The following is a 193,903-nucleotide window of genomic DNA, read 5'->3' on the forward strand; positions in this document are numbered from 1 at the left end:
CTGGCAACGTGTGCGCCGCTCCATGACGCGCCAGGAGTGGATCAGGGTCGGCTCGATGGCCGCCTTCGTGCTGGCCCTGCACGTCATCGGCTGGGGCACCCTGGTCGGCGTCATCGCGCCCCAGCACTTCAGCGTCGGCACTGGTTCTGCCGGAAAACCGGCGGCCTTCGGCATCGGCATCGGCGTGACCGCCTACACCCTGGGCATGCGGCACGCCTTCGACGCCGACCACATCGCGGCCATCGACAACACCACCCGCAAGCTGATGGGCTCCGGGCAGCGCCCGCTCTCCGTCGGCTTCTGGTTCTCCCTCGGCCACTCCAGCATCGTCTTCGGCCTCGCCCTGCTGCTCTCCCTGGGCATGAAGTCCCTGGCCGGACCGGTCCAGAACGACAACTCGCATCTGCACGAGATCACCGGCCTCATCGGTACGACCGTCTCCGGCGCCTTCCTGTACCTCATCGCCGCGATCAACCTCGTCATCCTGGCCGGCATCTGGAAGGTCTTCCGCAAGATGCGCACCGGCCACTACGACGAGGCCGCCCTGGAGGCCCAGCTCGACAACCGGGGCTTCATGAACCGGCTGCTCGGCCGGGTCACCAACTCGATCAGCAAGCCCTGGCAGATGTACCCGCTGGGCCTGCTGTTCGGCCTCGGCTTCGACACCGCGACCGAGATCGCCCTGCTGGTCCTCGCCGGCTCCGGCGCCGCCTCCGGCCTGCCCTGGTACGCCATCCTGACCCTGCCGGTGCTCTTCGCGGCCGGGATGTCGCTGCTGGACACCATCGACGGATCGTTCATGAACTTCGCCTACGGCTGGGCGTTCTCCAAGCCGGTCCGCAAGGTCTACTACAACCTCACCATCACCGGCCTGTCCGTCGCCGTCGCCCTCATCATCGGCTCGGTCGAACTCCTCGGCCTCCTCGCCGACAAGATGGACCTGCACGGCTTCTTCTGGGACTGGGTCGCCGGGCTCGACCTCAACACGGTCGGCTTCGTCATCGTGGGCCTGTTCTTCGCCACCTGGGCGCTCGCGCTGCTGGTGTGGAAGGCGGGCCGCATCGAGGAGAAGTGGACCTCGCACCTGGCCGAGCAGTCCGCCGACTGACGCGGTCGCGCCGGCTGATCCGGTGGCCGATCCGGTTTTCGCGGGGTTGATGTCCCGGCTGCGGGAAACGCGGACCGGGACCGCCGCGCGAGCACGGAAGGAGCCGACGATGAGCGACGCGCAGACCCCCATGGGGGACGACGCCTACCAGCCCACCGGGACCAACGAGGAGCAGGAGGACGCCGCGCCCCTGGACCCGCAGGACACGGTCGGCGAACGCTCGTACGACGACATGCTGGACGAGGGCTACTCGCCGCCGGAACGCCCGCTCGGCGTCACCAAGTACGGGACGACCGCCGCCGAGCAGCGCGCGGGCGAGAGCCTGGACCAGCGGCTCGGCCAGGAGGCCCCCGACACAGAGGTGCCGGCCGGCGACGGCATCGGCGACCTGCCCGGCGGCGCGGGCGAACCGGTCGACCCCGAGGCGGGCGGGACCCGCGCGGGCCGCCTGCTGGCCCCCGACGAGGGCACACGCTCCGACACGACCAAGGAAGAGGTCGCCGAGGACGTCGGCATCGACGGGGGAGCGGCGGGCGCGGAGGAGGCCGCGGTGCACGTCGTACCGGACGAGACCGAACTGCCGGAGTGACGCGGGCGTTCAGCCCGACGCCGGGCGGTCCGGCTGAAGGGGCGCAGGGCGGCAGCTCCGCCGCGCGGGCGCGCCAAGGCACCGCCGACCCACGGCTGACGGCACGGTGCGCGACCCCCTGAGCGGCATACGGGTGCCGGCCGAGCCGCACGAGCCGCCCGGCCGGCACCCGCCGGAAAAGCTACGGCAGCAGCTTCTCGATCGCCGACGGACCCTCCGTCTCCAGCTTGCGGCGCGCCCAGTCGAGCGTCTTCGGGGTGACGTCCCTGCCTGCCGCCATCACCAGGTCCTCCGGGGTGACGTCCTGCTGGGGAGCCGAGTGGAGCAGGGAGTCCGGGGTGCAGTGGTCGTCGGGCGACCGGGACCCTCCCGTTGCGGATGTCGACATGTTGCCTCCTCCTCGGTCCGGATGACCGCATCCGTGCCGGTGCCGCCGAACGGGGCACACTCTCACCATTGCCCGCCGCGGCGCACCCTGCATCCGGAAGGCACGCCGGTGACGGGTGACAAGCGCCTGCCCACTCCACCGCGCCGTACTCGCTCCTAAGCTGGAGACATCGCGGACGAGATCGCGCACCCGCACCGGGAGGCCGCCGATGAGCCAGACGCCGTTCCCCGCGGACACCTCCGCCCGCCCCCGCTACCTGCCGATCGCCGAACACGGCCTGATCGGCGACCTGCGCAGTGTCGCCCTGGTCGGCAGCAACGGCACCATCGACTGGTACTGCTCTCCGTCCTTCGACTCGCCCAGCGTCTTCGCGGCCATCCTGGACGCCGAGCGCGGCGGCTGCTTCGAACTGGCCGCCGCCGTCCCGGCCCGCACCAAACAGTTCTACTTCCCCGACACCAACGTGCTGATCACCCGGTTCTTCACCGAGGAGGGCGTCGGCGAGGTGCAGGACTTCATGCCGGTCACCGCCGATGCCCGGCAGCCCTGCGAGGCGGTACGGCACCGGCTGATCCGGCGCGTGGTGTGCGTGCGCGGCCATGTGCCCTTCCGCGCCCTCGTCGCCCCCCGCTTCGACTACGGCGCCGCCTCGCACACCGTCCGCGAGCTGGACGGCACCCTGCTGTTCGAGTCGCCCGACCTGGCGCTCGCGCTCACCGCGACCGTGGCCGTGGAGTGCGACGGCCGCGACGCGCGCGCCGAGTTCAAGCTCGGCGAGGGCGAGACGGCGGTGTTCGCCCTCGACCAGGCCGGCACCGCCCTCGCCCCGCGCGGCTGCGCCCACGCCGAGGCCGAGCACGAGTTCAACGCGACCGTCGCCTACTGGCGGCACTGGCTCCAGCAGTCCCGCTACCGGGGCCGCTGGCGCGAGATGGTGCACCGCTCCGCCCTCACCCTCAAGCTGCTCACCTACGCCCCCACCGGCGCCATCGTCGCCGCCCCCACCACCAGCCTGCCCGAGCAGCTCGGCGGCGAGCGCAACTGGGACTACCGGTACGTCTGGGTGCGCGACGCGGCCTTCGCCGTCTACGCGCTGCTGCGGCTCGGTTTCAGCGGCGAGGCCGAGGCGTTCATGCGCTTCCTCACCACCCACATCAGCCCCGGCGACGGCGCCGCCTCCGGCCCGCTCCAGATCATGTACGGCATCGACGGCCGCACCGACCTGCCCGAACGCGAGCTGCCCCACCTGGAGGGCCACCAGGGCTCGGCCCCGGTCCGGGTCGGCAACGCCGCCGCCGACCAGCTCCAGCTCGACATCTACGGCGCCCTGATCGACTCCGTCTACCTCTTCGACAAATGGGCCCAGCCCATCTCCAGCGCGCAGTGGGACGACGTGACCCACCTGGTCGAATGGGTCTGCGCGCACTGGGATCAGCCGGACGAGGGCGTGTGGGAGACCCGCGGCGGGCGCAAGAACTTCCTGTACTCGCGGCTGATGTGCTGGGTCGCGGTGGAGCGCGCCATCCGGCTCGCCAACCGGCGCGGGCTGCCCGCCGAGCTGCTGCGCTGGCGGCAGACCCGCGACGCCATCTACCGGCGGATCATGGACCGCGGCTGGTCGGCCCGGCGCAACGCCTTCGTGCAGCACGAGGACGGCGACGTGCTGGACGCCTCCCTCCTGATGATGCCGCTCGCCAAGTTCATCGCCCCCACCGACCCCAAGTGGCTGTCCACCCTGGACGCCCTCACCGAGGAACTCGTCTCGGACTCGCTGGTCTACCGCTACGATCCCAGGGTCAGCCCCGACGGGCTGCGCGGCGACGAGGGCACCTTCTCGATCTGCTCCTTCTGGTACGTCGAGGCGCTGGTGCGGGCCGGCCGGGTGGACGAGGCCCGCCTCGCCTTCGAGAAGATGCTCACCTACGCCAACCATCTCGGCCTGTACGCCGAGGAAATCGGCCGCACCGGCGAGCAACAGGGCAACTTCCCGCAAGCGTTCACCCACCTCTCGCTGATCAGCGCCGCCTTCAACCTCGACCGCGCCCTCGGCTGAGCACGCCGGCCCGTGTGCGGGCAGGCCGCACGGGTACCCGAGGCGCACAAGCCGACAGACGGGACCGAAGGAGGAAAACCGCATGACCAGCACCAGCGAGACCGGCCACCTCACCGGCACCCGCGACAAGGACTACAACCTGATCTGGTACGTCGAGTCGTGCCTGAACAACGCGCTGCGCCTGGAGACCTACATCCAGGACGCCGAGCGCGACGGCGACAACGAGACCGCGGAACTGTTCCGCAAGGCCCAGGCCGACAGCCGCAAGGGCGCCGAACTCGGCAAGCAGCTGCTGCGCGCGCGCCTCGGCGGCTGACCATCCCGCCGCGGAGCCGGGACGGGACCGTGAGCCCGTCCCGGCTTCAGGCTGCCCTGGTGTATCCGCGGGCGCGCACCAGCTCGTGGACGAGCCGGGTGAAGGCGCCGGTCGCCGCGCTGCGGTAGGCGTCGGCGCGGCCCAGAAGGGCGACCGTGCGGGCCGGCAGCGCGGGGTCGAGGGGCACGGGGGTGAGGCGGGGGTGGTCGTGGGTGATCGCGTCCGGCAGCACGGTGGCGAGAGGGGTGCGCTGCACGACTTCGGTCAGGGCCTGGATGGAGTTCGCCTCGACGGCGATGCGCGGGCTGACGCCGTGCCGCTCCAGGTACGCGTCGATATGGCCGCGGGTGGCGAAATCCCCGCTGAGCAGGGCGAGTTGACGCTCGGCGAGGGCGCGTACCGGCAGCGCGGCCGAACCGCCTCCCGGATCAGGGGAGTTGCCGGAGCCGCCGGTGACCAGGGTGAGCGTCTCGGTGAACAGATCGGTCGCGGTGATGCCGGGCAGGTGGGCGCCCCGGAAGGCGATGCCGAGGTCGAACTCGTCGGCCAGCAGCCCCGCTTCGATCCGGTCCTGGGTGGTCTCCCGCACGGTCAGCGTGATGCCGGGATGCCGGCCGTGCAGCTCGGCGGTGAGCGGGCCGACGAGATAGGCCGTGAAGGTGGGGGTGACCGCCAGCCGCAGCCGCCCGCGCGAGAGGTCGCGCACATCGTGGACGGCCCGCTCGGCGGCGGCGAGCTGGTGCAGCGCGGCGCGGGCGTGCTGGGCGTACGCCTCGCCCGCGTCGGTGAGGCGCACGGTGCGCCCGGTGCGGTCGAGCAGCTGGCTGCCGAGGGTCCGTTCGAGCTGCTTGATCTGCTGGGACAGCGTGGGCTGGGAGATGTGCAGCTCCTCGGCGGCACGGGTGAAGTTGCCGTGCTCGGCCACGGCGAGCAGATAGCGCAGATGACGCAGTTCCAGGGCCATGACCACGACTATAGACGGCATCAATAGCAGCGATGCCTAGTGCGTCTTGGACGCTATAGCCCGAGGTCATGCAGGGTGGTTCTCGCCGGGCCCGACGGGTCGGGCCGCCACGAAAGGGAGTCACCCATGCATGACCTCGCTCAGGGCGTCGCGCGCTTCCAGCAGGACGTCTTCCCCGCCAAGAGGGAGCTGTTCCACCGCCTGGCCGCGCACCACGCGCCGCACACGCTGTTCATCGGCTGCTCCGACGCCCGCGTCGTGCCCGAGCTGATCACCGGCTGCGAGCCCGGCGAGCTGTTCGTCATCCGCACCGCGGGCAACCTCGTCCCCGCCCGCACTCCGGGCGCCGACGGGGTCGCGGCGAGCATCGAGTACGCCGTCGGGACGCTCGGCGTGCGGGACATCGTCGTCTGCGGGCACTCCGCGTGCGGCGCGATGACCGCCCTCGCCCACGGGCACGACCTCGGCGGCGCCCCCGCGGTCGCCGACTGGCTGCGGCTCGCCGACACCTCGGTGGCCCGCACCCCCGGCGCGGCGGACGTGCCCGCCCTGGTCCGGCAGAACGTGCTGGCCCAGCTCGCCAACCTCGCCACCCATCCCAGCGTCGCCCGCGCCCTGGCGCGGCGGCAGCTCACGGTGCACGGCTGGGTCTTCGACATCGCCACCGGCCACGTCGAGGACCTCACCCCCGCCGCCCCGCTCGCGGCCTGATCCCTGCCGGCCCGGTCCGGTACCCACCCCATCCACACAGTGAGGAACAACCCCCCGTGATCCACGCCCAGTTCGACCCCACCGCCCGCCAGATCCTGGCCGCCGCCGCCGTCGAGGCCAAGACCCGCAAGAACCTCTCCTGGCAGCAGATCGCCGACGCCTGCGGCCTGTCGGTCGCCTTCACCACCGCCGCCGTCCTCGGCCAGCACGCCCTGCCCGCGCCCGCCGCCGGCGCCGTCGCCGAACTGCTCGGCCTCGACCAGGACGCCGCCCTGCTGCTGACCACCGTCCCCACCCGCGGCTCCATCCCCGGCACGGTCCCCACCGACCCGACGATCTACCGCTTCTACGAGATGCTCCAGGTCTACGGCACCACCCTCAAGGCCCTGGTCCACGAGGAGTTCGGCGACGGCATCATCTCCGCGATCAACTTCCGGCTCGACGTCAGGAAGGTCGCCGACCCCGAGGGCGGCGAGCGCGCCGTCATCACCCTGGACGGCAAGTACCTGCCGACCAAGCCCTTCTGACCCGCCCCGCCCGACCACCCAGGAGGACCGCGTGGACTTCGTGCAGCGCACCATCGACCTCGCCCGCCGCAATGTCGCCGAGGGCGGCCGCCCCTTCGCGACCGTCATCGTCAAGGACGGCGAGCTCCTCGCCGAGAGCCCCAACCGGGTCGCCCAGACCGGCGACCCCACCGCACACGCGGAGATCCTCGCCATCCGCGAGGCCTGCGTGAAGCTGGGCACCGAGCACCTGACCGGGACGACCATCTACGTCCTCGCCCACCCCTGCCCGATGTGCCTGGGCTCGCTGTACTACTGCTCGCCGGACGAGGTCGTTTTCCTCACCACCCGCGACGCCTACGCACCGCACTACGCCGACGACCGCAAATACTTCGAACTCGACACCTTCTACGAGGAGTTCGGCAAGAACTGGGACGAGCGCCGGCTGCCGATGCGGCACGAGCCGCGCGCGGACGCCGTGGAGGTCTACCGGATGTGGCAGCGCCGCAACGGCGGCGAGCGCTGCGTCACCGGCGCACCCACCGCCGGCTGACCGGCGCGCCGGACGGCGGAATCCGGGCGGCGGAATGCGGGCGGAGCGGCCCCTACGGCAGCGGCTGCTCCGCCCAGATGATCTTGCCGTTCGGCGTGTAGCGGGTGCCCCAGCGGTCGGCGACCTGCGCCACCAGGAACAGGCCCCGGCCGCCCTCGTCGGTGCTCGCCGCGTACCGCAGATGCGGGGAGGTCGTGCTGCGGTCGGAGACCTCGCAGATCAGGGTGCGGTCGCGCAGCAGCCGTACCCCGATCGGGGGCCGCCCGTAGCGGATGGCGTTGGTGACCAGCTCGCTGAGGATCAGCTCGGTCGCGAACGCCAGCTCGTCCAGGCCCCACGCGTCCAGCGTCCGGGTGACCGCGGAACGTACCTCGGAGACGGCAGCCGGATCGGACGGCACCTGCCACTCGGCCACCTGGTCCGGGCCCAGCACCCGCGTCCGGGCCACGATCAGCGCCACGTCGTCGCTCGGCCGGCCCGGCATCAGCTCCAGCACGGTACGGCAGGTCGACTCCGGGGAGCTGTCCGGTGTCCGGCGCAGCGCGTCGCCCAGCAGCTCCAGGCCGACGTCGATGTCCCGCTCCCGGTCCTCCACCAGGCCGTCCGTGTACAGCACCAGCCTGCTGCCCTCGTCCAGCTCCAGATCGACCGTCTCGAACGGCAGCCCGCCCAGACCCAGCGGCGGCCCGGCCGGCACCTCCGGGAACTCCACCCGCCCGTCGGGACGCGCCAGCGCGGGCGGCGGATGCCCCGCGCGGGCCATGGTGCACCGCCGCGACACCGGGTCGTACACCGCGTACAGGCAGGTCGCGCCGGTCACCGCGGCGCCCTCGTCCGGGTTCTCGTCCTGGTCGATCCGGCCCACCAGTTCGTCCAGCAGACCGAGCAGTTCATCGGGGGGCAGGTCCAGCGCGGAGAAGTTGTGCACGGCCGTGCGCAGCCGCCCCATGGTCGCCGCCGCGTGCAACCCGTGCCCCACCACATCGCCCACCACAAGCGCCACCCGCGCCCCGGACAGCGGCAGCACGTCGAACCAGTCGCCGCCCACCCCGGACTGCGCCGGCAGATACCGGTAGGCGATCTCCAGCGCCCCCTGCTCGGGCAGCGTCCGCGGCAGCAGGCTGCGCTGGAGCGTCACCGCCATGCTGTGCTCGCGCGTGTACCGGCGGGCGTTGTCGATGGACACCGCCGCCCGCGCCACCAGCTCCTCCGCGAGTGCCAGCTCCTCGGTGTCGAACGGCTGCGGCTTCTCCGCACGCCAGAAGTTCGCCACGCCGAGGACCAGGCTCCCGGCCCGCAGCGGCACGGTGATCAGCGAGTGGATGCCGTACTCCAGCACCTTGTCCGTGCGCTCCGGCTCCTGCGCCCGCCAGCCCGGCGCCTCGCGCAGCCGCGGCTCCACCACCGACCGCCCGGTCGTCAGGCTGTGGGCCTGCGGCGAGGTCGGCACGAACCGGATCCGGTGGTCCACCGGGTACAGCGGGGAGTCCTTGCGCACGCCCACACAGGCCACCCGGCGCAGATCGCTGCCGGGCCGCGGCTCCTCCCCGTTCAGCACCGGCTCGAACAGGTCCACGGTCGCGAAGTCCGCGAACCGGGGCACCGCCAGCTCCGCCAGTTCCCCGGCGGTGCGGGTCACGTCCAGGCTGGTGCCGATGCCCACCCCGGCGTCGTACAGCATGTTCAGCCGCTCCCGTGCCACCTCCGCCCGCCCGGACACCGCCCGCAGCTCGGTGGAGTCGCGCAGCGTGGCGACACTGCCGGCCGGGCCGCCGCGCAGCTCGGTGGGCCGCTGGTTGATCGCCAGGAGGCGGTCCTTGACCAGGTGCACCTCGTCCGTGGCCGACCGCCCGGAGGCCAGCAGCCGCGCCGTGTCGTCGTCCAGGCCCAGCTCCAGGACATGCCGGCGCTCGGCGTTCGCGGGCAGGTCCAGCAGGCGCTGCGCCTCGTCGTTGGCGAGCAGCAGCCGGCCGTCGCGGCCGACGATCAGCACCCCCTCCCGGACCGCGTGCAGCACCGCGTCGTGGTGCTCGTACATCCGGGTCATCTCGTACGGCCCGAGGCCGTGCGTCTGGCGCAGCAGCCGTCTGCTGACCAGCGCGGTGCCCGCGGTGGCCAGCGCGAGCGCCGCGGCGGCCGCGGCGAGCAGCAAGGGCAGCTGCTGGTCGGCGGCCCCGCCCACGTGCGCGGTGGTGATCCCGGCCGACACCAGCCCGACCACGGTGCCGTGCGTGTCCTTGACCGGGACCACGGTCTGCACCAGCGGGCCGAGCGTGCCGTTGACGGTCTCCACGACCGTGCCGCCGGCCACGGCCGGACCGATGGTGCCGACGAACTTCTTGCCTATGCGGTCGGGGTGGGGATGCGTGTAGCGGATGCCCTTCGTGCTCATGACGACGATGAAGTCCACGCCGGTCGCCTTGCGCGCGGCCTCGGCCTTCGGCTGGAGGACCGCCGTCGGATCCGGTGAGCGCAGCGCGGCGGCCGTGCCCGGCGCGTTGGCGAACGTCTGTGCCACGGCGAGGGAGCGGTTGCGGGCCTCGGTCTCGCTGTCGTGGCGCACCTGGAGCACCTGGGCCACCACCGCGGAGACCACCAGCAGCAGCACGATCACGACCTGGAGCACGAACACCTGGCCGGCGACGCTGCGCCCGGTCACCGCCGCCCACAGCATCCCCGGCCGGTCGCCGTTCGCACCGGGGCCGTCCGGCGGCGGGGCCAGTGGTGCGCGCGGGTGCCCGAAAGGTCGGGGCGGCCGGGACACTGGCCGGCCGGGCAGTCGCACCATGTGCCCATGTCTACACTGCCCGGCGCCATCAGGCGAGACCGTCACCCCGGTCGGCGGGCGCCGGGAAAGGCGGAGGAGACGCGCCGGGTGAAGCAGCGCGGCGAGCGGGCGCGGGGAGTCCCCCGGCCGGTCGCGGACGACCCGCGGGGCCCGGTCGGTGCGCCGCCGCCCGGACGCCGGCAGCCACCGCGGCAGGACTGGCCGGCTACCCACGGCGGGGCCTTCGCGCCAGCAGCAGGGCCACGTCGTCGGGGCGGGCGTCGGCGTGCCGGGCGGCGGCCGTGAGCCGGTCGGCGACCCCGGACAGGGTCAGGCCGTCGCGCCGCCCGGCGGCGGCGCCCGCCCGGTCCAGGGCCGCGCACAACTCGGCGATCCCGTCGTCGATGTCGGCACCCGCCCGCTCCACCAGCCCGTCCGTGTACAGCCCGAGAATCGCGTCCGGTTCGAGGACCAGCTCGGTCACCGGATAGCGCGCTCCGGGATCCACCCCGAGGACGACCCCGCCGGGCACGTCCAGCGGCCGGGCCCGGCCGCCGGGGGAGAGCAGCAGCGGCGGGGGATGGCCCGCGCGGGCGATCAGCGCCCGCCCGGTCGCCGGGTCCAGGCGCAGACAGCAGCAGCTGGCGAACTGGCCCGGATCGAGACCGATCAGCAGCTGGTTGGTGCCGCTGAGCACCTCGTCGGGCGGCCGGTCGCCCAGCGCGAACGCCCGGACCGCGCTGCGCAGCTGGCCCATCGTCGCCGCCGCCTGCACCCCGTGCCCCTGCACATCCCCGATGACCAGGGCGAGACCGTCCCCCGACTCCACCACGTCGTACCAGTCGCCGCCCACCTCCAGCCCTCGGGTGCCCGGCAGATAGCGGCCCGCCGTCTCCACTCCGGGATGCGCCGACAGCCGGCCCGGCAGCAGGGCCTGCTGGAGCCCGCGGGCGAGGGCCGCCTCGCTGTCGTAGCGCCGGGCCCGCTCCATCGCGTGCGCGATCAGCCCGGCGAGCGCGGTGAGCGCCGTACGCTCCTGCGCGCTGAAGCGGCGCGGGCCGTCGAAGCCGAGGACGCAGGAGCCGACCGGCCGGCCGGACGCGATCAGCGGCAGAAACGCCCGCGCTCCCTCCGCGGCGTCCATCGGCAGCCCCGGATAGGTCGCCGCGAGCTGCCCCATCGACTCGAAGAACAGCGGCCGCCCCGTCGCCAGGGTCTCCACGGCCGGGATCCGCGCATCCAGCGCCACCCCGTCGAACCGCTCCGGGAAGCCCGGCGGGAAGCCGGACTCCCACGCCAGGTGGAGCCGCCGTTCCTGGAGCAGGTAGATGGCCAGCCGGCGGCCCCCGAACACGGGCAGCAGCTCCCGCATCACCACCGCCGACACCTGCTGCGCCGTCACCGCGTCCGTCAGCGCGATGGCCAGCGCGATCGGGCGGTACGCCGCCGCCACCGGGGGACCGCCCGCCACCGGATGCACCGGCTGTCCCGGCTGTTCCGGCTGCCCCGGTGGCCACGGCCCGTCCGGCGCCGCCATCCGGCTGGCCGGGACGAGCGTGCAGGTCAGCAGGTCGGCACCGGGGTGCACCGACACCGCGAACCCGTCGTAACCGCCCGGCGCCCCGTCGGCGCCGCCCGGCCGCCGCACCTGGAAGTGCACCGGCTCCGGGGACAGCAGGGCGCCGCGCAGGTGATCGTCGTACGGCGGTCCGGTCAGCCACGGCAGCGCCTCCCACAGCGTCCGCCCGACCAGCGCCTCCCGCGGCCGGCCGGCGAACCGCGCCGCGGCCGCGTTGGCGTATCCGATCACGCCCAGCCGGTCCAGGGTGAACACGCCCTGCGGCAGCTGGTCGGCGGCCCCGTCGGCGAGGGCGGCCCGGCCGGGGTCGAACACCACCCCGCCGACCCGCGCCGCCGTGCCGCCGTGCCCGCCGATCCCCAGCGCGCCGCCGTCCCCCGCGGGCCACAGGTCCAGCAGCCGGGGCGCGCCGTCGGCCGCCCGCAGGCTCAGCGGGGCCGGCGGCTTTCCCGCGGCGGTGTCGCGCAGCGCGGCCAGCACCCGGTGGGTCTCCGCCGGGGCCAGCGCCTCGGCGAGCGCGGTGTCGGTGCCCGCGAAGTCGCCCGCCGCCAGGCCGAGCAGCGCGTGCAGCCGCTCGTCGGCGTGGACCGCGTGGGTGTCCGGGTCCCAGGTGAAGCGTCCGACGGCCGCCTGCGGGGGCCGGGTCGCGGGTGGCCGTACGCACTGCGGCTCCCCGTCCCAGACGATCGCGTCCGGGTCGCCGTCGGCGAGCGCGAGCAGTTCGGTGCCCAGGCCCTCGGCGAGCCTGGCCGGCAGCTCCGGGTCGAAGGGCTCGTCGTCCCCGTCGTCGCCGGTCGAGGGACGCAGCACCGTGAGCACCCCGAGCGGCCGGCCTCCGCCCGGCACCGGCAGGTGCGCCGAGGCGAAGGGGAAGGGCAGCCCCGCCGCGAACTGCGGGTAGCGGCGCACGGCCTCCGCCGCGTCCCGCAGCACCACGGCGGTTCCGAGCCGGTAGGCGTCGCAGACGGGGAAGGGGCGGTCCGCGTGCACCCGCCACCAGGGGCGGAAGAGGGGACCGGGGAGCCCGGCGAGGACGGCCAGGCGGAGGACGGCGGGCGCGTCGGCGGGACCGGCCGAGCGCAGATACACGCCCGCCACCCGGCCGCCCGCCGCGCGCAGCGCCGCGGTGGCGGCGTCCGCCAGCAGCGCGGCCAGCCGGGCCCGTGTACGGACCGCCCGCTCCCCGCTGCCCGCCATCGGCCCTACCTCGTCCCGTCCGCCGGGTGGATCACACAGCAAGAATGCGCCAGGGGGAGCACCGGGCGCACCCCGGCGGACGGCCGCGCGGCGGGGGCTCACACCGGTGCCTCACTCGGGTGGCGGCGCGGGGGAGCGGCTCCTAGTAATGGACTGCGTACCGCGCGTGCCGTGGTCGGGGGCGTCGGACGCGGCCGTACTCCCGCACTGGAGCCGAGATGACCACCCGATCTTCGTCCACCTGTCCCGACGTCTCCCTCATAGGCACGGCGCCGGCCACGCTCGGGGTCCGGGTGCCGCCGGTCCGGATCCTGACGCGGTCCGGGCCGCCGTCCGGGCCGGGGAACACGCGCACGCAGGGTGTGGGGGAGGGGCGGGGCGCGCGGTCCGGCCACGGGGAGAGCGGCCGGTACGAGGATCCGGTGATCGGCCTGGTTCGGGCGGCCGTCACCACCCGCCCGCTGGAAGACGTCGCCCGCCTCATCGCCCTGCTGGAAGGCTGCACCGAGCACGCGCCCGCCCTGGCCGAGGCGGTGCGGTCGGCGGGGCTCGACCGCTCGGTCGCGGACGTCACCCGACTGGCGGCCCTGCTCACCCGGCCCCCGAGGAATCCCGCCGGTGCCGACGCCGTGCTCCGCGTCGCCGCCGGGCAGCGCCCCGTGGACGAGGTCGGCACGCTGCTGCGGCTGCTGCACCGCGCCCCGCTGGAGCCGCGCTGCGGACGGACCGCCGTAACGGCCGCGGCCGGGGGCCGGACGGTCGAGGAACTGACGGAACTGATCGGCGGGTTGGCGGCGGGTGCGGGTGTGGCTGCGGGTGTGGCTGCGGGCGGGGGCGCGGAATCGGCTGCGGGTTCGTGTACGGCTGTGGCTGCTGCGGGTACGGACGGGGACGGGGACGGGGGCGCGGTCGCGGGTGGGGGTGCGGATCGGCAGGGGCGTGCGCTCGCGGCCGCTGCTCCGGAGCGCGCGGGCCCGAAACCGCCTCCTGCTCCGGAGGGCGAGCGCCCGAAAGCGCCCCCCGCTCCGGAGGACGCGCCCCCGAAGCCGCCCGAGGCCCCACCGCGCCGGGCGCCCCGGCTCAAGCTCCTCCGGCTCGAACCGGCGGCCTACAAGCTCCTCGCCCCCACCCGCACGCCCGTCCCGGCCCCGCCGCCGCACGCCCCCTCGCGTTCCCGCGCCGAGCTCGGTGTGCGCACGGCCGCCCTCCTGGTCTTCCTCTGCGGAGCCGCCCACGCGCCCCGCTACTGGGCCGGGCTGTCCCGCGGGCTCCTCGGTGCCACGCTCGTCGCCTCCGCGCTGTGCATGCTGCTGGGCCTCGCCCTGCCCACGCGGGCGCTGCATGCCCGGCTCGGCGCGGCGGCGGCCGCCCTCGTGGTCACGGCGGGGCTCGGCGCCGGACAACTGCTCGGCGGACGCTTCGGCCCGCCGGACCCGGCACGGCTGTGGGCGGCGACACTGGCCCCGCCCTGGCTCGCCGGTACGGCCGCCGGGGTGGCGGCGCTCGCGGCGCTCGCGGTGGTGGTGGCCGTACTGCTGGGGCTCGACGGACCCGACCGGCGCGGGAGTCGAGTCAGCGGGCGTCGGGCGCCAAGGGCCGCAGCACCAGGTGGCCGTCCGTCCGGGCGGCCACCATCGCGAACGGCATGCTGTCCGCGTCCAGGCACAGCTCGACGTCCTCCGGATGCACCCCCGGCCACCCCCGCCGCACCCCCTCGGTGAGTTCCGCCGCGGCGGCGGAGCGGCGGGCCCGTTCCAGATAGGGACCGGGATCGGTGTCGGCGGAGCGCACCAGGGCGGCGATGTACTCGGCGCAGGCCCGGTCCTCCTCGGCCCGCCCGTCCTCCCCGGTGACGACGAAGGTCACCGTCCGCGCCCCGGCCCGGCGCAGCACCCCGGCGGTCGCCCCGGCCACCAGGAAGCTCGCGCACAGCACGAGCCCGGCGTCCGCCACGGCCAGTGCCCCCGTCGTACCGGCGGTGGTCTTCTGCACGATCGTGCGGCCGCGCACGTCGAGCGAGCGCAGTCGCGCGGGCGAGTTGGCGAGGTCGAAGCCCGGCACCGGCGCCCCGTCCTGGAAGGCGAGCCGGCCCGGACCGCGGGCCTTCAGCGCCAGCGCCTCCTCCCGCGTCCGGGCGAACAAGATCCGCTCGGCACCACGGTGCAGCGCCGAGGCGGCCACGGTGAACGCGCGCATCACATCCACCACGACGGCGACGTCCGGGGCGGCGGGAGCGTCGGAGATCCCGGTGAACACGGTCCGCATCGCACCATGATCCGGTACCCGGCCGGTTCAGGGCAGCCGGGGGCCCTCCGGGCGCGCGGCGCGCATGCTGCGCAGGGCGAGCAGCAGGACGCCGATGTCGTCCAGGTAGACGGGGTCGGGCAGCAGATCGGCCGGGAGCAGCAGATACGCCACCGCGCCCCAGAACACCCAGCGCGGACCCGTGGGCAGCCCGGCCCGCAGCAGCGTCCGCCGGGTACGCACCAGGCGCACCAGCAGCGCGACGGCACCGGCGAACAGGCCGGCGGCGATGGCGGCGGCGAGGATCAGCAGCAGGGTGGTGGTGTCCATCGGGGCTCCTTGCGCGGCACGGGGGCCTTACGACGGCAGGTCGGGGGACGGCGGGTCCGCGCCGTCGGCGGTGTGCGCGGGGGCGGTCTTCGCCCGGCCGGAAAGACCGGGGAGACCGGGGAGCCGCAGTCGCTCGAACGTCCGGGTGAGCTGCTGGAGCGGTGCCGGCGCCTTGACGGCGGGCCGCTGCTGCGGCAGGGCGGGCGCCGGTACGTCACGGTAGGCGGCCAGCGCCTCCAGGGCCTGCTCGGCGGCCTGCTTGTACAGGTCCCGCGACTTCGTCATGGCCTCCAGCGCCTCGGCGTACATGGCGACGAGCCGCCGTTCCCGGTCCAGCTCCTCCTGGTGGGTCATCAGGGTCCAGTTGTCCCTGAGGTCCGCCAACGCCTCGGCCGCCTCCTGTGGCGCGGGCCGGGGCAGCGCGACGAAGTGCCGCAGCGCGGCGAGGAGTTCCGGCGGCTCGGAGCCGTCCAGGAAGACGCTGCGCACCCGGTGCGGCTCGCCGTCGTAGTCCTCCGGGGCCGGGTTCGGCGGCAGGAGTACGGCGCCGCCGCGCGGTACCTCGACGCCGAGGTCCTTCAACGCCCAGTTGACGCCGCGCAGTTGGTGCGGGGCGGCGCGGTGCTCGACCACGCGGTGCCTGAGGCCGGGCGGCAGCAGCCGGGCGAGCGGCAGTTTGCCCTGCTCGTCGGGCGTCATGGCCTCGTGTACGACCAGATTGACGCACCAGGCCTCACGGGCCGCTTCCCGCAGCCGCCGGCGCATCTCCTTGTCGTCCGCGGGCAGCACGTTGACCTGCCGGAAGCGCAGGCCCGCGACCGTGGGGTGGTGGTCCCAGGAGCCGTCGTCGCCGGTGCCGCCCTCGGGCCAGAACAGCGTGGCGGGCGAGGGCCAGCCGTCGTCCCAGGGCCGCTCGGCCTCCGCGACGAGCCGCCACTCGTGCCCCTGCGGCTTGCCGTGCCGGGGTACGAGGGTGAGCCGGGCCCGCACGGTCGCCGTGCCGCCCGCCCGCCAGCGGGCCTCGAAGACCGTGGGCGCCGCGTCGCCGCCGGAGGCGTCCTCGGACGCGGGGGGCTCCGCGAAGTCGTCGATGTCCCCGCTCTCCTTGTGCCGGCGCAGGGTGCGGCGGACGACGTCGTCGGGGGCGGGTCCGGTGTGACGGCCGCGGGCCGCCCAGACGGACTGCGGAAGGGGGGCGCGGTCGGTGGCGGAGTTCGACATAGGCCAATCTGCTGATGGGGGCGGGTGCGCCTTCCAGTATCACCGCTCGCCGCGGCGAAACGTAGACGGCCCGGCACCCGCGCGCGGCGCGGGTCCCTGCCGGGGGTCGCGCGGGAGTCTTCGCCCGGCGCGCGCGAGCCGCTTCCACCGGGGCGCGCGACTCGCCCGCGCCGTGCGACGCGCGCCGGTGCGCGCCCGCGCCCCGCACACGCGAAGTGTCCGGGCCATGAGCGCGGGGCGGTCGGCGTGTGCGCCGGGCCGTCCTTGCGGACCTTTCGGACACGTCGGCTTCTCGGCCGACGGCAGGGCGATCTTCCGGGGGCGCGGGGAACTGCGCGACCAGCCACGACGAGCCCGCACCGCACCCCCGCGAGCCCGCACCGCACCCCTGCCACCAGCCGCCCGCCCGCGTGCCACCCACCCACGGCGGCCGAGGCTCAACCCCCTTCGAACTCAGCCCTTTCGAGCCCAGCCCCGGCCAGGGCGGTGCGCGGAGCGCTCACGCGCCGCTCTCGCGCAGCATGTCCTCCCGCTCGACGATCTTCACGCGCTCGCGGCCCTGTGGCTCGCCCAGGGCGCGCTCGGCGGCGTCGAGGCGGTACCAGCCCTCCCACGTGGTGTAGCGGACCTCCCGCTCGGTGAGGAAGGCGTCGACGGCCTCCGGCGCGGGCGAGGCGGGGGTGTGCAGCCGGCCCTCCGCGTGGTCGGCGAGCAGGTTGGCCACCGTCTCGTTGGCGTCGCCCTTGGTGTGGCCGATGAGACCGACGGGGCCGCGCCGGATCCAGCCGGTGACGTAGGTGGACGTCAGGTGCGTGCCGCCCTCCTCGATGACCCGGCCGCCCTCGTCCGGGACGGTGCCCGAGGCGAGGTCCCAGGGCAGCTTGGGCAGCTTCTCGGAGAGGTAGCCGACCGCGCGGTAGACGGCGGTGACGTCCCAGTCCTTGAACTCGCCGGTGCCCTTGACGTTGCCGGTGCCGTCGAGGGCGGTGCGCTCGGTGCGCAGCCCGACGACCTTGCCGTCCTCGCCGAGGATCTCCGCGGGGGACTCGAAGAAGTGCAGGAACAGCTTGTGCGGCCGGTCGCCGACGTCCCGGATCGCCCAGTTCTCCAGCGTCTTGGCGACCATGTCGGCCTGCTTGTTGCCGCGCCGGGTCTCGATCGAACCGGCGTCGTAGTCGATGTCCTCCGGGTCGACGATGACCTCGATGTTGGGGGAGTGGTCCAGCTCGCGCAGCTCCATCGGACTGAACTTCGCCTGCGCCGGGCCCCGGCGGCCGAAGACGTGGATCTCCAGGGCCTTGTTGGCCTTCAGACCGTCGTAGACGTTCTGCGGGATCTCGGTCGGCAGCAGCTCGTCCGCGGTCTTGGCGAGGATGCGGGCCACGTCCAGGGCCACGTTGCCGACGCCGAGCACCGCGACCTTCTCGGCCTCCAGCGGCCAGGTGCGCGGCACGTCCGGGTGGCCGTCGTACCAGGAGACGAAGTCGGCGGCGCCGTAGGAGCCGTCCAGGTCGATGCCGGGTATGGACAGCGCGCGGTCGGCCATGGCGCCGGTGGAGAAGATCACCGCGTCGTAGAAGGTGCGCAGGTCGTCCAGGCTGATGTCCGTCGGGTAGTCGACGTTGCCGAACAGGCGGATCTGCGGCTTGTCCAGCACCTGGTGCAGGGCGGTGACGATGCCCTTGATGCGCGGGTGGTCCGGCGCGACACCGTAGCGGATCAGGCCGAAGGGGGCGGGCATGCGCTCGAAGAGGTCGATGGACACGCCGGGGTCGGCGGCCACCTCGGACTTGAGCAGGGCGTCGGCGGCGTAGATCCCGGCGGGGCCGGCTCCGACGATGGCTACCCGCAGGGGGCGCGGCATGATCAGGTTCCCTTCGAGTGAAACAGTCGACTCGATCGGGAAGCCTAAGCTAAGGCAGACCTAAGTTGGTACGCGGGTCCCGCCTATGACCTCATAAGGGCATCTTATGACCTCTCCAGGGGTGCCTTATGGCGCCCCTGGAGGACCCCGCCCGGATCCCGGATCACTCCGGATGTGTCAGGGCCTCCTTCTGGAGCTGGACCGCGGCGAGCAGGCTCAGCCTCGGTTCCGCCTGGCGCAGTGCCTTCGTCGCCGCGACCGAGGAGAGGTCCCCCGTGAAGCCGACGGATGCCAGCCGGCCGCGGGTCCAGTCGGCGCGCAGCTCTGCCTCGGTGGCCTCCGCGGTCGACTCGACCAGCGCGACGGCCCGTTCGAGACCCGGCCGCTCCTCCGCCGGCGCCTCCGCCAGCGCCCCGCGCAGCGCCGCGGCCACCACGTCCGCGTCCCGGATGACCAGCACGTGGCTGTGCTTCCTGTTCAGACCCGCGATTCCCGTCATGGTCATCATCCTGGACGCCAACCGCCCGGTGGACCAAGCGGCTTGAGGAAGACCAGAGGCTACGGCGCGGACCGCCGGCAGTGCAGGAACAGGTGCGGCTCCGGTACGGCCGCGGGGTGCGCCGGCGCGAACTGCGCGTGCTCCTCGGCCAGTACGGCGAGACCGGCCCGGCCCGCCATCTCCCTGAACGCGTCCGCGCCGAAGCTCGTGACCCGCACCGGCTGCCCCATGAACAGCCCCTCGGCGCCCTCGATGTCCACGGGCACGGTCGCCAGCACCACGAACCCGCCGGGCCGTACCGCCCGCGCGAGCCGGCCCACCACGGCCTCCTGCTCGGCCCGGTCCATCTGGAGCAGCGAGAAGTAGGCGCAGGCCGCGTCGAACGCCCCCTCCTCCAGCGGGAGTTCGCGGATGTCGGCCCGGCGGAACTCGGCCCCCGGCACCTGCCGCGCGGCCAGCTCGACCATCACCGGGGACACATCGACGCCGAGCACCCGGTGCCCCGCCGCCGCGAGCGTCTCGGCCGTCGGCCGCCCGGTCCCGCAGCCCGCGTCCAGCACCCGGCTGCCCGGTGCCAGCCGCTCCAGCAGCCACCGCAGGGACGCCTGGTGCGCCGCGGAGGAGGCGAACGCCCGCTCGTAGTCGAGACCCAGCGCGTCGAACACCACGGCCGCCGGCACCCGGCGCTCGTCCTCGCCCACCACGGCTCCTCCCGTCGCGCGGCACCGGCCCGCGCGCCACCGCGCCGCGCGGCACCGACGTGTACGGCACCGACGCGCAGGGCGCCGACGTGTTCGGCACCGACGTGTATGGCGGCAACGTGTACGGCACCGCCGCCCGGCATCCTCGTACCCCGCGCGGCACGCCACAACGGCGAGCGGCGAAGCCCCGTTTGCGCACCGCGCGTCCGACCCGGCAGGGTGCGGGTGTGCCCACCTTGCTGATCGTCCACCACACCCCCTCGCCCAACTGCCAGGCCCTGTTCGAGGCCGCCGTCTCCGGCGCCACGGCACCCGAGATCGAGGGCGTCCGGGTCGTGCGCCGCGCGGCCCTCGCGGCCACCGCCGCCGACGTCCTCGAAGCCGACGGCTACCTGCTCGGCACCCCCGCCAACCTCGGCTACCTCTCCGGCGCCCTCAAACACTTCTTCGACCAGATCTACTACCCCTGCCTGGACGAGACCCGCGGCCGCCCCTTCGGCTACTACGTCCACGGCGGCAACGACGTCACCGGCGCGGTGCGCGCCCTCGACACCATCACCACCGGCCTCGGCTGGCGCCGCGCGGCCGAACCGGTCACCGTCACGGGTGAACCCGGCCGGGCCGACACGGAGGCCTGCTGGGAACTCGGCGCCACCCTCGCGGCGGGCCTGTCCGCCTGAACCGGCCACTCGCGCCCATGGGAGACGGGCTCGTACGACGTGCAGGAGCAGCCGGATAGGGTGGTGCGCCAAACCCCACGACTACAGGGGTGGGAGAGCCGGCGGACCGGCGAGAGGGGGGGGCGGATGCGCGAGCGAGGGAGCGGGACGGCCGGGGAGCCGTCCGGCCGCAGGGCGCGCGGCGAACTGGAGAGCGGCGTGCCGGCCGTGCTCCGAGAAGGAGACCTCCCTCTTCCGGGCCGCGGACCGGCCGCTGACCGCCCGGCAGGTCCTGGACGCGCTGCCCGGCGACCTGGCGTACACCACGGTGCTGACCATCCTGTCCCGCCTGTACGACAAGGGCATGCTGGTCCGGCACCGCGAGGGCCGCGGCCACGCCTACGCCCCCGCGCGGGGCGAGGCGTCCGACACCGCCGCCCGGATGCGCACCCAGCCGGACCGCGGCCAGGACCGGAAGGCGGTACTCGCCCGGTTCGTCTCCGGACTCTTCGCCGAGGACGAGCAGATGCTCCAGCGGCTGCTCACCGGGCCCGGCCAGGACCGCCCCGCCGGGGAGCCGTGACCGGGTGACCTTCACCGTCTACGTACCGCTGCTGGTGACCGTCGTCCTCGCCGTGCTCGCCCCGCGCGCCGCCCGCCGGCTGCCGCCCCGCGCCGCCGCCCGCTCCCTGGCCTGCGCCGCGACGGTCACCGCGGGCGGCTGGCTCGGCTCGCTCGCGCTGCTGGCCTTCACCGGGCTCGCCCAGATTCCCGAGGTCGCCGAGCAGGGCCACTGGTCGGTGGCCGCGCTGCGTGCCGCCGATCCGGTCTCCCTCGCCGTCGCGGTACTCGGCGCGCTCGGCCTGGCCGCCGGGACCGGCTCGCTCGCCGTGGCCGCCGTACGGACGACCCGGCACCTGCGGTGGGCCCGGCGGGAGGCCGCGGCGCTGCCCGGCGGCACCGAGCTGGCCGTCCTCGACGAGGAGATGCCGCGGGCCTTCGCGCTGCCCGGCGCGCCCGGCCGGATCGTGGTCTCCCGCGGCATGCTGCGCTGCCTGGGCGACGACGAGCGCGCCGCCCTGCTCGCCCACGAACGCGCCCATCTGCGCGGCCGGCACCACCTCTACCTCGCCCTGTGGCGGCTTGCCGCCGCCGTCACCCCGCTGCTGCGACCGCTCGCCGACGCGGGCGGCTTCGTCCTGGAACGCTGGGCCGACGAGGCCGCCGCCGCGCACGTGGGCAGCCGGGCGGTGGTCGCCCGCGCCGTCGGCCGCGCCGCCCTGGCCACCGCCGCCGCCAAGGACCGGCCCGCGCTGGCCGCGACCGCCGGGCCCGTGCCGCAGCGGGTACGCGCCCTGCTGGCCCCGCCCCCGCCGCCGCGCGCCCTGCCGGTCGTGGCCGGCGCCGCGCTGCTCGCGCTGTGCTGCGCCAGCCTCGCCGAGGCCGCCTCCGACAGCGAGCGGATGGTCGTCACCGCGCGCACGGCCGAGCGCGCCACGGCCACCGCCACCCCCGCTGCCGCCGGCCCGGACGCCCATGTGAGCGCCCGCGTGGGCGGCGCGGCGCGCCGGCATCACCACCGCGGCCCGCACCGGCGCGGCGGATCGGCGTAATACCCCCCTGTACCACCCCCTCTGCCCCGTTCAGCCCCCATCACCACGGGTTCACGGGGTTTCGGCGCCTAGCGTGGCGGATGAGACGTCAGACGTGACGGACGCCGCCGCCCGTGAGGGCGCGACGGACGCCGCGGTCCGCGAAAGAGGGAGCCCGCATGATCGAGGCACGACGACTGACCAAGAGATACGGCGAGAAGACGGCGGTCGACGCACTGGACTTCGTCGTCGAACCCGGCACCGTCACCGGGTTCCTGGGCCCGAACGGCGCCGGGAAGTCCACCACCATGCGCATGATCGTCGGCCTCGACGCCCCGACGAGCGGCTCCGTCACCGTCAACGGCCGCCGCTACGCCGGCCACCGCGCCCCGCTCCAGGAGGTCGGCGCCCTGCTGGAGGCCAGGTCCGTGCACCCCGGCCGCTCGGCCTACCAGCATCTGCGGGCGCTCGCGCTGACCCACGGCATCCCGCGCCGCCGCGTCGAGGAGGTCATCGAACTCGCCGGGCTCGGCAGCGTCGCGGACAAGCGGGCCGGCTCGTTCTCGCTCGGCATGGGCCAGCGGCTCGGCATCGCCGCGGCCCTGCTCGGCGACCCGCGCACGGTGATGCTGGACGAGCCGGTCAACGGCCTCGACCCCGAGGGCGTCCTGTGGATCCGCAACCTGCTCACCTCGCTCGCCGCCGAGGGCCGGACGGTCTTCGTCTCCTCCCACCTGATGAGCGAGGTCGCCCAGGTCGCGGACCATCTCATCGTCGTGGGCCGGGGGCGGCTGCTCGCCGACACGACCGTGCGGGAGCTGGTGCGCGCGGCGGGCGGGGACACCGTACGGGTCGCCACCGAAGATCCGGGGCGGCTGCGGGAGGTGCTCGCCGGGCCGGGCGTGGAGATCAACGGACGGGTCGGCTCGGAGGAGCTCCAGGTCAGCGGGGTGAGCGCCCGGCAGATCGGGCTGACGGCCGCCGAGCACGGCATCCCCCTGTTCGAACTGAGCACCAGGGCGGTGACGCTGGAGTCGGCCTTCATGGAACTGACCAGGGACGCCGTCGAGTACCACGGCACCACGACCGGCACCGACGCCGCCGTGGTCACGGCCGGCACCGACCGCACCGGGAGCGCCGCATGAGCACCCTCACCGAATCCGCCCCGGCCGCGGGGAACACCGGGGCCGCGCCCGGCCGCCCCGCCTACCGGGTGACCGGGCGCCGCGTCCTCGCCTCCGAGTGGGCCAAACTCTGGTCCTTGCGCTCCACTTGGATCACCCTCGGCCTGGGACTGCTGTTCCTCGTCGTCTTCGGCGTCATCGCCGCCTACCGCTTCCGCTCCATGACCGGCTCGCCCCGCATGGACAAGGACTTCGCCCGCTCCACGGCCCTCAGCCTCTCCCTCTTCGGCGCCAACTTCGCCCAACTCGCCCTCGGTGTCCTGGGCGTGCTGGTCACGGCGGGGGAGTACTCCACCGGCATGATCCGCTCCACCATGGCGGCGGTGCCCCGCCGGCTGCCCGTGCTGTGGTCCAAGGCGGCGGTGTACGGTCTGGTCGCGCTGGTCCTCGGCACGGCCGGCGCGTTCGCCGCCTTCCTCGCCGGCAGCCGGATCGTCTCGGACACGTCCGCCGCCCTGACGATCGGTCAAGCGGGCGTCGTACGGGGCCTGTTGGGCGCCGGGCTCTACCTCGGCCTCGTCGGCGTCATCGGTACGGCCCTGGGCGCGCTGCTGCGCTCGGTGGCCGGCGGCATCTCCGTCCTCGTCGCCACCTTCATGCTCGTCCCCGGCCTCGCCTCCCTGCTGCCCAGCTCCTGGCAGGACGACATCGGTCCCTATCTGCCGAGCAACGCGGGCCAGGCGATGTACGCCCTCACGCACGACACCACCGCGCTGTCTCCCGGAGCCGGGCTGCTGGTCTTCCTCGGCTGGACCGCGCTGGCGCTGGCCGGGGCGGCCTACCGGCTGCGGCGGGGGGACGTCTGACCGACGCGGACACGGGCGCCGGACACCGGGCCCCGGCGCCCGTCCAGCCCGGCCCACGTGACCGCCGTACCCCCAGGCCCCCCCGATGGCCGCCGTACCCCCAGCCGCCGACCGCCCTGCCCCTGAGCCCCTGACCCGCCCACCCCCCCCGGCACCCCTAGCTAGGCCACACGAGTGACCCGGACCCGTCGGGAAAGTACGGCCTGGCCCGACGGCCCCGCGCCCGCCGGCCTTCACCCCACGGCGTGCGCCCGGCGCCACACCCCGCCCGCCGCCCGCGTCACCACCCCGGACGAAGGTGCGGGGCCGGTGGGGCTGGCACACGATGGACGCGGGTCGCGTCCCGCCGACGCGACCGCAGCCGTCGAACGTCGTCGAGCCGAGGGAGCGTCGGATGCGAGCGGACGGCACCGCACCCGGACGGCCCGCGCCGGGCGGTCCGGAGCCGGGAGACGTGCTGCGCGACTGCGCGCGGGACGTGCTGGAGATCGCCGAGGGCATCCGCGCGGTGTCCGAACACACCGCCACCACTCTCACCGCCCCCGAACTGGCCGCCACCACCCGCCGCCACCCCCGCACCGGCCTCGCCGGATGCCGGGCCCTGCTGCGGGCCCTGACCGCGACACCGGGCCTCGGCGCCCCCGCGGGCACCGGTCCGCGCGGCACCATGGCCCGCGCCCTCGGCCTCGCGGGCCGGGCGCGCGGCGCGGAGAACCTGGCCGCGCTGGTGGGGCTCACCTCCCTGCGGCTGCGCGTCACCGCCGTGCTCGCCGACCATCCCGAACTGGCGCGCACCCCCGGCATGCGCCTGCTGAACCGGGCGCTCGCCGCCGACCGCGACCAGGACGCCGTACGGGCCCTGCGCGCCCTGCTCAGGGACCGCACGGCCCAGCGCGCGCTGTCCGGGCTCGCCCCGCTGATATCCGAACTCCTCGCCGTGCACGCCCTGTTGGACGGGCCGCCCGACCACGGAAGCACCCCCGAGGGCGGCGCCGGGGCCGTCGACCTCACCGACCAGCGGCGGCGGTCCATCGCCACCGAGGGTTCCCTCCTCGGCTTCCTGCGCAACATCGAGGCGCTGGCCACCGACGGGCGGATCCTCGTGCAGAACGTGCGCGGGCCCGACGGCGTCGTCCGCTATGTGGTCCAGGCGCCCGGCGCGGCCCCCGGCCGCCCCCGCGGCGACGCCCCGCAGGACCTTGTGGGCGCCTGGCGCGACCTGTGCGCGACGGACTCCCCGTACACCCGCTCCCTGGTGCACGCCCTGGCCGCGCACGGCATCCCGCGCGGCGCCGAACTCGCCCTGATCGGCCACGGCGAGGGCGGCAACGCGGTCCTCAACCTCGCCCAGGACGAGGACTTCTGCCGCACCTACCGCGTCACCCACGCCATCGCCGTGGGCTCCCCGTCCGGCGACCGCAAACCCGCCGACCCCCGCACCTGGATCGCCACCGTCGCCAACCAGTACGACCTGGTGGCCGCCCCGGACGGCCACCGCACCCGTCCGGCGCCCGGTCCCGGCCGCTACCGCGTCGAATACGCCGGGCCCACCCGCGAGTTCCCCCTGTGCCACCGCCTGCGCGAGTACATCGAGCACCTGCGGAGCCTGCTCCCGGAGGCCCGCGCGGACCTGGACGAGGCGCTGGCGCCCTACCGCGGCCCCGTCGTGCGCACCCAGGCCTACCGGCTCACGAATCACGCCCACCCGCCCGCCGGGCACCCCTTCCTCACCCTCGCCACCGCCCCCGTGCGCACCACGGTGGGCCCGGTCGAGGTGCCGGTGCGGTACTACGACTCCGCCGCCGCGCACCTCTGCTTCCCCGTCGACCCGGCCGCCGCCCGCAGCCTGCTGCCCGACGCGGACTGGCTGACGCCCAGCCGGCTCGGCCCCCGCGCCCTCGCGGTGCTGTCCGTGCACGAGCACCGGTGCACCACCATCGGCCCGTACACCGAGATCGCCCTGTCCGTGCTGGTGGACGACCTGTGGCGACCGCGTCCGTACGACGCCGTCACCGATCTGCTGCGCCGCGTCGACCTGCGCCGCACCGGCCGTTACGTCCTCTCGCTCGGCGTCACCACCGAGGCGGCCCGCGTGGTCGCGCGGGAGGTCTGGGGGCAGCCGGTGTTCACGATGCGCGCCGAGGCCGACCTGACCGGCCGGGAGATCCGGGCCCGTTCGGAGGACCTCGGCCTCGTGGTGGAGGGCCGCCTCGGGCCGGGGGTGCGCTGCCCGGACGCCGACCGGGCCCTGTACGGCCGCCGGGGAAGTGGCACGGTACGCACCCTGGTCCGGGCCCACGGGAGGCTCCGGCTGCATCCGGGCGCGGGCGTCCGGGTACGGCTGGACACCGCGGCGGCCGAACCCCTCGCCGGGCAGCTGCGCCGGCTCGGCATCGACGCGGCCCGGCCCCTCTTCGTGCTGGCCTGCCCGCAGTTCATGGCGCACCGTGGCGGCGGAGCGGAGCTGTCGCGCTGAAGTCCCGTACGAAAGCTACCTAGTTGGGAGTACGCATGGTGACCGAGTCCGCCGGGGCGCGCGTCGCGCAGCCCGATGAACTCCTCGCCCACATCGGCCGGTTGCGGGCGGACGCCGACCTGATGGACGGCTACGCCCGCCGCCTGCGCGCCACCGCGACCACCCTCGGCGACTGCCCGGCGGCACCCGGCTGGAGCCGGCCGGCCCTGGAACGGCACGCGACCGCCTGCGCCTCGGCGGCGGTCCGACTGCGGTCCGCCGCCGAGGCGTTGCTCGCCCACGCGCGCGCCGACCGGCCGACGCGGGGCGCGATGTCGGGGCCGTAGAGAACCCATAGGCCGATGGGGGCGTGGCGCACGGTTCAGCCGGGCTGCTCCTCCGAGCCGGGCTTCGGGCGGGTGCGGGTCCAGGAGGGGGCGACGAGGTGGGAGGCGTGGTGCATGGGGGTCCTTCGAACTGGTGGGGGGCTGTCCGTGACGGTGGTTCGAGGGGCGTCGGGCTGTCCGGACGGACCGGTTGAGGCAACTTCCCTCAGGCGAACGACAGTTCCGCTCAGGCGACACGGGTGGATCGGTCGGAAGAGAGGGACGCGCCCCAGGCGAGGCTCAGCGCCTCCACCAGGAGCAGCCCGCGCCCGTGCTGCTCCTCGGGGCCGGGGCGGCGGGTCACGGGGAGCGCGGCGCCCGTCCCCCCGGTGATCTCGTCCGTCACCTCCGTATCCGCCCGGCCGTCCCGGAGGCCGCGCGCCGCCTCGGGGGCGGAGCGTTCGCGCGGGTCGGCGGAGGGCACCCCGTCCGCGCGGGGCGACTCGTCCGTTCCGGTGTCCGGGGGCGGGCGGTGCAGCGGTCGGGGGAGGGAGGGGCCATCCGCCGTGCGCCTTTCGTCCGGCCTCGCGTGGGGAGCGTCCGGCCGTGCGTGGTGGTGGGGGGACCGGTTGGCCGGCAGTGCGCAGCAGACGGCATACGCCCCGGACGGGGCCGTGCCGCATCCGGCCGGTCGGCGGCGCGCCGCGATCGCGCCCTCACCTACGACCGCCATGACCATGACGACGCCAGAGGGCGATTCCCGACGCCGTCCCCCGCGCGGACAACGAGCGGGGCACCCGCATGGCCCTCGACCGGCTCGCCCGGCCGCCGGAGGAACGGTAGAACCGGATACATGACCGGATCGGTACGTGCCGCGACCGGAAATCGACGCAACCTTTCCCGATGTGCCGCATGCCGTGAATCATCCGGAAACCACCGGAACCGCCCTCGCCGAAACACGGTCTTACCAGCCGTCAACGTCCGTGATCAGCCCGTCCGTCACGAAACCGGGGGAACGAGACACATGTCCGTCCGCAGCCGTACGACCCTGTTCACCGCCCTCGCCCTCGCCGCCGGCCTCAGTCTGGCCGCGGTGACGCCCGCCCTCGCCCGCACCTCCACCCCGCGCGCCACCGCCGTCGTCCAGGGCGACGCGCGCAATGCCACCCAGCACGTCGCCGACTTCTACGGCGCCTACATCGACGCCGTCTGGGCCGCCGACGACAAGGCCGCCGGCGCCGAGGCCAAGGCCCTGCGCGCCTTCTACCTCTCCCCGTCCGCCCAGAAGAAGGTCACCGCCTACGAGGCCAAGGAGCACGCCGACGGCATCCTCTTCGCCCAGAACGTGCCGGTGCGCTGGCAGGTGGCCTACACCGGTTCGGGCGCCGGGCACGCCACCAGCCAGGTGACGCTCACCTGGAGCGACGGCCCGCGCGCCAAGGTCACCCGGATCGACGTCCAGTCCGACCTGCGGACCCTGAAGATCACCGACCTCCGCCCGGCCGACTGACCCGACCGATCGGCCCGGCGGCCCGGCCCGGCCCCGTGGTCGTACGGCCCCGCTCCCGGCCGCCGCTGGGGCGGGGCTACGGCCGCTCGGCGCCCGCCACGCCCCGCCGTGCGGCCGCCCGACCGTGATCGCGGCCGTGGCCGTGGTGGCGGTGCCGTTCGGCCGGGGTGCGGTGCAGCGCGATCAGCGCGGCGTCGTCGCCGAGGCGGCCCCCCGCGTGGGTGAGCAGATCGCGCCGGATGTGGTGCAGCAGCGCCTCGGGGGTGTCGTCGGTCCACCGCGCCACCCGCTCCGCCAGCGGATAGAACCGGCCTCGTGCGTCCCGCGCCTCCACCACCCCGTCGGTGTAGAGCAGCAGCGTGTCACCGGGTTCGAAGGAGAAGACGTCCAGCGTGTGCTCCACGCTCACCGGCAGCCCCTGCACGCCGAGCGGCGGCGAGGGGTGCAGGCTCGGCACGGTCACCACGTGCCCCGGACTCAGCAGCAGCGGCGGCGGATGCCCGCAGCTGGTCATCCGGGTGATCTGGTCCCGGTCCGGGATCTCCACCAGCAGCGCGGTGGCGAACCGCTCGCTCGCCTCGTCGTCCGGCTCCAGATCGGCGGTGTACCGGGTGACGCTCTGCTCCAGCGTGTCGACCAGGTCCGGCAGCGAGTGATGGCGGTGGGCGCTCTCCCGGAACGCGCTGAGCAGCAGCGCGGCCTCCCCGATGGCGGGCAGCCCCTTGCCGCGGACGTCCCCGATCAGCACCCGTACGGCGTTGTCGCACACCGTCGCCGCGTAGAGGTCGCCGCCGATCTGGGCCTCGTCCTCCGCGGCCAGGTACAGCGAGGCGATCCGCAGCGGGCCGATCTGCTCGGGCAGCGGCCACATCAGCACGTGCTGCGCGGCCTCGGCGACCGTGCGCACCTGGGCGAGCTGGGCCTGGCGCCGCTCGCGCAGGGCGCTGTAGAGCACCACCGTCACCGAGAGCGCCGCGAGGGTGATGATCTGCACGATGTGGTTCGAGGTGCCGATCCCGCCGTGCGCGACGCCGATCACGATCTGCGCGAGCGTGGCCAGCGCGCCGACGGCGGCGGTGGTGCGGGGGCCGGCGAAGGACGGGGTCAGCGCGGGCGCGATCACCAGGGCCGGACCGAGGTGGATGCTCTCCGGCGCCTGTACGTCCACCACCGTGATCACGACGATGAGCATGACCGGCAGCAACAGCAACGCCTGCGAGGACTGCCAGAATCGCCGCTCACCCGCCGACCCGAGCCCGAATCTCATGCCTACCAGCGTGCTCCCGGCCGCGACGGGCGGCCACTTGCGCCTAAGGGCGCGCCCCTAGGGGGCTCCCGGAGCCGGGGGAGTGGGGAATCTCGGGGTGGCGTCCGGGCCGCCCGGCGGCGTGCGCTGCGGGCGCGTCCCGCCGGGCCCCGGTGTCGCCGCCGTCGCGCCGGGTACCCGTACCAGCCCCGGTGCCCGCTCAGGTCGCCGGGGCAGGTGCCGGGAAGGGAGGGCCATGACGCACAACGGGGAGGAGGCCGCGTCCGCGCGGCGGCAGGACGTACCGGAGGCCGCCGGGCTGCGCCTCGCGACGGACGGGACCCAGCCGCGGGCATCGGACGACCGGCCGTACGCCCTGCCGGAACACGGAACGCGGCCGCAGCAGGGAGGCTCGCCGGAGCCTGGTCCGGGGCCGCGGTCACCCGTCCCGGCGGAGCCCGAGGGGACGACGCAAGCACCACCGGCATGCGAGCCGCAGCCGCAGCCGGAGACCCGTACGGCGCCCGACCTGCCGCACGACCGCAGTCAGGCCATCCTGGAGGCCGCCAAGCGGATCGGGGCCCTGCTCAAGCGGGCCGGTCACCCCTTCGCGCTGGCCGGGAGCGTCGCCGTGTACGCGCACGGCGGCAGCCGCTACCTCCAGCACGACGCCGACTTCTGCGTGCTCCCCGACGACGCCGACGCGGTGGCCGCCACCCTGCGCGAGGCCGGTCTTGAGGTCCGCACCCCGCCCGAGGACTGGCTGCTGAAGACCACCTGCCACGGGCAGAACGTGGACATCATCTTCGCGCTGGCCCACGAGCCCGTCACCAAGGACATGCTCGACCGGGCGCACGTCCTGCCCGTCGACTCGGTGCTGATGCCGGTGCTCTGCCCGACCGACCTCATCCGCAGCCTGATCAGCGCGTTCTCCGAGCACTACTGCGACTTCGGGGCCGTGCTGCCGGTCGTCCGCGCCGTGCGCGAGAAGGTCGACTGGGACGTGGTCCGCGACACCTGCGGCGACCAGCCGATGCCGGCCGCCTTCCTCTTCCTCCTCGAACGCCTGAACGTGATCGAACCCCGTGAGGACCGGCCATGACCGACGCCCCGAACTCACCGGACACCCAGCTGGACTACCGCGTCGCCCACCTCGCCGAACGCCTGGCCTCGGGACGGCTCGGCGAACTCGGCGTACGCCTGGAACTGCGCGGCGACACGGTCCTGCTCACCGGCACCGTCCCGTCCGCCGAGTGCCGGGACGAGATCCTGGCCACGGCCCGCGAGGAACTGGCGCACCACCCCGTCCACAGCGACCTGCTCGTCGCCGGCACCTCCTCGCCCGACCACGGAGAGGACCTCACATGATCCGCGTCGCGGCCGTCGGGGACATCCACATGGGCCCCGACAGCCAGGGCACACTCCGCCCCTCGTTCGAGACGCTGCCCGAGTGCGCCGACGTCCTGCTGCTCGCCGGCGACCTGACCCGGCACGGCACCCCCGAGGAGGCCGCGGTCGTCGCCCGCGAGATCGAGGACCTCGGGGTGCCCGTCGTCGCCGTCCTCGGTAACCACGACCACCACGACGAGCACCCCGAGGAGGTCACGGCGATCCTGCGGGACGCGGGCGCGCATGTCCTGGAGGGCCAGGCCGCCGTCGTCACCGCGGGGGACGCGCGCATCGGAGTCGCCGGTACCAAGGGGTTCGGCGGCGGCTTCGTCGGGCGCTGCGCCGGCGAGTTCGGCGAGCCGCTGATGAAGGAGTTCGTCCGCTACACCCGCCGCTGCGCCGACGCGCTGCACGCCGCGCTGAAGGATCTGGAGCAGTGGAGCCCGGACGTGCGGATCGCCCTCACGCACTTCTCGCCGGTGCCCGACACCCTCGCGGGGGAGCCGCCGGAGATCTATCCGTTCCTCGGCAGCTATCTGCTCGCGGAGGCCATCGACACCGCGGGCGCCGACCTCGCCGTCCACGGTCACGCCCACGCCGGCACCGAGCACGGCATGACCAGCGGCGGCATCCGCGTCCGCAACGTGGCCCAACCGGTGATCGGCCAGGCCTTCCACGTGTACCACCTGCCCGGCCACCCGGAGTGAGGTCGGCACCGGCCACCTGGAGCGAGGTCGGAACTGGTCACCCGGAGTGACATCGGCACCGGCCACCTGGAGCGAGATCGGAACTGGGCCACCCGGAGCGAGGTCGGAGCTGGCCCCCCGGCGTGAAGTCGGCGGCCACCCGGAGTGACACCGGCACCTGCCACTCGGCGTGAAGACCGGCCACCCGGCGCACGACCGGTACCGGCCGCTCCGGCACCCGCCTGCGGATCAGGCCGCCGTACCCAGCGCCACCCGCTGCGGTACGTCCCCGTCCGGCGCCGGCACCGCCGCCACCGGCAGCAGACCGCCCCGGCGGCGCAGCAGCAGGCCCGCGGCCACCGACCCGGCGATCAGCAGACCGCCCGTGACCAGGGCGCCGCGCGCGCCCGCCGTCTGCATGAGCAGGCCCAGCAGCGGCGGGCCACCGAGGCCCCACACGGTGCCGATGGTGCTCCACACCCCGAGCACCCGGCCCCGCAGATGCGCGGGCGGATCGGTCTGGAGCACGGCCGTGCCCGCGGTGTCCGAGACGGACTCCACGACGGCCATCGGCAGCACCAGCACCAGCAGCACGGCGAGCGACGGCGACAGCCCGGCCACCACCTGGAGCAGCCCGCCCGCCGCCGCGAGCAGCCCCACCGTGCGCACCGAGGGGCTGCGCAGCCGGGCGCCGAGCACCGCGCCGAGGATGCCGCCGACCGCCAGCACCGTGGAGACCGTGCCGAACGACCCGGCGCCCCCCGCGAGCGGCCCGGTGACCAGGACGGCGAGGGTGAGGCCGTAGTTGCGGCCGAAGACGGAGCTGATCGCGGTGATCCCGGCCAGAGCCAGCAGCCGGGGCCGCCGCACGAAGTACGCGAGGCCCTCACGGGCGCTCGTCCGCACCGGCTCGGGCTCGCGGCGCACCTCGGCCACGGGCCGCTCGGTGGCCGCGCGCAGGGGCCGCAGAAACGGCACCACCGACGCCACGAACAGGAAGGACAGCCCATTGGCCGCGTACGCGGCGCCGGTGCCGAGGAGGGCGACCGTCACCCCGGCCAGCGCCGTGCCCGCGAGCCGCCCCGCGCTGTGCACGAGGGCACCGACACCGATCGCGGACGGCACGTCCTCCACGGGCACGAGGTCGTTGCCGAGCAGCGCGCAGGCCGGGCCGTCCACGGTGGCGATCACACCGGTCACGGCGGCCAGCACCAGCAGCGACGTCATGTCGATCCGGTCCAGGGCCACCAGCAGCGCCATGGTGAAGGCCACCGCGCCCAGCAGCGCCTGGCTGACCGCGACCGTCAGCTTCCGGGGCCAGCGGTCCACGGCCGCACCGCCCAGCAGGCTCACGAACAGCGCGGGCGCCGCCTGCACGGACATCGACAGACCGGTCGCCGCCGCGGAGCCCGTGATGTGCAGCACCAGCAGGTTCTGCACGGTGAGCTGCATCCAGGTGCCGGCGTTGGAGACGAGGTTGGCGACCGACCACCAGCGCATACCGCGGTGCCGCAGCGACCGCCACGGCGCACGCGAGGCGGGTGCGGCCACGTCAGGGGAAAAGGACACGGAGGAGTACTCGACAAGGGTGGGGAGCAGTGACCGACGGTGCCCGCGAGCCGGCTGCGCTGCACGGCCGGGCTACCCGGTCAGGGCGTTGGCCATCGTGACAGACGGCGGGGGAGGGGCGCCTGCCAAGACCCCCGCGGGGCGGGTCGTACGAGGCTCAAACCGCAGTACGGGTAAGGTAGTTGGACCGTCGCGTGGGGTTGCTCACAGGCCCCGCCGGGAGCCGGTTTACGGACGCCGCGCCGGGCTACGCGGACGGGGATCCCGCAAGGGCCGTCACGGGCGCGAGGAGGCCGTCATGGCTGATCACCGGAACGGACGGACGCCACCACCGGCGCACCGCGCACACCCCGCCCCCGCGCGCACTCCAGCGCACGCTTCCGCACGCGCCCCCACCAGCACCGGACCCGCTGGCACGGGAGCCACCGGCACCGAACCCGCCGGCACCGAGCCGGTCACCGCCCGCAGCGCCCTGCGCCTGCGCCTGATCCTCTCCGCCCTCTTCCTTCCCGTCTTCACCGCCGCCACCGTGGGCTTCGCCCTCTGGTCCGCCCACCAGGGCCCCGGCGACAGTCCCGGCAGCGGTCCGCTGACCGTCCTCGCGGTGGTGTGCGGGATCCTCGCCCTGGCCGCGGCACTGGACCTGGTCCGGGTGACGGGCCGCCGGCGGCGCGCGCGCGGCACGGCCGACGACGCCACCGACCGGCCCGAGGACGCCATCGGCTAGCCCTGGCCGAGGGCGCCGCTTTGCGTGGCTTTGGCCGGACGCAGGGCGTGAATATGCCATACGCACGCTACTGAATCCCGGATTCCGGGGGCAGTCTGCTGACGTACCGCCTGCCCCGCCGTGTCACGAGGTCCGGAAGCCTCCCCGCATACGGCGGGGCCGGTGTCCGTCCGGGCCGTAAACGCGTTGCGCCGTACCCCGCGCCCCCGGTGAGCTGGGGCCATGGACACCACGGCGGACGGCATCGAGCGGGCGGCGCGGGCCGGGACCGGGCGAACGGCGCCCTGGCGCGGCCCGGCCGTGCTCGGCGCCCTGATGCTGGCCGCCTTCACCTTCAACACGACGGAGAGCCTGCCGGTCGGCCTGCTGGACGCGATCTCCCGGAGCCTGCGGGTGTCCCCCTCCGCGGTCGGTCTCCTGGTCACCGGCTACGGCGTGACGGTCGCCCTGGAGTCCCTGCCGCTCGCCCACGGCACGCGTACGGTGCCCCGGCGCCATGTGCTCACCGCCCTGCTGGCCGCGCTCGTCGTCTCCAGCCTGCTCGCCGCGTCCGCCCGCTCCTACGGCCCCCTGCTCGCGGCCCGGCTGCTGGCCGCGCTCGCCCAGGCGCTGTTCTGGGCGGTGCTGGGACCGGTCGCGGTGGGTCTGTTCGCGCCGCAGGTGCGCGGGCGGGTGATCGGGTCGCTGTCCGTCGCCGGTTCGCTCGCCCTCGTACTCGGTGTGCCCGCCGGCACCTGGCTGGGCGGGCGCACCGACTGGCGGGTGCCCCTGGGCGCGCTCGCCGCCCCGGGCCTTGTCGTGCTGGCGACGATCGCGGCGCTGCTCCCCACCTCGCCCCCCGAGGCCGGGCCCGCCGCCTACGGCACCGCCCCCGACACCCGCCGCTTCGCGACCGTGCTCGCGGCCGGCGCCCTGTCCGCCACCGGGGCGTTCACGGGATACACGTACGTCGTGCGGTTCCTCGGCACCGTCAGCGGGTTCTCGCCGGGCGCCGTCGACCTGCTCCTCGTGGTGTTCGGCACCGCGTGCCTCGCCGGAGTGGGGATCACCGGGGCGCTGCTGGACCGCTTCCCGCGCGCCGCGCTCACCTGCGCCGTGGCCGTCCAGGCGGTCGGCATGCTCGGGCTGTACGCGACCGGCGCGCACCCGGTGGCGGCGGTGGTGTTCCTCGCCCTGACGGGCGGCGCGCTCGGACCGGTGTTCATGGCCGCCCAGCACGAGATACTGATCTGCGCGCCCGGCCGTACGGATCTCGCCCTCGCGGCCGGTTCGGGCGCCTACAACGCCGGGATCGCGGCGGGCGCCGCCCTCGGCGCGCTGATCCTGCCGCTCGCGGCCGTGCGCGGCACCTTCCTCGCCGGCGGCCTGCTGACCACCGGAGCCTGCGCCGTGCTGCTCGGCCGGCGCCGGAGCATCCGACTCGGACGACGTGTCCGGAGGGGCGGAGGTTGCCTTCCCGCCCCAGTTTTCCGTTCCGTCCGCCTGTGGGGCTTCCCACCCGTTAAAGATCTTGACGACCGTCGCGCGGGTCGCTGAACTGTCCCCTTGGGCCGCGCGACCACACGGCCCGGAGAACACCGTCGGCAGTCACCCGGTGATTGCCGGAAACGAGCGGGTAGGGGAAAGCCTCGTACGGTCGACCACCGGACGCGGGCCGAAGGGGGCGATGGGCATGACAGGTGCGTCGAAGGCGAAGGCGACGGGCTGTCCCGTCTCATGACCGCGGAGAGACGTCTCGACCGGCTCCGCCCGGCGGCGGCCCGCCTCGCCCGCTTCACCGGGCGCACCCTGCGCGGCGAATGGCAGGCCATCGTCGTCGACCCGGTACGGCAACTCGCCCGGCGCGGACTGTCCGGCCTGCTGCTGGCCTTCGTCGCCGCGTTCGGCGTCATCTTCTTCCACGACATCGCCCAGCACCCCACCGGCGCGGTGTGGGTCACCCGGCTCGGCGGCGTCAAGGCCGACCTGCCGCTGTGGCTGTCCCTGCTGCGCACCCCCGTGTCGCTGTACGTCCCGGCGCTCGACCTGCCGGTCTGGGCCGGCATCACCCAGCTGTTCCTGGCCTTCGCGCTCGCCGAACTCACCCTCGGCCGCTCCCGCACCCTCGCGATCGCCTATGCCACCACGCTGGCCGGCACCCTCGTCGCCCGGCTGATGATCGCGATCGGCCCCGGCTGGTGGGGCCTCGGTCTGCCGGCCGAATGCGGGCACGTCCTGGACACCGGGCCCTCGGCGGCGGTCGTCGGCCTGTTCACCTACCTCTCGGTCGTCCGGCGCGCCCCGGTGGTGTTCACCCTGACCGGCGGCTCGATGGTGTGGGAGTCGATCGCCGTGCCCAACCTCGCCGGGCGCGAGCACCTGATCGCGGTGGGCTCGGCCATCGTCCTCGGCCTCCTGCACGGCCGCCGCGAACGACTGCGCACCCTCGCCCGCTCCCTCGCCCGCTCCCTCGTCCCGACCCGCACCCGCACCCGCACCCGCACCCTTCGACCGGCCCCTACGGCCCCTACGGCCCCTACGGCCCCTACGGCCCCTACGGCCCCTACGGCCCCTACGGCCCCTACGGCCCCTACGGCCCCTACGGTCCTCCCCGCGGCCGCCGCCGTCCCCGCCCCCGCGTCCCCCCACCCCGCACCCGCCCCCGCCGGCGGCCGGGCCCCCACCACCGCGATGACATCCCTCGAACGCTGACCCGAGGCACGGCCCGAGCCACGGCCCGAGCCACCGCACACCGCCCACGCCCGGACCGAACCCGCCCCGACCCGCCCCGCACACCTGTGGCGCCGCCCACACCCTCGGTGTGATGGTTTTCGCATACGGCCGCGTTCGGCCAGCCCCTAGGGTTGCGCGGGAAACGGCAGGGCAGGGCGTGTCCTGACCACCATGGTCCCGGTCACCATGACGTTCGTCGCCGCCAGGCAGCTGAAGGGATTCCAGGATGTTCCGTAAGGTGCTGGTCGCCAACCGCGGAGAGATCGCGATCCGCGCGTTCCGGGCGGGCTACGAACTCGGCGCGCGCACCGTCGCCGTGTTCCCGCACGAGGACCGCAACTCGCTGCACCGGCTCAAGGCCGACGAGGCCTACGAGATCGGCGAGCCGGGCCACCCGGTGCGCGCCTACCTCTCCGTCGAGGAGATCGTGTCCGCCGCCCGCCGGGCCGGGGCGGACGCCGTCTACCCCGGCTACGGCTTCCTGTCCGAGAACCCGGAGCTGGCCCGCGCCTGCGAGGAGGCGGGCATCACCTTCGTCGGCCCCGGCACGGCCACGCTGGAGCTGACCGGCAACAAGGCGCGCGCGGTCGCCGCCGCCCGCGCGGCCGGCGTACCGGTGCTCGGTTCCTCCCAGCCCTCCACCGACGTGGACGAACTGGTGCGCGCCGCCGGGGAGATCGGTTTCCCCGTGTTCGTGAAGGCGGTCGCGGGCGGCGGCGGGCGCGGCATGCGCCGGGTCGAGGACCCCGCCCAGCTGCGCGAGTCCATCGAGGCCGCCTCCCGCGAGGCCGCCTCCGCGTTCGGCGACCCGACCGTCTTCCTGGAGAAGGCCGTCGTCGACCCGCGCCACATCGAGGTGCAGATCCTCGCCGACGGCGAGGGCAACGTCATCCACCTCTTCGAGCGGGACTGCTCGCTCCAGCGCCGCCACCAGAAGGTCATCGAGCTGGCGCCCGCCCCCAACCTCGACCCCGCGCTGCGCGAGCGGATCTGCGCCGACGCCGTGCGCTTCGCCCGCGAGATCGGCTACCGCAACGCGGGCACCGTGGAGTTCCTGCTCGACCGGGACGGCAACCACGTCTTCATCGAGATGAACCCGCGCATCCAGGTCGAGCACACCGTCACCGAGGAGGTCACGGACGTCGACCTGGTCCAGGCGCAGCTGCGGATCGCCGCCGGCGAGACCCTCGCCGACCTCGGCCTCGCCCAGGAGACCATCACCCTGCACGGGGCCGCGCTCCAGTGCCGTATCACCACCGAGGACCCCGCCAACGGCTTCCGCCCGGACACCGGCAAGATCAGCGCCTACCGCTCGCCCGGCGGCTCCGGCATCCGGCTCGACGGCGGAACCACCCACGCCGGTACGGAGATCAGCGCCCACTTCGACTCGATGCTGGTCAAACTCACCTGCCGGGGACGGGACTTCAAGGCCGCCATCGGCCGCGCCCGGCGCGCCGTCGCCGAGTTCCGCATCCGCGGCGTGGCCACCAACATCCCCTTCCTCCAGGCCGTCCTCGACGACCCGGACTTCCAGGCCGGGCGGATCACCACCTCGTTCATCGAGGAGCGCCCGCACCTGCTCACCGCCCGCTCCTCCGCGGACCGCGGCACCAAGCTGCTCACCTACCTCGCCGACGTCACGGTGAACAAGCCGCACGGCGAACGCCCCGAACTGTTCGACCCGTTGACCAAGCTGCCCGCGCTGCCGGCCGGTGAGCCGCCCGCCGGATCGCGTCAACTCCTCGTGGAACTCGGCCCCGAGGGCTTCGCCCGCCGGCTGCGCGAATCGCCGACGATCGGCGTCACCGACACCACCTTCCGCGACGCCCACCAGTCGCTGCTCGCCACCCGCGTGCGCACCAAGGACCTGCTGGCCGTCGCCCCGGTCGTCGCCCGCACCCTGCCCCAGCTGCTGTCCCTGGAGTGCTGGGGCGGCGCCACCTACGACGTCGCGCTGCGCTTCCTCGCCGAGGACCCCTGGGAGCGGCTGGCCGCCCTGCGCGAGGCGGTGCCCAACATCTGCCTCCAGATGCTGCTGCGCGGCCGCAACACCGTCGGCTACACCCCGTACCCGACCGAGGTCACCGACGCCTTCGTCCAGGAGGCCGCCGCCACCGGCATCGACATCTTCCGCGTCTTCGACGCCCTCAACGACGTCGGCCAGATGCGCCCCGCCATCGAGGCCGTGCGCGAGACCGGCACCGCCATCGCCGAGGTCGCCCTCTGCTACACCGGCGACCTGAGCGACCCCGGCGAGCGGCTCTACACCCTCGACTACTACCTGCGGCTCGCCGAGCAGATCGTCGACGCGGGCGCCCATGTCCTCGCCATCAAGGACATGGCCGGACTGCTGCGCGCCCCGGCCGCCGCCACCCTGGTCTCCGCGCTGCGCCGCGAGTTCGACCTGCCCGTGCATCTGCACACCCACGACACCGCGGGCGGCCAGCTCGCCACCTACCTCGCCGCGATCCAGGCGGGCGCGGACGCGGTGGACGGCGCGGTCGCCTCCATGGCCGGGACGACCTCGCAGCCGTCCCTGTCCGCGATCGTGGCCGCCACCGACCACTCCGAGCGGCCCACCGGCCTCGACCTCCAGGCGGTCGGCGACCTGGAGCCGTACTGGGAGGGCGTGCGCCGGATCTACGCGCCGTTCGAGGCGGGTCTCGCCGCGCCGACCGGGCGTGTCTACCACCACGAGATCCCCGGCGGGCAGCTGTCCAACCTGCGCACCCAGGCCGTCGCGCTCGGCCTCGGCGACCGCTTCGAGGACATCGAGGCCATGTACGCCGCCGCCGACCGCATCCTGGGCCGCCTGGTCAAGGTCACCCCGTCCTCCAAGGTGGTCGGCGACCTCGCCCTGCACCTGGTGGGCGCCGGGGTCTCCCCCGCCGACTTCGAACAGACCCCCGACCGGTTCGACATCCCCGACTCGGTGATCGGCTTCCTGCGCGGGGAGCTGGGCACTCCGCCCGGCGGCTGGCCGGAGCCGTTCCGCACCAAGGCGCTCAAGGGTCGCGCCGCGGCCAAGCCGGTGCCCGAGCTGTCCGCGGAGGACCGGGAGGGGCTGGCCAAGGACCGCAGGGCGACCCTCAACCGGCTGCTGTTCCCGGCGCCCACCAGGGAGTTCGAGGGCCACCGGCAGGCGTACGGCGACACGAGCGTCCTGGACAGCAAGGCGTTCTTCTACGGGCTGCGGCCGGGCAAGGAGTACGCCGTCGACCTGGAGCCCGGCGTGCGGCTGCTGATCGAGCTCCAGGCGATCGGCGAGGCCGACGAGCGCGGTATGCGCACGGTGATGTCCTCGCTCAACGGCCAGCTGCGGCCCATCCAGGTACGCGACCGGGCGGCGGCCTCGGACGTGCCGGTGACGGAGAAGGCCGACCGGTCGAATCCCGGCCATGTGGCCGCGCCGTTCGCCGGTGTGGTGACGCTCTCGGTGGCCGAGGGCGACGAGGTCGAGGCCGGTGTCACCGTCGCCACCATCGAGGCGATGAAGATGGAGGCCTCGATCACGGCTCCGAAGGCGGGCCGGGTGTCCCGGCTGGCCATCAACCGGATCCAGCAGGTGGAGGGCGGCGACCTGCTGGTCGAGATCGCCTGAGCGCGCGGAAGCGGCCGGGTCCTCGCCGGACCCGGCCGCTGGTGCGCTGTCAGCCTTGCGGTGACGAGGGGCCGTCCCAGAGCGGGTACGACATCACGCGCTGGAAGCCCTGCGGCCGCGCGCCGGTGTAGGTCAGGGTCAGCTGGGTGAAGCGGTCGAAGGAGGGGTGCTTCTTCCACCGCGTGTCACCGCTGAGCCGGATGACCACCGGGTAGGGGTGGAAGGTGCCGGCCGCGCAGTACGGCTTGCAGTCGTTCACCCAGTTCGTGCCCGTGCCCGTGGCGCCGCCGGCGCCCCAGCTGGACCACTGGAGCCCCTTGAGGCGGCTGTTGCCGTCGCCGCAGGCCAGGATGAAGTCCGTGGGGCGCACATTGCGGTGTGCGAAGCAGTCCACCAGCACCCTGTCCCCGCGCGAGCCCCGCGCCGTCGCGCCCGGCGAGGTGGTCGCGGCCGGTGACGCGGTCGTGTTCGGTGCCGGGGTCGTGGTCGGCGGGCTGGCCGAAGCCGTCGTCATTCCCGCCGTCAGCAGTGCCGCTGCCGCCAGGGTCACCGCCGTTCCCGCCACTGATCCGCGCATGGCCGCTCCCACCGTTCGTGCCGTGTCCGAGCAGATGCCATCGACGCTACGGCCACCTGGCGTATTCCACCAGTCGCGCAGGTGGCGCCGCGTGTCACCCGGACGGACCGGTTCCGCGCCGGGCGCCCGGCCGGGGACGCGCCCGGCGGGGTGACCCACCGCGCGCGCCCCCGGTCACCGGGCGGGCGCCGGTTCAGCAGGCACCCTCGTCCTGCCAGGGTCCCCAGGCGGAGGCGCCGGGCACCTCGTTCTGGGTCCACCACTTGGCCTTCCAGTTGTGCTGCTGGTACGACACCTCGGACCCGCCCGTGTACGCGGTGGACGAGTTCCACGCGGGCTTGCACGAGGTCGGCGTAGGCGTCGGGGTCGGGGTGGGCGTGGGGGTCGGCGTGCCGGTCGGCGGGGTGACGCCCGCGAACTTCACCGAGTACTTCGCGAAGTCCCAGTCGCTCTGCGCGACGCTGGAACAAGTCCCGGATGTACGGCCCCCGTTGTCGGGCGGGCTGCACTGGCGGTCGCGGTTGAGCGACCAGAACGTGAAGCGGTCCATGTGGTGGCTGGTCGCGTAGTCCAGCACCGTCTGGAAGTCGCTCTGGGTGAAGATCTCTCCGGTGTCGCTGCGGCCGTTCATGCCGGAGAAGCCCTCGTGGGCGTAGGCGGTGGCCTCGTCCCAGCCGAAGGTGGACTGGAGGATCGCGTTGAAGTTGGTCAGCGCGCTGGTCTGGCTCGCCGCTCCGTTGAAGCCGCCGTCGAACGGCATGATGGAGAAGTTGTTCGGGGTGAACCCCTGCGACTTCGCCTCCAGCAGCATCTGCTTGCCGAACCAGCCGGTGCCGTCCGCCGTGCCGGCCGTCGTCACGGACACGTACAGGCCCGGATTGTTCTGCTGGAGGATCTTCGCGGCGCCGATCTCGTTCGTGATGGCCGCGGTGTTCTCGTACTCCGGCTCCTCCAGGTCGAAGTCGATGGCGTGCAGGCCGTACTTGGTGATCACCTGCTGGTACGCCGCCGCCGTGGACGCCGGGTCCGCGCAGGCCTGGCCGAGCTTGATGCCGCCGTAGCCGCCGATGGAGACGGACACGTCGCCGCCCTTGGCGCGGATCGTGTCGATCATCGACTTCACGGCGGTGTCCGAGGAGACCGGTGCGGTGCCGCCCCAGGTGGGCGAGCAGCCACCGCCGTTGGGGGCGAGCACGAAGGCCAGCTGGAACGCCTTGAGGCCGGTGGCGTCCATGATGGCGGCCGGGTCCGGCGGGTCGTTGTCCAGCGGCATCAGATAGGGAGCGGCCGCGTACCAGCGGTTGCTCAGGGCGTCCTGGGGAGTGGCGCCCGAGGCGTTGGCCGCGACCAGGGCGGTGGTGCCCGCGGCGGCGAGCACGACGGCGGCCGCCGCGCTCAGACAGGCGTGAAGACGTCTCACTGCGTGCCTCCAGAGGGTGGGGAGAACCCGAGGTGGGGGAGGAGCCCCCACCCTCCGGGAGCTGTTGCGGCCACGTCAATAAGTTGGCCTAGACCAACCTGCTCTTTGGACTAGACCATACAATCCCTTTACCTGTTGTCGACCAATCGCAGACCGAAGCCCCGGTCCAGCGGCAGGCTCGCCGTGCTGACCGTCGTGACATGAGTTGCCGGGTCGAACGACCAGGCGGAGCGCGGCAGTTGGCGCCCGTCCAGCAGGACACGCGCGGGCGCGGAGCCGCCGTGCATGGTGAACCGGTACGTCCGGGCGGCCGGCTTGCCCGCGTAGTCGCCCTTGCTCGCGCCCACGGACACGCTCGTGCCGTGCGCGTCCCGGTGCACCGAGACCCGCTGGGTGGCGTGCGCGCCCTTGGCGAAGTCACGGGTCACGCCGTCGTCCTCGTACAGCGTGTAGCCACTGCTGCCGTGGGCCGACGGGTACAGGTCCCAGTCCAGCTCGTGCCGGTCCCGCGTCTGCCAACTCGTGGTGCCCTTGGGCCACATGGGGACGATCGCGCCCTCGCGCACGAACAGCGGGAGCGTGTCGAGCGGGGCGTGGTAGCCGTTGACGGTGGTCGGGCCGTGGTAGGTGCGGCCGGTCCAGTAGTCGGTCCAGGTGCCCTTGGGCAGATAGATGCCGTCGCGGGTGTCGGAGTCCTGGTAGACCGGCGCGACCAGGAAGTCGGGGCCGGACAGGAACTCGTACGTGGCGTCCGGGCCCAGGGTGCCGGGATCGTCCGGGTACTCCAGCCACAGCGGACGCACCGCGCCGACCCCCGTCTTCGCCGCGTCGGCGGAGAGGGTGTACATGTACGGCAGCAGCCGCTCCTTCAGCTGGAGGTAGGTGCGGTTGATGGAGGTGTACGGCTCGCCGTCCAGCCACGGCTGCTGGTCGGCGGGCTTCTTGGTGGTCAGGTCGGTAGCCCAGCCGTCCATGGTCATGATGGCGGGCAGGAACGCCTTCCACTGGAGGTCGCGGGTGTACATCTTGGCGTCGTGGCGGTAGATGCTGCCCACGTCGCCGGTGTCGTAGGCGATGCCGGACATCGTCGCCCCGGCGTAGGTCGGGATCTGCCAGCGGATGTAGTCCCAGGACAGCTGCTGGTCGCCGCTCCACAGCACCCCGCAGCGCTGGGCGCCCGCCCAGGAGACGGGCAGCCAGACGAAGCCGCGCGCGTCGCTGTTGTCCTCGATGCCCTTCTTCGCCGCGTCGCAGGCGTCCAGGGCGAATCGGTAGCCGTTGCCGACCCAGGCCACGTCCAGCTTGGCCACCCGCTGGCCCGCCTTGACCTGCTCGGCGAGCTTGTCGATGCCGTCCTGCGTCCACAGGCCGAGCTGGGCGTGGTGGTCCTGAAGGCCCTGCGCGGTCTGCTGGAGGTTCTCGTAGCCGCAGCCGTAGCCGTCGTTGACCAGCATCCAGCCCAGCGGCATCTGGTGCTCGGTGTAGCCGTCGGCCACCTTCAGGGCGTCCAGGGTGTGCCGCTCGCCCCGGTTGGCGTTGTGCAGGTAGCAGTCGGAGTCGCCGGGCTCCAGTCCGTAGACCGGCGGCATGAACGGCCTGCCCACCAACTTCGTGTACTTGCCGATGACTTGCTTGGCGTCACCGAGGAAGTAGTAGGCGTCCAGGCGCCGTTCCTGCTGGCCCGTGGTCACCGGCGCGCCGAAGGTGTACACGCCCGGCGCGAAGGTGTTGCGGAAGACGCCGTAACCCGCGCTGGAGAGATAGAACGGCTGGGAGTTGTTGTAGCCGCCCTCGGTCCAGTCGAAACTGTTGGACACGTACATCGTCTGCCCGCGGTGCGAGAAGCTGCCGTTCTGCTCCCCGCCGCCGAAGAACTGCTCGTCGGCGCCCCGGTCCAGGCTCTGCCGCATTCCGCCGGTGGACCAGCGCAGCGGCTTGTCCTCCTGCCAGATCCGGGTGCGGTTGTCCGCCTTGTACAACCCGAACCGCAGCGGCTTCTTGTACACGCGCAGCACCGCCCCGGACGCGCGGATGCCGTAGTAGCCGCCCGCGTCGAAGGACGAGGTGTGCCGGTCCGCCGCCGGCTCCGTGCGCACGATCTCGGTGCCCGCCGGATCGCTCAGCGTGCCCGACGGATCGGCCTGGAGCCGGAGTTGACCACCGGTCAGGAAATCGGCACGCGCCACGAGCTGCCCGGCCCGGATCGTGTAGCTGCCGTCGCCGCCCGAGAAGGACGTCAGATCGCCGGCGTCCTCGGTCGCGGGCAGATAGGCCGTGCCGGTGAAGGAGCCGTCGTGCACGTCGTACGGCACCACCACCACGTGGTACGTCCCGGACGCCCGCGGGATCACCGTGGCCTCGGGGTCGGCGGTGCCCGCACTGGAGGCCACCTGGGTGCCGTGGTCGTCGTACACGTACAGGTCGAAGTCGTCGGTGGGGTGGTCCCACCGGATGTTCAGCGGGACGCCGCCCTCGGGGTTGTCGTCCCAGTAGCCGGACGGCACCGAGACGGTCAGGTCGAAGCGGTCGCAGACCTTGTCGTCGGGATCGGCGCCGGGGCAGGTCTCGGGGCCGCCGCCGGTGCCCTTGGGGTAGGCGGGGCTCTGCCAGCTGACACTGCTGTGGGCGGGGTCCAGTACGGCGCCGGTGGCGGCGGCCGCGGCGGGCGCCGGGGCGACCAGTGCGGTGCCCGCCAGGGCGGTCACCAGCCCCAGCGGCACCCAGGCCGGCCACGGCACCCGGTGTCGGAGTCTTCGCACGGCGGAACAGCTCCCCTCGCGTCGGTGCGGAGTACCTGAGCTTGCACGGAAGTGCTTGAAGAGGCGCGAAACCAAGCAACTTCACGCACGAAGACTCGAAGGAAGCACAGGTTCATGTCAATACCGCGGGTGGATGCGGGACGCTCCGCGCGGGGCGGGGGCACGCATGGCAAAGGGCCGGACCCCGCCCCCCGGCGCGGTCCGGCCCCTCCGGCCGCCGTGTCTCAGCCGGCTTGCCCGCGCAGCACGACCGTGACTCAGCCGGCCTGCCTGCGCAGCACGACCGTGTCTCAGCCGGCCGGCTCGCGCAGCACGATCTGCGTCTGCGTGGTCTGCCCGACCAGCCGGTCCCGGTCGTCGCGCAGCTCCGTCTGCACCACGATGAGCGTGCCGCCGACGTGCAGCGGCCGGGCCGTGGCGTGCACGCGGCCCGAGGTGAGGGCCCGCAGGAAGTTGGTCTTGGACTCGACCGTGGAGGTGCCTGCTGCCCCCTTGGGCAGGTTGAGGTACGCGCACACCGCGCCCACGCTGTCCGCGAGCGCCATCAGCGCCCCGCCGTGCAGCGCGCCGCCGGCCGTGCACAGCCGGGGCGACCAGGCGAGCGAGCCCACGGCGCGCTCGGCGGTGGCCTCCCGCAGCTCGATGCCGAGACCGGCCGCGAACGGCATCGCGGCCAGCAGCTCGGCGGGCTCGGAATGGGACGTCATGACGTACCGCCTCTCCTCAGGGCCAGGATGATCGGGAAGTCTGCCAGCCGGCGCCATCCCCTGTCGCGGAACGGGGAGTTCGCGGGGAGCGGCCGCCCCGCGCCGCCTGCGCGCCCTTGACAGGGTCCGTCTGTTTCGCCAGTTTTGAGCAGCGGCGCACGGCGGGGGACCGGGCGCCCGTCGCGCGGCGGGAAGGCGGGGGAGCCGAGTGGAGATCACCGTCCACGCATCCGGCGAGCTGACGGCCGGTCAGCGCCGGGCCTGGCACGAGGCGATGGACGCGTCACCCGCGTTCGCCAACCCCTTCCTCGCCCCGGAGTTCGCCCTCGCGGTCGGCCGGCACCGGGGCGGGGTCCGGGTGGCGGTGCTGCGCGAGGACGGCCGGGATGTCGGCTTCCTGCCGTACGAGCGGGGGCCTTTCGGCACCGGCCGGGCGATCGGGCTCGGCCTGTCCGACTGCCAGGCCCTGGTGCACCGGCCCCAAGTCACCTGGGACACCGGGGAGTTGCTGCGCGCCTGCGAGCTGAGCAGCTTCGCGTTCGACCATCTCGCCGCCGGGCAGCGGCCGTTCGAGCCGTACGTCACCGCCACCTTCGCCTCCCCCGTCATCGACGTGCGGCCCGGCGACGGCGACTACGCCGGCTGGCTGCGTGGCGCGTATCCCGGACAGGCGAAGACGACCCTGAAGAAGGAGCGCCGACTCGGCCGGGACGCCGGCGAGGTGCGCTTCGTGTTCGACGAGCGCGACCCCGAGGCGCTGCGCACCCTCATGCGCTGGAAGTCCGCGCAGTACCGCAGGACCGGCCGCATGGACCGCTTCTCCCGGCCCTGGATCGTCGCCCTGGTCGAGGACATGTTCCGCCTGCGGGAACCGCACTGCACCGGCGTGCTGTCGGTGCTCTACGCGGGCGACCGCCCGGTCGCCGCCCATTTCGGCCCCCGGTCGAGCACCGTACTGGCCGCCTGGTTCACCGCGTACGACCCCGCACTGCCCCGCTACTCACCAGGGCTGATGATGCATCTGCGAACCGCCGAGGCCGCCGCCCGGCACGGGGTGGGCCTGGTGGATCTCGGACGCGGCGACAAGGAGTACAAGGACTGGCTGAAGACCCGCGAACTGCGGGTTGGGGAAGGCTTCCTGACCCGGCCGCACCCGGTGGCCCTCGCCCACCGCCTGTGGCGCGGGCCCGCGCGCGGCCTGCGCAACACCGTGCTGGCCCACCCCCGGCTGCGCGAACCCGCCGACCGGCTGCTGCGGACGGCGGGCTCGCTGCGCACCCGCGCGCAGGGCGCCGCCCGCCCCTGACGGCGGCACGGCGGGCAGCAGGACTATTACTGGCGCGTACGCGTCAAATGTTCGCCAAGCGGCGGAGCGCCGCCCGCCCGTGTGATCGGGTCTCCTGCGTCGGCAGAGTCGAATGCCTGTTCCTGGAGGTCTGGTGTCCGTACCATCCCGCAGCAGACGGTGGTTCACCGTCTGCGCGATCACCGCGTCGGCCGCGCTCGTCGCGACACCCCCGTCGTCCGCCGCCGGCCGCGCGGCGAGCCCCTTCGGCGTCCGCGCCCTCGGCCAACTCGCCAAGGAGCGGACGGAGTCGGCGGGCGCCATGACGCCGCGGCTGTCGGGGGACGACGACGGCGGCAACGAGGCGGACGAGATCGCCGAGGGCGCGGACCAGTTCGCGGAGGCCCGCACCTCACCCGGCATCGTCGCGCCGGGAGCCTACGGCGCCGCCTGGGGAGACCTGGGCAAACTCAAGAGCACCGGCGGCAGTTGGAAGAACATCACCGACCTGCCGTACAACTCGGACGACCCGCGCTACCGCGACATCGACTCCAACTCCAGCGGCGGCTCGGGCGATGTCACCGGCCGGATGGCCGCCGTGGCCGCGGACGACGACGGCTATGTCTACGCGGGCAGCGCGGGCGGCGGCGTCTGGCGCTCGCGCACCGGCGGCGGGAAGTGGCAGCCCATCAGCGACAAGCTGCCCTCCCAGTCCACCGGCGCGCTCGCCCTCGACGGCGCCGGCCGGCTGTGGCTGGGCACCGGCGAGGCCACCACCAACTCCGACGCCTACCTCGGCAGCGGCGTCTACGTCCTCGCCCACCCGCACCACGGCACCTTCACCCAGCGCACCCGCGTCGGCGGCGACGAACTGGAGAGCACCACCATCCACGAGCTGCGCTTCGCCGGGGGCACGGTGTGGGCGGCCACCAGCGAGGGCGTGTGGAGCCACTCCACCAGGAACCTGAAGGGCCCCTGGAAGCTGGAGTTCGCGCCCAACCCGGACTACCTGCCGAACGGCCCCAAGGCCCACGACCCGGACGCGGCGTACAAGAACATCGCCAACGACATCGCCATCGACCCCAAGGACCCCGCCAAGGTGGTCCTCGCGATCGGCTGGCGCGGCGGCGACGACTACAACGGCTTCTACACCAGGTCCGGCGGCACCTGGAAGCGGATCACCGACGGCCTCGGCGACCTCCCGGCCGACCCGGACGACGTGGGCAACGTGACCTTCGCCCGCTCCGCCGACGGCTCCCGCTACTACGCCATCGACCAGTCGCCCGAGCAACTCGACACCAACCCGGACAGCGGCCTGGAGGGCATCTACGTCTCCAAGTCCGGCTCCCCGGCCGGACCCTGGACGAAGATCGCCGACTACAAGGGCCTGGCCGCCGACAACTCGGCCCTCACGACGGCTGGTTACATGCCCGGCGTGCAGGCCTGGTACAACCAGTTCCTCGCCGTCGACCCGAAGAACCCGGAGCACCTGTACGCCGGCCTGGAGGAGGTCTACGAGACCAAGGACGGCGGCAGCACCTGGTCCACCGTCGGCCCGTACTGGAACTTCACCTTCTCCTGCTGGAGCATCGACCCCGCCAAGCAGACCGGTGACTGCAGCCAGACCACCCACTCCGACCAGCACGGCGTCGCCATCGGCAGCTACCACGGCAAGCCGTACGTGTACGTGGGCAACGACGGCGGCATCTACAAGCGCCCGGTGAACGGCTCCCAGGACGCCTCCGGCCACGCCACCGACTGGACGTCCCTGAACGACGGCACCATCGACGCCCTGGAGTACTACTCCGTGGGCATCGGCAAGGACCTCGACCACGGGGGCGTCTCCGTCACCGGCGGCCTCCAGGACAATGGCCAGTCCATCCTGCGCAGCAACGACACGGTGATGGGCTCCAACTTCGGCGGCGACGGCGGCGACACCCTCACCGACCCCGCCAACGGGTGCGACATTGCCCAGGAGTACGTCTACCTCGCCATCCAGGTCACCCAGAACTGCGCGGTCAACGACGGCAGTTGGGTCAACGACCCGAGCAAGGCCACGTCGTACTCGGTCGCCCCGCCCGACAACGCCACCGACGAGGCCCGCTTCATCGCCCCGCTCGCCGCCGACATGCAGGACGGCAACACCTGGGTCGCCGGCGGCCGCCACGTCTGGGTGCAGCACCACGGCTACGCCATCCGCAGCGGCTCCGAGTGGACCAGCGCCCACGACCTCGGCGAGGGCCGTACCGCCACCGGCGTCGCCGCCTCCGGAGGCAAGGTCTACGCCGCCTGGTGCGGCCCCTGCAACGACCAGGGCTTCGCCCGCGGCATCGCCGTCGGCAACGCGGACGGCACCGGCTGGCACGACATCAACCTGCCCGTGGACGGCACGGTGCCCAACCGCTACCTCAGCGGCTTCGCCATCGACCCGCACAACGCCGACCACGTCTTCCTGACGGTCAACGGCTTCTCCCGGCAGTGGACCGAGGGCCCCGGCGCCGGCGTCGGCCACGTCTTCGAGTCCACGGACGGCGGCACCACCTGGAAGGACATCTCCGGCAACCTGCCGGACGTGCCCACCAACTCCGCGCTGGTGACCGCCGACGGCGGCCTCGCCGTCGGCACCGACCTCGGCGTCGTCTACCGGGCGCCGGGCGCCACCACCTGGAAGCGCGTCGGCGACCTCCCGGCCGTCGCCGTGCTCCAGCTGAAGACCAGCCCCGACGGCGGCACGCTGTACGCCGCCACGCACGGCCGGGGCATCTACACCATCAGGACCGGCACCCTGCGCTGACCGCGGCCGGGGGAGGGGCGGCCGATCGCGGTCCGCTCCTCTCCCCGCGCTACGCGGAGGGCCCCACCACGCTGCGCAGCGACACCCCCGAGGACGGCGCCACCGGGAGGCAGGACCCCGCGGTCCGCGCCCACCAGTCGGCGCCGTCCTCGATGTAGCGCAGCAGGATGCCCTCCCGGATCGCCCACGGGCTGACCACGGCCCGCCGCAGCCCCATCAGCTTCAGCGCGGTGTGCCCGACGACGGCACCGGCCAGGCTCTGCCCGGCGCGCGGCGCGGAGATACCGGGCAACTGGGCGCGCTCCGCGGCGGGCAGCGCGGCCAGGGTGTGCACCGCCGCACCCAGGTCGCGGCGCCGCAGCGCGCGCGGCTCGAACGGGCCGAACCGCCCCGGCGCGGCCCCGCACAACCGGGCCAGCTGCTGGAACGTGCGGGAACTGACCGCGGCGGTGCGCGGCGACTCCCACCGTATCCGCGCCGCCACGTCCCGCAGCTCGTGCCGGATCCGGCGGCGCAGCTCCTTCAACTCGCCCGCGCCGGGCGGATCCCGCACGTCCAGGTACTCCCGCGTCAGCCGGTTCGCGCCCAGCGGCAGCGAGGCCGCGAAGTCCGGCAGCCGGCCCCGCCCGAAGGCCACCTCCAGCGAACCGCCGCCGATGTCGAGCAGCGCGAGCGGCCCCGCGTTCCAGCCGAGCCAGCGCCGGGCCGCCAGGAACGTCAGCTCGGCCTCGGTCTCGCCCGGCAGGGTGCACATCCGGATCCCGGTCCCGGCCGCCACCCGCTCCAGCACCTCCGCCCGGTTCGGCGCGCCCCGCACCACCGCCGTGGCGAACGCCAGCGGGCCCGCCGCCTTCCAGCGCAGCGCCGTCTCACCCGCCTCGGCCACCGCCTCGACCAGCCGCTCCACCGCCTCCCCGCCGATCGTGCCGTCCGCACCGACCTGTTCGGACAGGCGCAGCTTCCACTTGACGGTGTGCACCGGCAGCGGAACACCCCCCTCCACATCCGCGATCACCAGGCGTACCGTGTTCGAACCCGCATCCACCACACTCACGCGCATGGCCGGTGCGTACCCACCTGGCCCGCCGGGACGCCTGCGCACGAGGGGCGGTCGTGCGCACACCACGCGTCGGCGGGTGGCGCCCGGAGCGCTCCCGGCACCCACCGGCGCGCGTCGGACGGGCACCCGCCCCTGTCCAGAACCGGGCCCCAACCGGCCCCCGGCTGTACTTGGATGGTCGGCACCACTGACGGCATGGGGAGCGGCAATGACCGGTACGGCAGCGACCAGGGTCCTGGTGATCGGCGGCGGCATCGCGGGCAGCGCCGCCGCACTGGGCCTGCACCGGGCGGGCCTGGACGTCCGCGTGTACGAGGCCCATCCCGGCGCGGACCAGGACGCCGGCGCCTTCCTCACCCTGGCGAGCACCGGCATGCGCGCCCTGGCCCAACTGGAGGCCGGCCGGGCCGTGACGGCCATCGGTTTTCCGCTGACTTCGCTGCGCCTGCTGGACGCGGCGGGCACCGAACTGGCCCACGTCCCGCTCGGCGAGGTCGCCGAACCCGGCCTGCGCTACCGCTGCCTGCGCCGCGCCGAACTCAACTCCGCGCTCCAGCAGGAGGTTTCACGACGCGGCATCCGCCTCGTCCGCGGCGCCCGGCTGACCTCCGTGACCGAAGGACCGGGCGGCGTCACCGCACGCTTCGCGGACGGCGGCACCGCCGGCGGCGACCTGCTCATCGGCGCCGACGGCCTGAACTCCACCGTCCGCCGCGCCCTCGCCCCCGAGGCGCGGCCCGGCTACGCGGGACAGCGCGTCTTCTACGGCCGCACCCCCGGCGCGCCGGGCACCGGCGGCAGCGGCGCCATCACCATGGTGCGCGGCAGCGCGAGCGCCTTCGGCTACGCGCAGGCGCCGACGGGGGAGACGTACTGGTTCGCGCGCGTCGGCGGCGACCCGCTGCCCGAGCGGGGTCCGGGCGCGCGCAGCGCCGTACCGCGCGAGGAACTGCTGCCCCTGCTGCGCGCGGACCCCACGCCCGCCGCCGCGCTGGTGGCCGCCTGTCCGGGCCCCGTCATGGTCACCAACGCCACCGAGATGCCGCTCGGCACCCGCTGGCACACCGGCAGGGCGCTGCTCGTCGGCGACGCGGCCCACGCCGCCTCCCCGGCCACCGGTCAGGGCGCCTCGATGGCGCTGGAGGACGCGGTCGTCCTCGCCAAGGCGCTGCGCGATCTGCCGGACCCGGCGCGGGCGTTCGAGGCGTACGAGCGGCACCGGCGCCCGCGCGTGGAGCACAACATCACCGTCAGCGGCGGCATCTCCCGCGGCACCCACGCCCCCGCCCGCCCCGCCGCCCCGGACCACCGCCCCGACCACCGGGACGGGGAACTGATCCGCCAGCTGGACTGGGGCACACCGCTGTCCGGGGAAGGCTGACCGGCCGGCCCGCGCGCGAAAGTGCAAGAGGCAGCGCACGGGAGTCCATTGCCGGGACACCGCCGGGGGCTGATCGTTCCGTGGGACCGGACCTTCGGCCCCACCCTCCCGCATCACCTCCGGCATCACCTCCCGCATCGCTCCGGCAACGAGGAGTATCCGTGCGACTGTTGAGCAGAGCGGGCGGCGCCGTGGCTGCGGCCGCCGCCCTCGTCCTGGGCGGCGCCACAGCCTCCCCGGCGTCCGCCACCCCCGCCTCCGCCTACACCGTGACCGTGGGCAGCCCGGTGCCCTTCCCGTACCCCACGGACACCCCCGCGAGCCCCTTCCTCGACCGCGACGGCACCTTCCACTACCAGCAGTCCGCCGCCCTGTACGGCGCCGACGACCCGCGCACCTGGGACTTCTACACCGGCACCGACTTCGACACCGCCACCTTCGACAGCGCGCTGAGCACCGCCGTCAACCCGGCCGACCCCACCGACCGCAACGACGACACCACCGCGCGGTGCGACAACAGCCCCACCGGCCGCGAGGCGAGCTACGCCCCCGCCGGATCGGGCTACGCCCAGAAGAACTACTGCGACCTCTCCGGCGTGTGGATCGACCCCGACACCGGCGACTGGTACGGCCTGGTCCACAACGAGTTCACCCCGCAACCCTTCGGCGACGGGCTGCACTTCGACGCCATCGACTACGCCGTCTCCACCGACCGGGGCCGCACCTGGACCATCGAGGACCACGTCATCACGTCCCCGTTCAGCACCGTGCGCGGCGACACGGCCGCCTTCCCGAACCAGACGTACGACTACGGCGACGGCGACCAGCGCCTCTTCGTGGACACCGCCTCCGGCTACTTCTACGTCTATTACGGCTCCCGGATCGTGGACAAGAAGGGCGGCTGGAAAGCGTTCTACGAGCACGTCGCCCGCGCCCCGATCGCCGGCAAGATGGCCCCCGGCACCTGGCGCAAGTGGTACGACGGCGCCTGGTCCCAGCCCGGCACCGGCGGCAAGGAGAGCGACATCGTCCCCGTCGACGCGGACCACCCCACCGGGTACACCCCCGCCGCCGCCGAGTACGACCCCGTGAACACCGGCACCACCGCCGAGCAGATCGCGGCCGGCAAGACACCCCCGACCTCCCCGCTGTTCGTGATGAACATCGCCTACGACGCCTACCTGGGCCTGTACATCGGCGAACCGCAGGCCGTCGACCAGAGCGGGAACGCGCCGCAGTACCTCTACGCCACCGACGACCTCGCCACCCAGAAGTGGCACCTCATCGGCGACACCGGCGGCTACACGAACGCCTCCTGGTACCGCTGGTTCCTCGACGGCGCCAACCGCACCAGCTCCTCGATCGTCGGCAGGACCCTGCGCTCGTACTGCTCCTTCGGCTGCGCGCACGGCTCCGACGGCGAGTACGTCGACCTCACCCTCGACTCCGCCAGGCGCCCGGCCCCGCCCGTGGCCACCGGGCACCGCTACCGGATCGCCGCGGGCACCGGCCGCGTCCTCGCCCAGACCCCCGGCGCCGCCGCCACCACCGCGGCCCGGCCCACCCCCGCGGCCCGCGCCTCCTGGACCTTCCGGCCCACCGGCGACGGCGCCTACACCGTGACCAACGCCGCCACCGGGGGCCTGCTCGGCGTCGACTCCACCAGGACCGCGGACCGCGCCTGGGGCACCCGGCCGACCGTGAGCAAGCGGAGCGGAAGCCCGGCCGTCGGACAGCAGTGGTTCCTGATCCCGGACGCCACCCCGGCCGGCACCTACCACCTGGTCAACCGCTACAGCGGCCTCGTCCTCGGCCTGTCCGCCGACCCCGGCACCGGCGCGGAGACCGTGCCGGTGCGCACCTGGACCGACACCGGGCACAGCGCCGTCGGCCGGGGCCGCACCGCCGCCGAGCAGACCCTCACGCTCACCCCGGCAAAGGACTGAACTCCTTCACCTCTCGGGCGAGTTGCACATAGGCTGCGCATATGACGATCACCGAGGGGGAATCCGACGCCCGCCTGGCCGTGACCGCGGCACGGGCGGGCGCCGCCGTCGTACGCGACCTCTACGGCGGCCGGCTCGCGCGGTACGAGAAGGGCGGCGACTTCGCCACCGACGCGGACCTCGCCGCCGAGCGGGCCATCCTGGACGTGCTGCGCGCCGGCCGCCCGGAGGACGCCGTCACCGGCGAGGAGAGCGGCAGCGACGGCGCCGCCGGGGCCCGGCGCCGCTGGCTGGTCGACCCCTGTGCGGCACCCTCAACTACGCGGTGCGCACCAGGCTCGTCGGCGTCAACGTCGCGCTGCGGGTGGACGGCGGGATCACCGCGGCGGCCACGGCCGACCCGTTCACCGGCGAGGTCTTCTGGACCGACGGCCACCAGGCGCGGCTGAGCGAAGGCGACGGCGAGGCCGAGGAGAAGCTGACCCCGTCCGCCGCCTCCGCCCTGGTGGACGGCAACCTCGACCCGCCCTTCCCCAACGCCCCCGGATTCCGGGCCCCTTCGCTGCTCGCCGACCCCGACTTCACCGCATGGTTCCGGCCTCGGGTGATCTCCAGCACCCTCGCCGTCGCCTGGGTCGCCGCCGGGCGCCGCGCCGCCTACGTCACCGACGGCCATCTCGCCGACAGCGTGCACTTCGCCGCCGGGATCGCCCTGTGCCAGGCCGCCGGCTGCACGGTCACCGGCCTGTACGGCGAGCCGGTGCACACCGGCCGGGGCGGCCTGATCGCCGCCGCCGACCCCGGCACCCACTCCGCGCTCCTCACGATGGTCAGGCGGCAGACGCCAAAGGGTATTTGACTGAACGTCAGGAACGGGCTGCCCGGAAACGTTCGGCTTCCGAAGGCTTGTGCGCCACACGTCTCGCCACTTAAATCAAAACGTGAACTAAGTAGTGAGCGATCGGGCTCGCCCCAGTCCTCAGGGAGCCGCACATGAGATTCCGCACCGCGGGTGTCGCGCTGGCCGCCATGGCCGCGCTGATCACCCTGCCCCTCGCCCCCGGCCGGGCCGCGGCCGCCGACACCCCGTTGTCCCAGGGGAAGACGGCCACCGCCTCCTCCGAGGAGAACTACGGCACCACCGCGGCCGATGCCGTGGACGGCGACACGGGGACCCGCTGGTCCTCCGCCGCCACCGACGACCAGTGGCTCCAGGTCGACCTGGGCGCCACCGCCTCCGTCACCCGCGTCACCCTCGACTGGGAGGCCGCGTACGCGAAGGACTACAAGGTCCAGATATCGAAGGACGCCGTCAACTGGACCGACCTGAAGTCCGTCACCGGCTCGGACGGCGGGGCCGACACCCTCGACGTCTCCGGCCAGGGCCGCTACGTCCGCATGCTCGGCGTCCACCGCGCCACCCCATGGGGCTACTCCCTCTGGGAGTTCCAGGTGTACGGCAGCACCGACACCGCGCAGCCGGGCTGCGGCACCGCCAACGCGGCCCAGGGCAGGCCCGCCACCGCCTCCTCCACCGAGAACGCCGGCACCCCCGCCTCCGCCGCCTTCGACGGCAACACCGCCACCCGCTGGTCCAGCCAGGCATCCGACCCGCAGTGGGTCCAGGTCGACCTCGGCTCCGTCCAGGACCTGTGCAAGGTGGACCTGAACTGGGAGACCGCCTACGGCAAGGACTTCCAGATCCAGTCCTCCGCCGACGGCCAGAACTGGAGCACCCTCAAGAGCGTCACCGGCGCCACCGGCGGCACCGCGTCCTACGACGTCAGCGGCACCGGCCGGTACGTGCGCGTCTACGGCACCGCCCGCGGCACCGGCTACGGCTACTCCCTGTGGGAAGTCGCCGTGCACACCGGCACCACCGGCACCCCGCCCGTGCAGGGCGGCGGCGACCTCGGCCCGAACGTCATCGTCGTCGACCCCTCCACGCCGAACCTCCAGCAGAAGTTCGACGACGTCTTCGCCCAGCAGGAATCCGCCCAGTTCGGCACCGGCCGCTACCAGTTCCTGCTCAAGCCCGGCACGTACAACAACATCAACGCCCAGATCGGCTTCTACACCTCGATCTCCGGGCTCGGCCTCAACCCCGACGACACCCAGATCAACGGCGATGTCACCGTGGACGCGGGCTGGTTCAACGGCAACGCCACCCAGAACTTCTGGCGTTCGGCCGAGAACCTCGCCATCAAGCCGTCGAACGGGGACGACCGCTGGGCCGTCGCCCAGGCCGCGCCGTTCCGCCGCATCCACGTCGAGGGCGGCCTCAACCTGGCCCCGAACGGCTACGGCTGGGCCTCCGGCGGCTACATCGCGGACTCGAAGATCGACGGCACGGTCGGCCCGTACTCCCAGCAGCAGTGGTACACCCGCGACAGCTCGGTCGGCGGCTGGACCAACGGCGTGTGGAACATGACCTTCTCCGGCGTCCAGGGCGCGCCCGCCACCAACTTCGACAGCGGCCCGTACACCACCCTGGACAACACGCCCGTCTCCCGCGAGAAGCCGTTCCTCTACCTGGACGGCTCCACCTACAAGGTGTTCGTCCCCGCCAAGCGCACCAACGCCCGCGGAGTCTCCTGGCCGAACACGCCGGGCACCTCCCTGCCGCTCGACCAGTTCTACGTCGTCAAGCCGGGCGCGACCGCGGCCACCATCAACGCGGCCCTCGCCCAGGGCCTCAACCTCTTGTTCACACCGGGCATTTACCACCTGGATCAGACCATCGACGTGACCCGCGCCAACACTGTCGTCCTCGGCCTCGGGCTCGCCACCCTGGTCCCGGACAACGGCGTCGACGCCGTGCACGTCGCCGATGTCGACGGCGTCAAGCTGGCCGGGCTGCTGATCGACGCCGGACCCGTCAACTCCGACACGCTCGTACGCATCGGCGACCCCGGCGCGAGTGCCGACCACTCCGCGAACCCCACCACCGTGCAGGACGTGTTCTTCCGCATCGGCGGCGCGGGCCCCGGCCTGGCCACCAACTCGCTGGTGGTCAACAGCGACGACACGATCATCGACCACACCTGGATCTGGCGCGCCGACCACGGCAGCGGCGTCGGCTGGACCACCAACCGCGCGGACTACGGCCTGCGGGTCAACGGCGACGACGTCCTCGCCACCGGCCTGTTTGTCGAACACTTCAACAAGTACGACGTCTACTGGAGCGGACAACGCGGCCGGACCATTTTCTTCCAGAACGAGAAGGCGTACGACGCCCCGAACGCCGCCGCCATCACCCATGACGGCATCGTGGGCTACGCGGCCTACAAGGTGGACGACTCGGTCACCACGCACGAGGCCTGGGGCCTGGGCAGCTACTGCAACTACACCGCCGACCCCTCCATCGTGCAGGCCCAGGGCTTCCAGGTGCCCACCGGACCCGGCATCAAGCTGCACGACCTGCTGGTGATCTCCCTCGGCGGCAACGGCCAGTACGCCCACGTCGTCAACAGCACCGGAGCGGCCACCTCGGGGACCAGCACCGTCCCGTCCAAGGTGACGTCCTTCCCGTGAGCCCGCCGCGCCCCTGGGACCGGTCCGGCACCGGCCCCGGGGGCGCCCGACGAGGCGGAGTGCGTCCTCCAGGGTTTGGCCCCGCCCGACCGGTGCAACCCGTGCGGTACGGCACCGATCAGGAGGACGCATGGACCATTCGCGCGCACCCGTACTGGAGTCCCTGGAGGAATTCCGGCGCCGGGGAGACGTGGTGTTCGGACCGCCCGGACACAAGCAGGGACGCGGCACCGATCCACGGGTCGCCGACGTCCTCGGCCTCGACGTCTTCCGCTCCGACGTGCTCAGCCTGAACGGCCTCGACGACCGCCGCCAGTCCCAGGGCGTGCTGGAACAGGCCCAGGACCTGATGGCGGACGCCGTCGGCGCCGAACGCGCCTTCTTCTCCACCTGCGGCAGCTCCCTGTCGGTCAAGACCGCGATGCTGTCGGTCGCGGGGCCGGGGGAGAAGCTGCTGCTGTCCCGCAACGCCCACAAGTCGGTCATCGCCGCGGTGATCATCAACGGCGTGGAGCCGGTCTGGGTCCACCCCAAGTTCGACACCGAGCGCCATCTGGCCCATCCGCCCGAGCCCGACGACGTACGGCGCAAACTGCGTGAGCACCCCGACGCCAAGGGCATGCTGCTGATCACGCCCACCGACTGGGGCACCTGCGCGGACATCCGCGGCGTGGCCGACACCTGCCACGAGCTGGACGTGCCGCTCATCGTGGACGAGGCGTGGGGCGCCCATCTGCCCTTCCACCCCGGCCTGCCCACCTGGGGCATGGACGCCGGCGCCGACCTCGTGGTCACCAGCGTCCACAAGATGGGCGGCGCCATCGAGCAGAGCTCGGTCTTCCACCTCCAGGGCGACCGCGTCGACCCCGCGGTGCTCAAACAGCGCGAGGACCTGCTCGGCACCACCAGCGCCTCCTCCCTGGTGTACGGCGCCCTGGACGGCTGGCGGCGCCAGATGGCCGAGCGGGGCCACGAACTGCTGGACGCCGCCCTGCACCGCGCCGAACGGATCCGCGCCGTGCTGCGCGAGATCCCCGGTCTCGACGTGATGGGCGGCGAGGTCATCGAGGAGGGGCTGGCCGCCGAGTTCGACCCCATGAAGATCGTCGTGGACGTACGGGACCTCGGCATCAGCGGCATGCAGGCCACCGAGTGGCTGCGCGCTCACTGCCACGTGGACATGGGCGGCTCGGACAGCTGCCGGATCAACGCCTCGATCACCTACGCCGACGACGACGGGACCGAGAAGATCCTCGTGGACTCGCTGCGCACCCTGGTCGACAACGCCGGCTCGATCGAACGGCGGCCCGCGGTGCACCTGCCCGAGCCCGCCGTCCTCGAACTGGAACAGGCGATGCTGCCCCGCACGGCCTTCTTCGGGCCCGCCGAGCAGGTACCGGCCGAGCGTGCCGCCGGGCGGATCGCGGCCGAGATGATCAGCCCCTACCCGCCCGGCGTACCCGTCGTGGCGCCCGGTGAGGTCATCACCGACGAGGTGGTGGACTACCTGCGCAGCGGCGTCGAGCACGGCTTCCTGATCGCGGACGCGGCGGACCCCTCGCTGAAGACCCTGCGGGTCGTGGCCCGCGACTGACCCCTCCGGGCCGCCCCGGACCCGTGCCGCCAGGCGGGTTCCGGGCGCGCCCGAGCGGCCGTGCCGGACTGCGCGCATCCGGGTCAGCCCCTAGGGTGTCGTATGCGGGCGGCCGGGTGCTGCCCTCCACCGGGTCAAGAAACCGGCCCCCGACCAACCCGCCCTCGGCAAGGGGGACTTGACCCTGCCCGAGCGGTCTCCGGGTCCGGACCAGCGTGTCCGGCGGGTCAGCTGTCCCGGCAACGCGACGGGAGACGGCCCGACTTCACCCCGGCCGGAAATCCCCCGATTCCCGGTTTCGGACGCCCCGGCCCGGGGACCTCGGTACCAGGCCCGGCCCACCCCCTTTATGCACTCATGGCCGGAAATATCCGGCCATCGCGTCCCGCCGCGCCGGGCCCGTCCCGTGACCAGCGAAGGAATGGAACTGATGAGCGAGAAGAATCCCCTGAAGCGAGCGGCGGACGCCCTGAAGGGCATGGGCGAGGGCCCGGAGGAGGGCATCCCCGGCAAGCCGGGACCCGAGTCACCGCCGGTCGCCGAGCCGACCGAGGCCCGTGAACCGCTGCCCCCCAAGCCCGACCAGACCGGCCCCGACACCGTCTCGCCGACCGGCCAGCCCACCGGCGCCGACCAGGCCCGGATGGCCCAGAGCGGCAGCTATCTCACCAACGCGCAGGGCACCCGCCTCCCCGACACGGACCACTCCCTGAAGGCGGGACCGCGCGGCCCGGTCCTGCTCCAGGACCACCATCTGCGCGAGAAGGTGATGCACTTCGACCACGAGCGCATCCCGGAGCGCGTGGTGCACGCCCGCGGCGCCGGCGCCCACGGCGTCTTCCGCAGCTACGGCACGGCGGCCAACGTCACCAAGGCCGCCTTCCTCGCCGAGGACGTCGAGACCCCGGTGTTCGTGCGCTTCTCCACGGTCCTCGGCTCCCGCGGCTCCGCCGACACCGTCCGCGACACCCGCGGCTTCGCCACGAAGTTCTACACCAGCGAGGGCGTCTTCGACCTGGTCGGCAACAACATCCCGGTCTTCTTCATCCAGGACGCGATCAAGTTCCCGGACGTCATCCACGCCGGCAAGCCGCACCCCGACCGGGAGATCCCGCAGGCGCAGAGCGCCCACGACACTTTCTGGGACTTCGCCACCCTGCACACCGAGGCCACCCACCACACCCTGTGGAACATGTCCGACCGGGGCATCCCGCGCTCGTACCGCACCATGGAGGGCTTCGGCGTCCACACCTTCCGCCTGGTCAACGCGGCCGGCGAGACCACCCTGGTGAAGTTCCACTGGAAGCCGAAGCTGGGCGTGCACTCCCTGGTGTGGGAGGAGGCGCAGATCATCAGCGGCGTGGACCCCGACTTCCACCGCCGGGACCTCGCCGACGCGATCGAGGCGGGCGCCTACCCCGAGTGGGAGTTCGGCATCCAGACCTTCCCCGACACCCCCGACCAGACCTTCGAGGGCATCGACCTGCTGGACCCGACGAACATCGTCCCCGAGGAACTGGCCCCGGTGCAGCCGATCGGGCTGCTCACCCTCGACCGCAACCCCTCGAACTTCTTCGCCGAGACCGAGCAGGTCGCCTTCCACGTCGGCCACCTCGTCCCCGGCATCGACATCACCGACGACCCGCTGCTGGCCGGGCGCCTCTTCTCCTACCTGGACACCCAGGTCACCCGCCTCGGCGGCCCCAACTTCCCGCAGATCCCGATCAACCGGCCGCACGCGCCGGTCAACGACATGCTGCGCGACAGCTTCCACCAGACCGCCGTGCACCGCGGTGTGGCCCCCTACCGCCCCAACTCCCTCGACGGCGGCTGCCCGTTCACCGCGGGCGCCGACATGGGCGCCTACGTCGAGGCGCCGGTACGGGTGCCGGAGGCGACCAAGGTCCGCGAGGCCCCGGAGTCGTTCGCCGACCACTTCAGCCAGCCGCGCCGGTTCTGGCTGAGCATGAGCCCGGTGGAGCGCGAGCACATCATCGGCGCCTACACCTTCGAGCTGGCCAAGTGCTACGAACAGGCCATCCGGGAGCGGGCGTTGCAGGTCCTCGCGAACATCGACCCCGAGCTGTGCGCGGGCGTCGCCGCCGGGCTCGGCCTGCCCGCCCCCGAGCCCACCGAGCCGCTCGCCGACGTCGCGCCCAGCCCCGCCCTGTCCCAGGTCGGCCACACCTGGCCCACCGACGGCCGGATCATCGGCATCATCACCGGCGAGGACGGCGACCTCGACGGCGTGGCGGCCGTCCGCCAGGCGGTACTGGACGGCGGCATGGTCCCGCTCGTCATCGCCCCCAAGGGCGGCAAGCTCGGCTCCGGCGGTGACGCCCTGACCGTGCAGCGGACCTACGCCACCGCGCGCTCCGTGGAGTTCGACGCCCTGCTGGTGGCGGGCACGCCGGGCGTCGGCGAGGACGCGTACGGCGCCCGCGACGCCAAGGCCGGTCTGCCCTCGGGCCCCTCCACCCCGGACCCGCGGGTGGGGCTGCTGCTGGCGGAGGCATACCGGCACGGCAAGGCCATCGGCGCCGCCAAGGGCGGCCAGGCGGCACTGGAGGCGGCCGGCCTGCCGCTCGACGCGCCCGGCGTGATCGCCGGCGACGACGCGAACTCGGTGCTTCAGCAGCTCGTCGGGCTGCTGGGCGCGCACCGGGTCTGGGAGCGCTTCCCGTCCGCAGCCTGAGCACATCCGTCCGAGCCGGGGTGGTTCCCTCCGAAGGGGGCCACCCCGTCGGCGTATCCGAAGAGGCGGACACCGCGGGGGCCGGGTGTGATGGTGCTGTCCCTAACCTTTCGACCAGTAAGGCAGATTCATGCGCATCCGCAGCATCGCCACCACGGCCGTCCTCACAGGTGTCTTCGCGCTGGGCGGCGCCGCCGGCGCCTTTGCGGCCGACCCCGACCCGACGACCGGCACGGCCGTGGGCAGTCCGGGCGTCATCTCCGGGGATGTCATCCAGGTCCCGGTCCAGATCCCCGTCAACGTCTGCGGCGACAGCATCGACGTCATCGGTCTGCTGAATCCGACCACGGGCAACGCCTGCGCCAACCAGTGACGGCACGCCCGTGCGCCGGTTCCCCGCCGGGGACCGGCGCACGGGTGCGTCAGGGGGCGGTGCGGCAGAGCAACAGGCAGATGTCGTCGTCGTGTTCGGAGTCCCGCAGCATCGGCTTGAGCAGCGCGTCGGCCGCCGCGTCCAGTTGCTCCAGCTCCGCCGTGCCGAGCCCGCCCAGGGCCCGCGCCAGCCGCTCGATGCCCGCGTCGATGCCGGCGGACCGGCGCTCCACCAGGCCGTCCGTGTACAGCGCGAGCGTGGCACCGGCCGGCAACTCCTCGCGGTGCTCCTCGTACTCGTAGGGCACCGGGACGCCGAGCATGATTCCCGGCTTGGCGTCCAGCACCCGCACCTCGCCGCCGGGGCCGCGCACCAGCGCGGGCGGATGCCCGGCCGCCGCCCACACCACACCGGGCTCGCCGGGCGTGAACCGGGCGATGGCACAGGTCGCGTACAGCTCCGGCTGCTGATGGCGCAGCATCCGGTGCAGCAGGGTGAGGATGCGGGCGGGCCCGTTGCCCTCGACCGCGTAGGCGCGCAGCGCGGTCCGCAGCTGACCCATGATCACCGCGGCCCGCAGCCCGTGCCCGGTGACGTCCCCGATCACCGCCAGCACACTGCCGTCGGGTCCGGGGAACGCGTCGTACCAGTCGCCGCCGATGTTCAGCCCGTGTGTGGCCGGCAGATAGCGTGCCGCGAGCGCGAGCCCCGCGGTGTCCGGCAACTCGGTGAGCTGGGCGCGCTGTAGCGCCTCGGCGACGTCCCGATGCTGCTCGTACTGGCGGGCGTTGTCCAATGCGATGCCCGCCCGCCGGGCCAGCTCCAGCAGCATCACCGCGGTGTCCGGCGCGAACCGCTCGCCGGGCGCCGACAGGGTCAGCACGCCCTGCACGGTGCGCGCGCCGAGCGGCAGGCACAGCAGCGGCCGGTCGGGGGAGAGCGCGGAGGCCGGCAGATCGTGCACGCCGGGCAGGCCGCCGGGATGCGGCGCCGCGTGCTGGGGGCGCCCGGTGCGGGCGGCCGTCACCGCGGCCGCGGCGCGTTCGGCGGGCGGGGTCCGCTCGTCGTCCACCAGCCATACGTCCACGTGCCGGGCGTACTCCGGCACGAGCAGCTTGGGCAGCCGGCGCAGGATGTCCTCGTGGTCGAGGGAGGCGTTGAGGGCGGCGCTGGCGTCGGCGAGGAAGGTCAGCAGCCGGCGGGCGTTCTCCGCCTCGGCGCGCGCCGACCGCTCGGCGTCGAGCAGTTCCCGCTGCGCCAGCGCGGCCGCCTCCAGCTCGGCGTGCAGCGCGAGCACACCCTGGTTGGTCTGGTGCAACTCCTCCCGGTGGAACCGGACCAGTTCCTCCGCCTCGTCCAGTCCCGCGAGGACGGCGGCGGTGTCCTCGCCCGCGCCGAGCAGCGCCTCGGCGAGGTCCGTCTCGGTCAGGTCGCCGGGCCGGGGCAGCGGCCGGGGCAGGGGAGCGGGGCAGGCCAGCGTGTGCCGCCAGGGCTCGGGTCCGTCCACGGCGACGCGGAGGCCGTCGTCGCCGGCGGTCACGGTCAGCCGCAGCGGCCGCCCCTCGTGGCACGGCCGCAGCCGACCGGTCAGCGCGGCCAGGAAACGGGCGCGGTCGCGGGCCGGCACCCCCGCGTCCGCCGTGAGCCGGGCCAGCAGGGCACGGGCGCGGGCCGCGTCGACGGGGCCGGTCAGGGTCCAGGTGTCGGTGGTCGTGGTCATGGGTGCCGGTCCGGGGCGAGTACGGCGACGCTGGTGTCGTCGCGCGGGGGGCGGGCGGGGCTGCCCGCGTCCCGCAGGACGGTCGCGGCCAGCACCGACGGATCGTGGGCGAGCAGCCGGGGGTCCTCGGGCGGGGTCCAGCGGCTGGGCAGCCCGTCACTGTGCAGTACGAGCAGACTGTCCCGGTGCCACGGCGCCCGGCGCAAGGGGACGTGCGCCGGGAAGTACGCCCCGACGATCCCCGGATGCGACACCAGTGACGTCCACCCGTCCGGGGTACGCAACCGGCCTCCTATGTTGCCGACCCCGGCGAAGCCGATGTCCCCCTTCGCCGTGTCCACCTGGGCCACGGCGACCGCGGCCCCGCGGGTGGGGCGCAGGGCGGTGTGCAGCCGCCGCAGGATCTCCTCGGGCGGCAGGTGGGCGGTCCGCCGCAGCTCATCGACCGCCGCGACGGAGGCGTGCGCCGCCTTGGGCCCGTGCCCCAGCCCGTCCGCGAGCAGCAGGGTCACCCGCCCCTCGTGGCGCACGCACTCCCAGGCGTCACCGGAGGTCCCGGCCCGGTCGAGCGCTATGACGACGCCGCCGGCCGAGGGCCCCTGAACAACCCCGCCGTCGCGCGTGCGCTCCGCGTCGATCCGCGCCGTCGCCACCGTGCCCCGGCCCGGAGCGCCGTACAGGTGGAAGGCGTCGGCGTTGCGCAGACAGCTTCCGAGGCCCGCGCCGAGGGAGGGCCCGGCGGTGGTGCAGCCGTCGCGCAGGGCCGCCGTGACATCGGCGATGCCCGGCCCGTGGTCCAGCGTGAACAGCCGTACCGAGGTGCCGGTGCCCGACGGCGGTGTCACCAGGTTGACCAGCAGGGTGCCGCCGCCCGCGTGCCGGAGCAGATTGGTGGCCAGCTCGGCGGCCACCAGCTCCCCGGCCGCCGTACGCTCCGGGCCGAGCCCCGCCCGTGCGCACGCCTCACGCACCGCCGTACAGGTGTCCCGGACGCGCGTGGGGTCGTGCACCGGAACCTCCCAGACCCGGCTCATCCCAGCCCCGATCGCGACGCGGGCACCTGGGTCACCCAGGCGACGGCCGTGACGGTGGTGCCCCGGCCCGGCTCGGTGTCCACGCTGAACTCCTGCACCAGCCGCTTGGCACCGCTGAGCCCGAGCCCCAGGCCGCCGCCGGAGGTGTAGCCGTCGGTCATGGCCAGCTCCAGGTCGCGGATGCCGGGCCCGCTGTCGATGAAGCGCATCCGCAGGCCGCGGGCGCGGCCGTTGTCCAGCGGGGTGATCTCCGCGTGCCCGCCGCCGCCGTGCACCAGGGTGTTGCGGGCCAGCTCGCTCGCCGCCGTGACCAGCTTCGTCTGCTGCACCAGACCGAATCCGAGGGCCGCCGCGCACTGCCGCACCTGCTGCCGCACCCAGGCCAGATCCGCGTCCGAACCGATGGGCACGATGGTCGCGGACGCCTGGCCGGACGGCTGCATCATCTCCCCCTCTGGGACAGCACTTCCATGGCCCGGTCGACGTCCAGCGCGGTGGTCAGACCGGGCAGCGCGAGGCCCAGCTCGACCAGGGTGATCGCGACGGCGGGCCGCATTCCGGCCAGGACGGTACGGGCGGCGAGCAGCCGGGCGGTGGACGCGATCTCCGCGAGCACCCGGCCGAGGAAGGAGTCGACGATGTCCACTCCGGAGATGTCGATGATCACTCCGCTGACCCCGGTGGTGGCGATGCGGTGACTGAGGTCCTGCTGCAACTGCTCGGCGAGGCCGTCGTGCAGTTCGCCCTGGAGCGAGACGAGGAGTATGTCGCCGAGGGCGAGCACCGGCACGGGGGCCGGGTGGATCGGGGCGGGTTCGTTCACCGGGCGCTCGTACCCGTCTGCGCACGGGAGACCTCGATGCCCTGCCGGCCCAGCGCGTAGGCCAGCGCGTCGGCGAGCGAGGCGCGGGTGAGCACCGAGCCCAGGTCGATGCCGAGCTGCACGATCGTCTGCGCGATCGCCGGGCGGATGCCGGAGACGATGCACTCGGCCCCCATCAGCCGCGCGGCGGCCACCGTCTTCATCAGGTGCTGCGCGACCAGCGAGTCCACCGTGGGCACGCCGGTGATGTCCAGGATGGCGTACCGGGCGCGCTGTTCGACGATGGCTTCCAGCAGCGACTCCATCACGACCTGGCTGCGGGCGCTGTCCAGGGTCCCGATCAGCGGGACGGCGACGGTGTGCTCCCACAACTTGATGACGGGGGTGGCCACTTCGAGCAGCTGCTGGCGCTGCCGCTCGATCAGCTCGGCGCCCGCGTCCAGGGCGGTCTCCAGTACGACCAGACGCAGGGTGCCCAGCAGCAGGGTCAGCGTCAGCACGCATTCCTGGGCCTGCGGGGCGGTCGGGTCGGCGAACTCCTCGCGCAGCAGTTCGACGGCGGGGGTGCGCAGCGCGGCCACCTCGTCGGCGATGCCGGACGGCGTCGCACCGGTGCGGGCCCGGTTCTGGGTCATCCGGCCCAGCTGCTCGCGCACCGGCTCGTATCCGGGCGCCCCGGTGTCCTCCAGGCGTCCGCTCACGGCCACGTCGGACAGGGCGTCCACGACCGCCTTGCTGGCCTCGACCGCCTCGTCGCGGGAGACCGTGAACACCGACCTGAACAGGGGCGCGTCCGCCCATCGCTGGGCGATCTGCTCCTGGCGTCGCTCCAGGAAGGAACCCACCAATTGCGGCGCCGATGCGGCCGCGTCCTGCTCCTTCGGCACTGTCACACTCTCCTCTCACCCAACCGGGAGCCGCCGGCCGGCAGCTGATCTTCACCGTTTGGGCACCCTAGCCCCAGCCTCCCGGCCGGACCAACCCGAGAAGGGCGCTGACGTGCCAACTCCCCTTGTGGCAAGGGGAGTCCGCGGCATCAGCCGACCCGGTGACCACCTTCCCGGCGCCGGTAGCCGCTCCGGTCCGGCGCGGCTGCCGGGTGGCCGTCTACCCCGCATTCCGCGAGACGTGCCCGACTGTTGCGGATGTCACTCTTCCGGGTGCGCGCGCCCCGCACCGGGGACCGGCCGGCGGAACAGGGCCGTCCACAGAAAGGGCTCCCCGAACAGCGCGGAACCGGGCGGCTGGGGCCGCATGGCACGCAGTTCGATCTCCTCGCGGCGGCAGCTGGTGGAAGCAGCCCGAGTCATGGATCAGCCGGTACGGTCCGCGCAGGGTGTCCGCCGCGAGCGCGAAGGCATCACCGTGCAGGAAACGGACATCGAGGCCCGCCTCCCGCGCCTGCCGTCCGGCCCGCTGGATCGCCGAGGGGGACAGGTCGACGGCGTCCACCTCGAAGCCGCGCTCGGCCAGGAACAGCGCGTTGCGCCCGAGACCGCAGCCGAGGTCCAGCGCCCGCCCGCGCGGCACCAGACCGCGGTCCGGACAGGACGCCATCCGGTCCTCCCTCCGATGCGGAGAACCCAGGGGCGTACGACGCATCGCACCAGGTCAGCGGGGTTGGGCCGAGGGCCGTGGCGCCGGTCTGGGGAGGTGCGGCGGGCCGGGCGGGGGCCGGGTGCCGGGCCCCGCCGACGGGGGCCCACGGGCCTAAGCAGGGCCCCTCGGACGGCACTTGGAGGCCGACCGAGGGGCACTTTTCCGAGGGGTTCGGCGGCTCCTGCTCAGTCCGGCGCGGTCGCGGGGGCCTCACGGCGGGCCGGAACCGGGTCCGGCCGCGGCGCCTGCCGCGTCGCGGAGCGACGCCGGCGCAGCAGCAGCCGCCGGGCCGGGCACTCGACCGCCTCGTACAGCACCCAGGAGAGCCCGAGCGAGACGGCGAACGCGGTCGCGGTGACGGCGAGCCCCGCGAGGACCCCGAAGTGGGGCTTGGTGCCCAGGAGGTTGGTGGTGGAGCGCAGCACCAGCAGATGGATCATGTAGAAGGCGAACGACAGTTCCCCGAGCCGCACCAGCCGCCGGTGCCGCCACAGTGACGGCAGCCCGTTCAGGTCGGCGACCGCCGCCGCCGGGATGAGCAGGGCGAACCCGGTGAGGGTGCACACCGTGGCGGAGTAGCCGGGGGTGACCTGGGGTACCAGGAAGTAGCCGATGATCGCCAGCGCGAGCGACGCCTCCAGCCCCGGCCCGCGCCACCGGCCGAGCAGCACCAGCCGCGCGGTGACCGCGCCGAGCACGAACTCGGGCAGCCGGGCCGCGGGCAACGAATAGAGCGTGTACGTCCACCAGTGGTGCGCGTCCGACCAGGCCAGCACCAGCACCGAGACCGCCGCCAGGGCGCCCAGCGCGGTCAGCGCGCGCGCCCCGAGGCGGCGCAGCAGCAGGATCAGCAGCGGGAAGGCGGCGTAGAAGAACGCCTCGCAGGCCAGCGACCAGCTGACCGGGTTGAGCGTCTGCCACCAGGGGTGCCACCAGGAGTGCAGCAGCAGGACGTTGGCGAGCGCCGGCTCGGGCGCGGGATCGCCCTGGTGCGCCAGGGTGAGGGCCATCAGCAGGGCCACGGCGAGGGTGACCAGGTGCACCGGGTAGATCCGGGCGATGCGCCGCCGCCAGAAGGCGAGTGGTCTGTCGCCCGGCCGGGCCGACCAGGTCAGGACGAATCCCGACAGGACGAAGAAGAACGACACTCCGGTGGCACCGGCGCCGAAGCCCCAGCTGACCAGATGGCCGCCGGTGCCGCCGAAGTAGCCGAAGTTGTTGACGTGCAGTCCGAACACCAGCAGCGCCGCCATCCACCGCAGCCCCGTCAGGGACGGCAGGGAGGGATTGGCGGCGGGTGGAACACGGGAGTTCGTCGTGCCGGTCGGAGCGAGCGGCGTCGTCCGGAGCGTCCGGGTCGTCGCCGTGGTCATCGAATCACCTGCCGCAGAGGGTTGGTGTGAGGAACGAAGGGGACTGCTGCCCGCTTCACCCCCTTCCATCACATCGCATGCCGAACATCACACAGATGCCGAACGAGGCAACCCCGCACGCGCCACGGACATCACCCCCGCTACACCCGTACGAGCGACACGGTCTCCACCGCTTGGCGGCGCGCCCCCGGCGTCACACCCTGGCGTGCGCGCACGTGAAAGGGGCGCGGTCCATGGAACCGCGCCCCTTCGCCGTCTTTGGCCTCAGTCGGCGTCCGGGTGCCCCACGTGCAGGTCCACCTCGCAGGACGTGCCCTCGCCCAGCGTCACGTCCGCGAGGACGGGCCCGTAGCCCGAGGTGACGACGGTGTACGCCCCCGGAGCCAGGTTCCGCAGGGTGTACGCGCCCTCGGCGTCCGTCGCGGCCGAGGCGACCACCTCGCCCGAGGCGCTCAGCAGGGTGATGCGCGCGTCCGGGACCGGCTGGCCGGTGTGTTCGTGGCGCACCGTGCCGTGGACCCTGCCCAGGCCCGCCAGGGTGACGTCCGGTACGACGGGACCGGCGCCGGCGTCGAGTTGCACGGCCCGCGGATGGTGCCCGGTTGCCGAGACGACCAGGGTGTACGACGAGGGCTCACCCGGCGTCAGTTCGTACGCGCCGTCGGGACCGGTGCTGCCGATCGCCCGCTGCCGCCCGGAACGGTCGACCAGGGTGAGGGTCGCCCGCGCGAGGGGCTGCCCGGCGCTGTCGTACACCCGGCCGCGCACCACCCCGGCGGCGGGCGGCGCGGTGGTCGTCGCCGCCGTGCCCTTGTCCTCGACGGCGCTCCGGGTTTCCGCGGCGGTGGGTGAGGCCGGCGCGGGGGACGGCGCGCCCGCCGGTACCGGTTCCGTCCGGCGGCCGCGGATCAGCGACGCGCCCGCCGCCGCCAGCGACATCGCGATGGCGAGGGAGAAGACCACGACCAGGCCGTCGTGGAACGGCTGGGAGATCAGGTGCGGGAAGAACTCGCGGCCGGTGAGGTGTGCCGCGGCGGACGGGGACAGGTGGCCCAGGATGTCCGGGCCGAGCAGGTGCTGGATCGGGTTGTAGCCGAGGAACGCGGCGAACAGGACGCCGACCGGCGGGAGTTGGGCCACCGTGTGCGCGGCCCCCGCGGGCACGCCCTGGGCCGTCAGACCGGTGGTGAGGGTGTCGGGGAGGGTTCCGGCGAGTCCCGCAACCATGAGCGAGAAGAACACGCCCATGGACAGCACCATGCCCGCGTTCTGGAAGGTGGCGCGCATCCCGGAGGCCGCGCCGCGGGCGTCGGCCGGGACGCTGGACATGATGATCGCCGTGTTGGGGGCGGCGAACAGGCCGCCGCCGAGCCCGTTGAGGAAGATCAGCGCGGCGAACACCCAGTAGGAGAAGTCGCTCGGCAGGACCAGCAGCCCGGCGAACGACACCGCCATCACCAGGAAGCCGCACGCCGCGAACAGCCGCGCCCCGAACTTGTCCGACAGCGCGCCCGACAGCGGCCCGGCGAGCAGGAAGCCGATGGTCAGCGGGAGCATGTAGATGCCCGCCCACAGGGGGGTGTCGGCGTAGTCGTAGCCGTGCAGCGGCAGCCAGATGCCCTGGAGCCAGATGATCAGCATGAACTGGAGCCCGCCGCGGGCGATCGCGCCGAGCAGGGTGGCCGCGTTGCCGCCGGCGAAGGCCGCGTCGCGGAACAGCCGCAGCGGGAACATCGGTTCGGGGACCTTGGCCTCCACCAGGCAGAAGACCGCGAGCATCACGGCGCCGCCGATCAGGCCCGCCAGCACCCAGGGGTTGGACCAGCCCATGGTGTGGCCGCCGTACGGCTGGATGCCGTAGGTGATCCCGGCGAGCAGCGCGGTCAGGCCGAGGGCGAAGGTGATGTTGCCCCACCAGTCCATCCGCCCCGGCCTGCGGATGCCGGTCTCGTGCAGCGACTTGTACGCCCACACCGTGCCGATCAGGCCGATGGGCACGTTGACCCAGAAGATGGAGCGCCAGTTCCAGGTGACCAGCACACCGCCGAGCACCAGACCGAGGAAGGAACCGGCGATGCCCGCCACCATGTTGACGCCGAGGGCCATGCCGCGCTGGCGCGCCGGGAAGGCGTCGGTGAGGATCGCCGCCGAGTTGGCCATCAGCATCGAGCCGCCGACGGCCTGCACGATGCGCCAGCCGATCAGCCACAGCGCGCCGCTGCCGCCGTGGAACGGGTCGAGCGAGAGGATCACCGAGGTGACCGTGAAGATCAGGAAGCCCGCGTTGTAGATGCGGACCCGGCCCATCATGTCGCCGAGCCGGCCGAGCGCCACGACCAGTACCGCGGTGACGAGCATGTAGCCCATCAGCATCCACAGCAGATAGCTGACGTTGGCGGGTTCCAGCGGGTCCAGGCGGATGCCGGTGAAGATGCCGGGCAGCGAGATCAGCACGATCGAGCTGTTGATCGTGGCGATCAGCATGCCCACCGTGGTGTTGGTCAGCGCCACCCACTTGTAGCCGGGGTGATCGGCGCCGATCCAGCCGCGCCGGCGGTGCTGCCCGGTCTCGGAGGCGCCGGGTATGCGGTCGGTCTCCCTGGTCGTCATCGGTCGCTCCCGGTGTCAGGCCGTTCGGGCAGGGGGGCGCTCTGGGCGGGTCGAGCGCTCTGGGCGGGGTCGGCGAGCATGCGCCGCACGAGCGGGGCGACGACGCGCATGGCCTCGGCGAGCGCGTGCCGGTCGTCGTCCGGCAGCTTGGCCATCAGGTCGGCCAGGCGTGCGTCCCGTGACCGCCGGCGGGCGGCGAGCACCTGCCGCCCGGCGTCCGTGACGGCGATCAGCGTCACCCGGCCGTCCACCGCGTCACCGACGCGCATGACCAGGTCCTGGCGCTCCAGCCGCTGCACCAACTGGGTCATGGACGGCTGGGCCACGCCCTCCGCCGCCGCGAGGAGCGTGAGCCGGACCGGGCCCTCGCGTTCCAGCCGAGCCAGGGTGGAGGCCGCGGTGAAACTGAGGTCCCGGTGGTCCGTCACGACTCTGATCACGGCAGACGCCGTATCCGCCAGTGACTGTGCGGTCCGCTGTACGTCCGCATCTCTGTGAGAGTGATCCACACTCTTTAAGTATCACCCGCCTATATAGGAACCCTATGAAAATCTTCGTAAGAACTTCCGGACACGCCGGTGCCGGGACGGTGAATCCGTCCCGGCACCGGTTTTTCGGGGGTTTGCGCGGAGAAGCGGTCGCTCAGCGGACCGTGACGTCGAAAACAGGGGACGCCGTGCTGCCGCTGACCATCCGCAGCTCGTTCTTGCCCTTCAGGCCCAGCTCGGCGCGGAGCGCGTAGGAGCCGCTGCGGTTGACGGGCGCGGAGGCGGGCAGGGCGACCCACTTGCCGCGCTGCTTCTGCTGGAGGGTCACCGTGCTGCCCGCCTTGATGCCGGTGGTCTTGCCGGTGATCCGGAACAGCGTCCAGGCGGGCACCGAGGACACCGACGGCGTGGCCGTGATGGCGGGCTTGGCAGTCGCGGCCGCAGGGGCGGCGGGAGCCGCCGTGTGGGTGGCCGGGGTGGCGGCCATCGCCGAGCCCGCGAGGGCGAGCGAGGCCGCGCCCAGGACGCCGACGACGGCAACGCGCAGGGAACGCCGCTTCGTGACCATCATGAATCTGTCCTTTTCTGTGGTGAGTTCGACTGTTCACGCCAAAGGAGAGGAACATGTCGATTGGCGCGGTCACTTGGAACGACGACACCACGGGCGCGGGCGTTCACTGCTGGTTTGTCCCCGTCTTGTAACAGCCGGTCCGGCGTCACTCGCGGGGCCCGATCTCCTTCCCGTCGGCGTCCTGCACGGTGATGGCCTGCATCGGGCAGATGTCGGCCGCCTCCAGGGCGCGTTCCTCGCCCTCCGGGATCCGCTCGCGCACCGGACGCGCATGGTCGCCGTCGAGGACGAACAGGTCCGGCGCGGTCCCCGCGCACATGCCGGACGCCATGCACTGGCCCCGGTCCACGCTCAGCCGCCAGCTCATCGCCGCCTCACCACCCCACCGGCAGGACGCGGGGCCCGCGCACCAGCATCTCGGTCTTCCAGGTGATGTCCCCGGCGACGTGCAGCGACGGGAAGCGGGCCACCAACGCGCCGATGGCCTCCTGGAGTTCGAGCCGGGCGAGGGGTGCGCCGAGGCAGTGGTGCACGCCGTGGCCGAAGCCGAGGTGCGCGTTGCCCGCGCGGGTGAGGTCGAGCGTCCCGGCGTCGGTGAAGCGCAGCGCGTCCCGGTTGGCCGCCCCGATGGCGACCAGCACCGGCTCGCCGGCCCGTACCAGGGTGCCGCCGACCTCGACGTCCTCCTTGGCGTACCGGGCCTGGCCGGCCCCGCTGCCCAGCGGGACGAACCGCAGCAGCTCCTCGATCGCGCCCGTGATCAGCTCGGGCTCCGCACGCAGCCGCGCCAGCGCCTGCGGGTGATCGAGCAGGGTGAGCACGAAGTTGGGGATCTGGGTGGCGGTGGTCTCGTGGCCGGCCACCAGGATGCCGACGCACAGGTCGACCAGCTCCAGCTCCGACAGCCGGTCGCCGTGGTCGCGGGCCTCGATCAGCGCGGTCATCAGGTCGTCCCGCGGCTCGGCCCGGTGCGCGGCGATCAACTCGGCCATGTAGGCGCGCAGTTCCTCGCGGTTGCGGTCGAACTCCTCGGCCGTCAGCGAGCTGGTGGACAGTGCCGCGTCGCTCCACACGCGGAACTGGGGGCGGTCGCGCTCCGGCACCCCGAGCAGCCGGCAGATCACCGCCACCGGGATGGGCAGCGCATAGCGGTCGACCAGATCGACGGGCGGCCCCGCCGCCTCCATCGCGTCCAGCAGGGACGCCGTCAACTGCCGTACCTGCGGTCGGAGTTTCTCCACCTGGCGCACGGTGAACGCCTTCGCCACCAGCGAGCGCAGCCGGGTGTGGTCGGGCGGGTCCATGCTGAGGATCCCGCTGTCCCGGCGGCCCTCGGAGGCCCGCGGCTCGTCGTGTTCGAGGCTCAGCGCACGGCTGAACCGCTGGTCGCCGAGGACCAGCCGGGCGTCCGCGTACCGGGTGGCGAGCCAGGCCGGCTCCCCGTACGGCATCCGTACGCGCAGCAGTCCGGGGGTGTCACGGGCGCGGTCGTACGCCTCGGACAGATCGAGGTCCTGGCCGGAGTTGAAGGGGTAGGCGAGGGGTGTCTGGTCCGTTGCCGTCACAGCTGTCTCCCTTGTGTAAGCACACGCTTACAACGCTAGGAGCCGCGCACCGGGCGCGCAACGACGCTAATCGGCCGTTACTCTGCGGGTCCGGTCGGGATGCGCGCGGGCGCGGGGCGGCGAAGGAGCAGCGGGTGGACGGCGGCGAGTACACGCAGGACCGGCACCGGAGCGCCGGCGGCGCACCGGACGGGGAGCCGCCGCAGCGCCCGCGCGACGCCAGGGAGACCCGCGCACGCATCCTGCGCGCGGCCGGCGCGGTCTTCGCCGAGCGGGGCTACGAGGCCGCCACGGTCCGGGACATCGCCGCCCGCGCCGGGGTGAACCAGGCGCTCATATTCCGCTACTTCGGCTCGAAAAAGGCCCTCCTCGCCGAGGTGATGGCGCAGGACGGCAAGGCGCAGGTGAGCAGCACCCCGCCGGAGCGGCTGTTCGAAACCGCGCTGCGCGGCGTCCTCGCGCCCCAGGGCGGCGCCGGCGCGGACCGGCTGCTCGCCGTCTACCTCCGTTCCATCGGCGGCGCCGACGCCGCCCCGGAGACGGTCCGCGCGCTGGGCGAGGAGTACGCCGCCGCGCTCGCCGCCCTCTCGGGGGCCGAGGACGGCACCCTGCGCGCCCAGCTCGCCATGGCCTGGCTGCTCGGGATCGGCCTGATGCGCGTCGTCGTCGGCCAGGAACCGCTGGCGAGCGCCGACCCGGACACGGTCTGCGCGCACGTCCTCGCGGCACTGGACCGGCTGCTGCCGGTCGCGCCGGGGGAGGAGAGGGGGGCGGGGACGGGGGTCGGACCGGGGGAAGGGATGGAGGCGGGGACCGGGGTCGGACCGGGGGAGGAGGCGGGGGCGAAGCCGGGGGCCGGCCCGGCGGAGGAGCGGCCCGGCGCGCGGTCGTAGCCGCCGCGGTACGGCGTCGAGTGCGGGCGCGGTGGCATCCGCCCGCCGGTCTCAAGCGGCCGGCGCCCGCCGGTCTCGGGTGGCCGCCGCTCGCTGGTCCCTGGCGGCCATGGCTCGCTGGTCCCTGGCGGTCACCGCCCGCTGGTCCGAGGCGGCCACGGCTCGCTGGTCTCGGGTGGCCGCCGCCCGTCGTTTCAGGCGGCGCCGCCGGTCTCAGGTGGCCGCCGCCGAGCTCACCCCGAGCCCCGTGAGATACGCGCCGAGCACCCGGTTCAGCCGCGGCTCCACCTCCACCACCGCGTGGGCGAACCGGGGATCGCCGGCGTACAGCTCGCGCAGGCGGGGGCCGGGCGTGGCCATCTGCCACAGCGCCCCGGCGAGACTCGTCGCCGTCGCGATCGTGTCGACGCCCTGCTGCTCGTCGAGACCGAGCAGCCGGCCCAGTTCGCCGACGATCAGCTCGACCTCCTTCAGGGTGACGAGCTTGAAGGAGCGCACCGACTCGGTCGACACGTTCCGCTCCAGGTTGAGCGGCGCCTGTGCGAGCAGGTCGCAGAACATGGGGCGCGCCGCCAGCGTGCCCGCGAACACGGCCGCCACCTCGGCGGGCGTGGCCCCGGCCCGCCGGCCCAGGTCGGCGCGGAGCTCGGCGGACCACTCCCGCCAGCCCTCGGCGGTCAGCGCGAGGAAGATCTGCTCCCGCGTCTCGAAATAGCGCAGCAGCGCGGACTTGTGCATGCCCACGGCTCCGGCGATGTCCGTGAGGGTGACGTCCCGCACCCCCCGCACCCGGCCGAGCGTCCGGGCGGCGTCCAGGATCGCCGCTTCCCGTGCCTGTTTGGCCTCGGCACTGCGCGCACGCTGAAAGGCAGGCTCACTCATGCGGACATCATAGAAAGCTTTAAGGCAACGGTGTTGCGCTAATAAGAGAACGGTGTTGTACTAACACTATGAGTGCACAGGATTCCCGCGTCTGGTTCATCACCGGTTCGTCGCGCGGCTTCGGCCGCGCCCTGGTCACCGCCGCGCTGGAGGCGGGCGACCGCGTCGTGGCCACCGCCCGCCGCCCCGAGACCCTTTCGGAAGAACTCGCCGGGTACGGCGACCGCGTCCTGCCCCTCGCCCTGGACGTCACCAGCCCGGACGCGGCACGCGCGGCCGTCGAGGCGGCCGTCGCCCGCTTCGGACGCATCGACGTGCTCGTGAACAACGCGGGCTACGCGAACGTCTCGCCCATCGAGACGACCGAGGACGACGACTTCCGTGCCCAGTTCGAGACCAACTTCTGGGGCGTCTACCACGTCACCAAGGCCGCCCTCCCGGTCCTGCGCCGGCAGGGGGCCGGCACCGTCGTGCAGTTCTCCTCGATCGGCGGCCGGGTAGGCGGCTCGCCGGGCATCGCGTCGTACCAGGCGGCCAAGTTCGCCGTGGACGGCTTCAGCCGGGTGCTGGCGACGGAGACCGCGCCGTTCGGGGTGCGGGTCATGGTGGTCGAGCCGAGCGGCTTCGCCACCGACTGGGCCGGCTCCTCCATGACCGTCCACGACGTGCCCGAGGCCTACGACGCGACCGTGGGCGCGATGAACCGGCTGATGCGGCAGAACACGGCCGGCGCGGCCGGTGACCCGCGCCGCGCCGCCGAGATCATCGTCCGCACCGTGCGGCGCGGCGACGTCCCGAGCCATCTCCTGCTCGGGGTGAACGCCGTGACCATGGCGCTGGACTACTCCCGCCGCCAACTCGCCGAGGCGGGCGCCTGGGAGGAGGTCAGCCGCTCGGCGGACTTCGGCGAGCCCTACCCGGTACCGCTCCCGTCGCAGGAGCCCGCGTGAGCGCGGGCCGGTCCCCGTCCGGGGCCGCTCACTTGCCCAGCAGCAGCCCCGCCCCGCTGACGTAGACGTGCACCCCGTCCTTGTCCACCGCGACCCGCTGGACGCGCAGCGCGCCGGAGGGCGGTTCGGGGATCCGGAAGGCGAAGTCGAACCGGTCGGCGATCTGCGGGCGGGTCAGCTTGGTCAGCGAGGTGAGCAGGGACAGGTCGACGCCGAGCCGCTTGAGCACCTCGGGGTGGGCGAGCGCCAGGTCCATCAGGTTCAGCCGGGTCAGCTGGTGCAGGAAGCGCGGTGCGCCGGTGAGCCGGTGGAGCTTGTCCTCGTCGTGCAGTGCGGCGTCCACCGCGCTGTCCGGCACGCCCAGGCGGTGCACGATCTCCGGGACGCCCAGCAGCGCCTTGATCTTGTCCGCCTCCCGTGTGACCCGGCGCGCGGCGGCCTTGGTGAGATGCAGCCCCTCGGCAGGGCCGGTACCGGGCCGGTAGGTCGCGAGGTCGCCGATGTCCAGCCGTATCCCGTCCACCGAGGTGCTGATGCCGCGGTCCCCGTCGCGCCCGACACGGGCGTCGGCGCGCACCCGCACGTCCTGCCCGGCGACGCGCAGCGAGCCGAGCGCCCTGATCCGGTCGGGGCCCAGTGCGCTGAACGCCACCTGGGAGGCGCCCAGTTCACGGTTCATGTCGGCGAAGGACAGCAGGACCTGGCCGTGCAGCTGCCGGACGAGGGCTCCGCGTACGGCAGTCGGTCCGTCGCCGTCGATGCGTATGTCGTGCGCGGTGGCGGTGACCTGGGTCAGGGTGACCCGGTTCGCCGGCACGTCCGGGACGGTGATCTGGACCGAGTCCAGCCGCTGGTCGAGCAGTTGGGTCAGGAAGGGGAAGCCGCCGATCCGCACCTCGGGCGTGGCGGTCAGCTGCAGCCGGTCCTTGAGCCGGTCGGCGGCCTGGCGCTCGGCGTAGAGCAGTGCCCAGCGGTCGGCCAGGGCGACGAGGCAGGCGAAGGTGAGCGCCCAGACGGTCAGCCTGAGCAGGGTGGGCAGCCCGGTGGCGCGGTTGCGGCGGCGGCCCCGGCGCCTGTGGTTGGGTGGCGTCCAGGGCTCGTCGGCGTCCTCCTCCGGCCGGTCCGGGGCGTCGTCCGCGCGCAGGAAGTCGTCCAGCGCACTGTCGGTCGGGCCGTCCGCCGGATCGCCGGGGGGATCGTCCGCGAGCGCGGCCAGTTCATCGTACGGACTTCGCCCGGACGGAACCCGGTGGGGGCCGGGTCCGTCGGAGTGAGTGGTGTGATGCGTCGAGGTGTGGGGGGTACGCATCGGCAGATTTGATCACATAACCCAACCGGGCTCGCAACTCTGGTGAGGGGTTGGACCGGGAATGGCCCGATTCGCACGCGTTATCGAGTAGCGCTCAACTCGCTTGTGCCCGGCCGCCGTTGGAGACTGTCGGCGACGGGTCCGTGAAGGACGGAAAGGAAGACCTCCATGACGGCACGGCAGGGCGGGCGTTTCGCGGGCAGGACGGCGGTGGTGACCGGCGGCAGCAGGGGGATCGGGGCGGCGGTCGCCACCCGCCTGGCGGCCGAGGGGGCGGCCGTCGTCATCGGCTACCGCAGCAACCGGGCGGCGGCCGACGCGCTGGTCTCGGCGATCGAGGCGGACGGCGGCAGGGCCCTCGCCCACGGCGCGGACGTCGCCGACCCCGCCCAGAGCGAGGCGCTGATCGAGCGCGCGGTCACGGAATTCGGCCGGCTGGACGTGCTGGCCTCCTGCGCCGGCGTCGAGCACTTCGGCGCCCTGGAAGACCTCACCCCGGCCGAATTCGACCGCGTCTTCGCGGTCAACACCCGCGGCCAGCTGTTCGCGGCCCAGCACGCCGCCGCCCGGATGGGGGAGGGCGGCAGGATCGTGCTCACCTCCTCGGTCAGCGCATCCCGCGCGGTCTTCGCGCACACCCTGTACGCCGCCTCCAAGGCCGCCGTGGAGGCCATGGTCCTCAACCTCTCCGCCGAACTGGGCCAGCGCGGCATCACCATCAACGCGATCGCCCCCGGCGGCACCGACACCGACATGGCGGCCGAGAACTCGGCCGGATACCAGCACCCCCGGCTGCGCGGCGAGATGCCGCTCGGGCAGTGGCTGTCCGTGCACGGCGCGCTCGGCCGGCTGGCCACGCCCGAGGAGATCGCCGCGGGCTACGCCTACCTGGCCAGTGATGACGCCGCTTACATGACCGGCCGCACGCTCGCCCTGGACGGCGGTTTCTTCTGAGCCGTTGCCCGTGCTCACGACTGGCCGGAGCGCACCGGGTCGTCGGCCGCCTCCCGCGGCCGCTTCCCGGCCCCCGACCGCGTCAGCCGGTCCCGCTGCCAGTCGAACGTGGCGAGCGCCAGGGACGCCACCATGCCGATGAGCGCGGCACCCAGCGCCATGACGACGGCGGTGCGGTAGTCGTGGTGCCGGCCGAGCATCAGGTAGTAGAGGCCGGGCAGCGCGGCCGTACCCACCGCCGCGCCGAGCCGCTGCCCGGTCTGGAGCGCGCCGCCCGCCGCGCCCGCCATCCGCACCGGCACGTCCCGCAGCGTCATCGTGAAGTTCGGCGAGACCACGAAGCCGCCGCCGATGCCGCCGAGGAACAGCACCGGGGCGGCGACCCAGGGGGCGATGCCGAGGTCCACGTAGTGCAGCAGCACCGCGGTGCCGCCCAGGCCGAGGATCACCCCCGCGAGACCCCACACGGTGAGCAGCCGGCCCAGCCGCTCCACCAGCCGCCCCGCGACCACGGCCGCGACCGCCGAGCCCACGGCGAACGGGGTCACCGCGAGCCCGGAGCGCAGCGGGGAGAAGCCCAGACCGTGCTGGTAGAAGAGGGCGAAGACCAGCCACACCCCGCTGAATCCGATGAAGTAGAGGGTGCCGACGCCCGCGCCGACCGCGTAGCCGCGCACGGTGCTGAACAGCCGCGGATCCAGCAGCGGCTGATCGCCCCTGGCCACCAGACGCCGCTGCCACTGCGCGAAGACCAGCAGCACGACGACGCCCACGGGGAACAGCCACCACAGCCGGTCGATCCCGCCGGAGTCCGCCTGGACCAGCGGAAACATCAGCGCGAGCACCCCGAGACCGAGGAGCAGCACACCGGCGGCGTCCACATGGCCCCGGCCGGACCCCCGCACGCGCGGCAGCAGCCGGCGGCCGAGCAGTACGGCGAGGATGCCGATGGGCACATTGACGTAGAAGATCCACCGCCAGCCGTCGCTGCCGGAGGCCAGCGCGAGGATGGCGCCACCGGTGATGGGCCCGACGGCCGAGGAGATGCCGACGGTCGCGCCGAAGAAACCGAAGGCCCGGCCGCGCTCCGCACCCCGGAACAGCTGCTGGATGAGGGCGGAGTTCTGGGGCGCCATGAATCCGGCCGCGAGGCCCTGGGCGAGCCGGGCCACCACCAGCAGGGTGATGTCGGGGGCCGCCCCGCAGGCCGCGCTGAACAGCACGAAGGCGCTGAGCGCGAGCAGGAAGATACGGCGCCGGTCCAGGGCGTCGCCGAGCCGCCCCGCGGTGACGAGCGCGAGGGCGAAGGTGAGCGCGTACCCCGACACCACCCACTGCACCTGGGCAGGGGAGGCCCCCAGATCCCGCTGGACGGTGGGCAGGGCGACCGCCACGATCGTCACGTCCAGCAGGCTCATGAAGCCCGCCACGAGCGTCACCCACAGGGCCCGCCATCGGCGCGGGTCCGGCTGGTAACCGTCGTCCTGGGCCCCCTGGCCGCGGCCGTCCGCCGGCGTCGACGTACTCACCTGGGCTCCTCTCCGCTGGGGCCCCGTCCGGAGGGTTCAGGTTCCCCCTCCGGAGCAGGTGCACACACCTTTCACTGCAACCGCAAAGGGCGGGAGGAAAATCCGCCCTGGGCGGACCGGCGGGCCGGCTGCGGCAAGATCCCGTTGTCAGTGGTGGCTGCGAGGCTTGGACCATGAACGGCGACGACGAGCAGCTGCTGCGCGGCCGGGTCTACGGCCATGACCACGAGGATCCGGGCCCGCGCCCGGACCGCAGGTATGCCGAACTGGTCGGTGGCCCCCTGGACGGCCTGCTCCTGGACATCACCGACCTGCCCGGCGACGCTTCCGCCAGAGGCATACCGCTGGCGACCGAGCTGGGCCGGTTCGGCACCGGCGGCCGGGCGATATACACCCCGCGCCCCGGCGACCCCGGCCGCCTGGACTGGAGCGGCGACATCCCCTGAGGACCACCACACCGGAGTGTCATCCACCCACGGTAGCCGAGTGGATGCGGAACGAAGCGGTGAGTTTGAGCGCGTGAGATCTGCGCAGGCGTTGGCGTGTGCAATGCGTTTCGGCGAAAGGAACACCGCGATGATGGCGACTGACCACGACAATCCCGTGGATACGGCGGATCCCGCCGCGGTCAGACGCCACCGGATGCTCTTTCGTGCCATCGAGAAGCGGCGCAATCCGAAGCTGCGCCGCAGCGACATCACCGTGACCGACGAAGCGGCGGTCAAGCGCGCCACGAAGGCCGCCGCGCTCGGCAACGCGATGGAGTGGTACGACTTCGGCATCTACAGCTATCTGGCGGCGACCCTGGGCAAGGTCTTCTTCCCCTCGGGCAACGACACCGCGCAGCTGCTCAGCAGCTTCGCGACCTTCGCGGTCGCCTTCCTGGTGCGGCCCATCGGCGGCATGGTCCTCGGGCCGCTCGGCGACAAGATCGGCCGCAAGACCATCCTCGCCCTCACCATGATCATGATGGCGATCGGCACCTTCGCCATCGGCCTGATCCCCTCGCATGCCGCCATCGGCATCTGGGCCCCGACCCTGCTGATCTTCTTCCGCCTGGTGCAGGGCTTCTCGACCGGCGGTGAGTACGGCGGCGCCTCCACCTTCATCGCGGAGTACGCCCCCGACAAGCGGCGCGGCTACTTCGGCAGCTTCCTGGAGTTCGGCACGCTCGCCGGATACGTGGGGGCGTCCGGCCTCGTCGTCGCCCTGACCAGCTTCCTCAGCGACGACCAGATGCTGCACTGGGGCTGGCGCGTCCCCTTCCTGGTCGCTGCCCCGCTCGGCTTCATCGGCCTGTATCTGCGGCTCAAGCTGGACGAGACGCCCGCCTTCCAGAAGCTGGAGGGCGGCCTGGCCAGGGCCACCGAGGCCGCCGACGCGGTGGAGACCTCGGCCGCCGCCGACCTCGGCAAGATCTTCACCCGCTACTGGCGGCCGCTGCTGCTGTGCGTCGCCCTCGTGGCGGCGTACAACATCACCGACTACATGCTGCTGTCGTACATGCCGACCTACCTGTCCGACGAGCTCGGCTACGACACCAACCACGGGCTGCTGATCCTGCTGATCGTGATGGTCCTCCAGATGTGCGTCATCAACCAGGTCGGCCGCCTCTCGGACCGTTTCGGCCGCAAGCCCCTGCTGATGACGGGGATGCTCGGCTTCCTGGTCCTGTCGGTGCCCTCGTTCCTGCTCATCCGGCAGGGCGACGTCGCCCTGATCAGTCTCGGCCTGCTGCTGATGGGCCTGTCCCTGGTGGCCATGCTCGGCACCATGTCCGCGGCCCTTCCGGCGATCTTCCCGACGCACGTCCGCTACGGCTCCCTCTCGGTCGCCTACAACTTCTCCACCTCCCTGTTCGGCGGCACCACCCCGCTGGTGATCACGGCCCTGATCGGCGTCTTCCACACCAATCTGGTGCCGGCCTTCTACGCCATGGGCGCGGCGGCCGTGGGCGTCATCGCCGTCCTGTGCATGACGGAGACGGCGAAGAAGCCGCTGGCCGGCTCCCCGCCGTCCGTCGAGTCGGAGGCGGAGGCCGCCGAACTGGTCCGCGCCCAGTCACCCGACCCCAAGTTCTGACCGGCCGACCACCCCTCGACCGCCGGGTGCCGCACCGCGCCCGGCGGTCCGGCTTGATCAAACCGGCCTTTATCTGGGAGCGCTCCCGTGGGAGCGCTCCCAGATTGGCATAATGAAGGTCCACCGTTCCCGGGGGCCGTGTCAAGGGAACGAACACTTCGAGTCGGTGCGACTGACGGGTTGTCATCCATGGTGACGGGCAAGGGCGCGATGGCTGCGGGCGAGGGGCGGGGCGGCCGGCCGACGCTGGAGATGGTCGCCGCGCGGGCCGGTGTCGGGCGGGGCACGGTCTCGCGGGTGGTCAACGGCTCCCCGCATGTCAGCGCCCAGGCGCGGGCGGCCGTGGAGGCGGCGATCGCCGAGCTCGGCTACGTGCCCAACCGCGCCGCCCGCGCGCTGGCCGCCGACCGCACGGACGCGGTCGCCCTGGTCATCCCCGAATCGGAGACCAGGCTGGGCGCTGAGCCGTACTTCCTGGACATCGTGCGCGGCGTGAGCACCGAACTCGCCGATACGGACATGCAGTTGCTGCTCACCCTGATCCGCACCCCGCGCGAACGCCAGCGCCTGGGCCAGCACCTGGCGGCCCGCCGCGTCGACGGCGTGCTGCTGGTGTCCGTGCACGAGAACGACCCGCTGCCCAGCCTGCTGGAGCGGCTGCGGGTGCCGACCGTGCTGAACGGCCGGCGCTCGGAGCGGGAATGGATGTCCTACGTCGACGCCGACAACGTGGGCGGCGCCCGGTCGGCCGCCGAGCATCTGCTGGGCCTGGGCCGGCGGACCGTCGCCACCATCACCGGACCCCTGGACATGTACGTCGCCCGCTGCCGCCTCGACGGCTACACCCAGGCGGTGAACTCCGCGGGGCTGGACGGCGGCACCTCGCTGGTCGCCCACGGCGACTTCACCGAGGAGGGTGGCCGCGCCGCCATGCGGACCCTGCTGGAGCGGCACCCCGGCATCGACGCCGTCTTCGCCGCCTCCGACGTCATGGCGAGCGGTGCCCTGCACGTCCTGCGCCAGTCGGGGCGCCGGGTGCCCGAGGACGTGGCGCTGGTCGGCTTCGACGACTCCGCGGTGGCCCGGCACGCCGACCCGCCGCTCACCAGCGTGCGCCAGCCGACCGAGGAGATGGGCCGCACCATGGCGCGGGTACTGCTGGAGGAGATCGAGTCCCGCAACGGCATCCGCCGCCATGTGGTGCTCTCCACGGAGCTGGTGGTACGCGAGTCCGCCTGAGCGGGGCGCCGGGAGACCGCCACGGCGACCGGGCGCCGCTCGGGCGCTGGCCCGCTCGACGCCGGCGGGCTACGCCGGGTGTCCGTTGCGGCATCCGGGTGCTGCTCCGGGTCTGGTCTGTTCGGCGCTGGTGGGCCGCGCCGGGTGGCCGGTTCGGCGTTCGGGTGCTGCTCCGGGTCTGGTCTGCTCGGCACCGGCGGGCCACGCCGGGAGAGCGTTCCGGTGTCCAGGGCGCCGCTCCGGGGCTGGGCCGCCCGGCACCCGCGCGCTACGCCGGGAGAGCGTTCCGATATCCGGGCGCCGCTCCGGGGCCGGCCCGCCCGGCACCCGCGGGCCACGCCGGGAAGGCGTTCCGGCCCCATGCGTCCGCGTCGGGAGGCCGTTTGGGCTCCATGCGCCGCGCTGGGAGACCGTTCCGACATTCGCGCGCCGCGCCGGGAGAGCGTTCCGGCGTCCGTGCGCCAGGCAGGCCGGGCGTTCCGGCATTCATCTGCCACGCCGGGGGGCGCACCCCGTGGTGCGGGGCCACCCCCTCCGTGCATGTGCCGAATGGCTGTTTCTCCGCCTTGCTTCCGGCGCCGCGCGGCGACCGGTTCCCGACGGCCCGATGGCGGCTGCCCAGCGGTAGGCGTCGCTTCCGTCGCGCATAAGCGCCGGATGCGGCGAGTTCACCGTGATCCAGTGCGGTGCCCCTCGGCCGGAGGCTCGCGCGCGGGCCCCCGCACCGAGCGGGCGCGTGAACTCGCCATTGCGCACAGGTTTCACCGGGCCCCCTTCACAGCGCTGTTTCGAGTTGTTACTTTCCTCACTTGCTGGGAGCGCTCCCACGCTCAACGCCCTGGAATCAAGCCTGAGTTGATCGTCGCCGCCACCAAGCGGCCCGCGGCCTCCGGCCCGTTCGCACCCAGGGCGGCGCTCACCGGCGCGGCACCATCGCGTTCGAACCGCACCGCGCCCCGCCAGGGGAGACGGCGCGGCAGCGAAGTCAGTCAGCACGGGGGCACGCCCTACAAGAGGAGTTGGCTGCTATGAGACCTGCGGACTTGGGCCCACCTCGGCGGTACACGGCCATGGGTGTCGTGGCCGCGATCCTGCTCGCCCTGCTGGCCGCCGTGTCCGGTACGGCGCCCGCGCGGGCGGCGGGCACCGCGGGAGCGGGCTACTGGCACACCAGCGGTCGCCAGATCGTGGACGCGAACGGCATCTCGGTGCGCATCGCCGGGATCAACTGGTTCGGGTTCGAGACCGACAACCACGTGGTCCACGGCCTGTGGTCACGGGATTACAAGAGCATGCTCGACCAGATCGCAGCGACTGGATACAACACGCTGCGCATCCCGTATTCCGACGACATCTTCAAGTCCGGCACGATGCCGTCCAGCATCGACTTCTCCGGCGGCAAGAACGCCGACCTCCAGGGGCTCGACTCCCTTCAGGTCCTGGACAAGATCGTGGATTACTCGGGGCAGATCGGCCTGAAGGTGATCCTCGACCGGCACCGGCCGGACTCCAGCGGCCAGAGTGCCCTGTGGTACACGAGCAGCGTCCCGGAGTCGACCTGGATCGCCAACCTCAAGTCGCTGGCGGGCCGTTACGCGAACAATCCCACGGTCATCGGCATCGACCTGCACAACGAGCCCCACGACCCCGCCTGTTGGGGCTGCGGCGATACGACCATCGACTGGCGGCTCGCCGCCGAGCGGGGCGGCAACGCGGTGCTGTCGGTCAACCCCAACCTGCTGATCTTCGTGGAGGGCGTCCAGACCTACAACGGCGACTCCACCTGGTGGGGCGGCAACCTTGAGGGCGCCGGCACCTACCCGGTCCAGCTCGACGTGGCCAACCGCGTGGTCTACTCGGCCCACGACTACGCCACCAGCGTCTCCAACCAGCCCTGGTTCAGCGACCCGTCGTTCCCGAGCAACATGCCCGGCATCTGGGACAAGTACTGGGGCTACCTCCTCAAGAACAACATCGCCCCCGTCTGGGTCGGCGAGTTCGGTACGACGCTCCAGTCGACCACCGACCAGACCTGGCTGAAGGCCCTGGTCGACTACCTCCGCCCGACCTCGCAGTACGGCGGCGACAGCTTTCAGTGGACCTTCTGGTGCTGGAACCCCGACTCGGGCGACACCGGCGGGATCCTCAAGGACGACTGGCAGACGGTGGACACCACCAAGGACGGCTACCTGGCGTCCATCAAGGCCCCTGGATTCGGCACCGGCACCGGTGGCGGTGGCGGCGGTACGGACACCACTGCGCCCACCGCGCCGACGGGTCTGGCGGTGTCCGCGACGACCAGTTCGAGCGTGTCGCTGAAGTGGTCGGCGTCGACGGACAACGTGGGGGTGGCCGGGTACGACGTGTACCGGGGGTCCACGAAGGTGGGCAGCACCACGTCCACGTCGTATACGGACAGCGGTCTGTCCGCGTCCACGTCGTACTCGTACACGGTGAAGGCGAGGGACGCGGCGGGGAATGTGTCGGCAGCGTCGGGCGCGGTGTCGGCGACCACGGCGGCGAGTGGCGGTGGTGGTACGCCGGGCACGGGTGTGGTGAAGGTGCAGTACAAGAACAACGACAGTTCCCCGACTGACAATCAGATCAAGCCGGGGCTGCGGGTGGTGAACACCGGGAGTTCGGCGGTGGATCTGTCGAAGGTGACGATCCGTTACTACTTCACGGGTGACGGCGGCGCCCCCACCTTCACCACGTCCTGCGACTATGCGGCCGTCGGCTGTTCAAACGTGACGCAGAAGGTGGTCGCCCTGTCTTCGCCGAAGTCGGGTGCGGACCATTACGTGGAGGTCGGGTTCACCTCCGGTGCCGGCACTCTGGCGGCGGGGGCGAACACCGGGGACATCCAGAGCCGGATCAACAAGAGCGACTGGTCGAACTTCAGCGAGAGCGACGACTACAGCTGCGCCACCAACACCGCCTACGCCGACGCGACAAAGGTGACCGTGTACGTCGACGGCACCCTCGCAAACGGCATCGAACCCTGAGTTCTCCCTCCCCAAACGGCGCGTGGTGTGCCGTACGGCCGCATCGCGCGCCACCCCACCCCATGGAAGGAACCCTTGGTGAAGAAGCCTCCACCTCCCCCGAGATCAAGGCTCACCCGCGGCTTCGCGGTACTGTCGGCGCTCGCGCTCGGCTCCGCGCTGGCCCTGACGCTCGACGCGCCGACCGCCTCCGCCGCCACCGCCCGAGTGGACAACCCCTACGTGGGCGCGACGGGTTACGTGAACCCCGAGTGGTCCGCGAACGCCGCCGCCGAGCCCGGCGGCAACGCGGTCGCCAACACACCGACCGCGGTGTGGCTGGACAGCATCTCGACCATCCAGGGCACCAGCGGCCGGATGGGCCTGCGCGACCACCTCGACAAGGCCGTGTCCGAGGGCGCCAACCTGATCACGCTGGTCATCTACGACCTGCCGGGCCGGGACTGCGCCGCGCTCGCCTCCAACGGCGAGCTGGGCCCGACCGAGATCGGCCGGTACGAGACCGACTACATCGACCCGATAGCCAAGATCCTCGCCGACCCGGCCTACGCCAACCTGCGGATCGTCAGCGTCATCGAACCCGACTCGCTGCCGAACCTGGTGACCAACGCGGGCGGCACCGCCGGCTCCACGTCGCAGTGCGAGACGATGAAGGCGAACGGCAACTACGAGACCGGCGTCGGCTACGCGCTGAACCACCTGGGCGCGATACCCAACGTGTACAACTACATCGACGCCGGCCACCACGGCTGGCTTGGCTGGGACACCAACCTCGGCCCGGCCGCGGACGAGTTCTACAAGGCCGCCAACACCGCCGGCGCCACGGTCAACGACGTCCAGGGCTTCATCGTCAACACGGCCAACTACTCGGCGACTGTGGAGCCCAACTTCAAGGTGACCGACACCGTCAACGGCACGACCGTACGCCAGTCGAAGTGGGTGGACTGGAACCAGTACGTCGACGAGCAGTCCTACGCCCAGGCGCTGCGCACCACGCTGGTGGGGAAGGGCTTCAGCTCCGGCGTCGGCATGCTGATCGACACCTCCCGCAACGGCTGGGGCGGCTCCGCCCGGCCGACCGGCCCCGGCCCGACGACCTCCGTGGACGACTACGTCAACGGCGCACGCATCGACCGCCGGATCCACGCCGGCAACTGGTGCAACCAGAGCGGCGCCGGCCTCGGCGAGCGGCCGACCGCGGCCCCGGCCGCCGGGATCGACGCCTATGTGTGGGTGAAGCCTCCGGGTGAGTCGGACGGTTCCAGCCAGCCCATCGACAACAGCGAGGGCAAGGGCTTCGACCAGATGTGCGACCCGAGTTACACGGGCAACGCGCGCAACGGCAACAACCCGACCGGCGCCCTGCCGAACGCCCCGCTGGCCGGTCACTGGTTCTCCGCCGAGTTCCAGCAGCTGCTCCAGAACGCTTACCCGCCCATCTCCGGCACCGGTGGCGGTGGCGGCGGTACGGACACCACCGCGCCGTCCGCGCCGACGGGTCTGGCGGTGTCGGGGACGACCAGTTCGAGCGTGTCGCTGAAGTGGACCGCTTCGACGGACAACGTCGGTGTCACCGGGTACGACGTGTACCGGGGGTCCACGAAGGTGGGCAGCACGACGTCCACCTCGTATACGGACAGCGGTCTGTCCGCGTCCACGTCGTACTCGTACACGGTGAAGGCGAGGGACGCGGCGGGGAATGTGTCGGCAGCGTCGGGCGCGGTGTCGGCGACCACGGCGGCGAGCGGTGGTGGCGGTGGTACGCCGGGCACGGGTGCGGTGAAGGTGCAGTACAAGAACAACGACAGTTCCCCGACGGACAATCAGATCAAGCCGGGGCTGCGGGTGGTGAACACCGGGAGTTCGGCGGTGGATCTGTCGAAGGTGACGATCCGTTACTACTTCACGGGTGACGGCGGCGCCCCCACCTTCACCACGTCCTGCGACTATGCGGCCGTCGGCTGTTCAAACGTCACACAGAAGGTCGTGGCGCTGTCTTCGCCGAAGTCGGGTGCGGACCACTACGTGGAGATCGGGTTCACCTCCGGTGCCGGCACTCTGGCGGCGGGGGCGAACACCGGGGACATCCAGAGCCGGATCAACAAGAGCGACTGGTCGAACTTCAGCGAGAGCGACGACTACAGCTACGCCACCAACACCGCCTACGCCGATGCGACAAAGGTGACGGTGTACGTCGACGGCACCCTCGCCGGCGGCGTCGAGCCGTAAGCCGGGAGACACCTGAGGGGTTGGTTCGCCCAGTACGCCGGCGCCCGCGCCGGGGCGGCGGCGCACTGGGCGAACGTCATGCGCGGAGCCCGCGGTCAGAGGCCGCGCAGGCGGGCGAGCGTCGCGTCCAGACCGTCGTCGCCGGGGCGGTTGTAGGGGAGCTTGGCGAGCAGGGCGGCCATGCCGCAGGTGTTGCTCACGGCGGAGAAGACCAGACCGCCCGCGACGCCGGCGGACAGCAGCCGGAACGCCGGGTGGACGAATTCGCCCAGGGCGAGGCCGAGCAGGACGAGGGACCCGGCGGTGAGCCGGACCTGCCGGTCCATGCTCCACACCGGCCTGGCGTCGCGGTTCGCGGGGCGGTCCAGCGCCTGTCCTCCGGCGGCCCAGGCGCCGGTGCCGCCCGCGAGGGTCGCCGCGCGGACGCCCTGCTCGGCGAGGCGGCGGCAGGCGTTCTCCGAGCGGGCACCCGAGGCGCACACCAGGAGGACGTCGCCGCGCTCGGCCGCGTCGCGGATCTCGGGCAGCGCACGGTCGAGCTGGTCCAGCGGGATGTTCAGGGCGCCGGGTATGTGACCGCCGGCGTACTCGCCAGGAGTGCGGACGTCGATCACGGTGAGCTGGTGCAGCCGCTCCCTGGCCTGGTCGGGAGCGAGAGTGGTGAGGGTGGTCATGGCAGTTGTCGTCCTTGTGTCGTCGAGGGCGTCCCGGAGCGGTGAGTGACCCGTGGGGGCGGGGAGGGTGCGGGGACGCCCGGCGTTTCCACTGTGGCAGGGCTCTGTGACGGCAACGTCACACGAATACGTCGGCGAGCATGAAGACCGCCACGGCGAGCAGCACCCAGGCGAAGACGCGTTGCAGCGTGCCGCCCCTGAGCCGTCCGGCCAGCCGTTTGCCGTCCCAGGCGCCGAGCATGGCGGCCGCGGTGAACGGCGCGACGACCGCCCAGTCCAGGTGTATCCCGGTGCCGGCGCGGGCGCCGAGCGCGGCCAGCGAGTTGACCGTGATGACCAGCAGGCTGGTGCCGACGGCCCGGCGCATGGGCAGCCGGAGCACACCCACCAGCGCCGGTACGGCGAGGAAGCCGCCGCCCACGCCCAGGAACCCGGTCACCGCGCCGAGACCGGCCCCCACCGCGCCGGCCTTGCCCGGATCGATGCGGGTGCCGGAGCCGGGGGCGGTGCGGGCGGGGCGCAGCATGCGCAGCGCGGCGAGGGCCGCGATGAGAGAGAAGGCGATGGTCAGCAGGGCCTGCGGCAGATGGCCGGCGGCGGCCGCGGCGAGCATCGCGGGGACGATGCCCGCCGCGGCGAACAGCAGTCCGGTGCGCCAGGCGACATTGCCGTCCCGCGCGTGCCCGGTCAGCCCGGTGACCGAGGTGAGGGTGACGATGACCAGGCTGGCCGTCGTCGCCTCGGCGGTGGTGAAGCCGAGGAGGTAGATGAGGGCCGGTACGGCGAGGACGCTGCCGCCCCCGCCGAGGCCGCCCAGGGCCAGGCCGATGACGGCACCGGCGACGAGCGCGAGGATCAGGGCGGTCATGCTATGGAACCGCTGGTCCCGCAGTCGTCGACGGCCGGGCGCCCGGTGCGCCGGTTGTGCCGTACGGCCTCGGCGACGCCGACGCGGTACGCGCCACGGGGGAGGAGGGACATCACTCGACCTCTCGGGAAAACAAGGAAACAAATGGATGGACCGGAGCCTGTGCTCACGGGAGAACGGGGGGCGGGGCCGGTGGGGGGCCGGTCACCCGGTGACCACGGTCAGTCCGGCGGCGCCGGCGGAGTCGAAACCGTCGTCCACGGCCACCACGTCCCGGCCCGACGCGTGCAGCAGGGAGGCCGCGATACCGGCCCGCATGCCCCCGGCGCAGTGCACCCAGACGGTACCCTCCGGTACCTCCCCGAGCCGCTTGTGCAGCTGGTGCACCGGAATGTGCACGGACTTCTCGAGGTACCCGGCGGCGCGTTCGGAGTCACGGCGCACGTCCAGGACGACGACGCCGTCCGTGCCCCGCTCGGCCAGGGCGGCGAAGGTGGCGCGGGGGAAGCAGGCGAGCTTGTCGCCCTCGGGCACCCACCGCTCGGGTGCGCCGGTGGCCGCGGCGGCGGGCCGGTCGATACCGACCCGCACCAACTCGCGCTGAGCGGCCGCCAGTTGACCGGGGGACTCGGCGAGCAGGGTGACCGGCTTGCCCCACGGGATCATCCAGGCCAGATACGTGGCTATCTTGCCCTCGGCCTCGAAGTTGAAGGATCCGGCGACATGGCCCTCGGCGAACGCGACCCGGTTGCGCAGGTCCACGACCCACTCGCCGGCCGCGAGCCGGGCCGCGATCTCCCGCGCGTCGGCGACGGGCGGCGCGGTGAGGTCGACCGGCGCGGGGCCCGCCGTGTTGGCGGGGCCCATGTGGGTGTAGTAGGCGGGGATGTCGTCCAAGTCGGCGAGCAGGCCGGCGACGAAGGAGTCGACGTCCGTGGTGAGCGCGGCGTTGGCCGACTTCTCCTTGCCGATGGTGGTGGTGTCGCCCTCGGCCTGCGCCGAGGAGCAGAAGCTGCCGAAGCCGTGCGTGGGCAGCACGGACGTCTCGTCCGGCAGCTCGGCGGCCAGGCGGTGCGCGGAGGCGTGCTGGGCGCGGGCCAGCCGCTCGGTCAGCCGGGGCTCGACCAGATCGGGCCGGCCCACCGTGCCGATCAGCAGCGAACCGCCGGTGAACGCGGCCACCGGTCGGCCCTGCTCCCGCAGGACGTACGAGGTGTGATGCGGGGTGTGTCCGGGAGTGGCGACCGCCCGCAGCTCCAGCGCGTCGTCCACGGTGACGGTGTCGCCGTCGGCCACCGGCACCCGCGCGAACGACACCCGCGCGCCGGCCGGCACCAGATAGGCGGCGCCCGTCAGCCGGGCCAGCTCCAGACCACCGGTGACGTAGTCGTTGTGGATGTGCGTCTCCACCACGTGGCTGATCCGTACGCCGCGCCGGGCCGCCGCCGCGAGCACCTGGTCGATGTCGCGCGGCGGGTCCACCGCCACGGCCGCCTGTCGCCCGCCGGCCAGGTAACTGCGGTTTCCGAGGCCCTCAAGCTCGATGGTGTCGATGAAGAACACGCGGACGTTCCCTTCGCTGATTACCCCCTGGGGTATATCTCGAACCCTAGCACGGGTACCCCAGGGGGTATTTCGTACGCGTGCCGGTACGCCTTGGTCGGGCCGGTCCCCGCTGGTGGGAGGGGTCGGCCGGGGCGTCAGAGGCGGCCGGTGAGCATGCCGTGCCAGTAGATCCGCGGCAGCAGGTACCGCTTGAAGACCCACATGTCACGCCGTTCCTTGAAGGTGTCGATCAGCGGGAAAGTCGGCCGGGGTGTCAGGTCGTAGTCGAACTCGGCGAGCAGCATCCGGTCGCGGGCGGTCACCAGCGGGCATGAGGTGTAGCCGTCGTAGCGGTGGGCGGGCGTCCGGCCGTTCAGCACGTCGAGCAGGTTGGCGGCCACCACCGGGGCCTGCTTGCGCACCGCCGCGCCGGTCTTGGAGGTCGGCAGGTGCGCCACGTCGCCGAGCGCGAACACCTCCGGATATCGCGGGTGTTGCAGCGTGTGCTTGTCGGCGGCGACGAAGCCCAGCGGGGCGGCGGGATCGGCGAGCGGGCTCCGCTTGACCCAGTCGGGCGCGCTCTGCGGGGGCACGGCGTGCAGCAGGTCGTACGCGATGGTCTCCGCGCGTCCGCTCGCGTGGTCGGTGACGGTGATCTCCCGGCGGTCGCCGACCACGGCGGTCATCTCCGAGCGCAGCCGTACCTCGATGCCGTACCGGTTGGCCACCCGCTCCAGGACGCGGCGCCACTCGGGCACCTTGAACAGCGCGTCGTCGGGGATCACGAGGATGATCCGGATGCGGTCCAGGACCCCTTGCTTACGCCAGTGGTCGGCGGCCAGATAGGCGATCTTCTGCGGTGCGCCGCCGCACTTGACCGGCGTGGCCGGCTGGGTGAAGACCGCCGTGCCGGAACGCATGCCCCGGATCAGGTCCCAGGTGCGCGGGGCGTACTCGGGCGCGTAGTTGCTGGCCACCCGGTCGTGTCCCACCGCCTCGGCGAGACCGGGCACGGCGTCCCAGTCCAGTTGCAGTCCGGGGGCCATCACCAGGTGCTCGTAGGCGAGTTCGGCACCGCCGGACAGGGCGACCGTCCGCGCGTCGGGGTCGACGGCGAGGGCGTGCCGGCGTATCCAGCGCACCCCGTCCGGGATGACGGACGCCTCGGCGCGGCGGGTGGTGCGCAGGGCCGCCTGACCGCCGCCGACCAGGGTCCACAGCGGCTGGTACCAGTGGCTGTCGGACGGTTCGACGAGCGTGATGTCGCTGACGCCCGCGCGGCGCAGCCGGGCGGCGACACTGATTCCCGCGCTGCCGCCGCCGATGATGGCGACGCGATGCCGGCCGGCGATCGTCTCGGTGCCGGGTACGGGGCTTGCGGCCATGGGGGAGTCCTTCCTGTATCGGCCCTGCGGGCACACGATTTGGTTGTCTCCTCAAATACCCCAGGGGGTTTCCGCGACCGAAGTTATGACGGCCCCCGCGAAAGGGTCAAATACCCCGCCGGGTATTTGCCTCGGAGGTAAATCCGGGGGCGCGCGCGAGCGCCGGGGACCCGTGCGGGGGGACGCGGCGGCGCGCCGCGCCAGGTGAACGCCCCGGTCCCGTCCGGGCGTCGTAGCGTCCGGGCATGCGTGTACGGGGCGAGGAGCCGGGGTCGCCGACGAGCGCGCGCCCCGGCCGGGCGGGCGTCCTCGTCGCCGCGCTCGTCTGCGCCGTACTCGCCGCCGCGCTCGGCGGCTGCCCGCGGATGCGTGCCCTCGCCGGATCCGCCCCCGACGCGTCGCACCGGCCGCTCGCCGCGACCGCGCCCCGAGCGGTGGCCGGACCCCGGTCCGTGGCGACGGAGGCGCGGAAGGCGGCGGGCCCCCGCTGCCACGGCGGCGGCGCGCTCACCGCGGCGACCCCCGCCCCGGCTCCGAGCGTCCACGCCTGCGTCCCGAACGGCAGGTACCGAGGCGAGCCCGGCACCTCTCCGCCGCCGCACCCGGAGCCGCGCGTCCCCCGGCGGGTGCCCGACGGCCGACCGGAACCGCTGCTCAGGGTCTAGGGAATCCCCGGTCGCGGCGCCCGCCCGGCCTCTTCGCGTCCCCGAAACCGCTGCGGCACACCAAGGAACCCTCATGCCCGCTCGCCCCGCCCGCGGCAGCCGGTTGTCCGGCCGGATCCACCGGCACCTGGCTCCGGCCGTCCTCGTCTGCTACCTGCTCGCGCTGCTCGTCCCCGGACCCGGAACCCGGCTGCGCGGGATGGCGCTCGGCCTGGCCGGGCTGCGCCTGGACGCGTCGGCGCTCGCGCTGTTCGTCATCCTCTTCGCCGCCGCCTTCCAGGTGCCGCCGGGACGGGCCCTGGCCGCCGTCCGGCAGCCGAAGGCCGTGGTCGCGGGGCTGGCAGCGCATCTGCTGACCGCCTTCGCCCTGGCCCCCGCCACAGCCGTGGCGCAGTACGGCGCCGGGCTGCGGGGCCCGGCCGCCGGCCTGTCCACCGCCGTGGCGCTGATCGCGGCGGCACCCGTGGCCGCCGCCGCCACGGTCTGGGCCGGCCGGGACGGCGATGTCACCGCGCTGCTCGCCGTCGTCCTGCTCTCCGCGCTGCTCAGCCCGCTGACCATGCCGACGACGCTGAGCCTGCTGGGCCATGTCCTGCCGTCCGCGGGCCACACCGGGGCGCTCGCCGAGAGCGCCGCGGGGCAGGCGCGGGCGCTGCTCGCCGGGGCCGTCGCCCTGCCCTGCGCGCTCGGACTGCTGGCCCGGCGGTCCCTCTCCGCCGCCCTCACCGGCCGCCTGCTCGCCGGGGCGCCGCTGCTGGCGGTCACGGCGATGCTCGCGCTCACATACGTCAACGCCACCGCCGCGGTCCCCGTGCTGCACAAGGAGCCGTGGCCGGTCGTCACGCTCTGCGCCGCCGTGGGCTGGGGGGTGTGCCGGCTGGCCTTCCTCGCGGGTGCGCTCACCGCCCGCGCGCTGCGGCTGCCGCCCGCCGCCGGGGCCACCGTCACCCTGGCGTGCGGCATGAGCAACGTCAGCGTCAGCACGGTCGTCGTCGTCCAGGCGCTGCCGGAGCAGCCGGGCGCGCTGCTGGTCACCCTGGTGTACGGGCTGGCGCAGAAGGTCGGGGCCCGGCGTGCCCTCGGGCACGGGGCCGCCGCGCCGTCGTACCGGGCGGTCCGCGAACGGCGTGCCGTGCGCTGAGCGGCCCCGCGCGGCCGGTGTCCGCGGTCTCTGGCGGGCGCGCGGCGGTCTCTGGCATCATCCCCACGCATCACCCGCACCGCCTGCACCGCCGCCCCACACGTCGCCCGGTCTCACGCAGGAGGCTCCCCCATGAAGGTCCGCTCGGCCCTGACCGCCCTCGCGCTGGTCGTCGCTCCCGGCGTCGCCGTCCTCGGCACCGCGACGGACGCCTTCGCGGTCACCAAGATCAGCAATGCCACCGCGACCCAGATGTTCCGCGACGCGGGCATCACCTGGTCCTCCTCCGGTGGCTGCTCCGACCGCGACAACGCGACCTGTACGTCCTTCGACCAGCTCAACCTGGCCACCGCCCAGGGCGCCGTGACGCTCAAGCACGCCAGCGGCTGCGCCCTGAACATCACCGGCGGCACCGAGACCGGGCACGCCTCCGGCACGTACTCCCACTGGAACGGCTACAAGCTCGACTACGGGAAGAACACCTGCATCACCAACTACATCAAGAACAACTTCACCTACTCCGGCCTGCGCGGCGACGGTTACCCGATGTGGACCGCGGCCTCCGGCAACGTCTACGCCGACGAGGGCACCCACTGGGACGCCCTGTACTACAGCTGCGGCTGCTGACACCGGGCCGGCCGGCATCCGGGCGACCGCCGTCCTCCGGGTCCGCCGGCACCCCTCAACTCGGCTCCCCCGGCTGCCCGTTGGTGTCGTCCGCCGCCTCGGCCATGAGCCTGAGGACCGCCTCGACGACGACACCGGGGGCCGGCCCCGCGTCCACGGCACCGCCGCGTTCGCCGGACTCCAGCGGTTCCAGCGTCGCCTCCTGCGACTCCAGCAGCGCGCGCGGCATGAAGTGGCCCGAGCGCTCGCTCATCCGCCGCCCCACCTCCTCGTGACGGGCCGTCAGGTGCACGAAAAAGGCGTCCGGGCAGGCCGCCCGCAGCACGTCCCGGTAGCGGCGGCGCAGCGCCGAGCAGGGCACCACACCCCCGGTCCCGGCCCGGTCGCGGTCCCGCAGCCAGCCGCCGATCGCCGCCAGCCAGGCCCCCCGGTCGGCGTCCGTGAGCGGCACGCCCGCCGCCATCTTGGCGACGCTCCCCGGGGAGTGGAAGTCGTCCGCCTCCGCGAACGGCACGCCCAGCCGCCGCGCCAGCAGCCGAGCCACGGTGGTCTTGCCCACCCCGGACACCCCGATCACGACGACGCACGGCGGACGCTCCGACGGGTCACGGCGCATCGGCTGCCCCCTCTCCTCACGACCGGCTCTCATCGGCCGCCGTACCCAGGACCGTCTCCTCGTGCAGCAGCGCGTCCCTGGTCAGCGGGCCGGGGCCGTAGGGGTGCCGGGGCGCCGGGCCGTCCGAGCCCGCCGGGTACTCCTCCAGGGGGACGAGGCCCCGCTCCCAGGCCGTGAGCACCGGGGTGAGCACCCGCCACGCCTGCTCCGCCTCGTCACCGCGGATCGACAGCGCGGGATCGCCCCGCAGCACGTCCAGCAACAGCCGCCCGTAGGCGGGCAGTTCGGCGGGCTCCAGCTCCGCGGACAGCTCCAGCTCGGTGAGATGCCCGGACCGCGCGCCCGTGCCCATCAGATCCAGGGTCAGCCCCTCCGGCTCCAGACCGAAGCGCAGCACATTGGGCGCCACCTCCCCGGTATGCCCGAACGGCAGATGCGGCACGGGCCGGAACCGCACCGCGACCTCCTTGCGGTCCGCCCGCAGCCCCTTGCCGCTGCGCAGCCGGAACGTCGTACCCGCCCAGCGCCAGCTGTCCAGTTCCAGCTCCACCTCGGCGAAGGTCTCGGTGCCGCGTCCGGGGTCCACGCCCTCCTCCTCGGCGTACGACGGCACCTCGCGGCCGTCGATCCGGCCCGCCGAGTAGCGGGCGCGGCGGGTGCGGTGCACCACGTCGTACTCGGTCGGCATCCGCACCGAGCGCAGCACGTCCACCTTGCGGTCCCGCAGATCCCGTTCGCCGAGGGTGACCGGCGGCTCCATGGCGACGAGGCAGAGCACCTGGAGGAGGTGGTTCTGCACCATGTCCTTCAGGGCGCCGACACGGTCGTAGTAGCCGGCCCGGCCCTCCAGCGCGAGGCTCTCGTCCCAGACGATCTCCACCTCGGCGATGTGGGTGCTGTTCCACAGGGGTTCCAGCACCCGGTTGGCGAGCCTGCTGCCCAGTACGTTCTGCACCGTCGTCATGGCCAGGAAGTGGTCCACCCGGAACACCGCCTGCTCCGGCACCAGTTCGGCCAGGCGCGCGTTCAACTCCCGTGCGCTGTCCAGGTCCTCCCCGAACGGCTTCTCCAGCACGACCCTGCTCCCGGCCGGCAGGCCCGCCGACCGCAGCGCGGAGACCACCTGCGGAAAGAGCGAGGGCGGCAGCGCCAGATACAGCGCCACCGGCTCGTCGCCGCCGATGAGCGCCCGGACGTCCTCCTGATCGGTGACATCGGCCCGCTGGTAGTACGCCGACGCCACCACCGCCCGCCGGGCGGCGGCCGGGACATCGGCGGCCTGCCGGTCGAGCCAGTCGTTGATCCACTCCCGGAACTCCTCCGTGGTCAGCTCCTCACGGCTCGCCCCGGTCAGCCGGAACCCCTCGTCGAGATGGCCCGCGGCGTGCAGCGCGGCGAGGGCCGGCATGAGGAACCGCCCGCTGAGATCCCCCGTCGCCCCCAGGACGACCAGCCGCCCGATCATCGCCGGCTCGCCGCCCTCGCCCGCTGGAGGTTCACACCGCTCGCGATGACACCGATATGGCTGAACGCCTGGGGGAAGTTGCCCATGAACTCTCCTGTGGTGGGATGGATCTGCTCCGACAGCAGCCCGACCGTGCTGGCCCGCGCGCACAGGGACGCGTACAGCTCCCCGGCCTCCTCCAGGCGCCCTTGCCCGACCAGGTTGTCGACCAGCCAGAAGCTGCACAGCACGAACGCGCCCTCGTCACCGGCCAGTCCGTCCGGGGCCTCGTCGTGCAGATAGCGGTACAGCAGTCCGCCCCCGGCCGACAGCCGCTCGGCGACGGCCGCCGCCGTGGCCACCATCCGCGGATGACCGGCCGGTACGACCTCGCGCAGCGGCAGCGCCAGCAGGCTCGCGTCGAGGACACCACCGCCGGACAGATGGGCGCTCAGGGTCCGCGACTCCTCGTCCCAGGACTCCTCCAGGATGACGCGGCGCACCCGCTCGGCCGCCGCCCGCCACTGCCCGATCCGGCCGGGCAGCCGGTGCCGCTCCCCGATGCGCACCGCCCGGTCCAGGGCGACCTGGCACATCCCGGCCGAGTACGTGAACGCCCTTCCCTCGCTGCGCACTTCCCAGATCCCCTGGTCGGGATGGCACCAGGCACGCTCCGCCGCGTCGGCGAGTCCGGCCAGGCCCGCCCACAGCGCCGGCTGCACCTCCCCGCCCGACAGCAGCCACTGGTCGGCGCAGTCGAGGATCTCGCCGTACACGTCGTGCTGACGCTGGTCGGTCGCGCCGTTGCCCCAGCGCACCGGGGCCGAGCCGCGATAGCCCGCCAGCTCGCCGTCCGTCACCTCGTCCGGCACCGTGTCGCCCTGGAGCGTGTACATGATGCGCGGCTGCCGGCTGTTCTCGAAGGCATCGAGGACCCAGCCGAGGAACGAGTCCGCCTCGCCGTCGAAGCCGATACGGCGCAGCGCGAACACGGCGTACGCCGCGTCCCGGATCCAGGCGTAGCGGTAGTCCCAGTTGCGGATGCCGCCGATCGGCGCGGGCAGCGAGGAGGTCGGCGCGGCCACCAGCGAGCCGCAGGCCCAGTCGTCGCACATCTTCAGCGTCAGCGCGGCCCGTCTGACCAGGGCCGCCTCGGGGCCGGCGTAGTCGCAGTGCCGCATCCAGCGGTGCCAGGCGTCGGCGGTGCCCTTCAGCATGGCGTCGGTGTCGAAACGGTGGTGCCGGTGGAAGCGCCCCCAGGACAGCACCAGGTCCAGACGGTCGCCCTGCCGCAGCTCGTGGACGCTGCGCAGACCGGTCAGCGGACGGTTGGCGCGCAGGTGCAGACGCAGGCCCGGCTGCCGGTGCGGCCGCACCTCCAGCCCGCTGAACAGCGCCTGCGCCTGCCCGCCGCCGCGCGGCTCCAGCTCGGCCCGCAGCCGTACGTGCCCGTCCAGGACCACCGCCGAGCGCACGAGTTCGGCCCGCCCGGCCGGCATGTCCTCGGTGAGGTCGGCGCCGGCCCTCAGGGCGAGCGCGTCGGTCAGGCGCACCAGCCCGGTGCGCGAGCGCAGCTCGGTGACCAGCACACCCGTGTCGGGCTGATAGCGCTGGCGCGCCTCGACCAGATCCTCGGGCGCCACCGTGAAGTGGCCGCCGCGCGCGTGGTCCAGCAGAGAACAGAAGACCGCGTCCGAGTCGAAGCGGGGCAGGCACATCCACGGGATCGAGCCGTCCAGGCCGATCAGCGCCGCCGTGGTGCCGTCGCCGATCAGGCCGAGATCCTCCAGCGGAAGGTAGCCGTCCCTCCTGCGGACGGCCCGGAAGGGCGGATCGGGATCGTACATGCGGCCTCGCTTCGTGGACCTTCGGTGGGCCGGACCGTGCTGCGGGTCCGGGGCGCGTCACTCGTCGAAGCCGACCAGCACCTTCACGGTGTCCTCCAGCTTCTTGTCCGACACCTCGAAGGCCCGCTCCATCTCGCGGAAGGGGAAGCGGTGGGTGGTCAGCCGGGTCGGGTCGACGCGTTTGTTCTCCAGCACCCGCAGCAGCCGCTCCATGCGCAGCCGCCCGCCGGGACACAGGCCGGTCGCGATCGTCTTGTCCGCCATGCCGACACCCCAGTCGAGGCGCGGGATGTGCACGAACTCGCCCTCGCCGAAATAGCCGATGACGGAGATGGTGCCGCCCGGCTTGGTGACCTTGACCGCGGTCTGGAAGGTCACGTCCGCGCCGAGCGCCTCGATGGCGGTGTCCACGCCCTGCCCGCCGGTCAGTTCGGCGATTCGCTCGACCACGTCCTCCCGGCCGAAGTCCACGATCACGTCCGCGCCGTAGAACCGGGAGAGTCCCTGCCGGCTGGGCACCGACTCCACGCCGATGACCAGGCCCGCGCCCCGCAGCCGCGCCCCCGCCGTGGCCATCAGCCCGACCGGGCCCTGCGCCAGCACCGCCACGGTACCGCCGATCGGGATGTCGCCGTGCTCGGCGCCCATGAAGCCGGTGGACAGCATGTCGGCGCAGTAGACCGCCACGTCGTCCGGGATGCCGTCGGGAATCCGCGCCATGTTGGCGTCCGCGTCGTTCACATGGAAGTACTCGGCGAACACGCCGTCCTTGAGGTTGGCGAACTTGAAGCCGCCCAGCGGGCCGCCCGACTGCGAGGGGTAGCCGTTCTGCGCGGCGAGGTCGCCCCAGTCGGGGGTGATCGCGCCGACCACCACCCGGTCGCCGGGCCGGAAGTCCCTGACCTTGCTGCCCACGGCGTGCACGACGCCGACGCCCTCGTGACCGAGGGTGAGATCCTTGCGCGGCCCGATGCCGCCCCGCACGGTGTGCGAGTCGGAGGTGCAGATCAGCGCCTTGGTCGTACGCACCACGGCGTCGGCGGGCCCCGGTTCGGGAACGGGCTTGTCCATGAAGCCGACGCTCCCGATCTCCTTCATCACGAATGCCTTCACCGGCCTGCGCCCTCCTGTCGGACGACCGACACCGCGCCACCGGCCGCGGTACGGAACCGTCCGCGGCGGCCGGTGGCATGCCTCGCACACCGTGATCACCGTCTCACGGGGCCCTGGGCAGCGCGCGGCGGCCGCGGGAGGCGTTGATGCGTTCCGGTGAAAGCGGGGCCATGTCGCACGGCGAATCCGCCGCGCTCCGGCGGGGCGCCCGCATCGTGGTGACTCCGTCGTGCTGCGCGCGGGGCGGAGGGCGGAGGGTTCATGTCCGGCAGTGCCGCAGGGCGCGCCTTCATCGGGTCGTTCACATCGGCGGGCGGACCGGGGATCGTCGTGGCCGACATCGACCCGCGCACCGGCGCGCTGACCCGGACGGGCGCCGTGCGGTCCGTGCCCGACCCCTCGTACCTCGCCGTCGGGCACGGCGAGGCGGGCCCCGTTCTCTACGCGGTCTCGGAGACGGTGGCGGGCGTGGTGGCCGCCTACGACGCCACCGGGGCGGTGCCCCGGCCGCTCGGCGAGCCCGTGCCGGTCGGCGGCGACGAACCGACCCATCTCGCCCTGGCCCAGGGCCAGCTGCTGACCGCCAACTACGGCTCGGGCAGCGTCAGCGTGCTGCCGCTGACGGCCGAGGGCCTGCCGCTGCCGCCGAGCGCGGTGCTGCACCACGAGGGCTCGGGACCGGACCCGGAACGCCAGCGCTCCCCGCACGCCCACCAGGTCGTCCCCGACCCGTCGGGACGCTGGGTGCTCGCCGTGGACCTCGGCGCCGACTCCGTGCAGGTGTGCTCACTGGACGAGCGCACGGGCGGACTGCGCCCGCACGGCGCGACCGCCCTGCCGCCGGGCACCGGACCCCGCCATCTCGCCTTCCACCCGTCCGGAGACCACGCCTACGTCCTCGGCGAACTCCGTCCGACGGTGACGGTGTGCCGCTGGGACGCCGCCGCGGGGGTGCTGCGCGCGGTCGGCGAGACCTCGCTGCTCCCGGACGGCGCTGACGGCGCGGACGGTCCGGCGCAGCCGTCGGCCCCGGTGGTGGCACCGGACGGCCGGTATCTGTGGGCGGCGGTGCGCGGCCCCGACACCGTGGTCGTCCTCGCGCTCGACGCGTCCGGGGAGCGGGCGGAGCCGGTCACGGCCGTGCCCTGCGGTGGCCGCTGGCCGCGCGATCTGGTGCTCGATCCGGCGGGCCGGCGGCTGTACGCGGCCAACGAGCGCTCGGGCGAGGTGACCTGGCTCGACGTCGACCACGCGACGGGCATTCCCCGGCCTGCCGGATCGCTGCCCGTGCCCGCCGCCAGCAGCGTCGCCTTCGGCTGAGGGCGCCTCACACGAGGACGAGGACGAACACGAGGACAAGGCCGAGGAACGAAGGCCGAGGGACGAGGGACGAGGGACGAGGGACGAGGATGGCGGAGCGGCAGAGCGAGAGAGAACGCGTCGTGGTCGGGGTGGACGGCTCGGAGGGCTCCAAGCAGGCCCTGAACTGGGCGGTGCGCCAGGCGGAACTCACCGGCGGCTGGGTGGAGGCGGTGATCGCCTGGGACGTCCCGCAGTTCCACGGCGCCCTCGGCTGGATGCCGCCCTCCAGCTCCGACGAGGCCGCGCTGGAGGCACGGGCGCAGAGTGAGGTCACCTCCGCGGTGGAGGAAGCCGTCGCGGGCCGCCCCGCGGTGCAGGTCAGCACGGTGGTGCGCTACGGCGCCCCCGCGAGCGTCCTCCTGGAGGCCTCCCGCGGCGCCGCGCTGCTCGTGGTCGGCAGCCGTGGCCTCGGCGGATTCAAGGGCCTGCTCCTCGGCTCGGTCGCCCAGCACTGCGTCCAGCACGCCCACTGCCCGGTCCTCGTTCTCCGGGGACAGGAGGACTGAGGCGCGGCGGCCGGGGCGCCCGGCCCGGCGGACAGGGACGTACCGCCCGGCGGACAGGACCGGTACCGCCTGGCGGCTCAGCCCGCCGGTGCGTACGCGTCCCCGCGTGCGGCCCGCCGTCTCCGCTCCCCGGACGCGCCGCCGACCACCCCGCCCGCGAAGAGACCCAGGGCCCCGGCCGCCCTCCTCAGCCGGGGGCAGGCCCGGCCGGGTATGGAGGCGAGGGCAGAGGGGAGTGCGAACAGGGCGCCGACCGTCGCGAGGAGCAGGCGGAAGAGGTGGTCGCGGGGGAAGAGGAAGAAGTGGTTGCGGGACGAGCTGAACAAGCGGTTGCGGTGGACATCGATGTGGTGGCCCCAGGCGCACACGGCCGCCAAGGTCAGCGGGACGAGAACCGTCAGCTGTTGTCCGCCCATCCGGTCCTCGACGAACGGGGCGGCCCATGCGGACGCCGCGGCCAGCAGGGCCAGCGCTCCCAGTGCCATGGCGAGCGGCGTGGAACGTGGTTGCATGTGGCCTCCCCCCTGGCCGCGGCGGCGTGCAGATCTTGTGCGTGAAAGGAGATTACGCCGCGCGGTCCGGCCTCCGAAAGGCCTGTGGACAACTGTCGGCGTGCTCGCGTCACGCGGAGGGGGAGAGCTGGTCGCGCACCCACGCGGGGTCGGGGTTGACGTGTGGCCGGCCCGCCACGACCACGGTCGGCACGGTCTCGTCGCCCCCGGTGGCCGCCCGCACCACCGCCGCGCCGTCGGGGTCGCGCCAGATGTCGACCCAGTGCAGTCGGCGGGCGCTACGGCCCAGGCGCAGGCGGAGGCGAAGGCAGTACGCGCAGCCCGGCCGCCAGTAGACGACGGGCCTGCCGTCGGCCTCGCTGCGGCGCAGGGCCTCCGAGGCGCTGACCGAACGCGGGTGGGTCAAGGGCGAGTTGAGGGTGGCGAGCAGCACGAACACCGCCGCGAAGGCCGCGCCCGTGCCGGGGTGGCCCGACCGGAACAGCTCCGTCGCCACGGCGGAGCCGCAGAGCACCAGCAGGATCGGCAGGGTCCAAGGGCGTCTCATGGTGAGGGAGGTTATCCGTGCGGGGACGGAGCGCTCCAGGAGGTCGCCACGGGGCGGGAGTGAGCCAGGCGGTCGGCCACCGGGGGGCGGGAGTGAGCCAGGCGGTCGCCACTCCTGGCTGTCTCTTCCTCGGCCGGGCGCTGCGTCCGCTCCAACTCCTCGGCGCCGACGGGGTGGTGGGGCCGAGGTCCGCACCCGGCCCCGCTGCCGTCAGTCGTCCTCCGACTCCTCGTTGGACTCTTCGTCGTAATAGACGACGCCGTCCTCGTCCATCCGGGGGTGGATTCGTTCGGGGCCGTAGTCGCTGGTGTCGGACGGGCGCGGGCCCTCCGGGCCGTCGGGGCCCCAGCGCAGCATGCGGCGGGTGCGGATGATCCGGTATGTGGTGCCGAGGACCTCCAGCTGGTTGACGCGGCCGGAGCGCAGCCGGTCGGAGGCCTCGGCGTACGCGACCAGCACGGGATCGGCGCCGGGGTCGTCGGCCACCACGGTGCGGGCGGTCACGAGGTGGCCGTCCTCCACCTCGATCAGTCCGCGGGTACGCGGTTCCAGCCATGTCAGGCGGAAGTCCAGCGCCTTGCGGGCGCCGAGCGTGGTGGTGTGCGGGCGGCTCACCGGTTCCCAGGCCTTGCCGTTGCGCTCCGCGACCGTGAACGTGGCCGGCAGCAGGACGACGTCCGGATGGGTGGCGCGGGCCCGGCGGGACTCGCGGATCACGAAGTCGGGGAAGCGCGAGCCGGCGTAGACGAAGTCGCGCAGCGCCAGCCGCTCGGTGGCCTGCGCCGGGGTGAGCGGCGCGTCCGGGTCCAGGACCAGGCCGGCGTCGACCTCCGGCTCCCGGTTGCCGGGGCTCCAGTCGGGGTCGACGGGTTCCGGATCGGTCGGACGCGGCAGTTCGATACCGTCCGCGCCGGTGCCGGCCCACTCCTCGGCGCGCACGATCCGGTAACGGGTGCCCAGCACGGTGAGTTCGTCGACGGGCTCGGTCTCCAGCCGGGCGACCGCCGCGAGCAGGGCACGCCGCTCCGCCTTGTCCTTGGCCTCGTCCTTCGCGCGGAACCACAGAAGCGAGTTCAGGCTGTCGCGCGACAACTGCGGGAAGGGGGAGGCGATCGAGGTCACCGCACGCCAGCGCGGTCCGTCCTCGGGCCGCTGCTCGACCACCCCGAACAGCGGTCCGCGCACGGCCACTTCGCCGGCGCTGAACACGGCGTCGAGGGCGTCGGCCTCCATGGCGGCCTCGACCGGCTCCACCGGAACGCGCACGACCACCGGCCGGACCCCGTCCGGCCTGACATTCCCAAGGTCCATGCCCTCCATCCTGCCGACCGCGAGATGCGCCCAGTGGGGTTTTTGGTGAAATACCGCTTCCCGTGCGGAAAACCAGCCATCCGTGGCAGCGGAGGGCGCCGGCGACTTGACGGTGGCCCCGGTCGCGCCGCAAGGACCTGCGGGCACGTCCCCGCCGACGGCCCCGCCAGTCCCGACGGCCCCGCCAGCCCCGGCAGCGCCGACGGCCGCCAGCCCCGGCAGCGCCGACGGCCGCCAGCCCCGGCAGCGCCGACGGCCGCCAGGCCCGCCAGCCCCGACGGCCGCCAGCCCCGCCAGCCCCGCCAGGCCCCCTCGGGTCCGTCCGTCAGAACTGCCAGACACGGCGCTCCCGCCGACACCCCCGCGCTATCCGGCGGAGCCGCGCCAGTGCCGGATCTCCAGCGCCGCGGCGACGTCCAGCGGGTGCTCCGCGAGGGGGCGGGGAAGCAGTCGGTCGGCGCGGTTGAGGCGGCGCAGCAGGGTGTTGCGGTGGGTGAACAGCCGGGCGGCGGCCCGCGAGGCGTTGCACTGTTCGGCCAGGTAGGCGCGGACCGCGTCGGTGAGGTCGTCCGGGGCGTGCTCCAGGGCGCCGAGGGTGCGCTGGACGAAGCGGTCCGCGCGTTCGAGGTCCTGGGAGAGCAGGGCGACGAGTTCCACCTCGTCGTGCGAGGCGAGCCGCTGCGCGGAGGCCAGCCGGGCGAGCATCCGCTGGGTGGTGAGGGCGTCGAGGTGGCTGCGGCGGAAGCCGTCGATACCGGGGGCCGGTGAGCCGAGCGCGACCCGCACGGCCGGCAGCCGGTCGAGTCCGGCCCGTACCCGTGCGGTGTCCGGCCGCCCGGTGAGCCACACCCAGCGGGTGGCGTCGCTCGCCATGACGCTGAGCAGGTGCGCGGGGCCCGCGGCGGCGGCCAGCAGGTCGGCGGCGCGGTCGAGTTGGCGCAGCTCCGCCTCGGGCGCGTCGGTCCAGACGACGGCGGCGGTGTGGCTGGCGTCCAGCGGATAGCCGAGGCGGGCCTCGGCACGCCGGCGGGTCATGGGCGCGCCGTCCAGGAGCAGTGTGACGGTCTCCCGGCGCTCGGCGTGGGTGCCGCTGGTGAGGTCGGTCAGCTCGGCGTTCATCTGCGCGGACATGACCGCGACGGTCCGGTCGACGTAGTCGGAGATGGAGCGCAGGGACACGTCGAGCAGCTCGGCGAGTTCCCCGTGGTCGCCGGTGAGCGAGCAGGCGATGCGCGTCCACACGCGCACGGCCACGCTTTCGCCCGCCCGGTAGGAGTCGAGCGCGGGCTCGGCCAGCCCGCGGCGCACGATGTCCCGCGCGATGGCGCGGGTCACGTCGCTCTCGTGGGCGGGCACGGGCGCGCCCGGCGCGTTGACGTTGGCGGCGGCCCAGTGCAGCAGATTGGCGCGGTTGGCCCGCCGGATGCCGGCCGACAGCACCGGATCGTCGGCGATCGGCCGGCGCGTCTCGCCGGTCAGCGTGGCCGCGTCCAGCTCGGCCAGCCACTCGGGCCGGGGGGTGAGGGTGATCTCGGCACCCTGCCGGATCAGCTTCCGGATCCGGGGCGAGGGCGGGGTCCATGACATGACGGACATGATGGCAACGCGGTGGTGCAGAATGCACCAGCCGGCGGGGAACGCGGGGCGAACTGCCTCTAGGCGTCGGCCGTGTTCGTTCCGACCATGGAGCGATCCACCGCCGCTGTGAGGGAGCCGCCCATGTCCTGTGAAGCCGACGCACCCGCCGTCGAACACCTGGACGTCCTGATCGTCGGCGCCGGGATTTCCGGCATCGGCGCCGGGCATTATCTGACGACCGGACTGCCGGACAAGAGCTTCGCGATCCTGGAGGCGCGCGCCGGTCTCGGCGGCACCTGGGACCTGTTCCGCTACCCCGGCATCCGGTCGGACTCCGATCTGCACACCTTCGGCTACGAGTTCAAGCCCTGGCGGGATGCGGAGTCGATAGCCGACGCGCCGCGCATCCTCGCCTATCTGCGCGAGACCGTGCGCGAGAACCGCCTGGAGTCCCGCATCCGCTACCACCACAAGGTGCTGGGCGCCTCCTGGTCGAGCGAACGGGCGCGCTGGACGGTCGAGATCGAACGCACCGACACCGGCGAGCGCACGACGCTGACCTGCGGCTGGTTCTTCTGCGCGATGGGCTACTACCGTTACGACGCCGGGTTCACCCCGCACTTCGAGGGGCGGGAACGTTTCCGCGGGCGGATCGTGCACCCGCAAGCGTGGCCCGAGGACCTGGACTACGCCGGCAAGCGGGTCGTGGTGATCGGCAGCGGCGCCACGGCGGTCACCCTCGTACCGTCCATGGCCCGCACCGCCGCACGGGTCACGATGGTCCAGCGCACCCCGTCGTACATCATGCCGGTACCCCGCGAGGACCCCATCGCCAACGCACTGCGCAGGCTCCTCGGCGACCGGCGTGGCTACGCGCTCGCCCGGCGCAAGAACATCGCCCGGCAGAGCGCCGTCTGGTCCTTCTGCCGGCGGCACCCGAAGGCGGCGCGCCGGATCATCCGCTGGGTCAACGCCCGGCAACTGCCCGCGGGCTACCCTGTCGACGAGCACTTCAACCCGCCGTACGACCCCTGGGACCAGCGGCTGTGCGCGGTCCCGGACGGAGACCTCTTCCAGGCCATCAGGAACGGCAGCGCCTCGATCGTGACCGACCGGATCAGCACCTTCACCGAGAAGGGCGTCCTGCTGCGGTCGGGCCGCGAACTGGCGGCCGACATCATCGTCACCGCCACCGGTCTGAACGTACAGGCGCTCGGCGGCATCCCGATGACCGTCGACGGCACCGCGGTCCACCTGCCCGACACCATCGCGTACAAGGGCATGATGCTCTCCGGCGTCCCCAACCTCGCCTACGCCATCGGCTACACCAACTCCTCCTGGACCCTGAAGGTCGGCCTGCTCTGCGAGCACTTCTGCCGCCTGCTGGCCCACATGAGCACGCACGGCTACGACAGCTGCCGCCCCGAACCCGCCGACCCCGCCATGCCGACCCGGCCGTTCCTCGACTTCGGCGCCGGCTACATCCAGCGCGCCGTCGACCAGCTGCCCCGGCAGGGCGACCGCATGCCCTGGCTGACCTCCACCGGCTACCGCGACGACGTCAGACTGCTGCGGTCCGACAGCGTCACCGACCCCGAACTGCGCTTCAGCCGGGTCGGCGCCGGCGAACGCCGGGCGGTGGCCCGGTGAACGGCACCGAGGACCGCTTTCTCACCACCCCCGCGGGCCTGCGCCTGTGCTACCGCGTCGACGGACCCGCCGACGGCGTGCCGCTGCTGCTGATCGCCGGGCTCGGCCTCGACCTCACCTCCTGGCCACGGCCGATGGTGGACGCCTTCACCGGCGGCGGCTTCCGGGTGATCCGCCCGGACAACCGCGACACCGGCCGCTCCGACCGCGTCCAGGCCCCGCCGCCGGGCCTGCTGCGCCAGGCGCTGGCCCGGCCGCGCCCGGACGCCTACGACCTCGCCGACATGGCCGAGGACACCCGACACCTCCTCGACCACCTCGGCATCGAACGGGCCCACCTGGCCGGCATGTCGATGGGCGGCATGATCGCGCAGACCCTCGCGGCCCGGCACCCGCACCGGGTCGCCACCCTGACCTCCATCTTCTCCACCACCGGCAGCCGGAAGGTCGGCCAACCCGCGCTCTCCACCCTGATCCGCATGGCCAAGCGCCCCGCCAGGACCCCCGAGGAAGCGGAGACCCGGCACCTGGCGCTGCTCGCCCACATCGCGGCTCCCGCGTCTTCCCGCCCGACGAGGCACGCGAGCGGGCCTGGGCCGGCGCGGTGTGGCAGCGCGGCCGGGACCAGCGGGCCCACCAGGGCGTCGCCCGCCAGATCGGCGCCATCCAGGCATCCGGCGACCGCACCGCCGAACTGCGCCGGATCACCGCCCCCACCGTGGTCGTCCACGGCACCAGGGACCCCATGGTGCACCCGAGCGGCGGCCGCGCCACCGCCGCCGCCATCCCCGGCGCCCGGCACGTGGAGATCACCGGCATGGGCCACCACCTCGCCCCCGGAGTCCTCGACCGGCTCGTCGCCCTGACCACCGACCTCGCCCGCGCCCACGGCGCCGCCGTCACCCGCACCCGGACCGAGGAGCCCGCATGAGCACCGTCACCGGCAAGGTCGCCGTCGTCACCGGCGCCGGCTCCGGCATCGGCCGCGCGCTCGCGGCGGAACTCGCCCGCCGCGGCGCGCGGCTCGCCCTCAGCGACATCGACGGCACCGGGCTCGCCGAGACCGCCGCCCGGGCCACGTCCCTCGGCGCCGAGGTGCACACCGCGCGGCTCGACGTCGGCGACCGCCCGGCGGTGGAGCGATACGCCACCACCGTCGCCGAGCACTTCGGGGTGGTGCACCAGGTGTACAACAACGCCGGAATCGGCGGAGGCGGCGGCACCGTCCTCGAAACCGACTGGAGCGTCTACGACCGTACGATCGCCGTCGACCTCTTCGGGGTCGTGCACGGCACCAAGGCGTTCCTGCCCCACCTGATCGCCTCGGGCGACGGACACGTCGTCAACATCTCCAGCCTCAACGGGATCATGGCGCAGCCCACGCTCAGCGCCTACTGCGCCGCCAAGTTCGGGGTGCGGGGCTTCACCGAGGCGCTGCGCACCGAGATGCTCGCCGGACGGCACCCCGTGCGGGTCAGCGTCGTCCACCCCGGCGGCGTCCGGACCAACATCGCCACCGCGGCCCTCGACGCGGCCCGCGGCCAGGGCATCGAGATCCCCGCCCGGCAGTTCGCCCGCGCCCGCGTCTACAACGACAGGCTCCTGAAGATGCCCGCCGGGCAGGCCGCCGCGATCATCGTGGACGGCGTGGAGACCGGCCGGCCGCGCATCCTGGTGGGCCGCGACGCCCGCCTCGCCGACCTCGTCGTCCGGGTCTTCCCGCGTCTGTCACCGAAACTGACGGTGCTGTTCGAACGCCGGATCTTCGGCAAGGTGTGAGGGCGGGCAGGCATGAGGACTCGCTTCGCCGACGCCACCGTAGCGACCGACGCGCCGGGCGCTCAGGGCGGGTGGTGGTCCTGGAGGGCGGCGAGGAGCCGGTCGGGCGGCCGGGCCGGCAGGGTGTGGCCGGCGTGGCCCGTGGTGGTCGTCGCGGCGAGCAAGGAGTTGAGGACGGCCTCCTCGACGGCGTCCAGCACCGCCTCGAACAGCGGGCTCAGGGCGGCGTCCGGCACCGGGGCGCCGGCGTCCGGGCGGGTGGTGAAGGCGAGGGCGTAGTCGCCGCTGCCGTGGCTGTACGCCGCGCCGGTCCGGGCCGGCGCGAACACACGGCGCGGCGCGCGACGCGGGTGAGCCGGCGGGCGTCGAGCGGGGCATCGGTGGCGATGACGATCACGCAGGAGCCGGTCTCCGCGGCCGGTCCCGGTCCGCCGGTCAGCCCGAGGGCGCGCGGGCTGAGAGTGCGGCCCAGCACCCGCAGCGTGCCGCCCAAGTTCGCCTGCACCAGCGCCCCGACCGTGTACGGCCGCCCGTCCGGGTCCGTCGTACGGGAGGACGTGCCGATGCCCGCCTTGAACCCCAGCGCGCCGGTCCCGGTGCCCGCGCCGGCACAACCCTCGGCCACCGGACCGCCGGACGCCGTCGCCAGCGCGGCCCGCACATGCTCCTCGCGCACCGGGCGGGCGCGGATGCCGGACAGGTAACCGTCGTTGCACTCGCCGACGACCGGGTTGAGGCTGTGCACCTCGCCGCAGCCGGGCTGTTCCAGCATCCAGCCGACGAGGGCGTCGGCGACCCGGAACGCCGACAGGGCCGAGGTCAGCAGGACGGGGGTCTCCAGCGTGCCGAGTTCGGCGAGCTGCGTGGTGCCGATGAGCTTGCCGTACCCGTTGCCGGTGAACATCCCGGCGGGCAGCGGCGCGTGGGGGCCGACGGAGTCCGGCACCACGGCGGTCACCCCGCTGGGCACGTCCGGAGGGCGGCGTACGGTGGTGTGCCCGACCCGGACACCCGGCACGTCGGTGATCGCGTCGAGCGGTCCGGGAGCGAACTCCCCGATGGCGATGCCCAGTTCACGGGCCCGGACCCGCCGCCCCGCGCGGGAGTGTTCCGTGGGTTCCATGGACCGGACGGTACCGCCGCGGGGCAGGGGCGACGGCACCCCCGTAGCCGCCGCCCCGCGGCATGATCGTGCTATGGACGGACACGCACTGTCAACGATCGTTTTCGGCTAGTCATCCGATCGTTGAATCCCCATGTCAGCGCTGGTTGCCCCGGCGAGGACCGCCGAGACCTCCGCCGTGGCGATGCTGACCCTGCGGCTGTAGCGTTGCAACGCCAGTGGCGCGGTGTGGCGGCGCCAAGGCGGACCTGCCCAAGATCAAGCGCGGGCCGGGCCCGCTAGGGTCGGGGACATGACGACCCTCGCCGGCACCGCCTTCGACTCGCTCCGTCTCGACGCCGTGCGCGACCAAGCGGAACTGCGCCGGGCCTACCCGCGGCCCAGCGACTCGGCCGTACGCAAGCAGCTGACCGAACTCACCGAGCAGACACGGCGGTTGATCGGCTGCTCCTCGCTGGTCTTCGTCGCCAGCGCGGACGCCGGGGGCAACTGCGACGTCTCCCCGCGCGGCGGCCCCGCCGGGTTCGTCACCGTTCTGGACGCGCGGACGGTGGCGATCCCGGACGCGACCGGCAACAAGCGTCTGGACACCCTGACGAACGTCATCGCCACCGGACGGGCCGGGCTGCTGTTCGTCATACCGGGACGCACCACGACGCTCAGGGTGAACGGCCGGGCCTGCGTCTCCACCCGCCCGGAGCTGCTGTCGCGGCTGACGGCGGTGGGCAAGCCGCCGGCCAGCGCGCTGGTGGTGGGGATCGAGGAGGTCTACCCGCACTGCCCCAAGTCGCTGCTGCGCAGCGGGGCCTGGAAGCCGGAGCAGTGGCTCCCGGCGGACGCCCAGCCGACCTCGGCCGAGGTGACGCTGGCCCAGCTGCGCATGCCGGAGCTGACGATCGCCGACATCGAGCGGGCGGAGGCGGACTCGCTGAAGTACCGCTACGAGTAGGATCCGGGCCGCGCGCCGGGGCCCACGGGCGGCTCGACCGGCCTGTCGGGCCACGTCCCGCACGACGCACGACCGGGGCGGGGCGGCGCAGGCACCGCCATCGCGGAACGAGAGGGCAGAGCATAGCAGACGATCGGATCGGGGCGCCGGACAGCACCGCGGTGCGCACCGCGCTCTGGCGGGCGATGCACCTCCAGGTGGACCCGCCGCCGTACGTACTCGAGGACGACATCGGGCTGCGGCTCGTGGCCCCGGACGACGGCTGGCGTGAGCGGCCGGACATGGACCCGGTCGGCACCAGGGCGTTCCGGGCGGCCATGGTCTCCCGCGCCCGCTTCGTCGAGGACCTGGTCGCCGAGCAGGCCGGCCTCGGTGTCACCCAGTACGTCATCCTGGGCGCCGGCCTGGACACCTTCGCCCAGCGCAATCCCGGACTCGCCTCCCGGCTGCGGATTTTCGAGGTGGACCGGCCCGGCCCGCAGGCATGGAAACGCCACCGGCTGGTGCGGCTCGGTTACGGCGTCCCCGACTGGCTGCACCTCGTGCCGGTCGACTTCGAGGCCGACGAGTCCTGGTGGGAGCGGCTGATCGGCGCCGGGTTCGACACCGGCCGGCCGGCAGTCGTCGCCTCTACCGGCGTCAGCATGTACCTCACCAAGGACGCCACCGCGGCCACCCTGCGCCAGATCGCCGCGCTCGCGCCCGGTTCGACGCTCGCCATGAGCTTCCTGCTCCCGGCCGACCTCCTCGACGCCGCGGACCGGCCCGGCCTGCGCGCGAGCGAGAACGGCGCACGGTCGTCCGGGACCCCCTTCATCAGCTTCTACACGCCCCAGGAGATGCTGGCCCTGGCCCGCGAGGCCGGACTCGCGGACCCGCGGCACATCTCGGGAACCGCGCTCGGCGACCGCTACTTCGCCGACCGCGCCGACGGACTGCGCCCATCGAGCGGCGAGGACCTGCTGCTGGCCACGGTCAGCGCGTCGGGATCTCGCTGACCGACAGACCGGCAGAGCGAGAGTTCAACATCCCCGTTGCCGCACGCCCGGTCGGCCATGGCGCCGGTCAGCCCCGCGTCGCCGGTCGGCGCTGCCCTGGACCGCGTGCACCCGGTCGCCGCGCGCAGCGGGACGGTCGCGAGGGTCGTCCCGGCGGAGAGGGCAGGATTCGAACCTGCGTGGACCCCTGGGGGTCCGACCTTGAGACGAGCTTGGTCCCCGATCAGCCGCTCCGGGCACCTCTCCTCGTTCCCGGCTTCGGGGCGGTGCCCCTCGCCGTTCACAGGGAAGAGACTGGCAGGCGGCGCTGACGGAGGGCTGACGGCACCCTGATGGGGTCTCTACTCCGGCCGCGTTCCGGCCAGTTGATATGTGTATTGGCCACGAGTGTCATAGGAATGTCTCAGGAAGAGGTGCCCGGCAACCGGGGCGGCGGGGCTCCTGTCTGGATAGTCGCAAGGCCCGCTCACCGGGAGCGGGACCTGTCCCGAGGGGGAATTCGATGCGCGTCCAGAAGATCTCGATGCTCGCTGTCGCCGGTGTGGCTCTCGGCCTGTCGCTCACGGCCTGCGGCGGGAGCGGCTCCGACGGCGCCGCCCCCTCCTCGTCCGCCTCGTCCACCGCCACGCCGTCCGGCTCCGCGACCCCCGCCACCAAGGGCGGCCAGGGCTCGGCCCACACCACGTCGGCGGGCACCGTGAAGAAGTCCGGCGTCAGCTGCACCAACCAGATCGACTACGCGGGCGACCCCAGGTCGAACGCCGAGATCAACTCCATCGGCGAGAACACCGGCTACTGCCCGCCGGTCCAGCACTGAGTTCCGCCCGGCCCCGAGCCGGGGCAGGACCGATACGCACATGACCGCCGCCCGGCCGGGCGGCGGTCTTCGTCGTTTCCGGGCACGGCGCCGGTACCGGCGTCAATTCCGCTTGACCGGGTCCCTGGTTCAGGTGCTTGCGTGAGCTCCTGCGCTTATCCGGTGTTCCGGCAGAAAATAATCAACTCAACGACGCCACCGAACTGGAGCAATACATGCGCCGTACCCGGATCGCCCTGCTCGCCGCACCCAGTGCCCCGCCCGCGGCAAGCGCCTCCGCCGACACCGCCGTAGCGGCGAACGAGGGCGATGCCGTGGCGCACAGGACGCGACCGGCGCCAGACCTGACCGCGCGCCACTCCGGACACCGCACCCGCCCCGCGCTCGGCGGAGCCTCGCGCCTCGTGTTCGGCTGCGGCCCGCGCCTCGTGTTCGACGGCGGCTCGCGCCCCGCGCTCGGCTGCGGCGTCCTCGCCTGAGCCCCGGCCGCCCCCTCTCGCTCCACACCCGCTTCCACCCGCTTCCACACCTTGGAGAACCTGCGCACATGCCCGCCGAACTCGTCGTCATGGGGCTGGGGCACGTCGGGCTGCCGCTCTCCCGAGCCGCGGTCTTCGCCGGCCTGGCGACCGCGGGATACGACGTGTCCCGCCCGGTGGTGACCGGCCTGACCGACGGCCGCTCGCACGTCGGCGGGGTCGACGACGCCGATGTCGCGGCCATGCTGGGCGCGGGCTTCCACGCCACCGACGACCCCGCGGTCCTGGAAGGCGCGCAGACCGTGGTGATCTGCGTGCCCACCGGACTCACGGACAAGGGCCTGCCCGACCTGTCCGCCGTCGAGGACGCGGCCGAAGCCGTCGCCGCCCGGCTGAGCCCCGGCACGCTCGTCGTCCTGGAGTCCACCAGCTATCCGGGCACCACCGAGGACGTCGTACGCCCCTTATTGGAGCGCGGCAGCGGACTGCGGGCCGGCGAGGACTTCCACCTGGCGTACTCCCCGCAGCGCATCGACCCCGGCAACCCGACCTGGGACGTCCGCAACACCCCCAAGGTCGTGAGCGGGTACACCGCGCTGTGCGCCAAGTACGCGGTGGCGTTCTACTCCCGCTTCGTGGACCAGCTCGTCGTCGCCCGCGGCACCCGCGAGGCGGAGATGGCCAAGCTCCTGGAGAACACCTACCGCTACGTCAATATCGCCCTGGTCGACGAGGTGGCCCTGTTCTGCCATGAAACAGGCATTGACATCTGGGACGTACTGCACTGCGCCGCGTCGAAACCTTTCGGCTTCGCGCCGTTCAGCCCCGGACCCGGCGTCGGCGGCCACTGCATCCCCGTCGACCCCCGCTACCTGGCCGCCCGCGCGGAGTCCCAGGGCTTCGCCTTCCGCACCCTGGCAGCCGCCCAGGACGTCCTGAGCCGGATGCCGGACCATGTCGTGGAGCGCGCCCTGACCCTTCTCACCGAAACCGTCGGGCACCCCGAGGGCGCACGGGCCCTGCTGCTCGGCGTCACCTACAAACCCGATGTGGCGGACATCCGCGAGACACCGGCCCGCCAGGTGGCCGCGGGACTGCTCGCCGCCGGCGTCAAGGTGTCGTACCACGACCCGTACGTCCCCGAGTTCACCGTCGGCGGCGGCCCGCTGCCCCGCACCGAGGACCTGCGGGACGCCCTGGACCGGGCCGACGTGGCCATCCTGCTCCAGGACCACGCCTGCTACGCGCATCAGACACTGGGCCAGGCCCGCTGCGCCCTGCTGGACACCCGCGGCAAGGCCGTGGGCAGCAGAGTCACCCTTCTCTGAATTCCTGAGCTTCCTTTCCCCTCTCGCCGGCCTCGCCCGGCGCATCACCGGCCGGTTCGGAACCGGCCCCCAGAGCCCGCGCACCGGCACCGCCGTGCGTGGATGCGGCCCTGCCCAAGTGCCGCAGTTCAGCACCGCCGTAACACCCATCGGAAACAAGGAGAAACAACATGAGCACCGCTGCCGCCAACGAGCGTCTGGTGAAGCGCTTCGACAAGTGGGACACCGACGGCAACGGGGTCCTCGACGCCGCCGACTTCCAGAGCGAGGCCGCGCGCATCGCCCAGAACCTGGGCAAGGACGCCGACTCCCCGGAGGTACAGGAACTGCACGCCGCCTTCACCGGGCTGTACGAGTACCTCGCCGATAAGGCCGGTGTCGGGGCCGGTGGCACCATCAGCCGCGAGCAGTTCCTCGACGCCACCGGGGAGATGCTGTTCAAGGAGGGCGAGGCCAGCTTCAACCGCGCCCTGTCGCCGATCGTGAAGGCGCTCATCCGCCTGTGCGACGAGGACCACGACGGCCAGATCGACGCCCGCGAGTTCCAGTCCTGGCTGTCCGGTGTCGGCGTGCCGCTGTCCGAGGCCGGCCTGGCGTTCCAGAAGGTCGACAAGAACGGCGACGGACGGCTGTCCGAGGACGAACTCCTGGAGGTCGTACGCGACTTCCACTTCGGCCGCCTCGAGGTCGAGCTGCTCGGCTGACCCGGCCGGACCGCCTCCGCTCCGGTGACACGGGGTGGCGCCGCCGGGCTCAGCGGCCGGCGCCATCCCGTGGGCGGCAACACCGGTGAGGAGGCGAAGGCCGGACCGGTCACACGTGGGCCCCTGAACCCGGCCTGGGGTCCAGGGGCCCACGCACGCCCAGTCAGACGGCCTGTGTGAAGGTGACGGCCAGCTCCGGCCGCAGTCCCAGGTCCCGGCCGCTGACCGGGCGCTCGGCATGGATCAGGATGTTGTAGTGGTTCGGCAGATGGCAGGCGTCGAACCCGAGCACTGTGCCGACCACCGTGTCCCCGACACGCACCAGGTCGCCCCGGTCGATCACCCCGCCGCACTCCAGCTCGGCGAAGCCCAGGAAGCCCACCCGGTCGATCCGGGCGCCGGGGCGCGGCTCCCACTGGTCGGTGGTCACCAGCTCGTGCACCTCACCGCGGCGCACACAGCGCGCCGCGTGCTCCTCCACCCGCATGCCCCGGTCCGTGCGCCGGTGTACCAGCACCTTGACCAGGGTGCCGCGCACCACCCGCTTCGGGCCGTCCTCCTCGGGGTTCACCGGCCCGTCTCCGCCACCGGGACCGCGGGCCGGGCGCAGCCGTAGGCGGCCTCCACCAACTCCAGCGCGGGCAGCCCCCCGTGCGCCCCCGGACCGGCTTCATCGCGCCCCTCCACGAGCGCAGCGAACTCGCCGAGGATCGCCTCGTACTCATGCCACAGCGACCCCTTGAAGGCGGTGTGCCCGGCGAGCATGTCGGCGGTAAGGGCCTCCCCGTCGGCCAACTCCACCTGCACGTCCTTGAGTTCACCGGGATACGACCAGTCCAGCTCGACCTCGGCGGTCGCGCCGGTACGGCCGCGCAGGCGGATCGCCGCCCGGCGGTCGACGCCCCGGCCGTCGCGTTCGAGCACGCACCCGGTGACGGTGAGGTCGCCGAGCAGCAGCCGGACCACGTCGAGGGCGTTGGGTCCGTTGTCGGCCAGGCAGCCCCCGCCGCAGCGGCCGGGGTCCAAGTACCAGTCCTCGCCGCCGAGATGCTCCTCGATGCGCTCCAGATAGCGCACCCGGACCGAGCGCACCTGCCGGCCCGCGATCCGGCAAGCCAGGTCGCGGACGGCCGTGTTGTAGCGCCGGTGGAACGCGGTCATCAGCGGGACCCCGGCGCGGCGCGCCAGATCCACCAGGACCCGTCCCTCGGCCGCGGTCAGGGCCAGCGGCTTCTCCACGCACACCGGGACACCGGCGGCGAGCGCGTCCCGGCACACGGGCAGATGGACATCGTTGGGGACGGCCACGACCAGCGCGTCCGGCCGGGCCCCGGCCAGCAGCGTGTGATGGTCGCGGAACCGGGCCGCCGGGCCGGAATACCGCTCCAGCGTCTGTGCACGGGCGTCGCACACGGCGGTCAGCTCCCACTCGGGGAGCCGTTCGGCGGCGGTCAGGTAGTAGGGGGAGATGGCGCCGAGACCGATCACCCCGAGGCGCAGGGGCCGGTTCACGAGCGGCCCCCGAGCAGACCGAGGCCGGTCAGTTCCTCGTACAGGTGCGGCGGCAGCGGGATGCCGTCGCGGCGCCGTTCGGCGGCGCGTTCCGCCTCCCACCAGCCCGGATAGCGCACCGGTTCGCCCGCGCGCACCGGCGGGCAGTCGGTGAGCGCGCCGAACAGGGACCGGGTCGCGCCCGCCACGTCCGCGCCGGGGCGCAGCATCTGTGGGGCGATGGCGAGCAGGAAGAAGCCGATGTCGTCGTCGCTGCCGTGCGGCCGGCCGTCCCCCTCCAGCGCCGCGGGTGCGGGCCCCACGGCCGCGCCGGAGACCACGGCGGCCAGCAGCTCCACGGCGATGCCGAGCCCGAAGCCCTTGTGGACACCGGTCCCGGAGCTCCCGCCGAGCCAGCGCAGGAAGGCCTCGCCGCGGTCGAAGGCGGCCGGGTCGGTCACCGGCTCGCCCGCCGCGTCCTCCAGCCAGCCCGCGGGCACCGGCTCACCGCGCCGGGCGGCGACGCGGACCTTGCCGGTGGGCGCGACCGTGGTGCTCATGTCCAGCAGGAACGGATGCCCGTCGAGGGCGGGCGCGGCCACGCTGAGCGGGTTGGTGCCGAGCATCGCGACGGCGCCGCCCGGCGGCCGGGCGATGCGCTGGCCGCCGCAGTTGCTCGCGACCACGCCGATCATCCCGGCGTGCGCGGCGCGGGCGGCGTGGAACCCGGCGCACCCGAAGTGGGTCGCGCCACGGACCGACACCAGGCCGATCCCGTGCCGCGCGGCGCGGGCCACGGCGTCGTCCATGGCCTCGGCCGCGGCCCACAGGCCGAGCGCCCTGTGCGCGTCGACGACAGCGCAGGCGCCCAGGTCGGTGAGTGTTTCGGGTTCGGCCTTCGGGTCGCAGCGGCCGGAGGCGAGCAGCGGCAGGTAGAGGCGGCCGAGGTTGAACACACCGTGGGAGTCGAGCCCGGTCAGGTCGCCGTGGAGAAGCGCGTCCGCGGCGAGCCGGGCCCGCGCGGCGGGGATGCCGTGCCCGGCGAACAGGGCGGTGAGCGCGGTGTGCAGCTCGGCGTGGTCGACCAGGACAGAGGTGCGCTCGGCCGCCGCTCGGTGGGCGGGGGGTGCCGTCATCCGTATTCCTTAGGGGATGGGGGGTTGTTCTGTAGGGGTGGGCGGTTCGCTACCGGGTGGATCTCCGCGGCCCGGCCCGGCCCGCCCCGCCGGCGGTCGTACCCCGTCCGCGAAGGACGTGACGAGCCGGTGGATCACGCGGGCGAAGTCCTCCAGATCGGCGAGGTCCACGAACTCGCCGGGCGCGTGGGCGCGGTTGGCGGCCAGCGAGCCGGGGCCCAGTACGGCGGTGAACGCGTCCGCCAGGCCCGCGGCCCAGACGGCGTCGCAGGTGAAGCCGGGGTCGTCGGCCGCCGGCCGGGCTCCGGCACCGGCCAGCAGCGCCTCGGCCCACGGGTCCCGGTTGTCCAGCGCGGGCAGCCCCTGCTTGTCCCAGCCGAGCCGGGTGATGCGGGCCGCGTCCCGCGCGGTACGGGCGAACTCCAGGCTGCTGCCGAACAGTTCGGTGAAACGGTCGAGGCCGTCGGCGAGCTGCCGGGTGACCGCCGCCTTCAGCCGGTCACCGTCGGCGGTGGTGCGGTACGACAGGTTCAGCAGCAGCGTGCCGGTGCCGTGGACCCGGTTGTGGGTGTGGCCGGTGTGCAGTCCGGCGACGCACACCCGGCCACCGGGCACGGTCCCGTCCAGGCGGGCGGCGAGATGCTGGGCGAGGAAGCCGAGCAGCACGGTCGCGTTGTGTCCGGCGTCCGGGTGGTCGTCCACCGCGTCCTCGCCCGCCACCGTGATCCGGGCGGTCATGGCGGCCGTCGAGCGGGGGAGCGCGCGCAGCCCGGTCGGCTCGCAGAACACGTTGAGCCGCCCGTGGTACCCGGCCTCCATCAGCGGGCGGGTGCCGTAGGTGCCCAGGGCGCCGCCCTCCTCCCCGGCGACGGCCTGCACCAGCACGGTGACGTCCCGTCCGACGGCCGGGTGCGCGGCGGCGGCCGCGAGCCCGGCGAGCAGGGCGACCGCGGGCCCCTTGGCGTCGACCGCGCCCCGCCCGGTGAACCGGGCGCCGTCGAAGACCGGCGGGGTGTGACCGGCGACGGTGTCCAGGTGCACGTTGAACATCACCGTGTCCGCGCGGGCGCGTTCGGGCCCCAGGCGCAGCAGCAGACTGGGCTGACCGGCGAGGAAGCGCGGATCACGGGCGGCGGCGCGCACCGTGGCCGGTACGCCGGGCCGGTCCAGGCAGTCGGCGGGCGGCGCGGCCAGCCGTACCGTACGGAACCCGGCCCCGGCGGCGGCCGTCGCGTACCGCTTCAGGAGCTGCGGCAGCCGGGACGGCGGGTCGTCCGGGCCGGCCTCCAGCGGGTTGACGCTCGGCAGGCGCAGCAGGTCGAGGAGGAGTGCGCGGTACCGGTCGGTGAACACGGCGCTCACGCCGGGCCGTCCGGGAGCTTGTCCAGCAGCGCGAGCAGTGCCTGCCCGGCCCGCACGAAGAGGTCGGCGGCGTCCGCGCCGGCCCGGATCAGCCCCTCGTGGGGCCGCACGGCGAGGTGCGGTTCGAGGGAAAGTGCCCCGCGGTAGCCGTGGGCGGCCAGGATCCGCAGGCACTCGGCCACCCGGGCGGCGCCCTCGCCGGGCAGCGTGTAGGCGGTGGAGCCGTCCGGCAGGCGCACGGCGTCCTTGATGTGCACGTGGGCGACGTACGGCGCGAGTTCCCGCAGCATGGCCGGGGCGTCGTACCCGTAGGGGACACCGTTGCCGATGTCGAACAGCAGGCGCAGGGCGGGGCTGTCGACGGCGCGCAGCAGGCGCAGCGCGCGGTCGGCCCGGTCCCCGGCCCAGCCCGCGCAGTTCTCGTGCACCAGCACCAGGCCGGCGCGCGCGGCCCGGTCCGCGAGGACGGCGGTGCGGGCCAGCGCGCGGTCGGCCCATTCCCGCTCCGGCAGGCCGTCGTTCGGGTACGACATGATCCGCACCAGGCGGCAGCCGAGGGCGGCGCACCGCTCGGCGAGCACGTCCAGTTCGGCGAGGTCCGGGCCGATGCCGCCGGTGACCGGACGCGACCAGTTCCCGATCCGGGACGCCACGGCGACCACGCTGACGCCGTCGTCCGCGAGGCGCCGGGTGAGCGCCCCGAAGGCGGCGGGGGAGAGGTCGGCGAGCGCGGTGCCGTCGACGTTGCGCAGTTCGACGGCGCTCCAGCCGAGGCGTCGTAGCGCGGCCAGTTGACCGTCCGCGCCGGGCGCGGCCTCGTCCCCGATGCCGGCCAGCGGCCCGAAGCGGGGGGCGGTGGCGGGTTGCGGGCGCATGTCAGCGGCTCCCCGCGAGCGTCTGCGGAACCCTGGGGGGTGGTACGACGGCGCAGTGCTCGCGCGCCGCGCACAGCAGCCGGGCCGTCGCGCACGCGAGCGGGAAGTTCAGGGCACCGGCCGTCCCGGTGGCGAAGCCCCGGTAGGCGTCCTCCAGGAAGCCGGTCAGGGCGTCGTCGCGGAAGACGTGGTGCGCGGGCCCGGTGTCCGGCCCCTCGACGACCAGTTGGGCGTGGTCGTCGTCCTCGCTCAGCGGGAAGTGCGCCGTGGCCGTGCCCCCCTCGAACGCGCAGACGACGCTGCGCTGCCGGACCGCCGCGCCGAGGTCCGAGCGCAGCAGGGTGGTCACGCCCGACCGGTGCTCCAGCTCGACGCGGGCGCCGCCGAGGCGGGGCAGTACGCGGTCCTCGCAGCGCAACTCCCAGCAGCCCGCCGCCCGCAGCTCGGCCGGACCGGCCAGGTCCAGGGCGAGCGCCAGGGAATGGGGGAGCTCCACGTCCAGCGCGGTCGGGTGCCCGTCGGTGGTCAGCGACCGCAGGAAGCGGGGCTTGTGCTGGTCCACGGTGATGCGGCGCAGCGGGCCGAGCGTCTCCTCGCGGACCAGCCGGCGCAGCCGGGCGGCGAGCCGGGAGCCGGTCCAGTGCGACACGACGACCACGTCCAGCCCCGCCCGCTCGCGGAGCCGTACCAGGGCGTCGAGTTCGGCCGCGGAGACAGCGAGGGGCTTCTCCACGATCAGCCGGCGCACCCCGTACTCGGCGAGTCGCGCGATCACGTCGTACCGCTGCCGGGGCGGGGTGCACACATGGGCCACCGTCGCGGCGGGGTCCGCCCCGGCCAAAGCCTCCTCCAGGCTGCCGAAAGCCGTGAGTTCACCGGCCGCCCCCGCGTCCGCCCGTGCTCCGGCGCGCGGGTCGCAGCCGATCACGGGCAGGGCGACCAGCGGATCACCCGTGGCCGCGGTGCGCCGGGCGAGCCGGGCGAGGGTCTTCAGATGCAGTCCGGATCCGGAGCGGCCGAGCCCGACCACGAGGGGCTGGAGCACGGAGCCTCCTGGGAGAAAGGAAAAAGGGGAAGGAGAACCGGGGGGCGCGCGAACGCCGGTCGCGGTTCGCCGCACGGCGCGCACAACCCCGGTGCGCCGCCCGACTATTGCCGCCCGGCGCGGATAGGGTCAAGCGATCCGGAACGCCGTTACCCACAAAGTGTGAAGATGATCCTTTCCTTTCTCCGCCTGCGGAACGATCCGACTAGCGTGGCCGTTCCACAGAAACGACGGGACGGGTGAGAGTTTGCCTTCCAGTGGACAGCTTCGGGCGCCGGCCGGGAGTGCGGTTCCGGCCCCCGAGGGGACGGCCGAATCGATTCCCTTCTTCTCCCAGGCCGCGACTTTCGAACAATTGTGGCCGTCCATCGAAAAGGCGTTGGACGACGTTTTCGACAGCGGAAAATTCAGCCATGGAAAACAGGTCGGACAACTGGAGACGGCCCTCGCGCGGTACACCGGCGCCCGGCATGTGATCGGTGTCAACAGCGGTACGGACGCCCTGGTGTTGCTGCTGCGCGCCTGCGGACTGCGCCCCGGCGACGGGGTGCTGGTGCCGGCGTACTCCTTCTTCGCCACCGCCTCCGCGGTCGTACTCGCGGGCGGGCGCCCGCAGTTCGTGGACATCGACCCGGTGACCTACGCGATGGACCCCGAGGCGCTCGACGCCGCCGTCACCCCCCGCAGCCGGTTCGTGATGCCGGTCCACCTGTTCCACACCATGGCCGACATGGCGGCCGTCTCCGCCGTCGCCCGGCGGCACGGCCTCACCGTCGTCGAGGACAGCGCCGAGGCGATCGGCATGCGCCGCCGGGGAATCCACGCGGGCCTGCACGGCAGGGGCGGCGTCCTGTCCTTCTTCCCCTCGAAGACGCTCGGCGCGATCGGCGACGCCGGAGCCGTCCTCACCGACGACCCGCAGATCGCCCACACCGTCGCGGCCCTGCGCCACCACGGCAGGGGCGGCCGTACGCTGAACGACTTCCCGGCCATCTCCACCGAGAGCGCGCTGCCGGGCGCCAACAGCAAGATGGACGACATCCAGGCGGCCGTGCTGCTCGCCAAACTCCCGCACCTGGAGGAGCACATCGCGCGCCGCGCCGACCTGGCCGCCGCCTACACCGCCCGGCTGCGGGACCTGCCCGGCATCCTCCGCCTGCCGCGCGCCACCGCCGAGACGCCCGACGACCGCGATGTGCACTACGTCTACCTGATCGAGACCGAACAACGCGACGCCCTGGTCGACCACCTCGCCGGGCAGGGCATCGGCACCGAGGTCTACTACCCGCTGCCGCTGCCCCACCAGCCCGTCTTCGGCCACCTCGGCCACCGGCCCGGCGACTTCCCGCACGCGGAGGCCGCCGCCCGCCGGGCCGTGGCCCTGCCCTTCCACCCCGACCTGCGCCCCGGCGACCTGGACCGCGTCTGCGACACCGTCGGCGCCTTCCTCGCCACGACGAGGACCACCGCATGACCACCACGCCCGCCACCGCCGTCCCCTTCTTCCCGCCCGCCCTCTTCGAGGCCGACCGCGCCGAACTGATCGCCCTGGTCCGCGAGGTGGGCCTCGATCCGGAGCAACGTTTCATCCTGGGCGCGCGCACCGCCGCCTTCGAAGAACTGCTGCGCGCCGACCTCGGCGCCGCCGACGTGGTCGCCTGCTCCAGCGGCACCTCCGCGCTGTCTCTGGTGCTGCGCGCCATGGACATCGGCCCCGGCGACGAGGTGATCGTCCCCGCCTTCGGCTGCGCCCCGCTCGCCTCCTCGGTCGTCGCCGTCGGCGCCGTCCCGGTCTTCGCCGACATCCGCCCGGACACCATGACCATGGACCCGGACGACGCCGAACGCCGCGTCACCGGGCGGACCAGGGCCGTGATGCCCGCCCACATGTTCTCCGTGATGGCCGACATGCCCCGCTTCGCCGAACTGGCCCGGCGGCACGGACTGCGCCTGCTGGAGGACTCGGCGGTCGCCCAGGGCGGCGTCCTGCGCGGGGTGCCGGCCGGGTTGTGGGGCGAGGCGGGCGTCTACTCCTTCGTCCAGGTCAAGACGGGCGGGATGCCCGGCGAGGGCGGCGTGGTGATCACCCGTGACCCGGCGCTCGGCGAGCGGGTGCGGCTGCTGCGCAACCACGGCCAGCGGCCCGGCCGGCGGTTCGTCCACCACGCCATCGGCGTCAACAGCCGCTTCGACGAGATCCAGGCGGCCTTCCAGACGCACCGCTACGCCGGATTCCCCGCCCGCCTCGCCCGCCGGGCCGAGATCGCCGCGTACTACACCGAGCGCTTCACCCCGCTCGCCGACCACGGGGTGACCCCGCCGCCGCCCGACCCCGACGGCCGCTGCTTCTACGTGTACACGGTCCTCGCCGCCGACCGGGAAGCCCTCGCCGCCCACCTGGCCGCGCACGGAGTGGCCAGCCACGTCTACTACCCGAGCCCCCTGCCCGCGCACGCCGCCTTCGCCCCCTACGCACCACCCGGCGCCCGCTGGCCCGCCGCCGAGGAGGCCGCCCGCCGCCATCTGTCGCTGCCGGTGCACCACTTGCTCACCGACGCCCAGGTCCGGCAGGTCGCCGACCTGGTGTGCGCCTTCGCGGCGGGGCACGGCTGACCGGCGGCGGCCACCGGTACGGAATGCCACGGCCGCCACCGCCCTGCCGACGCCCGTACCGGAGACACCTGGCGGCCGACCGCCCTCGCCACAACCGTCCGCCCGTGGCGCGCCACCTGTCCGTACGGCACCCAGCACACATCCCGGCCCCCAGACCCACCCGCGCGCCCCACCCCCCGGCGCCGACCACCTCTTCCACCGACCAGATCCGAAAAGGCCCCATGACCGACAGCATCGTGGCCGGCCGTCCCACGGCCACCGCCCACGCTCCCGGCAGGCTGCGCACCTACGCGCGGCTCGGCAAGCTGGACGTGTACGACTACTACCTGGGCATCTTCCTCGCCCTGACCGCCGCCCTGTTCCCGCTCGACGCCTTCACCGCCCGCGAGGCGCTGGTCCTCGCGCTGTTCCTGGTCGGCGAGATCGCCGTACTGATGGCGATGGTCGCCCTGGACGACGTCACCGGGTTCCGCGACGGCAGCGACCTCGCCAACTACGGCCCCGACAACCCCCTGCGCAGCAAGGCACGCAAACCCCTGGTCGCCGGGGCGCTGACGGTACCCCAGGCGCTGCGCTTCGCCTGGACCTGCGCGGTGGCCGGGGTGCTGCTGTGGGCGGGCGCCGCCGCGCTCGCCCCGCACCGCCCGCTGTGGGCGCTCCTCGCCGCGGGCGCGCTGTTCGCGGTGTCGCTCCAGTACTCGTACGGTCTGAAGATCAGTTACCACGGTTTCCAGGAGGCGTTCCTCGTCGCCCTGGGCGCCGTGCTGGTGATCGTCCCCTACGGGCTGCTGACGGGCGAGTTCGCCGGGTTCCTGATGGTGCAGGCGGTGCTGTTCGGGTTCGGCCCGCTGATGTTCGGCGTCTACTCCAACACCAACGACGTCGAGGGCGACCGGGCCGTGGGCCGCCCCACCGTGGCCGCGCTGGTCTCGGAGCGGGGCAACGCCGTCTTCATCGGGGCGCTGTCGGCCGCCGAGTTCCTCATCGGCGCGCTCGCCTCGCTCACCGGCGCGGCCCCCTGGTGGTTCGTGCTGCTGATGCTCCCGGCGACCGCGCTGCGCACCCGGCAGTACCTGACCGGGTTCGTCCGGGGCGACATCATGACCGCCCGCCGCACCGGTTTCACGGTGCACCGGCTGAGCGTGGTGCTGATGACCGTCGCCAACGTCCTCGTCGGCTGGGGGGCCACCCGATGACACCCGAACTGGACGTCGCCGTCGTCGGCGCCGGCATCGCCGGACTGACCGCCGCGCACGAATTGCGCCGCGCCGGACTCTCCGTCCGCGTCTACGAGCAACTCCCGGACGTGGGCGGTCGGATGCGCAGCCTGCGCCACGACGGCTGGACCGTGGACACCGGCGCCGAACAGGTCGCCTCCCACGGCTACCGCGCCACCTGGGAACTGCTGCGCCGCCTCGGCGCCACCGCCGCCGACGTGCCCCGCGTCGGCGGCGGGGTCGCCGTCTGGCGCGGCGGGCGCGCCCGTCCGGGCGTGGGGGAGCGCACGGCCGTCCTCACCGGCGCCGGACTGTCCGCCCGCGCCCGGCGCGACCTGGCCGCCTTCTCCGCCTGGTCCGGCCGCCGCGCCGCCAAGTTCGACGGCGACCACCCAGAGCACACCCCGCTGGGCGCCACCACCATCCGCGAGGCGACCGCCCGCTACCACCGCGACCTGCACGACTACCTCTTCCAGCCGGTCGCCGGCTGCTTCTTCGGCTGGGACACCGCCCGCTCCGCCGCCGCCCCCCTGGTCAGCCTGCTGCTGGAGGCCGGTGCCCCGACGAGCTGGCGCACCTACCGGGAGGGCATGGACTTCCTCGCCCGCCGGCTCGCCGCCCAGATGGACGTCGTCACCGGACGGACCGTGCGCGAGGTCGTGGACGCGGGCGGCCACGCCGTGTTGCGCTGCGACGACGGCGAGGTCAAGGCGCGGGCCGCGGTGCTCGCCGTCCCCGCCCCCGCCGCGGCGGCCCTGCGCCCCGAACTCCCCGCCGACGAACGGCCGTTCCTCACCGCCTGCACCTTCACCCCGATGCTGAAGGTCAGCTGCCTGCTGGACCGCCCGCTCGCCCCGGCCGCCCGGCGCCCGGTGCACATCCTGCTCACCCCGGCCGCCGCCGGGGAACAGTACCTCTCCGGCGTCGTCGTGGACCACGCCAAGGACCCCGGCCGGGCCCCCGAAGGACGCGGCCTCGTCACCCTCGTCGCCGCACCGCTCCAGGTCCCCGAACTCCTGGACGCCGACCCGGACGCCGCCGCCGACCTGCTCGTGCACGCGGCCGAACGCTACGTCCCCGGCATCGGCGCCGCCCGCCGCCACCACTTCACGCACCGCTTCCGCCACGGCCTGCCGGAAGCCACCCCGGCGGCCCTCGCACAGCGCGCCGCCTTCCTCGACCGGCCGGTGCGCGCCGTGGAGTACGCCGGCGACTGGGTGATGCTGCGGCCCGCGTCCGAAGGCGCCGTCCGCGCGGGCGCGCTCGCCGCCTCCCGCGTCCTGAGCAGGCTGGGCCGGCCCCGCCCGGCAGGCCCCGACCGACTGGAGAAGACCGTTGCGACCGCATGACATGGGCACCCTGTTCGACGAGGCCGTGGCGGACGGCGCCCGCACCGTGTTCCACCTCGACCGGCCCCTCGACCTCGCCCCCGACGCCGGAACGCGCTGGACCGTCACGGAACTCGCCGACCTCGTCCGCGTCACCGCCACCCGGCTGGCCGCCGCCGGGGTACAGCCCGGCGACCGGGTGGCGATCGTCAAGGACAACCACTGGGACTACGACCTGCTCGCCTGCGCCGCCGTCCGCGCCGGCGCCGTCCCCGCGCTGCTGTCCGCCCGGCTGGAGCCGGAGACCCTGCGCACCCTGCTGGAGCGGCTGCGCCCGGCCGCGCTCGTCACCACCTCCGAACTGCTCGCCCACTGCGGGGCCGCGAGTCCGCCCCTGCGCGTCACCCTCGACGCCGCCCCGCCCGGCGCCGTCCACCTCGGCGCGCTGGACGCCACCCGGCCCCGCCCACCCGTACGCCGCCGCGACGACGACCCCCTCGTCATCCACCACACCTCGGGCACCACCGGAGTGCCCAAGCTGGTCGTCCACTCCACCCGCACCCTCGTGCACAAACTCGCCCGCTTCGAGGCGGTGCGCTACCCCGGCATCGGCATCCGCCGGGACGACATCCTGCTCAACGCCAGCGCCTACGCCCACGGCCGGACCTTCTGCTGGACGGCGGTGGTGCTGTCGACCCCGCCCGCCGAGGTCGTCGTGCTCACCGGCGACGACCCGGACACCGCCGACCCGCTGCTGCGCGCCCACCCGCCCACCGTCGCCGAGGCCCTGCCCGCCACCTACGTCCAGCTGCGGCCGCTCACCACCCGCCTCGACAACCCCTTCCGGCGGGTCCGCCTCTACATCAGCACCTACGACGCCGTCCACCCGCCCGTGCTGCGCGCCTACCTGACGGCGACCCGGCACGCCCGGCCGCTGTGGATGCAGGGCTGGGGCCAGACCGAGACCGGCCCGCTGACCTTCCGCTTCCACACCCGGCGCGCCGCGCTCGCACCGGACGCGAAGTCCACGGCACGCCGGCTGGGCCGTCCGGTGCCGGGCCGGACCCGGCTGCGCGCGGTGGACCCGGACACCCTGCGCCCGGTGCCGCGCGGCCGCCCCGGACTGCTCCTGGTGCGCACCGCCGCCCTCGCCCTGGGCTACCTCGACGAGGACGAACGCTGGCAGGCCAAACGCGTCGGCGACTGGTGGTCCACGGGCGACATGGGCGTGCTCCACCGCGACGGCAGCGTCAGCGTCCTGGACCGCGAGGTCGACAGCCTGCCCGGCCTGAGCTGCCTGCGCACCGAGGACCTGCTGGAGGCGCGGCTGCCCGAGGCTTTGGAGTGCGTGATCCTCGGCGCCGGCGACGGCGATCCGCTGCCCGTCGTGGTCACCGCCGACGGCCGACTGGACCCGGCCGCCTGGAAAGAGGCCGCGGACGGCCTGCCGGCGCTGCGTGAACCGGCCGTCCTCACCTGGGACGACGTGCCCCGCACCGGCACCGGCAAGGTCCGCCGCGCCGCGCTGGCCCGCCGCCTCACCGGCACCGGACCCGCGGGCACCGGCCGCTGGACCTGACGGACGGCACTCCCGACCCGGCCTGCTCCGTGCCGGGCCGGGCCCGACCTCTCGATGAAAGGAACCCCCTCATGGCACCGCCGGCCCCCGCCCGCGCGGTCTTCGGCAACGGCACCGCGCACAGCCGCGACCAGCACCGCTGCCTGGAGGCCGCCTACGATCCGGTGACCCTGCCCCGGCTGGCCGCCGCCGGGGTCGGACCGGGCTGGCACTGCCTGGAGATCGGCGCGGGCGGCGGCAGCATCGCCCGCTGGCTGGCGGAGCGGGTCGCGCCGGGCGGCTCGGTGCTCGCCACCGACCGCGACCCCCGCGACCTCGTGCCCGGCCCCCGGCTCGCGGTCGCCGCGCTCGACGTGGCCCGCGACCCGCTGCCCGAGGCGGCCTACGACCTGATCGTGGCCCGCCTGGTGCTCCAGCACGTGCCCTCCCGCGACGCCGTCCTGCGCCGGCTCGTACGCGCCCTGCGGCCCGGCGGACTGCTCCAGATCGACGAGATCGACGCGTCGTACGAGCCCCCGCTGCTGACCCCGGACGCGGCGGCCGAGGAGCTGTACACCCGTTTCCTGCGGGCCAAGTCGGCCGCGATGCGCGCCGCGGGCGGCGACCCGCACTGGGGACGCAGGGTGCCGGCCGCCCTGCGCGCGGCGGGGCTCACCGCCGTCGACGTCCATCTGCACATCGGCGTCCGCCAGGCCCGCGATCCGGGCCTCGGGCTCCAGTTGAACCACACCCGCAACCTCCGGGACCGGCTGGTGGAGCAGGGCATGACCGGCGAAGAACTGGACCGGGTGGGGGAGTTGATGCGGGACCCGACGTTCCGCGCCGCCTCCAGCGTCTTCTACTCGGTACAGGGCCGCCGGCCCGGCGGGGAGGACCAGTGAGCCCTCGTACCGCCGCGCGCCCTGCGGTCGCCGCCGCCGTGGCCGACCGGTTGCTACGGCACACCGCACCGGGGAGCCCGCAGGTGCGCGCCGCCCTCGACTGGGCCGGCCCGGTCGGCATGGACCTGCCGGACGAGCGTGCCGTACAGGCCGCCTGCGGGCTTATGCACGTCCACGGCCGGGCCACCGGCGGGCCGGCCCCGCTCGCCGTCGACTACGCCTCGGTGGTGGCCGGGGTGCTCGCCGCGCAGGGTGTCACCGCCGCCGGGATCGGCCGGGCCCGCGGGCTGGACCTGCGCGAGGTGCGGACCTCGGTCGCGCAGGGCGCGTTGCTGGCGGTCGGCCAGTACCTCGCCGCCGCGACGGCCCGCGCGGACGACGGGCCGCCCGAGCCGACGGCCGGACCGGAGCCGTACGCGGGCGGCCTGGCGACCCTGGAGACGTCCGACGGCGTCCGCGTCGAGCTGGAGACCCTCGACCCGCTGGCCTGGCGGGAGTTCTGGGCCCGGCTCGGCGTGCCGCCCGCGCCGGCCGGCCGCGGCTGGCTGCCCTTCCAGCAGCGGTTCGCCACCGCCGTGTGCGCGCTGCCGGAGGAGCTGCGCGCGGCCGCCCGCCGCCGGACCCTGCCGGACCTGCGGGCCGCCGCGCAGGACACCGGCGTCAGCCTCCTCACCATCGGCACCGACCCCGCCCCGGCCGTCCACCCCGACCCCTGGCGGCTCACTTTCGCCCCGGCCGTTTGCGACGCCCCCTGGCGGCTCGGTCCCGCACCGGAGCGTCCGGTGACCGCCGGGCCCGAACCCTGCTCCGGCGACGCCCCGCGCCTCCCGCTCGCGGGCCTGCGGGTGGTGGAGTCCACGCGCCGGGTGCAGGGCCCCCTCGCGGGTCACGTGCTCGGGATGCTGGGCGCCGAGGTGATCCGGATCGAGCCGCCGGGCGGCGACCCGATGCGGTGGCTGCCCCCGCTGGCCGGCGACACCTCGGCCCGGTTCACGGCGCTCAACGCGGGCAAGCGGATCGTCGAGGCCGATCTGACGACCGCGGCGGGCCGGGAGACGGTGCGCGCGCTGGCCGCCGACGCCGATGTCTTCGTGCACAACTGGGCCCCCGGCAAGGCCGCCCGGCTCGGCCTCGACGCCCCCGACCTGCTGTCCCCCCATCCCGCCCTGGTGTACGCCTGGGCCTCCGGCTTCGGCGACACCCTCGGCGACCGGCCGCCCCTGGGCACCGACTACCTCGCCCAGGTGCACAGCGGACTCGCCGCCGCCGTACGCCCGGACGACGAACCTCCGGCGCCCTCCCTGATGACGCTCACGGACGTACTCGGCGGACTGGTGTGCGCGCAGGGCGTGCTGGCCGCGCTGGCGGACCGGGAACGGACCGGGCGGGGCGGCCGCGTCGATTCCAGCCTGGTCTCCGCGGCCGCCCTGATCCCGCGCCCCGCGCAGCGCGTCCGCTTCACGCCGCTGGACCGACCCCTGCGCACCGCCAACGGCCACCTCTGCCTCGGCCCGGAGGCCCGCGCGCACCCCGAGACGGCGCACCGCCTGCTGGACCGCGCCGACCGGCTCTCCCTCACCACCGAGGAGTGGACACACCGCCTGGCCGGAGCGGGCCTGACCGCCGTCCCCGTCCTGACCGACCTGTCCGCCCTGGTGGACGACCCTGCTTTCAAGGCGGCCGTCGTCCCACCGGATGCGGTCCTCGGCCATGCCCGCCCGTACGCGCCTTGGGAGTTCGCGTGACTGTCGTCTCCGAAGCCTGCGGGCATCCCGGTGCGGTGTACCGGTTGCTGGGCCGCACTGCCTGGTTCGCCCGGATCGCCGTCGGCTGGGCCCGGTGCCTGGCCGGAGCGGGCCTGACCGCCGTCCCCGTCCTGACCGATCTGTCCGCCCTGGTGGACGACCCTGCTTTCAAGGCGGCCGTCGTCCCACCGGATGCGGTCCTCGGCCACGCCCGCCCGTACGTGCCTTGGGAGTTCGCATGACCGTCGTGCCCGCCACCCTTCCCGCGGCCCGTGGCGGGCGTCCGGTGTGGACGTCGCGGGCCGGTGTGGCCTTTCCCGATCTCGTGCCGCGGGCGCGGCGTCTGGCCTGGGTGCGTCAGGGGCTGTGTCCGGACGCCGACCTGTACACGCTGTTCACCGGACGGGTCCGCGCACACCCGGACCGCGCCGCCGTGGTGGACGACGCGGGGACGCTGAGCTACGCGGCCCTGGGCGCCGAAGTCCGCCGTATCGCCGCCCTGTTCACCCGGTCCGGCCTCGGCGCCGGGGACGTGGTGGCGCTGCGGCTGCCCGACGGACGGGACGCCGTGGCCGCGGAACTCGCCGTGTACGCGCTCGGCGCCGTCGCCCTGCCCCTGCCCCCGAGCGGCGACGACCGCGATACGCGGACCCTGCTCGCCCGCTCCCGCGCCCGCGCCGCCGTCCTCGCCTCCGCACGGCAGACCGAAGCGCTGACGGACCTCCCCCACCTGGCCACGGTGTACGTCCCCGGCCCGGACCAGGAACGCGCGCTCGGCCTGCACCCGCCACGGCCCCGGACCCCCGAGACCTGGCGGCCGGGGCCGGTCGACCCCTACGGGCCGGCCCGCATCCTCGTGTCGTCCGGGTCCGAGACCGAGCCGAAGATGGTCGCCTACAGCCATCACGCCCTCGCCGGCGGCCGGGCCCGCTACGTGCGCGCCCTGCACCCGGACCCCGCGGTGCCGCCCCGCCACCTCGTCCTCGTCCCGCTGGCCTCCTCCTTCGGCTCGCTCGGCACGCCGGTCACCGTCGCCGTCCTCGGCGGCACCCTGATCGTGGCCCCGCGATTCGACCCGGCGGGCGCGCTGAGGCTGATCGCCGAGCACCGGCCCACCCACCTGTTCGCGGTGCCCACCATGCTCCGCCGCATCGCCGATCTGCCGGCCCGGCCGGGCGAGGACACGTCGTCGTTGCGCGCCGTCGTCTCCAGCGGCGCCGCCCTGCCACCGGCCGTCGCCGAGGTCTGCCGCCGCCGCTTCGGCCGCCCCGTGGTGACCGTCTACGGGTCTTCGGACGGCGTCAACTGCCATACGGCGGGGGAGAGTCGGCCAACGGGGGACAGCGTCGGCACTCCCGACCCCGAGGTGGCCCGCATCCGGATCACCGGCCCCGACGGCACCCCGCTGCCCGCAGGGGAGCACGGCCAGATCGAGGCACTGGGTCCTATGACACCCCTGTGCTACGTCAACTCGCCTGAGTTGAACGCCCGTTACCGCACCCCCGACGGCTGGGTGCGCACGGGTGACCTGGGCCGCCTGGACGAGCACGGCAGGCTGCACGTCCTGGGCCGGCTCAAACGCATCGTCGTCCGCGGCGGCCTCAACATCAGCCTCGCGGAGGTGGAACACGAGCTGGCCGGCCATCCGTCGGTCGCCGAGGCGGTCTGCGTCCCGGTGCCCGACCCGGACCTCGGGGAACGCCTGTGCGCCTGCGTCCGCGCGGCGGTCGGCACCCCCGCGCCCACGCTCGCCGGCCTCACCGCCCACCTGGTGGACCGCGGCCTGGGCCGCCGCAAACACCCCGAACTGCTGCTCCTGGTGGACGAGATGCCCCTCGGCCCCACCGGAAAGATCTGCTACCGGACGCTGACCGCCCGCGCGGCCCGGCTGCACGCCCCGGCCCGCACGTAGGCCGGGCGATGCTCACAGGCGCGCGTGGCCGCACCGGACGACGTGGCGTGCGGCGACTTCTCGTCTCCGTCCACGCGGCCACCGTGACGACGCGGCCTCGCACCGGCCACCCCGCCACGGCGACGGCCGTCCGTCCAGTACGTCGAACGGCCGTCGCAGCGGCGGCGGATCACAGCGCCGAGGTCGTCTCCTCGCCGGTGGCACTGCCCGCGAGCCACTGGCTCCAGTCCAGGTTGAAGTCGGCGTAGCCGTTGTCGGGGTCCGCCTTGGCGCGGCTCGAACCGGTGATGGTGACGGGGTCGCCCTGCTTGACCTGGCCGTAGAACCACTTGGCGTCCGACAGGGACAGGTGGACGCAGCCGTGCGAGCCGCGGGCGCTGCCGCTGCCCGGCGAGGGGTCGCCGGTCGAGTAGTGGACGTACGTACCGCTCTGGGTCAGGTGCACGTCCCAGGGCAGCGTCAGGTCGTAGTAGTTGGGGCTGCTCTTGTCGCAGCTGATGCCGACGCTGCAGGAGGTCATGTGGACCTTCTCCTGCTTGTCGATGACCGCCATCGTGCCGTTCCACGTCGGGTACTGGGCGCTGCCCGCGTTGATGGACAGGGTGCGCACCAGCTTGCCGTCGCGGGTCACCTTCATGGTGTGGCCGGTGACCGAGACGTCCGCGCGCACGTCGTCGCCGATCGTGAAGGTGTGCGTGTAGTCGTGCACGCCGTAGCGTCCGGCGCCGTTGCTGACGCCCTTCATGTCGGCGTCGATCTTCACCTTCGTGCCGGAGGGCCAGTACGTCTTCGGCCGCCAGTCGGCGCGCTTGTCGCCGAACCAGTGCCAGGCGCCGGCCACCGGCTGCGAGGCGCTGACCTTCATGTGCTTCTCCACCGTGGCCCGTGCCTTGGCCGCCACGGGGTTGGTGAAGACCACCGAGATCGGCATGGCCACGCCCACCGTGGTGCCGTTCTGCGGGGTGATCGTGTCCAGCAGCATCGGCGGCCCCGCGGGCTTGGTCGGTGACGGGGACGCGCTCGCGGTCGACTTGCCCGGAGCCTTCGCGTCGTCACCGCCCGCGCCGGCGTTTCCGCTCCCTCCGCAGGCACTCGCACCCATCAGCACCGCACCCGTGACCAGTGCGATCCCTATGCTGCCCTTGCGCCGTCCCACTTTCCTGCCCCGCTCTCTCGTTACCTCGGCCCTGATGAGCCCGACTCCCTGCCAGACAAGGAGAAGGCCGACCATAGTTGCGTGTCCCGCGCAAAGAGTGTCCCAAACTCCGGTGCGTGGTCGGACAGCACGGCGTTCCCCGACAGGTCCTCGTGCCCCGACAGGGCCCTCCGGCCCCGGCTCCGGCCCGGACGAGCGTCGGCTGTGCCGCTCAGCAGCCGTCGCGCTCCGGCTCGATCGTCACCTTGCTGCCGTACCTGAGCATCCGGGCGTCCGTGTACGTCTTGCTGCTGACCTGGTACCAGACCCGGTCCCGGAGGCGCTTGCCGTTCACGTCGTCCAGCATGACGCACCAGCGCTCCTGGCGGATCACCCGGCGGTAGGTCTCCGTGCCCTGCCGCACCTTCGTGCACACGGTCGTCGACCTGGTCGTGTACCAGGTGCGCTTGTTGCTGCCGTGGCCGGAGGTGTGCCGTACCCGCTCGGACCCGGCATGGCAGCGCTTGACCAGGTGCGGCCGGGTCGCGAGCCTGGTCACCGCCGGAACCCGCCGGGTGCTGTCGAGCAGCCCCGACACCTTCCGCGGCTCGCTGTCACAGCCCCCGAGCGCCGCCGCGAGGACCAGGACCACCGCGACGAGCGCCGTCCGGCGTATGTGGTGCTGCACGTTCCACCTCCATTCGCTCCGCGGGAGAGAACGACACCGCGCGCCCCCGGCAGGTATGAGCCCACGGGAGTATGCCGGACCACCGCCGGGAACCGAAACCAGCCACACCCGCGCGCCCCGGCCCGCTGCCCCGGCCGGTCGGCGGGGACGTCCGCGTGTTCCCCCGGCTCCCGCCCGACCGTGCGGCCCGCATACCTGGTGACCGGCCCGCACCCGGCGGAAATCGAACACCGGCGGTGGGTTTCCCGCCGGTGTCGTGGTTTGATCATGTACGGGCGCGAGGTAGTGATCGTCTTGTGCGGCCCGCTACGGCCCGCCGCGTCCCGCCACGGCCCCCGCGCGGGTGGCGCAATTGCCGCCTTTCGGCCCGATAAACCGTGTTCAATTTTTTATCACTGCTTCGAAGTAAGCACGTGAGCATTCCGGGAGCACGGGCTGACCGGCCGATTACGGTCCTCCACGGGGGCGGATCCCCGAGATCCCGCCCCTCGACATTCCTCCCTTTCGCGGTCGGCGCCCCCGTGCGCGCCGGCCGCGAAGTCACGCAAGGAGAGGCCCACTCCGATGACCGTCGACAGCAGCCCGGAGCCCCGGACCGTACCGGCCGCGCCACAGCAGTCGCTGAGCACCGCCGCCGCCCGCAACCTCGCCACCACCACCAAGTCCGCCCCGCAGATGCAGGAGATCACCTCCCGCTGGCTGCTGCGGATGCTCCCCTGGGTCGAGACCAAGGGCGGCGCCTACCGGGTCAACCGACGGCTGCGCCACACCCTCGGCGACGGACGCATCGAGTTCGTCCAGGAAGGGGCCACGGTCCGGGTGATCCCCCGCGAACTCGGTGAACTGGCCCTGTTACGGGGCTTCGACGACCTCGACACCCTCACCGCTCTCGCCGACCGCTGCACCCAGCGCGACTTCGCCGCCGGCGAGATCCTCGTCGAGCGCGGCACCCCCGCCGACCACATCCACATGATCGCCCACGGCCGCGTCAGCCGCACCGGCCACGGCCAGTACGGCGCCGAAGTCGCCCTCCCGGTCCTCGCGGACGGCGACCACTTCGGCGAGGAGGCCCTCCTGGACGGCGACGCCCGCCACGCCTACACGGCCACCGCCCAGACCTCCGGCACCCTCCTCACCCTCTCCCGCGCCGACTTCACCGCCGTACACGACTCCGCGCCGGGTCTGCGGGCCCACGTCGAGCGGTTCGGCTCCGCCACCCGCAAGCGGCAGAACAAGTACGGCGAGGCCGAGATCGCCCTGTCGGCCGGTCACGTCGGCGAGGCCGAACTGCCGCACACCTTCGTCGACTACGAGCTGAATCCGCGCGAGTACGAACTCTCCGTCGCGCAGACCATCCTGCGCGTCCACACCCGGACCGCCGACCTCTACAACGGGCCGATGAACCAGACCGAGGAGCAACTGCGGCTCACCGTCGAGGCGTTGCGCGAGCGCCAGGAGCACGAGCTCGTCAACAACCGCGAGTTCGGGCTGCTCCACAACGCCGACTTCACGCAGCGCATCCAGCCCCACTCCGGGCCGCCGACGCCGGACGACATGGACGAGCTGCTCACCCGCCGCCGCGGCACCAAGTTCTTCCTCGCCCATCCGAGGACGATCGCCGCGATCGGCCGCGGCTTCACCGCCTGCGGCCTCTACCCCGACCACGTCGACGTCGGCGGGCAGACCGTCACCGCCTGGCGCGGGGTGCCCATCCTGCCCTGCGACAAGATCCCGATCAGCGAGGAGCAGACCAGCTCCGTCATCGCGATGCGCACGGGCGAGGAGAACCAGGGGGTCATCGGCCTGCGGCAGACGGGCCTCGCGGAGGAGCACGAGCCGGGGCTCTCCGTGCGTTTCATGGGCATCAACGAGCAGGCGATCACCTCGTACCTCGTCAGCCTGTACTACTCCGCCGCGGTCCTCGTCCCCGACGCGCTCGGCGTGCTGGAGAACGTGCACATCGCCCGCAGGCCGGACTGAACACGCACATCGCCCGCAGGCCGGACCAGAGGAACCGTTTCGCGTGCGGGGCCGCCAACCTCGCCCGACGCGCCACGAGTTCACCGTAAGCCGCCGCAGCAAGGAGTCGCAGATGCCCGTATCCGGGCCCCTCGGGCCAACCGTCCCCGCGCAGCAGCCGCCCGCCCCGTCGATCCCGGCGGGCCCGGTCCCAGCCGTGTCCGCACCCGCGCCCGCCACCGCGGGAAAGGCGACGCCCGCCGTGTCCGCCGCCGCGGAGACGGCCGAGGCTTCCGCCGGCCCCGACCTCCGGCGGATCCTCGGCGGACCGACCGGCCTGGGCACGGCCTCGCTCTCCCTGGCCCGCACACTGAATCCGCCCGCGCCGGAGCTGAAACCCGCACCGGACCTGAAACCCGCACCGGACCTGAAACCCGCACCGGGCCTGAAACCTGGACCGGGCCTGAAACCCGGACGGGACCTGGAGCCCGGCGCGGGCCCGGCGCTCCTCGCGCCGGCCCCCGCCCCGCCCGCCGGAGGCCCGTTCGCCCTGTCCGCCGAAGCCCCGGTCGCCCCGCCCGCCGAAGGCCAGGTCGTCCCCGGCCTCTACCACCACCCCGTCCCGGAGCCCGACCCCGCCCGTGTCGAGGAGGTGAGCCGCCGGATCAAGCGGTGGGCCGAGGACGAGGTCCAGCTCTACCCCGAGGAGTGGGAGGGCCAGTTCGACGGCTTCTCCGTCGGGCGCTACATGGTCGCCTGCCACCCCGACGCCCCCGACATCGACCACCTGATGCTCGCCACCCGGCTGATGGTCGCGGAGAACGCCGTCGACGACTGCTACTGCGAGGACCACGGCGGCTCGCCCGTCGGCCTCGGCGGACGCCTCCTCCTCGCGCACACCACGCTCGACCACCTCCACACCACCCCGGAGTACGCCCCGGAGTGGGAGGAGTCGCTGGGCTCGGACGCCCCGCGGCGCGCGTACCGCAGCGCGATGGACTACTTCGTCCGCGCGGCCACGCCCTCCCAGGCCGACCGCTACCGGCACGACATGGCCCGGCTGCACATGGGCTACCTGGCCGAGGCCGCCTGGGCCGAGACCGGGTACGTCCCGCAGGTGTGGGAGTACCTGGCGATGCGCCAGTTCAACAACTTCCGTCCCTGTCCGACCATCACCGACACCGTCGGCGGCTACGAACTCCCGGCCGACCTGCACGCCCTGCCGAAGATGCAGCGGGCCATCGCCCTCGCCGGCAACGCGGCCACCATCGTCAACGACCTCTACTCCTACACCAAGGAACTCGACAGCCCCGGTCTGCACCTGAACCTGCCGGTGGTGATCGCCAGGCGGGAGCAGCTCTCCGAGCGCGACGCGTACCTGAAGGCCGTCGAGGTCCACAACCAGCTCATGCACGCCTTCGAGGCCGCCGCGGCCGATGTCGCCGCGGACTGCCCGCTGCCCAGCGTGCTGCGCTTCCTCAAGGGCGTGGCCACCTGGGTGGACGGCAACCACGACTGGCACCGGACCAACACCTACCGCTACAGCCTGCCCGACTTCTGGTAAAGAACGGATACTTCTGTGACCACGGAAACGACCCGCCCCCTCTCCGCGACGATCCCGGCCCCGGCGACCCCCTACCAGGAGGACATCGCCCGGTACTGGAACAACGAGGCGAGGCCGGTGAACCTGCGCCTCGGCGACGTGGACGGCCTCTACCACCACCACTACGGCATCGGCGCCGTCGACCACGCCGCGCTCGGCGATCCGGAGCACCGCGAGTACGAGAAGAAGCTGATCGCCGAGCTGCACCGGCTGGAGTCCGCCCAGGCGGAGCTGCTCCTGGACCACCTCGGCGCCATCACGAGCGAGGACACCCTGGTGGACGCCGGCTGCGGGCGCGGCGGCTCCATGGTGATGGCCCACCGCCGCTTCGGCTGCCGGGTGCAGGGCGTCACCCTGTCCGAGACGCAGGCCGAGTTCGGCAACGGGCGCGCGCGGGACCTCCGTATCCAGGACCACGTCCGCTCCCACGTCTGCAACATGCTCGACACCCCCTTCGAGAAAGGCAGCATCGCCGCCTCGTGGAACAACGAGTCCACGATGTACGTCGACCTGCACGACCTGTTCGCCGAGCACGCCCGCTTCCTCAAGGTGGGCGGCCGCTACGTGACGATCACCGGTTGCTGGAACCCGCGTTACGGCCAGCCGTCGAAGTGGGTCTCGCAGATCAACGCCCACTTCGAGTGCAACATCCACTCCCGGCGCGAGTACCTGCGCGCGATGGCCGACAACCGCCTCGTCCCGCAGACGATCATCGACCTGACCGCCGACACCCTGCCCTACTGGGAACTGCGGGCCACCTCCTCCCTGGTCACCGGAATCGAAGAGGCATTCATCGAGTCGTACCGGGACGGCTCCTTCCAGTACATCCTGATCGCCGCCGACCGCGTCTGACGCCACGTCAAATCCGCTACCACCCATGCGGACCGGGGGCGGGACCCCGACCCTCGAAGTCCCGCCCCTGGACGTGGGGGGAGGGGTCGTCATCGACCGGGTGGAAGTCAACGGCGCCGAGGCGAACAGCGACGATCTGAAGCTGCTCGCGCGCCAACTACGCGCATTACTGCGCGGCGAGGACATCGAACCGGACCTGGCCGTCACGACGACCGCTCCCCTTTCGCCGCGGACCACACCGGTGCGGCTGCGGACGGTGGCGTACGAGCGGGACCTGCCGCACATCAAGCACGGCGGGACATTCGGACTTGGCCACAGCCGACGCCAGGCGGTGCTCGCCGGATACGACGACGCCCTGTTCACCGACCGGAGCGGCCTCGTCAGCGAGGCTTCGATCTCGAACATCGATCCCGCCTTCGCGACCGCCGACGTCGCGCATCGCTCGTTGGTAACGTGGCGTGGTTCGTTAGGTGATCATTCGGAGGGCGCGGTGGCCGCGGAGGTGGGCGTCAGGGTGGGGCTCGGGTACGGGTCCAGTGGCAAGCTTCTGGACGTGTACCAGCCCGTCGGTGTGCCGGGGCCGGCGCCCGTGGTGCTGTTCTGGCACGGCCGGGGCCCCGATGAACGGGACGTTCTCGCGGCCGTCGCCCGCGCCGCGGCGGAGCGGGGTGTCGTCGTCCTGGTGCCGGACTGGCGTCCCGACGCCCCGGACGGCGGCCGGGCGCAGTTGGGGGAGTCGGCCGAGTTCGTACGGCGGAACGCGGTCGGGCTCGGCGGCGACCCCGAGCGGATCGTGCTCGCCGGCTGGTCCCTGGGCGGCAAGGCGGCGGTGGCCGTCGCGCTGAACCCCGAGGCGTTCGGCGGCTGGCGGCCGAGCGCCGTCGTGGGGATCGCCGGTGCGTACGGATCGGCCTCCCCCACCACGGGCACCGTCCCCCTCGACGACCTGCGCCGGGGCGGTGACGCGCGGCCGCCGCTGCCGGTGTGGCTGGTGCACGGCACCGCGGATCCGGTGGTGGACGTCGAACGCTCACGCGAGCTGCACACGGCACTCGGCGAACGGGGCTGGCCGACATCGCTCGACGAGGTCGCGACCGATCACGCCGGTGTCATCATGACCGAGTTCGTCCCCGAGCGTCAGCGCTGCCTGCCGAGCACTGCCGACCACGCTGTGCTGGCCGGCTCGCGAACCGCCGACGTACTGGCCCGCGCCGCCGGTATCACCGTCGGGCGTTCGAACCGCCGACCGTGATGAGCCAGGGCCTTCCGCTCCGTGCCGATGGGCTGTGGCCGGCATGGAACTCGATGGCGGAGAGGGCAGGATTCGAACCTGCGTGGACCCCTGAGGGTCCGACCTTGAGGCGTGCTCACTGGTCCCCGATCAACCACTCCGGGCACCTCTCCTCGCTCCCGGCCCCCGGTCGCTGCCGAGTGCCGTTCACATGAACAAGGTTGACAGGACACGCTGATACGCGGTTGACGCACACAGACCGGGTCCCACTCGGCGCACCGAAGGCACGCCCGCCGTGTCGCTACGATCGGCGGATGATACGAGTGCGCCCCATGCGTGAAGAGGACATCCACGGTGTCTCGACGGTGCGGGTGAAAGGCTGGCAGGCCGCCTACGCCGGGATGGTGCCGCAGGATTACCTGGACGCGCTCACGGTGGCGGAGGATGCCTGCCGGCGGCGCGAGATGTTCGCACGTCCCGCGGCCGGCGTGCTGAATCTCGTCGCGGAAGAGGACGGCACCGTCGTCGGCTGGGCGGCGCTCGGCGCCTCCCGCGAGGACGACCGCGAACCTCAGGACGGTGAACTCCTCGCCCTGTACGCGTCCCCCGACCGCCTCGGCACCGGCATCGGCAGGACCCTGATGGAACAGACGCTGATCGCCGCCCGCGAACGCTCCTTCCACCGTCTCGTGCTGTGGGTGATCGCCCCCAACACCAGGGCCCGGCGCTTCTACGAGCGCGCCGGTTTCCGGCCGGACGGCGGCTCCGCGGACTGGTCGGTCAACGGGACCCTGGTCCCGGAACTCCGTTACAGCAGGCGCCTGGAACCGGCGAACCACATCCCGGCGGCCTCGCCCGCCGGGCGCCTTGTCGAGTAAGGCCTCTCATCGTGAGAGTCCACTTGCATGAAGGGTGCGACCTACCTATATTCATGAGAGTCAGTTCTCGCGAAGGGCGTCCTCATGACCATCTCCCCTGTCCCCGCCACCACCCGTACCGTCGACCTCCCCGGCGGCCTGACCGTGACCATCGAGGAGCGCGGAAGCAGCTCCGGGGGGAGGGGATTCCTGCTGCTGCACGGCGGCGCGGGCCCCCAGTCGATGGCCGGTCTGGCGAGCGCGCTGACCGAGCACGCGTACACCGTCGTCCCGACCCATCCGGGCTTCCAGGGCACTGACCGCCCCGAATGGTTCGACTCGGCGGCCGACCTCGCCGTCGCCTACCTGGACCTGATCGACCTCCTCGGCCTGAGCGAAGTCATGGTGATCGGCACCTCGTTCGGCGGCTGGGTCGCCTCCGAGATGGCCCTGCGCGACACCAAGGCCCGCATAGGCAGCCTCACCCTGCTCAACGCGGTCGGCATCCACGCGGTGCAGAAGAAGAACGCCGTCGTCGACGTCCGCACCCTGGCGCCGGCCGACATTGCCGAACTCTCCTTCGCCAACCCGGCCTTCCGCCCCGACTTCTCCTCCTTCAGCGACGAGCAGCGGGCGCAGGGCGCCGCCAACCAGCGGACCCTGGCGGTCTACGGCGGCGAGGAGTTCTCGTACGACCCGAAGCTGCGCGGGCGCCTGCACCGCGTCGGCGTGCCCGTCCTGGTCGTCTGGGGCGAGCAGGACGGCATCGCTTCCCCCACCTACGGCCGCGGGTACGCCAAGTCCTTCCCCAACGGCCACTTCGTCCCGATCCCCGCGGCCGGGCACTTCCCGCACATCGAGCAGCTGGGGCTCACCCTCGATGCCATCGGGAACTTCGCGCAGACCGTGGTGAACGCGCCGGCCGCCGCCTGAACCCGGCGCGCCGCGTGCGCGGGCGGGCGGCTCAGTCGCACTCCGTGGCGGGTGTGGTCGCGTACCGGGCCATGACCCGCACGGTGGCCGGACCCGTCAGCTCCCCGTCCCGCGCCGCCGCGTCGCGCAGGTCCCGGAAGTACTGCACGTACAGGTCGGGCGTGAAGGTGTTGACCATCACCACCGGCTCGTCGCCCGGATTGGCGAAGGTGTGCGGCACGCCCGGCGGAACCATCACCAGTGTTCCGGCGGGCGCCTCGTACTCGTCGCGGCCGACGGTGAACCGGGCCGTGCCGGAGACCACGTAGAAGCCCTCGTCGTGTTCGGCGTGGCGGTGCTGGGGCGGCCCTGCGCTGTGCGGGGCGAGGGTGATCTCCCCGATGCCGAGGCGGTGCGCGGTCGTGCCGCCGTCCTCCAGGATGCGCATCCTCGCCGGCCCCAGCTCGATCACCTCGCCGCCGTCAGGGGGGACGATCGCGACGCTGTTCATGGTCGGACTCCTCTGTGAGAGTTGGCTCGCATGAAAATAGGCTGGTCGCATCGTATGCTGCAAGTCTTCAGTGCAGAAAAGACGCCTCCCGTCGCGGACCGAAAGGTGGCTCCATGTCCCCGTCCACGTCGCCGGCCTCCGGTATGACCGGCCGCGCGAACCAGAAGCTGCGGACGCGCCGGGCGATCGTGCAGGCCGCGGCCGAACTGAGCCGTACGGGGCGCGAGGTGACCATGGCCGACATCGCGGCGACGGCCCTGGTGTCCGAGGCCACGGCCTACCGTTACTTCCCCGATCTCGTCAGCCTCCTCCAGGAGGCCATCGCCGGCCAGCTCCCCGAGCCGGGCGAGGCGCTCGCCGGGGTCGAGCACTCCACCGATCCGGTGGAACGCGTCGCCGCCGCGACCGGGTTCCTGCTGCGCCATGTGCTGGCCCGGCAGGGCGTGGTCCGCGCCATGATCGCCGGAACCATCGCCCGGCCCGACCGCTCCGCCCGCCCCGGCCTGCGCTTCGGACTGATCGACCACGCGCTGGCGCCCGCGGCCGAGGCGCTGGACCCCGCCGCGCTGGAGCAACTCAAGCGGGGCCTCGCCGTGGTGGTCAGCGCCGAGGCACTCTTCAACCTCACCGACCTGTACGGCCTGGACCCGCAGGACGCCATCGCAGCCGTCGTGGCGACCGCGACGACTTTGACCCGCGCCGCCCTCCACCCCGACCCGGACCCGAAGCCGTAAGGCCCGACGCCCCGACGACCCGACGCCCCGGAGGTCGGTGAAGACCGCCGCGTGGCGCCCGCGTTCCGGTCCGCTGCCGGAAGTTGCTATGTCTGGTTCGCCGCCTGTTTGACCGTCCGGATCACCGGCGCCGTCTCCAGCTGAGTGATGGCCGGCAGTGCGGCGACCCGTGTCGTCAGGTACCGGTACAGCTCCCGCTGGCCGGCGCACACCACGCTCGCGAACAGGTTGGTCGGGCCGGTCGTGGCGGCCGCGAACGCGACCTCCGGATGACCGGCCAGCGCCTGACCGGCCTCCTCCAGGTGTGCCGGGGCGACCGAGAGCCAGAGCAGGGTCCGGGCCCGCCCGCCGAACATGCGCCAGTCGACGTCCAGGTCCAGGTAGAGCACGCCGTACTCGCGCAGCTCCGTCATCCGGCGCCGTACCGTCGTCGGCGACCAGCCCGTCGCCGCCGCCAACTGCTCGTATCCCGCCCGGCCGTCGGTGGCGAGCAGCGCGAGGAGCTTGCGGTCGCCGTCGTCGAGCCGCACCGGTCCCTCCCGGTGCCGCAGCGGCGGCGGGCGCAGCCGCTCGATCGCCTCCTCGTCCAGCAAGCCGAGCTTTCCGACCACGTTGTCCGGGCCGCCGTAGAAGGCGTGCAGCACGCAGTGCGCGGTCACGCCCTCCACGCGCGGGGTGCGGGGGAGCTTGGCCAGCAGCAGCGCCTCGCTGTCCGCCTCGCTCTCGGTCCGCACCACACAAGTGATCTCCGTACCCCCGGAGTTGAGGCTCACCCAGGACGTGTCGGGGCGCCTGGCCAGCGCCTCGGCGACCGGGAGCGAGGCGGCGGGCGCACAGCGCACCCGCAGCAACCACGGAACGGCCCCCAGCGCGGTGGCGTCGATCCCGCCGAGCACCCGGACCGCCCCGGCCGACCGCAACCGGGCGTAGCGCCGGGCGATGGTGCGATCCGACACGCCGAGGACGTCGGCGATGGCGCTGAACGGGGCACGGCCGTCGATCTGGAGGGCGTGCACGAGCCGCCGGTCCAGCTCGTCGTAGTCGGATTCCACCGGACCAACGCTAGGCCGTGTCGGATACCGGCGCAATGACGCCGGTTTCTGTGCTGGGTGGCTCGGTCGGCGGAGCGTTGCCCGTGTCCCGACCGACACAGCCACAGGAGAACCCATGGACACCGAAGTCCTCGTCGTCGGCGCCGGCCCGACCGGAATGACACTGGCCAACGAACTGCTGCTGGCGGGCGTGCCGACCGTGCTGGTCGACAAGCTGCCGCGGCGCAGCGACCTGTCCAAGGCGGGCGGCGTGCAGTCCCGCACGCTGGAGGCCCTCGACCAGCGGGGGCTGCTGGAGCCGTTGCTGGCCACCGGTGAACACCCCGTCGCCACCGGCCACTTCGCCGGCATCCCCCTCCCGCACGACGCCAACCGGCACCGCCTGCCCTGGCGTTCGGTGCCGCAGGTGGTGATCGAGGGATTCTTCGAACAGCATCTCGCCGCACACGGCCTGCACGCCCACAGGGGCCGCGAACTGGTCGGCCTCGCCCAGGACGACGACGGGGTCACCGCCGCCTTCGCCGACGGCGCGACCCTCCGCAGCCGCTACCTCGTCGCCGCCGACGGCGCCCACAGCGCCGCACGGTCCCTGCTGGGCGCCGAATTCCCCGGTATGGCGGGTACGTTGACGATCGCCGCCGCCGATGTGCGGCTGGACGGCGCCGACCGGGAGGCGTCGCACACCTGGCACGAGGACGGGCACTGGGCGGCGCTGTTCCCGCTCGGCACCGATCCGCAGGGCAGGCCCCTGCGCCGGCTGGTCCTCGGCGGCCCCGACCGGTCGCTGCCGCGGGAGACCCCGGTCACCGAAGAGGAGATCCGCGACGGCCTGAGCACCGTGTTCGGAACGCGGGTGCGCCTCCTCGAAGTGCGCTACGCCCGCCGGATCACCAACGCCTCACGGCAGGTCGAGCGGTACCGGCACGGACGGGTGTTCCTGGCGGGGGACGCCGCCCACGTGCACCTTCCGCTCGGCGCGCAGGGCATGAACACCGGGATGCAGGACGCCCTCAATCTCGGCTGGAAGCTCGGCGCCGCCGTGCACGGTTGGGCACCGGAGCACCTGCTCGACACCTACCACGGGGAACGGCATCCGGCCGGGGCCGCCGTCCTGCGCAACGTCCGGGCGCAGAGCCTGCTGATGGACTGGGCCGGCACCCGCGATCCGCAGGTGCTGGCCGCCCGTGAGATCTTCACGGACCTGGCTCAACTCCCGGACGCGCAGCGGTATCTCGGCGGTCTGATGTCCGGGATGGCCCTGCGCTACCCGATGCCGGGCACCGAGACCCATCCGCTCGTCGGCCGCCCCGCACCGGACCTGGACCTCGGCCCGGCCCGCGTGCACGAACTGCTGCGGTCCGGGCGCGGCGTCCTGCTGGACCCGGCCGACGTGCTCGGCGCGATCGGCGCGCCCTGGTCGGACCGGGTGGACCGGGTGGACGGGGCGGGCCGGGGCGCCCACACCGAGCCGATGCTCATCCGGCCGGACGGCTATGTGTGCTGGGCCGGCACGACCGGCCTGGAAGCGGCGCTCACCCACTGGTTCGGCGAGCCGCGCCCAGCGGAAGCACATTGAGGTCAGCCGGCTGCGGTGGGAGTCGGGTGTCACGCCGGGGGCCGGGTGAGTCTGGCGGCCACGGCGTCGAGGACCCACTCAAGGCCGGTCGCGAAGGTTGTCTCGGCGTCCACGTCCGTCCCGTCGTGCACGGCACTGGCCAGCGCCGGGAAGCGGCCCGTGGCCAGCATCCTCGTGACATGCGCGCCGGAAGCGCGCTGCCGGTCGCGCTCGGACAGGCCCGTGGCGCGCTCCGCCCGCCGGCTCGCGATCTCCCGTCTGATCGCGCCGGTGGAGTAGGCGCCGACCGTCTCCACGGCACGCAGGACGGTGTCGATGTCGGCGAGTCCGTGGAGGGCGGCCAGCTTGGCCTCGGTCACGGCGAGGCCGTTCGGGCCCAGGGCCGGCCGGCCACCCAGCAGGTCGGCCAGCCATTCGTGCCGGAGGGCGGCCCGCCTGGTGCGGTGGGCGAGGACGCGCAGCGCCTCCCGCCAGTCGCCGGGCCGCTCCTCGGGGAGGATCTCGGCGTGCACCTCGTCCGTCATGAGGTCGAACAGCTCCTGTTTGGCGGAGATGTATCCGTACAGCCGCATCGGCCCGGCGTTCAGCCGGGCGGCGACCTTGCGCAACGACACCGCTTCCAGCCCGCCCTCGTCGGCCAGCGCGATGGCGGCGGCGACGATCCGCTCCCGGTCGAGCGGCACGGGGCGAGCCGGTGGCTCCGGCCGGTCCCAGACAGTCATGGTGCACACCGTTCTGCCGGCGCGATGCCGCGAGACTGCGGCATTGCGCTACGTCGTACAACGGAAATACAGTGTATCGATATGAGACAACGTATCGCCGTGGTCGGTGGCGGGCCCGGCGGCCTCACCTTCGCCCGTGTCCTGCACCGCCATGGCCACCCCGTCACCGTCCTCGAACGCGATCCCGCCCCCGATGCCCGCCCGCCGGGTGGCGCGCTGGACCTGCGCGAAGGGATGGGTCAACTCGCGCTGGAGAAGGCGGGGCTGCTGGCGGAGTTCGAGGCGCTGTCCCGCCCGGAGGGGCAGGCCATGCGCATCCTGGACCCGGACGGAACGGTTCTGCGCGACTGGCGGCCCCGGCCGGATGAGCGGGCCAACCCCGAGATCGACCGCGGTCACCTCCGTGATCTGCTGCTCGGCCCGCTCGACGTCCAGTGGGGGAGGGGTGTGACCGAGGTGGTGCCGGGCGGCGGGGACGGCGTACTCGTCCGGTTCGCGGACGGGCGGCAGGAGACGTTCGACCTCGTGATCGGCGCGGACGGCGCCTGGTCCCGAGTCCGCCCGGCGGTCTCGCCGGTGACGCCGCATTACACCGGAGTCACCTCGGTCGAGACCTCCCTCGACGACATCGACGCCCGCCACCCCGGCCTGGCCCGGCTGATCGGCGACGGTTCCATGGCCGTGTACGGCGCGAACCGCTCCCTCGTCGCCCAGCGCAACAGCGGCGGCCACGTCAAGGTGTACGCCAAGTTCCGGGCGCCGCTGGACTGGCACGCGAAGCTGGACCTGGCCGATGCCGATGCCGTGCGATCGAGCCTGCTGGCCCTGTTCGACGGCTGGGCCGCACCTGCCCTCGACCTCCTGCGCCAGGGCACCGCTTTCGTCCACCGCCCCTTCTACACCCTGCCCGTGTCCCACACCTGGACCCACGTCCCCGGCGTGACGCTCCTGGGCGACGCCGCCCACCTGATGCCGCCTCTGGGGGCGGGCGCGAACCTCGCGATGCTGGAAGGCGCCGAACTCGCGGAGACCCTTGCCACCGGCTCCGGTGATCCGGACGACGCCGTCCGCGCCTTCGAGGAAGGGATGTGGGCACGGGCCGGCAGGTGGGCGAAGATCACGACGGCCGGCCTGGAACGCCTCGTGAGCGCGGACCCCGCCGCGGCCATCGCCGAGTTCGACCAGGTCCAGCCCGCCTGACCGTACGACACCGCCGGCGGCCCCGGCTGTATGGAAGAGTGCGTACCGACCGACATGGGGGTGACCGTGCCGTTCGACGACGATCCACGGGCCGTCGGGGAAGCCGCCCGCCGCATCGTGGATCTCCTGCTCACCGAGGACGACGTCTATCTCGACAGCCTCCCCGACGAGGTCGAGAACTCCATCGCCGTTCCGTTGACCGAGGTGGCGAGGATGCTGGACGAGCCCACCGGCGACAAGGAATTCCGCGCCGGCGTCCGGCTCCTGCTGGCGTCGGGCGCGGCCGTGGCGTCCCGTATGCCGGGCGAGTTGCGTGCCCTCTTCGAGGAACTGCGTTTCGCCATGCGCGGCGTGCGGTGACGACGGCGATCCGTGCGTTCACGGAGGACGACGCGGAGTTCTTTCATCTCCTGGCCACGGCCACCAGCACTTTGATCGGCGTCATCCTGGTGGCATACGCCAAGTACGTACAGGCCCACGGGCATGCCGACGCGAACCTCATCCGGGCAAGGGGCGAGATGCTGCGCGCGGAAGCCGAGGTCACGCGAGCCCGCGCGGGGCTCCGTACGGCGCCTCCGAAGTGAGGCGCTGTCCGCGGCCGTCGTCCAGCGTCCGGCCGGACTCACGGTTCTGTCGGCCCGTCGCGGTGACGAGGGTGGAGGAGATGTGGGCCAGCGCGGGGTCGGCGGCGATGAAGAACGTCTCGACGCCCGCCAGTTCGCGGTTCATCCGGGCCATCGGCATCTCGTAGTCCAGGTCGGAGGTGCTGCGGACCCCGCGGACGACGACGTCGATACCGGCCCGGCGGCAGTAGTCGACCAACAGGCCGCCGGTGTGGGAGTCGACCGTGACGTTGCTCATGCCGGCTGCCGCCGCGCGGAGCCGGCCCAGCCGTTCGGAGACGGGCAGGCGACCGGTCTTGTTCGCGTTGAACATCACGCACACGACGACCTCGTCGAACAGGACGGCGGCGCGCCGGAGTACGTCCTGGTGCCCTTGCGTGACCGGGTCGAAGGATCCTGGGAAGAGGGCTCGCATGAGCGGGAAGAGTATCAAGGGGGGCGGCGAGAAGCCTCGGGCCGGCTCGTCCAAGCTCTGCGGGAACACGGGAAGTTGAAGACCGCCGCGTGCGGAGATGCCGGCCTCCGTGGGGTACCGGCGTGCTCGTCCGGCCGCGCCGGGGGAGCACGGGTGGTGTGCGGGGTTTGCCAAATGCGCCCCCGATGCGCCAGGTTGGCCGAAACCCCGCGCTCGGGCTGGAACCTTTGCCTCCGCTGTCCGACGGCTACGAGTGGTACGGCTGGGGCGTGAGGGGCGCTGTGGTGTGTCGGGCATGTGCTGGAGGTGTGCCAGCCATGTGCCCGAGGCGTGTCGGACATGTGTGCGGGCGCTCCTCGGGGCGGTGTGCGAGGGGCGTCCGTCGGGGTGTAATCGCCCCAGGTCACAGCCGAGTTCGAGCATCGGCCGGCATGCGGCTCGCGGCGCCGGGTGAAGGGGGTGCGGCGGGATGTGGTGCTCCGGACCGGGCTCCGACGGAGATTTTTTCGCCGAGCCGGTTTGCGGGTGGGGCGCCGGGGCACACGCGGGGGCGACGATCCGGCCGCGCTTCCGTGTGCGTGCAGGGGCTCGTCGAGATGGCTCCATGGTGACGCAAAAAGACCGTCAGAATACTCTCCGTTCAACTTCAGGGGGTTGCTTACGTGTGACTCACCGTGAAGACTGTGGCCGAGATCCATCGAAACGAAGGTGTGACGGGGTACGCATCATGCCAATCGTGGGGCGGCATGCCCCGCGGTTGCGTATTCTCACACCGCGTTCCGAACAGCCGGGGCCCTCGGTCCCGTTGTCCGTATACGAGCCGGGAGGGTCCCGCGCCATCGCCGCGCGGGAGGTTTCATCAAGGGGGATGGGCTATGTCGGGTAGGTGCGCCGTACGGCCGGACTCGCCGCGAGGCCGTGGGCGGCCGCGCAGCCGCCGCGTCCTGCACCGCATGTGTTGACGCTCACCGGTCCATCCCGGCAGCGGACCGACGGCGTCTGACCGTCCCGCCGCTCCACAGCACGTCCTCAGCACGCCACGCGGGCCACGCGCTGCCCCGTCCGAACGGTCGCGCAGCGCTGCCCGGACCTTCCGCGGGCCGGCCCGTGCCGGTTCCCGCCACCCCCGTGTGTGTGACTCCTCTGTGCCCGCACGCGCTAGCAAGGAGACAAGGTGATCAGCAGCCAACCGACGGACGGCCGGCTCCTCCTGGAGGAGTTACCCGACCGCTGGCAGGGTTTGCACGAGGCCGGTCCGGTACGGCACGACGAGGCGCAGGGCGTCTGGCAGGTCCTCGACCACGAGAACGTCGCCGCCGTGCTCGCCGACCCGGCGACGTACTCCTCGGACCTCTCCGCTCTCAGTCCCACCCAGCCCGACTTCGAGACCTTCACCCAGGGCAACTTCGTCGGCATGGACCCGCCGGAGCACCGCAAGCTCCGCACCCTGGTCAGCCAGGCGTTCACCCCGCGGGTCGTACAGGGGCTCGAACCCCGCATCGAGGCCATCTGCGGCCGGCTGCTGGACGCGGTCGCCGACCGGGACCGGTTCGACCTGGTCGACGCGCTGGCCTACCCGCTGCCGATCATCGTGATCGCCGAACTGCTCGGCATCCCCGCCGAGGAGCACCGGCTGTTCCAGGAGTGGGCGAGCGTCCTGTTCGGCGGCGACCAGCTCGGCGAGGCGCCGGACATGGCCGATCTGGAACGGGCGCTGGAAGCCATCGCACCCACCGTGCGCGAGATGAACAGCTACATGCTGGACTACATACGCGCCCGCCGCGCCGCCCCCGGCGACGATCTGACCAGCAGACTCATCGCCGCCGAGGTGGACGGCGCCCGCCTGCGCGACCAGGAGATGGTCGGCTTCGTGGCGCTGCTGCTGGTCGCCGGGCACATCACCACGACCGCGCTGCTCGGCAACGCCGTCGTCACCTTCGACCGGCACCCCGAGGCCGACGCGGCGCTGCGCGCCGACCCGGCGCGCATTCCCACCGCCGTCGAGGAGGTGCTGCGCTGGCTGCCCCCCTTCCCCGAACTGGGCCGCCGGGTGACCAGGCCCGTCGTCCTCGGCGGTCACGAGATCCCGGCCGACAGCCTCCTGATGGCACATCTGGGCGCCGCCAACCGGGACCCCGCCCGCTTCGAGGTGCCCGACGTCTTCGACGTGACCCGCTCGCCCAACCCCCATCTGACCTTCGGGCACGGCATCCACTTCTGTTTCGGCGCGCCACTGGCCCGGCTGGAGGCGCGGATCGCCCTGCGTATGCTGCATGAACGATTCCGCACCCTGGTGATCCCGTCCTACGAGGACATCACCCACCAGAACCCCGCCGTGATCGTCGGCGTACGGCAGCTGCCCGTCGAGGTCGGCAGAGCGTAGGCCCGGCGCACGAAGCCGCCCCGGCCGGCCCGCACCGCTCGCGTCCGGCCGGACCCGAACACCCGCACATGAGACCCATCCAACGGGAGTCCCCTTCTCATGCCGTACACCATCCCCGCCGCTCCGCCCGCGTCCCGGACACCCTTGCTGTTACACCGGGAACTGCTCGACCGGCTCGACGCGCTCGCCCGCACCCACCGGGTGCCCGGCGCCCAACTGGTCCTCGACACCGGCACGGACGTCATCGCCGTGCACACCGGCACGGCCGACGTCTCCACCGGCGCCCCCGTCACACCGGAGACGGCGGTCCCGCTGGGCTCGCTCACCAAGCCCTTCACCGCGGCCCTCGTGATGCTCCTGGCCGACGACGGTGACGTGGACCTGGACGAGCCCGCCGCCGGACACCTCCCCGAGCTGACCTCCGTCCCGGAGGTGACTGTTCGTCAACTCCTCAGTCACACCGGTGGATTGCCCACCGGGCCGGACTCCGACACCGCCGCGGCGACGACCGCCGCCCGCTACCTCGCCTCGGTGTGCACCGCCCAGGACCTGATCTTCCCGCCGGGCACCGACTTCTCCTACTCCAACGCCGGTTACGTCGCCGCCGGACGGCTGGTGGAGACCGTCACGGGCATGCCGTGGGCCGAGGCGGTCCGGGCGCTGCTGCTCGAACCGCTCAGCGTTGTACCGGCGTTCATCGGCGACGCCGCGCCCGGCCGTCCGGTGGCGGCGGGGCACGCGGTCAACACCGCCACCGGACAGGCGCTGGCAACCCGGCAGAACCTGGCGCCGCTGGAGGCGCCGGCCGGCGCGCTGCTCGCGAGCGCCGGGGACCTGGCCGCGTTCGGCAACGCGCTGACCGGCCGCTCCGACCTGCTGCCGCCCGCCGTCGCCAAGGACATGCGCCGCCCCGAGCCCGCCGCCCGGCCCGGCACCCTGGCCGACGGCTGGAGCCCCGGACTCGCCGTCTACCAGCAGGACGAGCGCACCTGGTACGGCCACGACGGCAACGCCCAGGGCACGTCCTGCCATCTGCGCACCGACCCGGAGAGCGGAGTCGTGGTCGCCTTCACGGGCAACGCCGGCGGCGCGACCGCGCTGTGGCGCGACCTCACCGGGGAACTCGCCCGGCTGACCGGCATCCGGGTGCCCGCCGGAGGACGCCCGGTGGCCGGGGGGCGCCGCGCCGCCCTGCCCGACTGCGCGGGCACGTACCGCAACGGTGGTACGACCTACCGTGTCACGGTCGGCCCGGACGGCGAGCCGGCCCTGTCCGTGGACGGCGACCTGGCGCTCCCGCTGGTCTGCTACGCCGACCTGTCGTGCGACCTGCGCGATCCGGCCACCGGGAGCCTGGAGCCCGGCGGCCGCTTCCACCGCGATCCGGTCACCGGGAGGATCGACCGAATACAGATATCCGGCCGCACGGCACGCCGCACCGACGACGGCTGAGCACGCCGGGACCACCGGCACCGGCGCGGCTTCTCGCGCGCCGGGCCCTGGCCCAGGGCCCGGTCATGAACCGGGCACGGTCCGGACCCGGTTCCGGGTGCCGGTGTCCGGTTCGGGCTCCGGCTCTGGTTCCGGCCGGGGTACGACGGATGTCCGGCCGGAGTGCCGGCCCCCGCCCCGGATTCCGGCCCAGCCTCCGCCGGGATGCCCGTCCCCGGTACGTGGTCCGCCCGGTAGCGCGTACCCGGATCCGGCCCGGACACCGCCGTACCGCCTCGCGCGGCCGGGCGTCACACCCCGGTGCCGGTCATCCCCGTCCGGTCCCGGCAACCCCGTTCGTCCAGCACCGTCACATCCCCGCTGTGCCCCCGTTCCAGCGCGCCGCCCCCGCGGTGGGACCGGGTCGCCCCCGTGGCCCGCGCCGCATCGTCCCGCTCTCCAAAGGACTAGACCCATGACGGACCCGCACGACAAGCCCGCACCGGCGTCCTCCCTGCCGCACTCCGGACCCGCCGGCACCGCGGAGAGCGGCACGACCGCGGCGCACCCGACCCTCGGCGCGCTGTTCGCCGCCTGGGTGGCCCGCACCCCGGACGCCCCGGCCCTCACGGACGGCCGGCGGACCTGGACCTACCGCCAACTAGCCGAGCGGGCCGACCGGTTGGCCGCACACCTGATACGTCAGGGCGCCGGGCCGGAGCGGGTGGTCGCCCTGGTCCTGCCGCGCTCCATGGAACTGATCGCCGCCGAACTGGCCGTCTCCCGCGCCGGTGCCGCCTTCCTGCCCGTGGACCCCGGCTACCCCGCCGAGCGCCGGACACTGATGCTCACCGACGCCGCCCCCGCCGTGATCCTCGATGACGCAGGCCGGGTGGGCGAGTCGACCGATGTCCGCGACGGCACGGAGCCTGTGGGGGAGCCGGGCGCCAGGGGCGACAGCGCGGCGTACGTCATCTACACCTCCGGTTCCACCGGCACCCCCAAGGGCGTGACGGTCACCCACCGCGGCATCGGCGGTTTCGTCGCCGCCGCGGCCGAGCGGTACGCCGTGGGTCCCGGCGACCGTGTGCTCCAGTTCTCCTCGCCGAGCTTCGACGCCTCCGTCCTGGAGCTGTTCATCTCGGTGCTGTGCGGTGCCACCCTCGTCGTACCGCCGCACGGCCCCTGGCTCGGCGACGAACTCGCCGCTGTCCTGGACGAGCACCGCATCACCCACGCCCTGATCCCGCCGGCCGCGCTCGCCACCCTGCCCGGCCCCGCGACCGGTGCCGGGCGCCATCTGCGCACGCTGATCGTGGGCGCCGAAGCCTGCCCCGCCGGGCTCGTGGACACCTGGGCACCCGGCCGCCGGATGATCAACTCCTATGGTCCGACCGAGGCCACCATCGTCGCCACCTGGACCGGGCCGCTCACCGCGGGCCGGGGCACCCCGACGATCGGCGGCGCCCTGCCGCACACCCGCGCGTATGTGCTCGACGCCGCGATGCGGCCCGTACCGCCCGGCACCGATGGCGAGTTGTTCGTGGGCGGTGACGCGGTGGCCCGCGGCTACCTCGGCCGGCCGGGCCTGACCGCCGCCCGCTTCGTCCCCGACCCCTTCGGCCCGGCCGGGGCCCGCCTCTACCGCACCGGCGACCGGGCGCGCCGAACCCCCGACGGGGAACTGGAGTTCCTTGGCCGGCTCGACCGGCAGGTGAAGATCCGCGGCTTCCGGATCGAGCCGGGCGAGATCGAGGCCGCCCTGCGCCGGGCCGGTGCCGGTGCCGTCGGCGAGGCCGTGGTCGTCGTACGCGAGGACGAGCCGGGCCACCAGCGCCTCATCGGCTACGTCACCCCGGCCGCCCCACAACCCGCCACCGCCCCGGCCCCGGCCGCCGCCGCGAACCGCGCCGCAGTCCCTGCCTCGGCCGCCGTCCCGGATCCGGCTGCCGCCCCGAACCGCGCCGCAGCCCCTGCCTCGGCCACCGTCCCGGATCCGGCCGCCGCCGCGAACCGCGCCGCAGCCCCTGCCTCAGCCACCGCCCCCGCCTCGGCCACCGCCCCCGACCCGGCCGCCCCCGCGCCCCACCCCGCGCGCCCCCTCGACCCCGCCGCCCTCCGTGCCGCCGTCGCCGCGTTGTTGCCCGCGCACATGGTCCCGGCCGCGGTCGTGGTGCTGGAGCGGATGCCGCTCACCCCGCAGAACAAGATCGACCGGCGGGCGCTGCCCGCGCCCGAGCGGACGGCCGCGGGCGGCCACGTGGCGCCGCGCACGGAGCAGGAGCGGGCGCTCGCGGCGATCTGGGCCGACGTCCTGGGCGTGACCGGGGTCGGCGTGACGGACGACTTCTTCGACCTGGGCGGCGAGTCCATCCTCGCCGCCCGCGCCCTGTCCCGGATCCGCGAGGAACTGGGCGTACGGCTGACCGTGCGGGACGTCTTCTCGGCGCGGACCATCGCCGCACTCGCCCCGCTCCTCGCCGACCCCTCGGCCGCCGCGCCCCCCGAGCCGATCGCCCCGGCGCCGCGCGAGGGCGCGCTGCCGCTGTCCAGCGCGCAGCGGCGGCTGTGGTACCTGGACGACCTCAGCGAGGGCGGCACCGAGTACAACACCGGTGTGTCGCTGCGGCTGCGCGGCGCCCTGGACACGGACGCGCTGCGCCGGTCGCTGCACCGCCTCGCGGCCCGGCACGCCGCCCTGCGCACCACGTTCGCCACGGCGGAGGACGGGCAGGGCGTCCAGCGGATCGCGGCCGAACCGGACCTGCCCCTGCGCACCGCCGACATCCGCGCCCTGCCCGCCGCGCGCCGCGCCGAAGCCGCCGAGGACCTGCTCACCGAGGAGCTGCGCCGGCCCTACGACCTGGCGGCCGGGCCGCTCACCCGCGCCCTGCTGGTGCGGCTCGCGGGCGAGGACCACCTGCTGCTCCTCGCCCAGCACCACATCGTCACCGACGGCTGGTCGGTGGGCATCCTCACCCGCGAACTCGCCGCCCTCTACCACGCCGAGACCACCGGCGAGCCGGACGGCCTGCCCCGACCAGGCGTGCAGTACCCGGACTTCGCGGTGTGGGAACGCCGGCAGCGGACCTCCGGCGCGGACGCCGCCGACCTCGCCTACTGGAAGCGGCACCTGGCCGGACTCCAGCACCTGGAGCTGCCCACCGACCGGCCGCGTCCCGCGGTGCGCACCACCGCCGGAGCCGCCCACCGGCACCCCCTGCCCGCCGAACTGGTGGCCCGGCTGCGCCAGTTGGCCACCGGACGCGGCACCACGGTGTTCACCCTGTTCGCGGGCGCCGCCGCGCTGCTGTTCGCCCGCTACTCCGGCCAGCGGGACATCGCGTTCGGCACCGTCACCACCGGGCGCGGCCGGCGGGACCTGGAGGACGTGCCGGGCTTCTTCGCCAACACCGTGGTGCTGCGCGGGGAAGTGGACGAACGGGCCACGGTGGACCGGTTCGTGGAGACCATGCGGACGACGGTGCTGGACGCCTTCGCCCACGACGGGGTGCCGTTCGACCGGGTCGTGGAGGAGCTGGCCCCGCCCCGCGACCCCAGCCGCACCCCGCTGGTGCAGGCGCTCGTCGTACAGCAGACCGCCCTGCCCGTCCCGCCGCGCTCCGGCGCGCTGCGCCTCGCGGAGCATCCGCTGCCCCGCCCGGCCGCGCGCTTCGACCTGGTCCTGGAGTTCACGCCGGAGGCGGACGGCGGCTGCGTGCTGACCGCCGAGTTCAACACGGACCTGTTCGAGGCGGCGACCGTGGCCCGCCTGACGGCCCATCTGCACCGCCTGCTGGAGGGCATGGCGGACGGTCCCGGCCGTCCGCTGGCCGAGCTGCCCATGCTCTCGGCCGAGGAGCAGCGCACCCTGGTGGACACCTGGAACCCGCCCGCCCGCCGGTCCCGGAGCACCGGGCACGGCACGCTGCCCGAGCTGTTCCACGCACAGGCGGCCCGCACCCCGGACCGTACCGCCGTCGTGTGCGCGGGCACCCGGCTCGACTACGCCGAGGTCGCCCGGCGCGCCAACCGGCTGGCCCGGCTGCTCATCGCGCGCGGCGCGGGACCCGAGACCCTGGTCGCGCTCTGCCTGCCGCGCACCGCCGACCTCGTGCCCGCGCTGTGGGCCGTGCTCACCGCGGGCGCCGGCTACCTGCCCGTGGACCCCGGCTATCCGGCCGAGCGGGTCCGGCTGATGCTCGGCGACGCCCGGCCCGCCCTCGTCCTCGCCACCCGCGAGACCGCCGCCGCCCTGCCCGCCGACTGCGCGCCGCTGCTGCTGGACGAGTGCGACGAGGCGGGGCAGGCCGAGGCGGACGTGACCGACGCCGACCGGCACGCGCCGCTGCTGCCGGACCATCCCGCGTACGTCATCTACACCTCGGGCTCCACCGGCCGGCCCAAGGGCGTGGTGGTGACCCACCGCAGTGTCGCGGCGCTGGCCGCGTGGGCGGGCGAGCGGTTCGCGGGCGCCGGACTGAGCCATGTCATCGCCTCCACCTCCCTCAACTTCGACGTGTCGGTGTTCGAGCTGCTGTGCCCGCTCACCGCCGGCGGCACGGTCGAGGTGGTCGCCGATCTGCCGGCCCTCGCCGACGGCTCCGGGCCCCGGCGCGCCGGGCTGCTCAGCGGGGTGCCCTCCGTCGTCTCCCGCCTGCTCGCGGGCGGCAGCGCACCGCTGGCCGCGGACACCGTCGTACTGGCCGGGGAGGCCCTGCCCGCGCAGACCCTGCACGAGTTGCGCGCCGCCATGCCCGCGGCCCGCCTCGCCAACATCTACGGCCCCACCGAGGCCACCGTGTACGCCACCGCCTGGTTCGCCGGCGACGAGCTGCCGGAACAGGCCCCGCCCATCGGTGAACCGGTCGCGCTCACCCGCGGCTACGTCCTGGACGGCCGCCTGCGGCCCCAGCCGCCCGGCGTCACCGGCGAGCTGTACCTGGGCGGCGCCGGTCTGGCCCGCGGCTATCTGCGCCGTCCCGGTCTGACCGCCGCCCGGTTCGTCGCCGACCCGTTCGGCGCGCCGGGGGAGCGGATGTACCGCACCGGGGACCTGGTGCGCCGCGGCGCCGACGGCCGGCTGGAGTACGTGGGACGGATCGACCAGCAGGTCAAGGTGCGGGGCTTCCGCATCGAACTGGGCGAGGTGGAGGAGGCGCTGCGCGGCTGCGCGGGCGTGGCCGAGGCCGCGGCCGGCGCCGTCACCGGCGACGGCGAGGACCACCGGCGCCTGGTCGGCTATGTCGTCCCGGCCGCCGGCGAGCGGGTGGAACCGGAGGCCGTACGCCGCGAACTCGGCCGGACCCTGCCCGACTACATGGTCCCCTCGACGGTCGTCGTACTGGAGAGCCTGCCGCTCGGCCCGAACGGCAAGGTGGACCGCGGCCGGCTGCCCGATCCGGGCCCCGCCGTGCGCGCCGTACGGCACGTCGCGCCCCGCACCCCCACCGAGCGTGCGCTCGCCGCGATCTGGGCCGAGGTGCTGCGCGTCGAACGCATCGGCGTCGACGACAACTTCTTCGAACTCGGCGGCGACTCGATCCTCAGCATCCAGGTCGTGGCCCGCGCCCGGCAGGACGGCCTGGCCCTGACCTCGCGGGACGTCTACCGGCACCAGACGGTCGCCGCCCTGGCCCGCTGCGCGGACGCCGCGGGCGGCCTCCGCGCCACCGCCCCGGCGGCGGAGGCGGCCACCGGCACGGCCCCGCTGACCCCGATCCAGCACTGGCTGTTCGGCGCCCCCGTGCACGACGCCGGGCACTTCTCCCAGGCGCTGTCCGTCCAGGTGCCCGACGACCTGGACCCGGCCGCGCTGGAGGACGCGCTGAACGACCTCACCGCCCACCACGACGCCCTGCGCTCCCGGTTCGCCGCCACCGGCGAACAGGGCGGCGAGATCCTGTGGTTCATCGACGCGCACACGCCGCGCGTCCGGCTGGCCCGGCACACCGGCCCGGACACCGACACCCCGCACTTCGGGCCGTTCGACCTCGCCCGCGGACCGCTGCTGCGCGCCGTGCTGCACGACACCGCGCCCGGCCGGCCCCGGCTGCTGCACCTCGCCGTCCACCACCTGGTGGTCGACGGCGTGTCCTGGCGGGTGCTGCTGGAAGACCTCGACCGCGCCTACCGGGCCCGCCGCACCGGCGCCGACGGCGCAGCCGCGCTGCCCGCGAAGTCCTCGCCGCTGCGCCAGTGGGCCCGCCGGCTGGCCGCCCACGCGGCGGACGGCGGCTTCGAGGACGAGCGGGAGTACTGGGCCCGTGCCGTCCCGGACACCGGACCGCTGGTACCGGACAGGCTGGGGCACGGCGCCAACACCTACGCCTCGCAGCGCGCGGTCACCGTACGGCTGGGCCCCGAGGACACCTCGGTCCTGCTGCACACCCTGCCCGACACCTACCGCACCCAGGTCAACGACGTCCTGCTCAGCGCCCTCGGCCGGGCCCTGTGCGCCTGGAGCGGCCGGGACCGGGTGGTGGTCGACGTCGAGGGGCACGGCCGCGAGGAACTCTTCCCCGAGCTGGACATCAGCCGCACGGTCGGCTGGTTCACCACCCGCCACCCCGTCGCGCTCACCGTGCCCGACGACGACTGGGACGCCGTGCTGAAGCGGGTCAAGGAGCAGCTGCGCGCGATACCCCGGCACGGCCTCGGCCACGACGCGCTGCGGCATCTGACCGGACCCGGCGGGGACTTCACCACCTTGGACGCGCAGATCAGCTTCAACTACCTGGGCCGGATGGGGCTGCTGACCGAACCCGGCGGGCTGTACCGCGGCACCGCCCGGCCGCTGGAACTGGACGCCGACCCGGCGGCCGAGCGTCCGCACGCCCTGGAGGTCGTCGGCCAACTCGTCGGCGACCAGCTGGAGTTCACCTGGTTCTATTCGGACCGGCTGCACGACGAGGACACCATCGGGGCGCTGGCCAAACGCTTCGCCGACGCGCTCGCGGACCTGGCCCGGTTCGCCGCCCGGCCCGGAACGGCCGGGCGCACCCCGTCCGACTTCCCGCTGGCCCGGCTCGACCAGGACGCCGTGGACCGGGTCACCGGCCCGGACCCGGCGGCCGTGGCGGACGTCCTGCCGCTCACCCCCACCCAGGCCGGCATGCTGTTCCACGGCCTGTCCCAGGACGACCGCGGCGTCTACTTCCAGCAGCTCACCTTCGTCCTCGACGGCGTGCCCGACCCGAGCGCCTTCGCCGCCGCCTGGCAGCAGGTCACCGACCGCGCCGAGGTGCTGCGCGGCCGGGTCGTCTGGCAGGACGTGCCCGAGCCGCTGCTCGTGGTGCAGCGGCACGCGACCCTGCCCGTCACCCACCTGGACTGGCGGGACCTGACAGAGCCGGAGCGGCGCGCCCGCCTCGGCGAACTCCTGGCCCGCGACCGCGCCGAGGGCATCGACCTCGGCCGGGCCCCGCTCCAGCGCCTGCTCCTCGCCCGCGTCTCCGGCACCGCCGTGCGCGTGGTGTGGTCCTTCCACCACCTGCTGCTCGACGGCTGGAGCCTGTTCCAGGTCCTCTCCGACGTCTTCGCCCTGCACGGCGGCGACGGCCCGGACACCCTCCCGCACCGCCCGCCGTACCGGGACTACCTCGCCTGGCTGCGCGACCGCGACACCGGGGCCGCCGAACGGCACTGGCGGCACCGGCTGGCCGGCCTGACCGAGGCCACCGCGCTGCCGTACGACCGCGAGCCGCGCGAGAGCCACCGCGCCGAGTCCACCCACGCCGTGCGGGTCACCCTGCCCGAGGCCACCAGCCGGGCCCTCAAGGAGCTGGCGCGGACCTCCGGACTGACCCTCAACACCCTGGTGCAGGGTGCCTGGGCGCTGCTGCTGGCCCGGCAGTCCGGCCGGGACGAGGTGGTGTTCGGCACCACCGTGTCCGGCCGGCCGCCCGAGCTGCCCGGCGCCGACGCCATGACCGGCCTGTTCATCACCACCCTGCCGACCCGGACCGCCGTCCCCGGCCACGGCACCCTGCTCGACTGGCTGCGCGCCCTCCAGCACGACCAGAGCGAGGACCGGCGCTTCGACCACCTGCCGCTCACCCGGCTGCGCGCCTTCACCGAACTGCCGGAACGCGTCGGGCTGTTCGACAGCATCGTGGTCTTCGAGAACTACCCGGTGGACGACGACCTCGCCGCCGCCCACGGACTGCGCGTGAGCGGCCTGAAGGGCATCGAGACCACCAACTACCCGCTGAGCCTGACCGCTTATCCCGGACCCGAGCTGACCCTGCGCCTGGGCTACGACCCCGACCTGTTCGACGCGGGGACCGCCGAGCGGCTGGCCGAGTACCTGCGCGTGCTGCTCGCGGGGATGCCCGACGGCACCCGGCGCCCGCCCGCCCGGCTCCCGCTGCTCACCCCCGAGCGCCGCGAACAGGTGCTGCGCGCCTGGAACGACACCGCCACCGAACGGACCGCCGCCACCACCGCCGGCCTCTTCGCCGAGCAGGCGCGCCGCACCCCCGACGCGGTGGCCCTGGAAGCCGGCGACGAACACCTCACCTACCGCGAACTCGACGCCCGCGCCGCCCGGTTGGCGGCCCGGCTGACCGGCCTCGGGGTACGCCCGGAGACCCCGGTCGGCGTGCTGATGGACCGGTCCGTGACGCTGATCGTCACCCAGCTGGCCCTCGCCCGCACGGGCGGGGTGTACGTGCCGCTGGACGGCCGGGCACCGGCCGAGCGGCTGCGCCGGATGCTGGCCGAGGCCGGCGCCGCCCTGCTGCTCACCGACGCCGCCCGCGAGGAGACGGCCCGTCAGCTGCTGCCGGGAGACGGCGTACTGCGCGCCGACCGGACCCCGGACGCGGAGGGCCCCGCCCCCGACGGGCCGCCGGCCGCCGTCCACCCCGACAACGTCCAGTACCTGATGTTCACCTCCGGCTCCACCGGCACCCCCAAGGGCGTCGCGGTCCGCCAGCGGGACGTCGCCGCCCTCGCCCTCGACCGCGCCTTCGCCGGGCACGACCGGGTCCTCGTCCACTCGCCGCACGCCTTCGACGCCGCCACCTACGAAGTGTGGGTACCGCTGCTGCGCGGCGGCACGGCCGTGCTCGCACCGGCCGCCGACCTGGACGCCGCCCAGGTCCGCACGGCCATCACGGAACAGCGGGTGAGCTGCCTGTGGCTGACCGCCGGACTCTTCCGGCTCCTCGCCCAGGAGGACCCCGGCTGCCTGCGCGGCGCCCGCGAGGTGTGGACCGGCGGCGAGGCGGTGCCGGGCGCGGTGGTGCGCCGGGTACTGGACGCCTGCCCCGGCCTGACCGTGGTGGACGGCTACGGCCCCACCGAGACCACCACCTTCGCCACCCGCCGCGCCTTCCGCTCCGGCGACCCGCTGCCCGCCGTACTGCCCATCGGCCGCCCGCTGGACGACATGCGCGGCTACGTCCTGGACGCCGCCCTCCAGCCGCAGCCGCCGGGCATCCCCGGCGAGCTGTACCTCGCGGGCGCCGGTCTGGCCCGCGGCTACGCCGGCCGGCCCGGCGCCACCGCCGCCCGCTACCTCGCCGACCCCTTCGGGCCGCCCGGAACACGGATGTACCGCACCGGCGACATCGTGCGCTGGAGCGCCGACGGCGAACTGCACTTCGTCGGCCGCGCGGACGACCAGATCAAGATCCGCGGCTTCCGTGTCGAACCCGCCGAGATCGAGGCCCGGCTCACCGCCCACCCCGCCGTCGCCGAGGCCGTCGTCTCCCTCTACACGGACGCCGGGCGCAAACGGCTGGCCGCCCACCTCGTCCCGGCCGGTGACGCGGCGCCGGGCGCCGCCGAACTCCGCGCCCACCTGGCCGACGGCCTGCCCGACTACATGCTGCCCGCCGCGTTCGTCACCGTGCCCGAGCTGCCGCTGACCGCCAACGGCAAGGTCGACCGGCGCCGGCTGCCCGCACCCGACTGGTCGGCCGGCGCCGAGCGCGCCCACCGCGCCCCGCGCACCGACGCCGAGCGGCTCCTCGCCGGGATCTGGGCGGAGCTGCTGGGCGTGGAACGGGTCGGCGTCGACGACAACTTCTTCATGCTGGGCGGCGACTCGATCCTCAGCATCCAGGTCGTCTCCCGCGCCCGCGCCGCCGGACTCACCCTCACCCCGCGCGACCTGTTCAAGCACCCCACGGTGGCCGGACTCGCCGCCGCGGGCGGCTCCGCGGGGCCCGCCGTCGCCGGCAGCGGACCGGTCAGCGGGGCGGTGGACCTCACCCCGATCCAGCACTGGTTCCTCGACCCGCGGCCCGCGCACGCCGACTTCTTCGACCAGTCCGTCGTCGTCGAGGCGGCGGGCCCGGTGGACGAGGACGCCCTGCGCCGCGCCCTCACCGCCCTGTGGACCCACCACGACGCCCTGCGCGCCCGCTTCACCACCGCCGCCGACGGCACCTGGCGGCAGGACGTCCCCGCCGCCGGGGCCCCGGCGCCCGACCTGCTCCAGGTCCACGACCCGCGGGCCGAGGAACTCGTCACCGCCGCCGCGCACGCCGGACTCCGGCTGGAAACGGGACCGCTGTTCACCGCCCGCCTGTTCACCGCCGACGGCACCCGGCCCGCCCGGCTGCTGCTGGTCGCCCACCACCTGCTGGTCGACGGCGTCTCCTGGCGCATCCTGCTGGAGGACCTGGAGACCGCCTACCGGCAGGCCATATCCGGGGAGCCCGTACGACTGCCCGCCCGCACCACCTCCGCGCACGAGTGGGCCCGGCGGCTGCGCGACCACGCCGGTGCCTTCGCCGCCGGGCTCGACCACTGGGAGCGGACCGCCCGGCACTGCGCCGACCCGCTGCCCGCGGACGGCACCGGCGGCAACACCATGGCCGACGTCCGCGAGGTCACCGTACGGCTGGACGGCGACCGCACCGACGCCCTGCTGCGCCGCGTCCCCGGCGTCTACCGCACCCGCGTCGACGACGTCCTGCTCACCGCGCTGGGCCGGGTCCTCGCCGACTGGACCGGCCGCGAGACCGTCGCCGTCGGACTGGAGGGCCACGGCCGCGAGGACCAGCTGTTCGAGGACGTCGACCTGTCCCGCACCGTCGGCTGGTTCACCTCCCTCTACCCGGTCGCCCTCACCGTCCCGGCCGGCGACTGGGGCACCGCCCTGAAGGCCGTCAAGGAACAGCTGCGCGCCGTACCCGACCGGGGCCTCGGCTACGGCGTCCTGCGCCACCTCGTCCGCGAGCCCCGGCTCACCGGCACACCCGAGCCCGCCATCAGCTTCAACTACCTGGGCCGCTTCGACTGGTCCGGGACCGGCGGCACCCTGGTCGGGGCGGTGCCCGGCGGCCTGGGCGGCGCCGAGGCACCCGGCACCGAACGCCCGCACCTGCTGGACGTGGTGGCCCGCGTCGAGGCCGACCGGCTGGAGATCACCTGGTACTACAGCGCCGCACGGCACCACGAGGAGACGGTCACCGCGCTCGCCGAGGGCGTGCTGCGCGCGCTCGGCGACATCGTCGCGCACTGCGCGGGCCCGGACGCCGGCGGCCGTACCCCGTCGGACTTCCCGCTGGCCCGCCTGGACCAGGCCGCCGTCGACCGCGTCGCCGGAACCGGCCGGGACGTCGCGGACATCTACCCGCTCACCCCGATGCAGGCCGGCATGCTGTTCCACAGCCTGCTCGACCCGGCCGGCCGCACCTACGTCAACCAGGTGCAGCTCGTCCTGAACGGGGTCACCGACCCGCGGGCACTCGCCGCGGCGTGGCAGCACACCGCCGACGCCAACCCCGTCCTGCGCACCCACCTGGTGTGGCAGGAGACCCCGCAGCCGCTCCAGGTCGTCCGGTACCGCGCCACCGTCCCCGTCACCCACCACGACTGGTCCGGCCGCACCGCGGACGACCTGGACCGGCTGCTCGCCGAGGACCGGGAGCGGGGCATCGACCTGGGCGCCGCGCCGCTGATGCGGCTCACCCTGATCCGGCTGGCCCCCGACCGGGTCCGCCTGGTCTGGACGTTCCACCACGTCCTGCTCGACGGCTGGAGCGCGGCCCAGGTCTTCGACGAGGTCTGCGAGCGGTACGCCGCGCTGACCTCCGGGCGCCGCCCCCGACTGCCCGGACGCAGGCCGTTCGCCGACTACCTGCGCTGGCTCGCCGGGCAGGACACCGAGCGGGCCGAACGGCACTGGCGGACCGCCCTCGCCGGCTTCCAGGCCCCCACCGAACTGCCCCGCGACCGGCGGCCCGCCGAGGCCCACCGCGCCTCCTCCTGCGACACCGTCCGGATGACCCTCGCCCCGGACGTCTCGGCACGGCTGCGCGAGACGGCCCAGCACGCGGGCCTCACCCTGAACACGGTCCTCCAGGGCGCCTGGGCGCTGCTGCTGTCCCGCTACGGCGGCGGCACCGACGTGGTGTTCGGTACGACCGTCTCCGGCCGGCCCGCCGAACTGCCCGGCGTCACCTCGATGGTGGGCCTGTTCATCAACACCCTGCCCACCCGCGCCCGCGTCGACGGCGAACGCCCGCTGCTGGAGTGGCTGCGCGAACTCCAGGCCGCCCAGTCCGAGGCCCGCCGCCACGACTTCGTCTCGCTGGCCCAGTTGCAGTCCTGGAGCGAAGTACCCGGCGGCACCGGCCTGTTCGACTCCATCCTGGTCTTCGAGAACTACCCGTTCGACGAGCACGCCCTGTCCCGGCACGGCCTGTCCATGGAGCAGGAACGCGACCTGGAACCGACGAACTACCCGCTCAGCGTCGTCGTCGCACCCGGCGACACCCTCGCCGTGAACCTGGACTACGACCCGGCCGCCTTCGACGCCCCGACGGTACGGGCGCTCGGTGAGAGCCTGCGCACCCTGCTGACCGGCATGGCCGACGACCCCGGCCGCACCCTCGCCGAACTGCCCCTGCTCGATACGGCCGGGGCACGGGCGCTGGTGGACCGCCTCGGCGGACCCGTGGCCGCCCTCCCGCCGGACACCCTGCCCGACGCGTTCGCCCGGCAGGCCGCGCGCACCCCGCACGCCCCGGCCGTCCGCCACGGCGAGCAGTGCCTCACCTACGCCGAACTCGACGCCCGCGCCAACCGGCTGGCCCGCCGCCTCATCGCCGCCGGCGCCGGACCCGAGCGCTTCGTCGCCCTGTGCCTGCCCCGCACCGCCGACCTGATCGTGGCGCTCCTCGCGGTCCTCAAGAGCGGCGCCGGATACCTGCCGGTCGACCCCCGGTACCCGGCCGAGCGCGTCGCGTTCCTCTTCGAGGACGTACGGCCCGACGCCGTGATCACCGCCGCCGCGACCGCCGGACGGCTGCCCGAGGGGCCGTTCACCCGGATCCTGCTGGACGAGGAGCCGGACCCCCGGACGCCGGACGCCCCGGTCGGCGACGGCGAACGCCGCACCGCCCTGCTGCCCGGCCACCCCGCCTACGTGATCCACACCTCCGGCTCGACCGGCCGCCCCAAGGGCGTCGTCGTCAGCCACGCCTCCGTCCTCGCCCTGACCGACTGGGCGGCGGCCGAGTTCACCGGCCGCGGCCTCGCCCATGTGATCGCCTCCACCTCGCTCAACTTCGATGTGTCGGTCTTCGAGATCTTCGCCCCGCTGCTGGCCGGCGGCTGCGTGGAGGTCGTCCGCGACCTGCTGGCCCTCGCCGAGCGCCCCGGACCCTGGCGTGCCGGACTGCTCAGCGCGGTGCCCTCGGCACTGGACCGGCTGCTCGCCGAGGACGCCGTACGGATCACCGCCGACACCGTCGTCCTCGCGGGGGAGGGGCTGCCCGCCCGGACCGTGCGCCGGGTCCGGGAAGCCGTCCCCGGCAGCGAGATACGCAACATCTACGGGCCCACCGAGGCCACCGTCTACGCCACCGCCTTCACCTGCGACCCCGCCGACCCCGACCGCGACCCGCCGATCGGACGGCCGCTCGGCGGCGCCCGCGCCTACGTGCTGGACGAGCGGATGCGCCCGGTACCCGTCGGCGCGCCCGGTGAGCTGTTCCTCGCCGGGACCGGTGTGGCCCGCGGCTATCTGCGCCGCCCCGGCCTGACCGCCTCCCGGTTCCTGCCCGACCCGTTCGGCCCGGCGGGAAGCCGCATGTACCGCACCGGCGACCGGGTCCGCTGGACGGCCGGCGGCGACCTGCGCTACCTCGGCCGCGGCGACGACCAGGTGAAGGTGCGCGGCTTCCGCATCGAACTCGGCGAGGTGGAGGCCGCGCTGGCCCGCCACCCGGACGTGGCGGCGGCAGCGGCCCGCGTGGTCGAGCAGGACGGCCACCGGCGGCTCGTCGGCTACGCGGTGCCCCGCGCGGGCGGCCTGCCGGACCCCGCCGAACTGCGCGCCTTCCTCGCCCGCGGCCTCCCCGACCATCTGGTCCCCGCCCTCGTCGTACCGCTGGAGCGGCTGCCGCTCGGCGCCACCGGCAAGCTCGACCGGCGGGCCCTGCCCGCCCCCGAGCGGGCCGCGTCTGCCACCGGCAGCCGAGCGGGCCGACCGCCGCGCACCCCGGCGGAGCACACCCTCGCGGCCATCTGGACCGAGGTGCTGGGCGTGCCCGAAGTAGGCGCCGACGACAACTACTTCACGCTCGGCGGCGACTCCATCCTCGGCATCCAGATCGTCTCCGCCGCCCGCCGGGCCGGTCTGGCGCTGACCCCCCGGCACCTGTTCACCCACCAGACCCTCGCCGAACTCGCCGCCGCCGCCGAGCAGGTGCCGGACGGCGCCACCGCCACCGCCGAACAGGGCCCGGTGACCGGCGACGCCCCGCTCACCCCCGTACAGCACTGGCTGCTCGACACGCTCACCGGAGACCCCGCGCACTTCAGCCAGACGGTCTCCTTCGAACTGGCCGCCGACCCCGACGAGACCCTGCTGCGGGCCGCCCTCACCGCCGTACTGGAACACCACGACGCGCTGCGGCACCGCTTCGAGCAGGGCGGGGACGGCCGGTGGCGGCAGTACGGCACCGCGCCCGGCGACAGCGCCGCGCACCTGGAGGTGCACCGGGACGCGGAGCCGCGCGAGGTGGCCGCCGCCCTCGGCGCCGCCTTCGACCTGGCCCGCGGGCCGCTGCTGCGCGCCGCCCTGTGCCGGCCGGGCGGCACCGCACGGCCGGTGCTGCTGCTCGCCGCCCACCACCTCGTCGTGGACGCCGTGTCCTGGCGGATCCTCCTGGAGGACCTGGAGATGGCCTACCGCGCCCTGCGGGACGGCGCACGGCCCGGACTCGGCGCCAAGAGCACATCCTTCCAGGCGTGGGCCCGGCGGCTCGCCGCGCACACCGAGGCGGGCGGCTTCGACACCGAACTCGCCCACTGGCAGGGCACGGAGACCGGCATCACCCTGCCGGCCGACCACACCGGCGGCGCGAACACCGCCGGCACCGAGGAGAGCGTGACCGCCGGACTCGACGCCGAGGAGACCCGCCGCCTGCTCCAGGACGTCCCGGACGCGTACCGCACCCGCGTCAACGACGTCCTGCTCGCCGCCCTGGGCCGGGTCCTGGCCCGCTGGACGGGCCGGGACCGGGTGGCCCTCACCCTGGAGGGCCACGGCCGCGAGGAATACCTCGACGGCACCGACCTCGCCCGCACCGTGGGCTGGTTCACCACCGTGTACCCGGTCGCCCTGGACGTGCCCCGCGGCGCGGACACCGGCGCCGTACTGAAGTCCGTCAAGGAGAACCTGCGGGCCGTACCGCACGGCGGCCTCGGCTACGGCGCGCTGCGCCACCTGCACCCCACGGCCGGCGCCGCGCTGCCCGCGCTGCCGCCGGTGTGCTTCAACTACCTCGGCCGGCAGGACCGGACCCCCGCACCCGGCGGCCTGCTGGGCGCCCCGCACGGCGACGGCCTCAGCGGCGGCATGGACCGCGCCGCCGACCGCCCCTACCTGCTGGACGTCCTCGGCCGGGTCACCGGCGACCGGCTGGAGTTCACCTGGTCGTACTCCCGCGAGGTGCACCGGCGCGAGACCGTCGCCCGGCTCGCGGCCGAACTCGCCGACGAGCTGCGGGAGATCGTCCGGCACTGCGCCGAACCCGGCGCCGGCGGCCGCACCCCCTCCGACTTCCCGCTCGCGCCCCTGGACCAGGCCGCCGTCGACCGGCTCGCCGGCGACGGGACGGACGTCACGGACGTGTACCCGCTCACGCCCACCCAGACCGGCATGGTGATGCACGGCCTGGACGAGGCCGAACACGGCCTGTACGTCGAGCAGATCACCTTCGTGGCGGACGGCGCCCGCGATCCGGGCACGCTGGCCGCGGCCTGGCAGCACGTCGTCGACCGCACCCCGGTGCTGCGCACCTCCGTCGCCCTGCACGGCGTGCCCGTTCCGCTCCAGGTCGTCCACCGGGACGTGACCCTGCCGGTCACCGAGCACGACTGGAGCGCCCTGCCCGAGGAGCGGCGGGAGGCGGAGCTGGAGCGGCTGCTCGCGGACGAGCGGGCCCGCGGCCTCGCCCTGGAGCGCGCCCCGCTGCTGCGGCTCGCCCTGGTGCGGCTCGGCCCGGACGCGGTACGGGTCGTATGGACCTTCCACCACGTCCTGCTGGACGGCTGGAGCGTCTTCCACGTCCTGTCCGACGTACTGGCCGCCCACCAGGCCCTGGTCCGGGGCGAGCGGCCCCGGCTGCCCGAGCGCCGCCCGTTCGCGGACTACGCCGCCTGGCTGGCCGCCCGCGCCACCGGCCCCGCCGAGGACCACTGGCGCGGGGCCCTGGCCGGCCTGCGCACCCCGACCCCGCTGCCGTACGACCGCAGGCCCGCCCCCGGCACCACGGCCCGCTCGGGCAACTGGCTGTCGCAGCGCCTCGGCGCCGAAGAGACGCGCCGGCTCCAGGAGTTCGCCCGCCGGCACCGGCTCACCCTGAACACCCTGGTGCAGGGCGCCTGGGCGCTGCTGCTGGCCCGGTGGAGCGGGGAGGCGGAGGTGTGCTTCGGCACCACCGTCTCCGGGCGGCCGGCCGACCTGCCCGGCGCCGACACCATCACCGGCCTGTTCATCACCACGCTGCCCGCCCGGATCACCGTCGACGGCGGCGCGCCCGCGGCCGGCTGGCTGCGCGCGGTGCAGCAGGCGCGAGCGGAGGACCGGCGCCACGACCACCTGCCGCTCAACACGCTGCACACCCTCACCGAACTACCGCCCGGCACCGGCCTGTTCGACAGCCTGGTGGTGTTCGAGAACTATCCCGTCGGCGACGCGACCGCGGGCGCCCACGGGCTTGCCCTGCGCGACCTGGACGCCCGCGAGGCCACCAACTACCCGCTGACCGTGGTGGTCTCGCCCGGCGACCGGCTGGCCGTCGAACTCGGCTACGACCCCCGGTACTTCGACACGCACACGGCGGACGCGCTGGCCGCGCAGCTGCTGCACACCCTGCACACCCTGGCCGGCACGGACGGCACCGCCCGCCTCGACGACCTCGACGTGCTGCCGCCCGCACAGCGCGAGCGGCTGCTGCGCGGGCCCAGCCGCCCGGAGATGGGCGAGGTGCCCGCCGTCACCCTGCCCGCCCTCGTGGAGGCCGCCGCCGACCGCCGCCCGGACGCCCCCGCGCTCGCCGCGCCCGGCCTGCTGCTCACCTTCGCCGAGGCGGAGGCGCGGGCCAACCGGCTGGCGCACCGGCTCATCGCCCGCGGCGCCGGCCCCGGCGACCTCGTCGCGCTGCTGCTGCCCCGCTCCGTGGACATGGTGCTGGCCCAGCTCGCGGTGGCCAAGGCGGGCGCCGCGTTCCTGCCCGTGGACCCCGCCTACCCCGAGGAGCGGATCGCGCTGATGCTGCGCGACGCGGCCCCCGCCCTGACCCTCGACGCCAAGGAGATCGCCGCGCTGCTCGCCGCGGACCCGGACGAGGTCCCCGGACACCGGCCCGGCGACGCCGACCGCAGGCGCCCGCTGGACCTGGACGACACGGCCTACGTCATCTACACCTCCGGCTCCACCGGCACCCCGAAGGGCGTCGTCGTCACCCATCGCGGGCTCGCCGCGTTCTCCGCCGCCGAGGCCGCCCACTACCGGGTGGCCGAGGGCGACCGGGTGCTGGCCTTCGCCACCCCCAGCTTCGACGCGTCCGTGCTGGAGCTGTGCATGTCCCTGCCGCACGGCGCCCGGCTCGTCGTCCCCCGCCCCGGACCGCTGCTCGGCGCCGAACTGGCCGATGTCCTGCGGGCCGAGCGCATCACCCACACCCTGCTGCCGCCGGCCGCGCTCGCCACCCTGCCGCCCGGCACACCGGGCACCCTGCCGGACCTGAAGACCCTGATCGTCGGCGCCGAGGCGTGCGGGGCCGACCTCGTGGCCCGCTGGGCGCCGCACCACCGCATGGTCAACTCCTACGGCCCCACCGAGGCCACCGTCGTCGCCACCTGGTCGGCGCCGCTGGCCGCGGACGGCGGCGCACCCCCCATCGGGCGCCCGCTGCCCGCCACCGGCGCCTACGTCCTCGACGCCCGGCTGCGGCCGGTGCCCGACGGGGTCGCGGGTGAGCTCTGGCTGTCCGGGCCGGCGCTGGCCCGCGGCTACCTCGGCCGCCCCGGACTGACCGCCGCCCGGTTCACCGCCGACCCGTTCGGGCCGCCCGGCACCCGCATGTACCGCACCGGCGACCTGGTGCGCCGCGACAGCGGGGGCGAACTGCGCTACCTGGGGCGCACCGACCACCAGCTCACGCTGCGCGGCCACCGCATCGAGGCGGGCGAGGTGGAGGCGGCCCTGGTGCGCCACCCGGACGTGCTGGACGCGGTGGTGACCGTACGCGAGGACGAACCCGGCCTGCCGCGGCTGGTCGCCCACCTGCTCACCGCCCCCGGCGCCGAACCCCCCGCCGCGACCGAACTGCGGGCCCTGGCCGCCCGGTTCCTGCCGGGCCACATGGTCCCGTCGGCGTTCGTGGCGCTCGGCCGGTTCCCACTCACCGAGAACGGCAAGACCGACCGGGCGGCCCTGCCCGCACCGGCGCCGGACGAGGAGCGGGACAGGCCCGAGTACGTGGCACCGCGCACGCCCACCGAGGAGGCGCTGGCGGCCATCTGGGAGGAGACCCTTCAGACGGCCGTGGGCGCCGAGGACGACTATTTCCTGCTCGGCGGTGACTCCATGCGCGCCCTGCTCATCGCCTCCCGCGCCAACGACGCGTTCGCCACCGCGCTCACCCCCCGCGACGTCCTGGTCTCCCGCACCGTCGCCGCCCTCGCGGAAGTGGTGGAGGACCAGATCCTGAGCGAACTGGAGGACGCCGCGTACGGCGACACCGACAGCGCCGCGTACGGCGACGCCGACGACCTCGGCACCGGCCCCGACGGCACCGGCCCCGACGACGAAGACGCCGCGCTCGGCGGCAACGACCACGAACGGTGAGGACCCGACGACCATGACGTCTTCGACCCCTTCGACCCCCTCGAACCCTTCCGACTCCTCGAACTCCGCGAACTCTTCGAACTCCTTGAACTCCTTGAACTCCGCCAACTCTTCGAATCCCGCGAACCCCTCCGGTGCCGCTCGTCCCACCCGTCCCGCCCGGCCCTCCCGGCGGGACCGCGCCGAGGCGCTGCCCGAGCAGATGCGCGAGGCGCTGCGGCGACGGCTCGCCGGCCGGGCCGGCGGCGCCGCCCCGGCCGCCCGGCAGGGCATCCCGCGCGCCGACCGGGACCGCCCGCTGCCGCTGTCCTTCGCCCAGCAGCGCCTGTGGTTCCTGGACCGGCTGCGCCCCGGCGACCCCCGCTACAACAGCGCGGTCGCGGTCCGCTTCACCGGCCCGCTGGACCAGGCGGCGCTGGGTGCCGCCCTGGCCGCCGTCGTGGCCCGGCACGAGGCCCTGCGCACCACCTTCGAGGAGACCGACGGCCGCCGGGCCCAGCGGGTGCACCCGGCGGCCCCGGTGCCGCTGCCCGTCCGGGACACCGCCGATCTGGACGCGGACCTGCGGACGGAGTACGCCCGCCCCTTCGACCTGCGGCACGGGCCGCTGCTGCGCGCCCTGCTGCTGCGCGAGTCCGCCGACGCGCACGTCCTGCTGCTGACGGCCCATCACATCGTCACCGACGGCTGGTCCATGGGCGTCGTCCTGGACGAGCTGTGCACCGCCTACGACGCCCTCGCCCGCGGTGCCGCACCCGAACTGCCGCCGGTGGCCACGCAGTACCCGGACTTCGCGGTGTGGCAGCGCGAACACCTCTCGGGCCCCCGCCTGGAGCGCCAACTCGCGCACTGGAAGGAGCGGTTGACCGGCGCCGTGGCACCGGAGCTGCCACTGGACCGGCCGCGGCGCGGCGAGGAGGCGGGCACCGGCGCCGTCCACACCTTCGCCGTCCCCGCCGCGCTCGCCACCCGGCTGCGCGAGCTCGCCCGCGAGCAGCACAGCACCCTGCACACCGCCCTGGTCGCGGCCACCCAGGCCCTGCTGGCCCGCTGGTCGGGTCAGGACGACATCACCGTCGGCTCCCTCACCCCCGGCCGCTCCCGCACCGAACTGGAACGCACCGTCGGCTTCTTCGTGAACACCGTCGCGCTGCGCACCGCGGTGGACCGCTCCGGCTCGTTCCGCGAGCTGCTGGCGCGGACCGCCGACACGGTCAACGACGCCTTCGCGCACGGCGACACACCGTTCGAACGGGTCGTGGAGGCGGTCGGCGCACCCCGCGAGGCGGGCCGCAACCCGCTGTTCGACGTCCTCGTCCTGCTGCACCCCGACCCGCCCGCCGCGACCGCCCCGCACGGACTCGCCACCACCCCGGTCGGCGTGCCCCGGCAGGCGGCCACCTTCGACCTGAGCATGGAGTTCGTCCCCGACGGCGAGGGCCTGACCGGGCTGCTGGAGTACCGCACCGACCTGTTCGACGCGGCCACGGCCGAACGGCTGGCCGGGCAGTGGCTCCGCCTGCTGGAGGGCGCGACCGCCGCCCCGGAGCGCCCGCTGGGCACCCTGCCCCTGCTGTCCGGGGCGGAGACCCGCCAGGTCCTCGCCCACGGGAACGCGGGTGCGCACCACCCCGAGCCCGACGCCCTGCACCCTCGGCTGTTCGAGCGCCGCGCCGCCCGCACCCCGGACGCCCTCGCCCTCGTCGCGGGCGGCGAACGGCTCGACTACGCCACCCTCAACGCCCGCGCCAACCGGCTCGCCCACCACCTCATCGCCCGCGGCGCCGGTCCCGAACGGCTGGTCGCGCTGCGGCTGCCGCGCACCGCCGACATGATCACCGCGATTCTCGCCGTGTGGAAGTCCGGCGCCGGCTACCTCCCGCTCGACCCCGCCCTGCCCGAGGAACGCGTCCGCTACCTGCTGGACGACACCCGTCCCGCCCTGCTGCTGGACGAGGACGCCCTGCGCGCCGTACCCGCGACCGCCCCGGACACCGACCCGACCGACGCCGACCGGCGCGCCCCGCTGGACGGGGAGCACACCGCGTACGTCATCCACACCTCCGGCTCCACCGGCCGCCCCAAGGGCGTCGCCGTGTCGCACCGCGCGGCGGCGCACCTGCTCGCCGGACACCGGGCGGGCTTCGTCGCCGAGGCGGGCGGCGGCCCGCTGCGCGTCGCGCTCACCGCGTCGTTCTCCTTCGACACGTCCCTGGAGGGCGTGCTGCTGATGGCCGACGGCCACCCGCTGCACCTGGTCGACGAGGTGACCCGGATGGACCCGGCCGCCCTGGTCGAGTACGTCGTCGAGCACCGCGTCGACTTCCTCGACGTCACCCCCTCCTATCTGCGGCAGCTGCTGCCCGCCGGGCTGCTCACCGACCCCCGGCACCACCCCCGCGTCCTCATGCTCGGCGGCGAGGCGGTCGGCCCCGCGCTGTGGCGGGAGCTGGCCGCCCACCCCGACGTGGCCGCCCACAACTTCTACGGCCCCACCGAGTGCACCGTCGACGCGCTGTCCTGCCGCATCGACGGCGGGGACCGCCCGCTGGTGGGCCGGCCGCTGCCCGGCGTGCGGGCCTACGTGCTGGACGACCGGCTCCAGCCGGTGCCGCCCGGCGTCGGCGGCGAGCTGTACCTCGCGGGCCCCCAGCTCGCCCGCGGCTACACCGGCCGGCCGGGCCTGACCGCCGCCCGGTTCCTGCCCGACCCGTACGGCCCGGCGGGCACCCGCATGTACCGCACCGGAGACCTCGCCCGCTGGACCGCCGACGGCCGCGTCGACTACCTGGGGCGCGCCGACGACCAGGTCAAGGTGCGCGGCCACCGCATCGAGCCCGGCGAGATCGAGGCCGCCCTGCTCGCGCTGGACGGCATCGCCGCCGCCGCGGTGGTGGCCGTACCCGACGCGCACGGCCACACCCGCCTCGCCGCCTACGTCGTCCCCGCGCCCGGCGCCCCCCGGCCCGCCCCCGCCGACCTGCGGGCCGCCCTGCGCCGCGTGCTGCCGGACGCCTGGGTGCCGTCCTCCTTCACCGCCCTGGCCGCGCTGCCGCTGACCACCAGCGGCAAGCTGGACCGCCGCGCCCTGCCCGCCCCCGAAACCCCGGAGACGGAGCGGGAGTTCGTCGCCCCGCGCACCCCCGAGGAGGAGACCCTGGCGGCCGTCTGGGCCGAAGTGCTCGGCGTCGACCGGGTGGGCGTCACCGACAACTTCTTCGAGCTGGGCGGCGACTCCATCCTGAGCATCCAGGCCGTCTCCCGCGCCCGCGCCGCCGGGCTGCGGATCGGCTCCCAGGACGTCTTCCGGCACCAGACGGTCGCCGACCTGGCCGCCGCCGCGACCCTCCGCAGCGACGCCGCCCCGGCGCCCCGGCGCCCGCACCGGGACGGGCCCGCGCCGCTCACCCCCGTCCAGGAGTGGTTCTTCGCCACGCACGGCGCGCTGCGGCACTTCAGCATGTCGATGCTGCTCGACCTGCCGCACGACCTCGACGAGCGGGCCCTGGAGGAGGCACTGGCCGCCCTGGTGGCCCGACACCCCGCCCTGCGTACCCGCTTCACCCGCTCCGGCGACACCTGGCTCCAGCACCCCGGCCCCGCCCCGGACGGCCCGCTGCTGACCCGGCACGCCCCCGGCACCCCGCCCGCCGAGGCCGCGGCGGCGGCCCGCGCGGCCCTCGACCCGGCCACCGGCACCCTGCTGCGCGCCGCCCTGCTCACCGGCACGGAACGCCCCCGCCTCTTCCTCACCGCGCACCATCTGGCCGTCGACAGCGTCTCCTGGCGCATCCTGCTCTCCGGCCTGGCGGACGCCTACCGGCAGGCGGCGGCGGGGGAGGAGCCCCGGCCGGAGCCCGAACACACCGCGTTCGCCGACTGGGCCCGCGAACTGGCCGACCGGGTACGGGCCGGCGACCTGGACGACGACCTGCCCTACTGGACGCGGGAGGTGGCTCAGCCCCGCACCCCGCTCCCCGTCGACCTGCCCGGCACCCCGCTCGCCGGGTCCGTGCGCACCGTCCGCACCCGGCTGGACCGCGCCACCACCGAGGCGCTGCTGCGACGGGTGCCGGCGGCCTACCGCACCCAGGTCAACGACGTGCTGCTGAGCGCACTGGGCCGGGTGCTGGCCGACTGGACGGGCACGGACCGGGTGACCGTCGCGCTGGAGGGCCACGGCCGCGAGGAGGACCTGGCCGAGGGCGCCGACCTGTCCCGCACGGTGGGCTGGTTCACCACCCAGTACCCGGTCACCCTCACCCCGGCCGGACCGGACGACTGGGGGAGCACCCTCAAGGCCGTCAAGGAGCGGCTGCGGTCCGTGCCCCGCCGCGGCCTCGGCTACCAGGCCCTCGCCCACCTCGGCTCGCCCCGGCCGCAGGCCCGCGCCCTGGGCGAACTCCCGCTGCCCCAGGTGTGCTTCACCTACCACGGCCAGTGGGAGGCGCCCGGCGGCGGCGACTTCGCGCCCACCGCCGACGTACCCGGCCCGGACACCGACCCCGGTGAGCCGCTCGACCACCTGCTGGACGTGTCCGCGCTGGTCGCCGACGGCGAGCTGGAGATCACCTGGCACTACAGCGACCAGGTGCACCGGGCCGCCACCGTCGAGCGGCTGGCCGACGGCATGGTCCGGGCCCTCGGCGCCATCGCCGACCACTGCGCGCGGCCCGGCGCGGGCGGCCGAACCCCCTCCGACTTCCCGCTGGCCCGCCTCGACCAGGCCGGTGTGGACCGCCTGGCCGGCGACGGCCGGGACATCGAGGACCTGCTGCCGCTCACCCCGCTCCAGGAGGGCATGCTCTTCCACCGGCTGGTCGGCGGACCGGACGACGTGTACCTCGACCAGGCCGCGCTGCTCCTGGAGGGCGTCACCGACCCCGGCGCGCTCGCCCTGGCCTGGCAGCGGGTCACCGACCGCACCCCCGCCCTGCGCACCAGCGTGGTGTGGGAGGACGTACCCGTCCCGCTCCAGGTCGTGCACCGCCGGGTCACCGTGCCCGTCGAGCAGGTGGACTGGCGGGAGCCGGCCGCGGCGGAGCGGGACGCACGGTGGGAGCGGCTGCGCGCCGACGACCTCGCGCGCGGACTCGACCTCACGGCCGCCCCGCTGATGCGGCTCACCCTCGTCCGGCTGCCCGGCGACCGGCTGCACCTGCTGTGGACCTCCCACCACCTCATCCTGGACGGCTGGAGCCTCGCCCAGGTCCTCACCGACGTGTTCGCCGAGTACACGGCGCTGACCACCGGCACCCCGCACCGGCCCCCGGCCCGCCGCCCGTTCGGCGACTACGTGCGCTGGCTCGCCGGACAGGACGGCGCGGCGGCCCGCGCGCACTGGCAGGACGTCCTCGCCGGGTTCGCCACGCCCACCCCGCTGCCCGCCGACCGCCCCCGGCGCCCCGGCCACGAGACCCGCTCCGCGGGCCTGCACACCGCCGGACTCTCCGCCGAGGTCTCCGCGCGCCTCGCCCGCACCGCCCGCGCCGCCGGACTCACCCTCTCCACCGTGGTGCAGGGCGCCTGGGCGCTGCTGCTGTCCCGCTACAGCGCCGAACCGGACGTGCTGTTCGGCACCACCGTCTCCGGGCGCCCCGACGACCTGCCCGGCGTCGAGTCGATGGTCGGCATGTTCATCAACACCCTGCCCACCCGCGTCCGCGTGGACGGCCGCCGCACCGCCACCGCCTGGCTCCGGGAACTCCAGGAAGCACAGGCCGAGGCACGCCGGTTCGCCGCGGTGTCGCTGGCCGAACTGACCGCGCTGAGCGACGTGCCGTCCGGCAGCCCGCTGTTCGACAGCATGGTGGCCTTCGAGAACTACCCCTTCGACGAGGCCCGTTCGGCAGACACCCGGATACGCCTGGCGGACGTGTCCGCCCGCGACGCCACCAACTACGCCCTCGTGCTCCGCGCCTACCAGGGCGACCGGTTCGGCTTCGACCTCGCCTACGACCCGCGGCTGTTCGAACCCGCGACCGCACGGGACCTCGCCGACCGGCTGTGCCTGCTGCTCACCGAACTGGCCGACGACCCCGAGCGGCCGGTGCGCGACCTCGCCTGGACCACCGCCGCCGAACGACGGCGGATACCCGTCGAGTGGAACGGCACCGAAGAGGGCCGGCCCGCCGACACCCTGGACGCCCTCTTCTCCGCCCAGGCCGCCCGCACCCCCGGCGCGGGGGCCGTCTGCTGCGGCGCCGACCGGCTCGACTACGCCACCCTCGACGCACGCTCCGGACAGCTCGCCCACCGGCTCGCCGAACTCGGCGCCGGACCCGAGACGTTCGTCGCCCTGGCACTGCCCCGCTCCACCGACCTGGTCGTGGCCGTCCTCGCCGTGCTCAAGACCGGCGCCGCCTACCTGCCCATCGACCCCCGGCAGCCCGCCGAGCGGACCCGCCAACTCCTCGCCGACGCCGCCCCGGTGGCGCTGGTGACCACCACCGGGTACGGGGACGACCCGGCCGTACCCCTCCTGCCGCTGGACGACCCCGGCGTCCGCGCCGACCTCGCCCGCCGCCCCGCCGCGGGCCCCGCCCGCCGCGCGCTGCCCGAGAGCCCCGCCTACGCCATCTACACCTCCGGCTCCACCGGCCGCCCCAAGGGTGTCGTCGTCCCGCACGCCAACGTGGTCCGGCTGTTCACCCGCACCCGGCACTGGTTCGGCTTCGGCCCCGACGACGTGTGGACGCTGTTCCACTCCTACGCCTTCGACTTCTCCGTGTGGGAGCTGTGGGGCCCGCTGCTGCACGGCGGCCGGCTGGTGATCGTCCCCGAGGACACCGCCCGCTCCCCGGAGGACTTCCTGCGGCTGCTCGCCGACGAACGCGTCACCGTCCTCAACCAGACCCCCTCCGCGTTCTACCCGCTGGCGCGGGCCGACGCCGAACTCCCCGACGTCAGCGCCCGGTTGGCCCTGCGCACGGTGATCTTCGGCGGTGAGGCGCTGGACGTGGACCGGCTCGCCGACTGGTACACCCGCCACCCGGACACCGCGCCGCGCCTGGTGAACATGTACGGCATCACCGAGACCACCGTGCACGTCACCTACGCCCCGCTGGACCGCTCGACCGCCCGCACCGGTGCCGCCAGCCCCATCGGCACCGGCATCCCGGACCTGCGGGTCCACGTACTGGACGAGCTGCTGCGGCCGGTGCCGCCCGGCGCCGTCGGGGAGCTGTTCGTCGCCGGCGAGGGCCTGGCGCGCGGCTACCTGAACCGGCCCGGCCTCACCGCCACCCGGTTCCTCGCCGACCCGTTCGGACGGCCCGGCACCCGCATGTACCGCACCGGGGACCGGGCCCGGCGGCGCGCCGACGGCTCGCTCGAATACCTCGGCCGCGCCGACCAGCAGGTGAAGATCCGCGGCTACCGCATCGAGCCCGGCGAGATCGAGGCCGCCCTGCACCGCCACCCGCGGGTGGGCGCCGCCGCCGTCGGCGTGTACGAGGACACTGCCGGGACCCGCCGCCTGGTCGCCCACGTCGTCGGCACCGGTACCGGCGAACGCACCGCCCCGCCCCCGCCCGCCGCCGAACTCCGCGCCCACCTGGAGGAGTTGCTGCCCGCGCACATGGTGCCGGCGGCCTACGTGCCGATGGCCGCGCTGCCGCTCACCGTGAACGGCAAGCTCGACCGGCGCGCCCTGCCCGCGCCCGGCCCCGACGGCTTCGCCGCGGACCGCGCGCGCACCCCCCTGCGCACCCGCGCCGAACAACTGGTCGCCGCCGCCTGGACGGACGTCCTGGACACCGACGAGGTCGGCGCCGACGACGACTTCTTCGCCCTCGGCGGCGACTCCATCCTCGCCGTACGGGTCACCTCCCGGCTGCGCTCCGCCTTCGGCACGGATGTCTCACCCCGGCTGCTGTTCACCCACCCCACACTGTCCCGCCTCGCCGCCGCGCTCGGCGAACCGGACGGCGCGCACCCCGCGGACGCCATCCCGGCCCTCGCCCCGGACGCCCCCGCGCCCCTGTCGTACGCGCAGCAACGCCTGTGGTTCCTCGACCGGTTCGAACCCGGCAGCACCGAATACACCACCCTGTCCGCGCTGCGGCTGCGCGGCCCGCTCGACACCGCCGCCCTCGGCGCCGCCCTGGACGGTCTCGTCGCCCGGCACGAGGCCCTGCGCACCACGTTCGCCGAAGTCGACGGCCAGGCACGGCAGATCGTCCACCCGGCCGGGCCCGTCGACCTGCCGGTGACCGAACTCCCGGACCACACGGCCCTGGACGGCTTCCTGGAGCGCGTGGCCGCCACCCCCTTCGACCTGACCACCGGGCCGCTGCTGCGCGCCCGCCTGGCCCGGCTGGCCGCCGACGACCACGTGCTCGTCCTGGCCGTGCACCACATCGTCACCGACGGCTGGTCCGTCGGCGTGCTCGGCCGGGACCTGGGCGAGCTGTACGCGGCGGCCCTGGAGGACCGCGAACCCCACCTGCCCGCGCTGCCCGTCCGCTACGCCGAGCACGCCGCCTGGCAGCGGGCCCGCGCCGACCGGGCCGAGGCCGAACTCGCCCACTGGCGGGCGGTCCTGGAGGGCGTCACCCCGCTGGAGCTGCCCACCGACCGGCCGCGCCCGGCCGTCCGCACCCGCGACGGCGACCTGGTGACCTTCACCCTGCCGGCCGCGCTCACCGGGCGGCTGCGCGAACGCGGCCGGGAGGCCGACGCCACCCTGTACATGACCCTGGTGACGGCCTGTCAGGTGCTGCTCGCGCGCTGGGCCGGGCAGGAGGACGTCACCGTCGGCACCGTGACCGCGGGGCGCGACCGGCCCGAACTGCACGACGTGGTCGGCATGTTCGTCAACACCCTGGTGCTGCGCTCCCGGATCCGGCCCGAACTGCCCTTCCGCGAGCTGCTGTCCGAGGTCCGCGCGACCGTCCTGGACGCCTTCGCCCACCAGGAGGTGCCCTTCGAGCGGGTGGTGGACGCCGTACAGCCCGAGCGGGACACCAGCCGCACCCCGCTGTTCCAGGTCATGGTCGCCCTGCACAACCTGGACGCCGAGCCGCCCCGGCTGCCCGGCCTGACCGCCGAGCCCGTCACCCCACCGGTCCGCACCGCCACCTTCGACCTGGCCTTCGACTTCGTGGAGAGCGACGGCGGACTGACCGGCTACCTGGAGTACAACACCCAACTCTTCGACCGCGACACCGCCGAGCGCCTCGCCGGCCGGCTGCGCGTCCTGCTGGAGGCCGCCGCCGCATCCCCGGAACAGCCCGCCGGGGCGCTGCCCTTGATGACCGCCGCCGAACGCGAGCAGGTGCTCCGGCAGGGCGGGGGCGCCCGGCTGCCCGACCCCGACACCACCTTCCCCGCCCTGTTCGAGGCGCGGGCCGCCCGCACCCCGCACCACACCGCCCTGGTCGCCCGCGACACCACCCTGGACTTCGCCACGCTGAACGAGCGCGCCAACCGGCTCGCCCACCACCTCATCGAGCGGGGCGCCGGCCCCGAGGACATCGTCGCCGCCCGGCTGCCACGGACCTCCGAACAGGTGGTGGCACTGCTCGCGGTCGCCAAGGCCGGCGCCGCCCTGCTCAGCCTCGACCCCGAACTCCCGCCGGAGCGGACCGAGTTCCTGCTGTCCGACGCCCGCCCGCACACCCTGCTCACCGACCTCGGCGAGGTGCCCTGGGACCGGCTGCCCGCCCACGACCCGACCGACGCCGACCGCGTCCGGCCCCTGCTGCCCCGCCACACCGCCTACGTCATCTACACCTCCGGCTCCACCGGCCGCCCCAAGGGCGTCGCCGTCGAACACCGGCAGCTGGTCAACCTGTGCCACGACCACGAGGCCGGCCTGCTCGCCCCGCACACCGCGGACGGCCGCCGGCTGCGGGCCGCACTCAGCGCCTCCTTCTCCTTCGACACCTCCTGGGAAGGCCCGCTGCTGCTCGCCCTCGGTCACGAGGTGCACCTCATCGACGAGGACGTACGCCTGGACCCCGACGCGTTCTGCGCCCATGTCGCCGAGCGCCGCCTCGACCTGGTCAACGTCACCCCGTCCTTCCTGCGCGAGCTGACCTCCGCCGGCCTGCTGGCCCCCGGCCGCCACCACCCGGAGCTGCTGCTCGTCGGCGGCGAGGCCGTCACCCCGGCCGACTGGCGCGAACTCGTGCGCGTGGGCGGCGAGTTGGGCATCGCGGTGTACAACATGTACGGGCCCACCGAGTGCACCGTCGACGCCGTCTACGGCCGCTGCGCCGACCGCCCCGACCGGCCCGTCATCGGCCGCCCCGGCGGCAACCTGCGCGCCTACGTGCTCGACGGCGCCCTGCGACCGGTGCCGCCCGGCGTGCCCGGCGAGCTGTACCTGGCCGGCGCCCAGGTGGCCCGCGGCTACCTCGGCCGGCCCGGACTCACCGCCGCCCGCTTCCTCGCCGACCCGTTCGGGGCGCCGGGCGAGCGGATGTACCGCACCGGGGACCGGGCCCGCTGGGACCGGGACGGGCTGCTGGAGTTCTTCGGCCGGGTGGACGAGCAGGTGAAGATCCGCGGGTTCCGCATCGAGCCCGGCGAGGTGGAGGCCGCCCTCCTCGGCCACCCGGACATCGCCGACGCCGCGGTCGCCGCCCGCGAACACGCCGGACGCACCGTGCTCGTCGGCTACGTGGTGCCGGCCGGCGACCGCGTCCCGTCCGCCGACGACCTGCGCCTCGCGCTGCGCCGCACCCTGCCCGACCACATGGTGCCCACCGCGTTCGTCCCGCTGGCCCGCATCCCGCGCACCACCAGCGGCAAGACCGACCGGCGCGCCCTGCCGGCCCCGCCCGCGCAGCCCGACAGCGCCACCCCCTACGTCGCCCCCCGGCCCGGCACCGAGGAGCGCCTGGCCGCGATCTGGGCGCAGGTGCTCGGGGTCGAACGGGTCGGCGCCCGCGACAACTTCTTCGCGCTCGGCGGCGACTCCATCCTGAGCATCCAGATCGTCGCCCGCGCCCGGCAGGCCGGACTCGCCCTCACCACCAAGGACGTCTTCCGCCACCAGACCGTCGCCGAACTGGCCCTGCGCACCGAGGAGTCGGCGCCCCGCCCGGCCGCCGCCGAGCAGACCGGGGAGGCACCCCTCACCCCGATCCAGCACTGGTACCTGGACGGCCGCGAGCCCGGCGGGTCCCTCCGCTTCACCATGACCCAGCGCCTCGAACTCGCCCCGGACACCGCCGAAGAGACCGTCCGCGCGGCCGTCGACGCCCTCGTACGCCACCACGCGGCGCTGCGCACCCGGTTCCGCCACACCGCCGAAGGCTGGCGCCAGGAAGCCCTGCCGCAGGCGCCCGACGGCGTCTTCAGCCGCCACGACGCGGCCCGGCTCACCGGCGCCGCGCTGGAGGCCGAGGTCCAGCGGCTCACCGACGAGGCACAGACCGCACTCGACCCCCGCGAAGGCCGTGTCGTACGCGCCCTGTTCTTCGACCGGGGCCCGGCCCGGCCACCGCAACTCGTCATCACCGCCCACCACTTGGTGATCGACGGCGTCTCCTGGCGCATCCTGCTGGCCGACCTGGAGACCGCCCACCGTGCGACGGCGGCCGGCCGGTCCGCCGAACTCCCCGCCACCGGCACCTCCTTCGGGCACTGGGCCGGCCGGCTCGCGGACCACACCCGCTCCGGCGCGCTGGACGGCGACCTGGACTACTGGACCCGTACCGCCGCCGCTCCCGCCGCCCTGCCCGCGGGCCGGCCCGGCGCCAACACCCACGGCACCGCCGCCACCCTCACGGTCACCCTGGACGCCGCGACCACCGACGCCCTGCTGCGCAAGGTCCCCGAGTGCTACCGCACCCAGGTCAACGACGTCCTGCTGAGCGCCCTCGGCCGTACCCTGGCCCGCTGGTGCGGGCGCGACACCGTGCTGCTCGGCGTGGAGGGACACGGCCGGGAGGACCTGTTCGAGGACGTCGACCTGTCGCGGACCGTCGGCTGGTTCACCGCCGAGTACCCGCTCGCCCTCACCGCCGACCCGGACGCCGGATGGCACGACACCCTCCGCGCGGTCAAGGAGCAGCTGCGCGCGGTCCCGCTGCACGGACTGAGCCACGGCGCCCTGCGCCACCTCGTCCCCGGCAGCCCGCTGACCGCCGCCCCGGCCCCGCAGGTCGGCTTCAACTACCACGGCCAATGGGACACCGGCACCGGCTCCGGCGGCCTGGTCCGCGGCGCCCTGCCCCCGGCCGGCCGGGACACCGACCCGGACGAAGCGCGCCCCTACCTGCTGGACATCACCGGAGTCGTCCAGGACGGCCGCCTGGAACTCGGCTGGACCTACCCGGCGGCCGTCTACGACGAGGACACCGTCCGCGGGCTCGCCGAGGCGATGCTCGCCGCCCTGCGGGACATCGTGGCCCACTGCGCCCTGCCCACCGCGGGCGGCCGCACCCCCTCCGACTTCCCGCTCGCCGGCCTCGACCAGGACCGGCTGGACCGGCTCGTCGGCACCGGACGCGACATCGAGGACGTCCTGCCGCTCACCCCGCTCCAGTCCGGCATGCTGTTCCACGGCCTCGTGGACACCGAGCACGCCTACGCGGACCGCACGGCCGTACGCCTGGCCGGCGTGGCCGACCCGCGGGCCTTCGCCGCCGCCTGGCAGCAGGTCGCGGACCGTACCCCGGCCCTGCGCACCTCCGTGCACTGGCACGGCCTGCCCCACCCGGTGCAGGTGGTCCACCGGCACGCCGAACTGCCCGTCACCCGGCTCGACTGGCGCGCCCTGACACCCGCCCAGTGCGCCGAGGCCACCGAGCGGCTGCTCGCCGAGGACCGCGCGGCCGGCATGGACCTCACCACCGCCCCGCTCACCCGGCTCACCCTCGCGGCCCTGCCCGGCGACGAGGTGCTGCTGGTGTGGTCCACCCACCACATCGTCCTCGACGGCTGGAGCACCGGGCAGCTCCTCACCGAGGTGTGCGAACGCTACGCCGCCCTCACCGGCGGCCCGGACCCGGCGCCCCCGGTCAGGCGGCCGTTCGCGGACTTCCTGCACTGGCTCGCCGCCCAGGACGAGCCGGCGGCCGAACGGCACTGGGCCGAGGCGCTGGCCGGGTTCACCGCCCGCACCCCGCTGCCGTACGACCGCACGCCCGCCGAGGCCCACCGCGCCCGGTCGGCCGCCGCCGTCCACCACGAGCTGGACGCGGACGTCTCGCGCCGGCTGCGGGAGAGCGCCGCGCGTGCCGGACTCACCGTCAACACCGTCCTGGAGGGCGCCTGGGCGCTGCTGCTGGCCCGCTCCAGCGGCCGGGACGACGTGGTGTTCGGCACGACCGTCTCCGGCCGCCCGGCCGAACTGCCCGGCGTCGAAGGCATGATCGGCATGTTCATCAACACCGTGCCGACCCGCGTCCGCGTGCCCGCCGGGCCGGTCCTGCCGTGGCTGCGCGGCATCCAGGAGCGGGGGAGCGACGCCCGCCGCTTCGACTTCCTCGCGCTGCCGCGCATCCAGGCCGTGAGTGAAGTGCCGCCCGGCGAGCCGCTGTTCGACAGCATGGTGGTCTTCGAGAACTACCCGGTGGACGAGTCGGCGACGGCCCGTACCGGCGTCCGGGTCGAGGAGGTGCGCGCCGACGACGCCACCACCTTCCCCTGGTGCCTGCGCGCCCACCTCGGCGAACGGCTAGCCTTCGATCTCGCCTACGACCCCGCCCTGTTCGACCCCGGCACCGCCGAGCGCGCCGCGGACCGCCTGGCCACGCTGCTGACGGAACTCGCCGACGGGTTCGACACCGACCTGGCCGGCCTCGACCTGCTCACCCCGGCCGACCGCGAACTGCTCGCCGCCTGGAACACCACCGCCCGCCCGGCCGCCCCGCGCAGCCCGGTCGACCTGTTCACCGAGCAGGCCCGCCGCAGCCCCGACGCGATCGCGGTGCAGGACGGCGACCGGGAACTGACCTACCGGCAACTGCACGACTGGGCCGCAGCGCTGGCCGGCCGGCTGCGTGCCGACGGACTGGCGGCCGAGGACCGGGTGGCACTGCTCCTGGACCGCTCCGCCGAACTCGTCGTCGCCCAGCTCGCCGTGCTCATGGCCGGCGGCGCCTACCTGCCCCTCGACGGCCGCGCCCCCGAAGACCGCCGCCGGGCCCTGCTCACCCAGGCCGGCGCGACGATCCGCCTCACCACCACCGACGTGACCGCCGCGTACACCGGCTCCGCCGATGCGGCTCCGCCCGCCGACCCCGATCAGACCGGTCCCGCCGATCCGGCCCCGGCCGCTGACTTCGGTTCCACTGGCTCCGCCGCTCCGCTCCCGGCCGCTGACCCCGCCCAGACCGGCTCCGCCGATGCGGCTCCGCCCGCCGACCCCGATCAGACCGGTCCCGCCGATCCGGCCCCGGCCGCCGACCCCGCCCAGACCGGCCTCGCCGATGCGGCCTCGCCCGCTGGCCTCGGTGCCACTGGCCCCTCCGACCTGGCCCTGCCGGCTGACCCCGCCCATACCGGCGTCGGCGATGCGGCCCTGCCGGCTGAGCCCGCCCGCACCGGTGTCGGCGATGCGGTCCCGCCGGCCGACCCCGCTCACCCCGACCCCACCGACCCGGCGCCGCGCGCCGCCCTCGATCACACCGCCCCTGCCGACCCGGCCCCGCCCGCCGCCCCCGACCGCATCGACCCCACCCGCACCGGCCCCGCCACGCACCCGCTCCCGGCCGCCGACCCCGACCGGCTGGCCTACGTGATGTTCACCTCCGGGTCCACCGGCCGGCCCAAGGCGGTGGCGGTGCGGCACCGGGACGTGGCCGCGCTGGCCACCGACAGCCGGTTCGCCGACGGCGTGTGCGAGCGGGTGCTGCTGCACTCGCCGGTCGCCTTCGACGCCGCCACCTTCGAGGTGTGGGCGCCGCTCCTCAACGGCGGCCGGGTGGTCGTCGCCCCGGCCCAGGGCGTGGACGCCACCCTGCTGCGCCGGCTCGCGGGCGACGGCGGGCTGAGCGCGCTGTGGCTGACCGCCGGACTGTTCCGGCTGCTCGCCCAGGACGCCCCCGACTGCTTCCGCGGCCTGCGGCAGGTGTGGACCGGTGGTGACGTGGTGCCCGCCACCGCCGTGCGCCGGGTCCTCGCCGCCTGCCCCGGCCTGACCGTGGTCGACGGCTACGGCCCCACCGAGACGACGACGTTCGCGACGTCCTTCGCGCTCACCGACCCGGATGCGGTACCCGACACCGTGCCCATCGGCCGTCCCCTGGACGACCTGCGCGTCCACATACTCGACGCCCGGCTGCGGCCCGTACCGCCGGGCTGCGCGGGCGAGCTGTACCTGGCCGGGGAAGGCGTCGCCCGCGGCTACCTGGGCCGCCCCGGCGACACCGCGGCCCGCTTCCTCGCCGACCCGTCCGGCGCGCCGGGCGAACGGATGTACCGCACCGGCGACCTGGCCCGCAGGCGCCCGGACGGCACCGTCGAATTCCTCGGCCGCGCCGACGACCAGGTCAAGATCCGGGGCTTCCGGGTGGAACCCGGCGAGGCCGAGGCCGCGCTCGCCGCCCACCCGGACGTCACCGACGTCACCGTGGTGGCCCGCGAGGACCGGCCGGGCGCCAAGCGGCTCGTGGCCTACGTCGTCGGACCGGCCGCACACGACCCGGAGGCGCTGCGGGCCTTCGCCGCCCGCACCCTGCCCGACTACCTCGTCCCCGCCGCCTTCGTGCCGCTCGCCGCCCTCCCGCTGAGCCGCAACGGCAAGGTCGACCGGGCCGCCCTGCCCGCGCCCGAGGCCCGGCCGGACGGCGCGCGGGTGGCACCCCGCACCGAGGCCGAACGCCGCACGGCGGCCGTCTTCGGCGAGGTGCTGGGCAGCGAACCCCCCGGCGTGGAGGACGACTTCTTCCAGCTGGGCGGCGACTCGATCCTCAGCATCCGCCTCGCCTCCCGCCTCGCCGAGGTCTTCGACACCGAGGTCACCCCCCGCGCGGTGTTCACCCACCCCACCCCGGCCGCCCTCGCCCGGCTGCTCGGCGAACGGCAGGGCTCCGGCCGCCCGGCCCTCGTCCCCGTGACCAGGGACGCCGTCGCACCGATGTCCCACGCCCAGCAACGCCTGTGGTTCCTGCACGAGTTCGAGCCCGGCGGCGCCGAGTACGTCACCGCGCTCGCCCTGCGGCTGCGCGGCACCCTGGACACCGGCGCGCTCCGCGCGGCCCTCGCCGCCGTGACGGCCCGGCACGAGTCGCTGCGCACCACCTTCGACAGCGTCGACGGACACGGCATCCAGCGCGTCCACCCGCCGCGGGAGGTCCCGCTGCCGGTACACGACCTGACCGGACTCGCCGCACACGCGCGGGAACTTGAGCTGCGCCGCCTGCTCGCCGCCGACCGCGCCCGCCCGTTCGACCTGCGCGAAGGCCCGCTGCTGCGCACCGCCCTGGTCCGGTTCGCCGACGACGACCACGTGCTCACCCTCGCCCTGCACCACATCGTCACCGACGGCTGGTCCACCTCCGTCCTGCTCGGCGACCTCGCCCACTTCTACCGGGCCGAACTCGGCGCCCCGCAGCCGCCGTTGCCGCCACTGCCGGTGCAGTACGCCGACTACGCGCACTGGCAGCGCACCACCGGGGATGCCGGCGCGGACGAGCACCTCGCCTACTGGAAGGAGCACCTGGCCGGCACCACCCCGCTGGAGCTGCCCACCGACCGGCCCCGGCCGCCGGTGCGCACCAGCGCCGGCGCCACCGCCCGGCTCGTGGTGCCCGCCCCGACCGTCCACGGCCTGACCCGGCTCGCCCGCGATCACGGGACCACCCTGTTCACCACGCTCGTCGCCGCCGCCCAGGCCTACCTGGCCCGGCTCTCCGGCGCCGAGGACATCGCCGTCGGCACCGTCACCTCCGGCCGCGACCGGCCCGAGACGCAGGCCCTGGTCGGGTTCTTCGTGAACACCCTGGTGCTGCGCTCACGGGCCGAAGCGGGGGCGCCCTTCTCCAGGTTCCTCACCGCCGTACGGGGGACCGTCCTGGACGCCTTCGCCCACCAGGACGTGCCCTTCGAGCGGGTCGTCGACGAGGTGCAGCCGGTCCGGGACACCAGCCGCAGCCCGCTGTTCCAGGTCATGGTCGTCCTCCAGAACACCCCCGCCGCCGGCCTCGACCTGCCGGGACTGGACGTCACCGACGTCGAACCCGACTCTGACCAGGCCGCGTTCGACCTCACCCTGGAGTTCGCCGAGACCGGCTCCGGGGAACTGCACGGCCTGCTCACCTACAACACCGACCTGTTCGACCCGGCGACGGCCGAGCGGATGGCCCGCCAGCTAGGCACCCTGCTGCACGCCGTCGCCGCCGACCCGGACCGCCCGCTGGGCGCCCTGCCGCTGGCCTCCGACGCCGAACTGACGGCACTGCTGGACCAGGGCCGGGGCACCTTCCGGCCGGTGCCCGAGCGGACCCTGCCCGAGCTGTTCGAACGGCAGGCGGCCCGCACCCCGGACGCGGTCGCGCTGCTGGACGGCGACCGGGAGCTGAGCTACGCCGAGGTGGACCGGGCGGCCAACCGGCTCGCCCACCGGCTGATCCGGGACGGCGTCGGACCCGAGCGGGTGGTGGCCCTGGCGCTGCCCCGCTCGGCGGCGACCGTCGTGGCCCAGCTCGCCGTCGCCAAGGCCGGCGGCGCCTTCCTCCCCGTCGACCCCAACTACCCCGAAGGGCGACGGGAGTTCATGCTCCGGGACGCGGGCGCCCACCTGGTCCTCGACGACCCGGCCGACGTGTGGGCGGCCGACGGGCCGGACACGGCACCCACGGACGCCGACCGCGCCCGCGCGCTGACCCCCGCCCACCCCGCCTACGTCATCTACACCTCCGGCTCCACCGGCACACCCAAGGGCGTCGTCGTCACCCACCGGGGACTGGCCTCCTTCGCCGCCGCGGCCGCCGAGCAGTACGAAGCCGGGCCCGGCGACCGGGTGCTCCAGTTCGCCTCGCCCAGCTTCGACGCCTCCGTGCTGGAACTGTGCGTCTCCCTGCTCACCGGGGCCGCGCTGGTGACCGGCGAGGAAGGCCCGCTGGTGGGGGAGCGGCTGGCCGAGGTGCTCGCCGTACGGCGCGTCAGCCACGCCCTGATCCCGCCCGCCGCACTCGCCACCGTCGGGCCGGAGACCGCCGCCGCCCTGCCCGACCTGCGCACCCTCATCGTGGGCGCGGAGGCGTGCCCGGCCGACCTCGTCGCCGCCTGGGCACCCGGCCGCCGCATGATCAACTCGTACGGGCCCACCGAGGCGACCGTCGTCGCCACCTGGACCGGACCGCTCACCCCCGGCACCGGCGCGCCCCCCATCGGCCGCCCCTGCGGACACACCCGCGTCCATGTGCTCGACGCCGCCCTGCGCCCCGTACCGCCCGGCGTCACCGGGGAGCTGTACATCGCCGGGCCCGGACTCGCCCGCGGCTACCTGGGCCGGCCGGGACTCACCGCCCGGCAGTTCGTGGCCGACCCGTTCGGCGGGCCGGGGGAGCGGATGTACCGCACCGGGGATCTGGTCCGCTGGACCGCCGACGGCCTGCTCCGGTTCGCCGGACGCGCCGACGACCAGGTCAAGCTGCGCGGCTTCCGCATCGAGCCCGGCGAGATCGAGAGCGCGCTGCGCACCAGCCCCCTGGTGCGGGACGCGGTGGTGGCCGTACGCGCGGGGGAGGCGCCCGGCGCACCGGACCGGCTCGTCGCCTACGTCGTACCGGCCGAGCCCCCCGCCGACGGCGGAACCCCCGGCGCCGCCCTGCCCGTCGGCGAGCTGCGGCTGCACCTCGCCGGGCTGCTGCCGCCGCACATGGTGCCCTCGGTGTTCGTCCCGCTCGACCGGCTGCCGCTCACCCCGAACGGCAAGACCGACCGGCGCGCCCTGCCCGCCCCCGGCCCCGCCCAGGCCGCCGGCGGACCGCGCACCGCGCCCCGCACCGACACCGAACGCCGTATCGCCCGCATCTGGGCGGATGTCCTCGGCATCGAGGAGGTCGGCGCCGACGACAACTTCTTCGCGCTCGGCGGCGACTCCATCCTCAGCATGCAGGTCGTCTCACGGCTGCGCCGCGACGGACTGCACGTGGCCACCCGCGACCTGTTCACCCACCAGACCGTCGCCGAACTCGCCGCCGTCGTGCGCACCGCGCCCCGGCGGTCCGACGACGGCCCGGTGACCGGCGAGGTGCCGCTCACCCCGATCCAGGACTGGTTCCTCGGCACCCCCCGAGCCGCCCACCACCACTTCAACCAGTCGGCGCTGCTCGAACTCGACGGCGCCCCGGACCCGGCTGCGCTGCGCACCGCGCTCGACGCGCTGCTCGACCACCACGACGCGCTGCGCATGCGGTTCACCAGGGACGAGCACGGCTGGCGGCAGTTCAACCCGCCGCCCGCCCCCGGCCAGGACATCCTCGTCCGGTACGACCTGACCGGGCTGTCCGCCGAGGACGCCGACGCCGCCATGGCGAAGGCCGCCGACGAACTGCACGCCGGTTTCGACCTCGCCCACGGCCCGCAGCTGCGCGCGGCCCTGTTCACCGGCGACCCGGACCGGCCCGTGTTCCTGCTGCTGGTCGCCCACCACCTCGTGGTGGACGCCGTCTCCTGGCGCGTCCTGCGCGACGACCTGGAGAGCGCCTACCGGCAGGCCCGCGAGGGCGGCCCGGTCACCCTGGGGGAGCGCGGCACCAGCTTCCGGGAGTGGTCCACACGGCTGTCCGCGCACGTCGCCGAGGGCGGCCTCGACCACGAACTGCCCTACTGGGAAGAGGCCGTACGATCCGCACCCGCCCCCGCCGGCCCCGCCCCCGCGGCCGACGCGGGCCCGGCCGCCACCGTGAGCGTGGAGCTCGGCGAGGAGGACACCACCGCCCTGCTCCGCTCCGCGCCCACCGCCTACCGCACCCGCGTCAACGACGTGCTGCTCTCCGCCCTCGCCCTCGCACTGGCCCGCTGGACCGGGCACGACCGCATCCGCCTGGACCTGGAGGGCCACGGCCGCGAGGACCTGCTCGACGGCGTCGACCTGTCCCGCACCGTCGGCTGGTTCACCACCGTCTACCCGGTCGCCCTCCAGGTGCCCGACCCCACCACCCTCGGCCCCGACCGCGACTGGCGGTCCCTGGTGAAGTCGGTACGGCGCCAGCTGCGCGCCGTACCCGGCAACGGCATCGGTTTCGGCGCGCTGCGCACCTTCGGCCCGCCCGAGGTCCGCGAACGCCTCGGCGCCCACGCCCACGGCCAGGTGGTGTTCAACTACCTCGGCCAGTGGGACGCCCGCCCCGAGACCGCGGACGGCGGCCTGGTCCGCGCCGAGCACGGCTCGTTCGGCCAGGACCACGACCCCCGCGACCCCGGCTCGCACCTGGTGGAAGTGGTGGGCGCCGTCCAGCACGGCCGGCTCGCCTTCACCTGGCACCACCGGCCCGCCGTCCACGACACGGCGACGGTGCGCCGGGTCGCGGAGGACTTCGCCGAGGCCCTGCGCCACCTCGCCCGGCACGCCAGGGGAGGCCGATGACGGCGTCTCCCCGCGAGGCACCGCCCCGGCGTCCCGCCCGGTACGGTCCTCGCGCCCCCCGCGCCCCGACCCCCGCGGCGCATCGCCGACCCACCCGGACCGAACCGCACACGAAGGAGACCGACATGGACGAGAACACCCGCTACCAGGTGCTGCGCAACGACGAGGAGCAGTACTCCCTCTGGCCCGTCGACATCGAGGTACCCGCCGGCTGGCAGCCCGTCGGCAAGGAGGGCACCGAGGCCGAGTGCACCGCCTACGTCGACGAGGTGTGGACCGACATGCGGCCCAAGAGCCTGCGCGAGCGCATGGAGAACGCCGGCGCCTGACCGGCCGCCCCGCACCGCCCGCCGGGGGGGGCGGAACCGCGACGGCCCGAGGGGGAGGGGCCCACCACAAACCCCCCCACCCCCCCCC

Annotated in this window: 131 protein-coding genes, 1 tRNA gene and 5 pseudogenes (1 of these 137 cut by a window edge); 77 read left to right on the forward strand and 60 right to left on the reverse strand. The window is 74.0% G+C overall.

The genetic code is table 11. The annotated features are described in order from the left end of the window. Together nicT and AC069R_RS04100 are read left to right on the forward strand one after the other, a co-directional pair. Window positions 1-1,108 carry the 3' portion of a Nickel transporter NicT gene (gene nicT / locus AC069R_RS04095; RefSeq protein WP_478764742.1) on the forward strand. 65 nt of this gene lie to the left of the window's left edge, so only the last 1,108 of its 1,173 coding nucleotides appear in the window; its start codon lies beyond the left edge, outside the window; its stop codon occupies window positions 1,106-1,108. A gap of 109 nt (window positions 1,109-1,217) precedes the next feature. Continuing rightward, window positions 1,218-1,697: a DUF5709 domain-containing protein gene (locus AC069R_RS04100; protein WP_478764331.1), complete on the forward strand. Its 480-nt coding sequence runs from the start codon at window positions 1,218-1,220 to the stop codon at window positions 1,695-1,697. A 181-nt stretch (window positions 1,698-1,878) separates the two neighbouring features. Here AC069R_RS04100 and AC069R_RS04105 read toward each other — a convergent pair whose 3' ends face one another. After that, window positions 1,879-2,085 (reverse strand): hypothetical protein, encoded by a 207-nt coding sequence (locus AC069R_RS04105; RefSeq protein ID WP_037652629.1) that lies wholly within the window; start codon window positions 2,083-2,085, stop codon window positions 1,879-1,881. 208 nt (window positions 2,086-2,293) lie between these two features. Here AC069R_RS04105 and AC069R_RS04110 point away from each other — a divergent pair, with 208 nt between their 5' ends. Then, the gene (locus tag AC069R_RS04110; RefSeq protein ID WP_478764333.1) at window positions 2,294-4,138 is read left to right on the forward strand and encodes a glycoside hydrolase family 15 protein; all 1,845 of its coding nucleotides are present in this window, start codon (window positions 2,294-2,296) and stop codon (window positions 4,136-4,138) included. A gap of 82 nt (window positions 4,139-4,220) precedes the next feature. Then, window positions 4,221-4,454 (forward strand): hypothetical protein, encoded by a 234-nt coding sequence (locus AC069R_RS04115; protein WP_478764335.1) that lies wholly within the window; start codon window positions 4,221-4,223, stop codon window positions 4,452-4,454. A gap of 46 nt (window positions 4,455-4,500) precedes the next feature. On the opposite strand, the gene cynR is transcribed toward AC069R_RS04115, so the two are convergent. Continuing rightward, entirely contained in the window at window positions 4,501-5,418 is a 918-nt protein-coding gene (gene cynR / locus AC069R_RS04120) for a transcriptional regulator CynR (RefSeq protein ID WP_478764337.1), read from the reverse strand. 126 nt (window positions 5,419-5,544) lie between these two features. Between cynR and AC069R_RS04125 the strand changes: the two genes are divergently transcribed. The 3 genes from AC069R_RS04125 to AC069R_RS04135 are packed head-to-tail and all read left to right on the forward strand — an operon-like array spanning window position 5,545 to window position 7,188. Continuing rightward, on the forward strand, window positions 5,545-6,129 hold the full coding sequence (locus AC069R_RS04125; RefSeq protein WP_478764339.1) for a carbonic anhydrase: 585 nt from the start codon (window positions 5,545-5,547) through the stop codon (window positions 6,127-6,129). 56 nt (window positions 6,130-6,185) lie between these two features. After that, on the forward strand, window positions 6,186-6,656 hold the full coding sequence (cynS, locus tag AC069R_RS04130) for a cyanase (RefSeq protein ID WP_478764341.1): 471 nt from the start codon (window positions 6,186-6,188) through the stop codon (window positions 6,654-6,656). Window positions 6,657-6,687: 31 nt separating this feature from the next. Next, window positions 6,688-7,188: a nucleoside deaminase gene (locus tag AC069R_RS04135; protein ID WP_478764343.1), complete on the forward strand. Its 501-nt coding sequence runs from the start codon at window positions 6,688-6,690 to the stop codon at window positions 7,186-7,188. A gap of 52 nt (window positions 7,189-7,240) precedes the next feature. Here AC069R_RS04135 and AC069R_RS04140 read toward each other — a convergent pair whose 3' ends face one another. The 8 genes from AC069R_RS04140 to AC069R_RS04175 all read right to left on the reverse strand — a co-directional run bounded on the left by AC069R_RS04140 (window position 7,241) and on the right by AC069R_RS04175 (window position 19,590). Then, window positions 7,241-9,862 (reverse strand): SpoIIE family protein phosphatase, encoded by a 2,622-nt coding sequence (locus tag AC069R_RS04140; protein WP_478764744.1) that lies wholly within the window; start codon window positions 9,860-9,862, stop codon window positions 7,241-7,243. A gap of 319 nt (window positions 9,863-10,181) precedes the next feature. Beyond that, window positions 10,182-12,731 carry a SpoIIE family protein phosphatase gene (locus AC069R_RS04145; protein WP_478764345.1) on the reverse strand — a complete coding sequence of 850 codons (2,550 nt, stop codon included), beginning with the start codon at window positions 12,729-12,731 and terminating at the stop codon, window positions 10,182-10,184. A 1,572-nt stretch (window positions 12,732-14,303) separates the two neighbouring features. After that, window positions 14,304-14,996, reverse strand: coding sequence for a 2-phosphosulfolactate phosphatase (locus tag AC069R_RS04150; protein ID WP_478764347.1), 693 nt, complete (start codon window positions 14,994-14,996; stop codon window positions 14,304-14,306). A 27-nt stretch (window positions 14,997-15,023) separates the two neighbouring features. Further along, on the reverse strand, window positions 15,024-15,305 hold the full coding sequence (locus tag AC069R_RS04155; RefSeq protein WP_478764349.1) for a DUF1232 domain-containing protein: 282 nt from the start codon (window positions 15,303-15,305) through the stop codon (window positions 15,024-15,026). A 27-nt stretch (window positions 15,306-15,332) separates the two neighbouring features. Further along, complete coding sequence (locus tag AC069R_RS04160; RefSeq protein WP_478764351.1) at window positions 15,333-16,526, reverse strand: hypothetical protein; 1,194 nt, start codon at window positions 16,524-16,526, stop codon at window positions 15,333-15,335. Between the two features lie 499 nt (window positions 16,527-17,025). Further along, a complete protein-coding gene (locus AC069R_RS04165) occupies window positions 17,026-18,390 on the reverse strand; it encodes an FAD-dependent oxidoreductase (protein WP_478764353.1) in 1,365 nt (454 codons plus the stop codon). Window positions 18,391-18,553: 163 nt separating this feature from the next. Then, a complete protein-coding gene (locus tag AC069R_RS04170) occupies window positions 18,554-18,889 on the reverse strand; it encodes a hypothetical protein (protein WP_478764355.1) in 336 nt (111 codons plus the stop codon). Window positions 18,890-18,948: 59 nt separating this feature from the next. Further along, complete coding sequence (locus AC069R_RS04175) at window positions 18,949-19,590, reverse strand: class I SAM-dependent methyltransferase (protein ID WP_478764357.1); 642 nt, start codon at window positions 19,588-19,590, stop codon at window positions 18,949-18,951. A 227-nt stretch (window positions 19,591-19,817) separates the two neighbouring features. Between AC069R_RS04175 and AC069R_RS04180 the strand changes: the two genes are divergently transcribed. The 7 genes from AC069R_RS04180 to AC069R_RS04210 all read left to right on the forward strand — a co-directional run bounded on the left by AC069R_RS04180 (window position 19,818) and on the right by AC069R_RS04210 (window position 26,633). Further along, window positions 19,818-20,270, forward strand: coding sequence for a flavodoxin family protein (locus AC069R_RS04180; protein ID WP_478764359.1), 453 nt, complete (start codon window positions 19,818-19,820; stop codon window positions 20,268-20,270). Between the two features lie 307 nt (window positions 20,271-20,577). After that, window positions 20,578-20,832, forward strand: coding sequence for a BlaI/MecI/CopY family transcriptional regulator (locus AC069R_RS04185; protein ID WP_478764360.1), 255 nt, complete (start codon window positions 20,578-20,580; stop codon window positions 20,830-20,832). Window positions 20,833-20,836: 4 nt separating this feature from the next. Continuing rightward, window positions 20,837-21,862 carry a M56 family metallopeptidase gene (locus tag AC069R_RS04190; protein ID WP_478764362.1) on the forward strand — a complete coding sequence of 342 codons (1,026 nt, stop codon included), beginning with the start codon at window positions 20,837-20,839 and terminating at the stop codon, window positions 21,860-21,862. A 158-nt stretch (window positions 21,863-22,020) separates the two neighbouring features. Beyond that, window positions 22,021-22,986 (forward strand): ABC transporter ATP-binding protein, encoded by a 966-nt coding sequence (locus tag AC069R_RS04195; protein ID WP_478764364.1) that lies wholly within the window; start codon window positions 22,021-22,023, stop codon window positions 22,984-22,986. Then, window positions 22,983-23,831: an ABC transporter permease gene (locus AC069R_RS04200; RefSeq protein WP_478764366.1), complete on the forward strand. Its 849-nt coding sequence runs from the start codon at window positions 22,983-22,985 to the stop codon at window positions 23,829-23,831. Before AC069R_RS04195 ends, AC069R_RS04200 begins: the two co-directional genes overlap by 4 nt. Before the next feature lie 394 nt (window positions 23,832-24,225). Beyond that, window positions 24,226-26,307, forward strand: a complete 2,082-nt coding sequence (locus AC069R_RS04205) for an acetoacetate decarboxylase family protein (protein WP_478764367.1) — start codon at window positions 24,226-24,228, stop codon at window positions 26,305-26,307. 35 nt (window positions 26,308-26,342) lie between these two features. Beyond that, the gene (locus tag AC069R_RS04210) at window positions 26,343-26,633 is read left to right on the forward strand and encodes a hypothetical protein (RefSeq protein WP_478764368.1); all 291 of its coding nucleotides are present in this window, start codon (window positions 26,343-26,345) and stop codon (window positions 26,631-26,633) included. Between the two features lie 226 nt (window positions 26,634-26,859). Here the strand turns inward: AC069R_RS04210 and AC069R_RS04215 are convergent, their stop codons facing one another. Next, the gene (locus AC069R_RS04215; RefSeq protein ID WP_478764370.1) at window positions 26,860-27,018 is read right to left on the reverse strand and encodes an ATP-binding protein; all 159 of its coding nucleotides are present in this window, start codon (window positions 27,016-27,018) and stop codon (window positions 26,860-26,862) included. Window positions 27,019-27,636: 618 nt separating this feature from the next. On the opposite strand from AC069R_RS04215, the gene AC069R_RS04220 reads away from it, so the two are divergent. Continuing rightward, window positions 27,637-28,122, forward strand: coding sequence for a hypothetical protein (locus AC069R_RS04220; RefSeq protein WP_478764372.1), 486 nt, complete (start codon window positions 27,637-27,639; stop codon window positions 28,120-28,122). A gap of 76 nt (window positions 28,123-28,198) precedes the next feature. On the opposite strand, the gene AC069R_RS04225 is transcribed toward AC069R_RS04220, so the two are convergent. After that, entirely contained in the window at window positions 28,199-29,389 is a 1,191-nt protein-coding gene (locus AC069R_RS04225) for a PP2C family protein-serine/threonine phosphatase (RefSeq protein WP_478764374.1), read from the reverse strand. A 235-nt stretch (window positions 29,390-29,624) separates the two neighbouring features. Between AC069R_RS04225 and AC069R_RS04230 the strand changes: the two genes are divergently transcribed. Genes AC069R_RS04230 through AC069R_RS04240 form a run of 3 tightly spaced genes read left to right on the forward strand, consistent with a single transcriptional unit; the run spans window position 29,625 to window position 31,464 of the window. Beyond that, complete coding sequence (locus AC069R_RS04230; protein ID WP_478764376.1) at window positions 29,625-30,470, forward strand: nucleotidyltransferase family protein; 846 nt, start codon at window positions 29,625-29,627, stop codon at window positions 30,468-30,470. Then, a complete protein-coding gene (locus AC069R_RS04235; RefSeq protein ID WP_397982441.1) occupies window positions 30,467-30,736 on the forward strand; it encodes a BON domain-containing protein in 270 nt (89 codons plus the stop codon). The genes AC069R_RS04230 and AC069R_RS04235 overlap by 4 nt, the downstream gene beginning before the upstream one ends. Continuing rightward, complete coding sequence (locus tag AC069R_RS04240; protein WP_478764377.1) at window positions 30,733-31,464, forward strand: metallophosphoesterase family protein; 732 nt, start codon at window positions 30,733-30,735, stop codon at window positions 31,462-31,464. The genes AC069R_RS04235 and AC069R_RS04240 overlap by 4 nt, the downstream gene beginning before the upstream one ends. A 228-nt stretch (window positions 31,465-31,692) precedes the next feature. Here AC069R_RS04240 and AC069R_RS04245 read toward each other — a convergent pair whose 3' ends face one another. After that, window positions 31,693-32,994 (reverse strand): MFS transporter, encoded by a 1,302-nt coding sequence (locus AC069R_RS04245; RefSeq protein ID WP_478764746.1) that lies wholly within the window; start codon window positions 32,992-32,994, stop codon window positions 31,693-31,695. A 316-nt stretch (window positions 32,995-33,310) separates the two neighbouring features. Here AC069R_RS04245 and AC069R_RS04250 point away from each other — a divergent pair, with 316 nt between their 5' ends. The 4 genes from AC069R_RS04250 to AC069R_RS04265 all read left to right on the forward strand — a co-directional run bounded on the left by AC069R_RS04250 (window position 33,311) and on the right by AC069R_RS04265 (window position 40,052). Next, entirely contained in the window at window positions 33,311-33,739 is a 429-nt protein-coding gene (locus tag AC069R_RS04250) for a DUF6343 family protein (protein WP_478764378.1), read from the forward strand. A 315-nt stretch (window positions 33,740-34,054) separates the two neighbouring features. Continuing rightward, a complete protein-coding gene (locus AC069R_RS04255; protein WP_478764748.1) occupies window positions 34,055-35,275 on the forward strand; it encodes an MFS transporter in 1,221 nt (406 codons plus the stop codon). 180 nt (window positions 35,276-35,455) lie between these two features. Beyond that, the gene (locus AC069R_RS04260; protein ID WP_478764380.1) at window positions 35,456-36,430 is read left to right on the forward strand and encodes a hypothetical protein; all 975 of its coding nucleotides are present in this window, start codon (window positions 35,456-35,458) and stop codon (window positions 36,428-36,430) included. Between the two features lie 247 nt (window positions 36,431-36,677). Beyond that, window positions 36,678-40,052, forward strand: a complete 3,375-nt coding sequence (locus tag AC069R_RS04265; RefSeq protein ID WP_478764382.1) for a pyruvate carboxylase — start codon at window positions 36,678-36,680, stop codon at window positions 40,050-40,052. A 49-nt stretch (window positions 40,053-40,101) separates the two neighbouring features. Here the strand turns inward: AC069R_RS04265 and AC069R_RS04270 are convergent, their stop codons facing one another. The 4 genes from AC069R_RS04270 to AC069R_RS04285 all read right to left on the reverse strand — a co-directional run bounded on the left by AC069R_RS04270 (window position 40,102) and on the right by AC069R_RS04285 (window position 45,515). Further along, window positions 40,102-40,629 (reverse strand): hypothetical protein, encoded by a 528-nt coding sequence (locus AC069R_RS04270; protein WP_478764384.1) that lies wholly within the window; start codon window positions 40,627-40,629, stop codon window positions 40,102-40,104. A 193-nt stretch (window positions 40,630-40,822) separates the two neighbouring features. Further along, a complete protein-coding gene (locus AC069R_RS04275; RefSeq protein ID WP_478764386.1) occupies window positions 40,823-42,049 on the reverse strand; it encodes a chitinase in 1,227 nt (408 codons plus the stop codon). 128 nt (window positions 42,050-42,177) lie between these two features. Then, entirely contained in the window at window positions 42,178-44,349 is a 2,172-nt protein-coding gene (locus tag AC069R_RS04280) for a glycoside hydrolase family 31 protein (RefSeq protein WP_478764750.1), read from the reverse strand. Window positions 44,350-45,098: 749 nt separating this feature from the next. Then, window positions 45,099-45,515: a PaaI family thioesterase gene (locus AC069R_RS04285; protein ID WP_478764388.1), complete on the reverse strand. Its 417-nt coding sequence runs from the start codon at window positions 45,513-45,515 to the stop codon at window positions 45,099-45,101. A gap of 208 nt (window positions 45,516-45,723) precedes the next feature. Between AC069R_RS04285 and AC069R_RS04290 the strand changes: the two genes are divergently transcribed. Beyond that, complete coding sequence (locus AC069R_RS04290; protein ID WP_478764389.1) at window positions 45,724-46,821, forward strand: GNAT family N-acetyltransferase; 1,098 nt, start codon at window positions 45,724-45,726, stop codon at window positions 46,819-46,821. A gap of 133 nt (window positions 46,822-46,954) precedes the next feature. Further along, on the forward strand, window positions 46,955-49,594 hold the full coding sequence (locus AC069R_RS04295; RefSeq protein WP_478764391.1) for a WD40/YVTN/BNR-like repeat-containing protein: 2,640 nt from the start codon (window positions 46,955-46,957) through the stop codon (window positions 49,592-49,594). A gap of 49 nt (window positions 49,595-49,643) precedes the next feature. Here the strand turns inward: AC069R_RS04295 and AC069R_RS04300 are convergent, their stop codons facing one another. Then, complete coding sequence (locus AC069R_RS04300) at window positions 49,644-50,654, reverse strand: Ppx/GppA family phosphatase (protein ID WP_478764393.1); 1,011 nt, start codon at window positions 50,652-50,654, stop codon at window positions 49,644-49,646. A 208-nt stretch (window positions 50,655-50,862) separates the two neighbouring features. Here AC069R_RS04300 and AC069R_RS04305 point away from each other — a divergent pair, with 208 nt between their 5' ends. From AC069R_RS04305 to AC069R_RS04335, 7 genes and pseudogenes are all read left to right on the forward strand, one after another. After that, window positions 50,863-52,035, forward strand: a complete 1,173-nt coding sequence (locus AC069R_RS04305) for an FAD-dependent oxidoreductase (RefSeq protein ID WP_478764394.1) — start codon at window positions 50,863-50,865, stop codon at window positions 52,033-52,035. A gap of 161 nt (window positions 52,036-52,196) precedes the next feature. Next, window positions 52,197-53,981, forward strand: coding sequence for an RICIN domain-containing protein (locus AC069R_RS04310; protein WP_478764396.1), 1,785 nt, complete (start codon window positions 52,197-52,199; stop codon window positions 53,979-53,981). 41 nt (window positions 53,982-54,022) lie between these two features. Continuing rightward, window positions 54,023-54,840: pseudogene (locus tag AC069R_RS04315) on the forward strand (inositol monophosphatase family protein). A gap of 134 nt (window positions 54,841-54,974) precedes the next feature. Continuing rightward, a complete protein-coding gene (locus tag AC069R_RS04320; RefSeq protein WP_478764397.1) occupies window positions 54,975-57,515 on the forward strand; it encodes a discoidin domain-containing protein in 2,541 nt (846 codons plus the stop codon). A gap of 130 nt (window positions 57,516-57,645) precedes the next feature. Further along, window positions 57,646-59,109 carry an aminotransferase class I/II-fold pyridoxal phosphate-dependent enzyme gene (locus AC069R_RS04325; RefSeq protein ID WP_478764399.1) on the forward strand — a complete coding sequence of 488 codons (1,464 nt, stop codon included), beginning with the start codon at window positions 57,646-57,648 and terminating at the stop codon, window positions 59,107-59,109. Window positions 59,110-59,539: 430 nt separating this feature from the next. Beyond that, window positions 59,540-61,804 (forward strand): catalase, encoded by a 2,265-nt coding sequence (locus AC069R_RS04330; RefSeq protein WP_478764401.1) that lies wholly within the window; start codon window positions 59,540-59,542, stop codon window positions 61,802-61,804. A 130-nt stretch (window positions 61,805-61,934) separates the two neighbouring features. Beyond that, window positions 61,935-62,177 carry a chaplin gene (locus AC069R_RS04335; RefSeq protein ID WP_478764402.1) on the forward strand — a complete coding sequence of 81 codons (243 nt, stop codon included), beginning with the start codon at window positions 61,935-61,937 and terminating at the stop codon, window positions 62,175-62,177. Window positions 62,178-62,226: 49 nt separating this feature from the next. Here AC069R_RS04335 and AC069R_RS04340 read toward each other — a convergent pair whose 3' ends face one another. The 12 genes and pseudogenes from AC069R_RS04340 to AC069R_RS04395 all read right to left on the reverse strand — a co-directional run bounded on the left by AC069R_RS04340 (window position 62,227) and on the right by AC069R_RS04395 (window position 73,960). Further along, the gene (locus AC069R_RS04340; protein ID WP_478764404.1) at window positions 62,227-63,897 is read right to left on the reverse strand and encodes a PP2C family protein-serine/threonine phosphatase; all 1,671 of its coding nucleotides are present in this window, start codon (window positions 63,895-63,897) and stop codon (window positions 62,227-62,229) included. Then, a complete protein-coding gene (locus AC069R_RS04345; RefSeq protein WP_478764406.1) occupies window positions 63,894-64,931 on the reverse strand; it encodes a SpoIIE family protein phosphatase in 1,038 nt (345 codons plus the stop codon). Before AC069R_RS04345 ends, AC069R_RS04340 begins: the two co-directional genes overlap by 4 nt. After that, on the reverse strand, window positions 64,928-65,374 hold the full coding sequence (locus tag AC069R_RS04350) for an anti-sigma regulatory factor (protein ID WP_478764752.1): 447 nt from the start codon (window positions 65,372-65,374) through the stop codon (window positions 64,928-64,930). The genes AC069R_RS04345 and AC069R_RS04350 overlap by 4 nt, the downstream gene beginning before the upstream one ends. Beyond that, entirely contained in the window at window positions 65,374-65,754 is a 381-nt protein-coding gene (locus AC069R_RS04355) for an STAS domain-containing protein (protein ID WP_397982420.1), read from the reverse strand. The genes AC069R_RS04350 and AC069R_RS04355 overlap by 1 nt, the downstream gene beginning before the upstream one ends. Continuing rightward, window positions 65,751-66,647, reverse strand: a complete 897-nt coding sequence (locus tag AC069R_RS04360) for an STAS domain-containing protein (RefSeq protein ID WP_478764409.1) — start codon at window positions 66,645-66,647, stop codon at window positions 65,751-65,753. The genes AC069R_RS04355 and AC069R_RS04360 overlap by 4 nt, the downstream gene beginning before the upstream one ends. Window positions 66,648-66,902: 255 nt before the next feature. After that, a pseudogene (locus tag AC069R_RS04365) lies at window positions 66,903-67,320 on the reverse strand (class I SAM-dependent methyltransferase); the annotation flags it as partial. Between the two features lie 218 nt (window positions 67,321-67,538). After that, complete coding sequence (locus AC069R_RS04370) at window positions 67,539-68,726, reverse strand: acyltransferase family protein (RefSeq protein WP_478764410.1); 1,188 nt, start codon at window positions 68,724-68,726, stop codon at window positions 67,539-67,541. A 264-nt stretch (window positions 68,727-68,990) separates the two neighbouring features. Beyond that, complete coding sequence (locus tag AC069R_RS04375; RefSeq protein ID WP_478764753.1) at window positions 68,991-71,210, reverse strand: MFS transporter; 2,220 nt, start codon at window positions 71,208-71,210, stop codon at window positions 68,991-68,993. A gap of 122 nt (window positions 71,211-71,332) precedes the next feature. Beyond that, entirely contained in the window at window positions 71,333-71,776 is a 444-nt protein-coding gene (locus AC069R_RS04380; RefSeq protein ID WP_478764412.1) for a MarR family winged helix-turn-helix transcriptional regulator, read from the reverse strand. Window positions 71,777-71,978: 202 nt separating this feature from the next. Continuing rightward, window positions 71,979-72,395 carry a hypothetical protein gene (locus AC069R_RS04385; protein ID WP_478764414.1) on the reverse strand — a complete coding sequence of 139 codons (417 nt, stop codon included), beginning with the start codon at window positions 72,393-72,395 and terminating at the stop codon, window positions 71,979-71,981. A 145-nt stretch (window positions 72,396-72,540) separates the two neighbouring features. Further along, complete coding sequence (locus AC069R_RS04390; RefSeq protein WP_478764416.1) at window positions 72,541-72,762, reverse strand: ferredoxin; 222 nt, start codon at window positions 72,760-72,762, stop codon at window positions 72,541-72,543. A gap of 7 nt (window positions 72,763-72,769) precedes the next feature. Next, entirely contained in the window at window positions 72,770-73,960 is a 1,191-nt protein-coding gene (locus AC069R_RS04395) for a cytochrome P450 (protein WP_478764418.1), read from the reverse strand. Window positions 73,961-74,094: 134 nt separating this feature from the next. On the opposite strand from AC069R_RS04395, the gene AC069R_RS04400 reads away from it, so the two are divergent. Beyond that, a complete protein-coding gene (locus AC069R_RS04400; protein ID WP_478764420.1) occupies window positions 74,095-74,853 on the forward strand; it encodes a TetR/AcrR family transcriptional regulator in 759 nt (252 codons plus the stop codon). 213 nt (window positions 74,854-75,066) lie between these two features. On the opposite strand, the gene AC069R_RS04405 is transcribed toward AC069R_RS04400, so the two are convergent. Continuing rightward, entirely contained in the window at window positions 75,067-75,735 is a 669-nt protein-coding gene (locus AC069R_RS04405; protein WP_478764421.1) for a TetR/AcrR family transcriptional regulator, read from the reverse strand. Between the two features lie 68 nt (window positions 75,736-75,803). On the opposite strand from AC069R_RS04405, the gene AC069R_RS04410 reads away from it, so the two are divergent. Continuing rightward, the gene (locus tag AC069R_RS04410) at window positions 75,804-76,685 is read left to right on the forward strand and encodes an SDR family NAD(P)-dependent oxidoreductase (protein ID WP_478764423.1); all 882 of its coding nucleotides are present in this window, start codon (window positions 75,804-75,806) and stop codon (window positions 76,683-76,685) included. Window positions 76,686-76,713: 28 nt separating this feature from the next. Here the strand turns inward: AC069R_RS04410 and AC069R_RS04415 are convergent, their stop codons facing one another. Next, window positions 76,714-77,994, reverse strand: a complete 1,281-nt coding sequence (locus AC069R_RS04415; RefSeq protein WP_478764425.1) for an LmeA family phospholipid-binding protein — start codon at window positions 77,992-77,994, stop codon at window positions 76,714-76,716. 168 nt (window positions 77,995-78,162) lie between these two features. On the opposite strand from AC069R_RS04415, the gene AC069R_RS04420 reads away from it, so the two are divergent. After that, entirely contained in the window at window positions 78,163-78,948 is a 786-nt protein-coding gene (locus tag AC069R_RS04420) for an SDR family NAD(P)-dependent oxidoreductase (RefSeq protein ID WP_478764426.1), read from the forward strand. Between the two features lie 14 nt (window positions 78,949-78,962). Here the strand turns inward: AC069R_RS04420 and AC069R_RS04425 are convergent, their stop codons facing one another. Further along, a complete protein-coding gene (locus AC069R_RS04425) occupies window positions 78,963-80,366 on the reverse strand; it encodes an MFS transporter (protein ID WP_478764755.1) in 1,404 nt (467 codons plus the stop codon). Window positions 80,367-80,650: 284 nt separating this feature from the next. Here AC069R_RS04425 and AC069R_RS04430 point away from each other — a divergent pair, with 284 nt between their 5' ends. The 5 genes from AC069R_RS04430 to AC069R_RS04450 all read left to right on the forward strand — a co-directional run bounded on the left by AC069R_RS04430 (window position 80,651) and on the right by AC069R_RS04450 (window position 89,032). Continuing rightward, window positions 80,651-80,923: a hypothetical protein gene (locus AC069R_RS04430; RefSeq protein WP_478764428.1), complete on the forward strand. Its 273-nt coding sequence runs from the start codon at window positions 80,651-80,653 to the stop codon at window positions 80,921-80,923. A 130-nt stretch (window positions 80,924-81,053) separates the two neighbouring features. Continuing rightward, window positions 81,054-82,559, forward strand: a complete 1,506-nt coding sequence (locus tag AC069R_RS04435) for an MFS transporter (RefSeq protein WP_478764430.1) — start codon at window positions 81,054-81,056, stop codon at window positions 82,557-82,559. A 210-nt stretch (window positions 82,560-82,769) separates the two neighbouring features. After that, on the forward strand, window positions 82,770-83,798 hold the full coding sequence (locus AC069R_RS04440) for a LacI family DNA-binding transcriptional regulator (RefSeq protein WP_478764757.1): 1,029 nt from the start codon (window positions 82,770-82,772) through the stop codon (window positions 83,796-83,798). A 1,070-nt stretch (window positions 83,799-84,868) separates the two neighbouring features. Then, window positions 84,869-86,803: a cellulase family glycosylhydrolase gene (locus AC069R_RS04445; RefSeq protein WP_478764431.1), complete on the forward strand. Its 1,935-nt coding sequence runs from the start codon at window positions 84,869-84,871 to the stop codon at window positions 86,801-86,803. Window positions 86,804-86,881: 78 nt separating this feature from the next. After that, the gene (locus AC069R_RS04450; protein ID WP_478764433.1) at window positions 86,882-89,032 is read left to right on the forward strand and encodes a glycoside hydrolase family 6 protein; all 2,151 of its coding nucleotides are present in this window, start codon (window positions 86,882-86,884) and stop codon (window positions 89,030-89,032) included. A 95-nt stretch (window positions 89,033-89,127) separates the two neighbouring features. On the opposite strand, the gene AC069R_RS04455 is transcribed toward AC069R_RS04450, so the two are convergent. The 4 genes from AC069R_RS04455 to AC069R_RS04470 all read right to left on the reverse strand — a co-directional run bounded on the left by AC069R_RS04455 (window position 89,128) and on the right by AC069R_RS04470 (window position 93,504). Then, on the reverse strand, window positions 89,128-89,706 hold the full coding sequence (locus AC069R_RS04455) for a rhodanese-like domain-containing protein (RefSeq protein WP_478764435.1): 579 nt from the start codon (window positions 89,704-89,706) through the stop codon (window positions 89,128-89,130). Between the two features lie 118 nt (window positions 89,707-89,824). Further along, a complete protein-coding gene (locus tag AC069R_RS04460; RefSeq protein WP_478764436.1) occupies window positions 89,825-90,574 on the reverse strand; it encodes a sulfite exporter TauE/SafE family protein in 750 nt (249 codons plus the stop codon). A 204-nt stretch (window positions 90,575-90,778) separates the two neighbouring features. Then, window positions 90,779-92,137: a rhodanese-like domain-containing protein gene (locus AC069R_RS04465; RefSeq protein ID WP_478764437.1), complete on the reverse strand. Its 1,359-nt coding sequence runs from the start codon at window positions 92,135-92,137 to the stop codon at window positions 90,779-90,781. Window positions 92,138-92,274: 137 nt separating this feature from the next. Further along, entirely contained in the window at window positions 92,275-93,504 is a 1,230-nt protein-coding gene (locus tag AC069R_RS04470) for an NAD(P)/FAD-dependent oxidoreductase (RefSeq protein ID WP_478764438.1), read from the reverse strand. A gap of 245 nt (window positions 93,505-93,749) precedes the next feature. On the opposite strand from AC069R_RS04470, the gene AC069R_RS04475 reads away from it, so the two are divergent. The 3 genes from AC069R_RS04475 to AC069R_RS04485 all read left to right on the forward strand — a co-directional run bounded on the left by AC069R_RS04475 (window position 93,750) and on the right by AC069R_RS04485 (window position 95,937). Further along, a complete protein-coding gene (locus AC069R_RS04475; RefSeq protein WP_478764440.1) occupies window positions 93,750-94,169 on the forward strand; it encodes a hypothetical protein in 420 nt (139 codons plus the stop codon). Between the two features lie 73 nt (window positions 94,170-94,242). Beyond that, window positions 94,243-95,310 (forward strand): bile acid:sodium symporter family protein, encoded by a 1,068-nt coding sequence (locus AC069R_RS04480; protein ID WP_478764441.1) that lies wholly within the window; start codon window positions 94,243-94,245, stop codon window positions 95,308-95,310. Between the two features lie 132 nt (window positions 95,311-95,442). Then, window positions 95,443-95,937, forward strand: a complete 495-nt coding sequence (locus AC069R_RS04485; RefSeq protein WP_478764443.1) for a hypothetical protein — start codon at window positions 95,443-95,445, stop codon at window positions 95,935-95,937. A gap of 55 nt (window positions 95,938-95,992) precedes the next feature. Here the strand turns inward: AC069R_RS04485 and AC069R_RS04490 are convergent, their stop codons facing one another. From AC069R_RS04490 to AC069R_RS04505, 4 genes are read right to left on the reverse strand one after another with little or no spacing between them, the layout of a single operon-like run. Further along, entirely contained in the window at window positions 95,993-96,553 is a 561-nt protein-coding gene (locus tag AC069R_RS04490; RefSeq protein WP_478764445.1) for a gluconokinase, read from the reverse strand. Window positions 96,554-96,569: 16 nt separating this feature from the next. Beyond that, complete coding sequence (locus tag AC069R_RS04495; protein WP_478764447.1) at window positions 96,570-98,018, reverse strand: glucose-6-phosphate dehydrogenase; 1,449 nt, start codon at window positions 98,016-98,018, stop codon at window positions 96,570-96,572. Then, complete coding sequence (locus AC069R_RS04500) at window positions 98,015-99,844, reverse strand: glycoside hydrolase family 15 protein (protein WP_478764448.1); 1,830 nt, start codon at window positions 99,842-99,844, stop codon at window positions 98,015-98,017. The genes AC069R_RS04495 and AC069R_RS04500 overlap by 4 nt, the downstream gene beginning before the upstream one ends. A gap of 57 nt (window positions 99,845-99,901) precedes the next feature. Next, a complete protein-coding gene (locus tag AC069R_RS04505) occupies window positions 99,902-100,957 on the reverse strand; it encodes an NAD(P)-dependent alcohol dehydrogenase (protein ID WP_478764449.1) in 1,056 nt (351 codons plus the stop codon). 261 nt (window positions 100,958-101,218) lie between these two features. Between AC069R_RS04505 and AC069R_RS04510 the strand changes: the two genes are divergently transcribed. Next, window positions 101,219-102,277, forward strand: a complete 1,059-nt coding sequence (locus AC069R_RS04510; protein ID WP_478764450.1) for a lactonase family protein — start codon at window positions 101,219-101,221, stop codon at window positions 102,275-102,277. 89 nt (window positions 102,278-102,366) lie between these two features. Beyond that, window positions 102,367-102,825 carry a universal stress protein gene (locus AC069R_RS04515; protein WP_478764452.1) on the forward strand — a complete coding sequence of 153 codons (459 nt, stop codon included), beginning with the start codon at window positions 102,367-102,369 and terminating at the stop codon, window positions 102,823-102,825. Between the two features lie 77 nt (window positions 102,826-102,902). Here AC069R_RS04515 and AC069R_RS04520 read toward each other — a convergent pair whose 3' ends face one another. From AC069R_RS04520 to AC069R_RS04535, 4 genes are all read right to left on the reverse strand, one after another. Beyond that, complete coding sequence (locus tag AC069R_RS04520; protein WP_478764454.1) at window positions 102,903-103,337, reverse strand: hypothetical protein; 435 nt, start codon at window positions 103,335-103,337, stop codon at window positions 102,903-102,905. A 109-nt stretch (window positions 103,338-103,446) separates the two neighbouring features. After that, window positions 103,447-103,884 carry a glutaredoxin domain-containing protein gene (locus tag AC069R_RS04525; protein WP_478764456.1) on the reverse strand — a complete coding sequence of 146 codons (438 nt, stop codon included), beginning with the start codon at window positions 103,882-103,884 and terminating at the stop codon, window positions 103,447-103,449. Window positions 103,885-104,094: 210 nt separating this feature from the next. Further along, window positions 104,095-105,195 carry a DUF5954 family protein gene (locus tag AC069R_RS04530; RefSeq protein ID WP_478764458.1) on the reverse strand — a complete coding sequence of 367 codons (1,101 nt, stop codon included), beginning with the start codon at window positions 105,193-105,195 and terminating at the stop codon, window positions 104,095-104,097. 366 nt (window positions 105,196-105,561) lie between these two features. Then, entirely contained in the window at window positions 105,562-106,782 is a 1,221-nt protein-coding gene (locus AC069R_RS04535; RefSeq protein ID WP_478764460.1) for a PucR family transcriptional regulator, read from the reverse strand. A gap of 132 nt (window positions 106,783-106,914) precedes the next feature. Between AC069R_RS04535 and AC069R_RS04540 the strand changes: the two genes are divergently transcribed. From AC069R_RS04540 to AC069R_RS04550, 3 genes and pseudogenes are all read left to right on the forward strand, one after another. Then, window positions 106,915-108,423: a flavin-containing monooxygenase gene (locus tag AC069R_RS04540; RefSeq protein ID WP_478764462.1), complete on the forward strand. Its 1,509-nt coding sequence runs from the start codon at window positions 106,915-106,917 to the stop codon at window positions 108,421-108,423. Between the two features lie 134 nt (window positions 108,424-108,557). Continuing rightward, window positions 108,558-108,791 (forward strand): annotated as a pseudogene (locus tag AC069R_RS04545) (alpha/beta fold hydrolase); the annotation flags it as partial. 559 nt (window positions 108,792-109,350) lie between these two features. After that, on the forward strand, window positions 109,351-110,202 hold the full coding sequence (locus tag AC069R_RS04550; RefSeq protein ID WP_478764464.1) for an SDR family NAD(P)-dependent oxidoreductase: 852 nt from the start codon (window positions 109,351-109,353) through the stop codon (window positions 110,200-110,202). Between the two features lie 62 nt (window positions 110,203-110,264). Here AC069R_RS04550 and AC069R_RS04555 read toward each other — a convergent pair. Then, window positions 110,265-111,325: pseudogene (locus tag AC069R_RS04555) on the reverse strand (P1 family peptidase). A 292-nt stretch (window positions 111,326-111,617) separates the two neighbouring features. Between AC069R_RS04555 and AC069R_RS04560 the strand changes: the two are divergent. Both AC069R_RS04560 and AC069R_RS04565 read left to right on the forward strand, forming a co-directional pair. Next, window positions 111,618-112,274, forward strand: a complete 657-nt coding sequence (locus AC069R_RS04560; protein ID WP_478764465.1) for an MSMEG_1061 family FMN-dependent PPOX-type flavoprotein — start codon at window positions 111,618-111,620, stop codon at window positions 112,272-112,274. A gap of 122 nt (window positions 112,275-112,396) precedes the next feature. After that, window positions 112,397-113,272, forward strand: a complete 876-nt coding sequence (locus AC069R_RS04565) for a class I SAM-dependent methyltransferase (protein ID WP_478764759.1) — start codon at window positions 112,397-112,399, stop codon at window positions 113,270-113,272. A gap of 154 nt (window positions 113,273-113,426) precedes the next feature. Here the strand turns inward: AC069R_RS04565 and AC069R_RS04570 are convergent. After that, window positions 113,427-113,518 (reverse strand) — tRNA-OTHER (locus AC069R_RS04570). A 256-nt stretch (window positions 113,519-113,774) separates the two neighbouring features. On the opposite strand from AC069R_RS04570, the gene AC069R_RS04575 reads away from it, so the two are divergent. From AC069R_RS04575 to AC069R_RS04590, 4 genes are all read left to right on the forward strand, one after another. Next, window positions 113,775-114,089 (forward strand): hypothetical protein, encoded by a 315-nt coding sequence (locus tag AC069R_RS04575; protein WP_478764466.1) that lies wholly within the window; start codon window positions 113,775-113,777, stop codon window positions 114,087-114,089. Between the two features lie 137 nt (window positions 114,090-114,226). Continuing rightward, complete coding sequence (locus AC069R_RS04580; RefSeq protein ID WP_478764468.1) at window positions 114,227-114,568, forward strand: hypothetical protein; 342 nt, start codon at window positions 114,227-114,229, stop codon at window positions 114,566-114,568. A gap of 68 nt (window positions 114,569-114,636) precedes the next feature. Beyond that, window positions 114,637-115,896 (forward strand): nucleotide sugar dehydrogenase, encoded by a 1,260-nt coding sequence (locus tag AC069R_RS04585; protein WP_478764469.1) that lies wholly within the window; start codon window positions 114,637-114,639, stop codon window positions 115,894-115,896. A gap of 170 nt (window positions 115,897-116,066) precedes the next feature. Further along, a complete protein-coding gene (locus AC069R_RS04590) occupies window positions 116,067-116,600 on the forward strand; it encodes an EF-hand domain-containing protein (RefSeq protein WP_478764471.1) in 534 nt (177 codons plus the stop codon). A gap of 163 nt (window positions 116,601-116,763) precedes the next feature. Here AC069R_RS04590 and AC069R_RS04595 read toward each other — a convergent pair whose 3' ends face one another. Genes AC069R_RS04595 through AC069R_RS04620 form a run of 6 tightly spaced genes read right to left on the reverse strand, consistent with a single transcriptional unit; the run spans window position 116,764 to window position 122,509 of the window. Beyond that, window positions 116,764-117,171 (reverse strand): DUF6917 domain-containing protein, encoded by a 408-nt coding sequence (locus AC069R_RS04595; protein WP_478764472.1) that lies wholly within the window; start codon window positions 117,169-117,171, stop codon window positions 116,764-116,766. Further along, window positions 117,168-118,112, reverse strand: a complete 945-nt coding sequence (locus AC069R_RS04600) for a Gfo/Idh/MocA family protein (RefSeq protein WP_478764474.1) — start codon at window positions 118,110-118,112, stop codon at window positions 117,168-117,170. Before AC069R_RS04600 ends, AC069R_RS04595 begins: the two co-directional genes overlap by 4 nt. Next, window positions 118,109-119,227, reverse strand: coding sequence for an Ldh family oxidoreductase (locus AC069R_RS04605; RefSeq protein WP_478764476.1), 1,119 nt, complete (start codon window positions 119,225-119,227; stop codon window positions 118,109-118,111). Before AC069R_RS04605 ends, AC069R_RS04600 begins: the two co-directional genes overlap by 4 nt. Window positions 119,228-119,236: 9 nt before the next feature. Then, a complete protein-coding gene (locus AC069R_RS04610; RefSeq protein WP_478764478.1) occupies window positions 119,237-120,589 on the reverse strand; it encodes a M20/M25/M40 family metallo-hydrolase in 1,353 nt (450 codons plus the stop codon). Beyond that, a complete protein-coding gene (locus AC069R_RS04615; RefSeq protein ID WP_478764479.1) occupies window positions 120,586-121,464 on the reverse strand; it encodes a sugar phosphate isomerase/epimerase family protein in 879 nt (292 codons plus the stop codon). Before AC069R_RS04615 ends, AC069R_RS04610 begins: the two co-directional genes overlap by 4 nt. 1 nt (window position 121,465) lies before the next feature. Continuing rightward, on the reverse strand, window positions 121,466-122,509 hold the full coding sequence (locus AC069R_RS04620; protein WP_478764480.1) for a Gfo/Idh/MocA family protein: 1,044 nt from the start codon (window positions 122,507-122,509) through the stop codon (window positions 121,466-121,468). A gap of 379 nt (window positions 122,510-122,888) precedes the next feature. Here AC069R_RS04620 and AC069R_RS04625 point away from each other — a divergent pair, with 379 nt between their 5' ends. From AC069R_RS04625 to AC069R_RS04665, 9 genes are all read left to right on the forward strand, one after another. Then, window positions 122,889-123,983, forward strand: coding sequence for a DegT/DnrJ/EryC1/StrS family aminotransferase (locus tag AC069R_RS04625; protein ID WP_478764482.1), 1,095 nt, complete (start codon window positions 122,889-122,891; stop codon window positions 123,981-123,983). After that, window positions 123,980-125,122 (forward strand): DegT/DnrJ/EryC1/StrS family aminotransferase, encoded by a 1,143-nt coding sequence (locus AC069R_RS04630; RefSeq protein WP_478764483.1) that lies wholly within the window; start codon window positions 123,980-123,982, stop codon window positions 125,120-125,122. Before AC069R_RS04625 ends, AC069R_RS04630 begins: the two co-directional genes overlap by 4 nt. 221 nt (window positions 125,123-125,343) lie before the next feature. Then, complete coding sequence (locus tag AC069R_RS04635) at window positions 125,344-126,318, forward strand: UbiA family prenyltransferase (protein WP_478764485.1); 975 nt, start codon at window positions 125,344-125,346, stop codon at window positions 126,316-126,318. Continuing rightward, window positions 126,315-127,688: a flavin monoamine oxidase family protein gene (locus AC069R_RS04640; RefSeq protein WP_478764487.1), complete on the forward strand. Its 1,374-nt coding sequence runs from the start codon at window positions 126,315-126,317 to the stop codon at window positions 127,686-127,688. Before AC069R_RS04635 ends, AC069R_RS04640 begins: the two co-directional genes overlap by 4 nt. Before the next feature lies 1 nt (window position 127,689). Then, window positions 127,690-129,246 carry a class I adenylate-forming enzyme family protein gene (locus AC069R_RS04645; protein WP_478764761.1) on the forward strand — a complete coding sequence of 519 codons (1,557 nt, stop codon included), beginning with the start codon at window positions 127,690-127,692 and terminating at the stop codon, window positions 129,244-129,246. A gap of 71 nt (window positions 129,247-129,317) precedes the next feature. Beyond that, window positions 129,318-130,127 (forward strand): class I SAM-dependent methyltransferase, encoded by an 810-nt coding sequence (locus AC069R_RS04650; protein ID WP_478764489.1) that lies wholly within the window; start codon window positions 129,318-129,320, stop codon window positions 130,125-130,127. Beyond that, window positions 130,124-131,872, forward strand: a complete 1,749-nt coding sequence (locus AC069R_RS04655; RefSeq protein WP_478764490.1) for a CoA transferase — start codon at window positions 130,124-130,126, stop codon at window positions 131,870-131,872. The genes AC069R_RS04650 and AC069R_RS04655 overlap by 4 nt, the downstream gene beginning before the upstream one ends. After that, window positions 131,869-132,114 (forward strand): hypothetical protein, encoded by a 246-nt coding sequence (locus AC069R_RS04660; protein WP_478764492.1) that lies wholly within the window; start codon window positions 131,869-131,871, stop codon window positions 132,112-132,114. The genes AC069R_RS04655 and AC069R_RS04660 overlap by 4 nt, the downstream gene beginning before the upstream one ends. After that, the gene (locus AC069R_RS04665; RefSeq protein WP_478764494.1) at window positions 132,111-133,784 is read left to right on the forward strand and encodes a class I adenylate-forming enzyme family protein; all 1,674 of its coding nucleotides are present in this window, start codon (window positions 132,111-132,113) and stop codon (window positions 133,782-133,784) included. Before AC069R_RS04660 ends, AC069R_RS04665 begins: the two co-directional genes overlap by 4 nt. Before the next feature lie 169 nt (window positions 133,785-133,953). Here the strand turns inward: AC069R_RS04665 and AC069R_RS04670 are convergent, their stop codons facing one another. Both AC069R_RS04670 and AC069R_RS04675 read right to left on the reverse strand, forming a co-directional pair. Further along, on the reverse strand, window positions 133,954-134,886 hold the full coding sequence (locus AC069R_RS04670; protein ID WP_478764495.1) for a L,D-transpeptidase: 933 nt from the start codon (window positions 134,884-134,886) through the stop codon (window positions 133,954-133,956). Window positions 134,887-135,151: 265 nt separating this feature from the next. Then, window positions 135,152-135,607, reverse strand: coding sequence for a hypothetical protein (locus AC069R_RS04675; RefSeq protein WP_478764497.1), 456 nt, complete (start codon window positions 135,605-135,607; stop codon window positions 135,152-135,154). A 564-nt stretch (window positions 135,608-136,171) separates the two neighbouring features. Between AC069R_RS04675 and AC069R_RS04680 the strand changes: the two genes are divergently transcribed. The 4 genes from AC069R_RS04680 (at window position 136,172) to AC069R_RS04695 (ending at window position 141,273) form a co-directional block, all read left to right on the forward strand. Next, on the forward strand, window positions 136,172-137,587 hold the full coding sequence (locus tag AC069R_RS04680; protein ID WP_478764499.1) for a family 2B encapsulin nanocompartment shell protein: 1,416 nt from the start codon (window positions 136,172-136,174) through the stop codon (window positions 137,585-137,587). Between the two features lie 112 nt (window positions 137,588-137,699). Further along, complete coding sequence (locus tag AC069R_RS04685) at window positions 137,700-139,130, forward strand: family 2 encapsulin nanocompartment cargo protein terpene cyclase (protein WP_478764501.1); 1,431 nt, start codon at window positions 137,700-137,702, stop codon at window positions 139,128-139,130. Between the two features lie 15 nt (window positions 139,131-139,145). Next, entirely contained in the window at window positions 139,146-140,021 is an 876-nt protein-coding gene (locus AC069R_RS04690) for a geranyl diphosphate 2-C-methyltransferase (protein WP_478764502.1), read from the forward strand. Window positions 140,022-140,046: 25 nt separating this feature from the next. Continuing rightward, window positions 140,047-141,273 carry an alpha/beta hydrolase gene (locus tag AC069R_RS04695; RefSeq protein WP_478764504.1) on the forward strand — a complete coding sequence of 409 codons (1,227 nt, stop codon included), beginning with the start codon at window positions 140,047-140,049 and terminating at the stop codon, window positions 141,271-141,273. A gap of 54 nt (window positions 141,274-141,327) precedes the next feature. On the opposite strand, the pseudogene AC069R_RS04700 reads toward AC069R_RS04695, so the two are convergent. Further along, a pseudogene (locus tag AC069R_RS04700) lies at window positions 141,328-141,425 on the reverse strand. Window positions 141,426-141,566: 141 nt separating this feature from the next. Here AC069R_RS04700 and AC069R_RS04705 point away from each other — a divergent pair. Together AC069R_RS04705 and AC069R_RS04710 are read left to right on the forward strand one after the other, a co-directional pair. Next, window positions 141,567-142,130 carry an N-acetyltransferase family protein gene (locus tag AC069R_RS04705; RefSeq protein WP_478764506.1) on the forward strand — a complete coding sequence of 188 codons (564 nt, stop codon included), beginning with the start codon at window positions 141,567-141,569 and terminating at the stop codon, window positions 142,128-142,130. An 84-nt stretch (window positions 142,131-142,214) separates the two neighbouring features. After that, on the forward strand, window positions 142,215-143,042 hold the full coding sequence (locus AC069R_RS04710; protein ID WP_478764508.1) for an alpha/beta fold hydrolase: 828 nt from the start codon (window positions 142,215-142,217) through the stop codon (window positions 143,040-143,042). 31 nt (window positions 143,043-143,073) lie between these two features. On the opposite strand, the gene AC069R_RS04715 is transcribed toward AC069R_RS04710, so the two are convergent. Next, on the reverse strand, window positions 143,074-143,532 hold the full coding sequence (locus tag AC069R_RS04715; protein WP_478764509.1) for a cupin domain-containing protein: 459 nt from the start codon (window positions 143,530-143,532) through the stop codon (window positions 143,074-143,076). A gap of 113 nt (window positions 143,533-143,645) precedes the next feature. Between AC069R_RS04715 and AC069R_RS04720 the strand changes: the two genes are divergently transcribed. Next, window positions 143,646-144,266, forward strand: coding sequence for a TetR/AcrR family transcriptional regulator (locus AC069R_RS04720; protein ID WP_478764510.1), 621 nt, complete (start codon window positions 143,646-143,648; stop codon window positions 144,264-144,266). Window positions 144,267-144,352: 86 nt separating this feature from the next. Here AC069R_RS04720 and AC069R_RS04725 read toward each other — a convergent pair whose 3' ends face one another. Then, a complete protein-coding gene (locus AC069R_RS04725) occupies window positions 144,353-145,318 on the reverse strand; it encodes an Lrp/AsnC family transcriptional regulator (RefSeq protein WP_478764511.1) in 966 nt (321 codons plus the stop codon). 115 nt (window positions 145,319-145,433) lie between these two features. Between AC069R_RS04725 and AC069R_RS04730 the strand changes: the two genes are divergently transcribed. Continuing rightward, the gene (locus AC069R_RS04730) at window positions 145,434-146,894 is read left to right on the forward strand and encodes an FAD-dependent monooxygenase (RefSeq protein ID WP_478764513.1); all 1,461 of its coding nucleotides are present in this window, start codon (window positions 145,434-145,436) and stop codon (window positions 146,892-146,894) included. 29 nt (window positions 146,895-146,923) lie between these two features. Here the strand turns inward: AC069R_RS04730 and AC069R_RS04735 are convergent, their stop codons facing one another. After that, on the reverse strand, window positions 146,924-147,616 hold the full coding sequence (locus tag AC069R_RS04735) for a TetR/AcrR family transcriptional regulator (protein WP_478764514.1): 693 nt from the start codon (window positions 147,614-147,616) through the stop codon (window positions 146,924-146,926). Between the two features lie 81 nt (window positions 147,617-147,697). Here AC069R_RS04735 and AC069R_RS04740 point away from each other — a divergent pair, with 81 nt between their 5' ends. Continuing rightward, complete coding sequence (locus tag AC069R_RS04740) at window positions 147,698-148,816, forward strand: FAD-dependent oxidoreductase (protein ID WP_478764515.1); 1,119 nt, start codon at window positions 147,698-147,700, stop codon at window positions 148,814-148,816. A 60-nt stretch (window positions 148,817-148,876) separates the two neighbouring features. Then, window positions 148,877-149,176, forward strand: a complete 300-nt coding sequence (locus AC069R_RS04745) for a hypothetical protein (protein WP_478764517.1) — start codon at window positions 148,877-148,879, stop codon at window positions 149,174-149,176. Between the two features lie 180 nt (window positions 149,177-149,356). Here the strand turns inward: AC069R_RS04745 and coaD are convergent, their stop codons facing one another. Beyond that, window positions 149,357-149,854, reverse strand: coding sequence for a pantetheine-phosphate adenylyltransferase (gene coaD, locus AC069R_RS04750; protein WP_478764518.1), 498 nt, complete (start codon window positions 149,852-149,854; stop codon window positions 149,357-149,359). 1,174 nt (window positions 149,855-151,028) lie between these two features. Here coaD and AC069R_RS04755 point away from each other — a divergent pair. From AC069R_RS04755 to AC069R_RS04775, 5 genes are all read left to right on the forward strand, one after another. After that, window positions 151,029-152,237 (forward strand): cytochrome P450, encoded by a 1,209-nt coding sequence (locus AC069R_RS04755; RefSeq protein WP_478764519.1) that lies wholly within the window; start codon window positions 151,029-151,031, stop codon window positions 152,235-152,237. Window positions 152,238-152,336: 99 nt separating this feature from the next. Continuing rightward, the gene (locus tag AC069R_RS04760) at window positions 152,337-153,689 is read left to right on the forward strand and encodes a serine hydrolase domain-containing protein (RefSeq protein WP_478764521.1); all 1,353 of its coding nucleotides are present in this window, start codon (window positions 152,337-152,339) and stop codon (window positions 153,687-153,689) included. Between the two features lie 454 nt (window positions 153,690-154,143). Beyond that, the gene (locus AC069R_RS04765; RefSeq protein WP_478764523.1) at window positions 154,144-172,992 is read left to right on the forward strand and encodes a non-ribosomal peptide synthetase; all 18,849 of its coding nucleotides are present in this window, start codon (window positions 154,144-154,146) and stop codon (window positions 172,990-172,992) included. 202 nt (window positions 172,993-173,194) lie between these two features. Beyond that, on the forward strand, window positions 173,195-193,486 hold the full coding sequence (locus tag AC069R_RS04770; protein WP_478764763.1) for a non-ribosomal peptide synthase/polyketide synthase: 20,292 nt from the start codon (window positions 173,195-173,197) through the stop codon (window positions 193,484-193,486). Window positions 193,487-193,611: 125 nt separating this feature from the next. Next, a complete protein-coding gene (locus AC069R_RS04775; RefSeq protein WP_180328075.1) occupies window positions 193,612-193,815 on the forward strand; it encodes an MbtH family protein in 204 nt (67 codons plus the stop codon). Window positions 193,816-193,903: the final 88 nt, after the last annotated feature.

The organism is Streptomyces sp. NPDC043952 (assembly GCF_056435325.1).

What these genes read in the sequence shown, in the direction of transcription:
- AC069R_RS04485 (WP_478764443.1), top strand. Translation starts at nt 95,443, where the DNA reads ATGAAGGTCCGCTCGGCCCTGACCGCCCTCGCGCTGGTCGTCGCTCCC.
- AC069R_RS04160 (WP_478764351.1), bottom strand. Translation starts at nt 16,526, where the DNA reads ATGTCGAACTCCGCCACCGACCGCGCCCCCCTTCCGCAGTCCGTCTGG.
- coaD (WP_478764518.1), bottom strand. Translation starts at nt 149,854, where the DNA reads ATGCGAGCCCTCTTCCCAGGATCCTTCGACCCGGTCACGCAAGGGCAC.
- AC069R_RS04225 (WP_478764374.1), bottom strand. Translation starts at nt 29,389, where the DNA reads ATGAGATTCGGGCTCGGGTCGGCGGGTGAGCGGCGATTCTGGCAGTCC.
- AC069R_RS04670 (WP_478764495.1), bottom strand. Translation starts at nt 134,886, where the DNA reads ATGGGTGCGAGTGCCTGCGGAGGGAGCGGAAACGCCGGCGCGGGCGGT.
- AC069R_RS04480 (WP_478764441.1), top strand. Translation starts at nt 94,243, where the DNA reads ATGCCCGCTCGCCCCGCCCGCGGCAGCCGGTTGTCCGGCCGGATCCAC.
- AC069R_RS04200 (WP_478764366.1), top strand. Translation starts at nt 22,983, where the DNA reads ATGAGCACCCTCACCGAATCCGCCCCGGCCGCGGGGAACACCGGGGCC.
- AC069R_RS04425 (WP_478764755.1), bottom strand. Translation starts at nt 80,366, where the DNA reads ATGAGCCTGCTGGACGTGACGATCGTGGCGGTCGCCCTGCCCACCGTC.
- AC069R_RS04720 (WP_478764510.1), top strand. Translation starts at nt 143,646, where the DNA reads ATGTCCCCGTCCACGTCGCCGGCCTCCGGTATGACCGGCCGCGCGAAC.
- AC069R_RS04285 (WP_478764388.1), bottom strand. Translation starts at nt 45,515, where the DNA reads ATGACGTCCCATTCCGAGCCCGCCGAGCTGCTGGCCGCGATGCCGTTC.
- AC069R_RS04495 (WP_478764447.1), bottom strand. Translation starts at nt 98,018, where the DNA reads ATGATCGGGCGGCTGGTCGTCCTGGGGGCGACGGGGGATCTCAGCGGG.
- AC069R_RS04550 (WP_478764464.1), top strand. Translation starts at nt 109,351, where the DNA reads ATGAGCACCGTCACCGGCAAGGTCGCCGTCGTCACCGGCGCCGGCTCC.
- AC069R_RS04140 (WP_478764744.1), bottom strand. Translation starts at nt 9,862, where the DNA reads ATGCTGTGGGCGGCGGTGACCGGGCGCAGCGTCGCCGGCCAGGTGTTC.
- AC069R_RS04240 (WP_478764377.1), top strand. Translation starts at nt 30,733, where the DNA reads ATGATCCGCGTCGCGGCCGTCGGGGACATCCACATGGGCCCCGACAGC.
- AC069R_RS04640 (WP_478764487.1), top strand. Translation starts at nt 126,315, where the DNA reads ATGACACCCGAACTGGACGTCGCCGTCGTCGGCGCCGGCATCGCCGGA.
- AC069R_RS04105 (WP_037652629.1), bottom strand. Translation starts at nt 2,085, where the DNA reads ATGTCGACATCCGCAACGGGAGGGTCCCGGTCGCCCGACGACCACTGC.
- AC069R_RS04470 (WP_478764438.1), bottom strand. Translation starts at nt 93,504, where the DNA reads ATGGCCGCAAGCCCCGTACCCGGCACCGAGACGATCGCCGGCCGGCAT.
- AC069R_RS04510 (WP_478764450.1), top strand. Translation starts at nt 101,219, where the DNA reads ATGTCCGGCAGTGCCGCAGGGCGCGCCTTCATCGGGTCGTTCACATCG.
- AC069R_RS04735 (WP_478764514.1), bottom strand. Translation starts at nt 147,616, where the DNA reads ATGACTGTCTGGGACCGGCCGGAGCCACCGGCTCGCCCCGTGCCGCTC.
- AC069R_RS04350 (WP_478764752.1), bottom strand. Translation starts at nt 65,374, where the DNA reads ATGCAGCCGTCCGGCCAGGCGTCCGCGACCATCGTGCCCATCGGTTCG.
- AC069R_RS04110 (WP_478764333.1), top strand. Translation starts at nt 2,294, where the DNA reads ATGAGCCAGACGCCGTTCCCCGCGGACACCTCCGCCCGCCCCCGCTAC.
- AC069R_RS04650 (WP_478764489.1), top strand. Translation starts at nt 129,318, where the DNA reads ATGGCACCGCCGGCCCCCGCCCGCGCGGTCTTCGGCAACGGCACCGCG.
- AC069R_RS04440 (WP_478764757.1), top strand. Translation starts at nt 82,770, where the DNA reads ATGGCTGCGGGCGAGGGGCGGGGCGGCCGGCCGACGCTGGAGATGGTC.
- AC069R_RS04150 (WP_478764347.1), bottom strand. Translation starts at nt 14,996, where the DNA reads ATGCGGACCGTGTTCACCGGGATCTCCGACGCTCCCGCCGCCCCGGAC.
- AC069R_RS04415 (WP_478764425.1), bottom strand. Translation starts at nt 77,994, where the DNA reads ATGCGTACCCCCCACACCTCGACGCATCACACCACTCACTCCGACGGA.
- AC069R_RS04445 (WP_478764431.1), top strand. Translation starts at nt 84,869, where the DNA reads ATGGGTGTCGTGGCCGCGATCCTGCTCGCCCTGCTGGCCGCCGTGTCC.
- AC069R_RS04525 (WP_478764456.1), bottom strand. Translation starts at nt 103,884, where the DNA reads ATGAGACGCCCTTGGACCCTGCCGATCCTGCTGGTGCTCTGCGGCTCC.
- AC069R_RS04305 (WP_478764394.1), top strand. Translation starts at nt 50,863, where the DNA reads ATGACCGGTACGGCAGCGACCAGGGTCCTGGTGATCGGCGGCGGCATC.
- AC069R_RS04300 (WP_478764393.1), bottom strand. Translation starts at nt 50,654, where the DNA reads ATGCGCGTGAGTGTGGTGGATGCGGGTTCGAACACGGTACGCCTGGTG.
- AC069R_RS04325 (WP_478764399.1), top strand. Translation starts at nt 57,646, where the DNA reads ATGGACCATTCGCGCGCACCCGTACTGGAGTCCCTGGAGGAATTCCGG.
- AC069R_RS04460 (WP_478764436.1), bottom strand. Translation starts at nt 90,574, where the DNA reads ATGACCGCCCTGATCCTCGCGCTCGTCGCCGGTGCCGTCATCGGCCTG.
- AC069R_RS04530 (WP_478764458.1), bottom strand. Translation starts at nt 105,195, where the DNA reads ATGGACCTTGGGAATGTCAGGCCGGACGGGGTCCGGCCGGTGGTCGTG.
- AC069R_RS04740 (WP_478764515.1), top strand. Translation starts at nt 147,698, where the DNA reads ATGAGACAACGTATCGCCGTGGTCGGTGGCGGGCCCGGCGGCCTCACC.
- AC069R_RS04100 (WP_478764331.1), top strand. Translation starts at nt 1,218, where the DNA reads ATGAGCGACGCGCAGACCCCCATGGGGGACGACGCCTACCAGCCCACC.
- AC069R_RS04270 (WP_478764384.1), bottom strand. Translation starts at nt 40,629, where the DNA reads ATGCGCGGATCAGTGGCGGGAACGGCGGTGACCCTGGCGGCAGCGGCA.
- AC069R_RS04490 (WP_478764445.1), bottom strand. Translation starts at nt 96,553, where the DNA reads ATGCGCCGTGACCCGTCGGAGCGTCCGCCGTGCGTCGTCGTGATCGGG.
- AC069R_RS04155 (WP_478764349.1), bottom strand. Translation starts at nt 15,305, where the DNA reads ATGGACACCACCACCCTGCTGCTGATCCTCGCCGCCGCCATCGCCGCC.
- AC069R_RS04685 (WP_478764501.1), top strand. Translation starts at nt 137,700, where the DNA reads ATGCCCGTATCCGGGCCCCTCGGGCCAACCGTCCCCGCGCAGCAGCCG.
- cynR (WP_478764337.1), bottom strand. Translation starts at nt 5,418, where the DNA reads ATGGCCCTGGAACTGCGTCATCTGCGCTATCTGCTCGCCGTGGCCGAG.
- AC069R_RS04455 (WP_478764435.1), bottom strand. Translation starts at nt 89,706, where the DNA reads ATGACCACCCTCACCACTCTCGCTCCCGACCAGGCCAGGGAGCGGCTG.
- AC069R_RS04715 (WP_478764509.1), bottom strand. Translation starts at nt 143,532, where the DNA reads ATGAACAGCGTCGCGATCGTCCCCCCTGACGGCGGCGAGGTGATCGAG.
- AC069R_RS04500 (WP_478764448.1), bottom strand. Translation starts at nt 99,844, where the DNA reads ATGTACGATCCCGATCCGCCCTTCCGGGCCGTCCGCAGGAGGGACGGC.
- AC069R_RS04260 (WP_478764380.1), top strand. Translation starts at nt 35,456, where the DNA reads ATGACCGCGGAGAGACGTCTCGACCGGCTCCGCCCGGCGGCGGCCCGC.
- AC069R_RS04235 (WP_397982441.1), top strand. Translation starts at nt 30,467, where the DNA reads ATGACCGACGCCCCGAACTCACCGGACACCCAGCTGGACTACCGCGTC.
- AC069R_RS04250 (WP_478764378.1), top strand. Translation starts at nt 33,311, where the DNA reads ATGGCTGATCACCGGAACGGACGGACGCCACCACCGGCGCACCGCGCA.
- AC069R_RS04430 (WP_478764428.1), top strand. Translation starts at nt 80,651, where the DNA reads ATGAACGGCGACGACGAGCAGCTGCTGCGCGGCCGGGTCTACGGCCAT.
- AC069R_RS04665 (WP_478764494.1), top strand. Translation starts at nt 132,111, where the DNA reads ATGACCGTCGTGCCCGCCACCCTTCCCGCGGCCCGTGGCGGGCGTCCG.
- AC069R_RS04770 (WP_478764763.1), top strand. Translation starts at nt 173,195, where the DNA reads ATGCGCGAGGCGCTGCGGCGACGGCTCGCCGGCCGGGCCGGCGGCGCC.
- AC069R_RS04375 (WP_478764753.1), bottom strand. Translation starts at nt 71,210, where the DNA reads ATGCTGATCGCCACGATCAACAGCTCGATCGTGCTGATCTCGCTGCCC.
- AC069R_RS04645 (WP_478764761.1), top strand. Translation starts at nt 127,690, where the DNA reads ATGGGCACCCTGTTCGACGAGGCCGTGGCGGACGGCGCCCGCACCGTG.
- AC069R_RS04125 (WP_478764339.1), top strand. Translation starts at nt 5,545, where the DNA reads ATGCATGACCTCGCTCAGGGCGTCGCGCGCTTCCAGCAGGACGTCTTC.
- AC069R_RS04535 (WP_478764460.1), bottom strand. Translation starts at nt 106,782, where the DNA reads ATGTCATGGACCCCGCCCTCGCCCCGGATCCGGAAGCTGATCCGGCAG.
- AC069R_RS04560 (WP_478764465.1), top strand. Translation starts at nt 111,618, where the DNA reads ATGACGACCCTCGCCGGCACCGCCTTCGACTCGCTCCGTCTCGACGCC.
- AC069R_RS04695 (WP_478764504.1), top strand. Translation starts at nt 140,047, where the DNA reads ATGCGGACCGGGGGCGGGACCCCGACCCTCGAAGTCCCGCCCCTGGAC.
- AC069R_RS04165 (WP_478764353.1), bottom strand. Translation starts at nt 18,390, where the DNA reads ATGCCGCGCCCCCTGCGGGTAGCCATCGTCGGAGCCGGCCCCGCCGGG.
- AC069R_RS04145 (WP_478764345.1), bottom strand. Translation starts at nt 12,731, where the DNA reads ATGGCGGGCAGCGGGGAGCGGGCGGTCCGTACACGGGCCCGGCTGGCC.
- AC069R_RS04760 (WP_478764521.1), top strand. Translation starts at nt 152,337, where the DNA reads ATGCCGTACACCATCCCCGCCGCTCCGCCCGCGTCCCGGACACCCTTG.
- AC069R_RS04385 (WP_478764414.1), bottom strand. Translation starts at nt 72,395, where the DNA reads ATGATGGTCACGAAGCGGCGTTCCCTGCGCGTTGCCGTCGTCGGCGTC.
- AC069R_RS04390 (WP_478764416.1), bottom strand. Translation starts at nt 72,762, where the DNA reads ATGAGCTGGCGGCTGAGCGTGGACCGGGGCCAGTGCATGGCGTCCGGC.
- AC069R_RS04205 (WP_478764367.1), top strand. Translation starts at nt 24,226, where the DNA reads ATGCGAGCGGACGGCACCGCACCCGGACGGCCCGCGCCGGGCGGTCCG.
- AC069R_RS04210 (WP_478764368.1), top strand. Translation starts at nt 26,343, where the DNA reads ATGGTGACCGAGTCCGCCGGGGCGCGCGTCGCGCAGCCCGATGAACTC.
- AC069R_RS04170 (WP_478764355.1), bottom strand. Translation starts at nt 18,889, where the DNA reads ATGACGGGAATCGCGGGTCTGAACAGGAAGCACAGCCACGTGCTGGTC.
- AC069R_RS04405 (WP_478764421.1), bottom strand. Translation starts at nt 75,735, where the DNA reads ATGAGTGAGCCTGCCTTTCAGCGTGCGCGCAGTGCCGAGGCCAAACAG.
- AC069R_RS04730 (WP_478764513.1), top strand. Translation starts at nt 145,434, where the DNA reads ATGGACACCGAAGTCCTCGTCGTCGGCGCCGGCCCGACCGGAATGACA.
- AC069R_RS04340 (WP_478764404.1), bottom strand. Translation starts at nt 63,897, where the DNA reads ATGACCACGACCACCGACACCTGGACCCTGACCGGCCCCGTCGACGCG.
- AC069R_RS04435 (WP_478764430.1), top strand. Translation starts at nt 81,054, where the DNA reads ATGATGGCGACTGACCACGACAATCCCGTGGATACGGCGGATCCCGCC.
- AC069R_RS04195 (WP_478764364.1), top strand. Translation starts at nt 22,021, where the DNA reads ATGATCGAGGCACGACGACTGACCAAGAGATACGGCGAGAAGACGGCG.
- AC069R_RS04520 (WP_478764454.1), bottom strand. Translation starts at nt 103,337, where the DNA reads ATGCAACCACGTTCCACGCCGCTCGCCATGGCACTGGGAGCGCTGGCC.
- AC069R_RS04410 (WP_478764423.1), top strand. Translation starts at nt 75,804, where the DNA reads ATGAGTGCACAGGATTCCCGCGTCTGGTTCATCACCGGTTCGTCGCGC.
- AC069R_RS04255 (WP_478764748.1), top strand. Translation starts at nt 34,055, where the DNA reads ATGCTGGCCGCCTTCACCTTCAACACGACGGAGAGCCTGCCGGTCGGC.
- AC069R_RS04680 (WP_478764499.1), top strand. Translation starts at nt 136,172, where the DNA reads ATGACCGTCGACAGCAGCCCGGAGCCCCGGACCGTACCGGCCGCGCCA.
- AC069R_RS04330 (WP_478764401.1), top strand. Translation starts at nt 59,540, where the DNA reads ATGAGCGAGAAGAATCCCCTGAAGCGAGCGGCGGACGCCCTGAAGGGC.
- AC069R_RS04265 (WP_478764382.1), top strand. Translation starts at nt 36,678, where the DNA reads ATGTTCCGTAAGGTGCTGGTCGCCAACCGCGGAGAGATCGCGATCCGC.
- AC069R_RS04515 (WP_478764452.1), top strand. Translation starts at nt 102,367, where the DNA reads ATGGCGGAGCGGCAGAGCGAGAGAGAACGCGTCGTGGTCGGGGTGGAC.
- AC069R_RS04220 (WP_478764372.1), top strand. Translation starts at nt 27,637, where the DNA reads ATGTCCGTCCGCAGCCGTACGACCCTGTTCACCGCCCTCGCCCTCGCC.
- AC069R_RS04765 (WP_478764523.1), top strand. Translation starts at nt 154,144, where the DNA reads ATGACGGACCCGCACGACAAGCCCGCACCGGCGTCCTCCCTGCCGCAC.
- AC069R_RS04775 (WP_180328075.1), top strand. Translation starts at nt 193,612, where the DNA reads ATGGACGAGAACACCCGCTACCAGGTGCTGCGCAACGACGAGGAGCAG.
- AC069R_RS04710 (WP_478764508.1), top strand. Translation starts at nt 142,215, where the DNA reads ATGACCATCTCCCCTGTCCCCGCCACCACCCGTACCGTCGACCTCCCC.
- AC069R_RS04585 (WP_478764469.1), top strand. Translation starts at nt 114,637, where the DNA reads ATGCCCGCCGAACTCGTCGTCATGGGGCTGGGGCACGTCGGGCTGCCG.
- AC069R_RS04335 (WP_478764402.1), top strand. Translation starts at nt 61,935, where the DNA reads ATGCGCATCCGCAGCATCGCCACCACGGCCGTCCTCACAGGTGTCTTC.
- AC069R_RS04320 (WP_478764397.1), top strand. Translation starts at nt 54,975, where the DNA reads ATGAGATTCCGCACCGCGGGTGTCGCGCTGGCCGCCATGGCCGCGCTG.
- AC069R_RS04345 (WP_478764406.1), bottom strand. Translation starts at nt 64,931, where the DNA reads ATGAGCCGGGTCTGGGAGGTTCCGGTGCACGACCCCACGCGCGTCCGG.
- AC069R_RS04630 (WP_478764483.1), top strand. Translation starts at nt 123,980, where the DNA reads ATGACCACCACGCCCGCCACCGCCGTCCCCTTCTTCCCGCCCGCCCTC.
- AC069R_RS04540 (WP_478764462.1), top strand. Translation starts at nt 106,915, where the DNA reads ATGTCCTGTGAAGCCGACGCACCCGCCGTCGAACACCTGGACGTCCTG.
- AC069R_RS04230 (WP_478764376.1), top strand. Translation starts at nt 29,625, where the DNA reads ATGACGCACAACGGGGAGGAGGCCGCGTCCGCGCGGCGGCAGGACGTA.
- AC069R_RS04575 (WP_478764466.1), top strand. Translation starts at nt 113,775, where the DNA reads ATGCGCGTCCAGAAGATCTCGATGCTCGCTGTCGCCGGTGTGGCTCTC.
- AC069R_RS04590 (WP_478764471.1), top strand. Translation starts at nt 116,067, where the DNA reads ATGAGCACCGCTGCCGCCAACGAGCGTCTGGTGAAGCGCTTCGACAAG.
- AC069R_RS04635 (WP_478764485.1), top strand. Translation starts at nt 125,344, where the DNA reads ATGACCGACAGCATCGTGGCCGGCCGTCCCACGGCCACCGCCCACGCT.
- AC069R_RS04615 (WP_478764479.1), bottom strand. Translation starts at nt 121,464, where the DNA reads ATGCGCCCGCAACCCGCCACCGCCCCCCGCTTCGGGCCGCTGGCCGGC.
- AC069R_RS04420 (WP_478764426.1), top strand. Translation starts at nt 78,163, where the DNA reads ATGACGGCACGGCAGGGCGGGCGTTTCGCGGGCAGGACGGCGGTGGTG.
- AC069R_RS04605 (WP_478764476.1), bottom strand. Translation starts at nt 119,227, where the DNA reads ATGACGGCACCCCCCGCCCACCGAGCGGCGGCCGAGCGCACCTCTGTC.
- AC069R_RS04115 (WP_478764335.1), top strand. Translation starts at nt 4,221, where the DNA reads ATGACCAGCACCAGCGAGACCGGCCACCTCACCGGCACCCGCGACAAG.
- AC069R_RS04705 (WP_478764506.1), top strand. Translation starts at nt 141,567, where the DNA reads ATGATACGAGTGCGCCCCATGCGTGAAGAGGACATCCACGGTGTCTCG.
- AC069R_RS04475 (WP_478764440.1), top strand. Translation starts at nt 93,750, where the DNA reads ATGCGTGTACGGGGCGAGGAGCCGGGGTCGCCGACGAGCGCGCGCCCC.
- AC069R_RS04370 (WP_478764410.1), bottom strand. Translation starts at nt 68,726, where the DNA reads ATGACCACGGCGACGACCCGGACGCTCCGGACGACGCCGCTCGCTCCG.